Source organism: Caballeronia sp. J97 (genome assembly GCF_905220305.1).
In the GTDB taxonomy this organism is placed as follows: Bacteria; Pseudomonadota; Gammaproteobacteria; order Burkholderiales; family Burkholderiaceae; genus Caballeronia.
In genome coordinates this window covers 1-226,464 of sequence record NZ_CAJMZL010000005.1, presented here as the reverse complement: position 1 = coordinate 226,464, position 226,464 = coordinate 1, and the positions used below count along the sequence as shown (strand labels likewise).

Below are 226,464 nucleotides of genomic sequence, written 5' to 3'. Positions count from 1 at the left end.
CCTGGACGCGCTCGTTGCGCAATCTCAGGTTCGTGTTCTTATCCGTCTGCTGCGCGAGTTGCTGCTGCAATTCATGCACGCGCAGCCAGCCGCCGTGCCCCCACCAGAGCGGGTATTGAATCAACACCAGCAACAGAACCAGAACGACAGTTACGAGCCGCATTCAAGTAGCCGAAATAAGCGCCGCCCGGCAGCAAGATTGCCGTGGGCGGCGGGCTTCAAAAGATGACGCTTCAAAGACCACCGAGCGTCTTATCGACTAAAGCGGCAAAAGCTTTAGCGCAAGTTGTAGAACGCCGACTTGCCCGGGTAGCTGGCGATATCGCCGAGATCTTCCTCGATGCGCAGCAACTGGTTGTACTTCGAGATGCGGTCGCTGCGCGACAGCGAGCCGGTCTTGATCTGGCCGGCGTTCAGACCGACGGCGATATCGGCGATCGTCGAATCTTCCGTCTCGCCCGAACGGTGCGAAATCACGGCCGTGTAGCCCGCGCGCTTGGCCATTTCGATCGCCGCGAAGGTTTCCGTCAGCGTGCCGATCTGGTTGATCTTGATGAGGATCGAGTTCGCGATGCCCTTCTCGATGCCTTCCTTCAGGATGCGCGTGTTCGTCACGAACAGATCGTCGCCGACGAGCTGGATTTTCTTGCCGAGGCGGTCGGTCAGGATCTTCCAGCCTTCCCAGTCGCTTTCGTGCATGCCGTCTTCGATCGACACGATCGGGAACTTGTCGACGAGATTCGCGAGGTAGTCGGTGAATTCGGCCGACGACAGTTGCAGGCCTTCACCCGCGAGCTGGTACTTGCCGTCGTGGTAGAACTCGCTGGCCGCGCAATCGAGCGCGAGCAGGACGTCTTCGCCGGCGCGATAACCCGCCTTCTCGATGGCTTGCAGGATCGTGGACAGGCATTCCTCGTTGCTGCCGAAGTTCGGCGCGAAGCCGCCTTCGTCGCCCACTGCCGTGCTCTGGCCGCGCTCGGCGAGAATCTTCTTGAGCGCGTGGAACACTTCCGCGCCGCAACGCAGCGCTTCGCGGAAGGTCGGCTGGCTCACCGGTACGATCATGAATTCCTGGATGTCCAGGCTGTTGTTGGCGTGCGCGCCGCCGTTGACGATGTTCATCATCGGCACGGGAAGCTGCATCGCACCCGAGCCGCCGAAATAGCGGTACAGCGGCAGGCCGGCTTCCTCGGCGGCAGCCTTCGCGACGGCCATCGACACGGCCAGCATTGCGTTGGCGCCGAGACGCGACTTGTTGTCGGTGCCGTCCAGCTCGAGCAGGGTCTTGTCGAGGAAAGCCTGTTCCGAGGCGTCGAGGCCCATGATGGCCTCGGAAATTTCGGTGTTGATGTGTTCGACGGCCTTCAGCACGCCCTTGCCGTTGTAGCGGCCTGCTTCGTCGTCGCGCAGTTCGATGGCTTCGCGCGAACCGGTGGACGCACCCGACGGCACCGCTGCGCGGCCCATCGTGCCCGATTCGAGCAACACGTCGCATTCGACGGTCGGATTGCCTCGCGAATCGAGAATCTCGCGGCCGATGATATCTACGATAGCACTCATGGTTTCCTCAAGAAATGACGATGAATTCTGTCAGTCACAACGAAGCGCGCCGCCTGCTTTTACACTTCGATACACGCTGCGCACGCGCTTCACTGGCTTCGCTCAGACCCTTTCGATGACGACCGGGTTCAGTTCCGGCGCCAGGAGCGGTCGTTTCGGGATCGGATCGAATCCGATCCGCATCGCTTTCGTGGGGAGCGGGCGTTGGTCCCGCTGATCGCGGATATCGCCCTGATGCGTTGCACGCTCCTCCGTTGCTCCGATCACTCCAGGTGACCTGTTTTCGCGACGCGAGCGCCGATGATGACGCCCGTGCCGTACTGCCTGTTGCCGCAGATGCTCAGTTGAAATCGTTCTCGAGGAACGGACCGCCCTTCACCGCGCGATCGATCGTAATGAGCGTCGAAAGCAGCGCTTCCATGTGATGCAGCGGTACCGCGTTCGGGCCGTCCGACTTCGCGCAGGCCGGATCCGGATGCGTCTCCATGAAGAGACCGGCCACGCCCGTAGCCACTGCCGCGCGCGCGAGCACCGGCACGAACTCGCGCTGACCGCCCGAACTCGTGCCCTGCCCGCCCGGCAACTGCACGGAATGCGTCGCATCGAACACGACCGGTGCGTTGGTTTCGCGCATGATCGCGAGCGAGCGCATGTCGGATACGAGGTTGTTATAGCCGAACGACACGCCGCGCTCGCACGCCATGAAGCGGTCCTCCGACAGACCCGCCTCGCGCGCGGCGTCGCGCGCCTTGTCGATCACGTTCTTCATGTCGTGCGGCGCGAGAAACTGGCCCTTCTTGATGTTGACCGGCTTGCCCGAGCGCGCGCACGCGTGAATGAAGTCGGTCTGACGGCAGAGGAACGCGGGCGTCTGCAACACGTCCACGACCGATGCGACCGCTTCGATCTCGTGCTCGGCATGCACGTCCGTGAGGACCGGCACGCCGAGTTGCTTCTTCACCTCGCCCAGAATGCGCAGGCCTTCGTCCATGCCGAGGCCGCGGAACGACTTGCCCGAGCTGCGGTTCGCCTTGTCGTACGACGACTTGTAGATGAACGGCACGCCGAGCTTCTCGGTCATTTCCTTCAGGCGCCCGGCGACGTCGATCGTCATTTGCTCCGACTCGACCACGCACGTGCCCGCGATCAGGAAGAACGGCTTGTCGAGGCCGGCTTCGAAGTGACACAGCTTCATGCTTGTGCTCCCGCAGTGGCCTTGGCCGGCGCCTTCACGCCATCGGTTTCGGCGTGTGCGCGTGCAGCTTCGACGAACGCCCTGAAAAGCGGATGCCCGTCGCGCGGCGTCGACGTGAACTCGGGGTGGAACTGCACGCCGACGAACCACGGGTGCAGCGACTGCGGCAACTCCATCATTTCGGGCAGATCCTCGCTCGGGGTACGGGCGCTGATGATAAGCCCGCCGGCCTCGAGCTGGGGCACGAAACGGTTATTGACTTCATAACGGTGACGATGACGCTCGTTCACATCGCTGCCGTAGATGCGCTCGGCCATCGTGCCGGGCTTGATCGGACACTTCTGCGAGCCGAGGCGCATGGTGCCGCCGAGATCCGACTCCTCGTTGCGCTTCTCGATGCGGCCCGCGCGGTCATACCACTCGGTGATGAGCGCGACGACCGGGTTCTTCGTGTCCTGATCGAACTCGGTGCTGTTCGCATCGGCGAGACCGGCGACATCGCGCGCGAACTCGATCACCGCGAGCTGCATGCCGAGGCAGATGCCGAGGTACGGGGTCTTCGATTCGCGCGCGTAGCGGATCGCCTTGATCTTGCCTTCCGTGCCGCGACGGCCGAACCCGCCCGGCACCAGCACGGCGTCGAGATGCTTCAGCGCGTCGGTGCCTTCGGCGTCGATCTGCTCCGAATCGATGTACTCGATGTTGACCTTCGTCGAAGTATGGATGGCCGCGTGACGCAGCGCTTCGATCAGCGACTTGTACGACTCGGTGAGTTCGACGTACTTGCCGACCATGCCGATGGTCACTTCGTGCTTCGGATTCTCGAGCTTCTCGACGAGGTTCGACCACATGGTCAGGTCGGCCGGCGGCGGCGAGAGCTTGAGCTCTTCGCAGATGATGTCGTCGAGGTGCTGATCGTTGAGCATCTGCGGAATCTTGTAGATGCTGTCCGCGTCCCACACGGAAATGACCGCGTCTTCCGGCACGTTCGAGAACATGGAGATCTTGGCGCGCTCGTCGTCGGGGATACGGCGGTCGGCGCGGCACAGCAGCACGTTCGGATAGATACCGATTTCGCGCAGCTTCTGCACGCTGTGCTGCGTGGGCTTGGTCTTCAGCTCGCCCGCGGTCGCGATGAACGGCACCAGCGTCAGGTGCACGAAGCACGCGCTGTTGCGGCCCATGCGCAGGCTCATCTGACGCGCGGCTTCGAGGAACGGCAGCGATTCGATGTCGCCCACGGTGCCGCCGACTTCCACGATCGCGACATCGGGCTGGCCGCACGTCGCCGCCGCTGCGCCGCGCTCGACGAACGCCTGGATTTCGTTGGTGATGTGCGGAATGACCTGCACCGTCTTGCCGAGATACTCGCCGCGGCGTTCCTTGCGGATCACCGATTCGTAGATCTGGCCGGTGGTGAAGTTGTTGGCCTTGCGCATCTTCGTGCTGATGAAGCGCTCGTAGTGGCCGAGGTCCAGGTCGGTCTCCGCGCCGTCTTCCGTCACGAACACTTCCCCGTGCTGGAACGGGCTCATCGTGCCGGGGTCGACGTTGATGTAGGGATCGAGCTTGAGGAGAGTGACTTTGAGACCGCGCGATTCGAGGATCGCGGCGAGGGAGGCGGCGGCAATACCCTTGCCAAGGGACGAAACTACGCCGCCGGTGACGAATACATATTTGGTCATCGCTAGATGCTCGCGGGAAAAACGGATTATACCGTAAAGGCAGGTTCCCACGAAGCGCGCCCGGCGCGGAAATTGACTACAAAAACGGGCATTTCGGCGTCATTTTTGCGGAACGTGTCGCCGGCCGTTCGTCAAGTCCCGCGCGCGTGCTCGCGCCCTTTCGACCGCCCGGTCAGCGCGGCGTGCGCATCGTCTCGAGCAGGCGCCGCACGGCGCGCGCCGTGTCGATCGGGCGTTCCATCGGAAAGAGATGGCTGCCCTCCATCCATTCGATCCGCGCGCCCGCAATGCGCCGCGTCATGCCGAGTCCGACCTGCCGCACCTCGCGCGAATGCGTTCCCGCGATAAAGCCGACCGGCACCGGCGCGCCGTGCGCGAGCCGCGCCCCGAGCGTATGCGGCAGCGTGCGATAGATCAGATATTCCACATGACGATCGAAGGCGAGCGAGCGTGCGCCGTTCGCATGAGTCTGCGGAATGCCGAAATCGATATAGTCGGACAGCATGCGCTCGTCCCAGCGCGCGAACGCGGGCTTCGACAGAAAATGCCGCCATGCCTCGTCCCGGCTCGTCCATTGCGTGCGGCGCTTCTTGGTCGCGGCGGCGGGCGACAGGCGCTCGTCCAGCCCGGTCCATTGCGTGACGCGCAACAGGCCGCTCTTCCAGCCCGAGATCACCGGCGAATCGAGCATGACGACGCCCTTCACCCATTGCGGCCGCTTCAGCGCCGCCATCAGCGACAAATAGCCGCCGAGCGAGTGCCCGACGAGCCACACCTTCGGATGATCGCCGCCCTCTTCGCGCCGATAGCCGCTCATGTCGTCGATCAGCTGATCGACGAGATACGGCCAGTCGCGCGTCACCGCAAAGCGCGCGTCATGACCGATGCGTTCGATGCTGCGAATTTCGTAATCGTCGGCCAGCTCCGCGAACATCGTGCGATACGTCGACGCCGGAAAGCCGTTCGCGTGGGAGAAATGGATGATGTCTTTCAAGCGTGTCTCTATTTTTTTAGCGCGCCATCCAGTAGCGCGCGTGGCTTTGCCGGAAGCGCTCGAATGTGATCTGCGACCCGATTTCGCTGCGCGCCGCGCCGTCTTCATCGCTGCGCGACAGCACGATATCGCGCATCCGGTAGCGTGCGAACACGGTCGGATGCGGATGGTGAAAGCGGTTGCGATAGCCTACCTGAAATATCGCCGCGAACGGCCCGACAGAATCGAGGAAAGGCTCGGTCGACGAAGTGCGGCTGCCGTGATGCGGCACGATCAGCACATCGGCGCGCAATGCGGCGGCGGCGCGCGCGACGAGCAGGCGTTCGACGTCCGCTTCGATATCGGCCGCGAAGAGCGCCGAGCGCCCCGCCGCGTTCGTCACCTTGAGCACGCACGACTGATGGTTCGGCTTGCCCGTGAGCGGTCCCGGCTCGGGCCACAGCATGCGGAACTCGACACCGTCCCAATTCCAGCGCTGCCCGGCCGCGCACCGCAGCGTTTGCGCGCCGCGTGCGCGCGCATCGGACCACAACGCGTCCTGCGCGGGCAGCGACGCGAGCAACTGACGCACGGCGATCGATTGCAGCACGGCGGGCGCGCCGCCCGCGTGATCCGAATCGGAATGGCTGATGACGAGCGCGTCGAGCGCGCGCACGCCCGCGGCCCGCAGATACGGCACGACGATCCGCTCGCCCGCATGCGTCGATTCGGGGCCGGGACCGGCGTCGAACAGCAAGGTGTGCCGCGCGGTTTCGACGACGAGCGCCGAGCCCTGGCCGATATCGAGCGCGGTGACGCGAAACGCGCCTTCGGGCGCGGGATGCATCGCGGGTGCGAGAAGCGGCAGCCACGTCAACGGCGCGGCGGAGCGCAACGGCCAGCCGCGCGGCGCGAGCGCCCAGACGACGCCGACGCACGATGCCGCGAGCGCGAACGCATTCGGCCGGGGCAACAGCCAAAGCGACGATGGCGCGGCATTCGCGAGACGCGCGAGCATGTCGCAGAGCACGGACAGCGCGGCGTGCGCGACGTGAAGCATCGGCGCGTCGAACGGCGCGGGCAGCAGGAGGCCCGCGAGCGTCGCGGGCGTCACGAGCACGCTGATCCACGGGATCGCAAAGGCATTCGCGAGCGGGCCCAGCAGCGGAATCTGCGAGAACCAGTAGACGGTGAGCGGCGCGAGTGCGATCGTCACCGCGTACTGCACGCGGGCGCTCGATGCGACGTGACGCCTCACGCGGGCCATGAACCGCGCGACGGTCGCGAGCGGCCGGCGTCTGGCGGACCGTTCCGGCCGCCGGCCGACTTCGCCCGGATCGACGCGGTCCCACTGATCGATGTCATCCGGCTCTTGCGCCCGCGCCCGCGACTCGACGCGCCCCGCCGCGGCGATCGCATGCAGGATCGCCGCGACCGCGCAGAACGACAGCCAGAATCCCGGCGAGGTCACGGCCCACGGATCGCCGATCAGCACGAACACGAGCGCCCACGACAGCACGATCGACGACGACGGCCGCCGTCCGCCGAGAAACGCGATCGCCACGATCAGCAGCATCCACAGCGTGCGTTGCGCGGGCACGTTGAATCCCGCGAGCGCCGCATAGCATGCGGCGAACACCACGGCGCCGGTCGCGGCCACCTTCGGCGCGGCCACGATCAACGGCGCGGGCACGCCGCGCACGCTCGCGCGCTTCCACGCGAAACCGAAGATCAACGCGGCCAGCCCGGCGACGAAGCCGATATGCAATCCCGATATCGCGACGAGATGACTCGTGCCGGTCGCCCGCATGACGGCCCAGTCGGCATCGCTGACGGCGTCCTGCGCGCCCACGGCGAGCGCGACGATGATTCCGCGATGCGGTGCACGTCCGAGCACGGTCTCGATGCGATCGCGTGCGCGCGCACGAAGGCGATCGATCGTCAGACGCGGACCTGCCGCATCGGCATTCAGACGGTGCGGCGCCCGCGCCATCGATACATAGCCGGTCGCCCGAATGCCGCGTTCGAGCAGCGTGACTTCGCGATCGCGCAGGCCGAAGTTGGCATTGGCGTGCGGGCGCTTCAGCCGCGCGGTCAATGTCCATCGTTCGCCTGCCCGAAGCTCCGCACGAACGCCGGACATCCACAGCAAGCGCACGATGCGCGGGAAATCTCGCAAGCCCGCGTCGTTGGTTTCGACCTCGAAGAGAAAGCGCGCGCCGTCGTCCTGTTGCTCGGGCAGTCCGCGCACGAAGCCCGTCAGTTCGATATCGCGCTGCTCGTACTCGACGGGCAATTGCTCGCGCAGCCGCACGTCGGCGCGCATCGCCGCATACGCGAAACCCAGCGCGCAGGCCGCGAGCGCGAAACTCGCGATGCGCACGCGCGGCGTCATCGTGCCGAGCGCCGTCGCGACGACGAACGTGGCGCTGCACGCGCACCACACGATGCCATCCGGCAAGCGAGCCTGCTGCTGCAACCACCAGACGCCCAACGCAAATCCCAGCAGAATCGCCCGCACTTCGTCCTCTTCCTTCGTCGTTCTTCGTCACGGCGAACGCATGCGCCCGGGACGAAACCCGGAGCAATCGATGCGTCGGTCGGAACGATTATGAAGAGGCGGGCGCGAGCCGTGGGAGCGCTGCGTGCGCGTTAGCCGTTGTGCCTATGGCAAGCGCGTTTTCGTCGATGCCGCGCAGTTGCGCGAGCACCTGCGCGATGCGCGCGACCTGGTCCGGCGTATTGCGCTGCTTGTAGCGCCACGATGGCGCGATGTCGGGCGCATCGGTTTCGAGCACGATCGCGTCGAGGGGAAGCTCGGTCGCGAGCCGTCGAATCTGCAGCGCGCGCTCGAACGTGAGATTGCCGCCGAAGCCGAGATGCATGCCCTGCGCGATGAAGGCATCGGCCTGCTGGAAACTCCCGTTGAACGCATGCGCGATGCCGCGATGGATCTCGTGCACGCGCAAGCCCTTCAGCACCTTGTCCTGCGACTTGCGCACATGGCAGATGACCGGCAGATCGAACTCACGCGCGAGCTTCAGTTGCTCGTTGTAGAAGAACTGCTGGCGCGCGTCGTCGAGTGTCGGCACGAAATAGTCCAGCCCGATCTCGCCGATGCCGACGAAACGCGGATCGTCCATGCTCGCTTCGATTTCCTCGCGCAGCGCGCGCAAGTCGTCGTCGTGCGCGCCCGGCGTGTAGAGCGGATGAATGCCGAGCGCATACGCGCCGCCTTCGATGCGATGCGCAAGCGCGCGCACGGCTGCGAAGTTGAAGCGCCCCACACCCGGAATGACGATGCGCGCGACGCCCGCATCGCGCGCCGCATCGGCGACGGCGTCGCGGTCGGCATCGAACTCGCCGGCATCGAGATGACAGTGCGTATCGATCCACATGGCGCCTCCCGAAGAGGAACGCGTTATACCGGCACGGGCGGCTCTTCGTGCAGCACGCCGTCGCGCAGGCGCATGATGCGGTCGCAGCGCGCGGCGAGATCGGGATCGTGCGTGACGATCACGAAGCTCGTCTCGAGCGTCTGCGACAGCTCCAGCATCAGGTTGAAGACGGTATCGGCGGTGCCGCCGTCGAGATTGCCGGTGGGCTCGTCGGCGAGCACGCATGCGGGATGCGTGACGAGCGCGCGCGCGATCGCCACACGCTGACGCTCGCCGCCCGACAATTCGCCCGGCCGATGCTTCGCGCGATGCCCGATGCCCACGCGCTCTAGCATGACCTGCGCTTCCTTGCGCGCGTCCTCCTCCGGCATGCGGCGGATGCGCAGCGGCATCGCGACGTTATCCAGCGCCGTGAATTCCGGCAGCAGATGATGGAACTGATACACGAAACCGAGCGCGCGATTGCGCAGCTCGTTGCGCTCCTTTTCCTTCAGCTCCGTGAACGGCTTGCCGAGCAGCGAGACCTTGCCCGCGCTCGGCTCATCGAGACCGCCGAGCACGTGCAGGAGCGTGCTCTTGCCCGAACCCGACGCGCCGACGATCGCGAGCTTTTCACCCTTCATCACGTCGAGTTGGGCGTTGTTGAGGACCTGGACATTGAAGCCGCCCTGCACGAACGTCTTCGAAATCGCCGACGCCTGAAGCACGACGTTGTTGGCCGGAATCAGATCACTCATAGCGCAGCGCCTCCGCCGGACGAACCTTCGCGCCGCGCCAGCTCGGATAGAGCGTCGCGAGCGACGACAGCAAAAACGCGATGACGCCGATCTTGGCGACATCGCCCGGCACCAGCTCCGACGGCAGTTCGCTGATGAAATACACCGACGACGGCAGGAACTGGACGTTGAACAGATGCTCGATCATCGGCACGAGCCATGGAATGCTCCACGCGATCAGACAGCCGAAGGTCACGCCGAGCGCCGTCCCGATGAAGCCGATCGTCACGCCCTGCACGACGAAAATCTTCATGATCGAGCGGGGCTGCGCGCCGAGCGTGCGCAGGATGGCGATATCGGCCTGCTTGTCGGTGACGGTCATCACGAGCGAGGACACCAGATTGAACGCCGCCACCGCGATGATCAGCGTGAGAATGATGAACATCATGCGCTTTTCGATCTGCACGGCGGAGAACCATGTCTTGTTCTGCTGCGTCCAGTCGCGAATGTAGAGATCGCCCGAGAGCGTGCGCGAAAGCTGGCGCGCGACTTCGGGCGCGCGCTGCATGTCCTTCAGACGCAGGCGCACGCCGGTCGGCGCGGGCAGGCGAAAGAGCGCTTCGGCATCGCGGATTTCGATGAGCGCAAGCGTCGAGTCGTACTCGTAGTGTCCCGATTCGAAGATGCCGACCACGGTGAACTGCTTGAGGCGCGGCATCATCCCCGCCGGCGTGATGGTGCCTTCGGGCGCGACGAGGGTGATCTTGTCGCCGTCCGTCACGCCGAGATTGGCCGCGAGATCCTTGCCGAGCACGATGCCGAATTCGCCCGGCTTGAGATCCGTGAGCCTGCCGGCGCGCATCTCCTTGCCGATGTCCGACACTTCCGGCTCCAGCGACGGTTCCACGCCGCGCAGCGCGACGCCGCTCACGGCGCCCTGCCGCGTCAGCAACGCCTGCGCTTCGACATAGGGCGCGGCGCCGATCACTTCCGGATTGCGGCGCGCCTCCTGCGCGGTCAGTTGCCAGTTGGGCATGGAGCCGGTCGGCGAGAAGATTTCGACGTGCGCGAGCACCGAGAGCATCCGGTCGCGCACTTCCTTCTGGAAGCCGTTCATGACCGACAGCACGACGATCAGCGCCGCGACGCCGAGCGCGATGCCCGCCATCGACACGAGCGCGATGAAGGAGATGAAGCCGTTGCCTGTGGTGCGTTTGCTGGCGCGCGTGTAGCGCCAGCCAATCTGCCATTCGTACGGAAGTTTCAAGCGATTCCTTTCTGCTGCTGTTCCAGCGTTGTTGAGCCCCGGTGGCGCAAATTTGCGAAAGTTTGCCATACATGGGGCGAACGGGACGGGTGCGAACGTCCGTCGCCGCACCCGCTTTGCCCTACAATGCCGAGCATCATGCCCGTTCATCATCTCCATCTCCTGTTGCCGTTCGCCCTGCCGTCGGCCGCGGACGCCGCCACTGCCCTGCACGGACTGGAGAGCGCGGCACTGGACAGGCTGCTTGCCCGCGCCACGCTGGAGGAGCGCGTCATCGGCGAGGATTTTCAGCGCACGCTGCCGCACGAACGCTGGATCGCGCGCCGCTTCGGCGCCGTGACGCCCGCCGATCGACGCTATGCCGACGATGCCCCGCTCGCGCCCTTCATGCTGCTCGCCGACGGCGGCACGCCCGGCGATGCGTCCTGGGCCTGCATCGAGCCGGTTCACGTGCGCATCGCGCACGATCACCTGGTGCTGATCGATCCCGACACGCTTGGCGTGCATACGGAAGAAGCACGCGCGCTGCTCCAGACCGCGCGGCCCGCGATCGAAGACCTCGGCGTGTCGCTGCAAGCGCCGACGCCCTTGCGCTGGTACGTGTCGGGCAATGCGCTGGGCACGCTCGCGGGCGCCTCGCCGCTGCGCGCGACGGGGCGCAACATCGAAATCTGGCTGCCGCACGAAGCCCGCACCGGCGAGCGTTCGCGCGCATGGATGAAGCTGCAGAACGAAGTGCAGATGGCGTGGTTCGAGCATCCGCTGAATCTGGAACGCGAATCGCGCGGCCTGCCCGCGATCAATTCGATCTGGCTCCACGGACAAGGCGCGATGCGCCCCGTCAAAAGCCCGTTCGCACGCGTGATGTCCGACGCGGCCTCGACGCGCGGCCTCGCGCTCGCGGGCGGACTGAAGCCGTCGATGCCGCCTGAGTCGTTCGCATCGCTCGCGGCCGACGCAGCGCCGGGCACGACGCTCGTCGAGCTGAATCCGTTTTCCGCGCCGTTCATCGAGCAGGACTGGGCGCGCTGGAACGACGCGCTCAAGGCGCTGGAAACCGCGTGGTTCGCGCCTGCGCTTCAAGCGCTCGGCGACGGCGCGCTCGGCCGCCTGAGTCTCACGCTATGCGGCGACACCGGCTCGGTCACGCTGTCCGTCACGCGCGCCGACTTGCGCAAGTTCTGGCGGCGCCGTCCGATCGCGGCGCTTTTCATCGAATAAGGCATTTTGCAATGACGCAAATCGTTACGCGCGCCTCCTCTCCCGCCGACGCCGAGGCGCTGATGCGCCACGGCCTGCATCCTGTGATCGCGCGTCTGTACGCTTCTCGCGGCGTGACCTCGCCCGACGAAGCCGAGACCGAATTCAAGCGCCTGCACGCGCCCGCCGGCCTGAAAGGCTGCGACGAAGCCGCCGTCGTGCTCGCCGATGCGCTCGCCGCGGGGCGGCGCATGCTGGTCGTCGCGGACTACGACTGCGACGGCGCAACCGCTTGCGCGGTAGCCGTGCGCGGCCTGCGGATGTTCGGCGCGACGATCGACTATCTGGTGCCGAACCGCTTCGAGTACGGCTACGGGCTCACGCCAGAGATCGTGGAGCTGGCGTCGCGCTCCGGGACCGGCTTGCCCGATCTGCTCATCACGGTCGATAACGGCATCGCGAGCGTCGAAGGCGTCGCGGCGGCGAACGCGCTCGGCATCGACGTGCTCGTCACCGATCACCACCTGCCCGGCGACGAACTGCCCGCCGCGCGCGCGATCGTCAATCCGAACCAGCCGGGCTGCGCGTTCCCGAGCAAGTGCATCGCGGGCGTGGGCGTGATGTTCTACGTGCTGCTCGCGTTGCGCGCGGAGTTGCGTCAGCGCGGCGCTTATCGGGACGCGCCCGAACCGCGTCTCGACGGCCTGCTCGACCTCGTCGCGCTCGGCACCGTCGCCGATGTCGTGAAGCTCGACTGCAACAACCGCATCCTCGTCGCGCAGGGCCTGAAGCGGATTCGCTCAGGCCGCATGCAGCCGGGCATCGCCGCGCTCTTTCGCGCCGCCGGCCGCGATGCGCGCGCCGCCTCGGGCTTCGATCTCGGCTTCGCGCTCGGGCCGCGCCTGAACGCGGCGGGACGGCTGTCGGACATGTCGCTCGGCATCGAGTGCCTGACGACCGACGACGTCGGCCGCGCGTGGGAGCTCGCGCAGCAACTCGATTCGATGAATCGCGAGCGGCGCGAAATCGAAGCCGGCATGCAGCAGCAGGCGCTCGCCGAATTGCAGACGATCGATCCCGGCGAGCGCGCGACGCTCACGCTGTACGACGCGAGCTGGCATCAGGGCGTGATCGGCATCGTCGCGGGCCGGCTGAAGGAGCGGTTTCATCGTCCTTCGTTCACGTTCGCGCACGCCGACGACAGCGGCACGCTCTGCAAGGGCTCCGGCCGCTCGATTCCGGGCTTTCATCTGCGCGATGCAGTCGATCTGATCAGCAAGCGCGAGCCCGGCCTCATCCACAAGTTCGGCGGCCACGCGATGGCCGCGGGCCTGACGCTCGCCACCGCCGACATTCCCCGCTTCACCACCGCGTTCGAGGCGGTCGGGCGCGAATGGCTGACGGCCGAAGCGCTGTCCCGAACCGTCGAAACCGATGGCGAACTCGAAGACGCCTACTTCACGCCGCAATTCGTCGAAATGCTCGACGCCGCCGTGTGGGGACAAGGCTTTCCCGCGCCGACCTTCTCCGGCGAATTCGAAGTCGCATCGCAGGCGCTCGTGAAAGAGAAGCATCTGAAGCTGTCGCTGTTGCGCGGGCGTCAGCGCTTCAACGCGATCTGGTTCAATCACGTCGATCCGCTGCCGCCGCGCGCGACCGTCGCGTACCGGCTCGTCAGCGATTCGTGGAACGGCGTCGCGCGGGTGCAGCTGATCGTCGAGCACGCGGGCTGAGCAGGCGCCGCGCGCACCCGGAACGCCGGGGAAACCCTGTCAATCGGCTATAATTTCATCTTTTTACGAAGCCGAAGATCGACAATGGAAGCGGAACGTCTCAACGCGATCGAAAGCCTTCTGGCCGACCTGCGCCGCCGCGCGGGCGAGCTACGGGGGTATCTTTGACTACGACGCCAAGTCCGCGCGTCTAGCCGAAGTCAACAAGGAACTCGAAGACCCGAACGTCTGGAACGACTCGAAGAACGCCCAGGCGCTCGGTCGCGAAAAGAAACTGCTCGATGGCGTCGTGTCGACGCTCACCGCCCTCGACAACGACCTGCGCGACGCGAACGAACTGTTCGACATGGCGCGCGAGGAAGATGACGAGGACACGCTCGTCGCGTCCGAATCCGACGCGGATGCCTTGCGCCTGCGCGTCGAAGACATGGAATTTCGCCGGATGTTCTCGAATCCGGCCGACCCGAACAGCTGCTTCATCGACATTCAGGCGGGCGCGGGCGGCACCGAAGCGTGCGACTGGGCATCGATGCTGCTGCGCCAGTACCTGCGCTACTGCGAGCGCAAGGGCTTCAAGACCGAGGTGCTCGAAGAGTCCGAAGGCGACGTCGCGGGCATCAAGAGCGCGACCATCAAGGTCGAAGGCGAATACGCGTACGGCTATCTGCGCACCGAAACGGGCATTCACCGGCTCGTGCGCAAGTCGCCGTTCGATTCGTCGGGCGGGCGCCATACGTCGTTCTCGTCGGTGTTCGTGTATCCGGAAATCGACGATTCGATCGAGATCGAAATCAATCCCGCCGATATCCGCACGGACACGTATCGCGCATCGGGCGCGGGCGGCCAGCACATCAACAAGACGGACTCCGCCGTGCGGCTCACGCACGCGCCGACGGGCATCGTCGTGCAGTGCCAGAACGACCGCTCGCAGCACCGCAACCGCGCGGAAGCCATGCAGATGCTGAAGGCGCGTCTCTATGAGTTCGAGATGCGCAAGCGCCAGGCCGAACAGGACAAGCTCGAATCGAGCAAGACCGACGTGGGCTGGGGCCATCAGATCCGCTCTTACGTGCTCGACCAGAGCCGTGTGAAAGATCTGCGCACCAACGTGGAAATGAGCAACACGCGCGCCGTGCTCGACGGCGACCTCGACGACTTCATCAGCGCGAGCCTGAAACAGGGCGTTTAAGTCCTTCGGCGCGGATATCGATCGGCGATATCCGCGCTTTCGTTTCATTCCCGCCGCGCATTCGCCGCAATACAAGCCAAGAATCATCATGACCGAACCGACTCAAGCGGGCGCCGCTCCCGAACTGGAAGAGAACCAGATCATCGCCGAGCGACGCGACAAGCTGCGCGCGCTGCGCGAGCAAGGCATCGCCTATCCGAACGATTTCCGCCCGACGCATCAGGCCGCCGCGCTGCAAGCCGAATACGCCGAGACCGACAAGGACGCGCTCGAAGCGAATCCCCTGCCCGTCGCGATCGCCGGCCGGATGATGTTGAAGCGCGTGATGGGCAAGGCGAGCTTCGCGACGGTTCAGGACGGCAGCGGCCAGATCCAGTTCTTCGTGACGCCCGCCGACGTCGGCGAGCAAACCTACGACGCCTTCAAGAAGTGGGATCTCGGCGACATCGTCGCCGCGAAGGGCGTGCTGTTCCGCACGAACAAGGGCGAGCTGTCGGTGCGCTGCACGGAATTGCGTCTGCTGTCGAAGGCGCTGCGCCCGCTGCCGGACAAGTTCCACGGCCTCGCCGATCAGGAAACGCGCTATCGCCAGCGCTATGTCGACCTGATCGTCACGCCGGAATCGCGCAAGACCTTCATGGCGCGCACGAAGGCCGTCACGTCGATCCGCAATTTCATGGCGCAGGCGAGCTTCATGGAAGTCGAAACGCCGATGCTTCACCCGATCCCCGGCGGCGCCGCGGCCAAGCCCTTCGTCACGCATCACAATGCGCTCGACATGCAGATGTTCCTGCGCATCGCGCCGGAGCTGTATCTGAAGCGGCTGATCGTCGGCGGCTTCGAGCGCGTGTTCGAGATCAACCGTAATTTCCGGAACGAAGGCGTGTCGCCGCGTCACAATCCGGAATTCACGATGATGGAGTTCTACGCCGCGTACACCGACTACCGCTGGCTGATGGACTTCACCGAGCAACTGATCCGCCAGGCCGCCGTCGATGCGCTCGGCACTGCGACCATCATGTATCAGGGACGCGAGCTCGATCTCTCGAAGCCGTTCCATCGTCTGACGATCAATCAGGCCATTCAGAAGTACGCGCCGCAGTACACGGACGCGCAGTTGTCCGACGCCGCGTTCCTGTGCACAGAATTGAAGAAGTTCGGCGTCGACACGACGCAGCCTGCCTTCCTGAACGCCGGCCTCGGTTCGCTGCAGCTCGCGCTGTTCGAAGAGACAGCGGAATCGCAATTGTGGGAGCCGACGTACATCGTCGATTATCCGATCGAAGTGTCGCCGCTCGCGCGCGCGTCGGATTCGGTGGCGGGCATCACGGAGCGTTTCGAGCTCTTCATCACGGGCCGTGAAATCGCCAACGGATTCTCCGAGCTGAACGATCCGGAAGACCAGGCCGCGCGGTTCCAGAAGCAGGTCGACCAGAAAGATGCCGGCGACGAGGAAGCGATGTTCTTCGACGCCGATTACATCCGCGCGCTCGAATACGGCATGCCGCCGACGGGCGGTTGCGGCATCGGCATCGACCGTCTGGTGATGTTGCTGACCGACAGTCCGAGCATCCGCGACGTGATTCTGTTCCCGCATCTGCGTCGCGAAGACTAAGACGTCCGCTTCGCCGGAGCACTGCCGAAAGCGCGCCCCTCGAGGCGCGCTTTTTTTCGTCCGGTCGATTTGTTGTAACGGCTGGTAAAAGTTTCAATGCGATTCAGACCGGAGCACCGCGGCGGCACGCGGTATCGCGGCTGGCATCGGTCATGCTTGAATCGATGCACTTCATGTCCGCGAAATTGTTACAAGCCAGGAAAGCGAAGAATCCGGGCTTGGCCGACAATCGTCCTTGTGACGGCCGACACCGGTAGCGGCAGTTCGCCTCGAAACGGAGGTTCAATAATGGATAACGGAACCAGCAAACTCAGCACGTCGCCCCCTTCCGGCGGCGCTCAGCCGCGTCAGCGGCGTCTGCATCCGCTCATCGCCACTGCGGCGGGCGCGGTCATCGTCGCGAGCCTCGTGGCTACCGCTGCGATGACCGGCCTGTTTCCGAGGGCATCGAGCAACGCCGCGCAGAGTCCTCAGACGCAGACGGCAGCGGTCGCACAGCAGCCCGTGGTGGATTCCGCCGCGCCGAGTCCGGCCCAACAGCCACAGCAGCAGCCACAGCAGCAGACTGCCGCGCAGCAACAGGCGGCTCAGCAGCAAGCCGCCGCGCAACAAGCTGCGGCACAGCAAGCAGCACAGCAGCAGGCGCAACAACCTCCCGCACCACCGCAACCTGCGCAACCGTCCTATGCGCAGCAAGCGCCGCAGCAACCCGCCTATTGCTCGACGTGCGGCACGGTCGAATCGATCTCCGCCGTCAAGCATGAAGGCCATGGAACGGGCATCGGCGCGGTCGGTGGCGCGGTGGCTGGCGGTGTCGTCGGCAATCAGTTCGGCAGCGGCGGCGGCCGCACCGCAATGACGCTGCTCGGCGCGCTGGGTGGCGGCCTCGCCGGCAACTCGGTCGAGAAACATATTCGCAGCGAGACCGATTATTCGGTGCACGTGCGGATGGAAAATGGCAAGACGCGGACCTTCACGTACAAGAATTCGCCGCCGTTCGCGCAGGGCCAGCGTGTGCACATTCAAAACGGCACGCTGGTCGCGGGTTGAGCGACATGCGCCAAGACGCAAAAAAGGCAGCGAACCTCGTCGGTTGCTGCCTTTTCTCTTTGGGGCGCGACGGCTCTAATGCTCCCGCTGCGAGCTGCGCGCCGGATTCGGCCTGCCGCGCACTGCCAGATAGCCCCACCAGATATAGCCCGAAAAGCCGTACAGCACGAACAGGCAGAACAGCATGACCGGCGGATCCGACGACACCAGCACGAACGCGACGACGATCAGCAGCACGCCCGCGAACGGCACCCGATAGCGCACGTCGAGCGCCTTGCCGCTGTAGAACGGCGCGTTCGACACCATCGTCACGCCGGCGTAGATGGTCAGCGCGAACGCCACCCACGGCAGCCACACGAGCTTGAGCGGCACGCGGTTATCGGTCGCGAGCCAGACGAAGCCCGCGATCAGCGCGGCGGCGGCCGGCGACGGCAATCCCTGGAAGTAACGCTTGTCGACCACGCCGACGTTCGTATTGAAACGCGCCAGACGCAGTGCCGCGCCCGAGCAATACACGAACGCCGCGAGCCAGCCCCAGCGGCCGAGATCCTTCAGCACCCATTCGTACATCACGAGCGCCGGCGCGACGCCGAACGACACCATGTCCGAAAGACTGTCGAACTGCTCGCCGAACGCGCTCTGCGTGTGCGTCATGCGCGCGACGCGGCCATCCATGCCGTCGAGCACCATCGCGACGAAGATGGCGATGGCCGCGATCTCGAAGCGCACGTTCATCGCCTGGACGACCGCGAAGAAGCCGCAGAACAGCGCGGCCGTGGTGAACGCGTTGGGCAGCAGATAAATGCCGCGTTTTCTGAGGAACTGCTGCCGCTTCGCGCGCCGCGTCTCCACGGCGCCGACGTCCTGCGCGGCCTTGTTGCGGCGGAACGCGCGCACGGGCGTCGCGTTCGCGCGGTTACGGCGCGGTTTGAATGCCGCCATCGAGTCCTCCGCGTTATTCCGCGAACTCGGCGAGGATCGTCGACGAGGCCGAAACCTTCTCGCCGATCGACACGCGCGGGCGGCTGCCAATGGGCAAATACACGTCGACGCGCGAGCCGAAGCGGATGAAACCGTAGCGCTGGCCACGCGTGAGCGGCTCGCCGACATGCACGTAGCAGAGAATGCGTCGCGCGATCAGGCCTGCGATCTGCACCGACGTCACGGTTTGCCCGCCCGCCGTCTGCAGCACGATGGCATTGCGCTCGTTCTCGGTAGACGCTTTATCGACCGCCGCGTTCAGATACGCACCCGGGAAGTACTGGACTTTCGTGATGGCGCCGTCCACCGGCGAGCGCTGCGAGTGCACGTTGAACACGTTCATGAACACGCTGATCTTGAGCGCTTCGCGTCCCACGTACGGATCGTGCGCGGTTTCGACCGCGACGATGCGGCCATCCGCCGGACACAGCACCGCATTGGGCTGGGTCGGAATCGGGCGAGCCGGATCGCGGAAGAACTGGACGATGAAAATCACGATCAGCCAGAAGATCCAGGCGAAGCCGAAGCCGCCCATCGCTTGCACGAGGATGGCGACGACAGCCGCGATGGCGATGAACGGCCAGCCTTCGCGGGCAATGATCGGATGAGGATAGTTCATGAACGGGTTGTGTGATTTTTAAAAACCGTAGGATAGCAAAAGCCGCCCGGCGCACAGGGCATCCGGGCGGCTTTCATCCAGCAAAAATCGTGACGCGTTTAATACGCGCGCAACGATTTAGTTCTTCGACTGGTCGACGAGCTTGTTCTTCGCGATCCACGGCATCATCGCGCGCAGCTTCTCGCCGACCTGCTCGATCTGATGCTCCGACGTCAGGCGGCGGCGGGACTGCAGCGTCGGCGCACCCGCGCGGTTCTCGATGATGAAGCTCTTTGCGTATTCGCCGGTCTGGATGTCCTTCAGCACGGCCTTCATCGCCTTCTTCGTCTCTTCCGTGACGATGCGCGGACCCGTCACGTACTCGCCGTACTCGGCGTTGTTCGAGATCGAGTAGTTCATGTTGGCGATGCCGCCTTCGTAGATCAGGTCGACGATCAGCTTCAACTCGTGCAGGCACTCGAAGTACGCCATTTCCGGCGCGTAGCCCGCCTCCACCAGCGTTTCGAAGCCGGCCTTGATCAGATCGACCGTGCCGCCGCACAGAACGGCTTGCTCGCCGAACAGGTCGGTTTCGGTTTCTTCACGGAAGTTCGTTTCGATGATGCCGGCACGGCCGCCGCCGTTCGCCACGGCGTACGACAGCGCCACGTCGCGCGCCGAGCCGGTCTTGTCCTGCGCGACCGCGATCAGGTGCGGCACGCCGCCGCCCTGGCTGTACGTGTTGCGCACGGTGTGGCCCGGGGCCTTCGGGGCGATCATGATGACGTCCAGATCGGCGCGCGGGATCACCTGGCCGTAGTGCACGTTGAAGCCGTGCGCGAATGCGAGCGCCGCGCCCTGCTTGGCGTTGTCGTGCACTTCCTTCTTGTAGACTTCGGCGATCTGCTCGTCGGGCAGAAGCATCATGACGACATCCGCGCCCTTCACGGCTTCCGCCACTTCCTTCACCTTGAGGCCGGCGTTCTCGGCCTTGCTCCACGATGCGCCGCCCTTGCGCAGGCCAACCGTCACGTTCACGCCGCTGTCCTTCAGGTTGAGCGCGTGCGCATGGCCTTGGGAGCCGTAACCGATGATGGTGACTTGCTTGCCCTTGATGAGGGAGAGGTCGGCGTCTTTGTCGTAGAAAACTTTCATGTTGGTTCCTTGAGTCCTGGGTCTATCTCCGCGCGCGCGGAGGAGAAAAATCGAACTTCGTTTAGGTGCTTAAACCTTGAGAATCCGCTCGCCCCGGCCGATGCCGGAACTGCCCGTGCGAACCGTTTCGAGGATCGCCGTGGCGTCGAGCGCCTGAATGAATGCGTCGAGCTTGTCGGAAGCTCCCGTCAGTTCCATCGTGTAGGTTTTCTCGGTCACGTCGATGATGCGGCCGCGGAAGATATCCGCCATGCGCTTCATCTCTTCGCGTTCCTTGCCGACCGCCCTCACCTTGATGAGCATCAGCTCGCGCTCGATGTGGGCGCCCTCTGTCAGGTCGACCACTTTCACCACCTCGATCAGGCGGTTCAGGTGCTTCGTGATCTGTTCGATCACGTCGTCCGAGCCAATGGAGACGATAGTGAGCCGCGACAGCGAACTGTCTTCGGTCGGCGCCACCGTCAGCGTTTCGATGTTATAGCCGCGTGCCGAAAAGAGCCCGACGACGCGCGATAACGCGCCCGGTTCGTTTTCCAGCAAAACGGAGATGATGTGTTTCATGTTCGTGTTTCCCGATGGGTCTATCTCCGCTCAGGCGGAGTATGTCCAGAGTGGCTCTTGTCCGAAAAACCCGCGCGCCACACATGTCCTTTGTGAAGACAGGCGCGCGCGAGCCTCGCGTGACAGGCCCGCGTTACAGATCTTCCGAGCCGAGCAGCATTTCCGTGATGCCCTTGCCTGCCTGCACCATCGGGAATACGTTTTCGGTGGGATCGGTCTGGAAGTCGAGAAATACGGTGCGATCCTTCAGACGCAGCGCTTCCTTCAGCGCCGGTTCGACGTCCGCGGTCTTTTCGACACGAATGCCGACATGGCCATACGCTTCAGCGAGCTTCACGAAGTCGGGCAGCGCGTCCATGTAGGAACTGGAGTAGCGCTTTTTGTACTCGATCTGCTGCCACTGGCGCACCATGCCCAGATAGCGATTGTTCAGCGAGATGATCTTGACGGGCGTGTTGTACTGCTTGCACGTCGAGAGCTCCTGAATGCACATCTGGATGGAGCCTTCGCCCGTGATGCAGACCACCTCGTCGTCCGGGTAGGCCATCTTCACGCCCATCGCCGCCGGCAGGCCGAAGCCCATCGTGCCCAGACCGCCCGAGTTGATCCAGCGGCGCGGCTTGTTGAACGGATAGAACTGCGCCGCCCACATCTGGTGCTGGCCGACATCGGAACAGACGAACGCGTTGCCGTCGGTGAGCTCCCAGAGCTTCTCGACAACATACTGCGGCTTGATGATCTCGCTCTTGCGGTCGTACGAGAGGCAGTCCTTCGAGCGCCAGCCTTCGATCTCGTCCCACCACGTCTTGAGCGCCTGCGTGTCCGGGCCGTGCTCCGCGTGCTGAAGCTGCTCGATCAGTTCCTTGAGCACTTCCTTCACGTCGCCGACGATCGGAATGTCCACCTTCACGCGCTTGGAAATGGACGACGGATCGACGTCGATATGGATGATCTTGCGCGGCGACGACGCGAAGTGCTTCGGATCGCCGATCACGCGGTCGTCGAAACGCGCGCCGATCGCGATCAGCACGTCGCAGTTCTGCATCGCCATGTTGGCTTCGTACGTGCCGTGCATGCCGAGCATGCCGAGGAACTTCTTGTCGGACGCGCGGTAGCCGCCGAGACCCATCAGCGTGTTCGTGACGGGATAGCCGAGCAGATCGGCGAACTGGTTCAGCTCGCGCGAGGCATCCGCCAGAATGATGCCGCCGCCCGTGTAGATGTACGGCCGCTTGGCCGACAGCAGCAGTTGCACCGCCTTGCGGATCTGGCCCGAATGGCCCTTCGTGACCGGGTTGTACGAGCGCAGCGACACGCTCTTGATCGGCTCGTACTTGCACGGCGCTTTCGACACGTCCTTCGGAATGTCGATCAGCACCGGGCCGGGGCGGCCGGTACGCGCGATATAGAACGCTTTCTTGACGGTTTCGGCCAGGTCGCGCACGTCCTTCACGAGGAAGTTGTGCTTCACGCACGGACGCGTGATGCCGACGGTGTCGCACTCCTGGAATGCGTCGAGGCCGATGGCCGCGGTGGGCACTTGGCCGCTGATGACGACGAGCGGAATCGAGTCCATGTAGGCCGTGGCGATGCCGGTGACGGCATTGGTGACGCCCGGGCCCGAGGTCACGAGGCACACGCCCACGTTGCCGGTCGAGCGCGAATACGCGTCGGCGGCGTGCACGGCGGCCTGCTCGTGGCGCACGAGAATGTGCTGGATCTGGTCCTGCTTGTACAGCTCGTCGTAGATGTAGAGTACCGAGCCGCCAGGATAGCCCCAAATGAACTCGACGTTCTCATCGGCCAATGCGCGCATGAGCACGGTGGCGCCGATGGAGTCAGCTTCGTGAGGGGGAGTCGTATCCGACGTGGAGAATTCCGCGCTGGGCATGTTCATTCATCACCTTTCGAATTTTCGGCAAAAAATTGATCGGGTGCTCTCTACCGGGCTTGTGGCTCGGGTTCAAGCGGCGCGTCTAGGTTTGACAGGCGTGCTTCTTGGGCTCGCCTCAAAACAGACATTTCACTGGATGATGCGAGTCAGAAAATGTAACAGTGGCGCGCGCGTCGGGTCAAGCAAAAAGTTTCCGAACGCCGTGCCGGCACCACCTTCGGGCAACGCCGGAACGAAAGCCTTTTGCAAGCAGAAGCTGTCGAACTCACGTGTGAATGGTTGATTGCATGTGGCAAGCGGCAACAAAACCTCTCATTTTCTCCGGATGCAGCGAAACTTTGCTAGGATTCGCAGGTTTTCCTAGAACTCCACGATCCCTTTCGACGCAAGTTCGTTGCGCCGGGTCCCCAACGGATGGCATCAGACAAGGAACTCGCCGATTTCCTGGCGGGCGTCGAAAGACGCGCGTTCAAGCAAACCGTGTACACCGTTCGCGACGACGACGCGGCGCTTGACATCGTGCAGGACGCGATGATCAAGCTGGCGGAGAAATACGGCGACCGGCCTGCATCCGAGCTTCCGCTTTTATTCCAGCGTATCCTTCAGAACGCGACGCACGATTATTTCCGTCGCCAGAAGGTGCGCAACACCTGGGTCAGCCTCTTCTCGTCCTTCGGCAACGCGGACGACGATGAATTCGACCCGCTCGAGACCTTCGAATCAGAGGACAGCGCGCTCGGCAGCGAGAGCAGCGAAAACCGTCTGGAGCGCGAGCAGGTCCTGAATCTGATCGACGCCGAAATCCAGAAACTGCCCGCGCGTCAACGAGAAGCCTTTCTCATGCGTTACTGGGAAGACATGGATGTCGCTGAGACGGCCGCCGCGATGGGATGCTCCGAGGGCAGCGTGAAGACACACTGTTCACGCGCCACGCATGCTCTCGCCCAAGCCCTGAAAGCCAAAGGGATCACGCTATGAGTTCCGCTCTTGAAACGAAGGAAAACGAGTTCGCGCTGAAAGTGGTGCGCGCACTGGACGAAAACACGTCGAACATTCCGGCTGCCGCTGTCGACCGGCTGCGCGAGGCGCGCCGCGCCGCGATCGCGCGCAAGAAGCCGGAAACGGTGGCTGTCACGATGACCGCGCCCGTCTTCACGCCGGCATTCGCCAGCGCCGGCGGCACGCTCGACACGGGCGGCGCCGGGGACAGCCACGGCGCCAAGGGCCTGCTCGCGCGGCTCGGCGGCCTGGGCCTCGCATGGCCGCTCGCGGCGCTCGTCATCGGGATCGCGGGCATCGCATATTGGGAAGATCAGCAGCGCAAGGCGGAGCTCGCCGATATCGACGCGGCCATGATGAGCGACAGCCTGCCGATCGACGCGTATCTCGATCACGGTTTCAACGCGTACCTGACGCGCAATCATTAAGCACTGAATACAGCGGGGGAATTTTCGGGTGAGTTACAAGCGCGGTCTCGCGATTGTCTTTGGTTGCGCGATTGCGGGTCTGGTTGCGTTCGCCGCGACTTATCCGCGCTTCTACCCCACCGCCGCCGCGCCTTCGTCCGCCGGTGCGCCCAGTGGCGGTTCGGGCGCGACCGCGGATGCGAACGTCTCGCCGTTGTCCGCGCTGTCTTCCGAAAGCCCGCTCTCCTGGAGCCGCCTCACCGAGGCGCAGCATCTTGCCCTCGCGCCCTTCGCAACGCAATGGGATTCGTTCTCCGACGAGCGCAAGCAAAAGTGGCTGAAGATCGCATCGCGATTCCACCGGATGTCGCCCGAGGCGCAGAAGCATCTGCATCAGCGCATGGAGGAATGGGTGCGGCTTACGCCCGACCAGCGCAAGGTCGCGCGCGAGAACTATCAGGTTTCCAAATCGGTACCGCTTGAGAAGCGCGAGAAGGCGTGGGACGCCTATCAGAAGCTTTCCGAAGAACAAAAGAAGAAGCTGGCCGCGAGCGAACACGTGCGTCGTCCGACCGTCGTTTCCGCGCCGCCCACCGGCAAGACCGAAGTGAAAGACATCAACCGTCTCGTTACTGCGCGCGAGCAGGGGCACGTTCCCGGCCACGCGGAGGGCGTATCGGGTGCGGCGACCGCACCGGCAGCACCCGTTTCCGGCGCGCCGGCGCAACCCGCCATCCCGAACGCGGCGAGCATCGTGCCGGCCACGCCGATTCCGGTATCGCCGCAGCAGGCGCCTTCGATGTACAACGGCTCGTGAGCGCGCAGCCCGCCGTGGCCACCATCGATCCGATGCGCGCGCCCACGCTGCGTCGCCGCCTCGCGACGATGCTCTACGAAGGCGTCATCCTGTTCGGCGTCGTGTTCCTCGCCGGCTATCTCTTCAGCACGCTCACGCAGCAACGCAACGGCCTCACGCATCACAACTGGCTGATGTCGTGGATCGGCGTCGTTCTCGCCGCCTACTTCGTGTATTTCTGGACGCACGGCGGCCAGACCCTGCCGATGAAAACCTGGCGCCTCAAGCTCGTCGATGCGCACGGGCAGCCCGTCAAACCCGTCCGCGCGCTCGCACGCTACGTCCTCGCGTGGCTGTGGTTCCTGCCGCCGCTCGCGCTGCACCCGCTTCTCTCCCTCACCGTGCCGCAGACGCTCGCCGTCTTCGCGGCATGGGTCGCGCTGTGGGCCGCTGCCGCGCGGCTCGATCCGGCGCGTCAATTTCTCCATGACCGCCTCGCCGGCACGCGCATCGTTCCCGCCCAAGCTGTTGTCAAGTAATAAGAACTTCTCGTGACTGTCACGGCTCGGTCACGGCCGCATGGCGCAATGCGCATACCGAAACCCGATGCGCGAGCCAATGGCCTTCACCTCGTCAGCCCACCCGGCAATCGACCCGCCCTCCCCCTTCAGCTTTAGCGGCACCGAGCTGCGCAACGGTCCCTTCGCACTGCGATCAGAGTCCACCGAATCATCCGAGTCCATGGTGGCGGGCACGGCGGGCCTGTCCGATCCGCGCGTCGCCGCGCCTGTCCATCACGACGATCTCGCCGATTCGGCCGATCAGCCGCATCGCTATCGCACGATCTGGCTCTCGGATATCCACCTCGGCTCGGGCGGCTGCCAGGCGCCGTATCTGCTCGATTTCCTGCGGCATCACGAGTCGGAGTATCTGTATCTCGTCGGCGACATCATCGACGGATGGCAGCTTCGCAAAGGCTGGTTCTGGCCGCAGGCGCACAACGACGTCGTGCAGAAAATCCTGCGCAAGGCGCGCAAAGGCACGCAGGTCGTCTACATCCCCGGCAATCACGATGAAGCCGCGCGCCAGTTCTGCGACCTCGCCTTCGGCGACATCCACGTGCGCGGCGAAGCGTTTCACACGACGCTCGCGGGCAAGCGCCTGTGGATCGTGCACGGCGATCTCTTCGACGGCGTCATTCAGCACGCCAAATGGCTCGCCTATCTCGGCGACACCGCCTACACGATGATCCTGCTGCTCAACCGCTGGTTCAATCGCGTGCGCACCCGGCTCGGCTTCAACTACTGGTCGCTGTCGCAGTACCTGAAGCATCAGGTCAAGAACGCGGTGAACTTCATCTCGCAGTTCGAGCGCGTGATGACCGACGAAGCGCGCCGCCGCGGCTGCGACGGCGTCGTGTGCGGGCACATCCACAAGGCCGAGATCCGCGACATCGACGGCATCCTCTACTGCAACGACGGCGACTGGGTCGAGAGTCTCTCGGCGCTCGTCGAAACCTACGACGGCGAACTGAAGGTCGTCTACTGGACGGTGATGCGCTCGCCGGAAGCGCGTGCGACGAAAACACGCGCGACTGTCTGACTACGAACGAACCACGGGGCCGAATCGATGAAAATCATGATCGTTACCGACGCATGGGAGCCGCAGGTCAACGGCGTCGTGCGCACCCTCAAGCAAACGACGAAAGAACTCACCGCGCTCGGTCATCGCGTGGAACTGCTCACGCCGCTGGAGTTCCGAACGATCCCTTGCCCGACCTATCCGGAGATTCGCCTGTCGCTTATGCCGGGACAGCGCGTCGCGAGCCGCATCGATGCGTTCGGGCCGGATGCGCTGCATATCGCCACCGAAGGACCGCTGGGGCTCGCGGCGCGCTCGTATGCGCTGCGCCACAAGCTGCCGTTCACGACCGCCTATCACACGCGCTTTCCCGAGTACGTGAAGGCGCGCTTCGGCATTCCGCTCGCGATGACGTATCGCTTCCTGCACTGGTTCCACAAGGGCTCGCAGGCGGTGATGGCGCCGACGCCCGTCGTCAAGAGCGATCTCGAACAATACGGCTTCACCAATGTCGTGCTGTGGACGCGCGGCGTCGATCTCGACGTCTTTCATCCGATGGAGTCGAAGGTGCTCAATACCGCGCGGCCGATCTTTCTGTACGTCGGGCGCGTGGCGGTGGAAAAGAACGTCGAGGCATTTCTGAAGCTCGATCTGCCCGGCTCGAAGTGGGTCGCCGGAGAAGGTCCGGCGCTCGCGGAGCTGAAGTCGCGCTATCCGGGCGTCAATTATCTCGGCGTGTTGTCGCAGCCCGAACTGGCGAAGGTCTACGCCGCGGCGGATGTCTTCGTGTTCCCGAGCAAGACCGACACCTTCGGCCTCGTGCTGCTCGAAGCGATGGCCTGCGGCACGCCGGTAGCCGCATATCCGGTGACGGGCCCGATCGACGTGCTCGGCGAGAACGGCCCCGGCGCGCTCTATGACGACCTTCACGAATCCTGTCTGCAAGCGCTGAAGATCGAGCGCGCCGATGCCCGTGCGTGGGCCGAGCGCTTCTCGTGGCGCGCGGCGTCGGAACAGTTCGCATCGCATCTGCGCCAGTTCGGGCCGCGCGCCGCCAGCTCCGACCGGGCGGCGGCATGACGCGACGCGCCGTGGCGCAGGAACGGGCCGAAGCGCACGCGCGCGGCGCATCGTCCGCGGCGGCCCGCGCGCGCGATCCCTTCGACGACGATCTCGAGGACATCGACGAAACGCCCGCGCAACCGGCCGAGCCGCTCGGCCCCGATGACTTGCCCTTCAATCCGTACAAGGGCAACCGGGGCTTCACGCGCGCGTGGCACGCGATGAAGAACTCGCTCTACGGCTTTCGCGTTGCGATCCGCGAGGAAAGCGCGTTTCGTCAGGAACTCACGCTCGCTGCGATTCTGCTGCCGTGCAGCCTCTTCGTGCCGGTCGCGCCGGTCGAGCGCGCGGCGCTGATCGCATCGGTGCTGCTGGTGCTCATCGTCGAGTTGCTCAATTCGAGCGTCGAAGCGGCCATCGACCGCATCTCGCTCGAACGTCACGAATTGTCGAAGCGGGCGAAGGATTTCGGCAGCGCCGCGGTGATGGTCGCGCTCGGCGTATGCGTGATCACCTGGGGCCTGATTCTGTGGCCGCTTGCGTCCGCCGGCCTTGCGCGTATCTTGTAAAGAAGGACATCCGCGCGCAAAGCACGCATCCGCGCGGCCGAACGACCGGTTTATAATCGTCCGATATTCTCAAAAATAGCAACGGAAGCGGCCGCGCGAACGCTCATCCCGAGTCCTCGCGGCCCGATCCCAAGGTCGGACGACATGGAAGCCAAACCACCCCGCCGCACCCGCGAACGGATACTCGAGCTGTCGCTGAAGTTGTTCAACGATATCGGCGAGCCGAACGTCACCACGACGACGATCGCCGAAGAGATGGAAATCAGTCCAGGCAACCTGTACTACCATTTCCGCAACAAAGACGACATCATCAACAGCATCTTCGCGCAGTTCGAGCAGCAGATTCAGAAGCGTCTGCGCTTTCCGGACGATCATCGCCCGACGATCGACGAGATGTGGTCGTACCTGCAATACATGGCGGATTTCCTCTGGACCTACCGCTTCCTGTATCGCGACCTGAACGATCTGCTCGCACGCAATCGCACGCTCGAGACGCACTTCAAGCAGATCATCACGCACAAGGTGCACTTCGCGAGCCAGTTGTGCGAGGCGCTCGTGGCCGACCAGGAAATGGTCGCGACGCCCGCCGAGATCAAGGTGATCGCGACGAACATCGGCGTGATCGCGACATACTGGCTCTCGTACCAGTACGTGATGAATCCGCGCAAGTACAACGATCAGGAAGCAATCCGCACGGAATTGCATCAGGCGAGCCTGCACATCATCTCGATCATGGCGCCGTATCTGCGCGGGCGCTCGCGGCAGCTATTCGACGACCTCGTATCCGGTAAGCTGCCGAAGCGCGAGTACGCGGACTTCCTGCCGCCGCGCGAGGACGCATCGAACGCGTCGAAGACCGATACACCGAAGGATTCCAGATAAATGAAGGCAGTTTGCGTCTATTGCGGCTCCGCGACCGGAGCGCGCCCCGTCTATGCCGAAGCGGCCAGGGCATTCGGCCGCGCGCTGGTGCAAAACGATCTCTCGCTGGTCTATGGCGGCGGCCGCGTCGGGCTGATGGGCCTCATCGCCGATGAAGTGCTCGCGGCGGGTGGCCGCGCGGTCGGCGTGATCCCGGAGTTGCTGCTCGCGAAGGAAGTGGGCCACACGGATCTCACCGAGCTGCACGTCGTGCCCGACATGCACGAGCGCAAGAGAAAGATGGCCGATCTCTCCGACGCCTTCGTCGCGATGCCCGGCGGCGTCGGCACGTTCGAAGAGTTTTTCGAGGTCTACACGTGGGCGCAACTCGGCTATCACCAGAAGCCCGTCGGCCTGCTCGATGTGAACGGCTACTTCGATCCGCTCATGGCGATGCTGCGGCACACGGTCGAGGAAGGCTTCATGCGCGCGCCGTATCTGGACTTCATCCAGGTCGCGGCGGAGCCGGAAGACATGATTGCGAAGCTCGCGGCCTACACGCCGCCCGCCCACGACAAGTGGACCGAAAATCGAAACGCGGTTTAGGGAGCACGACCGATGTCCAAAGTCATCCTGATTACCGGCGCGAGCCGCGGCATCGGCCGCTCGGCTGCCGTGCTCGCGGGCGCGCGCGGCTGGTCAGTCGGCGTGAACTATGCGTCGAACGCCGCCGCGGCCGATGAAACCGTCGCGGCGGTCGAAGCGGCGGGCGGCAAGGCCATCGCCATTGCCGGCGACGTGAGCGACGAAGCCGCGAACATCGCGATGTTCGACGCGACCGAAAAAGCCTTCGGCAAGATCGACGGCGTCGTGAACAATGCCGGCATCGTCGCGCCCGGCTCGGCGCTCGCGGATATGGACATCGCGCGCATGAAGCGCATCTTCGACATCAACGTGCTCGGCGCGTATCTCTGCGCGCGCGAGGCCGCGCGGCGCATGTCGACTTCGCGCGGCGGCAAGGGCGGATCGCTCGTGAACGTCTCGTCGGCGGCGGCGCGGCTCGGCGGACCGAACGAGTATGTCGACTACGCCGGCTCCAAGGGCGCGATCGATACGCTCACGCTCGGGCTGTCGAAGGAGCTCGGACGCGAAGGCGTGCGCGTGAACGCCATTCGGCCGGGACTCATCGACACCGACATCCACGCGAGCGGCGGCAAGCCCGATCGCGCGCACGTGCTCGGCGTTCAGACGCCGATCGGGCGCGCGGGCACAGCCGATGAAGTCGGTGAGTCGATCGTGTGGCTGCTGTCGGATGCGTCGTCGTATGTGACGGGAGCGATTCTGGACGTGACGGGCGGAAGGTGAAGCGGCGGCGGACTCAGAATCCGCCGTGTTTCGCGAGCCACGCTTCTTCGTCGCCCGACATCTCGCGCCCGAGAATCCGGTTGCGATGCGGAAAGCGCCCGAAGCGCCCGATCACCTCGGCATGCTCCACCGCCGATTCGTAGAAGCTCGACACGCCGGTCTCGTCCTTAAGTTTTCCGAAGAGACGCAGCGCCTCGCGCTGGCTTTCGGGCGTTTCGTCATGCTCGAACGGCATGTACGCGAACGCGCGATGATGCGCGCTCGGCAAGCGCAAGTCGTCGCCCCGCTCGACGAGCGCCTTCGCCAACGCGAGCGCGCGGCCATCGCCCGCGAATGCGCGCGGCGTGTTCCGGTAGCAATTGCGCGATAGCTGATCGAGCAGCACGATCAATGCGAGCGTTTCGAGCGGCGTGCGCTCCCAATCCCGCAAACCGCCCGCCTGCGCCTCTTCGAGCAGCGCGCCGAAGCGCTCCGTGAGCATTGCGTCGAAGGCGCGTTTCTTTTTCCACCACAGCTTGCGATCCTGACCGAATTCCGGTGAAGCGGGCTCGCCGAACCAGAGATCGAGCACCGCCTGCGCGCGAGGATCCATGCTCAGGCCAGTTCCAGCACCAATCGCCGCGTGCGCGCGCTCTTCTTCTCCAGCTTCGCGATGCGCAGCGTGCCGATTTCCTCCGTATTGCGCACGTGCGTGCCGCCGCACGGCTGCAAATCGACGTCATCGATGCGCAGCAGGCGAACCCGGCCCAGACCCATCGGCGGCTTCACGCTCATCGTGCGCACGAGTTCGGGGCGCGCGGCCATTTCGTCGTCGGTGATCCATTCGGTATGCACGCCATGCGCGCCGCCGATCAACGCGTTGAGCTTCGCTTCGACCTCGTCGCGCTCGATCGGCTCGACCGTCGCCAGATCGAGACGCGCGTAATCCGTCGTGATGCTGCAGCCATCGACCGGATACGGCAACACCGCGCAGATCAGGTGGCTCGCCGTGTGCAGGCGCATGCGCCGATAGCGTTGCGCCCAGTCGATCTCCGCGCTCACCTTGTCGCCGGGTTTCACCTTCGCCAGCGCGTCTTCCTGGCCCGGCACGGGAACGTGCACGGCGTCGTCGGGTGTCGCGCCTTCGAACTTCGCCTTGCGCGTATCGGCGATCGCGATGATCGTGCCGTCCGCGAGCGCGAGCGTGCCCGCATCGCCCGCCTGACCGCCGCCGAGCGGATAGAACACCGTCTGATCGAGATGGATGCCCTGCTCGTCGATGGCGGTGACGGTCGCGTCGCAACGCGTTTGATAGGCGTCCTCGCGAAAGAGTGCGCGTGTGCTCATGATCGTGCTTCCTTGCCGAGTTCGGGGATCGGGCGTTCCCGGACGCCTTCGAGCGGACATGATGCAGCAGACACGGCTGCGTCGACCCGGTACAAAACCGCGCGAATCAACCGGGACGGTTGCGCATCCAGTCCGCGGTGTCGAAGAAGGACGTCAGAAGGCGCTCGCGCAGGGTTTCGCCGATGCCGATGTCTTCCATCGCCCAGGCCATGCAGCGCAACCACTGATCGCGCTCGCCCGATGCGATCGAGAACGGCAGATGCCGCGCCCGCAGACGCGGATGCCCGAAGCGGCTGATGTAGTGATCCGGCCCGCCCATCCAGCCGCACAGGAACCAGAAGGTCTTGTCGCGCGAATTATCGAGCGTCGGCGGATGCAACGCGCGGATGCCCGCGAACTCGGGCTCGAGGTCCATCAGGTCGTAGAAACGATCGACGAGCGCGCGCACGCGCTCCTCTCCGCCGATCAGTTCGAAGGCGGTCGGCTTTTGTGCTTCGTCTTCGGGATTTACGTCAGTCATTGCTCTGATTCGGAAAACTATGCATCGCGCAGGGATTGCAGCGCCGGGCGCGCCAGCACGCGCCGCAGGCTCAGCCAGCCGCCGAGGCCCGCGCACGCGACGCCGGCCACGATGCCCGTCGGCACGAGCCACGGATTGAAATCGATATGGAACTCGAACACACGCGCCGCGAGCACGTAGCCGATGGCCTGCGCGCCGATCGCCGCCATCAGGCCCGAGAGCGCGCCCACGGCGACGAACTCGGCCACCTGCACCGAGCGCACTTGCCGGTGCGACGCGCCGAGCGCGCGCAACAGCGCCGCTTCGCGCACGCGTTCGTCGCGCGTGCCGGCCAGCGCCGCGTAGAGCACGAGCACGCCCGCGGCGAGCGTGAAGAGGAACAGGAACTGCACCGCACCGATCACCTGCGCGAGCGTGCGATGAATCTGCGCGAGAATCGGCGCGATATCGATGGCGGTCACGTTCGGATAACGCGCGACCAGGCCGTCGATCACGCGCGCGTCTTGCATCGGAAGATGGAAGCTCGTAATGAAGGTCGCGGGAAGATCGGCGAGCGCCTCGGGCGGCATCAGCACGAAAAAGTTGACCTTGAACGAATTCCAGTCGACCTTGCGCACGCTCGTCACCGGCGCTTCCACGGCCAAGCCGGCGACATCGAAACGAAGCGTGTCGCCCATCTTCACGCGGATCGTCTTCGCGATGCCCTCTTCGATCGACACCTGCGGCTTCCCGTCCTTGCCGAACCACGCGCCTTGCGTGACGCGGTTGTCACCCGGCAGATCGGTCGTGTACGACAGGTTGAATTCGCGATCGACGAGGCGCTTCGCGTCGGCCTTGTCGTAGTTGTCCGGATTCACTTCCTTGCCGTTGATGGCGACGAGGCGCGCGCGCACCATCGGCGAAAGCGCGGCGTCGGGCTGGCCGTGCGTGTGCAGATAGTCGAGCACGCCAGGGCGCTGGTCCGGCTGGATATCGATGAGAAACTGATTCGGCGCGTCGGGCGGCGTCGCGTCGCGCCAGCCCTTGATCAGATCATTGCGCGTCATGCCGATGAGCAGCAGGCACATCAGCCCGATTCCGAGCGCGGTGATCTGCAGCGCGCTCGAGCCGCTGCGCCGTTCCAGCGACGCGAGCGCATAGCGCCAGCCGACGCCCGCGCGGCTCTTCTCACGCCGCACGAAGCGCGCCGCGGCCCAGAGCGCCGCGCGCGCGATCGCGCCGAACACGAGCAGCCCGGCCGCGAAACCGCCCGCGACGATGCCGCCCAGCTTCAGTTCGCCGGCGGCGACGATCAAAAGCGCCGCGAACAGCAGCACGCCGACGCCGTAGGCCGCATGCGCGACACGTTGGGCATCGCCGAGCTCGCGCCGAATCACATGCACCGGCGGCACGCGCGTGATCGGCAGCAGCGGCGGAAGCGCGAAGCCGAGCAGCAAGACGAGGCCCATCGCCACGCCTTGCAACGCGGGCCAGATGCTCGGCTGCGGCAGTTCGACATCGACGAGCGAGCCGAGCCAGTTCAACAGCACGAGATGGCCGCCGAATCCGAGCACGACGCCCGCCGCGCTGCCGATCAGGCCGATAGCGAGGAATTCGTTCAGAAACAGCGCACGCAGCGTGCGCTGGCTGACGCCGAGACAGCGCATCGCGGCACAACCGTCGAGATGACGCCGCGCGAAACGATGCGCCGCCATCGCGATCGCGACGGCCGCGAGCAGCGCCGTCAGCAGCGACACGAGCGTGAGAAAGTGGCTCGCGCGATCGATCGTCTGGCGCACTTGCGGCTGGCCGTCGGAGAGCGACTCCAGCGCGACGCCGCGCAGCTTGCCGCCATCGACGTTGTCGCGCGCGAACTTCGCGAACTGCTCGACCTGGCCATCGGGACCGGCGACGAGCAATCGATAGGTCACGCGGCTGCCGTAGCCGACGAGCCCCGTGCCCGCGATCTCGTCGGCGCGCATCATCAGGCGCGGCGAAAAATTCACGAATGAGAAGCCGCGATCCAGCTCGCGCGTGATGACGCCCGCGACCGTGAACGTGCGCGTGCCGACCTTCACCGCGCCGCCGACTTTCGTCTTGAGCGCGTCGAGCAAGGCGGCATCGACCCACACGGTGCCGGGCGCGGGAATGCCGTGAACGGGCGCATCGACGGCGTCGACGCCCGGCGCGATGCGCAGCGCGCCGCGCAACGGATAGCCCTCGGTCACGCCCTTGATCGCCGCAAGCCTCGCAAGCGGCTGCGCGGACGTCGAACCGATCATGCTGGGGAAAATCGTGGTTCCCGCCGTCTCGAGCCCGAGCGCTTTCGCTTTTGCCACGAACATCGGGTCGACGGGGTGATCCGCGCGCACGACGAAATCGGCGGCGATCATCTGGCGACCGTCCCGCGCGAGCCCCTGACGCATGCGATCCGCCAGAAAGCCGACGCTCGACAGCGCCGCCACCGCGAGCACCAGCGCGAGCAGCAGCATCGTGAGCTCGCCCGCGCGCCAGTCGCGCCCGGTCATGCGCCATGCCTGGCGCGCCGTCTGGGTGAAACCGAGCCTGATGTCCGGATGCGGATGCCCTGCCTTGCGTGCAGCCTGATCGTTCCTGAATGCGGTGCTCAATCGTGCTTGCTCCGCAGCCGGTTCATCCGGTCCGAGCTCGGCAGCATGTGCTTGGCCATGCGCGACACGCCGCCGTGAACGCCGCGCGCGAGCCGTGGCAGCGCCCAGCCCGCGAGCACCAGAAAGGCGAGCAGGAGCACGAGAAACAACAGCGGCACGAAGAGCGCGAGCGTGATGCCCGTGAGCGCGCCGACATCCTCGGTGGCCGACGCCGCCCAGTTCGACACCGGCTCGGGCGACAAATTGATGAGTGCGCGCGTGCCCGCCTTCGCGAAATGCGATGCGCCGGCGAGCGTGCCGCCCGCGAGCGCGGCGATGGTGAGCATCGCGGGATCGGCGTGACCGAGCGAGCCTGCCGCGAGCACGGCGCCCGCCGGAATGCGGATGAACGTGTGCACCGCGTCCCACAGGGAATCGAGCGCGGGGATCTTGTCGGCAAGAAATTCGATGGCCGCGAGCGCGCCCGCGACGCCGATGACCCACGGCGAGCCGAGCACCGCGAGCGTATCGGGCAGATGAACGATTCCCATGCGCTGGAACATGCCGGCGATGAAAACGGTGAGATACAGGCGCAGCCCGCTCGCCCATGACAGGCCCGCTGCGAGCGAAAGTGACTCAAGCATTGCCGTCTCCCATAGTGCGCCGGCCGCCGGCCTTCGCCGCTAACGGACGATTTGCCGGCTGAAAAGGGCGGTCTTTGCAGCAGATACCGAAAGAAGCCACCCACATCCGCGACGATACAACGAAAAGCACCAAACGTTGCGATCAGACAAAAGCGGATGCGCTCAGACCATTATATCCACGTCAATACGCGCGGTGCAGCACGGGTTCAAGCGATTTCCGGTCCCGGTGCGTTTGCGCACGGCGCGGTGGCGCGCGCGCAACGCGCGCCCTTTTCAGTGCCCCGACGAGAGCTTGAGCCCGATCAGCCCGGCAACGATAAGCACCGCGCTGAGGATGCGCGCCGCGGACAACGCCTCGCCCATGAACACGATGCCGAAGACGAACGCGCCGATGGCGCCGATGCCCGTCCAGACGGCATAAGCCGTGCCGAGCGGCAGTTGTTTCATGGCCATCGCAAGCAGGACGAAGCTGCCGAGCGCGGTGATGATCGTGAAGACAGTCGGTCCGACCCGCGTAAAGCCTTCGGAGGATTTGAGACCGGCGGCCCACGCGACTTCCAGCAAACCGGCGACGAAAAGAAGAATCCAGGACATCGGGCGACTCCCTAAAAAATGGGGCCGTCCCCGATGAAACGATGCGCATGCGGTCGTCCGCATAGCCTTGAAGCGAAGAGGCTGAATTGTACCAAATCGGTGCATTGGCGGCCCGGCAGCCGTGTCCTCCCGCCGCGCGACGCGTGGCCGCGTTCATGAAAACCGTGTATTAAGGAGAAAAGCGCCCGCGCGAGGCGTCCCTTCGACATATCCGCTGCAAAAATGCCTGAACAAAGGAGCGTTCATGGATGTCGATTCGGTCCTGCTCTCCCGCTTCCAGTTCGCGTGGGTCGTCGCGTTTCACATTCTGCTGCCGGCCTTCACGGTCGGCCTGTCGTGCTATATCGCGACGCTCGAATTCAACTGGTGGATCACGAAACGCGATGTCTACCGGCGGCTCTCGGCGTTCTGGCTGAAGATCTTCGCGGTGTCGTTCGGCATGGGCGTGGTATCGGGTATCGTGATGCCGTTTCAGTTCGGCACCAACTGGAGCCGCTTCTCCGATGCGACCGCGAATGTCGTCGGACCGCTGATGGGCTACGAAGTGCTGACGGCGTTCTTTCTCGAATCGGCGTTTCTCGGCGTCCTGCTCTTCGGGCGCAAGCTCGTGCCGCAATGGGCGCATGTGATGTCGGCGATTTTCGTCGCGGCGGGCACCGTGATCTCGTCGTTCTGGATTCTCGCGGTCAACAGCTGGATGCAGACGCCGCAGGGCCACCGCCTGCTGCCCGACGGCCGCTTCGAAGTGGTGAGCTTCTTCGACGTGATCTTCACGCCGTCGTTTCCGTACCGGCTCGGACACACGGTGAGCGCGTTTCTCGTGACGGCAGGCTTCGTGATTCTCGGCGTCGGCGCGATGTATCTGCGCCAACGCCGCGCGCTGGAAGAGAGCCGCGTGATGGTGAAGATGTCGCTGATCTTCCTGATCATCATGGTGCCGATCCAGATGGTGATCGGCGACGCGCACGGACTCAACACGCTGAAGCATCAGCCCGCCAAGCTCGCGGCGATGGAAGGCCTCTGGGAATCCGGCACGCGCATTCCGGCCAATCTCTTTTCAATTCCCGATCAGGAAGCGGAACGCAATCGCTTCGAAATCTCGATTCCGGTGCTCGGCAGCCTTTATCTCACGCACGATCCGAACGGCTTCGTGCGCGGACTGAAGGACTTTCCGCGGGAGGACCGGCCGCCCGTCGCCGTCGTGTTCTTCGCGTTTCACATCATGGTCGGCGTCGCGCTCCTGATGTTCGCGCTCGTGCTGTGGGGCATCGTGCAGTTCGCGCGCGGCCGGATCGAGACGAGCACACGCTGGCTGCGCGCGGCGACGTGGGCGATGCCGCTCGGCTTCATCGCCGTGGTCGCCGGCTGGACGACCACCGAGGCCGGCCGCCAGCCGTGGACCGTCTACGGCATCCTGCGCACGAAGGATTCGGTGACGCCGTCGCTCACCGCCGCCGATGTCGGCCTTTCGTGGCTGCTCTACGTGCTCGCCTACGTCGTCATCTTCGGCGCGGGATTGTTCCTGTTGCGCCGGCTGGTGCGCGTCGGGCCGGCGGAAGTCGCGCATGCGCACGAAAAGGAAGAACTGGATGCGAAAACGCGCGCGGCCCGTCCGCTGTCGGCGGTATCGGCGGGCGTGAACGGCGCGGCGCGGCCCGTGAGCGAAGACGATATCGTGCCGCCGGGACGCGGGCGCAACTGAGTACGAAACCGGAGAACGCGATGCTCGATCTCGTGCCGCTGTGGGCCGCCATTCTCGCGCTGGCGGTGTTCATGTACGTGCTGCTCGACGGCTTCGATCTCGGCGTCGGCATGATGTTCCTGCTGCGCCGCGACGCCGAATCGCGCAACCTGATGATCAACTCCGTCGCGCCCGTCTGGGACTTCAACGAGACCTGGCTGATTCTCGGCGGCGGCGGGCTTTTCGCGGTGTTTCCGCTCGCTTTCGCGATCATCGTCCCCGCCGTTTATTTCCCGATTCTCTTCATGTTGCTCGGGCTGATCTTTCGCGGCGTCGCGTTCGAGTTCCGCGAGGTGATCGGCGCGCGCAAATGGCTGTGGGACGGCGCGTTCGGTTGCGGCTCGCTCGTCGCGACGTTCTCGCAGGGCGTCGTGCTCGGCATGTTCATTCAGGGCTTTCCGATCGAAGGACGCGTCTATGCGGGCACGAGCTGGAACTGGGTCGCGCCGTTTCCGCTGCTCGTCGGCATCGGGCTGATCTTCGGCTATGCGCTGCAAGGCACGACGTGGCTCGTGCTCAAGACCGAAGGCGATCTGCAGGCATGGAGCCGCAAGATGGCGCGTTACGCGCTCATCGGCGTGATCGCGTTCATCTTGCTGATCAGCCTGTGGACACCGCTCAAGGATGCGCGCATCGCCGCGCGCTGGTTCGGTTTTCCCGACAGCCTCGCGTTCGCGCCCGTGCCCGTGCTGACCGTGCTGCTCGCGTGGACGCTGTGGTCGAGCCTCGCGAAAGACCGCGACGTGCTGCCGTTCGTATGCTCGATCGGCCTCTTTTTTCTTGCCTTCACGGGACTCGTGATCAGCCTGTGGCCGTTCATCGCGCCGCCTTCCGTCACGCTCTGGGATGCGTCCGCCGCGCCGCTATCGCATCAGTTTCTGCTGATCGGAACGATGTTCCTCTTGCCCGTGCTGATGATCTACGTGATCTGGTCGTATTGGGTGTTTCGCGGCAAGGTGCGCGGCGACATGGGCTATCACGCGGACTGATCAAAGCTTCTGCTGTGTCGCGAGCGACAGGATGCGCGCCCACTTGTGCGCCTCGCCGCGATCGCGCATCGGCAGCTTCCATTCGCCGTGCTTCGCGTCCTGCACGTCGAGCACGACTTGCCACGGGCCGCTCCCGCCGGCCGGCTCCAGCATGCGCGCGCCGCGCAGGTCCGCGAAGATGTAGCTGCCGCGCTCGTCGCCGACGCGCACATCGCACAGCCGCTTGCCCGCCGCCACGCGCACGCCGCCCCAGTCCGTGCGGAGCTCGTGCGTCCAGTCGCCGTGCTCGCCCTTGGGCAGATTGGGCGCGATCTCGCGGCGGCTCGCGAGCCAGCGCATCACGCCCGCGGCGATGATCGCCAGCACGACCACCGCGACGGCCACCGCCACGCCCAGCCCGAACTGCGCGTGGATGGTGTTGAACGACCAGATCGCGCCATAAATCAGCAATCCTAAAGCGATGAGTCCGACAACGATAGGCATGGCGTCTCCCGCACGCTCAAACGATGAAACGGAAGCGTATCACTGCGCCTTGTGCTTCGCGTTCCAGTCGCGCAGCGCCTGCAGCGTGTTGGCGACATGCTGGTCCGGCGACAGGCTCGTGTATTCGTAGATGACGCGGCCATCGGGCGCGATCACGTACGACACGCGATTGGCCATCGTGCTCTTCATGGGCATGGAGGCGTCGTAGGAGCGGATGATCTTCGAGTCCGCGTCAGCCGCGACCGGGAACTTGCTGCGGCATTCGCTCACCGAAAACTTCTTCAAGGTATCGATGTTGTCGTGCGACACGCCGATGACCGTCGCGCCCTCGGCCTTGTACTGATCGACCGCTTCCGCGAATTCATGCGCCTCGATCGTGCAGCCCTTGGTGAACGCCGCCGGATAGAAGTACAGCACGACCGGGCCTTTCTTGAGCGCGTCGGCGAGCGAATAGTCGTACACGTTGCCGCCGAGCGATGCCTGCGCGGTGAAATCGGGCGCGGCATCGCCTGGCTTGAGCGTCGCGCCCGCCGTGAGCGGATAGACCGCCACGGCGCAACCGATCGCCGCCGCCACGGCCAGCACGCCAGCCGTCGTAAAGCTGAAAGCCTTCTTCATGCACGCTCCTTCCGGTGATCTCGTTCATGCGAAGACGGCGTCTACGCGTCGCCCGCGCCCTGATCCATGCGATGTCCCGCGAACCACGCGGCCGCCTCGAACTGCAATTTGGCCAGCACCGCGGGCGTAAGCACATCGAGCGATGGCTGCGCGCGGCGGCTCGCATCGATGGCGGACGCATCGCCTTGCTCCGCCGCCCGCGCGATGCCGAGCAGCGCGCCGAGCGGTCCCTCGCCCGCGAGAATGGCCGCGCGGATTTCAGCCGCCAGATGCAGCTTATCGAGAATTTCCACCGGCTGCATGTCAAGCACGACATGCACGAGCGAGAAGATGCCGGTCATGAAGGCCGCGTCGGAGAAGGCTTCGTCGGCGGGACGCAGCGTCTCCGCCGCGAGCTCCAGAAAGCGCGCGCGCGTGCCGACGAGCTGCAGCAGCGGATCCGAGCGCCACGGCAGGCCGCTGCCGTCCGCGTAGAGCAGCAGTTGCGTCCAGCGCATCAACTGGCGGGTGCCGGTCGCCGCGACCGCCTCGCGCAACGACGACACCCGCCGCCCGCGTGTCTGCGCGCTCGAATTCGCGAGCCGCATCAGCTGCACGACGATGTCCGGATTGCGCTTGAGCTCCATTTCCAGCTCGCGCATGCCCGGTTCGCCGGCGAGCACGGCCATGAGGCGCAGGAGCGAGCCGCGCGCGGGGCTCGCGCGCCGCGCTGTCAGCACCTGCGGACGCGCGAAGAAATAGCCCTGGAAGAAATCGAAGCCGAGATGCCTCGCCTGCTTGAAATCGTCGGGCGTCTCGATCTTCTCCGCCACGAGCAGCTTGCCGCGCCGTTTCACCGTCGCTGCGAGCTCCGGGAGATGGTCATGATCCGCCGCGAGGAAGTCGACCTTGACGATATCCACTGTCGGCAGCGCGGCGAGCAGCGCATCGTCGAGCCTCGCGACGTCGTCGAGCGCGAAGCGAAAGCCCGCATTGCGCAGTTGCGCGCAGCGCTTGAAGAGCGGCTCGTCGAACGTGATGTTTTCCAGCAGCTCCAGCACGAAGCGCTCGGGCTGCATGATGTGCACGATGTCGTCGAACAGCAGTTCGCGGCTCATGTTCACGTAGCCCGGGTGCGGGCCGAGCACCGCCGGCACGCCGATCTCCCCGATCGTGCGCGCGACGACATGCGCGGTCGCCTGCACGTCGTCGTGAATGCGCGCGCGGTTGTCGGGGCTGTCGCGAAAGAGCAGTTCGTAGGCGACGAGCGCGCCGTCCCCGTCGAGGATCGGCTGACGCCCGACGTAGACACTCTGCCCGCGCCTTGCCAGCGCCGCGCGCTTCAGGGACGAATCGGGCATGACTCAGACGGGTCGGATGCGCGCGGCGGCACGGTGAAGGTTTGCCTTGAGGCCGGCAGCTTGATGAATTCGATCATGGAGCAAACGGGTCGAGCGGATTCTGATGGTCAACAACGCGGCGAAGGCCTTGCAACGATCGGCCCTGGCGAGGGAACCGTTCCCATCGGGAAACGCGCCACTGTAACCGAATTCGCCTGACGAGATAATATGAAAACTCATATCGACAATTCCTGGACATTCTTGATACCCGCCTCCGGCCGCCGCAAGCGCGGCCCGGTTAAAGAAATCCCCGATTGCGCCGATAACTCGCCTGATAGAGCATGCCGCGCCCACTGCGGCACGTCGCGGCCGGAACCCGCCTTATGCGGTGTTCCGCGCGCCGCCGCTTGCCCGACGAAGGCGAGCGCTGCCGCCAGAAACCAACGAGACCATGCAAGCGAATCGGATCAACGTCTCCCGCCGAGCACCGTGGCGCATCGCGCTCGATGCGCTCTCCCGCGCATGGGGAAGCGCCGCGCGCGAGCGGCACGACAGCGCGCTCGACTCGCATCCCGAGGGCGCCGACGCGCAACCCGCGCCGCCGGCATCGCCCGAGGCCGTCCCGCCGGATGCGCCCGGCAGCACCGTGGCGAGCGCGGCGGCCGCGCGCGTCGCGCCCGCTCTGGCCGGCGCGCCCGAGGCCACGCTCGGCGCGGTCGATTTCCTCGCGCAGCTCGACGACGCCCTGCGCTTCCAGTATGTATCGGATGCGAGCATCGAGTTCATCGGCTATCACCGTGACTATCTGAGCATGCTGACGCTGCACGATCTCGTCGCATCCGAAGAGGCTGACGAACTGCATGCGCTCGTCGCCCGGGCGCGCGCGAGCGGCAAGCTCGAATCGGCGACGCTGACGGTCGTGAAGTCGCTCACCTATCCGATCTGCGTCGAGTTGCGGCTCGTGTCGACGGCCGCGCGCGGCACGCCCGGCTTCGCGCTCGCCGCTTTCGACGTCGGCCACTGGCGCGAACGCGAAGCATCGCTCCTGCACACGCTGAACCACGATGCGCTGACGGGCCTCGACAACCTCGTCGCACTCAAGAGCGCGATCGGTGCGGCGCAGGACGAAGCGGAGCTCACGCGCACGCACGCCGGCCTGGTGCTGCTCGACATCGACGATTATCAACGGATCAACCGCGCGCTCGGCTACGACGCCGGCGACGAACTCCTGCGCGAGACCGCGCGCCGCATCCAGCACACGGCCGGCCATGGCGAGCGCGTCGCGCGCGTGGCCGGCGACGAGTTCGCCGTGCTGCTGCCCCCCGGCACCACAGCGGAGCTCGCCGAGAGTCTCGGGCGGCGCCTGCTCACCGCGATCGCGCAGCCTTACCGGCATCGCGGGCAGCACACGCATTTGTCCGCGAGCGTGGGCGTGGCGCTCTATCCGGAACAGGCGGGCAAGAGCGCGAAGAGCGGCGCAGAGACGAGCCTCCTGCGCATGGCGGATCACGCGCTCGCGCAGGCGAAGGAATCGGGCGGCAATGCGCTCGTCTTTCACACGATCGACGACAATCCCGCCGACGCCGAGCGCCTGAAGCTCGAAGCGGACTTGTACGAAGCCGTGCGCAACGGCGAGTTCTCGCTCTACTTCCAGCCGATCACGAAGATCCGCACGGGCGCGGTGGTCGGCGTGGAGGCGCTGATGCGCTGGAATCATCCGGCGCACGGGCTCGTGCCGCCTTCGACTTTCATTCCGCTCGCGGAGTCCATCGGCCTCATCAACTATCTGGGCAACTGGGTGCTGAAGGCCGCGTGCATGCAGATCACGCAATGGGATGCGATCGGCATCCGCCTCGATTACGTGTCGGTGAACGTGTCGCCGCAGCAGTTCCGCGACAAGCGCTTCACCGCGGCGGTGAAGGAAGCGCTCGCGCTGACGGGCATCGACGCGCGGCGGCTCGTGTTCGAGATCACCGAGAGCCTGCTGATGCACGATCCCGAAGAAGCGACGTGCCTGCTGGAAGCGCTGACCGCGATCGGCATCCGCTTCGCGGTCGACGACTTCGGCACCGGGTATTCGAGCCTCGCTTATTTGCAGCGATTTCCGCTCTCGAAGCTCAAGATCGACCGCAGCTTTGTCGAGAACCTGATTACGTCCCGAAACAATCGCGCGATCGTGAGCGCGGTGGTCGGACTGGCGCAATCGCTCGGGCTGGAACTGGTCGCGGAAGGGGTCGAAACGGAGGCGCAACGCGACTTGCTCGCAGACCTTGGATGCGATCACATTCAAGGCTGGCTCATCAGTCACGCGTTGCCGTCGGACGAGCTGGCGCGCTCGTTCCAGTCGCGCTCGCTCGTGCTGCACGAGACATTATGAGCGAACGGTGGTTCGTGTTTTAATCGAAGGACGCGCCCTAACTCCCTAATAACGTGTACATTTCGTTGTTGGGTGCTGGATTGCCGGACCGCCTCGGGTTAGCCGTCGCGTAAACGAACGAGTTCTTATTTTTAGCAATGGCACGCACCAAGGCCGAACTACTGGACAAGTTGTGGTCGCGCATGAGCGAGCGCGGGGATTTCCCCATGCTGTCTCAGGCGCTGCGCTCAACCGTGTCCGCGATGAGCGATGACGACCTCGACTTCACGTCCCTCGTGCAAGTCGTGCTGTCGGACGTCGGCCTCACGCAGAAGGTGCTGCGCCTCGCCAATTCGGCGATGTACATCGCATTCGGCGGCAACATCACCACGGTCACGCGCGCGTTGATGGTGCTCGGCATGGATGCGGTCGGCCATCTGGTCGTCGGCCTGAAGCTCGTCGATCACTTTCATCAAAGCGCGCCGCGCCGCATCGACGCGAAGCTCGAACTGAACCGCACCTTGCTCTCGGGCGCCGTCGCGCGGCAGCTCACCGAGCACAAGGATCTGCGCTCCGCCGAGGAAGCGGTCGTCTGCACGCTGATGCGGCAGATCGGCAAGCTGCTCGTCGCGTTCTATCTGGAACACGAGTGGGATCAATTGCGACGCAAGGCGGCATCGGAGAACATCCCCGACAGCGCCGCCTGCGCCGCGCTGCTCGGCGTCACCTTCGACGAGATCGGGCTCGAGGCGGCGGATCGCTGGCGCCTGCCCGAGACGATCCGCGAAGGCATGCGCGCGACCGATCCGAACGCACCCGTCGATGAAACCGTGCCGAAGCACGTGCGCTGGCTGCGCGCCATCTCCAACTATTCGACCGAAGTCGCCGACGCGCTCACCGCGCAGAACATGGCCGTGGACGGCCGCGAATCGGCGCTCTTCGATATCGCCACCCGCTACAGCGGCCCGCTCAGGACCGACGCGGAAACGCTCACCTCGATGAGCCTCGCGCTTGCGAACGAGGAAGCGAGCGACGGCGTGATCCGCGAGATTTCCGAACTGCAGGCCAACGCCGACGCAATGGCGCGCGCGAACGTGTCGGCGGAGGCGCGCATCGGCGCGAGCGTCGCCGATTTGCGCTCGTTGCCGGCGAAAAACGCGCTGGCGCCGGCGCTCTCGCTCGCGTCAGAATCGATCCTCGGCAGTCTGCACCTGTCGCGCACCGTGGTGTTCGTGCGCCAGGCCAACCACGAATTTCACGCGCGTCTCGCCCTCGGCGCGGGCCTGGAGCCGATGCTGCCGCAACTGCGTTTCTCGGCGGAATTCCGGCCCGACGTGTTTCATCTCGCGATCAGCAATCCGGTCGGCATCTTCATCGAGAACGCGCACGACGCGCGCATCGACGCGCGCCTGCCGCGCTGGTACAAAGAGACGCTCGGCGAGGCGCAGGCCTTCGTGCTGCTGCCGGTGAAATCGAACGATACGACCGTCGCGCTGATCTACGGCGACTGGACCTCGCCGCAACAGGTGCGCAAGATCTCGCCGGCCGAGATGAGCGCACTGAACGAGCTCACGAAGGAGCTGAGCCGTTTTTTCTTTAGCGCGAACTGGAAGGAAGTCGAGCTGATCTGACCGGCTTCCTTCTTGCGCGCATCACTTCCCGCTCATTCCCGCTTCAAGATCGCCACGGCCTGCTCGCCGTATCGCACGATATAGCCGCCGTGTCCGCGCTGCCATTCGAGCGCGTCCGCCTCGTTCGCAAACCAGTTCGTTTCGTAATCGTTGAACGCGCCGGCGTCGAGCCGATAGCGGTCGATCATCGCGCCCGGCCGACTGTCGATATCGGGCTTGCATGCGTCCCAGCTTGCATAGCCGAGTTCGGCGGCGAGCATCGCGAGCAGATGCTTCAGTTGCAGATCGTCGCGGATCGCGTGCAGATCGGCGAGACGCTCCGCGCGCGTGACGTTCGCCGCGAGCAGGCGGCGCAAGACGGGCATGGAGGCCGCCGCGTCGCCTTCGCGGGCGTGACGAAGCAGACGTCGCGCGTGTTCGCGCAGATAGTCGCTGTTGGATACGGAAAAAGAAATCGGACAGGATGTAGACCACATGACGTTGTTCCCTTGGTGCGCCGTTCTCGCTGCGGCTGTAAAGGTTCGACGTTGCGGTTCGATCCGGAGTTGAGGCACTGCGCGGCAGGTGCGTAAGACTTTCGCGAGACCGGGCGCCCTGCCGCGCCCGTCCGCGATTCTATCCCGATGCCTGGCGTCAGGCCAACTGGAATTTTCCGACGAGCGACTTCAACGCGCGCGCCTGGTCGTCGAGCGATTGCGCTGCCGCGGCCGCCTCTTCGACGAGCGCGGCGTTCTGCTGCGTGTTCGCGTCCATCTTCGTGACGGCCTCGCCGATCGATTCGATGCCCGTCTTCTGCTCCGCCGATGCCGCCGAAATCTCGCCCATGATGTCGGTGACGCGACGCACCGCGTTCACGACTTCCTCCATCGTCGCGCCCGCTTCCTGCGCGTAGGCCGAGCCGTCCGAAACGCGCGACACCGATGTATCGATCAGCCCTTTGATCTCCTTGGCCGCCGACGACGAGCGCTGCGCGAGATTGCGCACTTCGCCCGCGACGACCGCGAAGCCGCGCCCCTGCTCGCCCGCGCGCGCGGCTTCGACCGCCGCGTTGAGCGCGAGGATGTTGGTCTGGAACGCGATGCCTTCGATCACCCCGATGATGTCGCCGATGCTCTTCGCGCTCGCATCGATGCGCTGCATCGTCTCGACCACGCGGCCCACCACGGCGCCGCCCTTCTCCGCGATCTCCGATGCATTCGCGGCGAGCGTGCTCGCCTGCTTTGCGTTGTCGGCGTTCTGACGCACCGTCGACGTGAGCTGCTCCATGCTGGCCGCGGTTTTTTCGAGCGCGACCGCCTGCTCTTCGGTGCGGCGCGACAGGTCGACGTTCCCCGTGGAAATCTCGCTCGATGCCGATGCGATCGCCTCCGCGCTCGCCGCGATATCGCCGACAGTAGACGACAGGCCCGCTTGCATTTCCGACAGCGCGTGGAGCATCGAGGCATCGTCGCGGCGCTTGAGCCTGACGGGATAGGCGAGATCGCCCGACGCGATCCGGCGCGCGATGTCCTTCGCATAACCGGGCTCGCCGCCGAGCTGGCCGGCGAGACGCCGCACGACCCATTCGGAGACGACGATCGCGAGCGCGAACAACGCGAGCGTCAGCGCCGACACCATCACGAACGACGAATGGAAGATGAACGCGGCGGAATCGATCGTCGCCTTGGCCGCCGCTCCGCGCCGCGCGACGAGTTCGTCGACCATCTTTTCGAGCTTGCCCGTCTCGACGAGCAGCGACACGTCCTGTGTGCCGACTTGCCAGTTCATCTGCGAGAGATCGAGCGGCTGCTCTTTCACGAGCTTGACGAAGGTGCGCAGGTTGTCGCTCCACTTCGCGAGCGCGCCCGAGAAATTCTTTTGCTGCGCGAGCGCGTCCTTGTCGGCGTGATCGATGTATTGCGCGAGTTGCGCCTGCTCACGGCCGATGTCGGCGAGCGATTGCTCGATCTGCGCGCCGAGATCGTCGCGCTCTTTCGCGGTGCTCGCGGTGAGCAGCATCTTCTGAGAGCGGCTCGCGCGCAGCAGATAGCCGCGGGTTTCCTCGGCCGCGCGGCTCGCGACATAGCCTTGCGTGTAGATGGATTCGGTCGCGCCGTTCAGACGGCTGATCTGCGTGAGCGCGATCGCGCCGATGGCGAGCGTCCCCGCGAGCACGAGCCCGAACGCCAGTCTCAGCGATGCCTTGACGGACAGCGCGCGCCCGGCCTCGGCGTGCGCCACGAAGCCCGCGTCTTTTGCGCCGCGTAGCGAAAACAGTTTCATCGATCGATCCCCGAATTTGATCTGTGGACTGGGCCGTCGTGCGGCGCGTCCTGGTCTGGTTCCCACCGTGAGTACGGCAGGTTTGTCGGCTTTCTTGAGCCTTTTATTGCAAGGCGGAGATGTGTTCGCCGAGCGTCGCTTCTTATAACCGGCCAAAAATCGTTGCGTAAGACGAAATGACGGTTGCTTCGACAGCGATCCTGTCCGATTCGCGACAAAGCTTGGCAGGACAACGAGACAACGACAGCCTACACTTGTCAGAAATTCAGCTTGCGCATAAATGTCGCACTGTAAAAACAAAATCCGGGACGAATTCCGCTTTCACCAGCCATTCACTATGCAAACGAGCATCGACAAGGGCGCTTTGTCGCCTTCCGGCGCGTCGGCCGGCGCTTCCGCCGCGGCATCCGCGAGCACGGGCACGCAACGCACCGTTTATTCCGTTCTGGGCGCGATCAGCTTCTCGCACCTCCTGAACGACATGATCCAGTCGCTGATTCTGGCGATCTATCCGATGTTCAAGAGCGAGTTCGCGCTCTCGTTCGGACAGATCGGCCTGATCACGCTGGTGTATCAGGTGACGGCTTCACTGCTGCAACCGCTCGTCGGGCTGTATACCGACAAGCATCCGAAGCCTTATTCGCTTCCGGTCGGCATGGGCTTCACGCTGTCGGGTCTCCTGCTGATGTCGATTGCGGGCAACTTCGGCACGCTGCTGATCGCGGCGGCGCTGGTCGGCTGCGGTTCGTCGGTGTTTCATCCGGAGTCTTCGCGGGTCGCGCGCATGGCTTCCGGCGGCAAGCATGGCCTCGCGCAGTCGCTGTTTCAGGTGGGCGGCAACGCGGGCTCGTCGCTCGGGCCGCTGCTCGCCGCGCTGATCGTCATTCCGCACGGGCAGAAAAGCATCGCGTGGTTCTCGGCGGCGGCGCTCGTCGCGATGTTCGTGCTGGCGAATATCGGCCGCTGGTACAAGCGTCACCCGGCGACGAAGAAGGGCCGCTCGCAAGTCGCGCACGCGACGCTGCCGCGCAACAAGGTCATCATGGCGATGAGCGTGCTCGTGCTGCTCGTGTTTTCGAAGTACTTCTATCTCGCGAGCATCACGAGTTATTTCACGTTCTACCTGATCAGCAAGTTCGGCATCTCGGTGCAGGCAGCGCAGATCCACCTGTTCGTGTTCCTCGCGGCGGTGGCCGCGGGCACGATCGTCGGCGGCCCGGTCGGCGACAAGGTCGGACGCAAGGCCGTGATCTGGGTATCGATTCTCGGCGTCGCGCCGTTCACGCTCCTGATGCCTTACGCGAATCTGTTCTGGACCGGCGTGCTGTCGGTGATCATCGGGCTCGTGCTGGCGTCGGCGTTCTCGGCGATTCTCGTCTACGCCCAGGAGCTGATTCCGGGCAAGGTGGGCATGGTCGCGGGGCTGTTCTTCGGATTCGCGTTCGGGATGGGCGGCGTCGGTGCGGCGGTGCTCGGTCATCTCGCGGATGCCACGAGCATCGATTATGTGTACAAGGTGTGTGCGTTCCTGCCGTTGCTCGGCGTGCTCACGGTCTTGTTGCCGAAGACGCATGAGGCAGCGAAGGCGTAATTGCAACATCCGATCGATCGCGGCGCGCGCGCCGGTCCTCCAGCGGATCGCGCGCCCGTCGCGTTTCGGACGCTCAACTGCCCAGCGCCTCCCTCACCTGCATCAACGCACCCGGGTCCTCGATCGTCGGCAATTCGCCCGGATCGCGCCCTTCCGCCAGCGCCGCGATCGCGCGCCGCAGCAGCTTCCCTGAGCGCGTCTTCGGCAGCATCGTCACGAAGTGCACGCGCGCCGGACGCGCGATCGCCCCGAGCTGCGAATCGACCGCGTGACAAAGCTCCGCCTCCAAGCCTTCGCGCGCGCCCGGCGCATTGATGCGATCCGCGTCGCGCAGCACGACGAACGCCGCGGCCGCCTGCCCCTTGACGGCATCGGCGATACCCACGACCGCGACCTCGGCCACGGCCGGATGCGCCGACAACGCTTCCTCGATCTCCCGCGTGCCGAGCCGATGCCCCGCGACGTTGATCACGTCATCGGTGCGCCCGAGAATCGACACATAGCCGTCCTCGTCCCGCACGCCCCAGTCGAAGGTCGAATAGACCATCTGGTTCGGCACGCTCTTCCAGTACGTATCGACGAAGCGCTGGTCGTCGCCCCACACGGTCTGCATGCAGCCCGGCGGCAACGGATAGGCGAGCGTCACGACGCCCTTCTCGCCCGGCGCGCATGCATCGCCCGTCGCTTCGTTGCGCAGCGTGAGATTGAAGCCCATCGACGGCACGCCCGGCGAGCCAAGCTTCGACGGCAACGCCTCGATGCCGCGCGGAATCGCGATCATCGGCCAGCCGGTCTCCGTCTGCCAGTAGTTGTCGATGACGGGCTTTTTCAGCGCGCTCTGGATCCACTGCGCGGTCGGCTCGTCGAGCGGCTCGCCCGCGAGAAACAACGTGCGCAGGCTCGACAGATCGTATTTCTCCATCAGCGCCGGATCCTGTTTCTTCAGCACGCGGATCGCGGTCGGCGCGGTGAACATCAGGTTGATCTTGTATTGCTGGACGAGCCGCCACCAGATGCCGCCATCGGGACGAACCGGCGTGCCTTCGTACATGACCGTCGTGAGGCCGGCGAGCAACGGCGCATAGATGATATAGCTATGCCCGACGACCCAGCCGATATCCGATGCGGTGAACATCGTGTCGCCGGGCGCGCCCTGAAAAATGTGTTCCATCGATGCGGCGAGCGCCACCGCGTAGCCACCGACATCGCGCTGCACGCCCTTCGGCCTGCCCGTCGTGCCGGACGTGTAGAGCACATATGAAGGCTCGTTCGATTCGAGCCATTCGCACGGCACGTGCGCATCGAAGAACTGCTCGCGCAGCGGCTCGTACGCGACGAGATAGCTCGCCTGCAGGCGCTCAGGCGCAAGCTGCCGGTCGACCAGCAGCACTTGCGGCACCTTGTATTCGGCGCGCGACAGGGCTTCGTCGACGAGCGGCGTGTAGTCGATCACCTTGCCCGCGCGCGCGCCGGCGTCGGCGGTGACGATGAGCGCGGGCTCCGCGTCATCGATGCGCGCCGCGAGATTCGGCGCCGCGAAGCCACCGAACACGACCGAATGAATCGCGCCGATGCGCGCGCATGCGAGCATCGCGAAGAGCGCTTCGGGGATCATCGGCAGATAGATGAGCACGCGATCGCCCTTGTTCACATGGAGCGAACGCATGACGGCCGCCATGCGGTTCACTTCCGCGTGCAGCTCGGCGTACGTATAGCGGCGCTCGATACCCGTTTCCGTCGATACATAGACGAGCGCATCCTGTTGCGCGCGCGACGCGAGATGGCGGTCCACCGCGTTATGGCACAGATTGGTCTTGCCGCCGACGAACCAGCGCGCGAACGGCGGCTTGCTCCGGTCGAGCACCCGTTCGAACGGCGTATGCCAGTGAATGCGACGGGCCTGTTCGGCCCAGAACGCTTCGGGGTCGTCGATCGACCGTCGATACGCTTCTTGGTAAGTCGGCATGCGCGTCCTCTGCAAAGCGGCGTTGGCTGATCCCATTGCGGTGCATGGAACCCGGGCAAGCGCCAGGGCGCCGACTCCGGTCGACACAGCATAGAGCAGCCATCCAACCCTCGCTAGACCGGGCGCGCCCTGATCGGTCCGACGGCTCAGATCGCCCGGCTACGCGCCGCGCTTCGGCCTTCCGATGCGGTGTGCTTCAGCAGCACCGGCGCGAGCTCGCCCGCCACGCGCATGCTCGACACCACGACCGTGCGCACGCCGCTGCCTTCGGTGATCGCGCGGAGCGTTTCGCGCGTGCTCGCGCGCGCTTCGATGCGCGGCTCGATCACGATCAGGCCACGGCAATACGCCGCGACCGCCGCGCGATGCGTGCGCATCCACGCGGCGCGCAGACGCGCGTCGTCGCCGGTTTCGTTTTCGTCGTGCCCGGCCACGAGCACGAACGGCGTCGCGAGCGATACGAGGCGGCGCATCTGCGCGCTCCACGCGAACGCATAGCCGGGCCTGACCGCGCGCGGGCGCAGGCGCACCAGCGGAAACCGGCTCGCGTCGAAAAGGCGTTCGTCGAGCGCGGGGAGCTTCATGGATTTCGAAAGATCGGCGGCGTTCACAGCGGTTTCGGACTCCAGTAGTTCAGCGCGGCGACGAGCGACGGCCAGCGGGAACGCCGCGGCACCACGCGCTTCTTCGGCTGCGCCGCGCGCGGAGCACGGCGCGGCGCCTCGGCCGGGGTCCGGGCCGTCGCGTCGCGCCAGGCACGGCGCGTCGTTTCGAGAACTTTCGCGGCGTTCGCCGAAACAGCGCAACGCTCACCCCGCTCGTTCATCTCGCACGCCGGGCGCGCTTCGCCCGTCATGCCGATGGCGGCGAAATCGTCGGTCATGTCGTCAGGCCTCCTGTTTGTGCCTCACATGGTGCGAGTCATTGTATTGAGAATCATTCTCAACTACAAGCAGGAATTTCGAAGATGAGCCGCGCCGCGGGAAAGCCCTGTCCGCGCCGGATGGCGCGCCGATTCAGCCCGCCGCGCGAAGAAAGCGCGACAAAATGCCCGAGGAATACGTCGCGGCGATCGACGTGAGGAATTCGGCGAACGACAGGGGCGCGGCGGCGTCCGCGGTATCGGAAATGGTCCGCACGACCGCGCACGGCACGCCGTGCTCGTAGCAGACCTGCGCGATGGCCGCGCCTTCCATTTCGACCGCGAGCGCGTCCGGCAATGCATCGCGCAGGCCGAAGAGCGCGTCGTGGCTCGCGATGAAGCGATCGCCGCTCACGACCAGCCCGCGATGCACGCGCGGCGCCGCGACGGCGAAACGCTCCGCCAGGGCGCCGCCTTCTTCGGCGATGAACGCATCGGCGGCGGCGGCGAGCCTGTCGGCGAGCGCGCGGTCGGCGTCGAAGCGCGAGCGGTCGAGCAAGGGCACTTCGTAGCGCGCAAAGAGCGGCGATGCATCGAGATCGTGCTGCATCAACGCATCCGCGACGACGATATCGCCGACTTGCACGTCCGCCCGCACCCCGCCCGCGACGCCCGTGAAGACGATCGCATCGGCTTCGAACACGTGGATGAGCGCGCTCGCGGTCGCGGCGGCCGCTACCTTGCCGATGCGCGCGAGCGTGACGACGACGGGCAGGCCGTGCGCGTCGCCGATGTAATACTCGCGCCGGCCGAGCGTGACCGTGCGCACCTCGCCCGCCGCCTCCATCTGCGCGATGAGATCGCCGAGTTCCTGCGGCAGCGCCGCCATGATGCCGAGCCGCTTCATCGTCATTCGACGGCCTGCAGTTTCGCGACCGCCAGCGCGAGCCATTTCTCGCCGTGGCGCTTGAAGCGCACTTGCGCGCGTGCATCGCCGCCGGAGCCTTCCAGCGCGGTCACGGTGCCTTCGCCGAACTTCGTGTGGAACACGGCCTGACCGACCTTGAAACCGGACTCGGCGGCGCGCTGCTCGTTGGCGAACGAGGGCAATCGCTCCTGAGCCTGCCCGCCGCCGTAAGCGGAACCGCCGCGCTCCTGTCCCGGACGCGCGAACCAGTCGCGGCCCCAGCCGGCGTTATCCGAACGTCCGCCCCAGCGCGCGCCTGCCTCGACCTTCGGCGTGAGCCACTTGAGCGAGCCCTCGGGCAATTCGTCGAAGAAACGCGAGCGGATGTTGTAGCGCGTCTGGCCGTGCAGCATGCGGCTCTGCGCGAACGACAAATAAAGCCGCTCCTTCGCGCGCGTGATCGCCACGTACATGAGACGGCGCTCTTCCTCCAGCCCGTCGGATTCCTGCGCGCTGTTCTCGTGCGGGAACAAGCCCTCTTCCAGCCCGGTGATGAACACCGCCGTGAATTCGAGCCCCTTCGCCGCGTGCACGGTCATCAGTTGCACGGCGTCCTGGCCGGCCTGCGCCTGATTGTCGCCCGCTTCGAGCGATGCATGCGACAGGAAGCCGGCGAGCGGCGTCATCGTGTCGGGATTCTGCGCGGGATCGGCGATGCCGGGTGCGTCGAGCACTTCGATTTCGCCGTCCTCGCTCACCGCCGCGATCTCCGGCGCCGCTGTCGCGCCCGGACGCAGCGGGATCGAGCGCGCGGGCGTATCGAGACCGTAGCCTTCCTCGCTGACGAACGCGGCCGCCGCGTTCACGAGTTCCTGCAAGTTCTCCAGCCGATCCTGGCCTTCGCGCTCGGTTTCGTAGAACGCGGCGAGACCGCTCGTGCGCACGACATACTCGACCGTCTCCGGCAGGCTCATCTGCTGCGTCTCGGCGCGCATCTTCGCGATGAGCGTCGCGAACGCGCCGAGGCTCGTGCCCGCCTTGCCGGTGACGTACGGCACCGCGGCGGCCATCGAACAGTGATAGAGACGCGCCGCGTCGGCCACTTGCTCGATGGAGCGCGCGCCGATGCCGCGCGTCGGGAAATTGACGACGCGCGCGAACGCGGTGTCGTCGTTCGGATTGTCGATCAGGCGCAGATACGCGAGCGCGTGCTTCACTTCCTGACGCTCGAAGAAGCGCAGGCCGCCGTACACGCGATACGGAATGCCCGCGTTCACGAGCGTATGTTCGATGGTCCGCGACTGCGCGTTGCTGCGATAGAGCACCGCAACCTCGCCGCGCGACACGCCCGTATTGATGAGCGCCTTGATTTCCTCGACGATCCAGCCCGCTTCCTGCGAATCCGTCGCGGACTCGTAGACCCGCACCGGCTCGCCGTGGCCCGCGTCGGTGCGCAGGTTCTTGCCGAGCCGGTTGGCGTTGTTGGCGATCAGATAGTTGGCGGTATCGAGAATATGACCGTGCGAGCGATAGTTCTGCTCCAGCTTGATGAGATTGCGCACGCGGAACTCGCGCTCGAAATCGTGCATGTTGCCGACGTTCGCGCCGCGGAACGCGTAGATCGACTGATCGTCGTCGCCGACCGCGAAAATCGCGTTGTGCTCGCCCGCGAGCAGCTTCAGCCACGCGTACTGCAGCTTGTTGGTGTCCTGGAACTCGTCGACCAGAATGTTGCGAAAGCGCGCCTGATAGTGCGCGCGCAGCGGCGGATTATGCGCGAGCAGTTCGTAGCAGCGCAGCAGCAGCTCGGGAAAATCGACGACGCCTTCGCGCTGGCACTGCTGGTCGTAGGCTTCGTAGAGCTCGACGAACTTGCGATTGAACGCGTCGGTCGCATCGACGTCCTTAGGACGCAGGCCCTGCTCCTTCGCGTTGTTGACGAAGTACTGGAGGTTCTTCGCCGGATACTTCTCGTCGTCGACGTTCAGGCCCTTCATCAGCCGCTTGATGGCCGAAAGCTGGTCCGCCGTGTCGAGGATCTGGAAGGTCTGCGGCAGGCCGGCGTCGCGGTAATGCGCGCGCAGCATGCGGTTGCACAGGCCGTGGAACGTGCCGATCCACATGCCGCGCGTGTCGATCGGCAATAGCGCCGACAGACGCGCCATCATTTCGCGCGCGGCCTTGTTCGTGAAGGTGACGGCGAGCACGGTCGGCGGCGACGCGTAGCCCTGCTGGATCAGCCACGCGATGCGCGTGATGAGCACGCGCGTCTTGCCGCTGCCGGCGCCCGCGAGAATGAGCGCGGGCTCGTTCGGCAGCGTCACGGCGGCGAGTTGTTCGGGATTCAGATTCGCGAGCAGGTCGGGCATGGGAAAGTGCAGCGGCAGAAAAGCGGGCCAGAAAAACTCTGGCGGCGGGCCGATCATTATAAGACCGCGCCGATGGAGCCGCCGGCCGGGACAAGGCGCGCGCCTGCTGGCCGAATTAGGCCGGCGTCGCGCGCGGAACCTTATAATCGGAGATTCCCCCGCATTTTTTCACGCATTTTTCGGCAGATTCCACAATGAGCGACAACACGCTTGCGAAGAGCTTCGAGCCTCAAAACATCGAGTCCCAATGGGGCCCGGAATGGGAAAAGCGCGGATACGCCGGCCCCACGTTCAAGGACGGCGCGAAGAATTTCTCCATTCAGTTGCCGCCGCCGAACGTCACCGGCACGCTGCACATGGGGCATGCGTTCAACCAGACCATCATGGATGGCCTCACGCGTTATCACCGCATGCTCGGCGAGAACACGCTGTGGGTGCCGGGCACGGACCACGCGGGCATCGCGACGCAGATCGTCGTGGAACGCCAGCTCGATGCGCAGGGCATCTCGCGCCACGATCTCGGCCGCGAAGAATTCCTGAAGCGCGTCTGGGCGTGGAAGCAGCAGTCCGGCTCGACCATCACGAATCAGGTGCGGCGCCTCGGCGCATCGATCGACTGGTCGCGCGAATACTTCACGATGGACGACAAGATGTCGGCCGCCGTCCGCGACGTGTTCGTCACGCTCTACAAGCAAGGGCTGATCTATCGCGGCAAACGTCTCGTGAACTGGGACCCGGTGCTCGGCACGGCGGTGTCGGATCTCGAAGTGGTGAGCGAGGAAGAGAACGGCAGCCTGTGGCACATCCGCTATCCGCTGCCGGACGGCTCGGGCCATCTGACGGTCGCGACCACGCGCCCGGAAACCATGCTCGGCGACGTCGCGGTGATGGTGCATCCGGAAGACGAGCGCTATCAGCATCTGATCGGCAAAACGGTCGTGCTGCCGCTGTGCGATCGCGAGATTCCCGTCATCGCCGACGAATACGTCGATCGCGAATTCGGCACCGGCGTCGTGAAAGTGACGCCCGCGCACGACTTCAACGACTACGCGGTCGGCCAGCGCCACAAGCTGCCGCAGATCGAAATCCTCACGCTCGATGCGAAGATCAACGACAACGCGCCCGAGAAGTATCGCGGCATGGATCGCTTCGACGCGCGCAAGCAGGTCGTGAAGGATCTCGAAGCGCTCGGCCTGCTCGAATCCGTCAAGCCGCACAAGCTGATGGTGCCGCGCGGCGACCGCACGCAAGTCGTGATCGAGCCGATGCTGACGGACCAGTGGTTCGTCGCGATGACCAAGCCCGCGCCGGAAGGCACGTTCAATCCGGGCAAGTCGATCACGGAAACGTCGCTCGATGTCGTGAGGAACGGCCAGATCAAGTTCGTGCCGGAGAACTGGACCACCACGTATTACCAGTGGCTCGAAAACATCCAGGACTGGTGCATTTCGCGTCAGTTGTGGTGGGGCCATCAGATTCCCGCGTGGTACGGCGAGAACGGCGAGATCTTCGTCGCGAAGACGGAAGACGAAGCCCGCGCCGAAGCCGACGCGCAAGGCTACAAGGGTCCGCTCAAGCGCGACGAGGACGTGCTCGACACGTGGTTCTCGTCCGCGCTCGTGCCGTTCTCGTCGCTCGGCTGGCCGAACGAGACGAAGGAGCTGAACGCGTTCCTGCCGTCCTCGGTGCTGGTGACGGGCTTCGACATCATCTTCTTCTGGGTCGCCAGAATGGTGATGATGACCACGCATTTCACCGGCAAGGTGCCGTTCGACACCGTCTATGTGCATGGCCTCGTGCGCGACGCCGAAGGCCAGAAGATGTCGAAGAGCAAGGGCAACACGCTCGATCCGATCGACATCGTCGATGGCATCGACCTCGAATCGCTCGTCGCGAAACGCACGACGGGCCTCATGAATCCGAAGGCCGCCGCGCAGATCGAGAAGAAGACGCGCAAGGAATTCCCCGAAGGCATTCCGTCGTTCGGCACGGACGCGCTGCGCTTCACGATGGCGTCGATGGCCACGCTCGGCCGCAACGTGAACTTCGATCTCGCGCGTTGCGAGGGGTATCGCAACTTCTGCAACAAGCTCTGGAACGCCACGCGTTTCGTGCTGATGAACTGCGAAGGCCACGACTGCGGTTTCGCGAATCCCGGCGCATGCAAGCCGGGCGATTGCGGCCCAGGCGGCTACACGGACTATTCGCAGGCGGACCGCTGGATCGTGTCGCTGCTTCAGCGCGTGGAAGCCGAAGTGGAGAAAGGCTTCGCGGATTATCGTTTCGATAACGTCGCCAACGCGATCTACAAGTTCGTGTGGGACGAATACTGCGACTGGTATCTGGAGCTCGCGAAGGTGCAGATCCAGACCGGCACGCCGGAGCAGCAGACCGCGACGCGCCGCACGCTGTTGCGCGTGCTGGAAACGGTGCTGCGCCTCGCGCATCCGATCATCCCGTTCATCACGGAAGCCTTGTGGCAGAAGGTCGCGCCATTGACCGACGCCTGGCCGCAAGGCGCAAGCGAAGGCGAGGCGTCGATCATGACGCAGCCCTACCCGCGCGCCGAGCTGAAAAAAATCGACGAAGCATCGGAACAGTGGGCCGCCGAACTGAAGACTGTCATCGATGCGTGTCGTAATCTGCGTGGCGAAATGAATCTGTCGCCCGCGGTGAAAGTGCCGTTGCTCGCGCACGGCGACGCGGCGCGCCTCTCCGCGTTCGCGCCGTATATCGCCGCCCTCGCGCGTCTTTCCGAAGTGAAGATCATCGACGACGAAGCCGCTCTCGACAAGGAAGCCCATGGCGCGCCCGTCGCGATCGTCGGTACGAGCAAGCTCGTGCTGAAAGTCGAGATCGATGTCGCCGCCGAGCGCGGGCGCCTGAGCAAGGAAGTGGACCGTCTGAACGCCGAAATCGCCAAATGTAACGCGAAACTCGGAAATGAAAGCTTTGTTTCAAAAGCGCCGGCTGCTGTCGTTGAACAGGAGCGCAAAAGGCTGGCAGAATACGGAACCACTATCGAGAAGCTACGGGCACAATTATTGCGTTTGCCTGCTTGAATTGGGGGTTCGAATCACTTGTCGATCCGCTCCGTTATCTCGACGTTTCAATGATTAAGAGGATCAGGGTCATCACATGCTAAAAGTTACCAAAGCGGTTTTCCCCGTCGCCGGTCTGGGCACGCGGTTCCTTCCCGCGACCAAGGCCAGCCCGAAGGAAATGCTGCCCGTCGTGGACAAGCCGCTGATTCAATACGCGGTCGAGGAAGCGATGGCTGCCGGCATCACCGAAATGATCTTCGTGACCGGCCGCAGCAAGCGCGCCATCGAAGACCACTTCGACAAGTCCTACGAAATCGAAGCGGAACTCGAAGCGCGCGGCAAGGACAAGCTGCTCGAACTCGTGCGCAGCATCAAGCCGAGCCATGTCGACTGCTTCTACGTGCGTCAGGCCGAAGCGCTCGGTCTCGGCCATGCCGTGCTGTGTGCCGAAAAGCTCGTCGGCGACAACCCGTTCGCCGTGATCCTCGCGGACGACTTGCTGTACGGCAAGCCGCCCGTGATGTCGCAAATGATCGAAGTCTTCGACCACTATCACAGCTCGGTGATCGGTGTCGAAGAGATCCCGCCGGAGGATTCGAAGTCCTACGGCATCATCGACGGCAAGGAGTGGGAAGACAATATCTTCAAGCTGTCGGGCATCGTCGAGAAGCCGGAGCCGGCGGTGGCGCCGTCGAACCTTGGCGTGGTCGGCCGTTATGTGCTGAAGCCGCGCATCTTCGATCACATCCGCGCGCTGAAGCCGGGCGCGGGCGGCGAACTGCAACTCACGGATGCGATTCAGTCGCTGCTGTCGGACGAGCAGGTGCTGGCGTACAAGTATCAGGGCACGCGCTTCGATTGCGGCAGCAAGCTCGGCTACCTCAAGGCGACGGTGGAGTTCGCGCTGCGTCACCCGGAAGTGAAGCAGGAATTCGAAGAATATCTGCGCAATCGCGCGCCGATTCTCGAAGACTGAGTCTCTGCACGCTTCGTTGAAAAAAAATGCCCGTCACCTGCGTGACGGGCATTTTGCTTTTGCGCGCCTGTAAAGGCTCTTCAACGCCGACGCATCAGGAAGATGAACGTCTTGTCCTGTGCCGTCGATTCGACGATCTCGTTGCCCGTCTGCTTCGCGAATGCCGCGAAATCGCGCTGCGATCCCGGGTCGGTCGCGAGCACCTTCAGAATCTGACCGCTCGTCATGTCGGCGAGCGCTTTCTTCGCCCGCAGAATCGGCAACGGACAGTTGAGCCCGCGCGCATCGACTTCCTTGTGAACTTCCATCGCGATTGAACCTTTGTTGGCCTGTGGGTGAGCGCTCGTGAAGGTTCGATTTTAGCGCAGAGGTCACAACTCCACCGCCCTCCCGCTCTCATAAGCCTGCCGCATCGCGATACCGATCCGCGTCGCTTCCCTGGCATCGTCCAGCGTGAGCCCCGTCGCCGTTCCATCGCGAAGCAGTGCCACGAACGCCTGCGCCTCGCGCAAGAACGCATCCTCGAAGCGCTCGAAGAAGGTCGGCGTGCATGCATTGCGCAAGCCGTGCGCGTCGGCGATTTCGACGCGGTTCGCGCGCGGATTGCGCCCCACGGCGAGCGCGCCCGCCGTGCCGATCACTTCCGTCTGCGTGTCGTGCCCGTGCGCCATCGTGCGCGATGCATACAGCACGGCAAGCCGCCCGTCCTCGAACTCGATGGTGCCAACGCCATTGTCGATGTCATGGCACGCGCGCAAGCCCTCGTGAATCGCGATGGTGCCGCTCGCATACACGCGCTTTGCGCGCGGATTGCCGAGCAGCCAGCGCGCGAGATCGATGTCATGCACGCTGCAATCGAGAAAAAGCCCGCCCGATGTGGGCGCGAAGCGCACGAAGAAGCCATCGGGATCATTCTTGTCGCAGGTTTGCGAGCGCACCATGAACGGCCGGCCGATCGCGCCTTTCCCGACGCTATCGAACGCATCGCGATAACTCGCATCGAAGCGACGCACGAAGCCGATCATCACGTGCAGATGCGGATGGCGCGCGTGCTCTTCGATCACGGCATCGCATTCGGCGAGATCGAGCGACAGCGGCTTCTCGCAGAACACGTGCTTGCCCGCGCGCAGCGCGGCGATGATCTGCCGCGCGTGCAGCGAGGTGGGCGTGACGAGCCATACCGCGTCGATCGATGCATCCGCGAGCAGCGCCTCGTAATCCGCATGTAGCGACAACGCCGGCAACGTCTCCCGCGCCCATTCGCGCTCTTGCGCAACCGGACTGCACGCCGCGACGAGCTGCGCGCCCGGCACGTGCCACGCGAGATTCTCCGCATGCCGCCGCCCGAGCCTTCCCAATCCGACGATACCGAAGCGCACCGCGTTCATGCGACGTTCTCCCCGAGCTTGACGATGCGCTTCTCGCGCCACGACAAGGTCGCGGCCTCGGCGAGCTCCAATGCCTTGAGACCGTCGGCGACGGTCGTGCGCACCGGCTTGCCATGCACGACCGCATCGAAGAAATGCGCGATTTCCGCCGCATACGCCGCGCGATAGCGTTCGAGGAAGAACGCCTCGGGCTTGTCGCTCGAAACGGCCGCCGTCGTGTACGCCGTGACTTCGGTCGGCCGCACGTTGCCCGCTTGCAGCATGCCGCGGCTGCCGAGCAACTCGAAGCGCTGATCGTAGCCATACGCCGCGCGCCGCGCCGTGTTGATCTGGCAAAGACGCCCGCGCTTCGTGCGGATCGTCACCGCGGTCGAATCGATGTCGCCCGCCTCCGCGATGGCCGCATCGGCGAGGCAACTGCCCGTCGCGTGCAGCGTGTCGGCTTCGTCGTCGAGAATCCAGCGGAAGATATCGAAGTCGTGGATCAGCATGTCCTTGAAGATGCCGCCCGAGTGCCTGATGTACTCCACCGGCGGCGCGCCCGGATCGCGGCTCGTCACGATCAGCATCTCCGGATCGCCGATCTCGCCCGCGTCGATGCGCGCCTTCAACGCGGAGAAGGTCGGATCGAAGCGGCGCTGAAAGCCGATCATGCAGACGACGCCTGCATGATCGACGGCCTCGGCGCACGCGCGCGCCCGCTCGATCGCGAGATCGACGGGCTTCTCGCAGAACACGTGCTTCTTCTGCGCCGCCGACGCGAGAATCAGGTCCGCATGCGTGTCCGTGCTGGAACACACGACCGTCGCGCCAATGGAGGCGTCGCCCATCGCGCCGTCGACATCCGCGACGCTCGCGCCATGCGCTTGCGCGAGCGCGGCCGCCGCTTCGCGATTCACATCGACGACATATTTCAAACGCACGCCCGGCTGCCGCGCGAGATTGGCCGCGTGAATCTTGCCGATGCGCCCTGCCCCGAACACCGCCACATCAATCGTCATAGCCACCTGTCTCCTTGGATTCCTCAACGTTCAACTCGAGCCGGTACGCGAGCGCGATGAACAACGCCTGGCACAGGCAAATGGTGCTCGTGAGCGAACGGAACGCGAACGCGCTGCCCTCCTTCACGAACAAACTCGCGCTCGCATGGCGCGCGAGCGGCGAAAGCTGGCTATCGGTGATGACGAGCGTCTTCGCGCCGTGATGCTGCGCGGCACGCACGCAGTACTGCGTTTCCTTGCCGTAGGGTGCGAAGCTGATCGCGACCACCACGTCACCCTTCTTCACGCTGCGGATCTGCTCGCGGAACATGCCGCCGAAGCCCGAAATAAGATGCACGCGCTTCTTCGTGTGCTGCAATGCATAGACGATGTAGCTCGCCACCGCGAACGAGCGGCGCACACCGATCACATAGATGTTCTCCGCCTGCGACAGCATCTCCACGGCGGCTTCGAACTGATCGTCGTCGAGACCGGCTTCGAGTTCGTCGAGACCCGTGCGGCTCGCCGCGATGAATTCACGCGCGACCGACACGCCCGACGCCTCGCCCGCCTTCTCGTCGATGAGCTTGCGAATGCGCTGCTGATAGGTCTGCTGCGAGCCGCCGGCGCCCGTGTACGCCTGCCGGAACACTGCCTGCAAGTCGGAGAAGCCGGAAAAGCCGAAGCGCTGCGCGAACCGCACGACCGCCGACGCATGCACTCCGCACGCGCTCGCGATATCGCTCGTGCGATCCATCATCACGCTCTGGCGATGCTGCTCGATATACGTCGCGACGCTCTTCAACTGGCGCGGCAGCGTGTCGTAGGCGTCGGTGATCCGCTGCATCAACTCGTCGACGCTCTGGGCTTCGGTGCTGGTTTCATCCATTTCAACGCTCGTCTTTTGCGCGCCCGATGGCGAGCGCCGTGCAATGGATTATAGGAAGGCGCCAAGCAAATTGGAATGTATTTTCCATTTGCAGCAACGATAAAATTTCTATTGCAGACCACCGGAAACTGACCTACTCTTGGTCCTGAGCGCGACACATCAAACGGTCGGCTCGCGAAACATCACACCAAACAACAACCGAGATAGGTGGAGACAATGACCATTTGCAACGGTCGGGCCGCGCTGCGCGCGCTGGTGGCTGCTACTGCGTTGTGCAGCGCAGCGTTGATGGCGGCGAGTCCCGCACAGGCGGCGCCCGACGCGAAGTTCGTGCTGATCAGCCACGCGCCGGACTCGGATTCCTGGTGGAACGTCATCAAGAATGCGATCAAGCAGGCGGATGAAGACTTCAACGTGCAGACGGACTACCGCAATCCGCCGAACGGCGATATCGCGGACATGTCGCGCCTGATCGAGCAGGCCGCCGCGCGCAACTACGACGGTGTCATCACCACCATCGCGGACTTCGACGTGCTGAAGAGCGCGATCAACAAGGTCACCGCGAAGAAGATTCCGCTCGTGACGATCAACTCCGGCACCGAAGAGCAAAGCGCGCAACTGGGCGCGATCATGCACGTCGGGCAGCCCGAATATGTCGCGGGCAACGAGGCCGGCAAGAAGGCCAAGGCCGCGGGCGTGAAGTCGTTCCTGTGCGTGAACCACATCGCGACCAACACGGTGTCGTTCGATCGCTGCAAGGGCTTCGCGGACGCGCTCGGCATCGACTACAAGGCATCGACCATCGACTCCGGCCAGGACCCGACCGAGATCCAGTCGAAGGTATCGGCGTATCTGCGCAATCATCCCGACACGCAGGCGATCCTCACGCTCGGACCGACGCCCGCGTCCGCGACGCTCAAGGCCGTCACGCAAATGGGCCTGCAAAACAAGATCTATTTCGTGACGTTCGACTTTTCCGATGACATCGCGAAGGCCATCAAGGACGGCACGATCAAGTTCGCGATCGATCAGCAGCCGTATCTGCAAGGCTATATCCCGGTGGCGGTGCTCGCGGTCGTTCACAAGGAGCACATCACCGATCCGGCGAAGATCCGTCAGATTCTCGAAGCGAATCCGAAGTTCAAGGCGCGCCTCGAAACCTACGGGCTGCAACCGTCGTACGGGCCCAAGAACATCCGTTCGGGCCCGGGATTCATCACCAAAGACAATCTCGACAAGGTCGTGAAATACGCCGGTCAATATCGTTGATCGCCGCGTGACCTTCTTCGGGCGGCCCGTCTGACGCCGCCCGCTTTTATCAACGTTCATCGCTTCCGGTCGCGTCCCTTTGCGGACGCGGCGGGGACGCGCGCATCGGTACCGCATCGAATACAGGTCTCAAGGAGCCATCATGGGCGTAGCCGGAAAGCACTATCCTCCTCACGCGAATCCTCAGCAGGACAGCGCTGAAACACCGGACAAGGCCAAGCCTTCGGACGAACGCGTACGCCAGACATCGTGGTTCGGTCATTTGCTGAACCGCCCGGAGTTCGCGGCCATTTCCGGTACCGTGCTCGTGTTCATCGTGTTCGGCTTCGGCGCGGGCTCGTCGGGCATGTTCAACCTCGACGGCGTGATGAACTGGTCGCAGGTGGCCGCCTATCTCGGTCTGCTCGCGGTCGGCGCGTGTCTGCTGATGATCGCGGGCGAGTTCGACTTGTCCATCGGTTCGATGATCGGCTTCGCGGGCATGATGGTCGCGTTGCCCTCGGTCTACTTCCACTGGCCGATCTCGCTGTCGATTCTCTTCGCGTTCGTGATGTCGATGCTGCTCGGCGCGCTCAACGGCTATCTCGTGATGCGAACCCGCCTGCCGTCGTTCATCGTCACGCTCGCGTTCCTGTTCATCCTGCGCGGCCTCACGCTCGCGCTGTCGATCATGTTCGCGGATCGCACCATCATCTCGGGCGTGGGCGATCTCGCGCAGGCCGATCCCATCGCCGACACGCTCTTTCATGGCGTCGCGTTCCACGGCGTGTTCACGTGGCTCGCGCACATGGGCATCGGCAAGCTGCTCGACAGCGGCCAGCCGCTCGTGCCGGGCATTCCGAAGGTCATCATCTGGTGGTTCGCGCTCGCGGCGGTCGGTGCGTTCGTGCTCGCCAAGACGCGCTACGGCAACTGGATTCTCGCGGTCGGCGGCGATGCGAACGCCGCGAAGAACGTCGGCGTTCCGGTGAAGCGCGTCAAGATTTCCCTCTTCGTGCTGACCGCGTTCTGCTCGTGCCTGTTCGCCGTGCTGCAGGTGTGCGATATCGGCTCGGCCGCGGCCGATCGCGGCCTGCAAAAAGAGTTCGAAGCGATCATCGCCGCGGTCATCGGCGGCACCTTGCTGACAGGCGGATACGGTTCGGTGGTCGGCGCATGCTTCGGGGCGCTGATCTTCGGCGTCGTGCAGATCGGCATCACCTATACGAACGTGAGCTCGGACTGGTTCCGCGTGTTCCTCGGCGTGATGCTGCTGCTCGCGGTGCTTTTCAATCACTACGTGCGCCGCCGCGTTTCACAGGCTCAATGAGGGGAGAAACGATCATGCAAGACGAAAACATCCTCGCGCTCGAAAACGTCAGCAAGTACTTCGGCAAGGTGATCGCGCTGAACGGCGTCACCTTGCGACTCAAACGCGGCGAAGTGCACTGCCTGCTCGGCGACAACGGCGCGGGCAAGTCCACGCTCATCAAGACGCTGGCGGGCGTGCATCAGCCCTCTTCCGGCGACTATCTCGTCGACGGCGAGCCCGTCCATTTCGATTCGCCGAAAGAAGCGCTCGATCTCGGCATCGCGACCGTGTATCAGGACCTCGCGCTCGTGCCGCTGCTTTCCGTCGCGCGCAACTTCTTCATGGGACGCGAGCCGCAGAAAAAGCGTTTCGGCATCAGCGTGATGGACCTCGACCTCGCAGCCGAAACCTCGCGCGCCAAGCTCGCCGAAATGGGCATCAACGTGCGCGATCCGCATCAGCCCATCGGCACGATGTCCGGTGGCGAGAAGCAATGCCTCGCGATCGCGCGCGCGATCCACTTCGGCGCGCGCGTGCTGATCCTCGACGAACCGACCGCCGCGCTCGGCGTGAAGCAGAGCTTCAACGTGCTCAAGCTGATTCACAAGGCGCGCGAAAAAGGCATCTCGGTGATCTTCATCACGCATAACGTGCATCACGCATATCCGATCGGCGACTCGTTCACGCTGCTCAATCGCGGCCGCTCGATGGGCACCTTCACGAAGGACACCATCAGCAAGAACGAAGTGCTCGACATGATGGCGGGCGGCGCGGAGATGCAGCAGATGATGACCGAGCTCGAAGGCGCGACGATCTGAGGACATTCAAGCCATGCCAACCCAAACCACCTCTCGCTTCGCGCCGGACCGCACGCGCGATATCGTGTGCCTCGGGCGTCTCGCCGTCGATCTCTATGCGCAGCAAGTCGGCGCGCGCCTCGAAGACGTGTCGACGTTCGCGAAGTATCTCGGCGGCTCGTCGGCGAACATCGCGTTCGGTTGCGCGCGGCTCGGGCTGAATTCGTCGATGCTCGCGCGCGTCGGCAACGACCACATGGGGCGCTTTCTCACCGAGACGCTCGAACGCGAGGGCTGCGACGTGAGTCATGTGCGCGTCGATCGTGAAAGACTGACCGCGCTCGTGCTGCTCGGTCTCGAAGACCGCGACACGTTCCCGCTCGTGTTCTATCGCGAGAACTGCGCGGACATGGCCGTCGACGAAAACGACTTCGATGAGGCGTATATCGCGTCGTCGAAGGCGCTGCTCATCACGGGCACGCACTTCTCGACGGAACAGGTGAACCGCACGAGCCGCCGGGCGCTGGAGTACGCGCGGCGCAACGACGTGCGCACGATTCTCGACATCGACTATCGCCCCGTGCTGTGGGGTCTCACCGGCAAGGCCGACGGCGAGACGCGCTTCGTCGCCAACGAGGGCGTCACCGCGCACTTGCAGCGCATTCTGCCGCTGATGGATCTCGTCATCGGCACGGAAGAAGAGTTTCGGATCGCGGGCGGCAAGGATCGTCTGATCGATGCGCTCGCGATGGTCCGCAAGGTCACGGGCGCGACGCTCGTCGTGAAGCGCGGGCCGCTCGGCTGCTCGATCATCGAAGGCGCGGTGCCCTCGTCCATCGACGCCGCGCCGATCCACGGCGGCGTCGAAGTCGAAGTGCTCAACGTGCTCGGCGCAGGCGATGCGTTCGCCTCCGGCTTCCTGTCGGGATGGCTGCGCGACGAGCCGCTCGAAGCCTGCGCGCGCTCTGCCAATGCATGCGGCGCGCTCGTCGTGTCGCGCCACGGCTGCGCGCCCGCGATGCCCACGCCCGCCGAACTCGACTACTTCCTCGATGCGGCGAAGCAGGATCCCGTGCGCATGCGCCGCCCCGACCGGGACGCGACGCTCGCGCGCTTGCATCGCGTGAGCCCGAAGCGCGAGCAATGGGACGAAGTGCTCGGCTTCGCGTTCGATCATCGCAACCAGTTCTTCGATCTCGCGCAGCAAACCGGCGCGAGCGAATCGCGCATACCGGTTTTGAAGAACCTGTTCGTCGAAGCCGTCGCACAGACCGAGAAGGAACTCGGGCTCGACGGACGCATCGGCGTATTGATCGACGATCGCTACGGACAGGACGCCTTGAACGCCGCGACGGGACGCGGCTGGTGGATCGGCCGCCCGGTCGAATTGCCCGGCTCGATGCCGCTCGTGTTCGATCATGGCCGCTCGATCGGCACGACGCTCGTGCAATGGCCGCGCGAGCAGGTTGCGAAGTGCCTCGTGCAATATCACCCCGATCATCCGCATGACGTGCGCCTCGAACAGGAAGCGCAGTTGCGCGCGCTCTACGATGCCGTGCAGGAAAGCGGCAACGAGTTGCTGCTCGAAGTGATCGTGCCGAAGAACGGCCCGCCGGTCGAAGACGATACCGTGTATCGCGCGCTGAAGCGTCTCTACAACCTCGGCATCTATCCGGAATGGTGGAAGCTCGAACCGATGAGCGCGAAGCAATGGCAAGCCGTCGATACGCTCATCGCCGAGCGCGATCCGTATTGCCGCGGCGTCGTGCTGCTCGGCCTCTCGGCGGGCGTCGATCAGTTGCGCGATGGCTTCAGGGCGGCGGCATCGTCGAAGACCTGCAAGGGCTTCACGGTCGGACGCACGATCTTTCATGAGCCGAGCCATGCGTGGCTCGCAAACGAAATCGACGACAGCGAATTGATCGCACGCGTGCGCCGCACGTTCGAAGCGCTGATCGGCGCATGGCGCGATGCGCGTTCGTCGCGCGACCCGTCCGGCGCCACCCTTCACGCAAGACAGGAGCAGGCCGCATGAACCAGCGTGCAACGCAAAGCGAAACTGTCGCGTCGCCGGGCAGTTCGACCATTCGGCTGACCGCGGCGCAGGCCGTCGTGCGCTATCTCGCGGCGCTACGCACCGAGCACGGCGAGCCGCTTTTCGGCGGCGTGTTCGCGATCTTCGGGCACGGCAATGTCGCGGGCATCGGCGAGGCGTTGTATCGACATCGCGATGAATTGCCGACGTATCGCGCGCACAACGAGCAGGCGATGGCGCATGGCGCGATTGCGTATGCGAAGGCGCATATGCGGCGTCGCATGATGGCGGTGACGACGTCCATCGGTCCGGGCGCGACCAATCTCGTGACGGCCGCCGCGCTCGCGCATGTGAACCGCTTGCCGGTGCTCTTGCTGCCGGGCGATATCTTCGTGTCGCGCGCGCCTGATCCGGTGCTGCAGCAAGTCGAGGACGGTCACGACGGCGGCGTCTCCGCGAACGATGCATTGAAGGCGGTGTCGCGTTATTTCGATCGCATCGTGCATCCCGCGCAAGTGCTGAGCGCATTGCCGCGCGCGATTCGCGTGCTCACCGATGCGGCGCTGTGCGGCCCGGTCACGCTGGCGCTGCCGCAGGACGTGCAGGCGATGGCCTACGACTACCCTGCTTCGTTCTTCGAGCCGCGCGTCGTCGAGTTTCATGCGAGCGCGCCGCTGCCGCGCGAAATCGAGCGCGCCGCCGCGATGTTACGTGAAGCGCGCGAACCGTTGATCGTGTCGGGCGGCGGCGTGCTGTACGGGCTCGCAACCGATGCCTTGCGCGCGTTCGCGCACAAGCACGGCGTTCCCGTCGCCGAGACGCAGGCGGGCAAAGGCGCGCTCGCGTGGGACGATGCGTTGAACGTCGGCGGCATCGGCGTGACGGGCGCAACGGCTGCCAACGAGCTCGCGCATGCAAGCGATTGCGTGCTTGCTCTCGGCACGCGCCTGCAGGATTTCACGACCGGATCGAACACGCTCTTCGCGCAGGCGCGGCTCATTGCGCTCAACGCCAATCCGTTCGATGCGCTGAAGCAGAACGCGCTCGCCGTGCAGGCGGATGCGCGCGTCGCGCTGGACGCGTTGTCGGAAGCGCTCGGCAACTGGCGCGCCTCGCCGCAATGGACGACGCGCGCGCATCGGCTCGCGAACGAATGGCGCGAGACCGTCGCGCATGTGACGAACACACCCGTCGCGGATGGCGTCTTGCCGCGCGAAGCCGATGTCATCGGCGCGGTGCAGCGCTCGGACGATGACTCGCCTTCGAACGACATCGTCGTATGCGCGGCGGGCACGCTGCCGGCGGATTTGCAAAAGCTCTGGCGCACGGGCAAACCCGGCGGGTATCACGTCGAATACGGCTATTCGTGCATGGGCTATGAAGTCGCGGGCGGGCTGGGCGTGAAGCTCGCGCGGCCCGAGCGCGAAGTGATCGTGATCGTCGGCGACGGCAGCTATCTGATGATGAACAGCGAGCTCGCCACATCGGTGATGCTTGGCGCGAAGATGATTGTGGTGCTGCTCGACAATCGCGGGTTCGGTTGCATCAATCGATTGCAGCAGGCTTGCGGCGGCGCGCCGTTCAACAATCTCATCGACGATTGCAGGCAGGGCGCGCTCGGTGCGCCGCGGATCGATTTCGCGATGCATGCGCGTTCGCTCGGCGCGTTGTCGGAGCATGTGTCGGGCATCGGCGAACTGGAGGCCGCGATGAAGCGCGCGCGGGCGGCGGATCGAAGTTATCTGATTTCGATCGATACCGATGCGGCGCGGCCCACCGAGGAAGGGGGATGGTGGTGGGAAGTGGCCGTGCCGGAGGTTTCTGACCGCGCGGCGGTGGTCGTCGCCAGGGAGAGCTATGAGCGTGCGCTCAAGGCTCGAGGGTTTTGATTTTTTTTTTGGGTCGCTGCTTTCGTGGTGTGTTGGTCTGTCTGGTCGGTGCGATGAGGCTTCCATGGAATCCTGCTTTCTTTTCGGTCTATTGGCACTGCCCCTGTGCGGGGCGGCAGTCACTTTCTTTGCTGCTGCAAAGAAAGTAACCAAAGAAAGCAGCTTCTCCCATCCAAAGTACCTCACACCGGCCGCGGCACAGGCGATTGGCCTAATGGTCCGCCCGTAGCGAGTGACCCCGCAAGCAGAACACGGCTTGGACCGCGCACGGTCTGACTAGCTAGTAATTCGAGGGCACTGGTTCAGCGCAAAACAGCTTCGGCACAGCGCTACGCGCTGCCGCCGGGCCTGCAAGGGAAACCAACCAGGGGCAATTGCAGTGAGATGGAAACGTTAGCAAAGAAGCACACGCAGACCCGATGAACCCATCGGCCACGAAGTGGGCCGGAGCAGTCTTGTGCTGTACCAGTTGTTTGTGTGGTGCGATGGGACGGACCGTGCGCGATCCAAGCCTTGTTCCGTTTTGGGGGCACTCGCTACTGGCGGGCCATTAGGCCAATCGCCTGTGCCGCGGCCGGCGTGAGGTACTTTGGATGGGAGAAGCTGCTTTCTTTGGTTACTTTCTTTGCAGCAGCAAAGAAAGTGACTGCCGCCCCGCACAGGGGCAGTGCTAATAGACCACCGCGAATACGGGATTCCACGAACACCCAACCACCCAAAACCAACCAAAACCAGAGGACACCCCCCATGCCTTTGAACGTCCGCATCGGCATCAACCCCCTGTCGTGGATGAACGACGACCTCCCGTCCCTCGGCGGCGAGACCCCGCTCTCCACAGCCCTGACGGAAGGCAAACAAATCGGCTATGAAGGTTTCGAACTAGGCAACAAATTCCCCCGCGAGCCGCAGGCGCTGAAAACGCTGCTCGCGCAATACGATCTCGCGCTCGTATCCGGCTGGTACTCCGGCAGGCTAGCCGAACGCGACACGCAAGAGGAAATCGAAGCCGTCGGCCCGCATCTCGATCTGCTCGCAAAGAACGGCGCAACCGTCATGGTCTACGGCGAAGTCGCCAACTCTATCCAGGGCGCGCCGCGCCCGCTCTATCAACGTCCACGCTTCTTCTCGGATGCGCAGTGGAACCAGTACGCCGAACGCCTGAACCGCTTCGCCGAATACACGCTCTCGCGCGGCGTGCGCGTCGCCTATCATCATCACATGGGCGCGTATGTCGAAACGCCCGCGGATGTCGATCGCCTGATGGCGCTCACCAGCGATGCGCTCGGCCTGCTGTTCGACGCAGGGCACATCACGTTCGCGGGCGGCGATGCCCTGACCGTGCTGCAGAAGCACATCGCGCGCGTCTGTCATGTGCATTGCAAGGACGTGCGGCCGGAAATCGTGAAGCTCGCGCGCAATCGCAACTGGAGCTTTCTCGATGCGGTCATCAACGGCGCATTCTCCGTGCCGGGCGATGGCTGCGTCGATTATCCGGGCATCATCGCGTGTCTCGCACAGCATGATTACGAAGGCTGGCTCGTCGTGGAAGCCGAACAGGATCCGGTGATCGCACCGAGCCATGCGTACGCCGACAAGGGCTATCGCACGCTGCGCGCGCTCGTCGACGCAACATTCAAGGAGGCAGCATGAGCCTGCTAGTGAAAGCATCGCGCGAGGGGCAAACCATCGCGCGCGTCACGCCCGATTCCGCGGGCTGGAAGCACGTCGGTTTCGCGGCCTATCGTCTGAACGCAGGTGACGTCGTGCACGTGTACGACGCGCATCGCGAAAGCTGCATCGTCGTGCTGACGGGCACCGTGAGCGTCGAAGCGGGCGACGAGCATTATCAGTCGATCGGCTCGCGCGACAGCGTGTTCGAAGACGCCGCGCCGTATGCGGTCTATGTGCCGCCCAAACTCGCCGCCATCGTGCGCGCGGAGCGCGATGCGGAGATCGGTGTCGCGAGCGCGCCCGCGAAAGGCGAGTTTCCGCCGCGCCTGATCGAGCCCGCGCAAATGAAGCGCTCGACGCGCGGCAAGAACGCGAATACGCGCTACGTGTGCGACGTTCTTCCGCAAACCGAAGCAGCCGAATCGCTGCTGGTCGTCGAAGTGCGCACGCCGGGCGGACATGCATCGAGCTATCCGCCGCACAAGCACGATCAGGACAATGTGCCGATCGAGAGCTCGCTCGAAGAGACGTACTACCATCGACTCAATCCGCCGCAAGGATTCGCGTTCCAGCGCGTCTACACCGATGAGCGCGATCTCGACGAGACGATGGCCGTCGAGGATCACGATGTCGTCATGGTGCCGCGCGGATATCATCCGGTCGTCGTGCCGTATGGGTACGACAACTACTATCTGAACGTGATGGCGGGCGACAAGCGCACGTGGCACTTCAAGAACGATCCGAAGCACGAGTGGATCGTGGAAAGGGACAACAAGGCTTCGAGCTAACCCACGGAAAGCCATTCGCGCATCACGTGCCCGTTGCGAGCAAGCGAAGCGAATGGCCCATCGAACTGAATCGCCCCATGCCCCATCACCGCGATGCGGGCATCGAGCGCGCGCGCGATCGTCATCCGCTCTTCGATCAGCAGCATCGCGACGCCCCGCGCGCGCAACGTGACGAGACACGCGGCCACTTGCGCGAGCACTTGCGGCGCGAGTCCTTCGCCGGGTTCGTCGATGACGACGAGCGACGGATCGCGGCTCAACGTGCGGGCCAGCGCGAGCATCTGCTGCTCGCCGCCCGACAACGCGCCCGCCTTCACCGACGCGCGTTCTTCGAGCACGGGAAACAGCCGATACGCATCGCTCAGCGTGAATCGCGAGCCCTTTCTTTCGCCGAGCCGGAGGTTCTCGCGCACCGTGAGCGCGGGGAACACATCGCGCGTTTCGGGCACGTAGCCGATGCCCAGCCGCGCGATGCGATGCGCCCGCATGCCGACGAGCCGGACATCGCGATAACGCATGTCGCCCGCGCAACGCACGAGTCCCATGATGCACTTCGCGAGCGTCGATCGTCCCGATCCGTTGCGGCCGACGAGCGCGACCGCTTCGCCTTCGTCGATCGACAGATTCACGCCGTGCAGCACCTGCGCCTCGCCGTACCATGCGCGCAGATCCTCGATATGCAAGCCCACGCTCATGGCGCGACTCCGCCGAGATAGGCTTCCTGCACGGCACGATTCGCGCGAATGTCGGCAGGCGTGCCGGTTGCGATCACGCGCCCTCGCACGAGCACTGAAAGTCGATCCGCGAGACCGAACACCGCGTCCATGTCGTGCTCGATCACGAGCAGCGTGCGCCCTTGCGTCGTCGCGCGAATCAGGTCGAGCGCGCGCGTCGCCTCCGCGCGATTCATGCCGGCGGTGGGTTCGTCGAGCAGGATGAGCGGCGCATCGGTGGCGAGCGCGATGCCGAGATCGAGCGCGCGCTGCTCCGCATAGGTCAGGCACGCCGCGAGTTCATCGGCGCGCGCGGCAAGGCCGATCGCATCGAGCATCGCGCGCGCGCGGGCGTCGATCCGGCGCGAAGGCAGCCATCTCTCGAACAAGCGCGTCGAGGCGGCGCCGAGCGCCGCGCAACGCAGGTTATCGAGCACGGACAAGCCGCCGAACACGCTCGTCGTCTGGAAGCTGCGCGCGAGCGAACGCGCGACGCGCTGCGGCGGCTTGCCAGTGATATCGGCTCCGTCGGCGACGATGCGTCCGTCATCGGGACGCGCGCGCCCCGAAATCAGGTCGAAGAGCGTGGACTTGCCCGCGCCGTTCGGTCCGATGAGCGCGTGCCGTTCGCCCCGCGCGACGCGCAGATCGACGCCGCGCAGCACGCGCGTCGCGCCGAAGCTCTTGACGATGCCGTGCAAGTCGAGTGCGGCGTTCATCGCGCGGCCCTCGTGCGTCGTGCGAGCCACAGACCCAGCAACGCGAACGGCAAGGCGATGAGCCACGCATGCGCGTCGCGCCGTTCGGCGTAGAGTCCTTCCACCGACACGACAACCGCAACGCCCCACACGATCGCGCTCAGCATGCCGAAGCACAAGGCCCGCGCATCGCGTCGGACGAGGCCCGCGACGCCTTCAGGCGCGGCGACGACGACCCACATGAAGAAGAGCCCGAGATACATCGGCCACGCGGCGGTGACGCTCGCAAGCCCGGAGCTGAAAAACGTGAGCAGCACCGCGCCGATCATCGGACCGGAAAACGTGCCCGCGCCGCCGATCACCGTCGCGACGAGCGCGCTCGTCGAACGTGCGAGACCGACGCTCTCCGACGACACCAGCTCGACGTTGATCAGCGCGAGCACGCCCGCGACGCCCGCGAAGAACGCCGACACGACGAGCATGCGCAAGCGCACGCGCGCCGGCGCGAAGCCGATCGCGGCGGCGCGCGCCGGGTTGTCGCGCACGGCGTTGGCGAGGCGGCACATCGGCGTGCGCGAGAACGCGAACATCGCGAGCGCCGCTATCACGCACCAGCACGCGATGAGTGCGTACGCCTCGCGCGGCGGCCCGAAAGTCCATGCGAAAAGCGGCGGCCCGCTCGCGCGATCGATCGTCACGCCGCCCTCGCCGCCGAACCAGCCCGGCACGAGCCACGCGCATGCGGCGACCAGCTCGCCGATGCCGAGCGTGATCATCGCGAAGGACGTGCCCGCGCGCTGCGTCGAGATCGCGCCGAAGACGACGGCGACGAGCATCGCCGCGCATCCGCCGACGAGCGGCAGCAACGCCAACGGCACGCCGAAGCGATTGAACACATGCGCGGCGGCGAACGCGCCGAGACCGGAATAGACCGCGTGCCCGAACGAGAGCAAGCCCGTCTCGCCGAGCAGCAAGTTGTACGACAGCGCGAACACGACGAGCGTGGCGGTCTGCGCGAGATACGCGAGCAGCCACGATTGATCGACGATGAACGGCGGCAGCGCGAGCGCGACGATCAACGCAATGAACTTAGCCATCTCTCGTGCGCTCGCCGAACAGCCCGCGCGGCCGCGCGGCCAGCATCCCGACGAGCAGCAGATAAGGCAGCACGGGCGCGAGTTGCGCGACCGTCAACGCGCCCCATGCCGGCGGCAACGTCACGCCGAGCGACGCCGCGATGCCGCCCGCCGTCGCGCTCGCGCCCACCGCGAAGGTCTGCACGCAGCCGATCAGCAGCGACGCGACGAGCGCGCCCGCGAGCGATCCGAGCCCGCCGATCACGACGACGACGAAGACGATCGGACCCATCGCGTCGGCCATCGCCGGTTCGACGACGGCGAGCGGCGCGCCGATCACGCCGCCGAGCGCGGCGAGCGCGGTGCCGATGCCGAAGACCATCGTGAATACGCGCGGCACGTCATGACCCAGCGTTTCGACGGTCGCGGGATGCGTGAGCGCCGCGCGCACGATGAGTCCGGTCTTCGATACGCGCAAGACGATCCACAGCGCGCCGAGCATGACGACGGCGACCGCCATCATGAACGCGCGATAACGCGCGAACGACGCGCCGTCGAGCGTGAAAAGCGCTCCGTCGAGCACACGCGGAATGGCGGCGGGCAACGGTCCGAGCCCCCAGACGAGCTTCACGCCCTCGCCGATCACGATGGCCGCGCCGAAAGTCAGCAGCATTTCCGCGAGCGCGCCGCGCGCATGCACCCGCCGCAACAACGACCGTTCGAACAGCGCACCCGCAATGCCGACGACAACCGGCGCGGCGAACAGCGCGAACCAGAATCCGCCGTATGCGGCGAGCGCCTGCCCGACATACGCGCCGAGCATGTAGAAACTCGCGTGCGCGAAGTTGAGCACGCCGAGCATCGAGAAAATCAGCGTGAGCCCCGCCGACAGCATGAAGAGCAGCAATCCCACGCTCACGCCGTTGAGCACACTCGCGCCGAACCACAGAAGCAAGACGAAACCTCAACCGGTGATGAGCGACTTCAGCGCATCGACGAGCGGCGCGGGCAACGGCACCGGCCTGCGCGTCACGCGATCCACGTAGACATGCACGAAATGCCCTTGCGCGGCGGCTTCGTGCGCGCCTGGCGTGAAGATCGCCACTTCATAGCGCACGCTCGTCGTGCCGAGCTTCTCGACGCGCAAGCCCGCTTCGATCGGTTCGGGAAACACGACCGGTGCGAAGAAGTTGCAGCGCGTCTCGACGACGAGGCCGATGGTCTCGCCCTCGCTGAAATCGAGCACGCCCGCGCGCAGCAGATACTCGTTCACGACCGTGTCGAAGTAGCTGTAATAGACGACGTTATTGATGTGCCCGTAGACGTCGTTATCCGACCAGCGCGTGCTGATCGGCAGAAAGTGCGCGTAATCCGCGCGCGTGGTCCGAACTGGCTTGCTCATCGCTCAGAGAGACTCCGTCAGCATGCGGCGGTAATCATCGGCGCTCGCCTCGCGCGGATTCGTCTTGTGGCAATGATCCGCGAGCGCGCCCTTCACCACCTTGTCGAACATGCTTTCGTCGACGCCCATCTGCGAAAGACGCGTCGGCAGGCCGAGGCGCGCGGTCATGTCGTGCACGGCCTGCGCGACATCGGCATCGTCCGGCAGATTCATCACGCGGCGCATGCGCGCGAAGCGCCGCTCCGCGACGACCGTCGCCGCGCTTTCGTTGAAGCGCAGCACGGCGGGCAGCACGACCGCGTTCAGCGTGCCGTGATGCAGCGACGTGCGTCCGTTCACCGCCAGCCCGCCGAGCGGATGCGACAGCGAATGCACGCAGCCAAGGCCTTTCTGGAACGCCATCGCGCCCTGCATCGATGCGGACATCATGTTCAGGCGTGCGTCGCGGTCCTGGCCATCGTGCGTCGCGCGCTCGATGTTGGCCCACGCGCGTTCGAGCCCGTCGAGCGCGATGCCGTCGGCGGGCGGATTGAACGCGGGCGCGAGAAACGTTTCGATGCAATGGGCGATCGCGTCCATGCCGGTCGCGGCGGTGAGCGTCGGCGGCAGGCCGAGCGTGAGCGACGGATCGCAGATCGCCGATTTCGGCAGCAGATGCCACGAATGAAAGCCGAGCTTGCGCCCGTCGTTCAGGATGATGATCGCGCCGCGCGCGACTTCGCTGCCCGTGCCCGACGTGGTCGGCACCGCGATCAGCGGCGCCGCGCGCTCGCCGATCTTGCTGCTGCCGCCTTCGATCGTCGCGTAGGTCGTGAGCGGCGCGTCGTGCGTCGCCGCGATCGCGACGCCCTTTGCAAGATCGATCGACGAGCCGCCGCCCACCGCGATCAGCCCGTCGCAGCCTTCGCGCTTGTACTGCCCGGCGGCTTGCATGACCATCGCTTCGGTCGGGTTCGACGGCGTGTCGTCGAACACCGGCAGCGCGCCGAGCTTCGCGCTTTCGATCACACGAGCCGCGAGCCCCGCCGCCGCGACGCCCTTATCGGTGATGACGAGCGGACGCTTCATCCCGATGCGCGCGCATTCGCTTTGCAGCGTCTGTAGCGCGTCGTAGCCGAGATGAATGTGGGTCAGGTAGAAGATGAAGGCCATGGCGTCGGCATCGATGGGAAGAGGTGCGGCTCATGTTGGAGCCGCCCGCCGGAAGTGTCAATCCGGATTAGGTCGATGCGCACAGCGCGTGGACCTCGTCCGTGAAGCGCTCGACGGTTTCCCGTTGCGTGTCCCACGCGCACATCAGACGGCAGCCGCCCGAGCCGATGAACTGATAGAAGCGCCATCCCTTCGCGCGCAGCGCCGCCGCGACGTGCGCCGGCAACTCCGCGAACACCGCGTTCGATTCGGGCTTGAAGAGCAGCGACACGCCTGGAATGCCGGCGAGACGCTCGGCCATCAGCGAAGCCATCGCGTTCGCGTGACGCGCGTTGCGCAACCAGACGTCGTCGTCGAGCAGGCCGAGCCACGGCGCGGAGATGAAGCGCATCTTCGAGGCGAGCTGGCCGGCCTGCTTCAGGCGATAGGCGAAATAGGCGGCGAGCGCCTTGTCGAAGAACACGACCGCCTCGCCCACCGGCAAGCCGTTTTTCGTGCCGCCGAAGCACAGCACGTCGACGCCCGCGCGCCACGTAATCTCCGACGGATGCACGTTCAACGACGCGACCGCGTTCGCGAAACGCGCGCCGTCCATGTGTATCTTCAGATGCCGGCGCTTGGCGATGGCCGCGATCGCACGGATCTCCTCGACGGTGTAGACCGTGCCGACTTCCGTCGCCTGCGTGAGCGCGACGACCTTCGGCTTCGGATAATGGATGTCCGCGCGCCTGGTGACGAGTTCTTCGATCGCGTCGGGCGTGAGCTTGCCGTTCTCGCCTTTCGCCGTCAGCAGCTTCGAGCCGCCGGAGAAGAACTCGGGACCGCCGCATTCGTCGGTCTCGATGTGCGCCAGCTCGTGGCAGATCACCGAGTGGTACGACTGACAGAGCGAAGCGAGCGCGAGCGAATTCGCGGCCGTGCCGTTGAAGACGAAGAAAACTTCGCAGTCGGTCTGGAACAGGTTGCGGATGCGATCGCAGACTTGCGTGGTCCACGAATCGTCGCCGTAGGCGGGCTCGTGGCCGCTCGTGTTGGCCTGAATCAGCGCTTGCAGCGCTTCGGGGCAAATGCCTGCGTAATTGTCGGAGGCGAAGTGTTGGATCGGTTCCGTGGGCACTGTCATGGAAAAAGCTTTAATGGCCTTGCTTGAACGAGGCGCGCGAGCGAATGACGCCGCGCCGCCGGCGATCCGGCCATTCTAGCGGCTCGGACCGGCGCGCGCCGTGGCGCCGGTCCGGGCGATGCTTACTTGCTGTCCGGCGCGCTTGCCGCGTTGGCCTGCTGCGCCTTCTTGTCCTTCTTGCTGGCTTCGTGATGGCCGATCGCGCAGCCGCCCACCGCGCCCGCCGTGCCGTGCTTGCCCGCGACATGGCCCGCGACGCCGCCCACCGCCGCGCCTTCGATGCAGCCCTTCGCCTGTGCGGCGCCGGTCGCGGCGAGCATGGCCGACGTCAGAACGATCAATGCGATTTTGCGACTCATGATGCATCTCCCTTTTTAGTTGAACGTGCTGGGCGCGACGCACGCGATGTGCCTGACAGGCTGTAAAGAAAAACGGCCCGGTCCGTAAGGATCGAGCCGCTTCGCGTGAGACGAAGAAACGATCAGAGCTGCTGCTGCACCCAGCCCGTCACGCCCGCCAGCGCGGCCGGCAGATTGGCCGGTTCCGTGCCGCCTGCCTGTGCCATGTCGGGACGGCCACCGCCCTTGCCGCCGACCTGCTGCGCGACGAAGTTGACAAGCTCGCCCGCCTTGACCTTCTTCGACGCGTCCGGCGTCACGCCCGCGATCAGGCTGACCTTGCCGCCGTCCACGGAGGCAAGCACGATCGCCGCGCTCTTCAGCTTGTCCTTGAGCTTGTCGACGGTTTCGCGCAGCGTCTTCACGTCCGCGCCTTCGAGTTGCGCGGCGAGCACCTGCACGCCCGACACGTCGACGGCCTTGGCGACGAGTTCGTCGCCCTGGCTCGCTGCGAGCTTCGACTTGAGCGCACCCAGTTCCTTCTCCAGCGACTTCACGTGCTCCTGAACCTGCGCGATACGCTGCGTCAGTTCGGACGGTTGCGCCTTCAGCACGCCCGCCGCCGCATTGATGCGCTCATCGAGCTCCTGCACGTAGCGCACCGCGTTGTCGCCGGTGATCGCTTCGACCCGGCGAATGCCCGCCGCGACGCCGCCTTCCATCACGATCTTGAAGAATCCGATGTCGCCGGTGCGCTGCACGTGCGTGCCGCCGCACAGCTCGCGCGAGAAGCCGAGATCGAGCACGCGCACCGTGTCGCCGTACTTTTCGCCGAAGAGCGCCATCGCGCCGCCCTTCACCGCGTCGTCATACGGCATCACGCGCACCACGCCGGGCGCATTCGCGATGATCTCGTTGTTCACGATCTGCTCGACGCGACGGACTTCGTCGTCGGTCATCGGCGCGTTGTGCGCGAAGTCGAAGCGCGTCTTGTCGGCATCGACGAGCGAGCCCTTCTGCTGCACATGGCCGCCGAGCACTTCGCGCAACGCCTTGTGCATCAGGTGCGTGGCCGAGTGATTGCGCGCGGTGCGGGCGCGGCGGATGGCGTCGATTTCCGCTTTCACGACGTCGCCGACCTTGAGCGTGCCCTGCTCGACCGTGCCGTGATGACCGACGACATCGGCCTGAACCTTCAAGGTATCCGCAACCGCGAAGCGTACGTTCGCGTTCGCGAGCACGCCCTGATCGCCGACCTGACCGCCGGATTCCGCGTAGAACGGCGTGTGATCGAGCACGACGACGGCTTGCTGGCCGCCCTTCGCCTCATTCACCGATGCGCCCTCGACATACAGCGCGAGGATTTTCGCGTCGTCGAAGATTTCCTTCTCGTAGCCGTGGAAGGTGGACTTCGCGCCCGAGTATTCGAGGCCCGCCGCGAGCTTGAACTTGCCCGCCGCGCGCGCCTGGTCGCGCTGGCGCGCCATTGCGTCGTCGAACGCGGGTTCGTCGACGGTCACGCCGCGCTCGCGGCACACGTCGGCCGTCAGATCGAGCGGGAAGCCGTAGGTGTCGTGCAGCTTGAATGCGAGTTCGCCGTCGAGCTGCTTTACGCCCTTCTTTTCCAGGTCCGCGAGTTCGCCTTCGAGAATCGACATGCCGTGCTCGATGGTCTCGAAGAAGCGTTCTTCTTCCTGACGCAGCACGTCGGTCACGCGCTGCTGCGCTTGCGCGAGTTCCGGATAGGCCGCGCCCATTTCCGCGACGAGATCCGCCACGAGCTTGTTGAAGAACGCACTCTTCTGGCCGAGCTTGTAGCCGTGACGGATCGCGCGGCGCACGATGCGGCGCAGCACGTAGCCGCGACCCTCGTTGCCGGGAATCACGCCATCGACGATCAGGAACGAGCACGCGCGGATGTGGTCCGCGATCACCTTCAGCGAGTTGTTTTCCAGATCCGGCGTGTTCGTTTCGCGCGCCGCGGCCTTGATGAGGTTCTGGAACAGGTCGATTTCGTAGTTGCTGTGCACGTGCTGCAGCACGGCGGCGAGACGCTCGAGGCCCATGCCGGTGTCGACGCACTGCTTGGGCAGCGGCGTCATGTTGCCTTGAGCGTCGCGGTTGAACTGCATGAACACGAGATTCCAGATCTCGATGAAGCGGTCGCCGTCTTCTTCGGGCGATCCCGGCGGCCCGCCCCAGATTTCCGGGCCGTGGTCGTAGAACACTTCGGAGCACGGACCGCACGGGCCGGTATCGGCCATCTGCCAGAAGTTGTCCGATGCGTAACGCGCGCCCTTGTTGTCGCCGATGCGGATGATGCGCTCGACCGGCACGCCGATTTCCTTCGCCCAGATATCGAAGGCTTCGTCGTCTTCCTTGTAGACCGTCACGGTGAGCTTGTCGGCCGGCAGGTTGTAGACCTTCGTCAGCAACTCCCAGCAGTAGTGGATCGCGTCGCGCTTGAAGTAATCGCCGAACGAGAAGTTGCCGAGCATCTCGAAGAACGTGTGATGGCGCGCGGTGTAGCCGACGTTCTCCAGATCGTTATGCTTGCCGCCCGCGCGCACGCTGCGCTGCGCGGTGGTCGCGCGCGAGTACGGACGCGATTCGCTGCCCAGGAACACGTCCTTGAACTGGACCATGCCCGAGTTGGTGAAAAGCAGCGTCGGGTCGTTGCCGGGCACGAGGCTCGACGAACGCACGATCGTGTGGCCCTTCGATTCGAAAAACTTCAGGAATTTCTCGCGTATTTCGGCGGCTTTCATAGCGTACGGGGCGTGTCTTCGGTTCTTTGATGGCGCCCGCGGGCGGCTCCTTTCGAGCACGGCCGGCGGAACAAGGGTGATTGTCGATTATACGGGATTCGCCGCGCGCGGCCGGGCGCGCGGCGTGCCGGCCGGGCCGTCCGCTATCGCACGATGTCGCGCGCACGGCCGTTCTGTGCGACAGTCGCAATTCGGAAGACCAATCAAGCGAGCGAACCATCGAATGGGAGCGTTGAGCCATATCCGCGTGCTGGACCTGACCCGCGTGCTGGCGGGACCGTGGTGCGCCCAGACCCTCGCCGATTTCGGCGCGGATGTCATCAAGATCGAGCGGCCCGAAACCGGGGACGACACGCGCCACTGGGGCCCGCCCTATCTCAAGACGCCCGAGGGCGAGGACACGCACGAAGCCGCGTACTATCTCGCGGCGAACCGCAACAAGCGCTCGGTCACCGTCGATATCGCGACGCCGGAAGGCCAGCAGATCGTGCGCGAGCTGGCCGCGCAAAGCGATGTCGTCCTCGAAAACTACAAGGCCGGGCAGTTGAAGAAGTACGGGCTCGACTACGCGTCGCTGAAGGAAGTGAAGCCGGACATCGTCTATTGCTCGGTGACCGGTTTCGGGCAGACGGGGCCGTACGCGTCGCGCGCGGGCTACGATTTCATCGTCCAGGGCATCGGCGGGTTCATGAGCATCACCGGCGAGCGCGACGGGCAGCCCGGCGGCGGACCGCAGAAGGCGGGCGTCGCGATCGCCGACCTGATGACCGGCATGTACGCGACGATCGGCGTGCTCACCGCGCTCGCGCACCGCGACCGCACCGGCGAAGGACAGTACATCGACATGGCGCTGCTCGACGTGCAGGTCGCGATGCTCGCCAACATGAACACCAATTTCCTCGCGAGTGGCAAGCCGCCGGTGCGCTGGGGCAACGCGCATCCGAACATCGTGCCGTATCAGACCTTCCAGACGAGCGATGGCTGGATCATCGTCGCGGTGGGCAACGACGGGCAGTTCCGCAAGTTCGTCGAAGCGGGCGGCCGCGCCGGGCTGGCGGACGATCCGCGCTTCGCCGCGAATCCGTCGCGGGTGCGCAACCGAGACATCCTCGTGCCGGTTCTCGCGGACATGGTGCGCAAGAAAGGCAAGCACGAATGGATCGCCGAACTCGAAGCGGCGGGCGTGCCCTGCGGTCCGATCAACGATCTCGGCGAAGTGTTCGAGGACCCGCAAGTGCTCGCGCGCAAGATGCAGATCGATCTGCCGCACCCGACGGCCGGCACGGTGAAACTCGTCGCGAGCCCGATCAAGATGAGCGCGACGCCGCCCGAAGCGCGCACGCATCCGCCGCTGTTGGGCGAGCACACGTCGAGCGTGCTCGCCGACGTGCTCGGCTATGACGATGCGAAAATCGCACGATTGCGCGAATCGAAGGCGATCTAGCGGATCGGCGCGGGATCAGCGCACGCCGGCGCCGATCAGACCGCCCGCGGCCGCGCCCGCGACCGTGCCGATCGGGCCGCCCGTGACGAGATAGCCGAGCGCGCCGCCCGCGGCCGCGCCGACCCCGGCGTGCGCCTGCTGGCGCGACACGTTTGCGCAGGCCGCGAGGCTCGAGACGAGCGCGGCCGCAGCGGCGAACTTGAGCGTCGTGATGGCGATCTTCTTCATGATGGGCTTCCTTGTGTTGTCGTTGTGATGTGTTGTGCTTTTCGCGCATGAGCGCGCCGCTGAAGCAGGCGCGTTCGATGCAGGCGAGCCGATCTTAAGAGGCCGCGCACGCACCTTTCAACGCGATTTACGTCCCGTTACGGCGGTTACGAAGCCCGCGATTCGGCGTAAACCATGTAACGGAACCCGCGAAACGGCGCGGTTGTATCGAACATGGCGACGGAATGCGCCCGAACGCTGTCGCGGCCTGCCCCGGATGGTTGCGTAAGGTAGAATCGACCCAATATCTAAGGCCTTCGTACGCGCTCCCGGTTTGCTTCAGTGCCGAGGAACGCTTCCCGAACCGTTTCACGCGCGCGAGCGCATCCGCTGCCACCTTTTCCGCATGAACACCGATCGCAACGACGCTCCGGCGCCATCCAATTTCATTCGCAACCTCATCGAAGACGACAACCGCTCGGGTAAATGGTCGCAGCGGGTCGAGACGCGCTTTCCGCCCGAGCCGAACGGCTATCTGCACATCGGCCATGCGAAGAGCATCTGCGTGAACTTCGGCCTCGCAGCGGACTACGGCGGCGTGTGCCATCTGCGCTTCGACGATACGAACCCCGAGAAGGAAAGCGTCGAGTACGTCGATTCGATCATCGACGCCGTGAAATGGCTCGGCTTCGACTGGAACAAGGACGGCGCGGAGCACAAGTACTTCGCGAGCGACTACTACGACAAGCTGTACGAGTTCGCCGAGATGCTCATCAAGAAGGGCCAGGCCTACGTCGACAGTCAAACGGCCGAAGAGATGCGCGCGACGCGCGGCTCGGCCACCGAAGCCGGCATCAACTCGCCGTATCGCGAGCGCTCGCCCGAGGAAAACCTCGACCTCTTCCGCCGCATGAAGGCGGGCGAGTTCAAGGAAGGCGAGCACGTGCTGCGCGCGAAAATCGACATGGCGTCGCCGAACTTCAACATGCGCGACCCGGTGGTCTACCGCATCCGCTTCGCGCATCACTACCGCACCGGCGATACGTGGTGCATCTACCCGATGTACGACTACGCGCACTGCGTGTCGGACGCGATCGAGAACATCACGCACTCGCTCTGCACGCTGGAGTTCGAGGATCATCGTCCCCTCTACGACTGGTTCCTCGCGCAGCTCGCCGACGATGGCGTCTTCGAGCGTCCGCTACCGCAGCAAATCGAATTTTCGCGCCTGAACCTCACCTACGCGATCACGAGCAAGCGCAAGCTGCTGCAGCTCGTGCAGGAAAGACACGTCGACGGCTGGGACGATCCGCGCATGCCGACCATCGTGGGCGTGCGCCGCCGCGGCTTCACGCCGGAAAGCATCCGTTTGATGGTCGAGCGCGTCGGCGTGACGAAGGTCGATTCGTGGATCGACATGAGCATTCTCGAAGGCGCGCTGCGCGACGATCTCGACGACAAGGCCCCGCGCGCGATCTGCGTGCTGGATCCGTTGAAGCTCATCATCGACAACTATCCGGAAGGACAGAGCGAGGCATGCAGCGCGCCGGTGCATCCGCATCATCCGGATCGCGGTGTACGCGCATTCCCGTTTTCGCGCGAGCTGTGGATCGAGCGCGAGGATTTCCAGGAAACGCCGCCGAAAGGCTATTTCCGTCTCTTCCCCGGCAACAAGGTGCGCCTGAAGTACGGCTTCGTCGTCGAATGCACCGGCGCGGACAAGGACGAGAACGGCAATGTGATCGCCGTGCACTGCAACTACTTCCCGGACAGCAAGTCGGGCACGGAAGGCGCGAACAGCTACAAGGTAAAGGGCACGATTCACTGGGTCAGCGCGGCGAGCGCGTATGCGGCGGAAGTGCGCCTCTATGACCGCCTCTTCAAGGAGCCGCAGCCCGGCGCGGGCGGCGCGGAGTTCCTCGATGCGCTCAACCCGGACTCGAAGCGCGTCGTGAACGCCTATCTCGAACCGAGCGCGCGCGACGCGAACGCCGAAGACCGCTTCCAGTTCGAGCGCCACGGCTACTTCGTCGCGGACCGCGTGGATTCGCAGCCGGGCAAGCCCGTGTTCAACCGCATCGTCAGCCTGCGCGACAGCTGGGGCAAACCGGCCTGATATCGGCGTAAGCAGGGCGCCGCGCGGCCACGCGGCGCCCTCGATGTCGGCGCTCTGCACCCACGGCACGCCGTTTCCAACGAGGACATCATGAAGCTGCCGCATTCCTTCGCGCACCGCGCATGGGCGCAACGAAGCGCCGCCCTCGTCTCCTCGCTCCTGCTCGCATCGACTGGCGCGCATGCCGCCGCCGGGCTCACCACGGCGCAAGCCGTCGTCGATCAGATGCCGCCTTCCGCCACACTGCGCAAGATCGTCGAAAACGGGGCGATCGTGCTGGGCACGCGCGAATCTTCCGTGCCGTTCTCGTACACGGTGAAGCAGCAGCCGGTGGGCTACTCGTACGACATCGCGCTGAAAGTCGTCGACGAGATCAAGAAGCGCCTCAACATGCCGAATCTCGCGATCAAGAATGTGATGGTCACGTCGGCGAACCGCATCTCGTACGTAGTGAACAATCAGGTCGATCTGGAGTGCGGCTCGACCGCGCATGTGGCCGAGCGCGATTCGCTCGTCGCCTTCTCCAACAGCTTTTTCCAGTACGGCATCCGCATGGCCGTGAAGAAGAAGTCGGGCATCCGCGATTACGACGATCTCGCGAACAAGACAGTTGCGACCACGGCGGGCACGTCGGACGAGCGCATGTTGCGGCAGATGAGCATCGACCGGAAGCTCAACCTGCGCATCATCAGCGCGCGCGATCACGCGGAAGCGTTCGCCGCGCTGAAGTCGGACCGCGCGGTGGCCTTCGTGATGGACGATCCGCTTCTCTACGGCAAGATCGCGCAGGAAGGCGCCGCGCGCAACGAATACATGGTGACGGGCGCATCGCTTGCGAACGAAGCGTACGGCTGCATGATGAGAAAGGGCGACCCGGTGTTCAAGCGCATCGTCGACGACGTGATCGCCAATATGCAGCGCTCAGGCGAAGCCACGAAGCTCTACGACACCTGGTTCATGCGCCCGATACCGCCGGACGGCATGAACCTGCAATTCCCGATGTCGTCGGAGATGAAGACGCTCTTCGCCAATCCCAACGACCGCACGGTCGACTGATCGACCGATCGCGCGCGCTCAAAGCGTCTCGTGCAGCGCCGCGAGCGACAGCGTGGTCTGGAACAGGCGCGCGAGGCTGCGGCTCGCGAACTGGTCGACATCCGCCGGGCTGACCCAGCGATACGCATCCATTTCGGGAATCATCGTGCCGTCGCTGTAGCGCGGAAAGTACGATTCGCACACGCAGTTCTCGAGCTTCACTTCGCTCTCGCTCACGCGCACGGCAAAGAGATGCAGGTCCTTGTCGCGGCGATAGACGAAGCGTCCGAGATCCCTCAGTCGCGCCGCCGGCAGCACGATGCCCGTCTCCTCGACGAGCTCGCGCAACGCCGCTTCGCGCGGACTCTCGCCGGGATCGGCGGCGCCCTTGGGCACGTCCCAGTGCGTGGTCTCGGTCGCGTGACAGAGCAGCACCTCGCCCTGCCCGTTGAGGATGACCACGCCGCACGATACGCTGCGCGCGGTCATCGAGCGCTTTTCCGATTCATCACTGCTTCTTGAGCTTCCACTTGCCGTCGCTCGCCTTGCAGGCGCTCGGCGTCCAGGTCTGCGTCTGTCCTTTCGCGTGCGCGACGAGGGTGAGCTTGCGGCACTTGAGCCCGTCGGACTCGAAGGATTCCTGCGGCGTCACCGTGCCGTTGATCGGGACCGGATTGCCCGTGCCTTTGTTGTCCCAGTCGAGCGATTCGCCGTCCTTCTTCGTATTGAGCGCGATCTGCGCGGCGTCGTTGAGCGCCTGCAGGTCGCGCTGCTTCATATAGCTGATCGGCGTGTTGTTCAGGAAGCCGAGATTGGCGGCGGATGCGGCCGCGCTCACGGCGACGAGCGCGGCGGCGGCGATCGTCCGGACGCAGGCGTGAGCGAGCGCTCGATCTCGAATGGGCATGAAGACTCTCCTCGTTGCGATGGGTTGACAGCCGGCCGTCTCGCAGCGACTTGCGTATCGACCGCGGGACCGCGGGCCATCGGGTGCAACGAGAATAGCATGATGCGCGGGCATGGCTGCCCGCGCTATCTCAGTTTGCCGCGGACTACATTTCGTCGATGCCGATGTCCTTTTTCGAGTTCTCGTCCTTCGCCGGATCGTAGCCGTCGGTGAGTGATGTTGTCCCGGTACTGAAGCGCTTCAACCTGCCGACGCTGCCGGGCCTCGCCTCAACGCGCCCGACTTCTCGCAGCAAGCGGCGCTCTGGCGTGGCAATGAAACGCCGATGCTCACGCGCCCGCGAAGAGCGTCGCCAGATCGTCGGTGCGCACCTCGCCCGCTTGCGCGAGCACGCGCGCTTCCAGTTCGTCGATATGCGTGCGCATCGCCGTGAGGGCGGCATCGAGCGCGCCTTCCTCAAGGGCATCGACGAGCCGGCCATGTTCGTCCGACGAGCAATTCGACAGCTTCGACGGATCGAACAGCGCCTTGTAGAGCTCGGTTTTCGCGACGAGCTTCGCGAGGAACGCCTGCACGTCCGGCGCGCCCGCGAGCTCCGCCAGCAGCACATGAAAGTGGCCCGCCAGACGCACGCATTCGGTCACGCTCCCCGCCTTCAGCGCGCGCTGCTCGGCCTTCACATGAGCCCGCAACGCGCGCTTCGCCTGCGTGGTCAGCGTGCCGCACAAGGACGCGACAATGCCCGCCTCCACCACCTGCCGCGCGCGATACACCTCGCGGATATCGGCGGGCGTCGGCGACGGCACGAACGCGCCGCGATTCGCCTCCAGCGTGAGCTTGCCTTCGGCGCCGAGCCGCGCGAGCACCTTGCGGATCGTGCCGCGCGTGCAGTCGAACGCGGCGGCGAGTTCACGCTCGACGAGCTGCGCGCCGGGCGCGAGCTTGCCATGCAGAAGCGCGGCCGTGATCGCCGCGTAGACGCGCTCTTCAGCGGAAATTTCGTTCGATGATGGGTCGTTGCGCGATGCCATGGTGCCTGCCGTGCTTGCGTTGAATCGCATTGTAGCGAGAGCGCACGGCCGCGCACGAATTCGGCCTATTCGGCCGGTCGCATGTTTGGTTGACCAAAAATATATAAAATGGTCAACCAAAACGCTTGAAGCCAAGGGAGGATCTCAGCGCATGAAACCATCGACTACGGCAGTTTTGCGATGAGCCCGCGCGCATCGAACCTTGCGTGGCTCGCGGTGATCGTCGCGATCGGCCTGAATCTGCGGCCGCTGCTCACCTCCGTCAGTCCGCTGATGGGCGTGATTTTGCACGCGACGGGACTGTCGTTTCGCGGCGCGTCAATGCTGACCGGCCTGCCCGTCGTCGCAATGGGCGTGTGCGCGTTCGGCGCGAGCGCGCTCTCACGCTCGATCGGCAATGCGCGAGGCGTGGCGATCGGCCTGATCGCGATCATCGCGGCGTGCGCCGGGCGGCTCGTCGCGGGGAACGCGGCTGCGCTCGTCGCGAGCGCGGCGATCGCGGGCACGGGCGTCGCGGTCATTCAGGCGCTGCTGCCCGGCGTGATGAAGACCCGCTTCGCCGCGCGCCTGCCTTTCGCGATGGGCCTCTATTCCGCGTCGATCATGGCGGGCGGCGGACTCGGCGCGAGCATCACGCCGGCGCTCGCATCGCGCGTGACATGGCAGGCGGGGCTCGCGTTCTGGGCCGTGCCGGCGCTGCTCGCGCTCGCGGTGTGGATGCTGCTGATGCGCGCCGATGCGCCGCCCCGCGCCGTATCGGCTCGCCACGGGAAGGCCGCGCCGTCGCTCTTTCGCAACCGCCGCGCGTGGACGCTCGGGATTTTCTTCGGGCTCGTCAACGGCGGCTATACGAGCCTCGTCGCTTGGATGCCCGCGTACTACCAGCAACTCGGCCGCGGCGTGACCGAAAGCGGCGCGCTGCTCGCGCTGCTCACGGTGTTCCAGGCATCGTCGGCGTTGCTGCTGCCGATGGCGGCCGCTCGTTTCGGACGCGGCAAGGACCGTCGTCCGTGGATCGCGCTCGGCCTCGTCGCGCAACTCGCGGGCTTCGCTCTCTTGCTCGTCGCGCCGCTCGCCGCGCCGCTCGCGGTCGTTGCGTTGCTCGGCGGCGGACTGGGCGGCGTGTTCGCGCTCTCGCTCGTGCTGACGCTCGATCACGCCGACGATCCCGAACTGGCCGCGCGACTCGTCGCGTTCGTGCAGGGCGTGGGCTTCGTCATCGCGGCGCTGGCGCCGGTCATCGCAGGCGTGGTGCGCGACGTGAGCGGCGGCTTCTCGATGTCGTGGATGATGCTCGCCGCGAGCTTGGTCGCGATGATCGCGCTCAATTCCGTGTTCGGACCGCACAGCTATGCACGCGCGATGCAGCAGCAAACCGGCGCGCCCGATGCGCTCAACGGACGGCGTGACAGGCGAAAAACTCGTCGAGCAGATCGGTCATCTGCCACACGGGGCACGGACGGCGCGAGTGCCCGTCGTAGCCCGCTTCCTTGAGATGCGCGATCGGCTCTTCGGGCAGAAAGCCGCTCATCGCGATGATGAGCCGACTGGCGTCGTCATCGGCTTCGCGTAGCGCGCGAACCAGCGCGTAGTTGCTGCAGCCGCCGACGCGCGTGTCGAGAAAAAGCACGTGCGGACGCCATGCGTCGACCAGTCCTCTGACCGATGATGCATCCACCGCGAGGCGCGCTGGGAAACCCTTCAGCTCGAACAGCGACACGAGCGATGCGCCGAGCATGCGTTCCGGCAGCGCGAGCAGCACGCGTCGCGAATCCGGTTGCAGACGCGCTTGCTTGCGGTTCCATAGCGAGCATTGTGCCGGGCTGGTTTCGTATGCTCGATTGTTCACGTCATCCCTCTTTCGGCGATGAGGCCGCGCGCTGTCACCGTTGTGGCGCACCGCGCGCCACGATGACGCATCGGCGCACCGTCGATGAGCGGCACGCTTGCTTGTACGAGATGGTTAATTTTCCCGATGCTTTGCGGGGCGCGGGATGGCGAGGATCGCGCGCGCACGCAGGGGCAGGAATGGCAGGAAGCGGGCCAGCATCGTGGGTTCGATCCGCGATGCCGATGCCCTGCGCGTGTGACCGGGGCGCGGAAAAGCAAGAAGCCCAGCCGAAAAGACTGGGCTCGACGCAGGCTGACTGGCCCGCCCTACACGACTCGAACGTGTGACCTACGGCTTAGAAGGCCGTTGCTCTATCCAGCTGAGCTAAGGGCGGAGAACCGGAGCGCGCGGCACGGACAACATCCGCCGCGGATCTGGAGAGACGGCGATTTTACCTCATTCGCCGCCGCCCTTGTCCCGAGTTGTCAAACCGGCTGCGGATGCATCATGAACCAGCCGAGGAAGAAAATCCCCGCAATCACGCAATAGACGCCAAACGACGCGAGCTTGCCGTGTCCTTCGAAGTAGCGCATCAGGAAGCGCACGCTCAGATACGCCGCGATGCCGGTCAGCACGCCGCCCAGCACCGAATCGGCGAGTTGTCCCGGAGCGTGGAACAGCTTCGGCAACTCGAGCACGCCCGCCGCGAAGATGATCGGCGTGCCGAGCAGGAAGGAGAATTCCGCCGCGGCCTCCGCCGTGAGGCCCGCGCCCACGCCCGCGATCATCGTCAGACCGCTGCGCGAAAAGCCCGGAATCAACGCGCCGATCTGCGCCAGACCGACCAGGAACGCCTGCCTGAACGTGAGCTTCTCGGGCGCCTGCGTCGCGCGGCTTTTCTGCAGGCGGTCGCCCAGCCACAGCAGCACGCCGTTGACGATCAGCGCCGCCGCGACGATCCGCAAATCGTGAAAAATGGCCTCGAGCCGCTTTTCGAGCAGCAGGCCGACGATGCCCGTCGGAATCGTGCCGATGATGAGCGCCCACATCATGTGGCCGTCATCGTTCTTGCGCCCGCCGAGCGACGCGAAAAAGCCGCGGATCAGCGCGATCCAGCGTTCGCGGAAATACCAGAGCAGCGCGACAGCCGTGCCGAGATGCAGCGCGACGAGGAAGGGAAGCAATTGCGGCGCATGCTTGTCGATGTGCATGCCGATCAGCCCGGGGACGAGCAGCGTGTGGCCAAGACTGCTGACCGGAAATAGTTCGGTTACGCCCTGGAGCACGCTCAAGAATACGAGAAACCACAGAGTCACGCGTCGGTCCTTTTTTGGGGAGGGTGAAGGACGCGCCGTGCAGTTCCATTCCTCGCATTACGCGAAGCCCGACGAGGCAGACAGGGAATGTGGAACAGGAAGGATGAGTCGAAACGGCGCGCAAACGGGACCGATTATGCCGGTGGCGAAATCGAGCGCCAAGCGCTGAACGCACACAAATTGCAACGACAGCGAATCGTCGGCAAAACGATTATTTATCGCAAGCAGGGTATAGGCGATACGAAAGAAAGCGCGTGCCGGAACGCCGCGCCGAGTCGCAGGACGGCGACCGCCGCTCAGGCCTTCAGGTTGTAGAGAAAGATTGCGGTGCTCGCGCCGAAGAGGGCGAACATCGCAACGCCCATTGCCATCGCCAGATCCATGCTTGCTCCTTGTCCGTCTGATTCCCCACACAGGGGTCCTATAACAACATATTGCATGAACCTTGCTCAGTCGCAATTTCCCGCAAAGGGTTTTTCCGGACAGAATTCCAAGGCAGAATCGTCGGGGTCGAGCCGCGCCGCAAGAGCGTGCGCGGTGACTCGCCATCCAATGGAGCGCCTGCCATCATGTCACCGGAAACTGACGTCATCGAAATCGAGCGCGACGGCGCGGCCATCCGGCTCGCGCCGCGCGCGGGCGGACGGCTCATGACCTGGCGGGTCGGCGGCGAGCCGGTCGTCCACTGGCCCGACGCGCCCGACTGGTCCAATCCGGCGAAAATTCGCGGCGGCAATCCGCTGCTCTTTCCGTTTCTCGGACGGCATTTCGTCGATGGCGAAATCGGCAAATGGCGCGATCCGGAAGGCATCGTGCACGCGCTGCCGACTCACGGCTTCGCCCGCAACCTGCCCTTCTCCTGCACGCGCGACGCCTACGGCCACGGCCTGCGCATGACGCTCGTCGACAGCGACGCGACCCGCGACGGCTATCCGTTCGCGTTCCGCTTCGAGGCGGCGTACCGCATCGTCGACGGCCATACGCTCGAAGTCGAGCTGACGACGTCGAATCCGGGCGAAGTCGCGCTGCCCTACTACGCCGGGCACCATTTCTACTTTCATCTGCCGCATGATCAGCGCGCGCAGAGTAGCGTCGAGCTGCCGCACACCGAGCGGCGCCGCCAGCTTCCGGACGGCTCGATCACCGAAGCCGAGCCGGGCCAGCCGCGCTATTCGCTCGCCGATCCGGGCATCGTCGATACGTTTCACTGCCTCACGCGGCAGTCCGACGAGCCGATGCTGCTGAAGCTGCCGGGCCTGAAGCGCACGATCGGCTTCGAATTGCAGCAGCCGGACTCGGTGCCGTGGCATGCGGTCACGACCTGGACCGAATCGGATACCTCGGACTTCTATTGCGTCGAACCGTGGATCGGTTTGCCCGACGCCATCCACAACGGGCGCGGCCTGCGCTGGCTCGCGCCGGGCAAGACGGAGACCGCGTCGCTCAGGCTCGTCGTCACGCCGGACGAGTGAAGCGAACGGCGTCTTTCTGTCCGGGGAAACCCGAGACGGTAAAATCCTGCCTTTCGACTCGCCGTGCGGCTGTGCCGTGCACTGCTCGCGGCGATGCTTTGCGAGGTCAGGTTTGCATAACAAAATTCGACGGCTCGTCTGCGCATCGCTCGTCGCAGTGTTGGCCGCTTGCGGAACGGGGCCGGTCGCGCCGGGTTTCTATCGGGTGGAGCGCGGGGACACGGTGTCCAAGATCGCGCGCGAGAATCGCACCACGGTCGCAAACATCAAGCGCTGGAACGGGCTGACGAATCCCGACGCCATCGAGGTCGGGCAGGTGCTGCGCATCGCACCGCCGGCGGGCAGCGCGAGCGCCGCGGATTCGTCGGGTGCGGCGGCCGCCGGCAGTGCGAAAAGCGATGCCGGCGCGCAGGCGTCGTCGCAAAACAAGGCCGGACCGGGCGTCACGCTCGTGTGGCCGGCGCAGGGCAGCGTCATTCGCGGCTTCGACGGCAAAAACTCGAAGGGCATCGATATCGCCAATGCGGCGGGCACGCCCGTCGTCGCCGCCGCGGCCGGCAGTGTCGTCTACGCCGGCAACGGTCTGCGCGGCTACGGCAACATGCTGATCGTCAAGCACGACGACGATTATCTGACCGCCTACGCCCACAATCGCGCGCTTCTGGTGAAGGAAGGCCAGACCGTGCAGCAGGGCCAGCAAATCGCCGAAATGGGCGATACCGACAGCAATCGCACGATGCTGCATTTCGAAGTGCGCTACATGGGCCGCTCGACGGACCCGGCGCGCTATCTGCCGCCGCGCTGAAGGCCCGGCGGACGTTACGAGGAAGATCGATGAGATTGAAGATGAGGATGAACACGGCCGCGCTCGGCGCGGCTCTGGCGTTGACTGGCGCACTCGCCGGCTGTGCGAGCGGACCGACGATGACCTACCTGCCTTCGGGCGACACGGGCTTCGCGATCAACTGCAGCGGCGGCGACGCGAGCACGAGCTGGGCGGCGTGCTACAAGCAGGCGGGTGAAATGTGCGGCGCGTACGGCTACGACGTGATTTCCAAGGACGCCGACAACGGGGCGACCGCCGGTGGCACCGTGGGCGGGATTTTCGGCGCGAATATCAAGAATCGCTCGATGGTGATCCGCTGCAAGCAGTGACAGGCGGGCTGACTGCCCGAAAGCATCGAGCGCCGCCGCTCTGCACATCCCGTTACGCTCCGACACAAGCGCATACAGTCAAGCGACGCAGATATTCCTAGACTGGCGTCAGCCCGTGCCCGATCTCCGCGCGAACGGCCGGCGCGGGTCAGAAGCCCCGATGTGCCCGCATCGGGGCTTCGCCTTTTGCGGCGTCTACTGAGGCTTGGCCGGATCGGTGATCATCGATGGCGGCGTCATGTCCGTGGGCACACCCTTGTAGTCGGGCGGATCCTGCGGTTCGTGTCTGGAATGGGAAGGCTCCGCGCAGGCGGCGAGGCCGAGCGTGAAGAATACGGCGCAGACGAGGGCGGAAACGATACGCAGCATGAGACTCCCGGGCGAGCGTAGAAAAGACAAAGGGGTTACAAGCCGTAACTTGTAACCCCTTCGTGTATCGTGGTCGGAGCGAAAGGATTCGAACCTTCGACCCTCTGATCCCAAATCAGATGCGCTACCAGGCTGCGCTACGCTCCGACGAGCCGCAGATTGTAACTTGCCTGCCGCGCATGCGCAATGCCCGACGCGGGCACGCATCTTTCTGGTCATCCAACAACAAACCTCATCACCCGGAGACGATCGATGAACCTCATTCTGTGGCGACACGCCGAAGCGGAAGAACAGGCGGCGAGCGATCTCGCGCGGCAGCTCACGCCGCGCGGACGCAAGCAGGCGCAAGGCATCGCGAAGTGGCTGAAGTCGCGTGTCGACGATGACGCCGTGCTGCTCGCCAGTCCCGCGACGCGCACGATCCAGACCGCCGAAGCCTTCGGCGACCGCTATCGCGTGGTGGACGGGCTCGCGCCCGGCAACGGCGCGCGGGCCGTGCTCGATGCGGCGGGCTGGCCGGACGGCGTCGCGGAGACGGTCGTCGTCATCGGGCATCAACCGACGCTCGGCCGCGTCGCCGCACTCCTCATGACCGGCCACGAAGCAGAATGGCCGATCAAGAAGTCGGGCATCTGGTGGTTCCAGGGACGCACGCGCGGCGGCGACGGCCAGGTCGTGCTGCGCGCGGTGGTCAATCCGGACCTGCTCTGAGGGCCGTAAGCTCGCGTTCATCCGGATGTCGTTTCATCGAAACGTCATTGCGATGCCATGCGAGCGTCACCGTGCATTACTACATTGGCGAGGACTTGAAGCCATAGCAACGTCCTGTCGAGGAACGCCAATGCAAGATTTGCCGACGCCTTTCCTGCAACTCGGAGCGTCATCGCTCTCGCTCGATTCGCGCCGCCACCTTCCGCGCACGTTGGAAACGAATACGGGCCGCGAGCGCCTGCAAGTCGCGTGGGCGCGTGACGACGACGCCCTGTGCGACGCGCAGCGCCTGCGCTACCGCGTGTTCTCCGAAGAAATGGGCGCGCGTCTTTCCGGCCCCGCTGGCCTCGATGTCGACGCCTTCGACGCCTATTGCGATCACTTGCTCGTGCGCGATCTCGACACGCTGCAGGTGGTGGGCACGTATCGCGTGCTTCCGCCGCATCAGGCCGCGCGCATCGGCCGCCTGTACGCCGAAAGCGAGTTCGACGTGTCGCGCCTCACGCATCTGCGGCCGAAGCTCGTCGAAGTCGGCCGCTCGTGCGTGCATCCGGACTATCGCAACGGCGCGGTGATCATGTCGCTGTGGGGCGGCCTTGCCGCCTACATGATGCAAAACGGCTACGAAACGATGCTCGGCTGCGCGAGCGTCGGCATGATCGACGGCGGCCACTACGCGGCGAATCTCTACACCTCGCTGCCGGCCGATGCGCTCACCGCGCCCGAATATCGCGCCTTCCCGCATACGCCGCTGCCCGTCGAGGAATTGCGCACCGGCGCAAACGTGAGCCCGCCGCCGCTGGTGAAGGGTTATCTGCGGCTCGGCGCGAAGATTTGCGGCGCGCCCGCCTGGGATCCCGATTTCAACACCGCCGACTTCCTCACGCTCTTCCGCCTTGCCGAGATCAACGCGCGTTACGCGCGGCATTTCATCGGCGACATGCAGGGGCGCTGAAGCCCTCAAACGCACGAGGCCCCGTCCATCCGGCGGGGCCTCGTTTTTTTGCGGCAGTGAAATCAGTCGCCGGTGTATACCACGCGATACGGCCTGCCGATCTTTTCCCACTCCATCGCTTCCTGAACGAGGCTGTAATCGGTGAGCGGATTGTTGGTCACCCACTCGTTCGGCAGATGGACCTCGAAACCGCCGGCCGCCCTTCTCACCTCGATGCCCGGCAGTCCGACATCCGTGCGGCGGCGCGACAGCAGCGCCGCCAGCCGCAGACAGAAGAGCAGCGTCCATTCGATGTCACGCGCCTGCGCGAGCTTGCCGAGCTTTCCCGCGTGGCCGAGCACGAGCGCGGCGAGACGCGCCTGATCGGTGCGCGAGAAGCCCGGCATGTCGGCGTTGCTCGCGATATACGCGGAATGCTTGTGATAGGCGCTGTGCGCAATCGACAAGCCGATTTCGTGCAGCGAGGCGGCCCACGCGAGAAACATGCGGTTTTCCTCGCGCACGTCTTCGTCGGGTTCGCCGAGCTGGTCGTAGAAGCTGATCGCCAGTTCGCCGATGCGCTCGGCCTGCGCGCCATCGACGCCATAACGGCGCTTGAAGCCTTCGACCGTCACCGTGCGCATGTCCTGATGCTGCGAACGCCCGAGCAGATCGTAGAGGACGCCGAGGCGCAGCGCGGCATCGGTCGTATCGGCATATTCGATGCCCAGCTCCTCGAACACGCCGAGCATGATCGACAGGCCGCCCGCCAGCACCGGCACGCGATCGGGCTTCAGCGCGACGAGCTTCAGCCGGTTCACGTTCTCCGCCTTGATGAGCGCGCGCTTGAGCTTCTCCAGCCCGCCGCGCGAGATGCCATGCGTGATGCCTTCGTCGTTGAAGCCGTTCGCCTCGATCAGTTCGGCGAGCGCGCGCGCCGTGCCCGACGAGCCGATCGCCTGATCCCAGCCGGTCCCCTTGTATTCGCTCGAAATGATCTGGATCTCACGCTTGGCGGCGAGTTCGGCCTGACGCATCGTGTATTCGTCGACATTGCCCGCCGGAAAGAACTGGCGGCTGTGGCTCACGCAGCCGATATAGAGACTTTCCATGTGGATCGGCGTGTAATGCGAGCCGATGATGAATTCCGTCGAGCCGCCGCCGATATCCACCACGAGCCGCTTGCCGGCGCTCGCGGGCACCGAATGCGCGGCGCCCGCGTAGATGAGGCGCGCTTCCTCGCGTCCGGCGATGACTTCGATCGGGAAACCGAGCGCCGCTTCCGCTTCGACGAGAAAGTCGTGGGCGTTCTTCGCGACCCGCAGCGTGTTGGTGGCGACGGCGCGCACCTGATCGGGATGAAAATCGCGCAGACGCTCGCCGAAACGCTTCAAGGCGTCCCAGCCACGCACCTGCGATGCGCGGTCCAGCATCTTGTCCTTCGACAGGCCGCCGCCGAGACGAACGGGCTCACGCAGCGCGTCGACCTGATAGATCTGGCTGCCGGCGGGCGTTTCCTCGACCCGCCCGACGATCAACCGGAAACTGTTCGATCCGAGGTCGACCGCGGCAAGTAGATGGGGATGTGTGACCATCGGATATCCAGAAATCGTGAAGTGGGAGGGGCACTGTCACAGCGGCGCTGTTGCAGCGCACGAATTCTATTCTATGCCGGGTTGGCGCACGGCCCTGCCGTCCCGTTCGGAACCGCGCTTTCGCGCTAGCGACGCTATCCGCATTGTGAGTAGAATTTGTGACATTCGTTCTGTCATAAAAAATACACCATACTGTGAGAGCATCCGAGAGTTCCCTTGCCCATCTGATCGAGACACCTTCCCTCCCTCCGATGTCCATACGCTATCCGCTATTCAACCGCGAACTGGGCATATTAGGTTTCAACGAGCGCGTCCTCGCGCAAGCCGCCGATACGACGGTTCCCCTGTTGGAACGCCTGCGCTTCATCTGCATTACCAGCAGCAACCTCGACGAATTCTTCGAAGTCCGCATGGCGGGTCTGCAAGAGCAGATGCGCGACAATTCCGGTGCGCTCTCGCCGGACGGCATGTCGCTGCAGCATGTCTACGATCTCGTCTCCGAACGCGCGCAACGGCTCGTGCGCCAGCAATACTCGATGTTGCACGACATCGTGCTGCCCGCGCTCGAAATGGAAGGCATCTACTTCCACGGCGCGGAGGACTGGACCGAGCAGCAGACCGCATGGGCGCGCAATTATTTTCATAACGAACTCCTGCCGGTACTCACGCCGATCGGACTCGATCCCGCGCATCCGTTTCCGCGCGTGCTGAACAAGAGCCTGAACTTCGTCGTCGAACTCGAAGGCACCGACGCTTTCGGCCGCCAGGCGATGATGGGCATCGTGCAGGCGCCGCGCGCGCTGCCGCGTCTCGTGCGCATGCCCGAGGCGCTTTCGGGTTATCCGCATGGCTTCGTGCTGCTGAGCTCGTTCATGCAGCACTTCGTGAACGAACTGTTCCCGCATCTCGTCGTGCGCAGTTGCAATCAATTTCGCATCACGCGCAACAGCGAGCTTTTCGTCGACGAGGACGAAATCACCAATCTGCGGGTCGCGCTGCAGGGCGAATTGCCCGCGCGGCATCTGGGCAACGCGGTGCGTCTCGAAGTGTCGGCGGAAACGCCGCCGCATCTCGTGCGGCGTCTGCTCGACGAAGGTCAGTTGAGCGAACGCGATCTGTATCGCGTGAACGGGCCGGTGAATCTCGTCCGGCTCATGCAGTTGCCCGAAATGGTCGATCGTCCCGATCTCAAGTTCGTGCCGCACATTCCGTCGGTGCCGAAGGTGATCGCGAACACGTCGAATCTTTTCGATGCGGTCGATCAGGGCGACATTCTGCTGCATCATCCGTATGAGAGTTTTCAGCCGGTGCTGGAGTTGCTGCTGCAGGCCGCGAAGGATCCGCAGGTCGTCGCGATCAAGCAGACCATTTATCGCACCGGCACGGATTCGCCGCTGATGGACGCGCTCATGCAGGCCGCGCGTAACGGCAAGGAAGTGACGGTCGTCGTGGAACTGCTCGCGCGCTTCGACGAAGAGACGAACATCAACTGGGCGTCGCAGCTCGAGGCGGTCGGGGCGCATGTGGTGTATGGCGTCGTCGGCCACAAGTGCCACGCGAAGATGATGCTGATCGTGCGGCGCGTGTCGCAAGGCGGCAAGCTGGTGCTGAAGCGCTATGCGCATCTGGGCACGGGCAATTACCATCCGCGCACGGCGCGTCTCTACACCGACTTCGGCCTGATGACGTCCGATCAGGAGATGTGCGAGGACGTGCATCACGTTTTCCAGCAGTTGACGGGCATCGGCGGTGAAATTCCGCTGCATCAGTTGTGGCAATCGCCGTTCACGCTGCACGCGAAGCTGATCGATGCGATCCGCGCCGAAGCCGAGCATGCGCGTGCGGGACGGCGTGCGCGCATCGTCGCGAAGATGAATGCCTTGCTGGAACCTACGGTCATTGCCGCGCTGTATGAGGCCTCGCATGCGGGCGTGAAGATCGATCTGATCGTGCGCGGCGTGTGTTCGTTGAAGCCGGGTGTGGAGGATCTGTCGGAGAACATCACTGTCCGGTCGATCGTCGGGCGGTTTCTCGAACATCATCGCATCTTCTATTTCTATGCGAACGGCAAAGAAGATGTGTTTCTGTCGAGCGCCGACTGGATGGACCGGAACTTCTTCCGACGCGTGGAAGTGGCGTTTCCGATTCGCGATCGTCGGTTGAAGCGGCGGGTGATTGCGGAAGGATTGTCGGTGTGTCTCGGGGACAATCAATCGGCGTGGGTCATGCAAAGCGATGGGCACTATCGGAAGCGTCGTCCGGGGAAGTCTATTCGCAATGCGCAGTTGGGATTGCTTGCTAAGTTTTGTTCTTGATCTTTGGTTTGGTTTTTTCGTCGGATCTCGTGTTCGCGTCGGTCTATTAGCACTGCCCCTGTGCGGGGCGGCAGTCACTTTCTTTGCTGCTGCAAAGAAAGTAACCAAAGAAAGCAGCTATCCCCATCCAAAGTACTCCACGCCGGCCCCGGCACAGGCGATTGGCCTAATGGTCCGCCTGTAGCGAGTGCCCTCAAAACGGAACGCAGCTTGGATCGCGCACGGTCTGTCCCATCGCACCGCGATCCTTGCTGGTTCAGCACGAAATAGCTCCGGCCCGCTTCGCGGCCGACCGGTTCATCGGGGATGCGCGTGCTTCTTTGCTAACGCTTCCATCTCACTACAATTGCCCCTAGTTGGTTTCCCTTGCAGGCCCGGCGGCAGCGCGTAGCGCTGTGCCGAAGCTCTTTCGTGCTGAACCAGCGCCCTCAAATTACCAGCTTGTCAGACCGTGCGCGAGCCAAGCCGTGTTCTGCTTGCGGGGGCACTCGCTACTGCCGTCCCATTCAGCCAATCGCCTGTGCCGCGGCCGGTGTGGAGTACTTTGGATGGGAGAAGCTGCTTTCTTTGGTTACTTTCTTTGCAGCAGCAAAGAAAGTGACTGCCGCCCCGCACAGGGGCAGTGCCAATAGACCGACGCGAACACGGGATCCGGCGAAAGCCAAAGCCAAAGCCAACAAAACCCAAATCACGCTGCCAGCGACTTCCTCAACGCCGTCCGCGACCCCGGAAACCGCACGATAAACATACTCCCCTTCCCGACCTCGCTCTTCACATCGAGCTCCGCATTGTGCCGTTGCAGCACATGCTTGACGATGGCAAGCCCAAGCCCTGTCCCCCCGGTATCCCTCGACCGGCTCCGATCCACCCGATAGAAACGCTCGGTCAAACGCGGAATATGCTCCGCTGGAATCCCGAGCCCGCTATCCCGCACCGTGAACACCGCGCGATCCTTCATGCGCTGCCAGGTCACTTCGATCGTTCCGCCGTCAGGCGTATAGCGCACCGCGTTCGTAACCAGATTGCCGAGCGCGCTCATCACTTCCGTCTCGACGCCCGCGACCGTCAGCGCATCGTCGCAATGGAACGTAATGCGATGCCGCCCGTTCGACAGATTGTTCGCGTCGTCTTCCAGATGACGCATCACCGCGCGCATATCGAGAAGCTCATCGCCCGGCGGACGCATATCGCCTTCGAGATTGGCGAGCACGAGCAGATCGCGCACGATGTTCTGCATGCGCGACGCCTGCTGCTCCATCATGTCGAGGTAGCGCATGCGATCGGCTTCGTCGAGCGGCAACTCGCGCATGGTTTCGAGAAAGCCCGATAGCACCGTCAGCGGCGTCTTCAACTCGTGCGAGACATTGGCCACGAAATCGCGGCGCATCGAATCCGTGCGCTCCAGCTCGGTAATGTCCTGCGTGAGAATCAGCTTGCGGTTGTCGCCATACGGAAAGACCTGCACCGACACCGTGTATTTGCGGCTCGCGCCCATGCCGCGCATCACGAGCATCTCTTCATAGTGGTGCGCGTTGAGATAGCGGACGAAATCCGGATGGCGCACGAGGTGCGTGATGTGCTGGCGCAAGTCGCGTTTCGAATCGAGCCCGAAGTGCTTCTCGGCAATGGCGTTGCACCACTCGATCTGATCGTGATCGTCGAGCATCGCGACACCGTTCGGCGACGCCTGGATCGCCTGAATGAAGCGCGCATGCTGTTGCTCGACCTGGCGCACTTGCGCGTGCCAGCGCTTCGCGAGCTTGTGCAGGCGATAGTAGATCTCACCCCAGATGCCGAGCGCGCTCGGCACCTCGCCGTAGACCGGCGCTTCGAGCAGGCGCCACAGGCGCTGCATGTGATACGTGATGAAGAAGCCTTGCACGACGAGCATGAGCACCGCGAAGGCGAGCGCGATGCGCACGCCGACGAATGCGCCGATCGCGGCGCTGAGCGCGGCGAGCAGCGCGAGGGACACGATTGCACGCGTCCAGATGATGTTCATGTTGTCGGTGAGTCTGAGTGTCGTTGATGCGGCAAGTCGAAACGGATAGCGTTGAACCGGACCTCAGGCGCTCTTCGCAAGGCGGTATCCGCTGCCGCGCACCGTCTCGATCATAGCATCGCAACCTGCCGGCTTGAGCGCGGCACGCAGACGCTTGATGTGAACATCGACCGTGCGCTCTTCGACGAACACGTGATCGCCCCACACCTGATCCAGCAATTGCGTACGGCTGTGCACGCGCTCCGGATGCGTCATGAAGAAGTGCAGTAGCCGGAATTCGGTCGGGCCGAGATCGAGCTTGATGTCGTTGCCCGAATGACTCGCCGCCACGCGATGCGTCGCCGGATCGAGTCGCAGTCCGTTGATCGCGACCACGTCTTCGGTCAATTGCGGCGCACGGCGGCGCAGAACCGCCTTGATGCGCGCCATCAGTTCCTTCGGCGAGAAAGGCTTCGTGACGTAATCGTCCGCGCCGATCTCAAGGCCGAGCACCTTGTCCTGCTCGTCGCCGCGCGCCGTCAGCATGATGATCGGGATGTGCTTGGTGCGCTCGTTATTGCGCAGTTCGCGCGCGAACGCGATGCCCGACTTGCCGGGCAACATCCAGTCGAGCAACACGAGATCGGGCAGCACGTCGCTGATCAGGTTCTGCGCCTGCTCCGCGTTATATGCGCGAATCGGGCAATGTCCCGCATGTTGAAGATTCACCGAAATCAGTTCGGAGATCGCGGGTTCGTCTTCGACGACGAGGATACTGCTGGGCATCGGCACCTCTTGACCTTTTGCTTGAAATGAAACGATTGCGCTCGATTAACTCAGCGCCTCGCGCTCGAGCTGATCGCGCGAAATATGCCGCACGTCGGTGCCCTTCACGATATAGATGATGAACTCGGCGATATTCTTCGCGTGATCGCCGATACGCTCCACGGCCTTCGCGATGAACAGGTAATCGAGGCCCGCGGAAATGGTGCGCGGATCTTCCATCATGTATGTCACGAGCTTGCGCACGAAGGCGCGGAATTCATCGTCGATGGCCTTGTCGTCGCGCACGATCTGAGCGGCGGCGACCGTGTCGAGACGCGCGAACGCATCGAGCGCGCGGCGCAGGATCGACACCGCCATCTCGCCCGACAGCTTGATCTCGGCGATGTTCACCGTGCGGCCCGCGCCATCTTCGTTGATGCGCTTCACGCGCTTCGCGATCTTCTCGGCTTCGTCGCCTGCGCGCTCGAGATTCGTGATCGTCTTCGAGATCGCCATCAACAGGCGCAGGTCGCGCGCGGCCGGCTGACGGCGCGCGATGATGTTGCTGCACTCCTCGTCGATCTCGACTTCCATCGTGTTGAGGCGCGCTTCGGCCGCGATCACCTGATCCGCGATGCCGATGTCGAATTCGTTCAGCGCCTGCATCGCCGCGATGATCTGCGACTCGACCAGACCGCCCATTTCCAGCACTTTCGACGACACCGCGTTGAGGTCGGCGTCGAACTGGCTCGAGAGATGTTTATCGGACATATGTGCTCCTTAAGCCTTGTGTATTCGCCTGGCTGACCATCAGCCGAAGCGGCCCGTAATGTAGTCTTCCGTTTCCTTGCGGGCCGGCTTGATGAAGATCTTTTCGGTATCGCCGAACTCGATCAATTCACCGAGGTACATATAGGCAGTGTAGTCCGAACAACGCGCCGCCTGCTGCATGTTGTGCGTGACGATCACGACGGTGTAATCGCTTTTCAGTTCGGCGATCAGCTCTTCGATGCGCCCGGTCGAAATCGGGTCGAGCGCCGAGCACGGCTCGTCGAGCAGCAGCACTTCAGGACGGATCGCGATGCCGCGCGCGATGCACAGGCGCTGCTGCTGGCCGCCCGACAAACCGTAGCCGCTCTGCTGCAGCTTGTCCTTCACTTCGGTCCAGAGCGCGGCCTTGGTGAGCGCCCACTCGACGCGGTCATCCATTTCCGAGCGCGACAGTTGCTCGAACATCTTCACGCCGAACGCGATGTTGTCGTAGATCGACATCGGGAACGGCGTCGGCTTCTGGAACACCATGCCCACGCGCGCGCGCAGCAACGAAATGTCGCGAGTCGTATCGAGCAGGTTCGCGCCGTCCATCAGGATCTCGCCTTCGGCGCGCTGCTCCGGATAGAGCGCGTACATCTTGTTGAAGGTGCGCAGCAGCGTGGACTTGCCGCAACCCGACGGCCCGATGAAGGCCGTGACCTTCTTCTCGGGAATGCGCAGATTGATGTTCTTCAGCGCGTGATACTTGTTGTAGAAGAAGTTGAGGTTATTCACCTCGATCTTCGGCTTGATCGAGTCGGCAGGCTGCGAGCTGTGCGTCGGGCGCACGCTGCCCGGCACCGGGCCGCGCTCGATCTGTCTTTCCTGGTGGTTGACACCGCTTTCGACCATGTTCATGGAATCACTCCACCCTTATTTCTTCGAGAAGATCGCACGCGCCAGGATATTCAGACCCAGCACGCCGAGCGTAATCAGGAACACACCGGCCCACGCGAGCGATTGCCACTGCGGGAACGGGCTCATCGCGAACTTGTAGATCGTGACCGGCAGATTGGCCACCGGTTGATTCATGTCCCACGAGAAAAATTGATTCGACAGCGCCGTGAAAAGCAGCGGCGCGGTTTCGCCGGCGATCCGCGCGATGGCCAGCAACACGCCCGTCACGATTCCGCCGACCGACGCCTTCAGCGTGATCGACATCACCATCTTCCACTTCGGCGTGCCGAGCGCGAACGCGGCTTCACGCAGTGCATTCGGCACGAGCTTCAGCATGTTTTCGGTCGTGCGGATCACGATCGGAATCTGCAGCAGACCCAGCGCGATCACGCCGGCCCAGCCGGAGAAGCGCCCCATCTTCGCGACGACGATCGCGTAGACGAACAGACCGACGACGATCGACGGCGCCGACAACAGGATGTCGTTGATGAAGCGCGTGACGCTCGCGAGCCAGCGCTTCTGGCCATATTCGGCGAGATAGACGCCCGCGAGAATGCCGAGCGGCGTGCCCACGCACGTCGCCAGAACGACGAGCATCAGCGAGCCGACGATCGCGTTGGCGAGACCGCCGCCGTCGGTGTTCGGCGGGGGTGTCGACTGCGTGAACAGATCGACCGACAAGCCGCCGATGCCGAGCTTCAGCGTCGTGAAGAGAATCCACACGAGCCAGATGAGACCGAAGGCCATCGCGGCGAGCGAGAGCGTCAGCGCGACTGCGTTGGTGCCGCGGCGGCGGCGCTGCAGCTTCTGACGCGTGGCTTCCACGCGATCCGGATCCTGGTTGAACGTAGCGGGACGGCTCATTATTTACGGCCCTCCCCGCGTTCCATGCGCAGAAGCATCAGCTTCGAGAGCGCGAGCACGAAGAACGTGATCACGAAGAGGATCAAACCGAGTTCCATCAATGCCGACGTATGCAGGCCCGGGCTCGCTTCCGCGAATTCGTTCGCGAGCGCCGAGGTGATGCTGTTGCCCGGCGAGAACAGCGAGACGTTATCGAGCAAATTCGTGTTACCGATGACGAACGTGACCGCCATCGTCTCGCCGAGCGCGCGGCCGAGGCCGAGCATGACGCCGCCGATCACGCCGGCGCGCGTATAGGGCAGCACGATCTTCCACATTACTTCCCACGTCGTGCAGCCGATGCCGTACGCCGATTCCTTCAGCAGCACGGGCGTGACTTCGAACACGTCGCGCATCACGGACGCGATATACGGAATGATCATGATCGCGAGAATCACGCCCGCGCACAGGATGCCGATGCCGATCGGCGGGCCCTGGAAGAACATGCCGATCACGGGCACGTCGCCGAGCAGATGACCGAGCGGCTTCTCGAAGTATTGCGCGAAGATCGGCGCGAACACGAGCAGGCCCCACATGCCGTAGACGATCGACGGAATCGCCGCGAGCAGTTCGATCGCGACGCCGAGCGGCCGGCGCAGCCAGGCGGGCGAGAGTTCCGTCAGAAAGAGTGCGATGCCGAAGCTCACCGGCACGGCGATGATGAGCGCGATGAGCGACGTCGCGATGGTGCCGTAGATCGGCACGAGCGCGCCAAAGCTTTCGCTGGGTGGATCCCATTCCGCGCGCCAGAGAAACGAGAGACCGAATTTCTGGATGGTCGGCATCGATGCGATGATCAGCGAAACGATGATGCCACCGAGCAGGAGCAGCGTGACCACAGCCGCGAGCCGTGTCACTCCGCCGAAAATGATGTCGCCGAGACGGCTCGGCGCGCGCTGCGTATGCGCTGCCGGCACGGCCGACGATAAGTTGATGTCCGACATGGGAGCCTTGGTTTCGCTACGTGTCAGACCGCGCGACCGGCCCATCGGCCCGCCGCGCGGCTTTCTTTGATACTGACTGTCCGAGGCTTCAGAAGCTTAGGACAGTTTCCAACCATGCGTACTGCCGTTACTCAGCAACCGACTTGCCCGATGCGTCCTTGACCTTCGCCTTCCACTGCGTCTTGATCTCGGCGACAACCGATTCCGGCAGCGAGATGTAGTCGAGATCGTTCGCAGCCTGGCCGCCGTTCTTGAACGCCCAGTCGAAGAACTTCAGCGTTTCCGTGCCTTGTGCCGGCTTCTCCTGCGTTGCGTGCAGGAGCACGAAAGTCGCGCCGACGATCGGCCATGCGTCCTTGCCCGGCTCGTTCGTCAGGATCTGGTAGAACGACTTCGACCAGTCCGCGCCTGCAGCCGCTGCCTTGAAGGTATCGGTCTTCGGCTCGACGACCGTGCCAGCCGAGTTCTTCATGCCGACGTAGGTCATCTTGTTCTGCTTCGCGTACGCCCATTCGACGTAGCCGATCGCGCCCGGCAGACGCTGCACGAATGCCGCGACGCCGTCGTTGCCCTTGCCGCCGGTGCCCGTCGGCCAGTTGACCGTCGAACCTTCGCCGACCTTCGACTTCCAGTCCGCGTTCACTTTCGACAGGTAGTTCGTCCAGATGAAGCTGGTGCCCGAACCGTCAGCGCGGCGCACGACGGCGATGTCGGTATCGGGCAGCTTGACCTTCGGGTTCAGCGCGGCGATCGCCGGGTCGTTCCACTTTTTGATCTTGCCCAGGTAGATGTCGCCGAGCACCTGGCCGGACAGCGTCACTTCGCCGGCCTTCACGCCCGGCACGTTGATCACCGGCACCACGCCGCCAACGACGGTCGGGAACTGGAACAGGCCGTCCTTCGCGAGTTCGTCATCTTTCAGCGGAGCGTCCGAGCCTGCGAAATCCACTGTCTTAGCGACGATCTGCTTGATGCCGCCCGACGAGCCGATGCCTTGGTAGTTCACCTTGCCGCCGCCCGTTTTCTGATAGGCGTCCGCCCACTTGGTGTAGATCGGCGCTGCGAAGGTGGAACCCGCGCCGGTGATGTCGGCTGCTTGAGCGGAGATGGCGAACACTGCACCAATCAGGCCGGCCAGCGCGGTTTGCATCAATTTCATTCTTAATCTCCAGGATATTGAGCGTGTGTCGTGAGTGCGTGTGAGACGACACCGCGAAATATAGGAGGAGTCTGTGACAGTAATATGACTTATCGTGAAGCAAACATGTCATTCTGCTTACGCGCTGAAAGTTTGAGCACGCCCGATTTGTCAAGGTGTCGATGCAAATAAAAAAGCGGGCCGAAGCCCGCTTTTTAGCGAATGTGACGAGTTTCAGTAAACGGCTACGAAGTCGCTTCTTTCACCACCTGCGCAATCGTTTCCGCGTAACGAACCGCATCCTGCTGCGCCGAGGCTTCTACCATCACACGCAGGACCGGCTCGGTTCCCGATGCGCGAATCAAGACCCGCCCGTGTGATTGGAGCGATTGCTCGGCTTGCTCGACTGCGCGACGAATCGCGTCGCTGCCTTTCCAGTCCGCGCCCGAACTCATGCGCACGTTGATCAGCTTCTGCGGGAACAGGCTGACGCCGTGGAGCAACTCGGCGAGCGACTTGCCGCTGCGCTGGATGGCCGCCAGCACGAGCAGCGCGGAGACGATGCCGTCGCCGGTCGAATGACGATCCAGCGACAGGATGTGCCCCGAGCCTTCCGCGCCCAGCAGCCAGCCGTTCTCGCGCAGTTTCTCGAGCACATAGCGGTCGCCGACCGCCGCGCGCACGAACTGCACGCCCGCCTCCTTCAGCGCCACTTCAACGGCCATGTTCGTCATCAGCGTGCCGACCGCGCCTTCCACCTTGCCATCGGTCGCGATGCGATCCTTGACCAGCACATAGAGCAGTTCGTCGCCGTTATAGAGACGGCCGGACGAATCGACGATCTGCAGGCGATCCGCGTCGCCATCGAGCGCGATGCCGATATCGGCCTCATGCTCGACCACCGCGCGCACGAGCGCGTCCGGGGCGGTCGCGCCCACGCCATCGTTGATGTTGAAGCCGTTCGGCGACACGCCGATCGACACGACTTCGGCGCCGAGCTCGTGGAAAACGTGCGGCGCGACGTCGTACGCTGCGCCGTGCGCGCAATCGACGACGAGCTTCAGCCCGCGCAGGTCGAAGCTCGCGGGGAACGTGCTCTTGCAGAATTCGATGTAGCGTCCGCCTGCATCGTCCAGACGCCGCGCCTTGCCGAGACGCTCGGACGGCGCGCATTCCATCGGTTGCTCGAGTTGGCGCTCGATTTCGAGTTCGACTTCGTCGGGCAGCTTGTTGCCGTCCGCGGAAAAGAACTTGATGCCGTTGTCGTTGTACGGATTGTGCGACGCGCTGATCACGACACCCGCCGACAGCCGCAGCGCGCGCGTCAGATACGCGACGCCCGGCGTCGGCATCGGGCCGGCCAGCATGACGTCGACGCCCGCCGCCGAGAAACCCGACTCCAGCGCCGCTTCGAGCATGTAGCCCGATACGCGCGTGTCCTTGCCGATCAGCACCGTCGGGCGATTGCCCTTTTTCTGCTGCGCGCGATCAGCGCCCGCGAGCACCTTCCCGGCCGCATAGCCGAGCTTGAGTACGAAATCCGGCGTGATCGGCGCGACGCCGACGCGACCGCGGATGCCATCTGTTCCGAAATATTGGCGTGCCATTATTACTTGACCCTCCTCGCGACCATAGGGCGCCTCTTATCGGTCCGCGATTTATAGTTAATGAGTTCTATCGGCGCGCGCCTGCGCCTAAATTCCTGATGAATGAGGCCAGGTGTCAATAATGCCCATTCCGAGCCGCATTCTTTGTGGCCTGCCAGACTTTCAGCGCATCGACGGTCTCGGCGACATCGTGAACGCGGATGATCGCCGCACCACGCTCGGCCGCACAGACCGCAGCGGCGACACTCGCGGCGAGCCGTTCGCCTGCACCGCGCCCGGTGACTGCACCGAGCATCGACTTGCGCGACATGCCCGCGAGCAACGGAAAATTCGTCCCGGCAGGCGACGTAGCCGTCAGATTCGCGAGCAACGAATAATTATGCTCGACGGTCTTCCCGAAGCCGTAACCCGGATCGAGACTGACGCGCTCGGCCACAATGCCCGCATGGGCGAGCGCCGCGACGCGCGCCGCGAAGAATGCCCGCACCTCGGCGACGACGTCCTCGTACACCGGGTCGTGGAGTTGCATCGTGCGCGGCTCCCCGAGCATGTGCATCACGCATAGCCCGCAGTTGCTGTCCTTCACCGCGTCGACGGCGCCTTCCTGACGCAGCCCCCAGATGTCGTTGATCATGTCCGCACCGGCGTCGAGCGCGGCGCGCATCACGGCGGGCTTGTAGGTATCGACGGAAAGCGGAACACGCATGCCGCGCAGCGCCTCGACGATCGGTACGACGCGCTCCAGCTCTTCGTCGAGCGGCACGGGCGGCGCACCCGGACGTGTGGATTCGCCGCCGATATCGATCATGTCGGCGCCTTCGGCAAGCATCTGCTCGGCGCGCGCGAGGGCGGCGTCGCGGGCGACGAAACGGCCGCCGTCCGAAAACGAGTCCGGCGTAATGTTGAGAATGCCCATGACGAGCGGGCGTTCGAACGTCAGCGTGAAGCGTCCGCACTGAAACGGCGCTGCTGAATGCGGGGATGAGATTGATGTGGTCAAGCGAGTAGAACGAAACGGGGAACGGAAACGAAGTCGACGCCCGGTTCGGCCAAGATCGAAATCAGAGGCCATCTGGCGTCAAGTTCAGCACCTCATTAAAACGGAGGCCATAAAGTGAAAATGGGCCGGCGTGCAGTGCACACCGGCCCATGAACTCATGCAGGATACTCAGGCCGTTGCCGGCGCGTTGCCCGGCTTGACCTCATTGCCGCTGCTGCCACCCGACGGCGTATCGCCCGACGGAGGCGGCATGTTCTTCGGCGGACGCGGCGGACGATCCGACATGATGTCGCCGATCTGGTCGGCGTCGATCGTTTCCCACTCGAGCAGCGCCTTGGTCATCGCTTCGACCTTGTCGCGATTGTCTTCCAGCAGCTTGCGGGCGAGCGCGTATTGCTCGTCCAGAATGCGGCGGATTTCCGCATCGACCTTCTGTTGCGTGGCTTCGGACACCGACTTCGCGCCCATCTTGCCGAACATGCCGTTTTCTTCGGTATCGACGTAGACCATCGTGCCGAGCACATCCGACATGCCGTAACGCGTCACCATGTCGCGAGCCATCTTCGTCGCGCGCTCGAAGTCGTTCGAAGCGCCGGTGGACATCGAGTTCAGGAACACTTCTTCCGCTGCCCGGCCACCGAACAGAATTGCGATTTCCTCGAGCATCTTGTCGCGATACAGATTCACGCGATCATGCTCAGGCAGCTGCCAGGTCACGCCCAGCGCCCAGCCGCGCGGCATGATCGTGACTTTGTGCACCGGGTCGGCATGCGGCAGCAGCTTCGCTACCACCGCGTGACCGGATTCGTGGTACGCCGTATTTCGACGCTCTTCTTCACGCATCACAGCCGACTTGCGCTCCGGACCCATGAAGATCTTGTCCTTTGCGTCCTCGAAGTCCTGCATTTCGACGATGCGCTTGCCTCGGCGCGCCGCGAACAGCGCAGCTTCGTTCACGAGGTTCGCAAGATCCGCGCCCGAAAAACCCGGCGTGCCGCGTGCGATGACCGAAGCGTCCACGTCGTTCGCGATCGGCACCTTGCGCAGGTGCACCTTCATGATGTGCTCGCGGCCACGGATATCCGGCAGACCGACATAAACCTGGCGGTCGAAACGGCCCGGGCGCAGCAGCGCCTTGTCGAGCACGTCGGAACGGTTCGTCGCGGCGATCACGATGACGCCGGAGTTCGCCTCGAAGCCGTCCATCTCGACAAGCATCTGATTCAGCGTCTGCTCGCGCTCGTCGTTTCCGCCGCCCATGCCGGCGCCACGATGGCGGCCGACAGCGTCGATTTCGTCGATGAACACGATACACGGCGCATGCTTCTTCGCCTGCTCGAACATGTCGCGCACGCGAGCCGCGCCGACACCGACGAACATTTCCACGAAGTCCGAACCCGAGATGCTGAAGAACGGCACCTTCGCTTCGCCCGCAATGGCGCGCGCCAACAGCGTCTTACCCGTACCCGGAGGGCCGACCAGCAGCACGCCGCGCGGAATGCGACCGCCCAGCTTCTGGAATTTCTGCGGATCGCGCAAGAAGTCCACCAGTTCGGAGACTTCTTCCTTCGCTTCGTCGCAGCCCGCGACGTCGGTGAAATTGATTGCGTTGTTGTTCTCGTCGATCAGCCGCGCTCGCGACTTGCCGAAAGAAAACGCCCCGCCTTTGCCGCCTCCCTGCATCTGCCTCATCATGTAAAACCAGAAGCCGATGATCAGGATCGTCGGCCCGAGGTAATAGAGCGCGGAGACGAGCGCATTCGGTTCATCGTCAGCCTTGCCGCTGACCTGAACGCCATATTTCATCAGATCGCCGACCATCCAGATGTCGCCGGGCGACACGATCTGGTATTTCTGGCCGTCGCTCGGAGTGACCGTTAGATTGCGGCCCTGAACGGTGACGTTCTTGACTTTGCCGTTCTTCGCGTCGTCCATGAACTGCGAATAGGACACACCTTCCTGGACGCGGGGCTTATCGAACTGCTTGAACACCGTAAACAGCACCAGTGCGATCACGAGCCACACTGCCGCTTTAGAGAACATATTGTTGTTCAAAGCACCACTCCTCACTCATAGACGGGCGCCTACATGAACCTTGCGACGCCACGAAAGCATTCTAATCCAGACCGCTAACACCTGCCATAAGGTTTATCTACCGCACATATAGCGGAAGACGGACCTTTTTCGGCATAATCCGCGAAAATATCGCAGAATTTCGCCGAATCCCTTGAGCCGGCCGGTCAGTTCGGATGCTTGAGCCGCCGCCCGAGAATAAAAGTCTCCGACGATTTGTCGCGAGAGGCCTTGGGTTTGCGCGGCGCAACCACTTTGAACTGGTGCTTGAACTTCTCGACGATCTGGCTATATCCGCTGCCGTGAAAACATTTGACCAGCAGCGCACCGTCCGGTTTCAGATGGTTCTGCGCGAACTCCAGCGCCAGATCGCAGAGATGCTCGATGCGCGCGGCATCCGCACTCGCCACGCCTGAGAGGTTGGGGGCCATGTCGGAAATTACAAGGTCCACCTGACGCTCGCCGACGATTTCATCGAGCTGCGCGAGCACCTCGTCCTCGCGGAAGTCACCCTGAATGAACGTGACGTCCGCAATCGGCTCCATCGGCAGAATATCCAGCGCGATGATCGTGCCGTCGATGCCGCCCTGACGCTCGGCGTCGCGCTTCGCGCCCAGCGCGAGCTTGTTGCGCGCGTACTGGCTCCAGCTGCCGGGCGTCGAGCCGAGATCGACGATGACCTGCCCCGGCTTGATGAGCTTGTCCTGCTCGTCGATTTCCTTCAGCTTGTACGCCGCGCGCGCGCGATAGCCCTCGCGCTGCGCCATCTTCACGTAGGGATCGTTGATGTGGTCGTGCAACCACGAATGATTAAAACGGTTCTTTGCCATTCAAACTGAGCTCATGTGGCGCGCAGTCAGCGCGCCCGGTGCGTATTTTGCTGCATCGCGCGAGGCTTTTAGCGGATAATACGCGTCTTGTCGGCCGGACCGGTCCTCGGTGCTTTTGCGCTCCGAAACCCGGGCATCCGGCCTCTTCTGTTTCTGGTGGGCAGTGGCGCGATCGATGCGCCGCAGATCCGGCGCAAGCCGAGCGCTTTCGCGTCGGCGTGTCCACACCGCCTCGCGCACAATCATCCTTACGCCGCCCACATTTTAGTCGAGTCCCAAATTTCTCATGCCAGCTCTTAAACTCTCCCCCGTCGAGCGCGCCGATCTGCGCTCCCAGGCCCATGCGCTCAAGCCCGTCGTGCTCGTCGGCGCGGAGGGTCTGACCGATGCCGTGCTGAAAGAGATCAACGTGCACCTCGAAGCGCACCAGCTCATCAAGGTCCGTGTGTTCGGCGACGAACGCGAAGCGCGCGTCGCCGTCTACGACGAAATCTGCGATCGCCTGAACGCCGCGCCTGTCCAGCATATCGGCAAGCTGCTCGTGATCTGGAGACCCGAAGGCGCCGCCCCGAAAAGCCGCGCCACCCGCACGCGCAGTACGATGCCGCCGAGCGCCGGAGAAGCCGCCGAGGAACGTTCGACGAAAGGCCGCGCGCCGCGCGTCGTCAAAGCCGTGAAAATCACGCGCGATGCACCTGCATTCAAGAAGCCCAAGAAGCAGACACTGAAAGTGCTGGGCAACGAGCGGGTCACGGCCGGCGGTAACGTGAAGCGCGCGAAGAAGCGTCAGACCAGCGCGAAGCGACAGCATCAGGCGGTCAAATGATCAAACGGCGCGTGCGTTTCCGATGAAACGCACGCGCCGTCGTATCAGGCTTGCGATTCAGCTTCGCGCGCGTTTCGCCGCCACCTTGGCCGATTTGCTCTTCGGCACGATCTTGGCCGGCGCCGCGCCGGGCAAGCGCCAAACCAGCGCAATGCCGAACAGGCATTCGATCAGATAGATCGCGCTCGATATTCCGTGCAGCACGCCGAACTCCTTCGCGTACGGCGAACTCGCGAGATCGGTGCCTGATTCCTGCGCGGCCATGCGCAGCGAGTTCATGAAGGGCTGCAAGGCGAAGTAGCCGATCAGCACGCACACGAGCATCACCGCGACGATCCACCGCACCCGTTTGTAGTCGACGATGCCGCTCTTCACGAAGCGATTGCCGATGAGAATCAGCGCGAGCGCGCTGATCACCCCGATGATCGCTTCGATCCGGAAGAGTTGCGCCGCGACCGAGCCCGCCGACGTGCGGTCGAGCATCGAAAAGAGGACGGGCGCGGCAACGAGGCCGAGGGTCAGCAAGCTGCCGACCCAGACCATGCTGATGGTGCGAAAGAGCCGGTGCTCCATCAGACGTAGCGAACCGCGATGATTTCGTATTCGCGCGCGCCGCTAGGCGCCTGCACCGATGCCACGTCGCCTTCCGACTTCGCGATGAGCGCACGCGCGATCGGCGAGCTCACGGAGATGAGGCCGTGATCGATGTCGGCCTCGTCATCGCCGACGATCTGATACGTGACCATGTCGCCCGACTCCAGATCCTCGAGTTCCACGGTCGCGCCGAACACCACGCGCCCTTCCGCTTCGACCTGGGTCGGATCGATCACTTGCGCGGCAGCGAGCTTCGACTCGATTTCCGCGATGCGGCCCTCGATGAATCCCTGCTTTTCCTTTGCGGCATCGTATTCCGCGTTCTCCGACAAGTCGCCTTGCGCGCGCGCCTCCGCGATCGCATTGATGACCGCCGGACGCTCCACGGCCTTCAGGCGTTGCAATTCGTCGCGCAGCAACTCCGCGCCGCGCTTCGTCAAAGGAATCGTGCTCATAGACCACTCACAAACAATTTCGTCAAAAAAATTACCGCGGTTAAGCGCATCTCCCACCGAGTAGGAGACGCCGCTTAACCGCGGCTCGTGATGCTTAGACCTGTAATCGAAGCCTTAGTTTAGGCGAGCGTGCAGCCCTTGTAAATCATAGACTTCCAGATCGCGGAGATAACGCAGCCCTTCGACCGCCGCGCGCGCGCCCGACATGGTCGTGTAGTACGTGACCTTGTTGGCCTGCGCGCTCATGCGGATGGAGCGCGAATCGGCGATGGCGGCGCGCGTTTCGTCGACGGTCGTGAAGACGAGCGCGATCTCGCCGTTCTTGATCATGTCGACGATGTGCGGACGCCCGTCCTTCACCTTGTTGACGACCTTCACCGGCACGCCCGCCGCGGCGATCGCAGCCGCCGTGCCCTTGGTCGCGACGATCGGATAGCCGAGTTCGTGCAGCATCTGCGCGACTTCGACGGCCTTCGGCTTGTCGGCGTCCATCACGGTCAAGAGCACCGTGCCCGATTCCGGCAGGCGCGAGCCCGCCGCCAGTTGCGACTTGAAGAGCGCTTCGCCGAAGGTGCGGCCCACGCCCATCACTTCGCCGGTCGAACGCATTTCCGGTCCGAGGACCGGGTCGACCGCCGGGAACTTGACGAACGGGAACACGGCTTCCTTAACGCTGAAGTACGGCGGAATCACTTCCTTCGTCACGCCCTGCTGCTTGAGCTTCTGACCGACCATCGCGCGCGCGGCGATCTTCGCGAGCGGCAGGCCCGTCGCCTTCGACACGTACGGCACCGTGCGCGATGCGCGCGGGTTCACTTCCAGCACGTAGATGATGTCCTTCTTCGAGCCGTCGTCCTGCGGAACTTGCTGGATTGCGAACTGCACGTTCATCAGGCCGACGACGTTCAGCGCCTTCGCCATTGCGGCGGTTTGCCGCTTCAGCTCGTCGACGGTTTCCTTCGACAACGAGTACGGCGGCAGCGAGCAGGCCGAGTCGCCCGAGTGCACGCCCGCCTGTTCGATGTGCTCCATCACGCCGCCGATGAACACGTCGTCGCCATCGGAGATGCAGTCGACGTCGCATTCGATCGCGTCGTTCAGGAAGCGGTCGAGCAGCACCGGCGAATCGTTCGACACCTTCACGGCCTCGCGCATGTAGCGTTCGAGATCGCGCGGCTCGTGGACGATTTCCATTGCGCGGCCGCCGAGCACGTACGACGGGCGCACGACGAGCGGATAACCGATCTCTTCCGCGAGCTTCAGCGCCTCGTCTTCCGCGCGCGCGGTGCGATTCGGCGGCTGACGCAGATCGAGATCCTTCAGCAGTTTCTGGAAACGCTCGCGGTCTTCGGCGGCATCGATCATGTCCGGCGACGTGCCGATGATCGGCACCCCGTTCGCTTCGAGATCGAGCGCGAGTTTCAGCGGCGTCTGGCCGCCGTACTGGACGATCACGCCGACCGGTTTTTCCAGATCGACGATTTCGAGCACGTCTTCCAGCGTCAGCGATTCGAAGTACAGACGATCGGACGTGTCGTAGTCGGTCGACACGGTTTCCGGGTTGCAGTTGACCATGATCGTTTCATAGCCGTCCTCGCGCATCGCGAGCGCGGCGTGCACGCAGCAATAGTCGAACTCGATGCCCTGCCCGATCCGGTTCGGGCCGCCGCCCAGCACCATGATCTTCTTTTTGTCGGTCGGATTCGCTTCGCACTCTTCCTCGTAGGTCGAGTACATGTACGCGGTCTTCGTCGCGAATTCGGCCGCGCACGTGTCGACGCGCTTATAGACCGGACGCACCTTCATTTCGTGGCGCTTCTTGCGCACGTCGGCTTGTGCCGAACCCGTGAGTTTCGCGAGACGGCGATCCGAAAAGCCGCTCTTCTTCAGATACAGCAGTTCGTCCTTCGTGAGGCTTTCGAGCGTGCGGCCTTCGAGTGCCTTTTCCTTCAGGATGATCTGTTCGATCTGCGCGAGGAACCACGGATCGATCGAAGTCTCTTCGAAGATCTCTTCCATCGTCAGGCCGAGACGGAACGCGTCGCCGAGATACCAGATGCGGTCCGGACCCGGCTCGCCGATCTCGCGGATGACTTCGTCGCGGCTCGTGGTCTTTTCATCGAGACCATCGACGCCCACTTCCAGACCGCGCAGCGCTTTCTGGAACGATTCCTGGAACGTGCGGCCCATCGCCATCACTTCGCCGACGGACTTCATCTGCGTCGTCAGGCGCGAATCGGCTTCGCGGAATTTCTCGAACGCGAAGCGCGGCACCTTGGTCACGACATAGTCGATCGTCGGTTCGAACGATGCCGGCGTCTGGCCGCCGGTGATTTCGTTCTTGAGTTCGTCGAGCGTGTAGCCGCACGCGAGCTTCGCGGCGACCTTCGCGATCGGGAAGCCCGTCGCCTTCGACGCCAGCGCCGACGAGCGCGACACACGCGGATTCATCTCGATGACGACCATGCGGCCGTCCTTCGGGTTGATCGCGAACTGCACGTTCGAGCCGCCCGTATCCACGCCGATCTCGCGCAGCACGGCGAGCGACGCGTTACGCAGCACCTGATATTCCTTGTCGGTGAGCGTTTGCGCGGGCGCGACGGTGATCGAGTCGCCGGTGTGCACGCCCATCGGGTCGAGGTTCTCGATCGAGCACACGATGATGCAGTTGTCCTTCTTGTCGCGGACGACTTCCATCTCGTACTCTTTCCAGCCGAGCAGCGATTCTTCGATCAGCAGTTCGCGCGTCGGCGAAAGATCGAGGCCGCGACGGCAGATTTCCTCGAACTCTTCCTTGTTGTACGCGATGCCGCCGCCCGAGCCGCCCAGCGTGAACGACGGACGAATGACGGTCGGATACCCGCCGCTGCCGGTCGCTTCCGCGATCTGCTGCTGCACGGCGAGCGCCTCTTCCATCGAATGCGCGATGCCCGACTTGGCCGAACCGAGGCCGATCTTCGTCATCGCGTCCTTGAACTTCTGGCGGTCTTCCGCCTTGTCGATCGCTTCCGGCGACGCGCCGATCAACTCGACCTTGTACTTCTCCAGCACGCCGTGATGGAACAGGTCGAGCGCGCAATTGAGCGCGGTCTGTCCGCCCATGGTCGGCAGGATCGCGTCCGGGCGCTCCTTCGCGATGATGCGTTCGACCACTTCCCACGAAATCGGCTCGATATACGTGACGTCGGCCGTGTTCGGATCGGTCATGATCGTCGCCGGATTGCTGTTGACGAGGATGACCTTGTAGCCTTCCTCACGCAGCGCTTTACATGCTTGCGCGCCCGAATAATCGAACTCGCACGCCTGGCCGATGATGATCGGGCCCGCGCCGATGATGAGAATGCTCTTGATGTCTGTGCGCTTCGGCATAACTGCTCTCGATATATATGTTCGGTACTTTTAGGCGGCGACCTTCGCCGACTCCATCAGCTTGATGAAGCGGTCGAACAGATACGCGATGTCGTGCGGGCCGGGCGACGCTTCCGGGTGACCCTGGAAGCAGAACGCGGGCTTGTCCGTGAGCGCGAAGCCTTGCAGCGTGCCGTCGAAGAGCGAGACGTGCGTAACCTTCGCGTTGGCGGGCAGCGTCGCGGCATCGACCGCGAAACCGTGGTTCTGCGACGTGATCACCACGCGGCCGTCTTCCATGTCCTTCACCGGATGATTCGCGCCGTGGTGGCCGGTCTTCATTTTCATGGTCTTCGCGCCGACGGCGAGACCCATGATCTGATGGCCGAGACAGATGCCGAAGGTGGGAATGCCGCGCTCGATGAATTCGCGCGTCGCGGCGATCGCGTAGTCGCACGGTTCCGGATCGCCGGGGCCGTTCGACAGGAAGATGCCGTCCGGATTGAGCGCGAGCGCGTCAGCCGCGCTCGATTGCGCCGGCAGCACGGTCACGTGACAACCACGTTCGGCGAGCATGCGCAGGATGTTGTACTTGACGCCGAAATCGAACGCGACGACGCGGAACTTCGGCGCTTCCTGCTTGCCGTAGCCGCTGCCGAGACGCCATTCGGTCTGCGTCCATTCGTAGCGCTCTTCCGTCGATACGACCTTTGCGAGGTCCATGCCGGCGAGCCCCGGGAACGAGCGCGCGAGGCCGAGCGCCTTTGCTTCGTCGTCGCTGCCAGCGAGAATGCAGCCGTTCTGCGCGCCCTTGTCGCGCAGGATGCGCGTGAGCTTGCGGGTGTCGATGCCCGAGATCGCGACGACGCCCTGCGCCTTCAGATAGTCGGAGAGCGTCTGCTCGGAACGGAAGTTGGATGCGAGCACCGGCAGATCGCGGATGATGAGGCCGGCGGCATGGACTTTGGTGGCTTCGACGTCTTCGGCGTTCACGCCGTAGTTGCCGATGTGCGGATAGGTCAGCGTGACGATCTGGCGGGCATAGCTCGGATCGGTCAGGATTTCCTGATAACCGGTGATGGCGGTGTTGAACACCACTTCGCCGATCGTCGAACCGGGCGCGCCGATCGATTGACCACGAAAGACCGTGCCGTCGGCAAGTGCGAGAAGTGCGGGGGAAAATGACGGCAACACGGGAAGCTCCTTGGGGAACACCCTGTAACTTACCTGTCTGTCCGAAATTCAGGCTTGGCCTCCCGTCGTTCGAAGAACGAGGGGTTCCTTCGCAGTGAAAGCGGCGGCTCGCGGGGCGCGCATCGTGGCTCGAACCGGCACGCTCGCGCGTGGCAACGGAGAATTCAAGCAGGCGATCGGCGGCGTGCGGCGCGCAGTTCGTGCGCAGCGAACGACGGTGAATGGGAGGTAGGCGCTAGGGTGCGGGTTGATATGCTCAAACCTTCGAATTATAGCGTTAATTTGACACATCTGCCAAATTTGGGAGTGGTCTGCTTTCCTCGCCGCCGCCCTCTACGGCATCGCCTTTTCCGCTTCCGTTTCGCGTCTTTGTAGCGCGCGGCCCGGCAACATGTACCAGATCGCGCTCGCCACCTGGAGCGCGATCAATGCCGCCCACACGGTGATGTGCGCGGCTGCCGGATAGCGCCCCGCCTCAGTCGGCCACAGCGAGAGCATCGCGCCGACGCCGACCTGGAAACCGAAGATCAGCAGGAAGATGACGAGCGTCAGCGTCGTATTCACGCGTCCGGCCATGTGCGACGGAAAATAATGCGCCGCGACCGCGTAACTCAGAATGCCCGTGCCGCCGAAAACGCCGTACGCGGCGATCAGCGTCGCAGGCGGCAACGGCACGCGCAGCACCATCGACAGTTGCGTGATGACGAAAAGCACCATGCCGACGCCGCAGAACGCGTACACCGAGACACCGCGCCGCTCCAGACTTCGCGCCGCCGCGCCGAAGCCGACCGAGCCGAACATCATCGCGAAACCGAGCACGGAAACGATCGCGGACGAATGCGCGGGCGTGAGGTTCATCACGTCGGTGAGATAGGGACGGATCCAGAGCGACTGCATCGCGAAGAACACGCCCTGAGTGACGACCGGGAACGACGCGATCTTCCAGAACGCGCCGCTCTTCATGATGTGCCAGGTGCCCTTGAACTGCGTGACGATGTCCGCCTGATGATGCGAATCCGCCTTGCGCGGCGCGAACAGCGCGATCGCCGCAGCGACGACGAGCGTAAATGCGCTGAGCCCGAAGCACACCTGACGCCATGTCGCGAACTGGAGCAAGGCCGAAAGCGGCGACCCGACGACGACGCCGCCCAGTCCGCCGACGGCCATCGTGAATCCGTTGATGAGCGGTAAGCGCGATATCGGAAAATGCTGCGCCGAAGCCTTGAACGCCGCAGCCAGACACACCGACACCCCGACGCCGATGAGCAAGCGCCCCGCCATCAGTCCGGCGAGGCCGTTCGACGCGCCGAACACGCCGATGCCCGCCGCCGCGAAAACGAGCATCCCTGCGGTCACGCGCGCTGGCCCGAAGTGATCGAGCAGCACGCCGACGGGAATCTGCGCGGCCGCGAAGCCGATGAAGTACAGCGCGGTCAGCAGACCGAGATCGGCGCCTGACAGGCCGAGGTCGCGCGTGATGAGCGGCGCGAAACCGAGATTGACGCCGCGGAACAGGTACGAGACGAAGTAGCCGGCGGCGAACAGCGAGAAAACGCGGAGACGAACGGTGGACGACATGTTAAACGCACACTTCATCGATTGGATCGACAGTTTAGCGGCGCCGCCAAAAGGAAACGCCGTCACCTTGGTGACGGCGTGGATTAGGGCTTCGGCGAAAGCACGCCGGCGTTATTTCTTTTTGCTGCTTTTGGTCGTGGCGGCCGGCTTCGTGGTCTTGGCCGCGGCCGCCGGTTTCGCAGCATGCGACGCCGTGGAAGCCGACACCTTTGTCACCTTCCCCGATGAATGCGCCGGCGCCTTGCCGCCGCGCGAGGATTTCGGTTCCGCCACGCGCGTGCCGATCTTCGACACACCGCCCGACGAGCGGCTCGACGCCGCCACCGTCTCCACACGCGCCGGACCCGGCTCGGCCGGCACCGGACGGCCGTACGGCACGTGCAACACGACCACCTGCCCCGGCATGAACAGCTCGCCATGCGTGCGGTTCCATGCGCGCACCTGCGCAGGCGACACGTTGTAGCGGTCCGCCAGCGTGCTGATCGACTGCTTGCGGCGCACGCGGATCACGAGCCTGCGCGTGTCGGGCACGTCGCGCTCGATCGCGAGCATCGCGTTCGCGGCGACGTCGGCGCTGATGTCTTCGTCGTCGTCGTCCGTGCGTGGCACGACGATCGTCGAGCCGGGCTTCAGGCGCATGCCCGCCGGAATGCGATTGACGGACATCAGCGTGTCCGCGTCCACGCCGATTTTCTCGGCGATCGCCGCCGGACGCGAGCGCTCGGTCACGGTGTACGTGGTCCACGACGACAGCGCGCCCGAATACGACGAGAGATTGCGCTGGAACGAAGCGGCGTTGTCGAACGGCAGCAGAATCTGCGGATTGGTTGCGCCGAGAATCACGGGCTTCGCGAACGATGGATTCAGCGAGCGGAATTCTTCCACGCTCATGCCGGCGAGCTTCGCGGCCATCGTCACGTCGATGTCGCGCGCGGTCGTGACCGTCACGAAATACGGGTGATTCGGGATGTCCGGCAGCGTGAGGCCGTACATCTGAGGGTTGCCCACGATGTTCTTCACTGCCTGCAGCTTCGGCACGTAGTTGCGCGTCTCGTTGGGCATGCGCAGGCTTTCGTAGTCGGTCGGCAAGCCCGCCGCTTCGTTGCGCGCGATCGCGCGCTGCACGTTGCCCTCGCCCCAGTTGTATGCGGCGAGCGCGAGATGCCAGTCGCCGAACATGTCGTGCAGACGCGAAAGATAGTCGAGCGCGGCGGAAGTCGAGGCGAGCACGTCGCGGCGCTCGTCCTGCCACATGTTCTGCTTGAGGTTGTAGTCGCGGCCGGTGCCGGGCATGAACTGCCACATGCCCGCGGCTTTCGCGACCGACAGCGCCTGCGGGCTGTACGCCGATTCGATGAAAGGCAGAAGCGCCAGCTCGGTCGGCATGTGCCGTTGCTCGAGCTCCTCGACGATGTGATACAGATACTTCTGCGAACGCGTGGTCATGCGCTCGACGTAGTCCGGCCGCTGCGCGTACCAGTTGACCTGCATGTCGACGAGGTCGCTTTGCAGATCGGGAATCTGAAAGCCGCTGCGGATGCGGTTCCAGAGATCGGACGAACCCGCGAGCGAAGTGACGGGCGTCTTGTCGACGTTGATGGTTTCCTTGGCTGCTGCGGTGCGGCGAATCGTGTCGGCGACTTGTTGCTGCGTAGCGTTGGAAGTAGCTGAAGCTGAAAGCGGATCTGACGCCGTAGGCCCTTGGCTCGCGCACGCGGCGAGCATCAGGACGGACAGCGCGCTAAGGGTTAGTCGCATGGAACGTCTCTGCTTCCAAAATATGATGCTTGGAAATTTGCAGCCGATGGTACGGAACAGCACTTAAGACGTCAATAAGAATGCACGCAAAACCCCTGCAAAATCCTGCATCTAACAGCGATTCCAACGTTTCGGTTGAAGTTGACCCCAGATAATGTGGGTTAGCGGAACTTATCCTTCCAGCCGCGCATCATTCGAAACGCTTCGAGACGGTCCGAAACCGGCGTGCCGAACTGCGACGAAAGTGTCGCGTGGATCGCCGGCACGTCCGCGCGCAGGAACGGATTCACCGCTTTTTCGTGGCCGATGGTCGTCGGCAGAGTCGGTTTGCCGGCGGCTCGCAGCGCTTGCGCATCGTCGCTCCAGCGCAGCAGCGCGGCATTGTCCGGCTCGCACGCGCGTGCGAACTTGATGTTCGACAGCGTGTACTCGTGCGCGCAGTGCACCTGCGTGTTCTCCGGCAGCGCGGCGAGTGCGTCGAGCGAACTGAGCATCTGCTGCGGCGTGCCCTCGAAAAGACGGCCGCAGCCGCTCGCGAACAGCGTGTCGCCGCAAAAGAGATGCGGCGTGCCGTGCCGGTCTCCCGCCTGGAAATAGGCGATGTGGCCCGCCGTATGGCCGGGCACGTCGATCACGGAAAGTTCGAGCGCCGGCTGCGCGATGCTCACCGTATCGCCGCCCGTGACACGCCGGGTCAGATGCTCGATGCGCTCGCCCGCCGGGCCGTACACGGGAAGGCCACCCTCTGCCATCCGGCTATCGATGAGCGCTTTCACGCCGCCGACGTGGTCCTGATGATGGTGCGTGAGTAAAATAGCGGTCAGCCGCCAACCCCGTTTGGCGAGATAGGCCTCGACGGGCGCGGCGTCGCCGGGGTCGACCACGACCGCATCGCGCGAGTCCGACACGAGCCAGATGTAGTTGTCCTCGAATGCCGGAACCGGCACGTATTCGAGTGCATCCTGAGCAGGCGATTTCTTGGCAAGCGAATTCATGGCGATCATCTATGCGGCAATCCGAACATGTCTGACCGATCGATTATAGACTGGCCCACCTGGACGAGCTCGGCGCCCGGCCGCTACGTGCTCGACTGGGAGCAGGCGCAGCTCGATCACGTGGTGTCCGACATCTTCGGTTATCACGCGTTGCAGCTCGGCATGCCGCAACTCGACGCGCTCCGCGAGAACCGCATGACCGGGCGCGCGCTCGTGCTCGACGCCGAAAGCGCATCGAGCGCGCCCTACACGCCGCCGCGCGCGACGATGCCCGGCGTGAGCGCGCTTCCTGCCGCGAGCGCGCCCGATGGCCGCAGCACGGTATGGTGCGATCTGCTCGACCTGCCTTTCGAAGCGCAGAGCGTGGATCTGCTCGTGCTTCCACACACGCTCGAATTCTCTCCGGACCCGCACCGGCTGCTGCGCGAAGCCGAGCGCGTGCTGCTGCCCGAAGGACAGTTGATCATCCTCGGCTTCAACTCGCTGAGTCTCTGGGGCGCACGACAATCGCTCGGCAAGGTGGCGGGACGGCCGTTCGTGCCGTCCGCGCACGAGATGATCGCATTCACGCGCATCAAGGACTGGATCAAGCTGCTCGGATTCGACCTTGAACGCGGGCGCTTCGGCTGCTATCGTCCTCCGCTCGTCACGGACAAGTGGCTGCAACGCTATCAATTCATGGAAGCTGCCGGCGACCGCTGGTGGCCGATCTTCGGCGCGGCGTACATGATCACCGCGGTGAAGCGCGTGCGCGGCATGCGTGTCATCGGCCCGCGCAAGCTGAAAAAACCCGCGCTCGCGCCTGGCCTCGCCCCAGTCGCCGCTCCTCACACGCGCAACGAGCATTGATGACTCAAGAATCTGCTTCGAACAAGGTAATCGACATCTACACGGACGGCGCCTGCAAAGGCAATCCCGGCCCCGGCGGCTGGGGCGCCCTCCTCCGCTTCGGCTCGCTGGAAAAGGAACTGTTCGGCGGAGAACCCGCGACCACCAACAACCGCATGGAACTGATGGCCGTGATCTCCGCGCTCGAGGCATTGAAACGCCCGTGCCGCGCGATCATCCACACCGATTCGCAGTATGTGCAGAAAGGCATCAGCGAATGGATTCACGGCTGGAAGAAAAAGAACTGGATGACGGCCGCGAAGACGCCCGTGAAGAACGCGGACCTCTGGAAGCGCCTCGACGACCTCGTCGCCCGGCATGAGATCGAATGGCGCTGGGTCAAGGGCCACGCCGGCCATCCCGAGAACGAACGCGCCGATGCGCTCGCCAATCGCGGTGTGACTTCGCTCGCCGACAATTAATCGACATACACGCCAATCATGCGCCAACTGATACTGGACACCGAAACCACCGGCCTGAACGCGAGGACGGGCGACCGGATCATCGAAATCGGCTGTGTCGAGCTGGTCAACCGCCGGCTCACCGGCAACAACCTGCACATCTACGTGAACCCGGAGCGCGACAGCGATCCCGGCGCGCTCGCCGTGCACGGCCTCACCAGCGAATTTTTGAGCGACAAGCCGAAATTCGCGGAAATCGCCGCGCAACTGCGCGACTTCATCGCGGACGCCGAACTGATCATTCACAACGCGCCCTTCGACGTCGGGTTTCTCGACATGGAATTCGCGCAGCTCGGGCTGCCGAAAGTCGCCGAGACATGCGCCGGCGTGATCGACTCGCTGGCGCAGGCGAAGCAGATGTTCCCCGGCAAGCGAAATTCGCTCGACGCGCTGTGCGACCGCTTCGGCATCAGCAACGCGCATCGCACGCTGCATGGCGCCCTGCTCGACTCGGAACTGCTCGCCGAAGTCTATCTCGCGATGACGCGTGGCCAGGAAAGCCTCGTCATCGACATGCTCGGCGATCAGCCTGCTTCGGGCTCGGTCTCCACGTCACGCATCGCGCTCGACGAGCTCGACCTGCCGGTGATCGCCGCGAGCACGGACGAACTCGCCGCGCACGAAGCCGTGCTGACCGATCTCGACCGCGCGCTCAAGGGCACGAGCGTCTGGCGCACGGAACCGGCTCCGGCCGAGGGCGATGCCGTTCCAGCGTAATTTTTTCGAGTTTGCGTTAAGAAGCTCTTTACGAAACCCGAAACGCCTGACATAATCTCACTTCTCTTCGGGTGGTTAGCTCAGCGGTAGAGCACTGCCTTCACACGGCAGGGGTCACTGGTTCGATCCCAGTACTACCCACCAGGATTCTGGTGTTGGTAAAGACAAGCACCGAAGATCAAAAGGCCCAAGTCTCACGACTTGGGCCTTTTTCATTTTGTCCGCAAAAGAGCGGACTACGTAGAAACTACGAAGCCCACACGCCCCGCGCCATTCCGCTCGCGGCGATCATCATCACGATCACGAGTCCGGCTTCGAGATCGCTCATCCACGCGAAGCGCCGCGCGCGCGTCAGATCGATCGGGCCGCCCTGCGCCAGCGCGATGCGCCAGCGGATCAGCGCGAGCATCGGTGAAACTTCGATCAGCAGAATGACGACGAGCGCCGTCATCTTCAGATGAAAAAGCGGTTCGTGCAGATAGTACGCGCCGCCCTTTTCGAATCCGCCGAACGCGCGCATGACGCCTGTCACGATCAACACGATCGCGGTAACGCCCCACACCGAATCCGAGCGGAACACGTCGCGCAGACGCAGTTCATTCGCCTGAATGGACTCGACGGGGTCGAGACGCCGCAGCGCGCGAGCGCGCGCGAGCACCGAGCCGAGCGCGAAACCGAAACCAAGAAGATGAAGCGCGGCCAGCAACCAACGTATCAGCATCCTTTCCTCCCTGACGAGACGGGAACGACGTGTACGGAAATGTCGGACTATGCAGGCAAAAGATGGCGAACGATTCAGACCTGGCGCAACGTCGCATCGAGCGCCCGCGCCGCATTGCGATCGCCCTCGCTGGCGAGCGGCGCGCGGAACACGGTGGTGCGATTGTGCCCGGCCGCGGCCGGCGAGTCCCATAACAATTCGACTTTCGGACGTCGCACGAACAGACCGCGCCGCACTTCGCCGCTCGCGCGGATCGAAGGACCGGCGGGCTCGGGGGCCGGAGTGAGCATCGTCGTGGACGGCGCTACATCGGGCGTCGGCGCAGGCCATTTCACCGACAGCTCACGCGCATCGTACTGGCCGAGCTTGCGGCTCTCCGCCCACACCACCGCGGTGCGCGTAACGGGATCGAGCGATATTGCGTAACGGCCGATCGCAAAGCGCCGCGCGGCGATATTCGTGCGCCAGAGCGCGCGCGGCCGGCAGATCCACATGACGACCGCATACAACGCCGGGCCGACGACGAGCCAGCCGTTGGTCTCGGCGAGCGCCTGTGTGAAGCGCCGCCAGCCTGAACTCCAGACAAACGCGCCGACGGAAAACATCGCGAAGCCGAAAGTCAGGAGCGCGATGAAGCGCAACGCCTGGCGAAGCCATTGCGGCAGCGGATGCAGCGGACGCTCCGTGCGCGCCTTCGCGCCCGGCAACACGATCAGAAGAAAGATCAGGACGAGATTCACGCACGCCCACGGCGACGACGTCATCGCGCGCAGCGAGGACAGATAGCCCATTTGCGACATCGAGAACGCCCAGCGCGCGGCGAGCACCAGTCCGATCGCGCGCAAGGCGAACACGGTGCCGGCGCCCGGCGACGGGCTCGCGCTGATTTGCTTGGGTCTCGCCAAAAGAAACGCTCCTGTCCACTTACGATGCATGCCGCTCCGCGCAGCGCGAAGCCCGGTCATTATAGGGAGATTACGGATGTCGTCAGAGGTTTCACAAACATAGCGCGGTCTTGCGCGCGAAAGGCATGGTCAAGTGTGCTATTACGACAACGCCCCGCATGCCTTGAGGCACGCGGGGCGTTGTTTCGCAGCCGATGCCGCGCGAGGCGGCAAGACTTACTTAGCTCGCGTTGACTTCACGCAGAACCGTGCGGCGCTTCTGACGCAGCAATTCTTCGTAGACGTTGACGTAGTTCGCAGCCATGACCTTCGACGAGAAGCGCGCTTCGAACGCTGCGCGGACCTTCTCGCGCGGCAGCGTGTCGAGGCGCTTCACAGCGGCGATCGCCGAGAGCTCGTCTTCGACGACGAAGCCCGACACGCCGTTCTCGATCACTTCAGGCACCGAACCGCGGTTGAACGCGATCACCGGCGTACCGCAAGCCATCGCTTCGATCATCACGAGACCGAAGGGCTCCGGCCAATCGATCGGGAACAGCAGCGCATGGGCGTTGCCCAGGAACTCGGTCTTCTCGGCTTCGCTGATTTCACCGATGTACTCGACGTGCGGCAGCGCGAAGAGCGGCTTGATCTCTTCTTCGTAGTACGCGCGGTCCGCCTTGTCGAGCTTCGCCGCGATCTTGATCTTCATGCCCGCCGCCTGCGCGATGCGGATAGCGCGATCGACGCGCTTTTCCGGCGAGATGCGGCCGAGGAACGCGAGATAACCGGGTTCCACGTTCGGAATCGGCTTCAGCAGGTTTTCCGGCAGACCGTGGTACACCGTCGACAGCCAGTGCGCCTGCGGAAGAGGCTGACGCTGGTTGTCCGAAATCGAGATGACCGGCACGTCGTTGAACGTGTTGAAGATCGGCTGCAGTTCGGGCAGGTCGAGACGGCCGTGCATCGTCGTCAGGAACGGCACCGGCTGGCGCGCGAACAGCGAGAACGGATAGTAGTCGATGTGGAAATGCAGCACGTCGAATTCGTCGGCGCGGCGGCGGACTTCTTCGAGCAGCAGCATGTGCGGCGCCATCGTGTCACGGATGGTCGGGTCGAGGCGCAGCGCCTGCGGCCAGAATGCTTCGAGCTTCGCGGACGTTTGCGAATCACCGCTCGCGAAGAGCGTGACATCGTGTCCGGCATCCACGAGTGCCTCGGTCAGATAAGACACCACGCGTTCCGTGCCGCCGTACAGCTTCGGCGGAACAGCCTCGTGGAGGGGCGCGATTTGAGCGATTCGCATGTCGTGAAACTCCTAATGAAAGATCAGGCAAGTACTACTGTCATGTTGACGTTGGAGAGCGAATCGCTCGGCTCGGGCGAAGCTTTCCACGGCGCGGTCGCCGCGGCGCAAGGGCTGATGCTCGAGTGAAAAAGCGGGGTCGCCGATCACCGTTCGTCGCGCAGGCGTTCGGACAAAGCAATTGCGATTCCATATCTCGATAATCGTCGCGCGCCAGCAATTAACGCACTGCCACGTCAGCGGTTGACCGGAACTTGCAAAAACCTGTCGATGGCCTAAGGACAAACCCGGAGCGAATTATGGAGCTTTTTACAGAGCGCGGCTTGCAGTCATTTCAACTTATTTACCTTGTTACAAGGGGGATACATTTTGCAAACCCCTGTTTATTAAGGTTGTTCTACATTTGAGCACGGGCTTCGACGATGCTCGGGCGGCAGCACGCACTTCGCAGCGCCCGGCCGGCCGCTACTGCCGGTTTATTGCATCGGACCTGAAGTCTGGCGCGACACATGCTTTTCCGTTCGCTGCCGCGAACGACGCCCGCTGTGCCTGTCGAGCGTCTGATCGCAAAAAGTCGTGCAATGTGCTTACAATGCGCGCCCGTGCCGTCAGCCGGGCGCCCGTCGGCTAAAGGTTGCTCGCGACGGTCCGATTTTTGCCGTGGGCGACGTTCGGAAGGCCGCATGCGCCGAGCGTCATTTGCCCGAAGACGCGTTGCCTCTCCGCGATACTGGCTACAATTCAGTTCTGGAGACGGCGCAGCGTCGCCTCGCTTGACGTCAGTCGCGCCGGACCGGGCGACGCATCGCATACCGGTTGCCGCGCACCACGCATGGCATCGCCCGAAGGCGCAGCACACGCTCAACCGCTCTACGACCAAAAAAGACCATTGGACCAACTCACCGTCTCCCAGCGTAACGCGCACAATGCCAAGCTCTCGAGCTACGCGCATCGCCCGCTCGCGTTCCTGCTGCGCTACATCCGCCGGCATCCCGTCGCGCATGCCATCGTGCTGTTCAGCGTGTTCGCGGCGGTCGGCTGCGCCCTCGCCTCGCAATATGCGATCAAACATCTGATCGATGTGCTCGGACAGGGCCGCGGACATCCCGGGCCGCTCTGGGGCGCATTCATGATCCTCGTCGGGCTGATCGCCGCCGACAACCTGCTGTGGCGGGTCGGCGGCTGGGTCGGCGCTCACGTTTTCGTCATCGTGACCGGCGACTTGCGACGCGACCTGTTCTCCTATCTGTCCGGCCACTCGCCGACGTACTTCTCCGAGAAACAGCCCGGCATGCTCGCGAGCCGGATCACGGCGACCTCGAACGCGATCTACACGTCCGAGAACGTGATGGCGTGGAACGTCCTGCCGCCGTGCATCGCCGTGCTGGGCGCGATCGTGATGATCGTGTCCGTCAATCCGCTGATGGCGGCGGGCCTGATGTGCGCGTCGCTGATCCTCGCGCTGATTCTCTATCGGCTGGCGAAGCGCGGCTCGGCGCGGCATCACAGTTTCGCGTCGAAGGCGGCGTCGGTGGACGGTGAGCTCGTCGACGTGATCGGCAACATGGCGCTCGTGCGCGCTTTCGGCATGACCTTCCGCGAGCAGAAGCGCTTCGGCTCGACCGTGAAGGCCGAAATGGTCGCGCGCCAGCAAAGCCTGCTGTACCTCGAAAAGCTGCGCCTGTTCCACGCGGTCGTCACGGCGATTCTTTCCGCCGGCCTGCTCGGCTGGGCGTTGTGGCTCTGGTCGCAAGGCCGCGCGACGTCGGGCGATATCGTGCTCGTCAGTTCGCTCGGTTTCACGATCCTGCACGGCACGCGCGATCTGGCCGTGGCGCTCGTCGACGTGACGCAGCACGTCGCGCGACTCGCCGAAGCAGTGCAGACGCTGCTCGAGCCGCACGGCATGCCGGACCGTTCGGATGCGACGGAGCTCGTGCCGCAAGGCGGCCGCGTCGATTTCGATAGCGTGACGTTCGCGTATCCGCGCCGCCGCCCGATTCTGGACAACTTCCATTTGCATATCGAGCCGGGTCAGCGCGTCGGGCTGATCGGCAAGTCGGGCGCGGGCAAATCGACCGTGCTCGCGCTCCTGCAGCGCTTCTACGAAACGCAAAAGGGCAGCATCAAGATCGACGGCCAGGATATCGGCGCGATCACGCAGGACAGCCTGCGCCATGCCATCGCGCTCGTGCCGCAGGATATTTCGCTGTTCCATCGCACGGTGTTCGAGAACATCGCCTATGGACGTCCGGACGCGAGCCGCGAGGAAGTGCTCGCCGCCGCGCGCGAGGCACGCTGCACGGACTTCATCGAGGCGATGCCGGAAGGTTTCGACACGATCGTAGGCGATCGTGGCGTGAAGCTGTCGGGCGGCCAGCGCCAGCGCATCGCGATCGCGCGCGCGATCCTGAAGAATGCGCCGATTCTCCTGCTCGACGAAGCGACCTCCGCGCTCGACAGCGCATCGGAAGAAGCGATTCAGCAGGCGCTCGATCGCCTGATGGTCGGCCGCACGGTGATCGCGATCGCACACCGCCTGTCGACGCTGCAGAACTTCGACCGCATCATCGTGATGAGCGCGGGCAAGGTCATCGACGACGGTTCGCCGCAGGAATTGCGCGAGCGTCCGGGGCTGTATCGCGAGCTGCTCGCGAAGCAGCACGGCAAGGTGCCGTCGATCGTCGCGACGCCGCACAAGCAGCCAGCCTGACCGGCTCAAACAGAAAAAGCCGCGTTTCCCGCAGGGAACGCGGCTTTTTTATGCCTTCAAATCCCGCATGAAGTTGTCGCGCCAGACCGAGACATTGTTCTCGCGCAACTGGGCCATCATTTCGTGGTAGCGCGCTTTTCGCTCGCTCAAAGGCATCTTGAGCGCGGCCGCGAGCGCGTCGGCCATGCCGTCGATATCGAGCGGATTGACGATGAGCGCCGCGCTCAGTTCGCGCGCCGCGCCCGCGAACTGCGACAGCACCAGCACGCCGGGATCGTCCGGGTCCTGCGCCGACACGTATTCCTTCGCGACGAGATTCATGCCGTCGCGCAACGGCGTGACGAGCCCGACGTGCGCCTCGCGGAACAGCGCCGCCAGCACGGGCCGCTCATACTGGCGATGGATATAGCGGATCGGCGTCCAGTCGAGCTCGGCGTAGCGGCCGTTGATGCGCCCCGATTCCGCTTCGAGTTGCAGGCGGATGTCCCGGTACGCGTCGACATCGGAGCGCGTCGGCGGCGCGATCTGCAGGAACGACACGTTGTTGCGCTGATGCGCATCGTGCTCGATCAGCCGCTCGAACGCGCGAAAACGCTCGACGAGACCCTTCGAATAGTCCAGACGATCGACGCTCATCACGAGCTTTCGATGGTGCAGCGTCGACTTCACGATCTCCACGTCGCGCCCGCTTTCGCCGTCCTTCGCGAGCGCCGCGATCTCGTCGGGATAGACGCCGATCGGATAGGCGGCCGCGCGCAATGTCTGGCCCAACGCGCTCACGGCGACCGGCTTCGCGCCGTCGCGCCGGACCGTGCCGACGGCTTCCGTTTCGATGTAATCGCAGAACGCGCGCAGATCCGGCTCCGTCTGGAAGCCGAGCAAATCGAATGCGCAGAGCGCCTCGACCAGCTCGCGATGACGCGGCACGCTCAACAAAATCTGCGACGCCGGAAACGGAATGTGCAGAAAGAAGCCGATGCGATTCTTCACGCCCAGCGCGCGCAGCGCCTGTGCGAAGGGAATCAGGTGATAGTCGTGCACCCAGATCACGTCGTCGGGCTTGAGCAGCGGCGCGAGCTGCGCCGCGAGCCAGCGATTCACGCGGCAATAGCCGTCGTATTCGTGCCGGTCGAACTCGATCAGGTCCGGCCGATAGTGGAACGCTGGCCAGAGCGTCGCGTTGGAAAAGCCGCGGTAGTACTGGTCGTAATCGCGCCGCACGAGGCCGATGGTCGCGAAGGTCACCGGCCCGTGTTCTTCGAGCTTGATGCCTTCGGGATGAGACGTGAGCACGTCCCCGCTCCAGCCGAACCACATGCCGCCGGTTTCCTTCAGCGCGTCGTACACGCCGACCGCAAGCCCGCCCGCGGCGGGTCCGCCTTCGGAAATCGGCGCGACGCGATTCGAAACGATGATCAGCCGGCTCACGCGTGCTTCCCCGCGGTGCCCGCGATCACCTGCAGCCAGTCGAGCAGCAATTCCACCGATTCGATGCGCGCGCGCGCGACCGTATCGCCCGGGCCGATCTTGATCGACAGGCCATCGAACTCGTTCACGACCGCGAAGCCCTTTTCGTCGGTGAGATCGTCGCCGATGAACACCGGCTTGCGGCCCGTGAACGGCGGCTCGCCCATGTACGCGCGCACCGCGCGGCCCTTGTCGACGTCCTTCGGCTTGATTTCGTAGACCATCTTGCCCGGCTGCAGCACGTAGGCGTCGGCATATTCCGCGACGAGCTTTCCGGTCGCCGCGCGCGCGGCCGGCTCGCGGTCCGGCGCATTGCGGTAGTGCAGCGCGAGCGCCGCGCCCTTGATCTCGAGCAGCATGCCCTGATTCGCGGTGACCACTTTCTCGAGCGCGTGCTCCATGCGCAGCAGCCGCTCGTCGTTGAAGCCGATGCGCTGCACGTCGCCGTTCGAATCGCGGCGTTCCGCGCCGTGCATGCCCGCGACGGGCAGATCGGCCATCTGCAGGAACGAGTCGATATTGTCGATGCCGCGGCCCGACACGACCGCGACCGCGCCGTTGGTCGCGCGTCGCAATGCGGCGAGGATGTCCGGCACCGAACGCGGCACGAAGATGCCGTCAGGCGTCGAGGCGAGTTCGACGAGTGTGCCGTCGAAATCGAAGAAAAAGGCGGTCTCGGCAAGAGACAGGGAATCGGGAAGAATTTGCATCGATCTTTGGCCTGTGGTTTGCCTGTGATGTGGCGCGCGGTCCTGCTTCGGACGACGCAATGCGTGCGCATCTTACCGCGCGAAGGCTTTCGATCCGGAAAGCTCCTGGCTTACAGCCGCCGCCGACAGTCCTTTCAGCGCGCTTGAGTCATGCGGCAAATCGTCTCAAAAATAGTCCGCCAGCGACATGATGCGCTCGCAGCGCCGCGAAAGGCGTGTATTTTGCGACAGAGTTCATATCGAATCATCCTGCAACGCGATTTCCGATGCACGCTTCATTCCTCGATTCTTCCGCACGGCGCGCGAAGTCCGTGCCTGCGCGACGCCTCCTCGCTCTTCTCTCGCTGTGCGCGCTCACCGCCTGCTCGAAGCCCGCCGAGCCGTGGCATTTGACCGACGTATCGGGCCATCTGCCGGATCTGGACTTCTCGCTCGTCGACGATGGCGGCGCGCCCGTCACCGGACATTCGTTCGCGGGCAAGACGACGCTCGTCTACTTCGGCTACACGCATTGCCCCGACGTGTGCCCCGAAACGATGGCGCGCCTCATGCAGGTGCTGCAGCGCGTCGGGCCCGATGCGGACGACGCGCGCATCGTGTTCGTCTCCGTCGATCCGGCGCGCGATACGCCCGCGCTCCTGCGATCCTACGTGCGCGCCTTCGACGACAAACACGCGGTCGGCCTGACAGGCACCGACCGCGCGATCGAGTCGGTCGCGCAGCGCTATCGCATCGCGTATCAGATGGAAAAGCGCGATCCGGATGGCGCGTACGAAGTCACGCATAGCTCGGCCGTCTATATCTTCGATGCCGCCGGCCACGCGCGCCTGCTCGCGACCGACCGCGATTCCGTCGACGCCATCGCGAGCGACCTGAAGCGCGTGATTCACGCCAAGGACGCCTGACGATGAGCACGCTTCTCTACTGGCTCGATCCCTGGGAGCCGTCGACGACGGTCGTGATCGCGATTCTCGTCGCGGGGATTCTGTTCGCGCGCGGCGCGCGGCACGCGCGCGTGTCGATCTCGCGGCGCATCGCGTTCTGGTTCGGCCTCGTCGCGCTTTACGTCGCGTTGCACACCCGGCTCGATTACTTCTTCGAGCACGAATTCTTCATGCATCGCCTGCAGCATCTCGTGCTGCATCATCTGGGGCCGTTCCTGATCGCGCTTTCGTATCCGGGTGCCGCGCTGCGAGCGGGCATTCCGTTCGAATGGCGGCGGCGCTGGCTGCGGCCGGCCGCGCAAACCCGGGTCGCGCGCGCCTTCTTCGATATCGTGTTTCACCCCGTGATCGCGGTCGCGCTGTTCGTCGGGCTGATCTACTTCTGGCTGCTGTCGCCGATCCACTTCAAGGCGATGCTCGATTACCGGCTCTACCGTGTGATGAACTGGAGCATGGTGATCGACGGTCTGCTGTTCTGGTGGCTGATTCTCGATCCGCGCCCCGCGCCGCCCGCCCGGCTCGCGCCCGGCAGACGGGTTCTCGTCGTGATCGCGGCGATTCCGCCGCAGATCATCCTCGGCGCGTACATCTTCTTTACGCCGCACGAGTTGTATCCGATCTATTCGATCTGCGGCCGCGCGTTCACGTGGATCACGCCGATGCGCGATCAGCAGATCGGCGGCCTTTTGCTCTGGATTCCGGGATCGATGATGAGCGTGATCGGCGCATTGATCGCGCTGCGCCACTGGCTGCGGCTGTCGGCGCGCTCGCGGCTGGGAAAGGAACGTGTCGGACGCGGCGCGGGCGCGCCGGTCACTGGCCCGAAGGCCACGATGTCATGATTCGAAACCGGGACGACGCATCCAGACGTGCGGAATGCCGTCTTCGTCATGCACGCCCGACGACGGCACGAACCCGAACGCACCGTAGAAGCGCTGCAAATGCGCTTGCGCGTGCAGGCTGACCGGCTGATCGGGCCATTGCTTCAGGATATGCTCGAGCGCGCGCTCGAGCATCGCGTTGCCGAGCTTCAGGCCACGGAACTTCGCGGTCGTCAGCACGCGCCCGATGCGCACGTCCTTCTCGCTCTCGTTCGGATGGCCTGGCAACAGTACGCGCAGGTAGCCCGCGAGCGCCGGACGCGTGTCGCCTTCGCCATACGCCAACAGATGCCATGCATCGACATCGAGCCCGTCGATGTCGCCATACACGCAGTTCTGCTCGACGACGAACACGGCGCTGCGTGCCGCGAGCATGTCGTAGACCTCGGTGGTCGTCAGGTCATCGAAGCGCTTCCAGCGCCAATCGAGTCGGGAGAGTGAGTCGGTCATGGAAGTCGGTGTGGCGGTGGTAGTGCCATTATGCCGTGGCGCGACGGGACGCGGATTCGGGCGGTTCGGGCGAATATGGCGCTCCGAAAAAGAAAAAAGCCCTGACGGATCAGGGCTTTTCAAGTGGAGGCGCGGACCGGAGTCGAACCGGTCTAAACGGCTTTGCAGGCCGCTGCATAACCGCTTTGCTACCGCGCCAAAAGCGGTTTTGGTGCTCACCGGCCATTACGCCGGCTGATTCACCAAACAAAAAGGGAAGCTTGGCTTCCCCTTTGACTGGAGCGGGAGACGAGTCTCGAACTCGCGACCTCAACCTTGGCAAGGTTGCGCTCTACCAACTGAGCTACTCCCGCAATATCCTGCATTACTACTACTGCCGATTCCGATGCTTCGCTGCGCCTGGCCAATTCAGCGCCGATGACATCAGAACCTTCAAAATCTGGAGCGGGAGACGAGTCTCGAACTCGCGACCTCAACCTTGGCAAGGTTGCGCTCTACCAACTGAGCTACTCCCGCGTTTGATACTGCTTGAACTGCGAACTACTGCGCTCTTTTGCTCTTGCTTCGCTTGCTGCGTCGCGCCGTGCATCAGAGAAACGAGATTATGTAGAAGCTAAAGAGGGCTGTCAACTGTTTTGTGAGAGGAATTTTTCGGTTCGACGCAATTTTGCGCGATGACCGCTTCGGCCGCCTCAAAGCATCCCGCCGCGCTCGCGGATCTGCGGCCACGCGAGCTTCATGTAGTAGAGCATCGACCAGACGGTGAGGAACGCAGCGACGTAGATGAGCCAAAGGCCCCACACGCGGGTGTCGATCAGCCATTGCGTACCGGTGATCTTCAGCGGCCCGTAGAACAGCAGCATCGGGATCGCGACCATCTGGCACACGGTCTTGAACTTGCCGAGCTGATTCACCGCGACGCTCTTCGACGCGCCGATCTGCGCCATCCATTCACGCAGCGCCGAAATCGTGATCTCGCGTCCGACGATGATGAGCGCGATCACCGCGTTCAGCCGCGACAGTTGCACGAGCACGAGCAGCGCGGCCGTGACCATCAGCTTGTCGGCGACGGGATCGAGGAACGCGCCGAACGATGACGTCTGATTGAGCTTGCGCGCGAGGAAACCGTCGAACCAATCGGTGAGCGCGGCGAGTACGAAGATGACCATGCCGAGCAAATTGCGATGCTCCGGGCTCATCATCATGTCCGGCAAATAGAACACGCCCACGACGAGCGGAATCAGCACGATTCGCAGCCACGTCAGGAAGATCGGTAGATTGAACGGCATGGGCGAAAACGGTTGAGGGACATGTAAGGAAGCCGCCATTGTGCCGCGTCGACCCCGCGCTCACAAGGCGGCCCGCCAGCGCGGCGCGCCTTGCGGCCGGCTGTGCGGCTCAATGCAACTGACGATAAATCTGCTGCGCGAGCGCGAGCGAAATGCCCTCGACGCTCGCCAAGTCCTCGACGCTCGCCGCCTGCACGCCTCGCAATCCGCCGAAGCGGGACAGGAGCCGCTGACGGCGTTTGGCGCCGACGCCTTCCAGTTCTTCCAGCCGCGAAGTCTGCCGTGCCTTCGCCCGCTTCGCGCGCATTCCGGTGATCGCGAAGCGGTGCGCCTCGTCGCGGATCTGCGCGACGAGCATCAGCGCCGCGCTTTCCTTGCCGAGCTCGAGCGCGGAACGGCCGTCGGCGAACACCAGCGTTTCGAGCCCGACCTTGCGCCCTTCCCCTTTCGCGACGCCCACCAGCATGCCGTGATCCAGTCCCAGTTCGGAGAATACCTGCCGGGCGATCTCGACCTGTCCCTTGCCGCCGTCGATCAGCACGATGTTCGGCAACGTGCCGCCCGCGGCGACCGGTTCGGCGGCGTCGGGCGTGACGTTGGGATCGGCTGCATCGTCGGGCTGCAGGGTCGTGGCTTCGTCGCTGGCGTTCGCGGCGGCCTGCGCGACCATCTTCTCGTAGCGGCGCGTGAGCACTTGACGCATCGCGGCATAGTCGTCGCCGGGCGTGATGCCGGCGATGTTGTAACGCCGGTATTCGCCCGACTGCATCTTGTGATGGTGATACACGACGCACGATGCCTGCGTCGCCTCGCCCATCGTATGACTGATGTCGAAGCACTCGATGCGCAGTTGCGCGAGATCGTCCATCTCCATCGAGAGCGTGTCCGCGAGCGAGCGCGTGCGCGCCTGTTGCGAGCCCTGTTCCGACAACAGGCGCGCGAGCGCGAGTTTTGCGTTGCTTTCGGCCATCGAGAGCCACGCGCGCTTTTGTCCTTGCGGCTGACGCAGCAGCGTGACCTTGTGCCCCGCCTGCTCGATCAGCAGATCGACGAGCTCGCGGCTCGCCGGCGCATGACTCACGACGAGCACCGGCGGCACACGATTGCCGATGTAATGCTGCGCCATGAAGGCTTCGAGCACCTCGGATTCGAGCGCGCCCTCGCGGGGTTCGGTTTCGGTTTCCGTTTCGACTTCCACGCGCCCGGCGCTCGCGTCAATCGGCGCGTCGGCATCGGCGGGCGCGTCCGGTTGCGACTCGTCGATATCGGCGACATCGGGCAGATCGTCTTCATCGGCGAGCGCCATCGCGCTTTCGACATGCGCCGGGAAATACGCCTTGTCGCCGAGATGACGGCCGCCGCGCACCATCGCGAGATTCACGCAGACCTTGCCGCCCAGTGCGACGACCGCAAGGATATCCACGTCGCTCTCGCCGCCCACTTCGATCGCCTGCTGATGCAGCACGGTCGACAGCGAGCTCATCTGGTTGCGCACCGCCGCCGCCTGCTCGAACTTCAGGTCGGCGGCGAACGCGTGCATCTTCTGCTCGAGCTCCTTCATCACTTCGCCCTGGCGCCCGAGCAGAAAGCGCGATGCGTTCGACACGTCGCGCGCGTAATCCTCTTCGCTGATCAAGCCCGTGCACGGCGCGGTGCAGCGCCCGATCTGATGCAGCAGGCACGGCCGCGTGCGATTACTGAACACCGAGTCCTCGCAGGTGCGCAACTGGAACACACGCTGCAGGATCTGGATGCTCTCGCGCACCGCCCACGCGCTCGGAAACGGGCCGAAGTACTGGTTCTTCTTGTCGACCGCGCCGCGGTAATACGCCATGCGCGGAAACTTGTGGCCGGTGAGCTTGAGGAACGGATACGACTTGTCGTCGCGAAAAAGAATGTTGTAGCGCGGCGCGAGCGCCTTGATCAGATTGTTTTCGAGCAGCAGCGCTTCGGCTTCCGAGCGCGTGACGGTCGTCTCGATCTTGCGGATGCGCGTGACCATCATCGCGATGCGCGGCGAATGCAGCGTCTTCGTGAAGTAGCTCGACACGCGTTTCTTCAGATTGCGCGCCTTGCCGACGTAGAGCACGTTGCCGTCGCCGTCGTAATAGCGGTACACGCCGGGCAGATGCGGCAATTGCGCGAGCGTCTTTTTCGGGTCGAAATCCGGTTGGGGAGCGTCTGTGTCAGTCATGCAGCAAGGGGGGCGGAAAAGCATCGGCACGGCGGCACGCCATGCCAGGAGCGTTATCTGTCGGGTAGCCCGACTTTCTTGCGAAAGCCGAGCCCCCCGAGAACCGTACGTGCGAGTTTCCCCGCATACGGCTCAAATCTACAAACAAAGTTCTGTCTACGACAGAACCGGCTTAGTTACAACTAGTTTTCCAGCGTGCACTTGCCGGTGGCAGTGCGGGTGAAGCAGCGCCCGGTTGGACAAGGCGTCGGTGCCACCATGCATCCGATATTCCAGATGATGGTCGTGCCAACCCGTCTCGTCCGTCAAGGCACAGCCACAATGCGCGCATAGCCCGCTTTGTGACATATATAGCGCGGCCCACTGCTTCCGGTAACGCATCTGTTCCCACATACGCCCCTGCCGCAAGGTCTCGCCATACTGCTCCCACTTCGGATCAAAAGGATTGAACTCGCCCTTGATCCTCGTGTGCCGTTTGATAGCTGTACCGCTAAGCTGGTACAACTCATTCAGCCCCCAACTACCGTCCTCGCGTTCCGTGCGAACGGCAAACACCCAATTCCGGGCACCGACAGAGTGAAAGTACTTCTGCTTCACCCATACAGCGCTCTTCTGCGGATGCCTCCGCTTCGACCACCGCCAGAGCTTCCGAAAAATCAGATGCTCCATCCGGCTGTACGTCTGCTTGGCCGAGACCGGACGGTGATACTGCGCCCATCCGCGCAACATTGGGTTCAGCAGTTGAATTAGATCCTCCTGCTTTACCGTTTTGTTGCCGCTGATCGTTTCCGCCACCTTGCGATAAAACGCTTGCGCGTTTTTCTTGCTCGGCTTGATGAGCAGCTTTCCCGAGTACTTCCGGAAATTCCACCCAAGGAAATCGAAGCCTTCGTCAATGTGGGTGATCCGTGTTTTCGCCTCTGACAGTTGCAGCCCCCGAACAGCAAGGAATGCTTCCACCCAAGGCCTGACCTCGTTTGCCAGAATCTCTTTCGAGTCGCCGGTGATCACGAAGTCATCCGCGTATCGCACCACATTCACCTTCAGCTTCTTTGCCTTCGCGATCCCGAATTTCGCACCGAGGTGCGCAATCAGTTCACGCTCCAGCCCGTTCAGCGTCACGTTCGCCAGCGTCGGGGAGATGATGCCTCCCTGCGGCGTACCGGCCTCAGTCGCCTGTAGCTGCCCCTTGTAAATCAGGCCAGCCTTCAACCACTTCCGGAGAATTTCCCTGTCCATGGGGACATGGTTTTCCAGCCAATCGTGGTTGATGTGGTCAAAGCAGCCTTTGATATCCGCTTCCAGTACCCATCGGGACGAATCCCTCCGGGACGTGCAAGCTCGTACCTGACCCATAGCATCAGCCGTTGAACGATTGATTCGGAACCCATACGAGTTCGGGTCGCTCGTCGACTCTGCTACTGGCTCCAAAGCCAGCAGATACAAGGCTTGCATCGCCCTGTCCCGCATGGTCGGGATGCCCAAAGGGCGCTCCTTTCCATTGGCCTTGGGGATAAAGACTCTCCGTAATGGCAGAGGCTTATATCCACGCCGCTTCAACCTGCCGATGGCCTCCCACCGGCTCTCAGGCAAGTCCCACAGTTCGCGATCGACTCCAGCCGTTCGCGCACCCTGGTTCTGCGTAACACGTCGTACCGCGTACAGCTTTGCGGACAACGTGCGAGTCAGCATCCGTTGCAGGGCTTTCACCCTGCGCCAGTCGCCTTCCCGCGTCGCCTTCGCAATTCGAATCTGCATCCCTCTCACGTTCCGTTCAACCCGCCGCCAATTGACGGCGTTCCAGTTGGCAGGCGCGTGGGAAAGCGCAGATCCGGTCTTTCGACCAGATACTTTCATGCTGCTCTCCTACTTGGAAAAAGTCCCCAGGCAGAAGGCGCATCTCCCCCAGAGGGGCAGACACACCCCTCTGGGGAACACAGACACCTCAATAGGAGCGCGTGCGCCCCTATCTCGGACAAACACCTCAGTACGGGCGCATGCACCCGTACCTGACCAAGTTACAGAGGGTAGTCAGCCGCCTTGCGACGGTAGACCAGACGGAAGTCTGCCCGCTTTCGCGTGGGATGATGTCTCAACCCCTATCCGTGCCATTACAGCCCGGCATTCGCTTTTTCCGTCCTCCCATACCCGCATGATCAACAACGTTCCTTACGGTCCGTCTGCCAGCCGTACAGCGCTGGCGACCATACGGGCTTACCACGTTCCCGGCATGTCACACGACTGACGTAGGTTCTGCCTATCCCCCGGTGGTGCTGTGACGACGTAGCCCAAATTCTAAGTGGGCTATCCGACCACTTACCGTTTTGGTTAGAGCCCGATGTTTCAAGCAGCTTTGGCTCCTCACTGGTAACGAGGTTTATCAGCAGTTCACGTACATTAACCTTATCAGCCAGCCTAGCTCCTCAACCCCCTCGCTGCTGGGAGTCTCCGAACAGTCCCCTCACGGGAACGGTCCGCCCGATACGTCCGGGGGCTACATTGTCCGAGGAGCTTCACACCCCACCGTTGCCAGTGACGCATGTCCTCGTAGGCTACTGCTGGTCGTACAGCAGGTTCACTGCCCTCCCCCAAACTGCAGGTCGGGCCGAACAATGACATCCCGAGCTTTCGCTCGTATCGTGTAGCGGGTTCACCACACTAGGCGGCGAACGCTGCAAACAACACTCCGCTTTGTCAGCGGAAGTGAAGCCGCTGACTGGGCGGAATCTGGTGATAACCAGACTAATGCAACACGTTCCACGGCCAAGCTGCACCGCGGTTCGTTCCATCCAGGAAGTGGCCGAAACCACCCCTACTACAAGGGCGCGGCCCACAAGGGGGCCGCCTGCGGAGGGTAGAGCGACCAAAACCGAAGTCTCAGGCGATATCCCTCTAGTCGATGCCTCTTAACGCGAGGCCCACGGACACGAGCGTGCGTGTCGCACTAGAATCGCCAGTTTAGAACATTACGCCACGCGCCTTCGTCCTCATGACCACGCATTCAGCCGCCCCGGAACTCGCCTGCGACATCTTCTGCGCAGTGGTCGACAATTTCGGCGACATCGGCGTGTGCTGGCGCCTCGCACGGCAATTGCACGCGGAACATGGCTGGCGCGTGCGGCTCTTCGTCGACGATCTGAAGGTGTTCCACGCGCTCTGCCCCGAAGTCGACGCAACGCTCGTGCGTCAGAACGCGATGGGCGTCACCATCGAGCACTGGCGCGAGCCTTTGCACGCGGGCGACATGCTCGCCATCGCCGATGTGGTGATCGAGGCGTTCGCATGCGAGCTGCCGCATGCGTACATCGCCGCGATGGCGCGCCGCGATCCGAGGCCCGTGTGGATCAATCTCGAATATCTGAGCGGCGAGGACTGGGTCGCGGATTTCCACATGCGGCCGTCGCCGCACCCGCGCTATGCGCTCGACAAGAGCTTCTTCTTTCCCGGGCTCGGCAAGGGCACGGGCGGCGTGCTCAAGGAGCGCGATCTCGATGCGCGCCGCGAGCGCTTCGACGCCGACGCGTGGTGGCGTCAGCGCGTCGGCATCGGGCGGCCGGGCGGCGAGCACACGGTCGTGTCGCTCTTCGCCTATGAAAATCCGGCCGTCGACGCGCTCCTCGCGCAATGGCGCGACGGTGATGCGCCCGTCGTGCTGCTCGTGCCCGAAGGCCGGATCTCGGGCGCGCTCGCACGCTTTTTCGGCCTGCCGAAGTTCACGGCCGGAACGGCGGCGCGCGCGGGCGCGCTGCAGGCGCACGCGCTTGGCTTCGTCGAGCAGCCGCGCTTCGACGAACTGCTCTGGGCCGCCGACATCAATTTCGTGCGTGGCGAGGATTCCTTCGTGCGCGCGCAATGGGCGATGAAGCCGTTCGTCTGGCATATCTACCCGCAAGCCGACGACGCCCACGTGCCCAAGCTCGACGCCGCGCTCGCGCATTACACGCGCATGCTCGAGCCGTCAACGTGCGACGCCGTCGCCCGTTTCTGGCACGCCTGGAATGGGGTGGGCGTCCCGAACTGGGCGGATTTTTGGGCGCATCGGCGTGCGCTGGAACGCCGCGCCGCGCAATGGGCGAAGGAACTGGCGCGCATCGGCGATCTGGCCGGTAATCTCGTCGCGCACGTGGCCTCGCGCAGGGCCGGATGAATCTCGCGCCGCCCCGTATCGCGGCGCGCCGATCGACTGGCCAAATGGGCAAAAGCTCAGTTAAAATAAGCGGTTATCCGAGGAAGCAGGCCGCAGTTCCAATTTTGCGCCGCGCAGGTCAGTCCCAGCGGCAGATCCCTCGTTAGCCCGAACTCTCGCACGGCGGCAATAAAACCCGAAGCAGCGCCACCGTCCGATCGATTCATTCCAGGCATTCAAGCCAAATCCATTCGTACAGGACCTAGTTTTATGAAGACCGCACAAGAACTTCGCGTCGGCAACGTCGTCATGATCGGCAACGATGCCATGGTCGTGCAGCGCGCCGAGTACAACAAATCGGGCCGCAACGCCGCGGTCGTGAAGATGAAGTTCAAGAACCTGCTGACCGCCGCCGGCATGGAAACCGTCTACAAGGCAGACGACAAGTTCGACGTCGTCGTGCTCGACCGCAAGGAAGTGACCTATTCGTACTTCGCGGACCCGATGTACGTCTTCATGGACGCCGACTACAACCAGTTCGAAGTCGAAGCCGAAATGATGGGCGACGCGCTCAACTATCTCGAAGACGGCATGGCGTGCGAAGTCGTGTTTTACAACGAGAAGGCCATCTCGGTCGAACTGCCGACCACGCTGGTTCGCGAGATCGTCTACACGGAACCGGCCGTCAAGGGCGACACGTCGTCGGGCAAGGTGCTGAAGACCGCCAAGCTGAACACCGGGTTCGAACTGCAAGTGCCGCTCTTCTGCAACATCGGCGACAAGATCGAAATCGACACGCGCACAAACGAATATCGCAGCCGCGCGTAAGCCTCGCGCGCCTGCATCGTAAGCAGACGGCAGGTGCGAACCACCGCCGTCGGTTTCAAAAAAAGCGCCCCATCGCGGGCGCTTTTTCTTTTGCATGAATTTTTTGACAATTTCAGGCAAACTTTACCGGCCCCACCCCGATAAACCCTGACGACGATCGGCCCTGGAATCCGCGCCCGCTCCGCGCGGACCGTCGTCATCGGAAAAATTAACTGCGTGGCACGATTTCTGCTCGAAACCTCAGACCAAGAATTCAGAGCCGACATGCAAAGCACGCCTTTCATTCAGAGCCGGTTTCTGATCGTCGCGGCGCTCGCGTTGCCCGCCTTCGCTTTCACCGCCGGCTGCAAATCCACCCCGGTGACATCGGCGAATACGAATGCGAGCAGCGAGAGCGCGCCGGATGATGCAACGCTCGCCGCCCGCGTGAAAGCCGCGCTTGCCGCCGATCCGGGACTGAAGCCCTTGCCGGTGAGCGTCGCGACCTATCGCGGCGTCGTACAGCTGTCGGGATACGCGGATTCGGAGGTGCAGATTCAGAAGGCGCTCGCGGTGGCGCGCGGCGTTCCGGGCGTGCAGTCCGTCAGCAATGAACTGCACCTCAGACCGCAATGACGCGCTCCCAGGAAGATGACGAACGAGTAACGCAGGACAAAAACCGCAGCGGAAAGACGCGCCAACGCCGGAACAATGCGCCGTTTTCCGCCCACGACACGCCCGATCCCATGCGGAGACGGCGCACTACAGTCCACTTTGATACGTTGGTCCGCCATGCCACACGCACTGATTGTCGAAGACGATCCCAATAGCCTCTCCGGCCTGTCCGCGATCCTCACGGCAGACGGCTTTTCCGTCGACACGGCGACGACGCTCGCCGAGGCGCGCTCCGCGCTGACCCGCTTCATTCCCGATGTCGTGTTGATCGACTTGAATCTGCCCGACGGCAGCGGTCTCGACTTGCTGCCGAGTCTGCCCTCGCAACCGCCCGACGGCGCCTTGCCCGTCATCGTGATGACCGGCAATGCGACGGTCGAGAGCGCGATCGAAGGCTTGCGGCACGGCATCTGGGACTACCTGCTGAAACCGGTGAACATTCCGCGCCTGCGCAGTCTTCTCGCGCGCATTCCGCGGCCCTACGAGCTGACGGAGGAAGTCCAGTCGCTGCGTTCGACGCTGCGCGAGCTCGGCCACTTCGGCGACATGATCGGGCGCAGCGCCGCGATGCAGCACGTCTACGACCTGATCGAGCACACTGCGCCGACCGAAGCCGCCGTGCTGCTGTGCGGCGATCCGGGCACCGGCAAGAAGATCGCGGCCCGCACGATCCACCAATTGAGCCGCCGCCGCAAAGGCCCGTTCGTCGCGTTCGACTGCTCCGCGAGCCGCCATGCAGACGGCTCGCAGCGCTCGATGGAAAGCATCCTCTTCGGCCATGAGCGCAATGCGTTCGCCGGCGCGGAAAGCCGTGAACCGGGTCTGCTCGAACAGGCGGGCGGCGGGACGCTGTTCCTCGACCAGATCGATTCGCTGCCCGCTGCGCAACAGGAAGCGCTGTTGCGCGCACTCGATTCGCAAACCTTCATGCGCGTCGGCGGCAGCAATCGCATCATGACGGACTTCCGCCTGATCGCCGCTTCTCGCATGCCGATGCGCGAAGCGGTCGCGAGCGGCGCGATGCGCGAGGACTTGTTCCAGCGTCTGTCGGCATCGTCGATCATGTTGCCGCCCTTGCGCGATCGCGACGACGACATCGCATTGATCGCGCAAACGCTCGTCGACGAATTGAACCGCGAGAACCACATCGCCGGGATCACGAGCGGATCGCCCAAGCGCATCAGTCCCGCGTTCATCCGCGAGTGCGTCGCGAGCGAATGGCCTGGCAACGTGCGCGAGATGCGTGAGCGCGTGCGGCGTGCCTATCACGCGTCGGGCGAGACCATCGAAACGCTGCGCGTCGATGAGCCGGGCGGGCTCGGCGGACGCGGTCTCAATGGCAGCAGCGTGCAGGTGACCGTCGGCACCGCGCTCGCCGACGTCGAGGACATGCTGATTCGCGCGACGCTCGAAGCGGTCGGCGGCACGCGTCATCGCGCGGCGACGCTGCTCGGCATCAGCCCGAAGACGCTCTACAACAAGCTTCAGCGGATGAAGCTGGAATCGTCCTGATACGTTGCATCGCTCGAAAAAAAGCCACGGCATCGATCCGTGGCTTTTTTTGTCAGGACGCGCTCAGCCGAGCATTTCCTTGACCAACGCGCGCGCCGCCTGATAGTCGGCGTGTGCCTGCAGCTTGCTCCAGCGCAACGCCTTGCCACGCGGACGCATCTGCTTCAGACGCTGCTCCGACGCCTTCGGCGGCGTGTAGCGCAACTGCTCCAGCACCTTGCCGGCTTCGTCCGGCTGGTTGCAGATCAACACCATGTCGCAGCCCGCCGTCAGCGCGGCCGTCGCGGCTTCGGTGAGCGTGCCGCCCGCGCGCGCGGCTTCCATCGACAGATCGTCGCTGAAGATCGCGCCGTTGAAGCCGAGCTTGCCGCGCAGGATGTCCTGCAGCCAGATGCGCGAAAAGCCCGCCGGCTTGTCGTCGACCTGCGTGTAGATCACGTGCGCCGGAATCACGGATGTCAGCGACATGCCGAGCCAGTCGTACGGACGCACATCGGCCGCGAGGATTTCGTCGAGCGGACGATCGTCGGTCGGCAAAGCGACGTGCGAATCGGCTTCGGCGAAACCGTGACCCGGAAAGTGCTTGCCGCAGTTGGCCATGCCCGCGAGCGCGAGGCCGTGATTCAGGCTCTTCGCGAGCATCGTCACGACGCGCGGATCGCCGTGCAGCGCGCGATCGCCGATCACTTTCGACTGGCCGTAGTTCAGATCGAGCACCGGAGTGAAGCTCATGTCGACGCCGCACGCGCGCAGTTCCGACGCGAGCACGTAACCGAACGCGGTCGCCGTCTTGGTCGCGGCGAGCACGTCCTTGTCCCACAACGCGCCGAGCTTGCCCGGCGCGGGCAGCACGGTGAAGCCGTCGGTGCGAAAGCGCTGCACGCGGCCGCCTTCATGATCGACGGCGATCAGGATGTCGTCGCGCACCGCGCGGATCGCGTCCGTCAGCGCGACGAGCTGCGCGCGGTCCTGAAAATGCCGCGCGAACAGAATGATGCCGCCGGTCATCGGATGCGTGAGACGCTCGATATCCGCATCGTTCAGCGTCGTGCCGGCGACGTCGAACATGACCGGGCCAGGAGTGCGTTTCATCGGATTCAATTGGCTTCTAGTCTTGGTTGGATTGAATTCAGGCGTGGTCGGCCACTTCGGCGATCACGAACGACACCGCGTAGTCGCGTTCGTCGCTGACGGTGACTTTCGCGGTGATGCCGCGTTGCTCGAGCCATTGCGCGAGCTCGCCGGATGCCGCGATCATCGGCTTGCCGCTCGGCTCGTTGAGCGTCTGGAGCGCGCGCCAGGTCATCGGCCAGCGCATGCCGAGGCCGATCGCCTTTGAGAACGCTTCCTTGGCCGAAAAGCGCGTCGCGAGAAACGCGAGGCCGCGCACTTCCGAACGCGCCCGGCGCGCATGATAGATGCGCAATTCGTCCGGCCCGAGCACCTTCTCGGCGAACCGTCCCTTCGTGCGCTCCATCACCGCCGCGACGCGGCTCACCTGCACGACGTCCGTGCCGATTCCGTAGATCGCCATGATGTGTCCGCTCAGCGCGCGTGGGTCGACGCGAGGCGTGACGCGACCATGATCGCCTTCATTTCGCGCACGGCGTTGTCCCAGCCGGCGAAGATCGAATGGGCGACGATCGCGTGCCCGATGTTCAGTTCGACGATGCCGGGCAGCGCGGCGATCGCCTGGACGTTGGTGTAGTGCAGGCCGTGGCCCGCGTTCACCTTGAGCCCGAGCGCGTTGCCGACATCGACGCTCGCGGCGACGCGCTCGAACTCGCGCTGCTGCTCGGCCGCTTCGTGCGCTTCGGCATAGCGGCCCGTGTGCAGTTCGATCACGGGCGCACCCGCCTCTTTCGCGGCGCGAATCTGGGTCTCGTCCGGATCGATAAAGAGCGACACGCGCACGCCCGCATCGGCGAGCTGCTTGCACGCGGCCTTGACTTCCTCGAACCGGCCCGCGACGTCGAGACCGCCTTCGGTCGTCACCTCCTGGCGCTTCTCCGGCACGAGGCAGGCATCGTGCGGCTGAATCTCGCACGCGATGTCGAGCATCTCGCGCGTCACCGCGCATTCGAGATTCATGCGCGTCTTGAGGAGCGGTCGCAGCGTGCGCACATCGGCATCGACGATATGGCGGCGATCCTCGCGCAGATGCAGCGTGATGGCGTCGGCGCCCGCTTCCTCGGCGGCGAGCGCCGCGCGGATCGGATCGGGATAGGCTGTGCCGCGCGCGTTACGCAACGTGGCCACGTGATCGATATTCACGCCCAGATCGATCACGTTCGCAGGCGATGAGAGAAAGAAGCTCATAGTTTTTGCAGGTCGATCAATATCTGACGGGTGGCGAGCGGCGTGCCGCCCAGGTAGTGGTTCAGCAGGAAGCGCATCAGCGTCTTGCCTTGCGCGGCGGTCTGCGCGTTCGTGTAGTCGTCGCGCTCCATGTCGATCAGCGTCTGCCCCGACATCACCGGCCATTGCGCCGGAAGATCGTCGGACGCTTCGCGCACGCCGCGATCGGGATCGAAGACATAGCGGCCATCGGCCACGACCGGCTGGCGCGTGACGGTCCGCAGAAGGTTCATCGCGTAGCCGGTTTCGCGCAGTAGCACGCATTCGAACGAGCGCAGCACCTGCGCGGCGGGCTCATCGTGCGCGAGGCGCGAGAGCGTCAGCACGTAATGATTGAAGAGCGCCGGATGCGCGTCCTCGCGGGCGCAGAACTTCACGAGCAGTTCGTTGACGTAGAAGCCGCAGAGCAATGCGTCGCCCGCCAGCGGCAGCATGCCGCCGACCCATTCGGCGGTCGTCAGCGTGCGGACCTCGCCCTTGCCGGTCCACGAAAGTCCCAGCGGCTGAAACGTCTGCAAGACGCCGCGCAACGCGGAATGCGGACGCTTCGCACCCTTCGCGACGAGCGCGATGCGCCCGTGATCGCGCGAGAACACGTCGATGATCAGACTCGTCTCGCGATACGGATAACTATGGAGCACGAATCCCGGCTGCTCGGCGACGCGGAAGTCTGAGCGCGGCTTTCTCGGCGCGGCCTCGGCGTCCGATGTCGACGTCGACGCCGCACGCCGCCGCTTCGGCACGGCGCGTGCGGCCGGGCGCTCGTCCGCGTCGAAATCGTCGTCGGGACGATGATCGGCGGGCGGAATCATCCGGACGTCGTTCGGGCCGTCATCCATGCATCACTCGTAGCCGTATGCGCGCAGGCCCGCTTCGTTGTCCGCCCAGCCGCTCTTCACCTTGACGAAGGTTTCGAGATACACGGGGCCGTCGAACAGCTTCTCCATGTCGAGCCGCGCTTCAGTGCTGATCTGCTTAAGCTTCGCGCCCTTCTGGCCGATGATCATCGCCTTGTGACCGTCGCGATCGACGAGAATCGTCGCGAACACGCGGCGCAAACGCCCTTCTGTTTCGAATTTGTCGATGAGCACCGTGCTCGTGTACGGCAGCTCGTCGCCGGTCCAGCGGAAGACCTTTTCACGCAGGATTTCAGCGGCGAGGAAACGCTCGCTGCGATCGGTCAGGTCGTCTTCGCCGTAGATCGGCTCGCCTTCCGGCAGATACGGCTTCACGACGGACATGAGCCGCTTGATGTCGTCGGCATTCTTCGCGGATAGCGGCACGATCTCGCGGAAGTCGCGCAAGCTCGACATCTGCTGCATGAAGGGAAAGAGCGAGTCCTTGTCGCCGACGCGATCGAGCTTGTTGGCGATCAACAGCGTCGGCGTGCCGGCCGGGATCAGGTCGAGCACTTTCTGGTCGTCGGGACCGAAGCGGCCTGCTTCGATCACGAAGAGAATCGCATCGACCGACGTGAGCGTCGAGGTCACCGCGCGGTTCAGCGAGCGGTTGAGCGCGCCGCTGTGGCGCGTCTGGAAGCCGGGCGTGTCGACAAAGACGTACTGCGCGTCGTCGAACGTGTTGATGCCGGTGATGCGATGGCGCGTCGTCTGAGCCTTGCGTGAGGTGATGCTCACCTTCTGGCCGACGAGTGCGTTCATCAGCGTCGACTTGCCGACGTTGGGACGGCCGACGATCGCGACCATGCCGCAGCGAAAACCGGAAGAAGTAAGAGCGTTCATAGATGTGTGCGGCAAGAAATCGTTGGGGCGCGTATATGCGATGTGCGCGATCGGCCCGCGTCAGTGGCCGGCGTCGGCGGCGCGTGCGATGCGGCCCGCGGGCGCATCCGTGGCGGCGCTGTTGCGCGTCCCGGTGTCGTCATCGCGGTCCCCGGACGGCGCCGGCTTGTCCGTGTTCGCGCTTCTCTCCGACAACGGCGTCGAATCGCTTTTCACCGTTCGCTCCGGCTTGTGAATGACCGCGCGTTCGGGCTTGTCGGCGGCTGCATAAGCGCCCACCGACGGCTCGACGTGCGTCGCGCGGATGACCGCGAGCGGTGCGGTGGCCGGCCGCTCCTGCGGCCCCTGCTGTACGCCGTGCGGCCCATGATGACGCTCGCGACGGTCGGGCGAACGCAGATCGAGCGCTGCCTGAATGCCTGTGACACCGGGGACCACTTCGGGCTCGACCTGCTTCGCGGCCCGCGCGCCCTTGCGCTTCGGCTTCACGCCGAGCGTCGGCGCGGCGGCCACTACTTCGTCCAGCGCCTTCTTTGCAGCCGCTTGCTCGGCGGCGCGGCGGCTCGCGCCGGAACCCGACACCTTCACATCGAGCTTCGGCACCGTGCATTCGACCTCGAACTGCTGATTGTGCGCGGCGCCGTGCGTCGCGACGACCGTGTAGGTCGGCAGCGCGATCTTGTGACCCTGGAGATACTCCTGCAGGAGCGTCTTGGCATCCTTGCCGATCGTGCGTGGATCGATATGATCGAGCACCGGCGTGTAGAGCCGCTTGATGACCGTGTGCGCGGCGTCGAAACCGCCATCGAGGAAGATCGCGCCGAAGATGGCTTCGAGCGTATCGGCGAGGATCGACGGGCGCCGAAAGCCGCCGCTGCGCAACTCGCCTTCGCCGAGCCGCAAGCCCTCGGACACGTTCAACGCCTGCGCGATTTCGTAAAGCGACTGCTGCTTGACCAGATTCGCGCGCACGCGAGACAGGTCGCCTTCGTCGAGTTTGCCGAATCTTTGGAACAAAAGCGCCGCCACCACGCAATTTAGAACGGAATCGCCGAGAAATTCGAGCCGTTCATTGTGCGTGGCGCTATGACTGCGGTGGGTCATCGCCTGGCGCAGCAATTCCGCATTGCGAAATTCGTACCGCAGCCGGCTTTCCAGCGGAGAGGATGGCATGGAGAGAGTATAACGCGGGCGCGCAAGCGGACGATTCCGCCGGTCGGCCCCGGAAAACGCGTGGCGAGACGGTGTTAGCCGCGCTTCTTCACGCCGTTTCGAAGCTTGTTTTAATCATGCGCAACGCCGGCTGTCTTTTCGGGACGAGCCGGCGTCGTGTGTTTTACTGGAACGAACCGATGCGCTTCAGATTGCTGAAGTTCATCCAGATGAAGAACGCGCGTCCGACGATGTTCTTGTCCGGCACGAAGCCCCAGTAGCGGCTGTCCGCGCTGTTGTCGCGGTTGTCGCCCATCATGAAGTAGTTGCCCGGCGGCACCTTGCACGTGACGCCCTGCGCGTTGTAGTTGCAGTTGTCGCGAAACGGGAAATCGTCCGCGCCGACGACGAACGGCGGCACCTGCGGGTTGTTCAGGATCGCGTTCTTGCGGCCGCCGAGGTCTTCCTCGAACTGTTTCGCGTAACCGATGCGCTCGTCATCGAAATAGTCGGGCAACGGCGTTTCGGGCACCGGCTTGCCGTTGATCGTGAGCTTCTTGTCCTCATACGCGACGGTATCGCCCGGCAGGCCGATCACGCGCTTGATGTAGTCGACCGACTCGTCCTTCGGATAGCGGAACACCACGACATCGCCGCGCTTGAGCGGGCTGCCGTCGGTCACCTTGGTATTGGTGATCGGCATGCGCAGACCGTACTCGTACTTGTTCACGAGGATGAAGTCGCCGACGAGCAGCGTCGGAACCATCGAACCCGACGGAATCTTGAACGGCTCGATGATGAACGAACGCACCACGAAGACCGCCAGAATCACCGGAAAGAAGCTCGCCGTGTATTCGAGCCACCAGGGCTGACGCAGTTTGTCGTCGCGCAGACGGGCGCGCGTCTGCGCCGCGTTTTCATCGGCGAAACGCTCGCCGACGCGTTCCTGCTGGCGGTCGAATTCGACCACCGCGGCCTCGGCGGCGCGACGCCGCTGTGGCAGGAACACCAGCTTGTCCAGCGCCCATGCAATACCCGTCAAGACGACGAGAATCAAAAGAATCAATGCGAAATTCATCAATCGCTTCCGGTTGTTATCGTTGTTTGCCTTGCGGCGCCCGCATCACTCGTCGACGCGCAGAATCGCCAGGAAAGCCTCTTGCGGGATTTCGACCGAGCCCACCTGCTTCATGCGCTTCTTGCCGGCTTTCTGTTTCTCGAGCAGTTTCTTCTTGCGCGAGATGTCGCCGCCGTAGCACTTCGCGAGCACGTTCTTGCGCAGCGCCTTGATGTTCTCGCGCGCGATGATGTTGGAGCCGATGGTCGCCTGAATCGCCACGTCGTACATCTGCCGCGGAATCAGCTCGCGCATCTTCGACGCGACTTCGCGGCCGCGATGCTGGCTCTGCGAACGGTGCACGATGACCGACAGCGCGTCGACCTTGTCGCCGTTGATGAGCATGTCCACCTTGACGACATCCGCCGCGCGATATTCCTTGAACTCGTAATCCATCGACGCATAGCCGCGCGACGTGGACTTCAGACGGTCGAAGAAGTCGAGCACGATTTCCGCCATCGGAATTTCGTAGGTCAACTGCACCTGACGGCCGTGATACTGCATGTTGGTCTGCGAGCCGCGCTTGGCCGTGCACAGCGTGATGACCGAGCCGACATATTCCTGCGGCATGTACAGGTTCACGGTGACGATCGGCTCGCGCACTTCCTCGATCTTCGACGGCTCCGGCATCTTCGCCGGGTTCTCGACCATGATGGTCGTGCCGTCGCGCTGCTCGACCTCGTAGATCACCGTCGGCGCGGTGGTGATGAGGTCCATGTCGAATTCGCGCTCGAGGCGTTCCTGCACGATTTCCATATGCAGAAGGCCGAGGAAGCCGCAACGGAAACCGAAGCCGAGCGCCTGCGACACTTCCGGCTCGAACTGCAGCGAGGCGTCGTTGAGCTTCAGCTTTTCGAGCGATTCGCGCAGCGCGTCGTACTGATTCGCCTCGACCGGATAGAGACCCGCGAACACCTGCGGCTTCACTTCCTTGAAGCCCGGCAGCGGCTCGGCGGCAGGACGATTCGCGACAGTGACGGTATCGCCCACCTTCGCGGCGGTCAGTTCCTTGATGCCCGCGATCACGAAGCCCACCTGCCCCGCCGACAACTGCGCGAGATTCGTCGACTTCGGCGCGAACACGCCGACGTGCTCGACCGGGTATTGCGCGCCGCTCGCCATCATCTTGATCTTGTCTTTCGGCTTCAGCGTGCCGTTGACGATGCGCACCAGCATCACGACGCCGACGTAGTTGTCGAACCAGGAGTCGATGATGAGCGCCTGCAGCGGCGCGTCCGGATCGCCCTTCGGCGGCGGCACTTTCGCGATCAGCGATTCGAGCACGTCCTCGACGCCCAGACCCGTCTTCGCACTGCAATGCGTCGCGTCGGTCGCGTCGATGCCGATCACGTCTTCGATTTCGGCAATCGCGTTTTCGGGATTCGCGGCGGGCAAGTCGATCTTGTTGAGCACCGGCACGACTTCGACGCCGAGTTCGATGGCCGTGTAGCAGTTCGCGACGGTCTGCGCCTCGACGCCCTGCGACGCATCGACGACGAGCAGCGCACCTTCGCACGCGGACAGCGAACGGCTGACTTCGTAGGAGAAGTCGACGTGCCCGGGTGTATCGATCAGGTTGAGGTTGTAGACCTTCCCGTCGCGGGCCTTGTAGGTCAACGCCGCGGTTTGCGCCTTGATCGTGATGCCACGCTCGCGCTCGAGGTCCATCGAATCGAGCACCTGCGCTTCCATCTCGCGGTCGGACAGGCCGCCGCACAACTGGATGATGCGGTCAGCGAGCGTCGATTTGCCGTGATCGATGTGCGCGATGATCGAGAAGTTACGAATATGGTCCATTCAGTGCCGCAAGCCGAAAAAAGCGAAAAAGGCGCGCCCTCACCCATGCGGAGCACGCCTTGAAAATTTTGGGAAAACTTCAGCATTTTAGCCGAAAACGGGTGTGCCCCGGCGGATTTCGCCCGTGCCGCCCTCACGGCTGGCGCGCACCGAGCGCCGCGTACACGGCGGGAGCATCGAGCCGGTACTGGCACAACTCGACGCCATCGAGCGTGAGCACCGGCACGCGCTCGTCATAGCGCGCCTCCAGCAGCGGATCTTGGTCGATGTCGATCCATTCGATCGCCATGCCGTGCCGCGCGGCGATCGGCTCCAGGTCGGCCCGCATGTCCTCGCAGAGATGACACCAGGCGCGCCCGTACAGGATGAAAGGCGCGCCCGAAGCCGAATTCATCCGCTTATTTCTGCGCCGGCACGCGCGGGCGCAGCGGCACGAACTGCGTGTTGTCGCCGCGACGCACGAGGATCGCGATCATCTTGCTGGCGTCCAGACCTTGCGCGACTTCCTGGAACTGCTTCGCGCTCGTGATATCCGTGTCGCCGATACGCATGATGATGTCGCCCTTCTGGAAGCCCGCGCGCGCAGCCGGTCCTTCGACGGCGTCGACCTGAACGCCGCTCGACAGCTTAAGCGCTTTCTTCTGATCGGCCGGAATGTCGCTCACCGCGATTCCGAGCGAATTGCTCGCGCGCTCCTTCGGTTGCGGCGCCTTCTTCTGCTCGGTCTTCGCGACCTTGTCCGGCTGCATTTCGGCGACCGTGATCGACAGATCGCGCGTCTGCCCCTTGCGCCAGATGGTGAGCGTGGTCTTCGTGCCCGGCTTCGTGTCGCCGACCATGCGCGGCAGATCGGTCGCGGTCTCGACGTTCTGTCCGTTGAACTTCAGGATGATGTCGCCCGGTTGCACACCCGCCTTGTCCGCGGGACCGCCCGACTCGACGCTCGACACGAGCGCGCCCTGCGCCTTCGGCAGACCCAGCGAATCCGCGACATCCTTCGTCACTTCGCCGATCGCCACCGCGATGCGCCCGCGCACCACCTTGCCCGACGTCTTCAGTTGATCGGCCACGCGCATGGCTTCATCGATCGGAATTGCGAACGAGATGCCCATGAAGCCGCCCGTACGGCTGTAGATCTGCGAGTTGATACCGATCACTTCGCCCGCCATGTTGATGAGCGGACCGCCCGAGTTGCCGGGATTCACGGCGACGTCGGTCTGGATGAACGGCAGGTAATCGCCGGTATCGCGCCCCTTCGCGCTGACGATGCCCGCGGTCACCGTGTTGTCGAGGCCGAACGGCGAACCGATCGCGAGCACCCATTCGCCGACACGCACCTTGTTCGAATCGCCGATGGTGATCGCCGGCAGATTCGACGCGCTGATCTTCACGACGGCCACGTCCGTGCGCTCGTCGACACCGACGAGCCGCGCTTTGAATTCGCGTTTGTCCGTGAGCGTGACGTAGATGGTGTCCGCATCGTCGACGACGTGCGCGTTGGTCATCACGTAGCCGTCGGTCGACAGGATGAAGCCCGAGCCGACGCCACTGCTTTGCTCCGAGTTGTCCTGGTTGTCGTCCGGTGCGCTGCGGCTGCCGCCCTTGCCCTGATCGCCGCCGTTGTTGCCGCCGCCGCCTCGCGGAGGCTGGCCGGGCATCGGAATGCCGAAGAAGCGACGGAAAAATTCGGACATGTCGCCTTCATCGAGTCCCGGCGGCAGTCCGCGCAACTCGCTGCCGGAACCGACGCGCGAGGTCGTGCGAATGTTCACGACCGAGGGCCCCACCTTGTCGACGAGCGTTGTGAAGTCTGGCAAGTTCACCGTGGGCGCCGCCGACGCAGATTGCGATACGAATGGCGCGAACGGCAGGCACACGGCGAGCGCCGCGGCCGCGATGAACTTGCGCAGCGAGAAATTGCTCATAGGAAGGCCGGGATCTGGATTACTTGGAAGGCTTGTATTCTATGGTAGAAGCAAATTGCTGCAATGTGGCTTGCGGCACTTCACCCAGCAAGGTAATCCAGAAATCCCCGCGACGCTTCACCAGTACATGCGTGGCGCCGCTATTGCCCGCGCCTTCCTTGCGCGTACTTTTCTCCACCGGCTCGACAAAGACCGAGATCGTCGCGAGACCGTCCGAGAACACGGCCTGATCGACCGGAATCGGCGGCTGGCCCTGCTGGCTCGATGCCATCGGACGGCGCAATTCGCGGATCTTGCGAAAGCCCGCGATATTCGGCGACAACTGCCAGCCCTGCGCTTCCATGTCGACCGGCTGAACGGGCGGGCGCACGATGGTCCATCCCGACGTGCTGCGGATGCCGTTCGCGATCGGCGCCTTGTCCACCGGGCCGCCGATTCGCACCTGCGAGAAAGAAAGTTGCTCGAGCACCTGACCGTCCGGGTCGAGCGTCTGTGCGCGCAGCAGCAGGCCGGTCTTCGCGTCGGCCCACAGCTTGTAGGCGAAACGATAGGAATCTTTCGGATCCAGCTCCAGAACCTGGCTTTCGATGCCGGCGACGCGGTCCGTGCCCAGGAGCTTCGGTTCGTAGACGGAGAGCACCTGATCGCCGCTCGTCGACAGGAGCGCCGGGAACGAATCCCGGTTTTGCCGATGCTCGACCACGAGCAGATGCCGCTCCGGGACGAAAGTGAACATGTCGTCGTCGTGGCGCAGCATCTTGCGCGGCGCGCCATCGAGACTTTCGAGCGATTCGTATTCCCCGTCGCCGCGCGTGGCGACATGCGTGATGCGCGACGACTGCACCGTCGCGCCGCGCTGATAGACGAACGTGCCTTCGTAATTCTGCTGCTGGGCCGCTTCATGGATGCGGTTGAGCAGAGTGGCGGCGGATTTGCGAGTAGCGGCGGGATCGTCCCCTTGCGCGAACGAGTTCGTCGCCGCTATCAACAACGCGGCTGCGCAGAACATCAACGCCGGCAACCGCCCCCAGTTTCTTGTTTTATTCAACCGCACACTCAGCATCAAATTATTGGCCTTGCGTAGTAGCCGCCGCGCGAATCAGAGGCATGGAACGAGGCATCGCGGGCTGCTGGGAAAACTGCTGATGCGCTTCGAGGTATTGGTCGAGATCCGCGTCGCGAATGATGTTCGCCTCGACGATCGGCGTGCGCGCGGTCGCCGCCGGCACGGACGCGAGCGCCACGCGCTGCATAGAATCCGCCGGTGCGACGCTCGCCACCTGCGCGCCGGAATGGCTATCTACGCCCTGCAGTTGCGGCACGACGATCCACGTGAGCGTGGCCGCAGCCGCGGCTACCGCGAAGGCCGGCATTACGCGACGGCGCAGCATGCCGCCCCGCGCTTTCGCCGCCAGGGCCGGCAACGCGGCCGGCGCGAGCACATGCGCCTCGGCTTCGAATCGCTCGGAAAATGCCGCCATGAACACGCTGCTGCGCGCCGGGCTGACCGCGAGATCGTCGGAGCGCAGGGCGTCGCCGATCAGGTGATATTCCGACCATGCGGCGCGTTCGTCGCCCTTCAGGTCCGCGAGAAACTGGCTGATGCTTCCGATTTCATCGAGCGATTCACCGTCGACGAATGCCGACATGCGCTCGCCGCGCGAACCCGCCTGTGCTTGATTTTGCATCGAGACCGACCCCATGATGCTCCCCATCTTGACCACACCCCGTTGTGACACCACCAACCCAGATATCGCGCCCTTGCCCCGAGGAGTTCCGCTGCTACCAGCGCTTGCCTTCGGGAGTGTCCAACAACGGACGCAATTTTGCCGCAATGGCTTCGCGAGCACGAAAAATTCTCGATCTGACGGTGCCGATCGGGCAATCCATCATTTCGGCGATTTCCTCGTAACTCAGTCCCTCAATCTCCCGGAGCGTGATGGCGGTGCGCAGTTCCTCCGGCAGCAACGCCATCGCGGCATTGACCGTCTGAGCGATCTGCTTGCTCATCAACATCGACTCGGGCGTGTTGATATCCCTTAGTTGGTCCGCGTCGGAGAAAGTTTCCGCTTCTTCCGCATCGGCTTCGGTAGAAGTGGGAGCACGGCGGCCCTGCGTCGCAAGATAGTTCTTTGCCGTGTTGACGGCAATCCGGTAGAGCCATGTATAGAACGCCGACTCGCCGCGGAACTGCGGCAGCGCGCGGTAAGCCTTGATGAAGGCGTCCTGGGCGACGTCCTCGACCTCGGCGGGGTCGCGCACGAGGCGCGAGATCAGTCGAATGATCTTGCGGTGGTATTTGGCGACCAGCAGTTCGAACGCGGCCTTGTCACCTTTCTGGACACGCTCGACCAACAATTGGTCGATTTCTTTTTCGCTCACCTGGGAAATCCGTTTAACTTGGGGGTGTTGCGCGGAGGGCTATTGTAGCGTTACCGCCTGTAAGGCAACCGGAACGCTCATGCGCGGTTACAGTCGTTACAGGTGGGACGCCGCGGCGCGGCGGGCCAGCACTGAAAGCTGGCGAAAGGTGTCGGCGTCGACGGAATCGGCGGCGACGATGAGCGTTTCGCGCCGCTCGCGCGCATCCACGAGCGTTAACGCGAGAAGCCTGTCGCTCCACTGCGCGCAACCCGCGATGCGCGCCTGCCGCATTTCACCGGCGCGGCTCCGGATCGCGACGCCATCGGAAAGCAGGCTGATCGCCGATGGCTGAGCGCGCATCCAGCGATACGACGCGAGCCCGAGCGTGGCCAGCGCCGCCGCGCACATCACGGCCGCCTGCCCTGCCTGCGCCGTCCAGGCGAAAACGCACTGAAACACCGACGCCCCCGCGACGCCCGCGAAGCCGGCCATCGCGCCCCGCAAGAAACGCGACGGCCGCAGCGCGACACATGTGTCACGATGCGGCCGGTCCACACACACGCTCGCCATATCGATCCCCGTGACGACGAGCGCGCCGTGCTCAGTGACGCTTGAAGACGAGCGAACCGTTCGTGCCGCCGAAGCCGAACGAATTTTTCACCGCCACGTCGATCTTCATCTCCCGCGCGGTGTTCGCACAGTAGTCCAGGTCGCACTTCGGGTCCTGGTTGAAGATGTTGATGGTCGGCGGCGACACCTGGTTGTGGATCGCCAGCACGGTGAACACCGACTCCAGGCCGCCCGCGCCGCCCAGAAGGTGGCCGGTCATCGACTTGGTGGAGTTCACGACGACCTTCTTCGCCTGATCGCCGAGCGCGCGCGTGATGCCGATCGTCTCCGCGATGTCGCCGAGCGGCGTCGACGTGCCGTGTGCGTTGACGTAGTTCACTTCGTCGGCGTTGACTCGCGCGTTCTTCATCGCGTTGACCATCGCGCGGCGGCCGCCGTCGCCGTCTTCCGGCGGCGCGGTCATGTGATACGCGTCGCCGCTCATGCCGTAGCCGAGCACTTCCGCGTAAATCTTCGCGCCGCGCTTTTTCGCGTGCTCGTACTCTTCGAGCACCATCACGCCCGCGCCTTCGCCGAGCACGAAGCCGTCACGGTCGGTGTCCCACGGACGGCTCGCCGTCGCGGGATCGTCGTTGCGCTGCGACAGCGCGCGCGCCGCAGCGAAACCGCCGATGCCGAGCGGGGAAACCGTGGCTTCCGCGCCGCCTGCGATCATGACGTCGGCGTCGCCGTATTCGATCAGGCGCGATGCCTCGCCGATGCAGTGCAGGCCGGTGGTACAGGCCGTGACCATCGACAGGTTGGGGCCTTTAAGGCCGAAGCGGATCGACAGATGGCCGGAGATCATGTTGATGATCGACGCCGGCACGAAGAACGGCGAGATACGGCGCGGACCGCGATTGAGCAGCTCGGTCTGCGTGACTTCGATCATCGGCAGGCCGCCGATGCCCGAGCCGACCACGACGCCCACGCGCTCCGAATTCTCGTCGGTGATTTCCAGGCCGCTGTCCTGCATGGCCTGGACGCCCGCGGCGAAGCCGTAATGGATGAAGGTATCCATATGGCGCGCCTCTTTGGCGGGCATGTAGTCTTCGATATTGAAGCCCTTCACCTCGCCGGCGAAACGCGTGGAAAAGTTCGTCGCGTCGAACTTCGTGATATTGGCGATGCCCGACTTGCCCGCGACCAAATTGGCCCAGCCGTCGGCAACAGTATTGCCGACAGGCGAAACGAGCCCCAGGCCTGTAACAACAACTCGACGACGGCTCACGGTAACCCCTTATCCATAGAATGACGAAAAACAAAAGCCACAGCGGCCACAGGAAACCGCCCTGTGTGCCCTGTGGCTGTCAAATCGGTTTGCAGCGACGAAGCATCAAGCTGTTTGAGCGATGAGTCGCTGGCGCGTCCGGCCTCAGGCCTTGACGTTCGCGCGAGCGTAGTCGATCGCCTGCTGAACCGTGGTGATCTTTTCGGCCTCTTCATCGGGAATTTCCATGCCGAATTCGTCTTCCAGCGCCATCACGAGTTCGACCGTATCGAGCGAGTCAGCGCCCAGATCGTTCACGAACGAAGCTTCGTTCTTGATTTCGGCTTCCGCCACGCCCAGTTGTTCGGCGACGATCTTCTTCACGCGCTGTTCGATGTTGTCCATGCAGCCCTCCGAGGGGAAAAAAGTTCAAAAATACGAGTGCGCGCATTTTATCAGGTTTGGACCCGCAAAATACGACGCGTCAGTTCCATGCTCCGCCGTCCGGTGCGCTTCATCAAGTGGGCTGCCGGTGGCTTTTGCATCGATTCTTCACTGCCGCGCGAAAGCGGTGCGCACGATGCTCTTTTGAGCATTTTGCGCGCCCGTCCCGGCGCGGATATTAAGCGAAATTCAGCGAAATGCCTATTAAGGCCTTACATGTACATGCCGCCGTTCACGTGCAGCGTCGTGCCGGTGATGTAGCCGGCGGACGGCGACGCCAGGAACGCCACAGCATGCGCGATATCTTCGGGCGCGCCCAGTCGGCCGAGTGGTATCTGTGCGGTGAGCGCGGCGCGCTGCTCGTCGGGCAGAACCTTGGTCATGTCCGTGTCGATGAAACCCGGCGCGATGCAATTCACGGTGATGCCGCGGCTGCCGATTTCACGTGCGAGCGCGCGCGTCATGCCGGCGACGCCGGCCTTCGCCGCCGCGTAGTTGGCCTGCCCGGGATTCCCCGACGAACCGACCACCGACGTGATGTTGATGATGCGGCCGCCGCGCGCCTTCATCATCGGGCGCAGCACCGCGCGCGACAGACGAAACACGGCGCGCAGATTGGTATCGATGACGGCGTCGAACTCGTCGTCCTTCATGCGCATCGCGAGCTGATCCTTCGTGATGCCCGCGTTGTTGACGAGCACGTTCAGCGCACCGAACTCCTTCACGATGCCGTCGATGAACGCGTCGCCCGCGGCATCGTCGTTCACGTTCAGCACTGCGCCGCGGCCCTTGCCGCCCGCCTGCTGCAACGCCTCGCTGATGCTGGCCGCGCCGCTCTCGCTCGTCGCCGTGCCGATGACGGTTGCGCCCTGCCTGGCGAGTTCGAGCGCGATCGCGCGTCCGATGCCGCGCGACGCGCCCGTGACGATTGCTACCTGGTTTTCCAGATTCATGTTGTTCATCCTTACCCTGCGATCAGTTTGCGCGTTTCTTCGAGCGACGCCGGATCGAAGATCGAGCCGCCGACGAGACTGCCGTCGATGCGCTTCGTCAGGCCCGCGAGCACCTTGCCCGGACCGCATTCGATGACGTGCGTGACGCCGTCTTTCGCCATCGCCTGCACGCATTCGACCCAGCGCACTGGACCGGCGGCCTGACGCACCAGCGCGTCCTTGATCGCGGCGGGATCGGAAACGATCGCGACATCGACGTTATTGATCAGCGGAATCTGCGGCGCCTTGATCTCGACCCTGGCGAGATAGTCGCGCAATTGATCCGACGCGGGCTTGAGCAGCGACGAGTGAAACGGCGCGGAAACCGGCAGCGGCAGCGCGCGCTTCGCGCCCTTCGCCTTCGCTACTTCGCATGCCTTCTCGACGGCCGCCTTCGATCCGGCGATGACCACCTGCGCGGGCGCATTGAAGTTCACCGCTTCGACGACACCCGCCGCCGATGCTTCGGCGCAGACGGCGCGCACGGTGTCGTCGTCGAGACCGAGGATCGCCGCCATGCCGCCTTCGCCGACCGGAACCGCGCTCTGCATCGCCTGCGCGCGAAAGCGCACGAGCGGCACCGCGTCCGCGAACGCGAGCGCGCCTGCCGCGACGAGCGCCGTGTATTCGCCGAGGCTGTGACCGGCGACCAGCGCGGGCTTCAGACCCGCTTCCTGTTCCCACACGCGATAGATCGCGTACGCCGCCGTCAACATGACGGGCTGCGTGTTCGTCGTCAGATTCAGCTCTTCCGCCGGACCTTCGGCGATGAGCTTGCCGAGATCCTGGCCGAGCGCGTCGGAAGCCTGCTGCACGGTGTCGCGCACGACGGCGTGATCGGCGAATGCGTTGAGCATGCCGATCGATTGCGAGCCCTGTCCGGGGAAAACGAACGCAAATTTCATATCGTCCTCGTTGATTGGAATGATCCGCGATGTCGTCGGTGTCTGCGCCCGTGCCACGCGCGCATGCAGCGCGCGGCGGTCACGGTGACGAAGGGATCAGTTGCGAATGAGTAGAGGGAATCGATAAACGATCAGTAGCGGATGACCGACGCGCCCCACGTGAAGCCGCCGCCCACGCCTTCGATGAGAATGTTGTCGCCGCGCTTGATGCGGCCGTCGCGCACCGCGACGTCGAGCGCGAGCGGAATCGATGCCGCCGACGTATTGCCGTGCTCGCCGACCGTCACGACCATGCGCTCGGCCGGCAGACGCAGTTTGCGCGCCGTGCTCTGCATGATGCGGATATTGGCTTGATGCGGAATCAGCCAGTCGATGTCTTCGGGCGTGAGCTGCGCCTTGTCGAGCGCCTCGAGCGCGACCTTTTCGAGCACGTTGACCGCGAGCTTGAACACGGCCTGCCCGTCCATGTGCAGGAACGCGCTGCCTTGCACCACGCCGCCGTTCACGTTGCCCGGCGTGCAGAGGATGTCGGAATAACTGCCGTCCGCGTGCAACGCGCTCGACAGCACGCCCGGCTCTTCGGACGCCTGCAGCACGACCGCGCCCGCGCCGTCGCCGAACAGCACGCACGTGGTGCGATCGTTGAAATCGAGGATGCGCGAGAACGTCTCCGCGCCGACGACCAGCGCCGTGCGATTCAGGCCGCTGCGAATGAAGCTGTCCGCCGTCGCGACGCCGTACGCGAAGCCGGAGCACACGGCTTGCACGTCGAATGCGGCGCCGTTGTTCTTGATGCCCAGTTTGTTCTGCAGCAGGCACGCGGTGCTCGGGAACACGAAGTCCGGGGTGGACGTCGCGACGATGATCAGATCGATCGCCTGCGGATCGATGCCCGCCGCTTCGATGGCCTTTTGCGACGCGATGAGCGCGAGATCGCTCGTGGTTTGATCCGGAGCCGCGAAGTGGCGCGCGTGAATACCGGTGCGCGCGACGATCCATTCGTCATTCGTCTCGACGCCCTGCTTCGCGAGACGGTCCGCCAGATCCTGATTCGTGACACGCTCGGACGGCAGATAGCTGCCCGTGCCCAGCACGCGAGAGTAAAGATTGGATTGAGCCATTATGCCTTCGAATGTAGCGCAGTTCCGGACTCGCCCGGCGGGTTCGGCTGCGAGTTTGGCTGTGAAGCGGCCTGCTGGATGGATGGATCCGCAGCCGCCGACGCGTGAACGCTCGCGTCCGCCTCGCGCGCGGCAGGGGCGTTCTCTTCCATCGCGCGCACCAGGCGTTCGAGCACGCCATTTTTGACGGCATCATACCCGCGTTTGATAGCCCACTCAAACCCGAAGGCCTCGGCCGAACCGTGACTCTTGATGACGAGCCCGCGCAGGCCGAGCAGCGCCGCGCCGTTATATTGCGCGGGGTCGACTCGCTTCTTGAAACGCTTGAGCACGGGCAGCGCAACCAGCGCCATGAGCTTGGAGGCCAGGTTGCGGCTGAACTCTTCCTTGATGATGTCGGCGAGCATCTTCGCGAGACCTTCGGAGGTCTTCAACGCGACATTGCCGACGAAACCGTCGCACACGACGACATCGGTCGTGCCTTTGTAGATGTCGTTGCCCTCGACATTGCCGTAGAAGTTGAGCGTGCTAGCGCGCAGCAACTCGCCCGCGCGCTTGATCGTTTCGTTGCCCTTGATGACTTCTTCGCCGATGTTGAGCAAACCGATGGTGGGCCGCTCGCGGCCTTCGATCGCCGACACGAGCGCGTGGCCCATCTCGGCGAATTGCAGCAGATGCTCGGGTTCGCAATCCACGTTGGCGCCGAGATCGAGCACGGTGGTGTAGCCCTTCTGGCTCGGCATCGCGAACGCGATGGCAGGACGCTCGATACCGGCGAGCGTCTTCAGAACGTAGCGGGACACCGCCATGAGCGCGCCGGTGTTGCCGGCGGAAATGCAGGTCTGCGCCTCCCCCTCTTTCACGAGGTTGAGCGCGACGCGCATCGACGAATCTTTCTTTTTGCGCAGCGCGACTTCGACCGGGTCGTCCATCGCGACGACTTCGCTGGCGGGTACGACAGTCAGACGCGACTCGTCGAGCGCTTTGCACTTCTTCAGCTGAGCGCGAATGGGCTGCTCGAGACCGACGAGCATCAGGTGCGCGTCGGGATGCGAGCGCACGAAATTGACGGCAGCGGGAACGGTCACGGCCGGACCGTGGTCGCCTCCCATGCAGTCGATGGTTATCTTTACAGTCATGGAACGCGACGAATTTCGGACACAAAAAAGCGGCAGTGAAATGCCGCCTTCTCGTCGTACCGGGAAAGTATCAAGAGCGAGTTGCGCCCGCGTGCCCGCCGAATGGCTCCGGCGGACGCATCAGGCGTCAATGAACGCTTAGTCGTTCTTCGTCTTGATGACTTTCTTGCCACGATAGTAGCCGTTCGGGCTCACGTGGTGACGCAGGTGCACTTCGCCCGTGCTCGGCTCGACAGCCAGCGGAGCCGTCGTGAGGAAGTCGTGGGAACGGTGCATGCCGCGCTTCGACGGCGACTTCTTGTTTTGCTGAACTGCCATGATTACTCCAGAAAAATTTTGCGAATTCTAACACAGCCCGATCCGCCGACAGCCCTCGGCCGTTCGGCCATCGGGTGCGCACATCGCGCCACCAGTTTGTTGCGTGCTACAAAACCATTTCAGTGCTTCTTGTCGTCCGGACCGCCCTGCTTGAGCTTCTCCAGCACGGCAAAAGGATTCGGCTTGTCGGCCTCGTCCGTCGCACTGCTTTCGTCCGGCTCGTTGTCCGCCTCGCCCGGGAGCAGGCTTTCGTGTGTCTCGGGACACACGTTGTGCTTGGGCACGAGCGGCAAGGACAACAACAACTCCTCTTCGATCAAGTCGACGAGATCGAACTGGCGCGAGCCTACGATAACTTCGACTTCATCGTCGTCGAGCGGAAATTCGTCCGCCTCTTCCTCCGTCGCCACGATCCGATACGTCGCATCGACATCGAGATGCTGCGAATACGGCTGAAGGCAGCGCTGACACGTGAGCCACACCGAACCGTGCACCGCGAGACGCAGATAAGGCTGCGGCGCCTCCGTGCCGTCGTCCTGCAGTTCCGGCTGGGTCGAGCCCTCGCCTTGCCAGGTGAATACGGTATCGCGATCTGGCACATCCGCCGGCACTTCGGCTAACATGCGCGGCATCTGCGACGCACGTAGCGCGCCGGCTGCTTGCCTGCCGCTCTTGGCGAATTCGTAGATGTCGAGCGCGCGCAGATCCGCGGGGCTCACAGGTTTGCCAGGATTCTGAGTCATGTGCGCTCCTGCTTGGCCTTGCTTGGGTTAGTGCTACGGGTGAGTGCTCAGTATGCACCGCGATGCAGCTTCGATGCAGACGTGGCTTGCCCGAATTTGCATCGAGCCGGCGTTCGTGCTTCGTTCGTGCTTCGTTCGTGCTTCTCAGCCGCTTTCTCGACCCGCTATGTGCCCGCTTTCCGCGTGTTCCAGCTTCATCGGCGGCGAGCGCATGAGGTTCGCCTGCGCACGTACCGATGAAAAGCCCAAAATCATATCGGCTTTGTTCTTTCGAGTCAAATACTTAAGGGCTGAAGTGCAGCCCGTCTTTTTTACATCCATTTTTGCCGGATCCGTTCCATGCCCGACGCTTCGAAAACGCCGCCACGCCTGATTCTGGCGTCCAGTTCACCTTATCGGCGCGAGCTGCTCGGGCGTTTGCGCATTCCGTTCGACGCCTTCTCGCCCGATATCGATGAAACCCCGCTCGACGGCGAGACGCCCGAGGCGACGGCCGTGCGGCTGTCGATCGCCAAGGCGCGCGCCGCGGCCGGGAAACTCGGCGACGAGCGCGCCGGCGCACTCGTGATCGGCTCCGATCAGGTCGCGACCTTCGACGGCCAGCAGATCGGCAAGCCCGGCACGCATGAGAAGGCCGTCGCGCAACTTCAGGCGATGCGCGGCCGCAGCGTCGAATTCCATAGCGCGCTCTGCCTGTTCGACAGCCGCACGGGCCACGTGCAATCCGCCGATATCGTCACGCGCGTGCGATTTCGCCGCTATTCGGACGCGCAGATCGAGACCTACCTGCGCGCCGAAACGCCGTACGACTGCGCCGGCAGCGCCAAGGCCGAGGGCCTCGGCATCGCGCTGCTCGAAGCGATCGAGTCCGACGACCCGACTGCGCTGATCGGTTTGCCGCTCATCGCATTGACCGGCATGCTCGTGGACGCCGGCTATCCGATTCTGGGGGCAGCATGAGCGGCGTTCTCTACCTGATCCCGAATACGCTCGGCGAAGGCGATGCTGCCGCGCTCGCGCACGTCCTGCCCGAACCGGTGCGCGCGCAGGCGGCCGCGCTCGCCTACTACATCGGCGAAAACGCGAAAACGACGCGCGCGTTTCTGAAGAAAGTCGGCACGGAGCGGCCGATTCAGGAAATCGAGGTGCGCGAGTTGAACGTCAACACGCCACCGGCCGAGATCGACAAGCTGCTCGCGCCGATCCTCGCCGGCACGGACGCCGGTCTCGTCTCCGAAGCCGGCTGCCCCGCCGTGGCCGATCCGGGCGCGCTGCTCGTGCGGCGCGCGCACCAGCGCGGCGTGAAGGTCGTGCCCTTCGTCGGACCGAGTTCGATTCTGCTCGCGCTGATGGCCTCGGGCATGAACGGCCAGAGCTTCGCGTTCAACGGATATTTGCCGGTCGATGCCGGCGAGCGTGGGAAGCGTCTGCGCGAGCTGGAGCAACTGTCGCGCAAGGCCAATCAGACGCAGATTTTCATCGAGACGCCCTATCGCAACCGCGCGATGCTCGACACGCTCATCGCCTCTTGCTCGCCGTCGACGTTGATCTGCGTCGCGGTCGATCTGACGCTGCCGGCCGAAACCATCGTCACGCGCACGGCGGCGGAGTGGAAGAAACAGGCCGCGCCGGACCTGCACAAGCGCCCGGCGATCTTCCTCTTGCTGGCGTCGTAGCGCTCAGCGCAACTGGAGTTTGCCGCCGAGCGTGAGCGCACGCACGGCGGCGTCGCCCACGGACGCGCCGAAGCGCCGCACCACACGCTCGCTGATGCTCTCCTTCTGCGTGTAATCGACGATGTCCGGCTGCTTGATGACCTCGCGCGCCACGTAGCTGGCGTCGCCGAAGCCATCGGCGAGACCGAGTTCGACGCTCTTCTCGCCGGTCCAGAACATGCCGGAAAAGAGCTCCGGATCATCTTTCAGGCGTTTGCCGCGGCCGAGCTTCACGGCGTCGATGAACTGCGTGTGGATCTGATCGAGCATTTCCTGCGCATGCGCGTTCATCGCGGGCGTTTCCGGCGAGAACGGATCGAACGCGCCCTTGTTCGCGCCCGACGTATGCATGCGACGCTGAATGCCGAGCTTGTCCATCAGCCCGGTGAAGCCGAAACCGTCCATCAGCACGCCGATCGAGCCGACTATGCTCGCCCGGTCGACGTAAATCTTGTCCGCCGCCGCGGCAACGTAGTAGCCGCCCGACGCGCACATGTCGTCGACAACCACGTACAGCGGCGTCTTCGGATATTTCGCGCGCAACCGCCGGATCTCGCCATTGATGATGCCCGCCTGCACCGGACTGCCGCCCGGACTGTTGATGCGCAGGATCACACCCGCCGTGTTCTCGTCCTCGAACGCGCTCTGGAGCGCCTCGTCGATGTTGTCGGCGCTCGCGTCGCTGTTCGCGGAAATTTCGCCCTGCAGGTCGACGAGCGCCGTGTGTTTGCCCGCCTTCGCGACGCGGTCGCCGGTGAAATCGAACACGCCCCACGCGATCAGCGCGATGACCCCGAGGAACACGAAGCGAAAGAAGATGCGCCAGCGACGCGCGGCGCGCTGCTCGCGGATGGCGGCGAGCGCGATACGTTCGAGCGCCTCGCGCTCCCAGTTGTCGTCACGGCGCGGCGGAAGGTTGTCGGACATGCGTTATGGGTGTGTAAAGAAGAAATCAGGCGGGACGCAATGCGTCGTCGGGAAGCCAGAAGACGGCGCGGCCTTCCGGCGTGTCGCGCTCTTCGACCGTCAAGGCCCGCAGGCGCGCGCCGCGGCACGGACCGCCGACGCACTTGCCGGTATCGGGTTCGTAGATCGCGCCGTGCGTCGCGCACATCAAGTATAGGCCCGAGCTTTCGAAGAACTGTCCCTCGTTCCAGTCGAGCTCCATCGGCACGTGCGCGCAGCGGTTCAGATAGCCATACGGCTGCCCGTCATAGCGCACGAAAAAGACCACGGCATCGCCGCTCGCCTCCGCCGCCGGAACACGCACGCCCGCGCCGCCGTCGACCAGTTCGTCCGATGCGCACACGCGCACCGCCTTATCTTGCAAGTCCGGCACAGGCTCCGTCATGCGTGCTCCCGCAGCCAGCCGGCCAGCGACGCGACGCTATCGGCGCAGAACTGCGGCTTGAGCGCCGCGAGCGAATCGGCCGGATGCGCGCCGTAGCCGACGCCGATGCCCGCCGCGCCCGCATTGATCGCCATCTGCAGATCGTGCGTCGTATCGCCGATCATCACGGTACGCTCGAGATCCTGGCCGAGTTCGCGCGTAAGCTCCTGGAGCATCGCGGGATGCGGCTTCGAGAATGTTTCGTCCGCGCAGCGCGTGCCGTCGAAAAGGCTCGTGAGCCGCGATTCGTCGAGCGCGCGATTCAGCCCGACGCGACTCTTGCCGGTCGCGACGCCGAGGAAATAGCCGAGATCGCGCAGTTCCTGCAGCAGCTCGCGCACGCCGTCGAAAAGCTCGGTCCTCTGGCCCATCGTCAGGAAATGCACGCGATAGCGCTCGGCAAGGCGCGGATAGTCGGACGGATCGAGCGTCGGCGCGCAGATTTGAAGCGCGTCCCTCAGGCCGAGGCCGATCACGTAGCTCGCGGATTCATCGGCGGGAACCGGCAGTCCGAGGTCGCGGCACGCGGCCTGGATGCTGCGCGTGATGTGGGCGGTCGAATCCATCAGCGTGCCGTCCCAGTCGAAAACGATCAGATCGAATTGCTGCCGCGCCATTTACTCTGTCTCTCGGTTTTTCAGTTGTTCGATGAAGCGCTTGCATTCGACCGGCAGCGGCGCTTCGAATTGCAGCGGCTCGCCCGTCGCCGGATGCGTTATCTTCAGACGATATGCGTGCAAGAACATGCGCTTGAGCGACGGTTTCGCGCTCGGACGCGCCAGTTCTTTATTCAGGGCGAAATCGCCGTACTTGGCGTCGCCCGCGATCGGCAGGCCGATGCTCGCCATGTGCACGCGGATCTGGTGCGTGCGGCCGGTCTTCAGTTCCGCCTCGACCCACGCGTAGTCGCGCCAGCGCTCGATCAGATTGAAGACCGTATGGGACGGCAGACCATTCTCCTGGATGCGCACGCGCCGCTCGCCGTCCGCCGCGACGTACTTGTGCAGCGGCGCCTTCACGATGCGCCTGCGGCCCCAATCGCTCGGCCAGTCGCCGTGACCGAGCGCGTAGTAGCGCTTGTCGACGCGATTTTCCCGAATCTGCTCGTGCAGGCCGACGAGCGCGGCGCGCTTTTTGGCGAGCATCAGCACGCCCGACGTCTCGCGATCCAGCCGATGCACCAGTTCGAGGAATTTCGCGTGCGGCCGCGCATTGCGCAACTGCTCGATCACGCCGAACGCGACCCCGCTGCCGCCATGCACGGCGACGCCGGAAGGCTTGTCGATGACGATCATGTGGTCGTCCTCGAAGAGAATCGGGAACTCGGCCGCGGGTGCGTTCGACGACACCGGCGCTTCGTCTTGCTGCGCGATGCGGATCGGCGGCACGCGCACGAGATCGCCCAGTTCGAGCCGGTACGCCGCGTCGATGCGGCCCTTGTTCACGCGCACTTCGCCGCTGCGGAGAATGCGGTAAATATGGCTCTTCGGAACGCCCTTGCAGACGCGCAGCAGAAAGTTGTCGATGCGCTGCCCGGCGGCGGTTTCATCGACTTCGATCATCGAGACCTGTTCGCTTGCGACCTGTTTATGGGATGTTTTGCCTAACTCATTCATTCTGAATATAATTTGCGAGCAGCCTGAAAAGGTCGACGCTTAAGATCAAGCAACGGCCGAGATTGATCAGACTGTATAGGTGCAAGCGATAAACCATCATTTTACTTGCGCCCAAGGTCGGTTGCTCACCCGGAAAATCGAGAGCAACGAGTTGCACGCACGGCGATATCACCGGCAAGGACGGCGCCCACAGGCGCGTTCGGTCGAGTCGATCGCCGACGGTAACGGATTTTTGGTCAAAAAGAATTTTATCGGCGAGAAGCGACGGCGTCCGGCAAGCAAAACCGGAAGCCCGCCCGAATCGACCCTGCCATCGAGCGGGAGAAAAAGGCAAATCGACGCTCGCCGGTTTTTGCGAACAACTGCCGGCGAAAACCGCTGCTGCGCTGATTTCTGCGAAGCGCGACAACGCCGCAAACGAGGCGAGACACACGGCCGCGAGCCGACGGGAGCAACAGAGCCCGCGGCCGCGCCGGCGCGGCATGGCAGCAAAGAGGATCGGTCACGAAGCATCGCGCCGGTTTGCGCGAGACCGCTCTTCCCCGCCGCCGCCGTTGGGAGGAATCAGGCTCTTTGCAAGAGCGCCGGCGGATTCGGCGCGTCCATTTTGAGACGCGGAGCCGCGGCGCCGCCGTTCATCCTCGCCACGGGCCGCGCGGCACATCGAGCGCCTCGCAGTTGTTTCGCATGAGCCCCACGGCGCGGCTGCCCCAATTCGGGCGCCGCAGCCTGCTTTCGGCAATTCTCCCGCCAGAAATCCCGCTCCAGCGTGCTTTGTGACAACACACAAAAAAGCGTGGCACGCCCACCTTCCCGCTTCGCGCGCGTGACGTTCGCACGTCACCGACGCCGATTCGCACGACGAGGGAGGACGACAGCCGCTCTGGAGCCGTTTCATGAAACGCATGCTGTTTAACGCGACGCAGCAAGAGGAATTGCGCGTCGCCATCGTAGATGGGCAGAAGCTCATCGACATCGACATCGAAACCGCCGGGCGCGAACAGCGCAAAGGCAACATCTACAAAGGAGTTGTGACCCGCATCGAGCCCTCGCTCGAAGCCTGCTTCGTCAACTACGGCGAAGACCGCCACGGTTTTCTGCCGTTCAAGGAAGTCGCCCGCCAGTATTTCCGCGACGGCGTCGAGATGCGCTCCGCGCGCATTCAAGATGCGCTGAGGGAAGGACAGGAACTCATCGTTCAGGTCGAGAAGGAAGAGCGCGGCAACAAGGGCGCGGCGCTGACCACGTTCATCTCGCTGGCCGGCCGTTACCTCGTGCTGATGCCGAACAACCCGCGCGGCGGCGGCGTCTCGCGCCGCATCGAAGGCGACGAGCGGCAGGAACTGCGCGAAACCATGGCGCAGCTCGAACTGCCGGAAGGCATGAGCATCATCGCGCGCACGGCGGGTATCGGCCGTTCGGCGGAAGAGCTCCAGTGGGATCTGAACTACCTGATGCAACTGTGGCGCGCGATCGAAGCCGCGTCGCAGAGCGGCGTCGCCGGCCAGCCGATGCTGATCTATCTCGAATCGAGCCTCGTCATCCGCGCGATTCGCGACTACTTCCAGCCGGATATCGGCGAAATCCTCATCGACACGACCGAAATCCATGATCAGGCGCGCGCCTTCATGGATATCGTGATGCCCGACAACCTCTCGAAGGTGAAGCGCTATCACGACGACGTGCCGCTCTTCTCGCGCTTCCAGATCGAGCATCAGATCGAGACGGCGTACTCGCGCACGGTGCCGCTGCCTTCCGGCGGCGCGATCGTGATCGATCACACCGAGGCGCTCGTCGCCATCGACGTGAACTCGGCGCGCGCGACCAAGGGCGCGGACATCGAGGAAACCGCCACGCGCACCAATCTCGAAGCCGCCGACGAAGTCGCGCGCCAGCTTCGCCTGCGCGATCTCGGCGGCCTGATCGTGATCGACTTCATCGACATGGAGTCGGCCAAGAGCCAGCGTGAAGTCGAGCAGCGCCTGAAAGACGCGCTCAAGCACGACCGTGCCCGCGTACAAATGGGCAAGATTTCGCGCTTCGGCCTGATGGAGCTGTCGCGTCAGCGTCTGCGTCCGGCGCTGTCGGAAGGCAGCCACGTCACGTGCCCGCGCTGCAACGGCACGGGGCACATCCGCGATACCGAATCGTCCGCGCTGCAAGTGCTGCGGATCATTCAGGAAGAAGCGATGAAGGAAAACACCGCGGCAATCCATTGCCAGGTGCCGGTCGAGGTGACCGCCTTCCTGCTGAACGAAAAGCGCTCGGAAATCAACAAGATCGAGTCGCGCTTCAAGGTCAATGTCGTCCTGATTCCGAACAAGCATCTCGAAACGCCGCACTACAAGCTGGAGCGTCTGCGTCACGACGATGCACGTCTGGACGACCCGCGCGCATCGTGGAAGATGGCCGTCGAAGCGGCGAGCGAGCTCGAGTCGGAAACCGGCTACAGCAAGCGCACCGAGGAAGTGAAGCCGAAGCAGGAAGCGGCCGTGAAGGGCATCACGCCCGAGAAGCCGGCGCCGACCGCGCCGGTCAAGCCCGCGCCTGTCGAGGCCGCGCCGGCGCCCGCGCCCGTGCCCGCGAGCGGCGGATTCATCGCCTGGATCAAGAATCTATTCGGCATTCAGCCGCAGCAGCAACCCGCTCCGGCGCCGGTCGAAGCGCAACCGGCCCCGCGCGCGCCGCGCGAGCGCGGTGAACGCACGGGCGGCGGCGATCGCAACCGCAATCGCCGTGGCGGTGCCACCGGACGCGAAGGCGCGGCTGCTGGCGCTGCGACGGTCGGCAACGGCGCCGCGCGCCAGGGTGGTCGTCGTGAGGACCGCGATGCGCGCGGCGGCCGTGAGGGACGTGAACTGCGTGAAGTTCGCGAACCGCGTGAAGCTCGTGAACCGCGTGAGGCTCGTGAACCGCGTGAGGCACGCGAGCCGCGCGAAGCACGTGAACCGCGCGAGGCGCGCGAACGCAACGCGGAACGCGCCGCACGTCCGGAAACGGCCGAGCGTCAGGAACGCCGGGAGCGCCCCGATCGTGGCGAACGCGGCGAGCGTGGTGAACGCACCGATCGCGCGGAACGTGGCGAACGCCGCAAGCCGCAACCGGAAGCCGCTGTCGAAGCGCTGACGCAAGGCGAAACGGTGCCGTCGGAATTCGTCGAAACCGCACAAGCCAATGCAGATGCACAACAGGCCGGCATCGACGCGGCATCCGATCAGGCCGCCGCGCGCGATGGCGAAGAGCGTCGTCGTCGCCGTCGCGGTCGTCGTGGCGGCCGTCGCGAGCGCGATGAAGATGGCATGACGGTCAATCACGCAGCCGACGTCGCTGAGGCCGAAGGCTCCGCGGAAAGCGTTTCGGCCCAAGCCGGCGTATTCGATGCGGAAGCCGCGCAGGAAGCGGCGGCGCGTCGTGAGAGCCGTCCGGCCGCACCGCAACCGGTCGCGCCGCCGACGGAACAGCCCGTCGCTCAGCCGTTCGAAGCAAAGCCGCTGGAGCAAGCGCCCGCCGCGACCGAAGCAGCACCGGTTGCCAAGGCAGTCGAAGCCGAGCCGTTCGAACTGAAGGCGCAAACGCCCGAGCCGACGAACTTCGATCTCTTCGCCAAGCCCGCTCCGGCGCCGGCGGTCGAGAATCCGTTCGGTCCGTCGCCGACGGTCGTCGAAGCGGCGACGGCCGATCCGTTCGCGCCCGCCGCGACCGAAGAGCCGAAGCCCGTCGAAGTGGCCAAGCCCGTCGAAACGGTGCCGGCGTCCGTCGAGCCCGTCGCGGCGGCTGAGCCCGCCGAGATCGCAGAGCCGGTGAAAACGGCTGCGGTCGCGCCGACGCCCGAGGCAACGACCATCGAACCGGTGAAACCGGTCGAAAGCACCGAAGCGCAAGCGCCCGTCGCTGTCGTCGCGGAGCCGGTGAAGTACGCCGCACCTGCCGCACCGGCAACGTCGACGCCGATCGCCGTCGAAGCCCTTCAGCCGATGCTGGAACGCGCGGGCCTCGTCTGGGTGAACACGGACGAAGGCAAGCTGCGCGACGCGAACGCCGCCGCCGCGCGCGAGCCGGCTGCGGTGCGCGTGCCGCGCGAGCGCAAGGCGCTCCCGCCGGTCGACCCCACGCCGATGCAGCAAGTGGAAACCAGCAAGCACGTCCACTGAGCGCGCGACCGGTTCGCTTCGGCGGACCGGCAGAAGTAAACGAAGAACGCCATCGATCCTGTGTCGATGGCGTTTTCTTTTGTCCCGCAATCACGTCGAACTGCGGGAAAACCGTAACGCCCCGACATACGTCCCGATGCCTCGGTTCCGTTAGAATGGAACGATCAATCATCATTCGAACAAGGCCGCGGCGGCCGAGCCAAGCCCGAGTCAACATGTCCCGACGCATCATTCCTCTCGCCGATCTGAGCGCGATTCCGGATTTTTCCGGCGCGGCGTCGTCGCCGTCCGGACTGCTCACGGATACCCTTGCGCGCCCGTTGCGCGATTTGCGCATTTCGGTGACGGACCGCTGCAATTTCCGCTGCGTGTACTGCATGCCGCGCGAAGTGTTCGACAAGCACTACCAGTTCCTCCCGCACGCCGCCCTGCTCTCGTTCGAGGAAATCGAGCGGCTGGCGCGCGTGTTCGTCGCACATGGCGTGGAGAAGATTCGCCTGACGGGCGGCGAGCCGCTCTTGCGCAAGAACATCGAATTCCTGATCGAGCGGCTCGCGCTCTTGCGCACGCCGGAAGGTCGCCCGCTCGACCTCACGCTCACCACCAACGGCTCGCTCCTCGCGCGCAAGGCCCGGTCGCTGAAAGACGCGGGTCTGTCACGCGTGACGGTCAGTCTGGACGCCCTCGACGACGCACTCTTTCGCCGCATGAACGACGCCGATTTCGCCGTCGCCGATGTGCTCGACGGCATCGAGACGGCGCACGCCGCCGGACTCACTCCGATCAAGGTGAACATGGTCGTGAAGCGCGGCACGAACGATCAGGAAATCGTGCCGATGGCGCGCCATTTCAAAGGCAGCGGCGCCGTTCTGCGCTTCATCGAATACATGGATGTCGGCGCGTCGAACGGCTGGAACATGAGCGAGGTGCTGCCATCGGCGCAGGTGGTCGAGCGCATCGACGTGCATTTTCCGCTCGAACCGCTCGAAGCCCACACCGCCGCCGAAACGGCGCAGCGCTGGGGTTATCGCGACGGCAGCGGAGAAATCGGCGTCATTTCCAGCGTCACGCGTGCGTTTTGCGACTCGTGCACGCGCGCGCGGCTCTCGACGGAAGGCAAGCTTTACCTGTGTCTCTTCGCGGTCGCTGGTCACGACCTGCGCGGGCTGATCCGCAGCGGCGCGAGCGACGAGGAAGTCGCGACGGCCATCGCGCGTATCTGGGAAGCGCGCGGCGATCGCTATTCGCAACTGCGCGGCAGCGCATCGGCGCCATCGCGCGAGGATGCGCGTCGCGTCGAGATGTCGTACATCGGCGGCTGAGCGCGGCGGACCGCTCGTGCTGAACACGCATTCATCTTCAAGCGTCACCGCGCTCGTGCTCGCGGGCGGACGCGGTTCGCGCATGGGCGGCGTCGACAAAGGCCTGCAGCCGTTTCGCGGAGAACCGCTCGCTCTGCACGTGTTGCGGCGGATCGCGCCTCAGGCGGGCGCGCTCCTGATCAGCGCGAACCGGTCGATCGAAGACTACGAGCGCCTCGGCGCGGCATTCGGCGCGCGCGTCGTCACGGACACGCGAGCGGATTATCCCGGACCGCTCGCCGGCATCGCCGCCGCACTGCGCGCCGCGCGCACCGAATTCGTCCTCACCGCGCCTTGCGATGCCCCTTTCGTCGACGAACACATCGGCGCCGCGTTGATGCATGCACTCGACGCGCATGGCGGCGACGTTGCGTACGCCGCAACAATCGATGCTTCCGGCGATGTCATGGCTCATCCCGTTTTCGCGCTCTTGCGCACGTCGCTCGCCGGCGATCTCGACGCGTGGCTCGACACCGGAGAGCGCAAGGTCCGCGCGTGGTACGCGCGCCACAAGCCGGTGGAAGTCCAATTTCACGACGAATGCGCGTTTTACAATATCAATGATTTACAACAGTTGGCGGAACTCGAACGCCGCTGACTCATTCAACCCGACCGTTCGCTCACGTCCGCCATCGCGAGCGCTCAACCCAAGCGCGGCCTCGTGGCTGCTTCTTCGCCGGACCCCGGCCGCGATCCACGCCGATTCATGACCACGTCCAAGGAATTCTCCGCCTGCGTCGCCCACTACGATCCGAATGCGCTGCCCGTCGAGGCCGCGCAGGAAATCGTGCGTCAGTGGGCCTTGCCGCGCACGCGCGAGGCAGAAGTCGAGCGCGTGAGCCTGCACGACGCGCTTGATCGCGTGCTCGCCGAAGACCTGATCTCGCCCATCGACGTGCCCGCTTACGACAATTCCGCGATGGACGGCTACGCGTTCGCCGGCGACGTGCTCTCGCGCGGCGGCGACGCGGTCGACTTGTCCGTCGCGGGCACGGCGCTCGCCGGGCGGCCGTTCGAAAGCACGCCGGCGGCGAACCAGTGCGTGCGCATCATGACGGGCGCGCTCATCCCGCCGGGCTGCGATACGGTCGTGCCGCAGGAGCTCGTCACGCGCGAAGACAACACGATCCGTTTCTCGACCACGGCGATCCGCGCCGGTCAGAACCGTCGTCTCGCCGGCGAGGATCTCGCGAAAGGCAAACCGGCGCTGCTCGCCGGGCGCATCGTGCGCGCGTCGGATCTCGGCTTGCTCGCGTCGCTCGGCATCGGCGAGGTGCCGGTTCGCAAGCGCCTGACCGTTGCGTTCTTTTCGACGGGCGACGAGCTGCGCTCGGTCGGTGAACCGCTGAGTCCCGGCAGCCTCTACGACAGCAATCGCTACACGCTCTTCGCGATGCTCAGGCGGCTCGGCGTCGAAACGGTCGATCTCGGCATCGTGCGCGACGATCGCGCGTCGCTCGAAAAGGCGCTGCGCGAGGCGACCGAACGCGCGGATGTCGTCATCAGCTCGGGCGGCGTGTCGGTCGGCGATGCGGACTTCACGCGCGAACTGATGAATTCCCTCGGCGACGTCGCCTTCTGGAAGATCGCGATGCGCCCCGGCCGGCCGCTCGCGTTCGGCCGCCTGTGGTCGGGCGAGCGCGTGGGCGCCGGCAAGTCAGCGCTTTTCTTCGGTTTGCCGGGCAACCCGGTCGCCGTCATGGCGACGTTCTATTTCATCGTGCGCGAGGCATTGCTGGCGATGTCGGGCGCGACGCGCCGGCCGCTCACGACGATCCGCGCGGCGGCCGCCGAGCCGATGAAAAAGCGCGCGGGCCGCACCGAGTTCCAGCGCGGCATCGCAACGCGTGACGGCGAGGGCCGCTTTCGGGTCGTCACCACCGGCCCGCAGGGTTCGGGCGTGCTGAGTTCGATGAGCGAAGCCAACTGCTTCATCGTGCTCGAGCACGCACGCGGCGACATCGACATCGGCGACGAAGTCGAAATCGTGCCGCTCGACGGCCTGATCTGACCTGGCGCCGCAACGAGCGTCGCCAGCACAAACATTCCTACATCGATAGACGGGGCTTTCCTTCATGAAAAAGCAGATCTCATTTATCGCACCGGGACAGACCGCCAAGGCGCTGATCCTCGTGTACCTGACCTTCAGCGTGCCCATCGTGCTGCTCGGCGTCGTGGTCGCGTTCGTGCGGTACGGCTCGGTCGAAGTGAGCACCGTCACGAGCGCGCTGTTGCTGAACGCGATCCTCGGTTTCATCCTGTTGTGGATTGCGTGCCACGCGTATAACTGGGTGGCGTCGCGCTTCGGCGGCATCGAAATCGTGTTGTCCGATGCGCCGGAGGAAGCATGAGCGCCCCGGGCATCCGCGCGGCCACGCCCGCCGACGTCGCCGCGATCTTCGGCCTGATGTACGAGCTCGCGGAGTTCGAGAAGCTCACGCATCTGTTCATCGCGACGGAGCAAGGCGTGCATGACGCGCTATTCGGCGCGCGTCCCGCCGCCGAGGCGCTCGTCGCGGAGCAGGAAGGTGAAATCGTCAGCTATGCGCTTTTCTTCCAGAACTTCTCGACCTTCCTCGGCAAGCGCGGCCTGTATCTCGAAGACCTGTATGTGCGTCCGTCGATGCGCGGCAGCGGTCTCGGAACGCTGATGCTGAAAAAGCTCGCCGCACTCGCGGTCGAGCGCCAATGTGGCCGCTTCGAGTGGTCCGTGCTCGACTGGAATCAGAACGCCATCGACTTCTACGAAAAGATGGGCGCGACGGTCCTGCCGGACTGGCGCATCGTGCGCGTGACGGGCGAGCCGCTCGAACGCCTCGCCTCCTGACTCACATCCGGTGTCACGGCTCGTCGTCGCCTTCGGGCGATGACGAATCGCCGAACGCATCGCCCAGCAAGCCCGCCGCCTGTTCTCCGGGCAATGCCTCGACGTCCCGCAGGCGCTTGCCCATCTGACGCGTACGCGTCTGCGCCGCTTCGATCGAGCGCGTCACGGTTTCGAGTTGCGACTTCGTTCTGGCCAGCACTTCGCCGAACTTGCCGAACTCGGTCTTCACCGCACCGAGCACCTGCCACACTTCGCTGGAGCGCTTTTCGATGGCCAGCGTGCGGAAACCCATTTGCAGGCTGTTGAGAAGCGCGGTCAGCGTCGTCGGTCCCGCGACGGTCACGCGATATTCGCGCTGCAGCGAATCGCTCAGGCCGGGACGGCGCAACACTTCCGCGTAAAGTCCCTCGGTCGGCAGAAAGAGCAATGCGAAGTCGGTCGTGTAAGGCGGCGCGACGTATTTCTGCGCGATCGCCTTCGCCTCCGCGCGCAGCCGGCCTTCGAGCGCGCGCGACGCGTCCTCGACGCCGACCGGGTCCGCGCGCTCCTGCGCATCGATGAGCCGCTCGTAGTCCTCGCGCGGAAACTTCGCGTCGATCGGCAGCCACACGGGCGTGGCCGCATCGCCCGGCGCACCTGGCGCATCGTGGCGGCCGGGCAGCTTGATCGCGAACTCGACGCGCTCATTGCTCTTCGGGATCGTCGCGATGTTCTTCGCGTACTGGTCGGGCGTTAGCAACTGCTCCAGCAAAGCTTCGAGCTGCACTTCGCCCCAGATGCCACGCGTCTTGACGTTGGTCAGCACCTTCTTCAGATCGCCGACGCCCGCCGCGAGCGTCTGCATTTCGCCGAGCCCGCGATGCACCTGCTCCAGCCTGTCGGACACGAGCTTGAACGATTCGCCGAGCCGCTGCTCGAGCGTCGCGTGCAGCTTCTCGTCGACGGTGCGGCGCATTTCGTCGAGCTTCGTCGCGTTGTTCGCCTCGATGTCCTTGAGGCGCGCTTCGAGCGTCGCGCGAACTTCCGCGAGCCGCCGTTCGTTCGCTTCGGAAAGCTGCGCGAGATGCAGCGACATCGAATCGGCGAAACGTTTCAACGCGTTGCCCTGATCCTCGCGCGCCTGCTGGCTCTGTTGTGCGAGCTGCTGCGCGAGCGCATCGAATTGCGCGTTCTGCACGGTCGACGTGTTCGCCAGTTGCGTCGAGAGCGTCTGATGGAATTGCGTGAAGCCGGTTTGCGATTCCATGCGCGACACGCGCGCGCTCTCGGCGATATCGCCGCGCAAGCCGCGTTCGAGCCGCTCCTGTGCGCGCGCGTGAGCCTCGCCCATGTCGTTGACGCGGTCGGTGAGCGCTTCGAACTCGTCGAAGATGACCGCATTGGAATTGCGCCGCATCGCCATGACGAGCGCGATGAGCGAGACCACCAGCGCGATCGCCAGCACGGCGAGCGCGCCAACCAGCAGTTCCATCATTTCTTCAGTACGTCCGGATTGATCGGGTTCGGCGGATTGCCGGCGCGCGGGCCTTCGCCCAGCGCGGCGATGAGGTTGTCGGCCGTGAGATTGGCCATCGCGCGGCGCGTGCCTTCCGTCGCGCTCGCGATGTGCGGCGTCAACACGACGTTGTCGAGCAGCAGGAAATCCGGATTGAAGTTCGGCTCGCCTTCGAACACATCGATGCCCGCGGCCGCGATGCGCTTCTCGCGCAGCGCGGCGATCAACGCCGCGTCGTCGACAATGCCGCCGCGCGCGATATTCGTGAGCGTCGCCGTCGGCTTCATCAGCGCGAGTTCCGCCGCGCCGATCGTGTGATGGCTCTCCTTCGAGTACGGCACGACGAGCACGACATGATCCGCGCGCCTGAGCAGGTCTTCCTTCGATGCGTACTCGGCGTTCAGCTTCGCCTCGATCTCCGGCGCGACGCGCGAGCGGTTGTGATACATCACGCGCATGTCGAAGCCGGCCGCCCGCCGCGCGAGCGCCTGCCCGATGCGCCCCATGCCGATCACGCCGAGCGTCGAGCCGTACACGTCGGCGCCGAGGAACGCGTCGAAAGACCATTTCTGCCATTGGCCCGCGCGCAGAAAGTGCTCCGACTCGGTGACGCGGCGCGCCGCCGCCATCATCAGCGCCCAGCCGAAATCGGCAGTGGTTTCGTTCAGCACGTTCGGCGTGTTGGTGCCGAGCACCTTGTGCGCATCGAACGCCGGCATGTCGAAGTTGTTATAGCCGACCGCCATGTTCGACACGACTTTCAGATTCGGTGCGCCCGCCAGTTCTTGCTCGCCGACCCATTCGCCCGCGGTGAACGCGCCGTCCTTGTCGGCGAGACGGCGCGCGAATTCGTCCTGGGGCAGCACGTCGCCGAGATTCACGTCGACATCGAAATACTGTCGCAGGCGCTCGATCACATCGGGAAAAGTGGGACGCGCTACCAGCACTTTCTTCTTCATCGGTTGCTCCTAGAAAAATAGCCAGCCCAGTACGGCGAAAAGCGGCAGAAGAATCGCGCCCGACCAGGCGATGAAACCGAAGAAACTCGGCATGCGCACACCGCGCGATTCGGCGATTGCCTTCACCATGAAATTCGGCGCGTTGCCGATATACGTGTTCGCGCCCATGAAGACCGCGCCCGCGGAGATGGCGGCGAGCGTCGTGGCGTCGGTGGTCATGAGCGTGCGTGCATCGCCGCCCGCGAGATTGAAGAAGACGAGATAAGTCGGCGCGTTGTCGAGAAACGAAGACAGAAGCCCCGTCGCCCAGAAATAAGCGATGTCGACAGGCTTGCCCTGCGCATCGGATACCGCGTGCACGATGCCCGCGAACGCGCCCGCGTCACCCGCGCGCAGGATCGTGATGACGGGCGCGATCGTGATGAAGATCGCCGCGAAGAGCTTCGCGACTTCCTCGATCGGCGCCCAGTCGAACGCGTTGCCCGCGCGCGCGCTTTTCGGCGTGAGGACGAGCGAGGCCAGCAGCACCGTCACGAGCAGCGCATCGCGCACGAGATTCTGAAGCTGGACATGCGTGCCGAACACGTCGAATGCGATGCCCGGCTTCCATACGCCGCTGATCAGCACGAGTACGACGATCACCGCGAGCAACGCGAAATTGATCTTGCCGTCGATGCCGAGCGGCGGCGTATCGGGCGTCGGATCGAGGAACGCGGATCGCGCGTCGTGCCGGCGCCAGTAGTAGCTGTCGAGCACGTAGAACACGGTAAGCAGCACGGCGCAGACGAAGAGCATCGGCAGCGCCAGATGCACAGTCGTCCAGAAGAAGCCGACGCCGTTCAAAAAGCCGAGGAAGAGCGGCGGATCGCCGAGCGGCGTGAGCGAGCCGCCCGCGTTCGCGACGAGAAAGATGAAGAACACGACCACATGCACGACATGTCTGCGATTGTCGTTCGCGCGCAAGAGCGGACGAATCAGCAGCATGGCCGCACCCGTCGTGCCCATGACGCTCGCGAGCGCAGTGCCGAGCGCGAGCAGACCGGTATTGAGGCGCGCCGAGCCGTGCAGATTGCCGCGCACGCAGATGCCGCCCGCGACCGTATACAGCGACGCCAGCAGCACGATGAACGGCACGTATTCTTCGAGCAGCGCATGGACGAGCACGCTGCCGGCCACGCCGAATCCGAAGAAAAGTGCGAACGGCGCGAGAAAGGCGATCGCCCACGCTGCCGCGATCTTGCCGAAATGGTGATGCCAGAGCTTCGGCGCGACGAGCGGAAACACCGCGATGGACAACAGGACACCGACGAACGGTATGCCCCACGTTGCCGAAAGCGCCGCGCCGTCGGGCGTCGCCGCGGCGGCGGGGGCGGCGATCAGCGCCAGCGTGGCGCACAGCGCGCCGGAAAACAGGCGGGGCATCGGCCTCACGCTCCGCGCACGACGATCACATGCACGCGATACGGCCCATGCGCCCCGAGCACGATGGTCTGTTCGATATCGCCGGTGCGCGACGGCCCCGACACGAAGTTGACCGCGCGCGGCAACTCGCCTCGTTCGGCGCGCATCAGCGCGAACGCGTCCTCATGTGCCGCGACGATGCGCGACGCCGGCACGATCGCGATGTGCGTCTGCGGCAAAAGCGCGCCGGAAGCAGGCGTCCGGGCGCCCGAGAGCAACACGAGCGAACCGGTCTCCACGGTCGCGCAAAAGCAGCCTGTGATGCCGACGAGATCGGCGTCGGCCGGTTTGCGCAGCGCCGCCTGAATGCCCGCACGTGCCCACGGCAGATCGCCGAGCGCGGGCCACGCGACGACATCGACGGGCAGATTAAGCGATTGAAGATAGCGCGCGGCTTCGGCAGGGGCTTCGTCCAAAGACTCGACTTCGGCGACCGTCGTGGAAAGACGCTCCGCTTCGAGCCTGAAGCGCGCGATCAATTCGTCGCCCGACTGAGGCAACGGAGGACGCGGACCCGCCGGATGCCGCTCGACATACGCTTGCGCAGCCTCGCGTTCGGCATCCGTAGCTAAGCCGCGACGGCCCTGTGCGCTGCGAATGCGCGCGAGAATATTGCGGCGCGCGGCCGATGTATCCATGGTGCCGTCCTCGTGTTGGCGTGCTTGAGATTCGTGCGCGCCGGATCGACCGACAACGCGTCCGAATTATAGCGAGCGACCTGAGCGCGCGATCCTCGGCCGAACGGCATAGGCCGGATGCACGAATGCGCTGCGCTCAGTCTTCGCCGACCGGCTGCTCGATGCCGAACACCTGACGCAGATAGGCGAGATATGCCTTGTCGTCGCACATGTTCTTGCCGGGGGAGTCGGAGAGTTTCGCGACCGGCTGGCCATTGCAGCGAACCATCTTGATGACGATCTGCAGCGGCTGATAGCCGAGATCGTTGGTGAGATTCGTGCCGACGCCGAACGCCAGCTGACAGCGTCCGCGAAAACGCTCATACAGTTGCAGCACGCGGGGGATATCGAGCGCGTCGGAAAACACGAGCACCTTCGTGCGCGGGTCGCAGCGATTTTCTTCGTAGTGCCGGATGAGGCGCTCGCCCCAGTCGAAGGGATCGCCGGAATCGTGGCGCGCCCCGTCGAACAGCTTGCAGAAGTACATGTCGAAGTCGCGCAGGAACGCCTTCATGCCGTAGACGTCCGACAGCGCGATGCCGAGGTCGCCGCGATATTCCTTCGCCCACATCTCGAAGCCGAAGATCTGCGAGTCGCGCAGGCGCGGACCCAGCGCCTGACAGGCCTGAAGGTACTCGTGCGCCATCGTGCCGAGCGGCCGCAAGCCGTGCTTCATCGCATAGAAGCAGTTGCTCGTGCCGGCGAACTGCGCGCCGAGCCTCTCCTTCAGCGTCAGGACGACTTCCTCGTGCCACTGCCCTGAGAAGCGGCGGCGCGTGCCGTAATCGGCGATCTTGCAGTCGGAATATTCAGGCGGCGTGGCGAGCAGCTTGATCTTGTCGCGCAGGCGCTCGCGGCCGGTTTCGTACTCGGGCTTGCGCTGCGTGTTGCGGAAATAGACCTCGTTGACGATCGCGAGCACCGGAATCTCGAAGAGAATCGTGTGCAGCCAGGGCCCTTCGATCTCGATGTCGATCTCGCCATTGTTCTTCGGCGACGGCGCAATGCGGATGGACTTTTCGTTCAGATGGAAGAGCGCGAGGAAATCGATGAAGTCGCTCTTGATGAAGCGCATGCGCCGCAGATAATCCAGTTCCTCTTCCTTGAAGCGCAGATTGCAGAGCTGACGCACCTCGTCGCGAATCTCGTCGATATACGGCACGAGATCCACGTTCGGCGTGCGGCAGCGGAAGCGATATTCGACGTGCGCCGCCGGGAAGTGATGCAGCACGACCTGCATCATCGTGAACTTGTAGAGGTCGGTATCGAGCAGCGAATTGATGATCATGGTTCTGACTGGGACATCCACGCGAATTGACCACGCGCTTTTCCCCGCTTGCCAGCGCGCAGCTTCATGCCTTTAGGGCCATGTTACCCGAATGTTCGCGAAGACATGATCTCGCGCCGCCCTTTTGCGAAAGCCGCGCATACATACATCACGAATCGATATAAAGCGCGCTTCGTACGGCTCGTGCCCGGTTTTACCGTTACGCTACAATATGCGTTTCGACACGCGCACCTCCCGGCCCATGTAGCCGCCCAGGGCGCCGCCCCCACGAATTTCGTATGCAGGAGCCTGAATGACTCACGTTGTGACCGAAAGCTGCATCAAGTGCAAGTACACCGATTGCGTGGACGTGTGCCCGGTGGATTGCTTCCGCGAAGGTCCCAACTTTCTCGCGATCGATCCGGACGAATGCATCGACTGCGCCGTTTGCGTAGCCGAGTGTCCGGTGAACGCGATCTACGCCGAAGAAGACGTGCCCGGGGACCAGCAGCACTTCACCGAACTGAACGCGGAACTCGCGCGTGGCTGGCCGAGCATCACCAAGACGAAAGGGTCGCTTCCCGAGGCGGACGAGTTCAAGGACGTCAAGGAAAAGCTGAATCTGCTCGAGCGTTGATTCAGGCGGGCGCCGGCGCACGCGCTTCGTCGATTGCAAAAAATGCGTATCGAATGAAGATTGAGCGTTGACACGCCAGTAACGGCCCCCTATAATTTCGCTTCTCTGCTGTAGATGTTCCCCGATAGCTCAGTCGGTAGAGCGCCGGACTGTTAATCCGTAGGTCCCTGGTTCGAGCCCAGGTCGGGGAGCCAAAAACTCCAGCAAGTCGGTTTCAAAGAACCCAGTCGATCGGCTGGGTTTTTTATCTCAGTTGCAGATGTTTCAGTTGTTCCCCGATAGCTCAGTCGGTAGAGCGCCGGACTGTTAATCCGTAGGTCCCTGGTTCGAGCCCAGGTCGGGGAGCCAAAAGTTCCATTCAAAAAGCCCAGTCACGCGACTGGGCTTTTTGTTTTGCGCGCGCATCCGGCATCATCCAGACGGTTTTTTGAAGTCGCTCCAAAATTTCAACAGGCGGGCGGACAGCTACTGCGATCATCTGGAAGGACTAGCAAGCGCTTCACGCGAGCCAGATCACGGTCAGCGAACGCACGCCCTGCGCGCCGCGAATCAGCACGCCTTCGATATCCGCCGTCGCCGATGGCCCGGTCACCAGCACCGCGTAGCGCGCCGACTTGAAATCGTCTCGTCGATACACCTGCTGCAAACCCTCGACGATCAACGCGGGATCGAGCAGCACGACGAGATGCTGCGAAAGATAGCCGATCGCGTTCACGACGTACTCCTGCTCGCTGAACCACACCGAACCCGTTTCAGCGACGCCGAAGCGCCCTCTCACGATGCCCACGTCGACATCCTGAAGCGATGCCGGAACGGTACCGGGTGAAAGCGGCCGCGTGCCGTCGACGCCGGGCACCGCCGACGCGATCACTTTGGCATCCGGAAAGCGCGACGCGATCAGCGCGTTCACATCGTTCAAATCGGCCGCCTCGACGCAGGTGCCGCCCATCGCGCTCAGCGCCGCGATGAAGCGCGCCTTCAGTTCGCCTTCGGGCGCCGGAAACACGGGCACGTCGGGGCGCGGGCGCGCGGCGGGCTGCGCCGCCCGGATCTTCGACAGAAAAGCTTCGCGAGTCGTCATTGATCGACCTTCCGGTTCTTCCTGTACCACTCATGAAAAGTCACCGCGGGCGCGTCGGGCAGATCGCGTCCGCGCCCCCAGATGTTGAGCGGGTTATACAGCACGAAGTTGGGCAGACGCTTCAGCGCGCCGCCGAGCGATGCCACCGTCGCACGATAAAGCGTCGGGCTCGCGAGCAGCCGCCCCGCCATCTTCAGCACCTCCTGCTTCACGAACGGCACTTCGTGCTTTTCCGCGATCACCTCGCGCCACTTGTAGATCTGCTCGTGGATGTTCACCTTCACCGGACACACGTTGGTGCAACTGCCATTCATCGTCGAGGCGAACGGCAGCGCGCTGTAGCGTTTCAGGTCGTGCGTCGGATTGATGATCGCGCCGATCGGCCCGGAATACGTCCCGCCATACGACAGCCCGCCGCTCCTGCGATACACCGGGCACGTGTTCATGCACGCGCCGCAGCGGATGCATTTGAGCGAGTACCAGAAATCATCCATCGCGAGCCGCTCGGAGCGGCCGTTGTCGACGAGGATGAAGTGCATCTCCGTGCCCGGACGGGGCTGCCGAAAATGCGACGTGTACTGCGTGATCGGCGAGCCGAGCGCGCTCCTCGACAGCATGCGCACGAAGACGCCGAGATCGGCGATCGTCGGAATGATCTTCTCGATGCCGATCGATGCGATGTGCAGCGGCGGCACGTTCGCCGACAGATCCGCGTTGCCCTCATTCGTGCACACGACGACCGTGCCCGTCTCCGCGACCGCGAAGTTGCAGCCGGTCATGCCCGCCGTCTTCTCGCGCACGAAATACGGGCGCGTGTTCATGCGCTGGCTTTCGGCTAGATAGTGGATGTCGCTGTTCTTTGGATCGGTGCCGATGGTCTTGCCGAACAGCTCGGCCACATCCGCGCGCAGTTTGTGCACCGCGGGCACGACCATATGGCTCGGGTCCTGATGATCGAGCTGCTGGATACGCTCGCCGAGATCGGTTTCCATCACCGTGATGCCGCGCGGTTCGAGATAGTCGCGCATGTAGCATTCGTCGGTGAGCATCGACTTGCTCTTGACGAGCGATGTCATGCCGCGCTCGCTCATCAACTGGTAGACGAGCGCGTTGTGCTCCTCGGCATCCGCCGCGAAATGCACGACGACGCCGTTCTTCTCGGCCTGATCGATGAACTGCGCGACGTAATCGGCGAGATTGGACAGCGTGTGCTCCTTGATCCCCGACGCGAGATTGCGCATCGTCTCCCATTCGGGGATGCCGTGCGCCTGCGCGTCGCGTTTGCTGCGCAAGTCCCACAGACGCCTGTCGTGGAACGCGACGTGATCGGGTTTCTTGAGAAAGGCGCCCGCCGCCTTCGCGTGATCGATCCGTACCGTCTTGCTCATCCGCGCGCTCCGTTCAGAACCTGGGCGATATGGATAAAGCGCGCATCGAGCTTCATGCGCTCAGCGCAGCCTTGCTGATGCATGAGACACGACATGTCGCCCGACACGATGTACTCCGCGCCCGCGCCGACATGATCGCGCACCTTGTCCTGCCCCATGCGCACGGACACGGCCTCTTCCGTCACCGAGAACGTGCCGCCGAAGCCGCAACATTCGTCGGGGCGCGCAGGCGCGACGAATTCGATGCCCTTCACGCCTTCGAGCAGCGCGCGCGGCTTCGAATACGGCGTGCCCGCCACTTCCGAATTCGACGTTTCGCGCAGATGCCGCACGGCGCTGCAGCTATTGTGCAGCCCGACCTTGTGCGGAAACTCGGCCCACGGAAACTCGCGCACCTTCAGCACGTCGTGCACGAATTCGACGAGCTCATACGTATTGCGACGAACCTTTTGCACGGCGCTCGTCTGCTCGATGGCGGTGAAGTGCTCGCGCACGTGATGCGTGCAACTCGCCGACGGCCCGACGACGTAATCGTAATCGGCGAAGTTGCGCGCGAAAACGCGCTCGGCGCCGGCGGCGTCCTTGTGCGCGCCGCTATTGGCCATCGGCTGGCCGCAACAGGTCTGATCTTGCGGATAGTCGACGTCCACGCCCAGCCGTTCGAGCAATTCGAGCGTGGCGATGCCGACCTGCGGATAGAAGGCGTCGATGAAACAGGGAACGAACAGGGCGACTTTCATGACGATCCAAGTGCGGGGAATTTGGTAAGCTTGGTCTGACCAAGACTTTAATGAGATGCTGCTTTCGTGTCAAACTCGGACATTCCCAGGTTTTCATCCGGTATTCGAGTCGAGCAATGACTTTCCAGCCCGTCCATGCACATGCTTACGCCCGCGTGCGCCTTTCCGATGTCGTGTCGGGACAGATTCGGGCGTTGATTTCGGAAGGCACGCTGTTGCCCGGCCAGCGTCTGCCCGCCGAGCGCGATCTGGCCGAGCAACTGAACGTGTCGCGCCCGTCGCTGCGCGAGGCGCTGATCCGGCTCGAATCCGACGGCTTCATTCGCGCCGCCGGACGGGGCGGCTTCGTCGTCTCGGATGTCACGGCGCCGCTCGTGTCGCATCCGCTCGCGGCGCTGCTAGAACAACAGCCGAACGCGAGCGCCGATGTGCTGGAACTGCGTCACGGCCTCGAAACGCTGTCGACCGCCTACGCCGCGGAGCGCGCCACCGATGCCGATATCGCGCGCATCGCCGCTGCGTTCGACGCGCTGCAGAGCGCCGTCGCCGATAAAAGCACGCGCATCGCGGAGAAGGACGCGGCGTTCCATCTCGCGATCGCGGACGCGACGCACAATGTCGCTCTCACGCACGTGATGCACGGGCTCAACGAACTGGTCCGCGAATCGATGCTCACGTCGCATCGTCTCGTCGATTACGACGACGAAATCGAGGCGAACCTGATGACGCAGCATCGCGCGATCTTCGATGCGATCGTCGCGCGCGATCCGGCGCGGGCGCGCGAATGCGCGGGCAGGCATCTCGACTATGTCCGCACGCTATATCGCGATATTCCACCGAAGAAAAACCGAGCCGCTTAAGTCCGATCACATTACGAATATGTAAGCCACAAGAAAGTAATGATAGGACTTCGCCTACACGGATTTCGGACGCGCACGGCTAACGCGCGGCGTGCGTCCCCGCGATACTGAAACCGTCGACAACAACATGGGAAGGAGGACGACATGCCTTACTTACTCGGATGGCTGCTCGGCGTGCCGGTCATCGTGCTGGTCATTCTTTATCTGATCTTTCATTGACCGCATGCGAGCGTGAGATGCATCGAAGAGCCAAGGGCGTCGATACAATACGACGCCCTTTCTCTTTTTCGAAGGATGACGATGAACCGCTCCGTCCTCGCACTCGCCGCATCGCTCGCTCTTCTCTCCGGCGCGGGACTCGCGCACGCGGAGGAGATCGCCAGCGTCAACACCAACTTCCGCTTCACCGGCTCGGACCGCGTGAGCGTCGATGCTTATGACGATCCGCTTGTCCAGGGCGTGACCTGCTACGTGTCCCGCGCTCGCACGGGCGGCGTCAAAGGCACGCTGGGCATCGCCGAAGACCCGACCGAGGCGTCGATTGCCTGCCGTCAGGTCGGCCCGATCAAGATCGCGGAGCCGCTCAAGCAAAAAACCGACGTCTTCTCCGCCGGCATGTCCTTCATCTTCAAGACACTGCACGTGGTGCGGATCGTCGATACGAAGCGCAACACGCTCGTCTATCTGACGTACAGCGATCGCATCGCGACCGGCAGTCCGAAAAACAGCGTGACGGCGGTGCCGGTGCCCGAGGGCACGACCATACCGGTGAAGTGACGCGCAACTGTCAGGCCCGGCGCGAAACAAAGCTGTAAACTGGGCGATTCCGCCCTGTCTCGAAATAGCCAGATCATGAATGCCGACCGTTTCCGCAATGCCGCACGCTACTGGCGCTCGCCGCTCGTGCCGGACGCGGACATGGTGACGGCGGAATACTACGATCACGAGTTTTCGCCGCACTGGCACGACGCCTACACGGTGCCTGTCATCGAAGCGGGCGCGGAATGTTTCGACTATCGCGGCACGCATCACGTGGCCGAAGCCGGCTCGGTGCCGGTGATCAATCCGGGCGAAGTGCATACCGGCGCGCGGGCCGTCGATGCGGGCTGGCGCTACCGCGTGTTCTATCTGCCGGTTCCGTTCGTCGAAAATCTGGCGCGGGACATGTCGGGCCGGCCGGAATCGTCGCCGTGGTTTCCGGACGAGATCATTCGCGATGCGGATCTGGCGCGGCGCCTGGTCGTCGCGCACCGGTTGCTGGAAAACGGCGCGGACCCGCTCGCCGCGGAACTGGCGCTCGTCGATGCCGTGACGACGCTGCTCGGCCGCCACGCGCTCGCACGCCCGGACATCGCTCCGCTCGCCGCCGATGCACACCGCGTCACCGCGATGAAATCCCGCCTCGCCGACGATCTGCTCGAACCGGTCACGCTCGCCGAGCTCGCGCAGACGGTCGGCCTCTCGACGTTTCACGCGGCGCGTCTCTTCACGCGCGAGACCGGTCTCGCGCCGCACGCGTGGCGCAACCAGATGCGCATCGTGCGCGCGCTGCCGGCCTTGCGCGCGGGAGCCTCCGTGACCGACGTCGCGGCGGCGAGCGGCTTCACGGATCAAAGCCACTTCACGCGCCATTTCAAGCGCACGTTCGGCGTGCCGCCCGGCCGCTGGCGCTAAGTTCTGGCCGTCCCGGAAAGCGCAAGAACGTACAAGCATTCAGACCGATGTTTTGCGTATCCTCGCTTCCATAGGAGGAAATCTTGAAAGCAATACCCGCACAACCGTCCGGCGCCGCGCTGCGCGAATTCGCCGCCGGCGCCCGCGACACCATCCCGATGATGATCGGCGCCGCACCCTTCGGCGTGATCTTCGGCACGCTCGTCACCGCAAGTCCGCTCACGCTCTGGCATGGCCAGTTGATGTCGCTCGTCGTATTCGCAGGCTCGGCGCAGTTCATCGCGGTCGGTCTGATCGCATCGCACGCGAGCTTCGCCGTCATCTGGGCGACGACGCTCGTCGTCAATCTGCGTCACGTGCTCTATTCCGCGACGCTCGCGCCTTACGTCGCGCATCTGCCGCGCCGCTGGCGCTGGGCGCTCGCGGGCATCCTCACCGACGAAGTCTTCGCCGTCGCCTACGCGCATTATCAGAAGCGCGCGCCGGGCGAGATCGGGCCGCATTACTTCTTCGGCTCGGGCGTCGCGATGTATCTGAACTGGCAGTTGTGGACGCTCCTCGGCCTGCTGTTCGGCGCGGCGTTCCCCGGCCTGAAATCGCTCGGTCTGGACTTCGCGATGGTCGCGACGTTCATCGCGATCATCGTGCCGCAGCTCGTCGCCGTGCGCTTCGTGGCGGCGGCGCTCGCCTCGGGCGTGCTGTCGTTCGCGTGGCAGGGCTGGCCGTACAAACTCGGCCTGCTCGCCGCGGTGTTCGTCGGCGTCGCTGTCGGCATGGCGCTCACGCTGATGGAAAACCGGCCGCAGTCGAAGGCACAGGGGAAGCATCGCCTGAAAAACGCCAAGGAGCGCACACAATGAACTACGTCACGCTGATCTTCGGCATGGCCGCCGTCACCTTCGTGATCCGCGCCGCCGTGTTCGTGCTGGGCGAACGCCTGCCCTTTCCGCCGATCGTGCGCGCCGCGCTCTCGTTCGTGCCGGTGACGGTGCTCACCGCGATCATCGTCCCGATGACCGTATCGCCGCACGGCGACGGCGCCGAAATCACATGGCGCAATCCGCAGCTCGTCGCGGCGATCGTCGCGATTGTCGTTTGCGCGCTCACGAAGCGGCCGCTTTTGACGATTGCGGTGTCGCTCGCGGTGTTTTTCGTCTGGCAGTTCGCCGTCCTGCGCTAAACGTTTTCCATCGATCGGCTTTCAAAAAGCATCGAAGAATCCTCAAGTTCCCGGATATCGCGCCGATATCAGAAACGAATGGACTCCGTCCCGAGAAGCGGAGCCGCCAGCATTTCCCGCCTTCGGACATCCGGAGGCGGAACCGGGAACCAACATGCGTCAAATCACCCTTTCGTTACGCGACGAGACGATTGCTTCGCTGCAGCGCGATTTCGAAGCGTTCACGCGGCTGTCGCTGAAGCTCGATCCGCAATTCGTCACGCCGTCGTTCGAGGACTTCCTGCGCGCGAAGCTGCTCGACAACAACACGCCGCTCACCGAGCAGGCGGTGCAGCGCATGCTCACGCACGGCCAGTATGCGTGGGCCAAACGCGCGCTCGACAAGGAGTTTCCGGATGTCGTCGAAATCCTGATTCGGCAGGCGGCCGAGCACGGCTTCGCGTTCGCGATCCGCGCCGACTGGACCGCCGAGGATCTCATCAAGGCGTCGCGCGAATGGGCGACGGCCATCGTCACCGAAGCGAACGGCGACGTGTCGCAGGTCGACATGCTTGCCTCCCAGATCAAATCGGCGGCGGCGGACATTCGCGAAGTCGAGGAAAAGATGCAGACGCCCGCATGGCGTCTCGCCGATTCGCTGCGCCAGCGTGTGTACGAAACGAAGATCTCGGTGGAAACGAGCGTCGGCTCGACCGCGCGCGAGAAGCTCGGCGAATTGCGCTGCCTGTTGCGCCTCGGCATCGTCTACGGCTCGATCCAGAAGCAGGAAGCGCAGCAAGTGCTGGAATATCTGCGCGCGTTGCGGCCGGAGCTTTTCATCGAAGAGCCTTACGACGGCTTCACGCGCTTCGCTGCGTGGCTGCGCAGCATCTTCTCGCCGTCGCCGCGCGCGCCGCGGACCTCACGCGCGCCGCGTTAGTCCCACATTCCCTTCAGCCGCGCCGCGATATCGATCTTCGCTTTCGCGGCCGCCGCCAGTCCCGCCGCCGTCGGCGCGGCGGGCGCGATCACCGGCGGCCACGCGGCCGCTTCGAAGCTCTGCATCAGATGCTGCGGAATGAAACGCGTGCGCTGCGCCCACACGTGCCGGTCGCCGAGATGCGTCTGGTTGTGCACATGGAATCGCTGCGGCGTGATGATGTGCAGATCCTCCTTCGCGCGCGTCATCGCGACGTATAACAGCCGCCGTTCCTCATCGATTTCCTCGTCGCTGCCCGTGCCGAGATCGGACGGAATGCAGCCGTCCACGCCGTTCAGCACGAACACGTTGCGCCATTCCTGGCCCTTTGCCGAGTGGATGGTCGAGAGAATCAGATAGTCCTCGTCGAGCATCGGCACGCCGGATTCGTCGCTCGTCGCATCGGGCGGATCGAGCGTGAGTTCCGTGAGAAAGCGCTCGCGCGTGGGATATGTGGACGCGATGCTTTCCATTTGCAGCACGTCGCCGATACGGATCGCGGCGTCCTCGTGATTGCGTTCAAGATGTGGCTCGTACCAGCGGCGGATCATTTCGAATTCGGCGGGGTTAGCCGGATTCGCGGCCGCAGAGCTTCGCCATCAGCCCGACGAAACGCGGCCAGTCCTCACTGGCTTTCGCGGGCGCCTGGAACGCGGCGATCGCGTTCGATGCGACCGTATCGGGCGCGCTCACGCAATCCAGCAAGCGTCCGGCGATGGCCGGTCCGATGCCCGGCATCAATTGCGCGACCCGAAAGCCCGCGACGCGATCGCGCGGATTTTCCGCCCAGCGCAGCACCGCGAGGACGTCCTTCACGTGGACGGAATCGAGAAACTTCAGGCCGCCGAACTTCACGAACGGAATGTTCCGGCGCGTGAGTTCGATTTCGAGCGTCGCGCTGTGATGCGCGGCGCGGAACAGCACCGCCTGCGCCTTCAGCTTCATGCCCGACTCGCGCGCTTCGAGCACTTTCTCGACGACATAGCGCGCCTGATCGGCTTCATCCGCGACGGAAACGACGCGCGGCTTTTGCGCCGATGCCTTGTCGGTCCACAGGTTCTTCGTGTATCGCTCGGACGCGAGCCCGATCACCGCGTTCGACGCCTCCAGAATCGGCAACGTCGAGCGATAGTTGCGATCGAGCGTGACGGTTGCCGCGGGCGGATCGAAATGGCCGGGAAAATCGAGGATGTTGCGCACGGTCGCGCCGCGAAACGAGTAGATGGACTGCGCATCGTCGCCGACGACGGTGAGGCCGCGCCCGTCCGGTTTCATCGCGAGCAGGATCGACGCCTGCAGGCGGTTGGTGTCCTGATATTCGTCGACGAGCACGTGATCGAAGCGGCTCGCCAGATCCGCCGCAACCGAAGGCTCCGCCGCGAGATGCGACCAGTAGAGCAGCAGGTCGTCGTAATCGAGCACGCTTTGCGCCTGTTTCGCGCTGACATACGCGGCGAAGAGGCGCTTCAGGTCGGCTTCCCATTCGCGGCACCACGGGTAGAACTGATCGAGCACGGTCGCCAGCGTGGCGCCGGTGTTGACGACGCGCGAGTAGATCGCGAAGCACGTCGATTTCGCGGGAAAGCGCTTTTCTTTCGACGACAGCCCGAGCTCGTGCCGCACGAGATTCATCAGATCGGCCGAATCCTCGCGATCGTTGATCGTGAACGACGGCGCGAGCCCGACGAGATCGGCGTAATCGCGCAGGAGCCGCGCGCCGACGCTGTGGAACGTGCCCGACCACGTGAGGCCCTGCGCGATGGCGCTGCGCGTGCCGAGCGCGTTCGTCGCGATGCGCGACACGCGCCGCGTCATTTCGAGCGCAGCGCGGCGCGAAAACGTGAGCAGCAGGATGCGATGCGGATCGGCGCCCTTCACCAGCAGATGCGCGACGCGATGGGCAAGCGTGTTGGTCTTGCCCGAGCCCGCACCCGCGATCACGAGCAACGGGCCGCCCGCCCTTCCCGGTTCGCCGACGCCGAATTCGACGGCCTGCCGCTGCGCCTCGTTAAGCTTCGCGAGGTAGTCGGCCACTTGTTTCGCGGTGGAGTCGGCGGCGGGATCGGCGGTGTCGGAAAGCGTGAGCACGTGAGGACGAGGCGGCGGCAAATGAGTGACGCACACTGTATATCCATACAACCCGCGCGCGCAAGTCCTTGGATCAGCTAGGCTTTTGTCCCCAAATGCAACGAGCCCGGCTCACAGGAGACCAGGCTCGCATCGCTACGAAGTGCGCGGGTCAATCCGCCTTCTTCGCGTTCTTCAGCTTCGCGTCGGCGGCCGCTTCGTTCGCTTCGGACTGCGCCTCGGTCTTTTTCTTGTCGGCCTTGGCTTGCGCGACGGCCGCCTTCTTGTCCGCCTTGGTCTGTTCCTTCGCGGCCTTCTGGTCGGCGGCGGTCGGCGCGTCGGACGTCGTCTGCGCGAACGATGCCACGCTCGCGCTCGCGAACGTTCCCGCGATCAGCGTGGCCAGCAGTGCATGGGTTTTTCGATTCATGGCGTTCTCCCTGTTTCGATGCCGCGAGCGCCGCACGGCGCGGCCTCGCGGCGCATCACGCTCAGTGCTGCAGGCCGGCGTCCTTCGGCGCGTTCGGCTCGGTCGCGTTCAGTTCGGCCTTGGCGGCGTCCTTGTCCGCCTTGCGGTTGATCTTCGCGTTCTGCACCTCTTCCTTGTACTGCGCCTTGGCTTGCTGGTTCTGCGCCTTCAGCTCGGCCTTCGACGCCTTCTTCGACGCGCGATATTCCGCGTTCGCCTGCGCGTTCGCGTTGCGGCGCTGAACCAGCGGATCGGTCGGCGCCGGCGCGACGACGTTCTGCTGCGGCGGCGCCATCGGCTGCATGGTCTGGGCTTGCATCGCCTGGGGCTGGACAGGTTCAGGCTGAGTCGCGGTCTGCGCGTAGGCGCCCGAGGCGGCGAACGTGGCGATGGCGGAGCCGATCAATAGGATTCGTGCACGAGTCATGAGCTAGTCCTCTCTTTAGTTGGCGTCGGCGGCGCTCTGGATACGTGGAGCGAGCGATCCGCGCGACTTTTGTCGATTGGAAAGATGACCGAAGCTGCATCGATCAAACGGTCGGACCGGCCGACGATTGCGCGAGTTCTCGAAAGCCAGTCATTGTTACCGACCGTTTCATCTGGCTACATTTGCCAACCAGCCCGCTTGCGTTCCGTTTACCGGTCCCCGCGATGCCCACAGCACGGCACATGCCCGGACGTGGTTTATCATTGACGCTTCCTTCCGAGTTTTGCGCTTCACCCGTCCCATGCCGCCACTCCAATTCACCCTCACGGGCGACTTCATCGAACTTCACAATCTGCTCAAACTGATGGGACTGGCCGATAGCGGTGGCTCGGCGAAGGCGCGCGTCGCGATGGGCGACGTCACGGTCGACGGTCAGGTCGAGACGCGCAAGACCTGCAAGATCCGCGCGGGTCAGAAGGTGAAGCTCGATGGCCAGACCATCCATGTGCGCGCGCCGGAATAAGTTCGCCGCGACTTGCGCGAACGCGTCGCGCGATTGAGAAAATCCGGCCATAAGTGAACGCATGATCGACATGCCGCGCGCGACGCAATAAGCTAGTCGTCTTTCGTTCTGGTTTCAGCGCCGGGTTTGCTGCGTCGGTCTTCCGTCAGCGCATGAAGCGCCGTGCGCTTCGCCTCGTGCCCTTCCGCTTTCCAGTCCGCGGCGCTCAGTGCATCGACTGACGCGCCGCTCTTGTTTCAGTCGATCGACCATGCAACCCCAAGTCACGCGCGCCGTGCGCGCACATCAAGGACCGCCGAGCCTCTCGCGTCACGCCGTCGACACGGCGCGCCTCGCCGCGCCGCTCGCCATCGCGCAACTCTCGCAGATGGCGATGGGCGTCACCGACACCATCCTGCTCGGCTCGCTCGGCCCCGACGCGCTCGCCGCGGGCGGCCTCGGCGCGAACCTCTTTTTCGTCGTCGTGACGCTGCTGCAGGGCGTGCTGACGTCCGTGTCGGTATCGGTCGCGCACGCGCGCGGCGCGAACGACGATGACCGCGTGCCGAGCATCTACTGGACGGGCCTCGTGCTCTCCGTGCTGCTCGCCGTGCCCGCGTTCGTGCTGCTGAGCTACGCCGAACCGATCCTGCTCGCGTTCAACGAACCCGCGACGCTCGCGAAGAACGTGGGCGAATACTGCGCCGTGCTGCGCTGGGGGACGCCGGGCAGTCTGATCGGCGTCGGGATGATGCGCGCGTTCCTGCCGGCGATCGGCGCGGCGCGCAGGCTGTTGTGGATCTCGATCGGCGGCGTGTTCGTCAACGGCTTTCTCAACTACGGCCTGATCCACGGCGCGTACGGCCTGCCGCGCGAAGGCTTTCTCGGTTCGGCGGCCGCGACCACGATCACCGTCTGGGGCATCGCGATCGCGCTCGTCGCCGTGCTGCATCTGCGGCCGCGCTACCGGCATTTCGTCGTGCGCGCGCGCCCGCGCCTGCCGTTGATGGGCGAACTCTTCGGCATCGGCTGGCCGGTCGCCATCACCTACGGCGTCGAATCGACGCTCTTTCTCGCCACCGGCATGATGGTCGGCCTGCTCGGCGAAGCGCCGCTCGCCGCGCACCAGATCGCGCTCAACGTCGCGTCGGTCGCGTTCATGGTGCCGCTCGCGATCGGCCAGGCGGCGAACGTGCGCGTCGGCTACTGGGTCGGCGCGGGTGTGCCGGTCGCGGCGCGTCATGCGGGCTTCGTCGCGCTCGCGCTGGGCGTCGGCTTCATGATGTGCTCGGGGCTCGTGCTGCTCACCGTGCCGCGCGTGATCGTCGGCCTGTATCTGAATCTCGACGATGCCGCCAACGCGCATACCGTCGCGCTCGCCGCGTCGCTGCTCGGCGTCGCGGCCGTGTTCCAGATCGTCGACGGCATGCAGACGGTCGGCTCCGGCTGCCTGCGCGGCCTGAAGGACACGCGCATCCCGATGCTCGCCGCCGCATTCGGCTACTGGGGCGTCGGCTTTCCGACCGGCTATGTGCTCGCATTCCACTTCGAGCTCGGTGCGAAGGGCCTGTGGTGGGGACTGGCCGCCGGGCTCGCGAGCGTCGCCGTACTGATGACGCTGCGGTTCCATCGCATCAGCCGGCGCTTCATCGAGACGGGCGTCGCGCCCCGGCCGGACGACGCCGACGCCGCGAGCGCCGCGCCGCACGGCCACGTTTGATAAGCACAGGCGCCGCGCGCCGATTTGCATAGCACGAATGCTTGGTTGGTCCGCGCGAACCGCATTGCTACGATGAACCCGTCTCCTCCTTGAGACATCTGTGACAGGGGTTGTAAGCCCGCTTCAGCCAGCGGGCTTTTTTTTCGCCTGTACGCCATCGCACAGCCCGACATTCGCTGCATTTCCGATTTCCCATAGAATAAATTCGAGATTCGGCGCGAGAACGCTTCTTGCTACATCGTGCCGCAAACGCGAAAACGTCGAAGCGCGCCGAGTCGCGACGATCAGAACGAGGAATCGAAGTGTCGGAAAGCCGGGGGATGTGGGAAGTTGCGGGGCGTGACGGAAATCAGCGAAACACGGCGCAGCGCGTCACGCCGAAACGAAGCGTCAGCGCCGCCATACGTCATGCGGCCGTCGTCCTGACGATGACGTCGCTCGTCGCCGGCTGTGCGACGCGCCCGCCCGCGACGGCGCTCGATCGGCCGGTGAGCCGCGCGTTGTCGCCGGACGAAGCGACGCCGCTCGCGAGCGCGCTCGCGCCGTTGGAAAAGCAGCATCCCGATCAGTCCGCCGTGCGCCTGCTGCCGACCGGCACCGACGCGCTTCAGGCCCGCATCGCGCTCGCGCGCGCGGCGACGAAGACGCTCGACATGCAGTACTACATCGCCAACGAGGACAACACCGGCAAGCTGCTGCTCGGCGCGGCGCTGTACGCGGCGGATCGCGGCGTGCGTGTGCGCATGCTGGTCGATGATCTGAACTTCAAGGACATCGACCAGATCATGGCTGCGCTCAATTCGCACGACAACATCGAGATCCGCGTCTTCAATCCGTTCGGCAGCGCGCAACGCAGCTTCTCCGAGCGCACGCAGAATTTTTTCACGAACCTCAGCCATTTCACGCGCCGCATGCACAACAAGGCGATGATCGCGGACAACCAGATTGCGATCGTCGGCGGGCGCAATCTCGGCGACGAATACTTCAGCGCGAGCCCGACGCTGCAGTTCCGCGATCTCGATGTCTTCGCCGCCGGCCCGGTGACGCAGAAAATCTCCGCGAGCTTCGACGAATACTGGAACAGCTCGCTCGCCTATCCGCTGCGCGCGTTGAACAAGCAGAAGTTCGATCCGTCGGAGCTCGACAAGACGCGCGACGACCTGCGCGCCCACTGGCGCGCGCAGGCCGATCCGCTGAACGCGAAGCCGCTCAACGCGACTCCGCTCGCGCAGCAGATTGCACGCGAGGAAATGGGCCTCGTGTGGGCGCCGACGGAATTCCGGGTCGATTCGCCGTCGAAGATCGAGCACCCGAGCGACGACTATCAAAGCCCGCCGATGCAGCGCCTCATCGATCTGCTGAAGGACGCGAAGAGCGAATTCCTGATCCTGTCGCCCTACTTCGTGCCGCACGACACCGGCGTGAAGGCGCTCGCCGATCTGACGAAGCGCCACATGCGCGTCGCGGTGCTGACGAATTCGCTCGCCGCGACCGATGCCGTCGCGGTGCAGGCCGGCTATGCGCCGTATCGCGTCTCGATGCTGCAAAACGGCGTCGAACTGTACGAATTCAAACCGATTCAGGCCGAAGGCGAAAGCAGCCCGCGGGCGGGACTGTTTGGTTCGCAGTCGCGCGCGAGCCTGCATGCGAAGGCCTATGTGATCGATCGGAGTATCCTCGTGATCGGCTCCATGAATCTGGACCCGCGCTCGGCGAAGCTGAACACCGAACTCGCGCTGGTCATCCACAGCAAACCGATCGCCGAGGAAGCCGCCAAATTGTTCGAGCACGGCATCTCGCCGAAGATCAGCTGGCAGGTGCAGCTCGCGAGCGCGGCGGTGACCGAGTCGCTTCGGCGCACGGGCGCGCCGCAGTCGGGCCTCGTCTGGACCGCCGAGGAAAACGGCAGTCTCGTCACCTACAATTTCGATCCGGAGGCGGGTTTTTATCGCAATGCGATGACGGGCCTCTTCATGCTGCTGCCCGTCGACAAGGAGCTTTGATCCAACTTCGAAGGGAACTCACGCCATGTCACAAGATGCGAAGGGCGACGTACGGATGGAGAAAGACACGTTCGGCGAGATCGCCGTGCCGAACGGCAAGCTTTGGGGCGCGCAGACGCAGCGCTCGCTGCAGAACTTCAAGATTTCGACGGAAAAGCAGTCGCCCGAACTGATCACGGCACTCGCGATGATCAAGCACGCGGCCGCCGACGTGAACGAAGGGCTGAAGGTGCTCGAGGCGAAGAAGGCGAAGGCGATCATTCAGGCCGCCGAGGAAATCATCGACGGCAAGCATCCCGACGAGTTTCCGCTGGCCGTGTGGCAGACGGGCTCGGGCACGCAGACCAACATGAACCTGAACGAGGTGATCGCCAATCGCGCGAGCGAAATCATGGGCGGCCCGCGCGGCGAGGAGCGCCTCGTGCATCCGAACGACGACGTGAATCGCGGCCAGTCGTCGAACGACGTGTTCCCGACGGCGATGCACGTCGCCGCGGCGGTCGCGATCACGAAGCATCTGATTCCGTCGCTCAAGACGCTGCGCGATACGCTCGACAAGAAAGCGAAGGCGTTCGACAAGATCGTGAAGATCGGCCGCACGCATCTGCAGGACGCGACACCGCTCACGCTCGGCCAGGAGTTTTCCGGCTACGTCGCGCAACTGGATCAGGGCATCCGGCATGTGGAGGCGACGCTGCCGCACCTGTATCAGCTCGCGCAGGGCGGCACGGCGGTCGGCACGGGACTGAACGCGCATCCGGAATTCGCGACGAAGGTCGCGCAGGCGATCGGCAAGCTCACCGGCCTGCCCTTCGAGACCGCGCCCAACAAGTTCGAGGTGATGGCAGCCGCCGATGCGCTCGTCGCCGCGCACGGCGCGTTGAAAACAGTCGCGGCGGGAATGATGAAGATCGCGAACGACATCCGCTGGCTCGCGAGCGGACCGCGCTGCGGGCTCGGAGAGCTGTCGATTCCGGAGAACGAGCCGGGCAGCTCGATCATGCCGGGCAAGGTGAACCCGACGCAATCCGAAGCCGTGACCATGCTGTGCTGCCAGGTGTTCGGCAACGATGTCGCGGTGAACTTCGGCGGCGCGAGCGGCAACTTCGAGCTGAATGTGTTCCGCCCGATGATCGCGCACAACGTGCTGCAATCCGTCCGGCTGCTCGCGGACGGCGCGCAAAGCTTCAACGACAACTGCGCGGTGGGCATCGAGCCGAACGAGAAGCGCATCGACAGCCTGCTCAACGAATCGCTGATGCTCGTGACGGCACTGAATCCGCACATCGGTTACGACAAGGCCGCCCAGATCGCGAAGAAGGCGCACAAGGAAGGCACGACGCTCAAGGCCGCCGCGCTCGCGCTCGGTCACGTGACCGAGCAGCAGTTCGACGAATGGGTCAAGCCGGGCGACATGGTGGGAAAGAAGTAGCCGCTCCCTCGACCGACGAAGGCGGCGGGATCAGACCTTCCCCGCCGCGACCTCTTCCGGCTTCAGCTCGACGATCGCGTCGAGCGCATCCTTCACGTCCATCGCGTACTTCGCGAGACGCTTTTCCTCCTCCGTCTCCGGCACGAACGAAGGCACGGGCGTGGGCTGCCCTTTTTCATCGACGGCGACGAAGACCATCAGGCAATCGGTCGTCTGCTGAAGCTCGCCGACTTTAGGATCGCCCGCGTGCACGGAAATGTGGATGTGCATGCTGGTGCGCCCCGTCGTCACGACGCGCGCGCGCAACTCGACCAGATTGCCGACGAGAATCGGCCGCCGGAAGCGGATATTGCCGACGCTGACCGTCACCGCGTAGCGTCCGGACCACATCGCGGCGCAGGCGTAGGCGGTCTCGTCGATCCATTTCATCAGCGCGCCACCGTGCACCTTGCCGCCGAAGTTCACCGAGGTGGGCTCGGCGAGAAAGCGGAAGGTGGTTTCGGCGCGGCTTTTCGGGACCGCGGGAATGGAAGATGAGGTCGGCGTATTCATGGGAGGCCCGTCGGATGCGGAAATTGAATGCCGATTATAGGGTCGGCAATATTCAATCGTGGACGGTGATGCCCTGATCGATCGTGCCGTACATCGTGATGCTGCCGCCGCCCGCCGATGACGGCCCGCCCGCGCAGCCCGCCAGGAGCACGAGAGCGCCCATTACGCTAGCGAGAATGAATCTGGACATGGAAACCTCCTGCAGCTTCGAAATGCCAGCGGTCATTCTAGCGCTGCGCTTCGCGCATCGACATTTCGTGTCGCGGTGAAACGTCGGTTGCGAGAGGCGGGCTAGAGTGGAACCATCGAACCTTCACCGATACGGACATCGCCATGAACGCCGCCCTCGACGACGCCGATTCCCGCGTGCGCCATTTCCCCGGACTGTCGCGCATCGGCGCGCTGATCGCCGATCCGGGGCGCGCCGCCATGCTCTGGTCGCTGATGGACGGCACCGCGCGCCCGGCCGGCGAGCTGACGATGATCGCGGGGCTGTCGCCTTCGGCGGCGAGCGGACATCTCGCGCGGTTGACCGAAGGCGGACTGCTCGCGCTCGAAGTGAGCGGTCGACATCGCTACTATCGCATCGCGACGCCGGATATCGCCGCGGCCATCGAGGCGCTCGCCAATCTCGCGCGGGCGAGCGCGCCGCAGCGCGCACCGGAACGCCCGCCTTCGGCCGTGCCGCTGGAAATGCGTTTCGCGCGCACTTGTTACGATCATCTCGCGGGCGAACTGGCGGTGCGGATCTTCGACCGGATGATCGCGCGCAACTGGCTCGCCGCCGCCGATGATCACGATGAGGTTCACGGTCCCACCGCGCTCGATGCGACGCCGGAAGGCGCGCAAGCGTTCGCCGGGCTGGGCATCGACCTGAAAGCGCAGCGCGCGCGGCGGCGGCGCTTCGCGTGCACGTGCATCGACTGGAGCGAGCGACGGCCGCATCTGGGCGGCGCGCTCGGCGCGGCGTTCCTCGAAGCGTGCGAGTCGCATGGCTGGATCGAGCACACGGCGAGGCGTCGCGTGTTGCGCGTGACGCCGGCCGGGCATCGGCACTTCGAGGACTTCCTGTCCCCGCGATAAAGCTTTGTTACGCGCGCCTGCGCGCCGTTACAAACGGCATCGTACGGATACAGGCGCGGGCGATACATTGATCCGGTAGGCCTCGCGGACCCACAGCGTCGAACGAGACGCGCGCGCGGCCGCCGGAGAATGCAATGAAAATCAAGGCCGTCGCCGCCGCCACCGCCACCGTGTGTGCGCTTTTGTCGACATCGGGGCTCACCGCGTTCGCACAGACACCGTCCGCAGTGTCGGCGCAGGCGGAACAGAGCGATCCCCCCGGGCGCATCGCCAGGCTGAACTATATGGCCGGGACCGTGACGACCGAACCCGCGGGCGCGGGCGACTGGTCCTACGCGCAGATCAATCGTCCGCTCACGACGGGCGATCAACTCTGGAACGACGAGAACGCGCGCTCGGAACTGCATATCGGCTCGACGGCGGTGCGGCTCGGCTCATCGACGGCTCTCTCGGTGCTCGCGCTCGACGACAACACCGCTCAGCTCAAGGTCGCACAAGGAACGCTGTCGACCCGCGTGCGTGAACTGCCGCCGGGTAGCCGCTATGAAATCGACACGCCCAACGCCGCGCTTGCGATCACGACGCCCGGCGAGGTGCGCGTGGACGTTGCGCCCGATGGCCGCGCGACCACCGTGACGGTGCGAAACGGCGGCGTCACCGCTTACGGCGACGGCGGCGCGGTGCAGCTCGCGGGCGGCCAGCAGATGACGTTCGAGGGCACGAACCTGCAACAGGCATCGGCGAATGCGGCGCCCGCGCCGGACGCATTCGATCAGTGGGCTGCGGGCCGCGATGCCTCCGAAGACCGCTCGGTTTCGGCGCAATACGTGTCGCGCGACATCCCCGGTTATCAGGATCTCGATGCCAACGGCACGTGGCGCAGCGATCCGTCGTACGGGCCGGTCTGGGTGCCGAATGCCGTTTCCGCCGACTGGGCGCCGTATCGGCAGGGGCACTGGGCATGGCAGGAACCGTGGGGCTGGACTTGGATCGACGATGCGCCGTGGGGCTTCGCGCCGTATCACTACGGCCGCTGGGCGTATGTCGGGTCGCAGTGGGCGTGGGTGCCCGGTCCGATGGCCGTGAGCGCGCCGCCCGCGTATTCGCCCGCGCTCGTCGCGTTCGTCGGCGACGGCGGGAGCGCCGTCGACTGGAACGTCGCACTGACCGTCGGCGGCATCGCGGCGGCGGGCGTCGCATGGTTCCCGCTCGGGCCGCGCGAAGCGTGGCGTCCGCGTCACGATGGCTGGAGTCCGCGCTACTACGAGCGCGTGAACCGCAACGTCTACGTGAACAATACGTACGTCAACTATCGCGCGCCGCGCGGGCTGACGGCCGTGCCGGCGAACACGTTCGTGCATGGCCAGCCGGTAGGACGTCAACCGTATGCGGTCGATCCGTCGCGCTGGCGCAATCCGCGCTTTTTTGCAGGCGCACCGGGCATCGCGCCGACGCGCGACAGCTTCGCACCCGGAGCGCGCCGCGCGGATTACCGGCCGCCGCAGGGCGGGTTCGGACGTCCGGTGGTCGCGACGCGCGCGCCGGTCGCGCCGCCCGCTTTCCATGACAGATTCCCGCAGCAGGATCGCGACAGGCATGGGCCCGATGCCCGCAGCGAGCCAGTGCATCTCGTGGCGACCCACGGGCCAGCGCGCTCGGTCATCGCGGGCGGCGGCACGCCCGCCCCCGCGCAGCCGATGCAGCCGCATGGAAACGGCGTACCGCGTCCGCCTCAGGCGTCTCGGTTCAGCGGCGGCGATCCGCGCTTTTCGCACGGGGAGCCATCGCACGGACACGCCGTTCCGAACGAGCCGCGCATGCCGCAGCAGGCCTTCCAGCCGGGCAGGCTGCCGCAACAGGGACAGCCGCCGATGGCGTCGCACGCCAGCAACGCGCCACGTTTCGACCACGGCGCCCCCGGCACGCCGATGCTCGCGATGCAGCCGCAGCCCAGCCACGCGCCGCCCGCACCGCAGCAACGTCAGCCGCAGCAGGAAGCGTATCGGCCGGCCCGCGTCGAGCCGCCGCGTCATGAGGCGCCGCCGCCTCGCCCGCAGCAGGAAGCGCAGCGGCCACAGGTCCGCCAGGAGCCGCCGCATCAGCCGATGCATCAGGAAGCGCGTCAGGCGCCGCCGCAGATGCCGCATCAGGAGCAGCATCAGCAGCCTCAACAGGCGCAACAACCACAGCAGCCGCAACAGCCGCAGCACGGCGGCGGCAACGAGCACCATCGAAGCTGAAGCCGTAAACGCAAAACGCGCGGCCCGAAGCCGCGCGTTTCTCGTGCGAATCGACGAAGCGCGACCTACACCGCCATCGGCGCCGTGAGCGCGTCGTGGTGCTTGTACCCTTCGAGCGCGAAATCCTTCGGCTCGATCTTCTCCAGCCACTCCGGCTCGTAGCGTTTCGTCACTGCGTAGTCCGGTACGCGATCCGAGATGATCAACTGCGGCGACGGCAGCGGCTCGCGCTTGAGTTGCTCGTGCAGCATGTCGAGCTGATTCTCGTAGATGTGTGCATCGCCGATGAAATACGTGAACCAGCGCGGCGTGTAGCCCGTCAGCCGGCCGACCAGATGCAGCAGCGCCGCGCCCTCGGTCAGATTGAACGGCGTGCCGAGCCCGACGTCATTGCTGCGGATATACAGACACAGCGAAATCTCGCGCGTCACCGCGTTCGGGATGAACTGATACAGCAGGTGGCAGGCGGGCAGCGCGATCTCGTCGAGCTTCGCCGGATTCCACGCGTGGAACAGAATTCGCCGGTCGGTCGGGCGCTCGATGATCGTGTCGAGACACTGGCGCAACTGGTCGATCGCCTTGTACAGCAGCACTTGTTCGCGCCCGTTTTCGACGAAGCTCGTCACGAGCTGGAAGCCGCGATTCGTGGCGTCGGCGATCTGATCGCCCGCGCAGGCGTCGACGAGCTTGTACGCGGGCCATTTGCGCCACTGCACGCCGTAGACGTCGCCGAGGTCGTCCGGACCTTGCCGATACGGATTTTCGAGCCATTGCGGGTTCTCGTTCGCGTTGGCGTCCCAGACCTTGCAGCCGAGCGCGCGAAAGTCGGCCGCGCTCTTCGACGCACGCAGAAAGCCCACCAACTCGCCGATCGCCGACTTGAACGCGAGCTTTTTCGTGGTCACAGCCGGGAAACCCTGTTGCAAGTCGAAACGCAGCATCGCGCCGGGAATGCTGATCGTGCGGATGCCCGTGCGGTTTTCCTGCCAAGTGCCGGTATCGAGAATCGTCTGGACGAGCTCGAGATACTGTTTCATTCGATGTTCCCTGGGATACGCTGCGCGCCCTCGCGAACGGAAGGCGTAAAGACGAGATTTTACCAAGCGCCGGGTGGCGGCGCTTGGAGCATCGGCACGAAAAAACGGGCGCCTGAAAGCGCCCGTCCGGTAAATGTCGGCGACTTCGCGGTCAGCCGCGCGTCGCATGCTCCGACGGCGCATCGACCTCGATGTGCCGCATCCCATGCGCGCTCAACAGCCGATACAGCGTCACTCGCGAGATGCCTAGCTCGTGCGCCGCGTCGCCAAGACGTCCACGATGGCGCAAAAGTGCGAGTTCGATCGCCTGCCGTTCGGCCGCCTCTCGCGCCTGCGCGAGCGAAACCGGTGCGACTTCGACATACTCGCCGAGCTCGAGATCGCGCGCGGTGATCTGCCGTCCTTCCGACATCACGATCGCGCGCCGCACGCGGTTGATGAGCTCGCGCACGTTGCCGGGCCAGCCGTAGTTGTGGATCGCGGCGATCGCGTCGGGCGAGAAGCCGCGCAGACGCCGGCTCGCATCCTTCTTGAAGCGGTCGAGCATGTGCTTCGCGAGCAACTCGATGTCCTTGCCGCGCGCGCGCAGCGGCGGCTCGTCGATCTGCAGCACGCACAGGCGATGGTACAAGTCCGCACGAAAGCGCCCTTCGATCATCGCGGTCTGCATGTCGACGTGCGTCGCCGAAATGATGCGCACGTCCACCGGCGTCGAGCCGTGGCCGCCCAAGCGTTCCACCTTGCGTTCCTGCAGGAAGCGCAACAGGCTCGCCTGGCTTTCGAGCGGCAGATCGCCAATTTCATCGAGGAACAGCGTGCCGCCGTTGGCCGCTTCCACGCGGCCGATCTTGCGCTGATTCGCGCCCGTAAATGCACCGCGTTCGTAGCCGAAGAGCTCCGATTGCAGCAGATGCGCAGGAATCGCGCCGCAGTTGATCGCAACGAAAGGCTGATCGCGCCGCGCTGAGCGCTCGTGAATCGCGACGGCCGTCAGTTCCTTGCCTGTGCCGGATTCGCCCGAGATGAACACGGGCGCGTCGGTCATGGCGACTTTGCGGATCGAGCGGAACAGCGCGAGCATCGCGTCGCACGAACCGACCATCTCGCCTTCGGCGCGGCCCTCGCTGCGCGCATCGTTCGATGCGGCGTCGTGCAGCGACACCATGCCGTACGCATGCCCCACGGAATCGACGATGCGGTCGTTCGACGTCGGCAGCGTCACGTAATCGAAGCAATAGTCGCGAATCACGCGACGCACGGCGGCGTCTTCGAGTTGTCCGGCAACGGTTGCCGCGACCCAGCCCACGTTGGTCATCGTCAGCGACGATTCGAACGCCGCCAGTTCATGAGATTCGAAATGACACGACAGATCCAGCAGCCCGCCGGTCGCCAGATCGCTGCGCAAAGCCTTGCGCGTGTCGCGCGCGCTCGCGACGATTTCGATATGCCACCCGCGCTCCTCGAATCGCGCGCACAGCGTCTCGCTTGGTTCGCGAGTCACATAGATGAGTTGCCGCCGAGCGACGTCCATTATTCAGATCCTTTGTTCAACATTCGTTGAAAAGGTCACGTAGTTCAGGCTCGCGCTACATCGCAGAATTCGTTGCCCTCGCACGTTTCTCGCAAACGTCTGGCGAGGGACTTGCCACTTGATACGTCGCCCCCGGGACACGGCGCGAAACACCACGCACCCTTCCACGAAACCCTTTATGTCTGATTCTGTGCCGTTTTTGAGAGACTACTATAACGCAGAAACCCCGAAAACAAATATCGCGAGAGCCGCCGGATTAGCCACAAAACCTTGATAGGACGGGCTTAGCAAGAATTTCTCACACGATTATTAAAAACTTTGCGCACAATTTAATAAGACAAAATCTTATACCGATTTCGCGAGAATTTCATGTTTTTCTGCCTTCATGTTTCAACGGTGAAACGTTTTCATCGAAATTTTTGCGCTGCGCATTCGTCCGATTTTCGCTAACCGTTGCGTGGTAAAGCTTCCCGGTACATGGCACGTAATTCGCTAAATTTGGAGCGCGCCGGAAGGTAAGAAATACCCTTCATAGAACGATCGTTCATATTTCTCCCTGCATTCACCTTCTGCTTAATCGTCATACCGGCCGGACGATTACTTTATTTCCGAATGTTTCAGCCCCGGGAATAATTACCTTGGATTTTGTCGTCAAGATGGCACTCGATAGTTCATTCAGGCGCGGCGAAGCAATCGGCACGCATCAAATCGGCGAGGACGCGGACGAACTGGCCGAGACGGGCTCGCCCGCCAATCGCCCGACCGGTTCCGGAATCAGTGTGACGCTATGGGACGAGATCGCGCCCTCCCCCTCGCACACGACAACGCCGCTCGCCGACGAGTCGCCGGAAGCGTGAGTCCGCGCGGGCCGTCCGGGAGTTGGGGTTAGAATCGAGGCCCCGGCGGCGCGCGACCCGCGCGCGCCTGTTCGCTTCGACCCTCTTTCACATGACGACGCTGACCCTGATCGTCGCCCGCGCGCGCAATGGCGTGATCGGACGCGATAACCAACTGCCCTGGCGCCTGCCCGAGGACCTCGCGTTCTTCAAGCGCACGACGATGGGCAAGCCCATCATCATGGGCCGCAAGACGCATGAATCGATCGGCCGGCCGCTGCCGGGGCGACGCAATATCGTCGTGTCGCGCGACGGCACACGCCGCTACGAAGGGTGCGACGTCGCGACGAGCCTCGAAGCCGCGCTCGCGCTCGAGCCGGTCAAGGAAGCCTTTCTGATCGGCGGCGCGCAGTTGTATCAGAACGCGATCGCGCGGGCGGACAAGATGATCATCACCGAGATCGATGCCGATTTCGACGGCGACACGCGCTTTCCCGCGCCCGATCCGGAGTTGTGGCGCGAAGTGTCGCGCGAGACGCATCGCGCGGCCGCGCCGAACGATTTCACGTTCGCGTTCGTGACCTACGAGCGCATTGCGTCGTCGGAATGAAAAAAGGCTCCGGACGCGTTCCGGAGCCTTTGCCTTTCATCTTCAATCGACGCGGATCACTGGCCCGCGACGGTCATCCGCTCGATCAGCACCGAACCGATTTCCTTCGTGCCGCGCACGACGGTATCCGCGCCGATCGCCTCGATGTGGCGGAACATCTCCTGCAGCGTGCTCGCCACCGTGATTTCCTCCACGGCATGCACGATCTTGCCGTTCTCGACCCAAAAGCCCGACGCGCCGCGCGAATAGTCGCCGGTCACGTAGTTCACGCCCTGGCCCATCAGTTCGGTGAGCAAAAGGCCGGTATCGAGCTTCTTCAGCATCGCCTCGAAGTCGTCTTCGGAATTCGTGTGCGTGCTCGTCATCGTCAGATTGTGCGAGCCGCCTGCGTTGCCGGTGGTCTGCATGCCGAGCTTGCGCGCCGAGTACGTCGAGAGGAAATAGCCCTGCACGACGCCATCGTCGACGACGTTGCGACGCTGCGTGCGCACGCCCTCTTCGTCGAACGGCGCGCTGCCCATGCCGCCCTTCACGTGCGGGTCCTCGACGATCTGGATATGCGGCGCGAACACCGGCTTGCCCAGGCTGTCGACGAGGAACGTGGTCTTGCGATACAGCGCGCCCCCGCTCACCGCCTGGACGAACGCGCCGAGAATGCCGGCCGCGAGCGGCGCTTCGAACAGCACGCGGCACTTGCGCGTGTCGAGGCTCTTCGCGTTCAGGCGCGCGAGGGCCCGCTCCGCGGCGTAACGGCCGACCGCTTCCGGCGCGGCGAGCGCGGAGGCGTCGCGTTTCGACGTGTACCAGTCGTCGCGCTGCATGTCGCGGCCGGCAGCCGCGATCGGCGCGCACGCAATGTAATGGCGCGAGTACGGATAGCCTGCCATGAAGCCACGCGAGGTCGCGAGCACGAACTGCGAATGCTGCGCGGAGACGCTCGCGCCTTCGGAGTTGGTCACGCGCTTGTCGACGGCGAACGCTGCGCTTTCCGCGCGGCGCGCGATGTCGGCGGCCTCTTCGGCGTCGATGTCCCACGGATGATAGAGATCCAGATCCTGCGGGGACTTTTCCAGCAATTCCGCTTCCGCGAGGCCCGCCGCGCTGTCCTCCGCCGTGAAGCGCGCGATGTTGTACGCGGCTGCGACGGTGTCGCGCAACGCGTCGCGCGTGAAGTCCGCGGTGCTCGCGTTGCCGCGCTTCTTGCCGATGAACACGGTCACGCCGACCATCTTGTCGCGATTGTGCTCGATGGTTTCGACTTCACCGCGCCGCACGCTCACCGACAAGCCGTCGCCTTCGGAGATTTCAGTGGCGGCATCGCTCGCGCCGAGTTCCTTCGCGTAGCGCAGAATGTCGGAGGCGATCTCCTTCAGCTCGTCCTGCGTATGCGGGAAGTAGCGTTGCTTGACGTCCATGTCTGCTGCCATTTTTGGTTGCCTTTGGAAGTCGGGCGTGTCGCGCCCGCGCATGTCGTGATTGCTTCGGGATGCCCGGCTCGGAGCGCTCGTCGTCGAGCATCGGGCAACGGGATCGGCGTATCACGCGATCATAGCAAGGACCGCGTGCATTCACCCGCCAAGCTTTGTCGCAGCGTCGGCCGCGAGTATGCGGCCGCGACCGGGCCGCAAGCTACAATGTCGGGATGAACCGTAAAACCCGCATCCAACCGATCGATTCCGGCCGCGACGACGCTCGCGAAGCCGACGACCACGGCTACGACCGCCCGAGCAAATCCCAGCTCAAGCGCGAAATGCACGCGCTGCAGGAGCTGGGCGAAGCGCTCATCGCGCTGCCCAAGGACGCGCTCAAGCGCATGCCGATGCCCGAGGATCTCGGCGATGCCGTGCGCGAGGCGCGCCGGATCACCGACCACGAAGGCAAGCGCCGTCAGTTGCAGTACGTCGGCAAGCTGATGCGCTCGCTCGCCGAAGAAGAAATCGCGGCGCTGCGTACGGCGCTCGACACGCATCGCGGTGTCAACAAGGGTGAAACGGCGCGCCTGCACTGGATCGAGCGCACGCGCGAACAACTGCTGGCCGACGACGCCGCGCTCACCGAATTCATCCGCACTCATCCGGGCGTCGATCCGCAGGAAGGCCGCACGCTGATCCGCAACGCGCGCAAGGAACGCGAGCAGCAGAAGCCGCCGCGCTATTACCGCGAGATTTTCCAGTGGATCAAGAACGCCGCGGGCGCGGAAGACGACGAAGAAATCGAAGGCGACGAGGACGATCGTGACGACGGCACGCAAGCGTAATCACCCGGACGAACTGATTGTCGGACTGGTGTCGATCAGCGATCGCGCGTCGCAAGGCGTCTACGAGGACAAAGGCTTGCCGTCGCTCGTGGACTGGCTCGGCGAAGCGCTCACGACACCGTTTCGAGCCGAGACGCGTCTGATCCAGGACGATGCCGCGACCATTTCAGCGACGCTCGTCGAACTCGTCGATACGCACGGCTGCGATCTCGTGCTGACAACTGGCGGCACCGGCCCGTCGCGCCGCGACGTGACGCCCGAGGCGACGCTCGCCGTCGCCACGAAGCCGATGCCCGGCTTCGGCGAGCAGATGCGCCAGATCAGCCTGAATTTCGTGCCGACGGCGATTCTTTCGCGGCAAGTCGCGGTGATTCGCGAAACGGACGATCACGCCGCGTTGATCATCAATCTGCCCGGACAGCCGAAGTCGATCCGCGAAACGCTCGAAGGTTTGAAGGACACGGACGGCAAGACGAAAGTGCCGGGCATTTTCGCGGCCGTGCCTTATTGCATCGATCTGATCGGCGGGCCGTATATCGAGACGCGGCCCGAAGTGGTCGCCGTGTTCCGTCCGAAAAACGCGATCCGCCCGCCGAAGAATTAAGACGCAGCGGCGGGCGCCGGTGGAATCAGAAAATGCTCGCGGTAATACTTGAGTTCGTCGATGGACTCGTGGATGTCGGCGAGCGCCGTGTGCATCGCGCGCTTTTGAAAACCCTTGTAGATCGCCGGCTGCCAGCGGCGGCACAGTTCCTTCAAGGTGCTGACGTCGAGATTGCGATAGTGGAAGAACGTTTCCAGTTCGGGCATCCAGCGCGCCATGAAGCGGCGGTCCTGGCAAATCGAATTGCCGCACATCGGCGACTTGCCGGGCGGCACGTATTGACCGAGAAAATCGCGAATCTGGCGCATGGCTTCAGCTTCATCGACCGTCGACGCCTTCACGCGCTCGGTCAGCCCCGAGCGGCCGTGCGTGTTGCGATTCCACTCGTCCATGCGGCCGAGCGCTTCGTCCGTCTGATGAATCGCGAGCACCGGTCCTTCCACCATTTTGTCGAGCGTCGAATTTGTCACGACGACCGCGATCTCGATGATGCGATCGTTGTCCGGATCGAGACCCGTCATCTCCATGTCGAGCCATACGAGGTTCATGTCGCTGCGCACGAGCGCGCTGTCGTCTGCTTCGTCTGATTCGGGGGTGGCGGAGATGTCGGTCATGAAAGCGGCCTGAGAGGTGGAAAGCCATGCCGCACAGTTTCTGAGCGCGCCGGCACGGCCTAGAACCTATAATTCTCGCATAGTTCAATCGGAATTCCCGGATGACCAATCTCACTCTCGCCTTCTCGACGATATTCGTCGTCGCCCTCGTCGCGATGGTGTCGACCAAGCTGTGGCTCGCGTCGCGCCAGATCCGCTACGTCGCCGCGCATCGCAACGGCGTGCCCGCGCAGTTCAGCGGCACGATTCCGCTCACCGCGCATCAGCGCGCCGCGGACTACACTGTCGAGCGCACCCGCCTCACCATGATCGAAGTCGTCACGAGCGCGGTCGTGCTCGTCGCGCTGACGCTGCTCGGCGGCGTCCAGGCCCTCGATCTCGCCATTTCGGACTGGCTCGGCCGCGGCTATGCCGGGCAGATCGCGCTGGTGGCGTCGGTGGTCGCGATCACGGGCATCATCGACCTGCCGTTCGATTACATCCGCCATTTCGTCATCGAAGAGAAGTTCGGCTTCAATCGCATGTCGAAGAAGCTCTTTTTCGTCGATCTCGTGAAGGGCACGGCGCTCGCCGTCGTGATCGGCGCGCCGCTTCTGTTGCTCACACTCTGGCTGATGGACCGCGCCGGCACCTTCTGGTGGCTGTGGACGTGGATGGTGTGGGTCGCCTTCCAGCTTCTCGCGATGATCATCTATCCGACCTTCATCGCCCCGCTCTTCAACAAGTTCGAGCCGCTGAAGGACGAAGCGCTCGTCGCGCGCATCACCAGTCTGATGTCGCGCACGGGCTTTGCCGCGAAAGGCCTGTTCGTGATGGACGGCAGCCGCCGCTCGGCGCACGGCAACGCGTATTTCACCGGCTTCGGCGCAGCGAAGCGCATCGTGTTCTTCGACACGCTGCTCGCGCGCCTCTCAGGCAGCGAGATCGAAGCCGTGCTCGCGCACGAGCTCGGCCACTTCAAGCGCCGTCACGTGCTGAAGCTGATGGTCGTCATGTTCGGCATCAGTCTCGCGATGCTCGCGCTGCTCGGCTGGCTCATCCAGACGACGTGGTTCTATGAAGGCCTGGGCGTGCGGCCCTCGCTCGTCGGCAGCAACAACGGACTTGCGCTGGTGCTCTTCATGCTCGTGCTGCCGGTGTTCATGTTCTTCATCACGCCGCTCGGCAGCCTGACGTCGCGCAAGAACGAATTCGAAGCCGATGCCTTCGCCGCGAGCCAGACTGATCCGAAGGATCTCGTGAACGCACTCGTGAAGCTCTACGAGGACAACGCGTCGACGCTCACGCCCGATCCAATCTACACCGCGTTCTACTACTCGCACCCGCCCGCCTCGCAGCGCATCGACCGCCTGATGCAGCACGCCGCATGACGCGCGGCTTCAGGCATTCGGGCGCGGGCGCGCCGCTCGAAGGCACGGTGATCGCCGCGCACGGACGTCACTATCTCGTCACGCCCGAACATGGCGGCGCGATGCTCCAGTGCTTCCCGCGCGGCAAGAAAAGCGAAGTGGCCGTCGGCGATCGCGTGATATATGCGCAGTCGTCGGCGGATCAGGGCGTGATCGTCGAAATCGGCGAGCGACGCAATCTGCTCTATCGCTCCGATCAGTTCAAGTCGAAGCTCTTCGCCGCGAATCTCGATCAACTGTTGATCGTGCTGGCCACCGAGCCGCATTTCAGCGAAGACCTGCTCGGTCGCGCGCTGATCGCGGCCGAGGCGCACGGCCTGGAATCGCTGATCGTGCTCAACAAGATCGACGTCGAAGGCGCGCTGCCGCTCGCGCGCGAGCGTCTCGCGCCGTATCGCGAACTCGGCTACGCGGTGATCGAGCTATCGGCGAAGATGGCGCCCGGCGATGTTCATCCACAACTCGACGCACGCCTCAAAGACCGCTCGACGATCCTGCTCGGCCAGTCCGGCATGGGCAAATCGACGCTCGTGAACCTGCTCGTGCCCGACGCCGACGCGGCCACGCGCGAAATTTCATCGGCGCTCAACAGCGGCCGCCACACGACCACGTTCACGCGTCTCTACGACTTGCCCGGCGGCGGCTCGCTGATCGATTCACCCGGTTTCCAGGAATTCGGTCTGCATCATCTTTCGGAAGGCCAACTGGAGCGCGCCTTCGCCGATTTCCGGCCTTACCTCGGACATTGCCGCTTCTACAACTGTCATCATCTGCACGAGCCCGGCTGCGCGGTGCTCGAAGCCGTCGAAGCGGGCAAGATTCGCCCCGAACGTCACGCGCTCTACGCACAGCTCGTCCACGAAGCCAGCCAGATCGTTCGATGAAGCGGCTCACGCGCGCGCCCAACCTGATCACGGCGCAGCATTGGGTGAACGTGCTGGCGACCGCGGGCGTGCCGTGCGAGCTGCACAACCGCTATCTGAATGGCGCGATGGGCGAGATTCCGGCAGATCAGTGCGCGCCGGAAATATGGATCGTCGACGATCGCGACGAGGCGTTGGCACTGCGCCTTCTGGAGCGCGCGAGAAAAGGGCCGGACGCGAACGCCCGGCCCTGGAAATGCAGGCAATGCGGAGAATGGCTGGAGCCGCAATTCACCGTGTGCTGGAATTGCCAGACGGCGCGCGATCCTCTCGACGACTGACTACGCGAGCCACACGGCGATCGTCAGCATCAACAGCAGCAGCATCCAAAGAATCACCGCGCGCCACACGAGGCCGACGGCCGATTGCAGCGTGCGCGGCGTGCAGTCATCGCCGACGGGCAGCGGACTGGCATCGCCGACGGCGAGCGCTTCGACAGACAGCGGCTCGGCCAGCGGTCCCGCGAGACGCGCGCCGAGCGCACCACTGCCCGCCGCGAGCAACACGCCTTCGTTCGCGTCGGGCCATTGGCGCGCGTGATTGCGCCATGCATAGATCGCATCCTCGAAGTTGCCGACGATCGCAAAACCGAGTGCGGTAAGCCGCGCGGGGATCCAGTCGATGACGAAGAAGGCACGCTGCGCGAACGACGAGAACTCGGCGGTACGTTCGGGATTCGGCTTCGACCACGCCCGCGCCAGATATTCCGCGATGCGATACAAAACCGCGCCGGCCGGACCGATCGGAATCAGGAACCAGAAGAACACGCCGAACACATGCCGGTGCGACGCGACGACCGCGTGAACCAGCGTATGCCGCACGATTTCGCTGACCGGCATGTCGACCGTGTCGATGCCGGTCCATTCGTGCAGCACTTCACGCGCGCGGGGCACGTCGTCGTTGTTGAGCGCGAGGTGGATATCGGTGAAATAGTGGCTGAACTGCCGGAAGCCGAGCGTGAAGTACACGATCACCACGTTCCACAGAAACGCCAGAACGAAGTTGATCCGGTACAGCACGTAGTAAACGAGCCCGACGAAGAGCGTCCACGGCAAAACCACCACCAGCCACGCGACGATGCCGTGCTTCTCCTTGCCGGCATCGAAACCATGCGCGGTGGATTCCGCATGATATTGAAGCAACGCCGAAATCGGATTGTGCGGCGATAACGCGCGCATTTGCTCAATGACGAGAGCCAGCAATACGGAGAAAAAAGTCATGCGAAGCGCCGAAACAGTCGGATTAGTTCGAGTTTCGCGTAACGATAGCACAGCACCCGACGCCTTTAGCGCGCGAGCTAATCGCGCAAGGCGCCGCGGGCGCGCGGGCTTCGCGCGCCGTCATGCGCGAGCCGCGAGGAAGCGATAAAAATTACGCAACATGCCCGCCGTTGCGCCCCAGATGAAATAAGGAGCCTTTCTTTCGCCCGGCGAATAAGGCATGGCAAAAAAACGACGCTCGCCCCCCTCCCAGCGAAACACACGCACTTCGTGATTCGCCGGGTTCATCAGCCAGGCGAGCGGCACTTCGAAGATATCGGCGACTTCGCGGGTATCGGCCTTCAAGGTAAAAGGCGGATAGACCAGCGCGACGACGGGCGTCACCTTGAATCCCGTGCCCGTCAGATATTCGGGCATCGCACCGATGATCTCGCAATGTTCCGCGCCCAAGGCCACTTCTTCGTAAGCCTCGCGCAGCGCGGTGGCGGCGGCGTCGGCGTCCTCGGGTTCGCGGCGGCCTCCCGGAAAGCTGATCTGCCCCGCATGATCCGACAGATGATCGGCACGCTGCGTCAGTAGCACGGTCAACCCGCCCTCGCGCACGACGAGCGGCACGAGCACGGACGCCACCCGCGGATCGCCGCCGATCGCCTTGATGCGCTGTTCGCGCTCTTCCTGCGTCCAGTCGAGATTCATCGCGAAACGCGCGCGCAGCCCTTCCGGCGTGAGGCGTTCGGCCGGAACCGGCGGGAGTGCTTCACCCGTCGACAGGACGGGCATCTGTTCGGGTTCGAGGATGCGGGGAGTCGAAATCTTTCCGGTGGACACGGGTCGAGAACGGGGCTGTCGAAGACTCAATTTGAACACACCAAAGAAAAAAGCACCCGCGAGGGTGCTTTTTTCGTACTGCGTCTGGCCGGGGACTTACTCTGCGGAAGCAGACTTGTCCTTGAAGACCAGCTTTTCCTTGATTCGAGCCGACTTGCCCGAACGCTCGCGCAGGTAGTAGAGCTTCGCGCGGCGAACATCACCACGACGCTTCACGACGATGCTTGCGAGCAGCGGCGAGTAGGTCTGGAACGTACGCTCGACGCCTTCGCCCGACGAGATCTTGCGGACGATGAAGTTCGAGTTCAGACCACGGTTACGCTTCGCAATGACGACGCCTTCGTAAGCCTGGACACGCTTGCGCGTGCCTTCGACCACGTTCACGTTGACGACGACGGTATCGCCCGGCGCGAAGTCGGGGATGGTCTTCTCGCCCAGAACGCGTGCGATCTCTTCCTTCTCGAGTTGCTCAATCAGATTCATTACTGACTCCTTGTGCCATCTTGCCGGAGTTGTGTGCCTTGAATCGAGTCAGGCCCCGGTAGAGGATGGGTTTGCTTCAGGCGCCGATGCGACTCGACGCCCCCATTTTCCCGCTCGTCCGCTCGAAGCCTAGGCAGGCTTCGACGCTTCCTTCGCGAGTTCCGCGAGCCACGCCTCGTCGGCACGGCTCAACATCTTGCTGCCACGCGCCCGTTCGATCAGATCGGGACGCTTGTTGAATGTGTTGCGCAATGCTTCGCGCCTGCGCCAGGCATCGATTTCCTTGTGATGGCCACCGAGCAGCACATCGGGAACACGCACGCCGTCGTACTCTTCCGGACGCGTGTAGTGCGGACAATCGAGCAATACGTCGACGAAACTGTCCTGCACCGCCGATTGCGCGTCGTTGAGCACGCCCGGCAACTGGCGCACCACGGCATCCATCAGCGCCATCGCGGGGATTTCTCCACCGGATAGCACGAAGTCGCCGAGGCTCACTTCTTCGTCCACTTCGCGGTCGATCAGGCGCTGATCGATCGCTTCATAACGGCCGCACAGCAGCACGAGACCGGGTTCCTGCGCGAATCGCATCACGCGATCGTGATCCAGCTTCGCGCCTTGCGGCGACATCATCACGACGCGCGTCGATGTGATGCCCTGCTCGCGCTGCGCAGCCTTCGCCGCGTGGATCGCGTCTTCCAGCGGGCGCGCCAGCATCACCATGCCGGGGCCGCCGCCGTATGGGCGATCATCGACCGTGCGGTAGTTGTCCGTGGTGAAATCGCGCGGATTCCACGTGCGCAGACCGAACCGCTCCTGCTTCACTGCCCGGCTGGTGATGCCCCAGTCGGTCAGCGCGCGAAACATCTCGGGAAAGAGCGTCACGACATCGAACTGCATCGCTCTCTCCGTAACGTGCCGATGTTCAATAATCGGCGTCCCAGTCGACGACGATACGCTTCGCCGCCCGGTCCACCGTCTTCACATACACGCCGACGAACGGAATCAGCCGCTCGCCGGTGACGACCTTGCCATCCTTGTTCGTGCTCGGATACTCGATCCGGAGGATGGAATGCGCGCCGTTGTCGATCAGATCCGCGACGCGGCCCAACGCCACGCCCGCTTCGTTCTCGACATCCAGGCCGATCAGATCGACCCAGTAGAATTCGTCTTCGCTGGCGAGCTTCGGGAAATCGCTGCGCGCGATACTCACCGTGTGGCCCTTCAGCGCAAGCGCCGCATCGCGATCGTCGCAGCCGGCGATGCGCGCGACGATGGTATCGGCGTGCACTTTCGACTGCAGGCAGCGCGCGGACTTGCGGTCGCGGCCTTTGACGAGCCACCAGCGTCTGGCGCTCAGAAGGGCGTCGCCGCCCTGCTTGCCATTCGCGTGCGGCACGATCTTGACCCAACCCTTGAGACCGTATGCATCGGCGATGAAACCGACTTCGACGGCGTCCTCGGGCAAAGCCTCGACCGGCTCTGGTGCTGCTTCCGGCTTGCTGCCGCCAGAAACATTGCTCGAAACGTCGACCGCCACGCGGCGCGCGCCCGGCTTGCGGACGAACGCGCCAAACGTGGCGGGACCTTCATCTTGCCCCGGCTTCGTTCGGCCGACGTTTTCCGATGCGCGGCCGGATTCAGAATCGCGCATGGACATCGGCGAACCTTTGGGCAGGTTTCGAGCTTTGATTACAGCGTCGACGCAGCGAGCTTAAGCAGCCGGCTGGGCTTGCTGAGCTTGCTTGACGAGGCGCTCGACGGTCGGCGACAGTTGCGCGCCAACGCCTTGCCAGTACGTCAGGCGATCCTGAGCGATGCGCAGCGCTTCGCCCTTGGTCGCAACCGGGTTGTAGAAACCCACGCGCTCGATGAAGCGGCCATCACGGCGGCTACGCGAGTCGGTTGCAACGATGTTGTAGAACGGGCGCTTCTTCGAGCCGCCACGAGCCAAGCGGATGATGACCATGCTGAAATCCTTGAAAACCGGGGTTCGGAACAACGAGAACAGGCGATTATAGCCGGATTCTGACGCCCTAACAAACACTTAACGCTTTTTTTGGATGCGACGCGAAGTTCGGGACGAATTCGATGTGTTTCCGGATACCGGAAATCACGCGTCTGCGGCAATGTGCCATGGGCGGCGCGCCCGGTCGAGGGCGTAAAATGTCGGACCGGCGTCGTCTCACAAGCGGCGCCCGCCTTTTTCCACCACCGCTTTCGCTGATGACTTCCTCGTCCGTCGCCACGCAATCCGGCTCGAAGCCGGCCGGCAAGCAGGTTCCGCCGTATTTCCGCTCGAAGACGCTGACCGCCGCGCTGGCGTTCCTGTTCGGCTATATCGGCCTGCATCGCTTTTATCTGTATGGAATGCGCGACAAATACGGCTGGGCGCATATCGTCGGAATCGTGATGGGCGCGTTCGGCTATCTGCTGCTCGCCGAAACGGAGCGCACGTCGATTCTCGGCTGGGTGCTGGCCTTTCCGGGCGCGATTTCGCTGCTCGCGGCTTTTTTGTCTGCCATCGTCTATGGCCTGCGCCCGGATGCCAAATGGGACGCGCAATTCAACGCGCACACGGGACGCGAAAGCCGCTCCGGATGGACTGTTATCTTCGTCGTGATCTTTTCGCTGCTGTTCGGCGCATTCCTGTTGATGACCGGTCTCGCGCTCACCTTCCAGACCTACTTCGAAAGCCAGGTCGAAGCGGCGAAAACACTGTCGCAATGAGAAGTCAGAACAGGTCGAGCTGCGGACTGGATGGCCCCGCCGCTCTTTTCGCTGGCCGCTGAAACTCGGACATATCTAGAATACCGCGCTGACGCGCATTCAAACCAAGGCGCTTCGTCGCCTTTTGAAAACGCTGCTTAAGCATGTCGGCCCACAAGCCTTCACCTTTCATGCGCGTCGAGAAATTCGCGTCGTAGTCTTTCCCGCCGCGCATGTCGCGCACGCGACTCATCACCCGGTCAGCACGATCGGGAAAATGCGCGGCGAGCCAATCCTTGAAAAGCGGCGCAACTTCCCATGGCAAACGCAGCACGATATAGCTCGCGCTCGTCGCGCCTGCCTCGGCGCACGCTTCCAGAACACGCTCCATGTCCGGCTCCGTCACGAACGGAATGACCGGCGCGATGCTCACGCCCACTGGAATGCCGGCCTCGGCGAGCGCACGGATTGTGCGCAAACGCCGCGATGGCGTTGCCGCCCGCGGTTCGAGCGTGCGGGCGATCTCCGCGTCGAGTGTCGTGACCGTGATCGCCGCCATGACCTGGCCACGCTCCGCCATCGGCGCGAGCAGATCGATGTCGCGCTCGATCAGCGAACTCTTCGTGATTGCGGCGAACGTGTGGCCGCAATCGTGCAGCACCTGAATGACGCGCCGCGTGATTTGCAGATCGCGCTCGACGGGCTGATAAGCGTCGGTGTTGACGCCCAGCGCGATGGGCTCGGGCTCGTAGTTCGGCTTCGCCAACTCGCGCTCGAGGAGTTCGGGCGCGTTGATCTTCGCGTATATGCGGCTTTCGAAGTCGAGTCCCGGCGACAGCCCGAGATAGCTGTGCGTCGGACGCGCGAAACAATAAATGCAGCCGTGCTCGCAGCCGCGATAGGGATTGAGCGAAACGGAAAACGGAATATCCGGCGAGCTGTTGCGCGTGAGAATGCTTTTCGCGCGCTCTTCGAAGAGCTGAGTGCGCAACGGCAGCGCCCCGTCTTCCTCGGGATCGGCGGCGTGCCGCCAGCCGTCGTCGACCGGCTCGCGCTCGTCTTTCTCGTAGCGGCCCTGGATGTTCGTGACCGCGCCGCGCCCTTTCAGCGGGGCGGGCGGCGCGACGGGATATTCACGATCAGGCGATGACATTGCGACCAGACTCGGCAATCGATACTGTATAAATATACAGTATCGATGTTTCATCGCAAGCGAAAAATCACGTCTCCACGAGAATCTTCAGCGTCTCCTTGATCTCTTCCATCACCACATAGCTTTTCGATTGCACCGCGCCGGGCAGTTGCAGCAGGATGTCGCCGAGCAGCTTGCGATAATCCGCCATCTCGCCGATCCGCGCCTTGATCAGATAGTCGAAATCGCCCGATACGAGATGGCACTCGAGCACCTCGGGAATCTTCTGCACTTCGCGCCGAAACTGTTCGAACATGTTGCCGCTCTTGTGATCGAGTGTGATTTCGACGAACACCAGCAGCGCCGCGCCCAGCTCCATCGGGTTCACGCGCGCGTAGTAGCCCAAGATGACGCCGTCGCGTTCCATGCGCTTCACCCGTTCGATGCACGGCGTAACGGACAACCCGACGCGCTCCGCCAGGTCCTTCATCGCGATGCGGCCGTCCTCCTGCAGGATGTTCAGAATCTTGTGATCGAGCTTGTCGAGCGCACGGACCGGATTTCGCTGTGTTCGCATTGCTTTTTCCTGAAAATCGACCAAATACAATAACTAAAACTGCCTCGAAGTCCATACCATAGTCGATAACACTATACGAGCTTCAGTTTGTCGCGTCGATCAGCTTAAAGCACGCTCAGGCGGAAGTTTCATCGAATCTGGATGGAGATCACATGCGAATCGTTATTCTCGGAAGCGGCGTCGTCGGCGTGACGAGCGCGTACTACCTTGCTCGCGCCGGCCACGAAGTCACGGTCATCGATCGCGAAGCCGGCCCTGCCCTCGAAACGAGTTTCGCCAATGCCGGACAGATCTCCCCGGGTTATGCATCGCCGTGGGCCGCGCCGGGCGTGCCGCTCAAGGCCGTCAAGTGGATGTTCGAAAAGCACGCGCCGCTCGCAATCCGCCTCGACGGCACGATGAACCAGTTGCAGTGGATGTGGCAGATGTTGCGCAATTGCACGCAGGATCGCTACACGGTGAACAAGGGCCGCATGGTGCGCCTCGCCGAATACAGCCGCGACTGCCTGCAGGCGCTGCGCGCCGACACCGGCATTTCATATGAAGGCCGTACCGGCGGCACGCTGCAATTGTTCCGCACGCAGCAGCAATTCGACGGCGCCGGCAAGGACATCGCCGTGCTGAAGGACGCCAACGTGCCGTTCGAACTCCTCACGGCCGACGAGTTGAAGAAGGCCGAGCCTGCGCTCGCCGCCGTATCGCACAAGCTGACGGGCGGCCTGCGCCTGCCGAACGACGAAACCGGCGACTGCCAGATGTTCACGACGCGCCTCGCCGCGATGGCCGAAGCGCTCGGGGTCAAGTTCCGCTACAACACCTCGATCGATGCGCTCGCCGTCGCGAACGGCCGCATCGCCGGCGTGCAGTGCGGCAAGGAACTGGTGACCGCGGATTCGTATGTCGTCGCGCTCGGCTCGTATTCGCCGAAGCTGCTCGGCGATCTCGTGAAGATTCCTGTCTATCCGTTGAAGGGCTATTCGATCACCGCGCCGATCGTCGATACGAACCGCGCGCCGGTATCGACGGTGCTCGACGAAACGTACAAGATCGCGATCACCCGCTTCGACGATCGCATCCGCGTGGGCGGCATGGCGGAGATCGTCGGCTATGACAAGAAGCTGAAGCAGGCGCGTCGCGAAACGCTCGAAATGTGCGTGAACGATCTCTTCCCGGGCGGCGGCGACACCGCGAGCGCCACATTCTGGACCGGCCTGCGCCCGATGACGCCGGACGGCACGCCGATCGTCGGCCGCACGCCGGTGCCGAACCTGTTCCTGAACACGGGACACGGCACGCTCGGCTGGACGATGTCGTGCGGTTCGGGCCAGCTGCTTGCGGATCTGATGTCGGGCAAGCAGCCCGCGATCCGCGCGGACGATCTGTCGGTGCATCGCTATTTCGGCGATGTCGGCGTGAAGACGCGTCCGGGATACGCGAACGCCTGATTCACCTCGCAACTGAGAGCAAAGGCGCCTTCGTTTCATCGAAGGCGCCTTTGTCGTTTTCAGAACTGATCTTCGCTCAGCGCGAGCACGCCTTCGTTGCCCTTCGCGCTGACGATCGACGCTTCGATCCCCGGCGCAAGCGCCAGAATGTGCTCCGCGAAGAACCCGGCCGTCGCGATTTTCGCCGAATGGAAGCGCTCGTCCTCCGCGCGCTTCGCATGGGCGACGAGCATCGCCCGAGCCATCTGCCAGCCCGACAGCACGATGCCCGCAAGCCGCAGATACGGCACGCTGCCCGCGAACACCGCATTCGGATCGCTCCTGAATTTCGCAACGACGAACTCGATCGCGCGCGCCAGCGACAAGCTCCCCGCGCTCAAATGCCGATGCATCGACTTGAACGGCTGACCATCGACATCGGCGAGCGCCGCGATGGTTTGATCGATCTGCGCGAGCAGCGCCTGCGCGGCGGCGCCGCCATCGCGCACGGTCTTGCGGCCGACGAGGTCGTTCGCCTGAATCGCCGTCGTACCTTCGTAGATCGGCAGAATGCGCGCATCGCGATAATGCTGCGCCGCGCCCGTCTCCTCGATGAAACCCATGCCACCGTGCACCTGCACGCCGAGACTCGCGACATCGACGGACATTTCCGTGCTAAAGCCCTTCACGATCGGCACAAGGTATTCGTAAATCGCCTGATGGCTCTTCTTCGCGTCGTCGTCCGGATAGCCGTGCGCTAGATCGCTGTGCGCCGCCGCCACGTAGGCGAGCGCGCGGGCGCCTTCGGTGTACGCTCGCATCGTCGATAGCATGCGGCGCACGTCGGGATGATGGATGATCGTGACCGGCCCTTTCGCGCTGCCATCGACGGGGCGGCTTTGCACGCGCTCTTTTGCATACGCGACCGCCTGTTGGTACGCACGTTCCGCGATCGCGACGCCCTGCATGCCCACGGCAAAACGAGCCGCGTTCATCATGATGAACATGTATTCGAGGCCACGGTTTTCCTCGCCGATCAGATAACCGGTCGCGCCGCCGTGATCGCCGTATTGCAGCACGGCCGTCGGGCTCGCCTTGATGCCGAGCTTGTGTTCGATCGACACGCAATGCACGTCGTTGCGCTCGCCGAGCGAGCCGTCTTCGTTGACAAGGAACTTCGGCACCAGGAAAAGCGAGATGCCTTTGACGCCTTCGGGCGCATCGGGCGTGCGCGCAAGCACGAGATGGACGATGTTCTTCGCCATGTCGTGCTCGCCGTAGGTGATGAAGATCTTTGTGCCGAAAACCTTGTATGCGCCGTCGCCCTGCGGCTCCGCGCGCGTGCGCACGAGCGCGAGATCGGAACCGGCCTGCGGCTCCGTCAGGTTCATCGTGCCGGTCCATTCGCCGCTGATGAACTTCGGCAGATAGCGCGACTTCTGCTCGTCGCTGCCGGCAGTGAGGAGCGCTTCGATCGCGCCATCAGTGAGCAGCGGACACAACGCAAAAGAGAGATTCGCCGAGTTCAGCGCTTCGATGCACGGCGTCGCGATGAGCTTCGGCAAGCCCTGACCGCCGAAGTCCGCAGGATGCACGACGCCTTGCCAGCCGCCTTCCCCGAACTGCCGGAACGCGTCCTTGAAGCCGGGCGTCGTCGTGACTTCGCCGTTGGCCCAAGCGCTGGGATTGCGGTCGCCCTCGACGTTCAGCGGCGCGAGCACTTCGCTGCAGAAGCGCGCGGCTTCCTCGACGACGGCCTGCGCCGTGTCGAAGCCCGCGTCCTCGTGGCCGGGCAATGCGGCAATGCGGTCGATATCCGCCAGTTCCTTCACTACGAACAGCATGTCCTTGACCGGGGCGCTATAGCTCATCGTCTTGTCTCCTCCGATTGCAGATATTCGGGTACAAAAAAAGGGCGCAACGTATGTCGCGCCCTTTCTTGTTTGTGGCGAGTGTTCGACTCGCACGGCGCGGTTTAGCCGAGCTCTTTCACCAGTTCCGGAACGACCGCGAACAGATCGCCGACGAGGCCGTAATCGGCCACGCTGAAGATCGGC

At 64.1% G+C, this 226,464-nt stretch carries 214 protein-coding genes, 8 tRNA genes and 1 pseudogene (1 of these 223 only partly in view); 84 read left to right on the top strand and 139 right to left on the bottom strand.

Going from position 1 to position 226,464, the window contains the following annotated elements; genetic code table 11:
- The 9 genes from ftsB to U4Y90_RS10715 all read right to left on the bottom strand — a co-directional run.
- A protein-coding gene (gene ftsB / locus U4Y90_RS10755; RefSeq protein ID WP_321794537.1) for a cell division protein FtsB crosses the window boundary here: on the bottom strand, window positions 1-163 show its start. It extends 308 nt beyond the left edge of the window; only the first 163 of its 471 coding nucleotides appear in the window; the start codon lies at window positions 161-163; the stop codon falls past the left edge of the window.
- Between the two features lie 113 nt (window positions 164-276).
- Window positions 277-1,560: a phosphopyruvate hydratase gene (gene eno / locus U4Y90_RS10750; RefSeq protein WP_061136167.1), complete on the bottom strand. Its 1,284-nt coding sequence runs from the start codon at window positions 1,558-1,560 to the stop codon at window positions 277-279.
- Window positions 1,561-1,900: 340 nt separating this feature from the next.
- Window positions 1,901-2,755 (bottom strand): 3-deoxy-8-phosphooctulonate synthase, encoded by an 855-nt coding sequence (gene kdsA / locus U4Y90_RS10745; RefSeq protein ID WP_321794536.1) that lies wholly within the window; start codon window positions 2,753-2,755, stop codon window positions 1,901-1,903.
- Window positions 2,752-4,440 (bottom strand): CTP synthase, encoded by a 1,689-nt coding sequence (locus U4Y90_RS10740; protein ID WP_321794535.1) that lies wholly within the window; start codon window positions 4,438-4,440, stop codon window positions 2,752-2,754. Before U4Y90_RS10740 ends, kdsA begins: the two co-directional genes overlap by 4 nt.
- A gap of 172 nt (window positions 4,441-4,612) precedes the next feature.
- Window positions 4,613-5,434: an alpha/beta hydrolase gene (locus U4Y90_RS10735; RefSeq protein ID WP_321794534.1), complete on the bottom strand. Its 822-nt coding sequence runs from the start codon at window positions 5,432-5,434 to the stop codon at window positions 4,613-4,615.
- A 16-nt stretch (window positions 5,435-5,450) separates the two neighbouring features.
- Window positions 5,451-7,934 (bottom strand): DNA internalization-related competence protein ComEC/Rec2, encoded by a 2,484-nt coding sequence (locus U4Y90_RS10730; RefSeq protein WP_321794533.1) that lies wholly within the window; start codon window positions 7,932-7,934, stop codon window positions 5,451-5,453.
- Window positions 7,935-8,022: 88 nt separating this feature from the next.
- Window positions 8,023-8,811 (bottom strand): TatD family hydrolase, encoded by a 789-nt coding sequence (locus U4Y90_RS10725; RefSeq protein WP_321794532.1) that lies wholly within the window; start codon window positions 8,809-8,811, stop codon window positions 8,023-8,025.
- Between the two features lie 23 nt (window positions 8,812-8,834).
- Window positions 8,835-9,548 (bottom strand): lipoprotein-releasing ABC transporter ATP-binding protein LolD, encoded by a 714-nt coding sequence (lolD, locus tag U4Y90_RS10720; RefSeq protein ID WP_321794531.1) that lies wholly within the window; start codon window positions 9,546-9,548, stop codon window positions 8,835-8,837.
- The gene (locus U4Y90_RS10715) at window positions 9,541-10,794 is read right to left on the bottom strand and encodes a lipoprotein-releasing ABC transporter permease subunit (RefSeq protein WP_321794530.1); all 1,254 of its coding nucleotides are present in this window, start codon (window positions 10,792-10,794) and stop codon (window positions 9,541-9,543) included. Before U4Y90_RS10715 ends, lolD begins: the two co-directional genes overlap by 8 nt.
- A 126-nt stretch (window positions 10,795-10,920) precedes the next feature.
- Here U4Y90_RS10715 and U4Y90_RS10710 point away from each other — a divergent pair, with 126 nt between their 5' ends.
- The 5 genes from U4Y90_RS10710 to U4Y90_RS10690 all read left to right on the top strand — a co-directional run bounded on the left by U4Y90_RS10710 (window position 10,921) and on the right by U4Y90_RS10690 (window position 17,581).
- Window positions 10,921-12,015: a regulator gene (locus U4Y90_RS10710; RefSeq protein ID WP_321794529.1), complete on the top strand. Its 1,095-nt coding sequence runs from the start codon at window positions 10,921-10,923 to the stop codon at window positions 12,013-12,015.
- Window positions 12,016-12,026: 11 nt separating this feature from the next.
- On the top strand, window positions 12,027-13,727 hold the full coding sequence (recJ, locus tag U4Y90_RS10705; protein ID WP_321794528.1) for a single-stranded-DNA-specific exonuclease RecJ: 1,701 nt from the start codon (window positions 12,027-12,029) through the stop codon (window positions 13,725-13,727).
- Window positions 13,728-13,811: 84 nt separating this feature from the next.
- Window positions 13,812-14,916 (top strand): peptide chain release factor 2 gene (gene prfB / locus U4Y90_RS10700; protein ID WP_321794527.1). Its coding sequence is split into 2 segments (ribosomal slippage): window positions 13,812-13,892 and window positions 13,894-14,916, totalling 1,104 coding nucleotides; the frame shifts between segments, so codons are not numbered across the junction.
- Between the two features lie 88 nt (window positions 14,917-15,004).
- Entirely contained in the window at window positions 15,005-16,531 is a 1,527-nt protein-coding gene (lysS, locus tag U4Y90_RS10695) for a lysine--tRNA ligase (protein WP_321794526.1), read from the top strand.
- Window positions 16,532-16,819: 288 nt separating this feature from the next.
- Complete coding sequence (locus U4Y90_RS10690) at window positions 16,820-17,581, top strand: glycine zipper 2TM domain-containing protein (protein ID WP_321794525.1); 762 nt, start codon at window positions 16,820-16,822, stop codon at window positions 17,579-17,581.
- A gap of 75 nt (window positions 17,582-17,656) precedes the next feature.
- On the opposite strand, the gene pssA is transcribed toward U4Y90_RS10690, so the two are convergent.
- The 5 genes from pssA to U4Y90_RS10665 form a co-directional block, all read right to left on the bottom strand.
- Complete coding sequence (gene pssA / locus U4Y90_RS10685) at window positions 17,657-18,523, bottom strand: CDP-diacylglycerol--serine O-phosphatidyltransferase (protein ID WP_321794524.1); 867 nt, start codon at window positions 18,521-18,523, stop codon at window positions 17,657-17,659.
- Window positions 18,524-18,536: 13 nt separating this feature from the next.
- Window positions 18,537-19,181 (bottom strand): phosphatidylserine decarboxylase, encoded by a 645-nt coding sequence (locus tag U4Y90_RS10680; RefSeq protein WP_321794523.1) that lies wholly within the window; start codon window positions 19,179-19,181, stop codon window positions 18,537-18,539.
- A 117-nt stretch (window positions 19,182-19,298) separates the two neighbouring features.
- Entirely contained in the window at window positions 19,299-20,315 is a 1,017-nt protein-coding gene (gene ilvC / locus U4Y90_RS10675) for a ketol-acid reductoisomerase (protein ID WP_061123890.1), read from the bottom strand.
- 69 nt (window positions 20,316-20,384) lie between these two features.
- Window positions 20,385-20,876: an acetolactate synthase small subunit gene (gene ilvN, locus U4Y90_RS10670; protein WP_008341906.1), complete on the bottom strand. Its 492-nt coding sequence runs from the start codon at window positions 20,874-20,876 to the stop codon at window positions 20,385-20,387.
- Between the two features lie 133 nt (window positions 20,877-21,009).
- Complete coding sequence (locus tag U4Y90_RS10665) at window positions 21,010-22,773, bottom strand: acetolactate synthase 3 catalytic subunit (RefSeq protein WP_321794522.1); 1,764 nt, start codon at window positions 22,771-22,773, stop codon at window positions 21,010-21,012.
- Here U4Y90_RS10665 and U4Y90_RS10660 point away from each other — a divergent pair.
- From U4Y90_RS10660 to U4Y90_RS10610, 11 genes are all read left to right on the top strand, one after another.
- Window positions 22,766-23,053: a hypothetical protein gene (locus U4Y90_RS10660; RefSeq protein ID WP_321794521.1), complete on the top strand. Its 288-nt coding sequence runs from the start codon at window positions 22,766-22,768 to the stop codon at window positions 23,051-23,053. The genes U4Y90_RS10665 and U4Y90_RS10660 overlap by 8 nt on opposite strands.
- 131 nt (window positions 23,054-23,184) lie before the next feature.
- Complete coding sequence (locus tag U4Y90_RS10655) at window positions 23,185-23,748, top strand: RNA polymerase sigma factor (RefSeq protein WP_321794520.1); 564 nt, start codon at window positions 23,185-23,187, stop codon at window positions 23,746-23,748.
- Window positions 23,745-24,197, top strand: coding sequence for a DUF3619 family protein (locus tag U4Y90_RS10650; protein ID WP_321794519.1), 453 nt, complete (start codon window positions 23,745-23,747; stop codon window positions 24,195-24,197). The genes U4Y90_RS10655 and U4Y90_RS10650 overlap by 4 nt, the downstream gene beginning before the upstream one ends.
- Before the next feature lie 28 nt (window positions 24,198-24,225).
- Window positions 24,226-24,993, top strand: coding sequence for a DUF3106 domain-containing protein (locus tag U4Y90_RS10645; protein ID WP_321794518.1), 768 nt, complete (start codon window positions 24,226-24,228; stop codon window positions 24,991-24,993).
- 32 nt (window positions 24,994-25,025) lie between these two features.
- Window positions 25,026-25,511, top strand: coding sequence for an RDD family protein (locus tag U4Y90_RS10640; RefSeq protein ID WP_321794595.1), 486 nt, complete (start codon window positions 25,026-25,028; stop codon window positions 25,509-25,511).
- Between the two features lie 79 nt (window positions 25,512-25,590).
- Entirely contained in the window at window positions 25,591-26,574 is a 984-nt protein-coding gene (locus U4Y90_RS10635) for a UDP-2,3-diacylglucosamine diphosphatase (protein WP_321794594.1), read from the top strand.
- A gap of 27 nt (window positions 26,575-26,601) precedes the next feature.
- Window positions 26,602-27,633: a glycosyltransferase family 1 protein gene (locus tag U4Y90_RS10630; RefSeq protein ID WP_321794517.1), complete on the top strand. Its 1,032-nt coding sequence runs from the start codon at window positions 26,602-26,604 to the stop codon at window positions 27,631-27,633.
- Window positions 27,630-28,184 (top strand): diacylglycerol kinase, encoded by a 555-nt coding sequence (locus U4Y90_RS10625; protein WP_321794516.1) that lies wholly within the window; start codon window positions 27,630-27,632, stop codon window positions 28,182-28,184. The genes U4Y90_RS10630 and U4Y90_RS10625 overlap by 4 nt, the downstream gene beginning before the upstream one ends.
- A gap of 144 nt (window positions 28,185-28,328) precedes the next feature.
- Entirely contained in the window at window positions 28,329-29,066 is a 738-nt protein-coding gene (locus U4Y90_RS10620) for a TetR/AcrR family transcriptional regulator (protein WP_321794515.1), read from the top strand.
- Window positions 29,067-29,651 (top strand): TIGR00730 family Rossman fold protein, encoded by a 585-nt coding sequence (locus U4Y90_RS10615; RefSeq protein WP_321794514.1) that lies wholly within the window; start codon window positions 29,067-29,069, stop codon window positions 29,649-29,651.
- A gap of 12 nt (window positions 29,652-29,663) precedes the next feature.
- Entirely contained in the window at window positions 29,664-30,410 is a 747-nt protein-coding gene (locus U4Y90_RS10610) for an SDR family oxidoreductase (protein ID WP_321794513.1), read from the top strand.
- Between the two features lie 13 nt (window positions 30,411-30,423).
- Here U4Y90_RS10610 and U4Y90_RS10605 read toward each other — a convergent pair whose 3' ends face one another.
- The 6 genes from U4Y90_RS10605 to sugE all read right to left on the bottom strand — a co-directional run bounded on the left by U4Y90_RS10605 (window position 30,424) and on the right by sugE (window position 36,082).
- Window positions 30,424-31,002, bottom strand: coding sequence for a DUF924 family protein (locus U4Y90_RS10605; RefSeq protein WP_321794512.1), 579 nt, complete (start codon window positions 31,000-31,002; stop codon window positions 30,424-30,426).
- A gap of 2 nt (window positions 31,003-31,004) precedes the next feature.
- Complete coding sequence (locus tag U4Y90_RS10600; RefSeq protein ID WP_321794511.1) at window positions 31,005-31,736, bottom strand: alanyl-tRNA editing protein; 732 nt, start codon at window positions 31,734-31,736, stop codon at window positions 31,005-31,007.
- A 106-nt stretch (window positions 31,737-31,842) separates the two neighbouring features.
- Window positions 31,843-32,256, bottom strand: a complete 414-nt coding sequence (locus U4Y90_RS10595; RefSeq protein WP_321794510.1) for a group II truncated hemoglobin — start codon at window positions 32,254-32,256, stop codon at window positions 31,843-31,845.
- A gap of 17 nt (window positions 32,257-32,273) precedes the next feature.
- Window positions 32,274-34,763, bottom strand: coding sequence for an ABC transporter permease (locus U4Y90_RS10590; protein ID WP_415749326.1), 2,490 nt, complete (start codon window positions 34,761-34,763; stop codon window positions 32,274-32,276).
- A 98-nt stretch (window positions 34,764-34,861) separates the two neighbouring features.
- Window positions 34,862-35,488, bottom strand: coding sequence for a DUF4126 domain-containing protein (locus tag U4Y90_RS10585; protein WP_321794508.1), 627 nt, complete (start codon window positions 35,486-35,488; stop codon window positions 34,862-34,864).
- 273 nt (window positions 35,489-35,761) lie between these two features.
- Window positions 35,762-36,082, bottom strand: a complete 321-nt coding sequence (sugE, locus tag U4Y90_RS10580; RefSeq protein WP_321794507.1) for a quaternary ammonium compound efflux SMR transporter SugE — start codon at window positions 36,080-36,082, stop codon at window positions 35,762-35,764.
- A gap of 244 nt (window positions 36,083-36,326) precedes the next feature.
- Between sugE and U4Y90_RS10575 the strand changes: the two genes are divergently transcribed.
- Entirely contained in the window at window positions 36,327-37,784 is a 1,458-nt protein-coding gene (locus U4Y90_RS10575; protein ID WP_321794506.1) for a cytochrome ubiquinol oxidase subunit I, read from the top strand.
- 20 nt (window positions 37,785-37,804) lie between these two features.
- Window positions 37,805-38,812: a cytochrome d ubiquinol oxidase subunit II gene (gene cydB, locus U4Y90_RS10570; protein WP_321794505.1), complete on the top strand. Its 1,008-nt coding sequence runs from the start codon at window positions 37,805-37,807 to the stop codon at window positions 38,810-38,812.
- Here the strand turns inward: cydB and U4Y90_RS10565 are convergent, their stop codons facing one another.
- From U4Y90_RS10565 to U4Y90_RS10550, 4 genes are read right to left on the bottom strand one after another with little or no spacing between them, the layout of a single operon-like run.
- Window positions 38,813-39,295, bottom strand: a complete 483-nt coding sequence (locus U4Y90_RS10565; protein ID WP_321794504.1) for a hypothetical protein — start codon at window positions 39,293-39,295, stop codon at window positions 38,813-38,815. It lies immediately after the preceding gene.
- A 39-nt stretch (window positions 39,296-39,334) separates the two neighbouring features.
- Entirely contained in the window at window positions 39,335-39,913 is a 579-nt protein-coding gene (locus U4Y90_RS10560; RefSeq protein WP_321794503.1) for a peroxiredoxin, read from the bottom strand.
- Window positions 39,914-39,954: 41 nt separating this feature from the next.
- Window positions 39,955-41,253 carry an EAL and HDOD domain-containing protein gene (locus tag U4Y90_RS10555; RefSeq protein ID WP_321794502.1) on the bottom strand — a complete coding sequence of 433 codons (1,299 nt, stop codon included), beginning with the start codon at window positions 41,251-41,253 and terminating at the stop codon, window positions 39,955-39,957.
- 3 nt (window positions 41,254-41,256) lie between these two features.
- Window positions 41,257-41,472 (bottom strand): hypothetical protein, encoded by a 216-nt coding sequence (locus U4Y90_RS10550; RefSeq protein WP_321794501.1) that lies wholly within the window; start codon window positions 41,470-41,472, stop codon window positions 41,257-41,259.
- A gap of 211 nt (window positions 41,473-41,683) precedes the next feature.
- Between U4Y90_RS10550 and U4Y90_RS10545 the strand changes: the two genes are divergently transcribed.
- Together U4Y90_RS10545 and U4Y90_RS10540 are read left to right on the top strand one after the other, a co-directional pair.
- The gene (locus U4Y90_RS10545; protein WP_321794500.1) at window positions 41,684-43,609 is read left to right on the top strand and encodes a putative bifunctional diguanylate cyclase/phosphodiesterase; all 1,926 of its coding nucleotides are present in this window, start codon (window positions 41,684-41,686) and stop codon (window positions 43,607-43,609) included.
- Between the two features lie 137 nt (window positions 43,610-43,746).
- Window positions 43,747-45,219 (top strand): HDOD domain-containing protein, encoded by a 1,473-nt coding sequence (locus U4Y90_RS10540; protein ID WP_321794499.1) that lies wholly within the window; start codon window positions 43,747-43,749, stop codon window positions 45,217-45,219.
- Between the two features lie 32 nt (window positions 45,220-45,251).
- Here U4Y90_RS10540 and U4Y90_RS10535 read toward each other — a convergent pair whose 3' ends face one another.
- A complete protein-coding gene (locus tag U4Y90_RS10535; RefSeq protein WP_321794498.1) occupies window positions 45,252-45,695 on the bottom strand; it encodes a hypothetical protein in 444 nt (147 codons plus the stop codon).
- Window positions 45,696-45,852: 157 nt separating this feature from the next.
- Window positions 45,853-47,481 carry a methyl-accepting chemotaxis protein gene (locus tag U4Y90_RS10530; RefSeq protein ID WP_321794497.1) on the bottom strand — a complete coding sequence of 543 codons (1,629 nt, stop codon included), beginning with the start codon at window positions 47,479-47,481 and terminating at the stop codon, window positions 45,853-45,855.
- Window positions 47,482-47,818: 337 nt separating this feature from the next.
- On the opposite strand from U4Y90_RS10530, the gene U4Y90_RS10525 reads away from it, so the two are divergent.
- Window positions 47,819-49,072, top strand: a complete 1,254-nt coding sequence (locus U4Y90_RS10525) for an MFS transporter (RefSeq protein WP_321794496.1) — start codon at window positions 47,819-47,821, stop codon at window positions 49,070-49,072.
- A gap of 73 nt (window positions 49,073-49,145) precedes the next feature.
- On the opposite strand, the gene U4Y90_RS10520 is transcribed toward U4Y90_RS10525, so the two are convergent.
- The 5 genes from U4Y90_RS10520 to U4Y90_RS10500 form a co-directional block, all read right to left on the bottom strand.
- A complete protein-coding gene (locus U4Y90_RS10520; protein WP_321794495.1) occupies window positions 49,146-51,038 on the bottom strand; it encodes a propionate--CoA ligase in 1,893 nt (630 codons plus the stop codon).
- A 146-nt stretch (window positions 51,039-51,184) separates the two neighbouring features.
- The gene (locus U4Y90_RS10515; protein WP_321794494.1) at window positions 51,185-51,622 is read right to left on the bottom strand and encodes a hypothetical protein; all 438 of its coding nucleotides are present in this window, start codon (window positions 51,620-51,622) and stop codon (window positions 51,185-51,187) included.
- A gap of 23 nt (window positions 51,623-51,645) precedes the next feature.
- A complete protein-coding gene (locus tag U4Y90_RS10510; protein WP_321794493.1) occupies window positions 51,646-51,921 on the bottom strand; it encodes a hypothetical protein in 276 nt (91 codons plus the stop codon).
- 133 nt (window positions 51,922-52,054) lie between these two features.
- The gene (locus U4Y90_RS10505; protein ID WP_321794593.1) at window positions 52,055-52,807 is read right to left on the bottom strand and encodes a 5'-methylthioadenosine/adenosylhomocysteine nucleosidase; all 753 of its coding nucleotides are present in this window, start codon (window positions 52,805-52,807) and stop codon (window positions 52,055-52,057) included.
- Between the two features lie 2 nt (window positions 52,808-52,809).
- Window positions 52,810-55,176, bottom strand: coding sequence for a UvrD-helicase domain-containing protein (locus U4Y90_RS10500; RefSeq protein ID WP_321794492.1), 2,367 nt, complete (start codon window positions 55,174-55,176; stop codon window positions 52,810-52,812).
- A gap of 194 nt (window positions 55,177-55,370) precedes the next feature.
- Between U4Y90_RS10500 and U4Y90_RS10495 the strand changes: the two genes are divergently transcribed.
- Complete coding sequence (locus U4Y90_RS10495) at window positions 55,371-58,238, top strand: valine--tRNA ligase (RefSeq protein WP_321794491.1); 2,868 nt, start codon at window positions 55,371-55,373, stop codon at window positions 58,236-58,238.
- A gap of 76 nt (window positions 58,239-58,314) precedes the next feature.
- Window positions 58,315-59,196, top strand: coding sequence for a UTP--glucose-1-phosphate uridylyltransferase GalU (gene galU / locus U4Y90_RS10490; RefSeq protein WP_008341953.1), 882 nt, complete (start codon window positions 58,315-58,317; stop codon window positions 59,194-59,196).
- 80 nt (window positions 59,197-59,276) lie between these two features.
- Here galU and U4Y90_RS10485 read toward each other — a convergent pair whose 3' ends face one another.
- The 4 genes from U4Y90_RS10485 to U4Y90_RS10470 form a co-directional block, all read right to left on the bottom strand.
- Complete coding sequence (locus U4Y90_RS10485; protein ID WP_008341954.1) at window positions 59,277-59,504, bottom strand: sulfurtransferase TusA family protein; 228 nt, start codon at window positions 59,502-59,504, stop codon at window positions 59,277-59,279.
- Between the two features lie 63 nt (window positions 59,505-59,567).
- Window positions 59,568-60,584, bottom strand: a complete 1,017-nt coding sequence (locus tag U4Y90_RS10480; protein WP_321794490.1) for a Gfo/Idh/MocA family oxidoreductase — start codon at window positions 60,582-60,584, stop codon at window positions 59,568-59,570.
- Window positions 60,581-61,585 carry an inositol 2-dehydrogenase gene (gene iolG / locus U4Y90_RS10475; protein ID WP_321794489.1) on the bottom strand — a complete coding sequence of 335 codons (1,005 nt, stop codon included), beginning with the start codon at window positions 61,583-61,585 and terminating at the stop codon, window positions 60,581-60,583. Before iolG ends, U4Y90_RS10480 begins: the two co-directional genes overlap by 4 nt.
- Window positions 61,575-62,453 carry a MurR/RpiR family transcriptional regulator gene (locus U4Y90_RS10470; protein ID WP_321794488.1) on the bottom strand — a complete coding sequence of 293 codons (879 nt, stop codon included), beginning with the start codon at window positions 62,451-62,453 and terminating at the stop codon, window positions 61,575-61,577. Before U4Y90_RS10470 ends, iolG begins: the two co-directional genes overlap by 11 nt.
- 216 nt (window positions 62,454-62,669) lie before the next feature.
- Here U4Y90_RS10470 and U4Y90_RS10465 point away from each other — a divergent pair, with 216 nt between their 5' ends.
- The 7 genes from U4Y90_RS10465 (at window position 62,670) to iolB (ending at window position 72,193) form a co-directional block, all read left to right on the top strand.
- Window positions 62,670-63,722: a sugar ABC transporter substrate-binding protein gene (locus U4Y90_RS10465; protein WP_321794487.1), complete on the top strand. Its 1,053-nt coding sequence runs from the start codon at window positions 62,670-62,672 to the stop codon at window positions 63,720-63,722.
- A 142-nt stretch (window positions 63,723-63,864) separates the two neighbouring features.
- Window positions 63,865-65,031 carry an ABC transporter permease gene (locus tag U4Y90_RS10460; RefSeq protein WP_321794486.1) on the top strand — a complete coding sequence of 389 codons (1,167 nt, stop codon included), beginning with the start codon at window positions 63,865-63,867 and terminating at the stop codon, window positions 65,029-65,031.
- 14 nt (window positions 65,032-65,045) lie between these two features.
- The gene (locus U4Y90_RS10455) at window positions 65,046-65,831 is read left to right on the top strand and encodes an ATP-binding cassette domain-containing protein (protein WP_321794485.1); all 786 of its coding nucleotides are present in this window, start codon (window positions 65,046-65,048) and stop codon (window positions 65,829-65,831) included.
- Window positions 65,832-65,844: 13 nt separating this feature from the next.
- The gene (locus tag U4Y90_RS10450; protein ID WP_321794484.1) at window positions 65,845-67,845 is read left to right on the top strand and encodes a bifunctional 5-dehydro-2-deoxygluconokinase/5-dehydro-2-deoxyphosphogluconate aldolase; all 2,001 of its coding nucleotides are present in this window, start codon (window positions 65,845-65,847) and stop codon (window positions 67,843-67,845) included.
- Entirely contained in the window at window positions 67,842-69,734 is a 1,893-nt protein-coding gene (iolD, locus tag U4Y90_RS10445) for a 3D-(3,5/4)-trihydroxycyclohexane-1,2-dione acylhydrolase (decyclizing) (RefSeq protein WP_321794483.1), read from the top strand. The genes U4Y90_RS10450 and iolD overlap by 4 nt, the downstream gene beginning before the upstream one ends.
- Before the next feature lie 747 nt (window positions 69,735-70,481).
- A complete protein-coding gene (gene iolE, locus U4Y90_RS10440) occupies window positions 70,482-71,384 on the top strand; it encodes a myo-inosose-2 dehydratase (RefSeq protein ID WP_321794482.1) in 903 nt (300 codons plus the stop codon).
- Window positions 71,381-72,193 carry a 5-deoxy-glucuronate isomerase gene (gene iolB, locus U4Y90_RS10435; protein ID WP_321794481.1) on the top strand — a complete coding sequence of 271 codons (813 nt, stop codon included), beginning with the start codon at window positions 71,381-71,383 and terminating at the stop codon, window positions 72,191-72,193. The genes iolE and iolB overlap by 4 nt, the downstream gene beginning before the upstream one ends.
- Here the strand turns inward: iolB and U4Y90_RS10430 are convergent.
- The 9 genes from U4Y90_RS10430 to alaS all read right to left on the bottom strand — a co-directional run bounded on the left by U4Y90_RS10430 (window position 72,190) and on the right by alaS (window position 81,463).
- Entirely contained in the window at window positions 72,190-72,888 is a 699-nt protein-coding gene (locus U4Y90_RS10430) for an ABC transporter ATP-binding protein (protein ID WP_321794480.1), read from the bottom strand. The genes iolB and U4Y90_RS10430 overlap by 4 nt on opposite strands.
- On the bottom strand, window positions 72,885-73,625 hold the full coding sequence (locus U4Y90_RS10425) for an ABC transporter ATP-binding protein (protein WP_321794479.1): 741 nt from the start codon (window positions 73,623-73,625) through the stop codon (window positions 72,885-72,887). Before U4Y90_RS10425 ends, U4Y90_RS10430 begins: the two co-directional genes overlap by 4 nt.
- Window positions 73,622-74,701: a branched-chain amino acid ABC transporter permease gene (locus U4Y90_RS10420; protein WP_321794478.1), complete on the bottom strand. Its 1,080-nt coding sequence runs from the start codon at window positions 74,699-74,701 to the stop codon at window positions 73,622-73,624. Before U4Y90_RS10420 ends, U4Y90_RS10425 begins: the two co-directional genes overlap by 4 nt.
- Window positions 74,694-75,575: a branched-chain amino acid ABC transporter permease gene (locus tag U4Y90_RS10415; protein ID WP_321794592.1), complete on the bottom strand. Its 882-nt coding sequence runs from the start codon at window positions 75,573-75,575 to the stop codon at window positions 74,694-74,696. The genes U4Y90_RS10420 and U4Y90_RS10415 overlap by 8 nt, the downstream gene beginning before the upstream one ends.
- Before the next feature lie 69 nt (window positions 75,576-75,644).
- Window positions 75,645-76,082: a thioesterase family protein gene (locus U4Y90_RS10410; RefSeq protein WP_321794477.1), complete on the bottom strand. Its 438-nt coding sequence runs from the start codon at window positions 76,080-76,082 to the stop codon at window positions 75,645-75,647.
- 3 nt (window positions 76,083-76,085) lie between these two features.
- Window positions 76,086-77,234 carry an iron-containing alcohol dehydrogenase gene (locus U4Y90_RS10405; protein WP_321794476.1) on the bottom strand — a complete coding sequence of 383 codons (1,149 nt, stop codon included), beginning with the start codon at window positions 77,232-77,234 and terminating at the stop codon, window positions 76,086-76,088.
- 67 nt (window positions 77,235-77,301) lie between these two features.
- Complete coding sequence (locus U4Y90_RS10400; RefSeq protein ID WP_321794591.1) at window positions 77,302-78,336, bottom strand: low specificity L-threonine aldolase; 1,035 nt, start codon at window positions 78,334-78,336, stop codon at window positions 77,302-77,304.
- A gap of 143 nt (window positions 78,337-78,479) precedes the next feature.
- A complete protein-coding gene (locus U4Y90_RS10395; RefSeq protein ID WP_321794475.1) occupies window positions 78,480-78,716 on the bottom strand; it encodes a hypothetical protein in 237 nt (78 codons plus the stop codon).
- A 122-nt stretch (window positions 78,717-78,838) separates the two neighbouring features.
- Window positions 78,839-81,463 carry an alanine--tRNA ligase gene (gene alaS / locus U4Y90_RS10390; RefSeq protein WP_321794474.1) on the bottom strand — a complete coding sequence of 875 codons (2,625 nt, stop codon included), beginning with the start codon at window positions 81,461-81,463 and terminating at the stop codon, window positions 78,839-78,841.
- Window positions 81,464-81,686: 223 nt separating this feature from the next.
- Between alaS and U4Y90_RS10385 the strand changes: the two genes are divergently transcribed.
- Window positions 81,687-82,907, top strand: a complete 1,221-nt coding sequence (locus U4Y90_RS10385) for a CaiB/BaiF CoA-transferase family protein (protein WP_321794473.1) — start codon at window positions 81,687-81,689, stop codon at window positions 82,905-82,907.
- A 15-nt stretch (window positions 82,908-82,922) separates the two neighbouring features.
- Here the strand turns inward: U4Y90_RS10385 and U4Y90_RS10380 are convergent, their stop codons facing one another.
- Complete coding sequence (locus U4Y90_RS10380; protein ID WP_041730537.1) at window positions 82,923-83,135, bottom strand: hypothetical protein; 213 nt, start codon at window positions 83,133-83,135, stop codon at window positions 82,923-82,925.
- Window positions 83,136-83,520: 385 nt separating this feature from the next.
- Here U4Y90_RS10380 and U4Y90_RS10375 point away from each other — a divergent pair, with 385 nt between their 5' ends.
- Window positions 83,521-85,230, top strand: a complete 1,710-nt coding sequence (locus U4Y90_RS10375) for a glutamine--tRNA ligase/YqeY domain fusion protein (RefSeq protein ID WP_321794472.1) — start codon at window positions 83,521-83,523, stop codon at window positions 85,228-85,230.
- Between the two features lie 225 nt (window positions 85,231-85,455).
- The gene (locus tag U4Y90_RS10370) at window positions 85,456-86,286 is read left to right on the top strand and encodes a transporter substrate-binding domain-containing protein (RefSeq protein WP_415749325.1); all 831 of its coding nucleotides are present in this window, start codon (window positions 85,456-85,458) and stop codon (window positions 86,284-86,286) included.
- An 18-nt stretch (window positions 86,287-86,304) separates the two neighbouring features.
- On the opposite strand, the gene U4Y90_RS10365 is transcribed toward U4Y90_RS10370, so the two are convergent.
- The 4 genes from U4Y90_RS10365 to U4Y90_RS10350 all read right to left on the bottom strand — a co-directional run bounded on the left by U4Y90_RS10365 (window position 86,305) and on the right by U4Y90_RS10350 (window position 88,233).
- Window positions 86,305-86,754, bottom strand: a complete 450-nt coding sequence (locus U4Y90_RS10365) for an NUDIX hydrolase (protein WP_321794470.1) — start codon at window positions 86,752-86,754, stop codon at window positions 86,305-86,307.
- A gap of 19 nt (window positions 86,755-86,773) precedes the next feature.
- On the bottom strand, window positions 86,774-87,172 hold the full coding sequence (locus tag U4Y90_RS10360; RefSeq protein WP_321794469.1) for an RT0821/Lpp0805 family surface protein: 399 nt from the start codon (window positions 87,170-87,172) through the stop codon (window positions 86,774-86,776).
- Between the two features lie 145 nt (window positions 87,173-87,317).
- On the bottom strand, window positions 87,318-87,467 hold the full coding sequence (locus U4Y90_RS10355) for a hypothetical protein (protein WP_321794468.1): 150 nt from the start codon (window positions 87,465-87,467) through the stop codon (window positions 87,318-87,320).
- Between the two features lie 34 nt (window positions 87,468-87,501).
- The gene (locus tag U4Y90_RS10350) at window positions 87,502-88,233 is read right to left on the bottom strand and encodes a GntR family transcriptional regulator (protein WP_415749322.1); all 732 of its coding nucleotides are present in this window, start codon (window positions 88,231-88,233) and stop codon (window positions 87,502-87,504) included.
- Window positions 88,234-88,383: 150 nt separating this feature from the next.
- Here U4Y90_RS10350 and U4Y90_RS10345 point away from each other — a divergent pair, with 150 nt between their 5' ends.
- Complete coding sequence (locus tag U4Y90_RS10345) at window positions 88,384-89,697, top strand: cyanate transporter (protein WP_321794466.1); 1,314 nt, start codon at window positions 88,384-88,386, stop codon at window positions 89,695-89,697.
- Here U4Y90_RS10345 and U4Y90_RS10340 read toward each other — a convergent pair.
- The 3 genes from U4Y90_RS10340 to U4Y90_RS10330 form a co-directional block, all read right to left on the bottom strand.
- On the bottom strand, window positions 89,597-90,052 hold the full coding sequence (locus tag U4Y90_RS10340) for a histidine kinase (protein WP_321794465.1): 456 nt from the start codon (window positions 90,050-90,052) through the stop codon (window positions 89,597-89,599). The two genes, U4Y90_RS10345 and U4Y90_RS10340, sit on opposite strands and share 101 nt — an antisense overlap.
- Window positions 90,053-90,351: 299 nt before the next feature.
- Window positions 90,352-90,428, bottom strand: a tRNA-Arg gene (locus U4Y90_RS10335).
- A gap of 91 nt (window positions 90,429-90,519) precedes the next feature.
- Window positions 90,520-91,350 (bottom strand): undecaprenyl-diphosphate phosphatase, encoded by an 831-nt coding sequence (locus U4Y90_RS10330; protein ID WP_321794464.1) that lies wholly within the window; start codon window positions 91,348-91,350, stop codon window positions 90,520-90,522.
- Window positions 91,351-91,919: 569 nt separating this feature from the next.
- Between U4Y90_RS10330 and U4Y90_RS10325 the strand changes: the two genes are divergently transcribed.
- From U4Y90_RS10325 to U4Y90_RS10315, 3 genes are all read left to right on the top strand, one after another.
- Complete coding sequence (locus tag U4Y90_RS10325; RefSeq protein WP_321794463.1) at window positions 91,920-92,822, top strand: aldose epimerase; 903 nt, start codon at window positions 91,920-91,922, stop codon at window positions 92,820-92,822.
- 112 nt (window positions 92,823-92,934) lie between these two features.
- A complete protein-coding gene (locus U4Y90_RS10320) occupies window positions 92,935-93,627 on the top strand; it encodes a peptidoglycan DD-metalloendopeptidase family protein (protein WP_321794462.1) in 693 nt (230 codons plus the stop codon).
- A gap of 29 nt (window positions 93,628-93,656) precedes the next feature.
- Window positions 93,657-93,977 carry a hypothetical protein gene (locus U4Y90_RS10315; RefSeq protein ID WP_415749321.1) on the top strand — a complete coding sequence of 107 codons (321 nt, stop codon included), beginning with the start codon at window positions 93,657-93,659 and terminating at the stop codon, window positions 93,975-93,977.
- 195 nt (window positions 93,978-94,172) lie between these two features.
- On the opposite strand, the gene U4Y90_RS10310 is transcribed toward U4Y90_RS10315, so the two are convergent.
- Together U4Y90_RS10310 and U4Y90_RS10305 are read right to left on the bottom strand one after the other, a co-directional pair.
- Window positions 94,173-94,346: a hypothetical protein gene (locus U4Y90_RS10310; protein WP_321794461.1), complete on the bottom strand. Its 174-nt coding sequence runs from the start codon at window positions 94,344-94,346 to the stop codon at window positions 94,173-94,175.
- A gap of 70 nt (window positions 94,347-94,416) precedes the next feature.
- Window positions 94,417-94,493 (bottom strand) — tRNA-Pro (locus U4Y90_RS10305).
- A gap of 105 nt (window positions 94,494-94,598) precedes the next feature.
- Here U4Y90_RS10305 and U4Y90_RS10300 point away from each other — a divergent pair.
- Both U4Y90_RS10300 and U4Y90_RS10295 read left to right on the top strand, forming a co-directional pair.
- The gene (locus U4Y90_RS10300; RefSeq protein ID WP_321794460.1) at window positions 94,599-95,057 is read left to right on the top strand and encodes a SixA phosphatase family protein; all 459 of its coding nucleotides are present in this window, start codon (window positions 94,599-94,601) and stop codon (window positions 95,055-95,057) included.
- 130 nt (window positions 95,058-95,187) lie between these two features.
- Window positions 95,188-96,012, top strand: a complete 825-nt coding sequence (locus U4Y90_RS10295) for a GNAT family N-acetyltransferase (RefSeq protein ID WP_321794459.1) — start codon at window positions 95,188-95,190, stop codon at window positions 96,010-96,012.
- Window positions 96,013-96,074: 62 nt separating this feature from the next.
- Here U4Y90_RS10295 and ppx read toward each other — a convergent pair whose 3' ends face one another.
- On the bottom strand, window positions 96,075-97,586 hold the full coding sequence (ppx, locus tag U4Y90_RS10290; protein ID WP_321794458.1) for an exopolyphosphatase: 1,512 nt from the start codon (window positions 97,584-97,586) through the stop codon (window positions 96,075-96,077).
- 251 nt (window positions 97,587-97,837) lie between these two features.
- Here ppx and ppk1 point away from each other — a divergent pair, with 251 nt between their 5' ends.
- Complete coding sequence (ppk1, locus tag U4Y90_RS10285; RefSeq protein WP_321794457.1) at window positions 97,838-99,901, top strand: polyphosphate kinase 1; 2,064 nt, start codon at window positions 97,838-97,840, stop codon at window positions 99,899-99,901.
- A gap of 688 nt (window positions 99,902-100,589) precedes the next feature.
- Here the strand turns inward: ppk1 and phoR are convergent.
- From phoR to U4Y90_RS10230, 11 genes are all read right to left on the bottom strand, one after another.
- Entirely contained in the window at window positions 100,590-101,903 is a 1,314-nt protein-coding gene (gene phoR, locus U4Y90_RS10280; RefSeq protein ID WP_321794456.1) for a phosphate regulon sensor histidine kinase PhoR, read from the bottom strand.
- Between the two features lie 63 nt (window positions 101,904-101,966).
- Window positions 101,967-102,668, bottom strand: coding sequence for a phosphate regulon transcriptional regulator PhoB (phoB, locus tag U4Y90_RS10275; protein WP_008342029.1), 702 nt, complete (start codon window positions 102,666-102,668; stop codon window positions 101,967-101,969).
- Window positions 102,669-102,713: 45 nt separating this feature from the next.
- A complete protein-coding gene (phoU, locus tag U4Y90_RS10270; protein ID WP_061161961.1) occupies window positions 102,714-103,418 on the bottom strand; it encodes a phosphate signaling complex protein PhoU in 705 nt (234 codons plus the stop codon).
- Between the two features lie 39 nt (window positions 103,419-103,457).
- Window positions 103,458-104,318: a phosphate ABC transporter ATP-binding protein PstB gene (gene pstB, locus U4Y90_RS10265; protein ID WP_321794455.1), complete on the bottom strand. Its 861-nt coding sequence runs from the start codon at window positions 104,316-104,318 to the stop codon at window positions 103,458-103,460.
- Window positions 104,319-104,333: 15 nt separating this feature from the next.
- Window positions 104,334-105,221, bottom strand: a complete 888-nt coding sequence (pstA, locus tag U4Y90_RS10260) for a phosphate ABC transporter permease PstA (protein ID WP_321794454.1) — start codon at window positions 105,219-105,221, stop codon at window positions 104,334-104,336.
- Window positions 105,221-106,204: a phosphate ABC transporter permease PstC gene (gene pstC, locus U4Y90_RS10255; RefSeq protein WP_321794453.1), complete on the bottom strand. Its 984-nt coding sequence runs from the start codon at window positions 106,202-106,204 to the stop codon at window positions 105,221-105,223. Before pstC ends, pstA begins: the two co-directional genes overlap by 1 nt.
- Before the next feature lie 127 nt (window positions 106,205-106,331).
- Window positions 106,332-107,363 (bottom strand): phosphate ABC transporter substrate-binding protein PstS, encoded by a 1,032-nt coding sequence (gene pstS / locus U4Y90_RS10250; protein WP_321794452.1) that lies wholly within the window; start codon window positions 107,361-107,363, stop codon window positions 106,332-106,334.
- A 224-nt stretch (window positions 107,364-107,587) separates the two neighbouring features.
- Complete coding sequence (glmM, locus tag U4Y90_RS10245) at window positions 107,588-108,949, bottom strand: phosphoglucosamine mutase (protein WP_321794451.1); 1,362 nt, start codon at window positions 108,947-108,949, stop codon at window positions 107,588-107,590.
- Between the two features lie 115 nt (window positions 108,950-109,064).
- Window positions 109,065-109,865, bottom strand: a complete 801-nt coding sequence (gene folP / locus U4Y90_RS10240) for a dihydropteroate synthase (RefSeq protein ID WP_321794589.1) — start codon at window positions 109,863-109,865, stop codon at window positions 109,065-109,067.
- A 252-nt stretch (window positions 109,866-110,117) separates the two neighbouring features.
- A complete protein-coding gene (gene ftsH / locus U4Y90_RS10235) occupies window positions 110,118-112,004 on the bottom strand; it encodes an ATP-dependent zinc metalloprotease FtsH (protein ID WP_321794450.1) in 1,887 nt (628 codons plus the stop codon).
- Between the two features lie 185 nt (window positions 112,005-112,189).
- Entirely contained in the window at window positions 112,190-112,852 is a 663-nt protein-coding gene (locus U4Y90_RS10230) for an RlmE family RNA methyltransferase (protein ID WP_321794449.1), read from the bottom strand.
- Window positions 112,853-113,138: 286 nt separating this feature from the next.
- Here U4Y90_RS10230 and U4Y90_RS10225 point away from each other — a divergent pair, with 286 nt between their 5' ends.
- Window positions 113,139-113,678, top strand: a complete 540-nt coding sequence (locus tag U4Y90_RS10225; protein ID WP_321794448.1) for a YhbY family RNA-binding protein — start codon at window positions 113,139-113,141, stop codon at window positions 113,676-113,678.
- 57 nt (window positions 113,679-113,735) lie between these two features.
- Here U4Y90_RS10225 and U4Y90_RS10220 read toward each other — a convergent pair whose 3' ends face one another.
- The 7 genes from U4Y90_RS10220 to gloB all read right to left on the bottom strand — a co-directional run bounded on the left by U4Y90_RS10220 (window position 113,736) and on the right by gloB (window position 123,609).
- Window positions 113,736-114,251 carry a DUF4149 domain-containing protein gene (locus U4Y90_RS10220; protein ID WP_321794447.1) on the bottom strand — a complete coding sequence of 172 codons (516 nt, stop codon included), beginning with the start codon at window positions 114,249-114,251 and terminating at the stop codon, window positions 113,736-113,738.
- Window positions 114,251-114,727, bottom strand: coding sequence for a transcription elongation factor GreA (greA, locus tag U4Y90_RS10215; RefSeq protein WP_008342047.1), 477 nt, complete (start codon window positions 114,725-114,727; stop codon window positions 114,251-114,253). The genes U4Y90_RS10220 and greA overlap by 1 nt, the downstream gene beginning before the upstream one ends.
- A 114-nt stretch (window positions 114,728-114,841) precedes the next feature.
- The gene (gene carB, locus U4Y90_RS10210; protein ID WP_321794446.1) at window positions 114,842-118,096 is read right to left on the bottom strand and encodes a carbamoyl-phosphate synthase large subunit; all 3,255 of its coding nucleotides are present in this window, start codon (window positions 118,094-118,096) and stop codon (window positions 114,842-114,844) included.
- A gap of 30 nt (window positions 118,097-118,126) precedes the next feature.
- A complete protein-coding gene (carA, locus tag U4Y90_RS10205; protein ID WP_321794445.1) occupies window positions 118,127-119,269 on the bottom strand; it encodes a glutamine-hydrolyzing carbamoyl-phosphate synthase small subunit in 1,143 nt (380 codons plus the stop codon).
- Window positions 119,270-119,602: 333 nt separating this feature from the next.
- The gene (locus U4Y90_RS10200; protein ID WP_321794444.1) at window positions 119,603-120,865 is read right to left on the bottom strand and encodes an MFS transporter; all 1,263 of its coding nucleotides are present in this window, start codon (window positions 120,863-120,865) and stop codon (window positions 119,603-119,605) included.
- Between the two features lie 93 nt (window positions 120,866-120,958).
- Window positions 120,959-122,605 carry a transglycosylase SLT domain-containing protein gene (locus U4Y90_RS10195; protein WP_321794443.1) on the bottom strand — a complete coding sequence of 549 codons (1,647 nt, stop codon included), beginning with the start codon at window positions 122,603-122,605 and terminating at the stop codon, window positions 120,959-120,961.
- Between the two features lie 161 nt (window positions 122,606-122,766).
- Window positions 122,767-123,609, bottom strand: a complete 843-nt coding sequence (gene gloB, locus U4Y90_RS10190) for a hydroxyacylglutathione hydrolase (RefSeq protein WP_321794442.1) — start codon at window positions 123,607-123,609, stop codon at window positions 122,767-122,769.
- Window positions 123,610-123,627: 18 nt separating this feature from the next.
- On the opposite strand from gloB, the gene U4Y90_RS10185 reads away from it, so the two are divergent.
- From U4Y90_RS10185 to U4Y90_RS10170, 4 genes are all read left to right on the top strand, one after another.
- A complete protein-coding gene (locus U4Y90_RS10185) occupies window positions 123,628-124,449 on the top strand; it encodes a class I SAM-dependent methyltransferase (RefSeq protein ID WP_321794441.1) in 822 nt (273 codons plus the stop codon).
- Window positions 124,449-124,910, top strand: a complete 462-nt coding sequence (gene rnhA, locus U4Y90_RS10180) for a ribonuclease HI (protein WP_321794440.1) — start codon at window positions 124,449-124,451, stop codon at window positions 124,908-124,910. The genes U4Y90_RS10185 and rnhA overlap by 1 nt, the downstream gene beginning before the upstream one ends.
- An 18-nt stretch (window positions 124,911-124,928) precedes the next feature.
- Window positions 124,929-125,666 carry a DNA polymerase III subunit epsilon gene (dnaQ, locus tag U4Y90_RS10175; protein WP_321794439.1) on the top strand — a complete coding sequence of 246 codons (738 nt, stop codon included), beginning with the start codon at window positions 124,929-124,931 and terminating at the stop codon, window positions 125,664-125,666.
- Window positions 125,667-125,735: 69 nt separating this feature from the next.
- Window positions 125,736-125,810, top strand: a tRNA-Val gene (locus U4Y90_RS10170).
- A 103-nt stretch (window positions 125,811-125,913) separates the two neighbouring features.
- On the opposite strand, the gene U4Y90_RS10165 is transcribed toward U4Y90_RS10170, so the two are convergent.
- From U4Y90_RS10165 to U4Y90_RS10155, 3 genes are all read right to left on the bottom strand, one after another.
- Window positions 125,914-126,387: a DUF2214 family protein gene (locus U4Y90_RS10165; protein ID WP_321794438.1), complete on the bottom strand. Its 474-nt coding sequence runs from the start codon at window positions 126,385-126,387 to the stop codon at window positions 125,914-125,916.
- Between the two features lie 74 nt (window positions 126,388-126,461).
- Window positions 126,462-127,292 (bottom strand): hypothetical protein, encoded by an 831-nt coding sequence (locus U4Y90_RS10160; protein ID WP_321794437.1) that lies wholly within the window; start codon window positions 127,290-127,292, stop codon window positions 126,462-126,464.
- Window positions 127,293-127,512: 220 nt separating this feature from the next.
- Window positions 127,513-128,577 carry a glycosyltransferase family 4 protein gene (locus U4Y90_RS10155; protein WP_321794436.1) on the bottom strand — a complete coding sequence of 355 codons (1,065 nt, stop codon included), beginning with the start codon at window positions 128,575-128,577 and terminating at the stop codon, window positions 127,513-127,515.
- Between the two features lie 832 nt (window positions 128,578-129,409).
- Here U4Y90_RS10155 and U4Y90_RS10150 point away from each other — a divergent pair.
- Window positions 129,410-131,290 carry an ABC transporter ATP-binding protein gene (locus tag U4Y90_RS10150; protein WP_321794435.1) on the top strand — a complete coding sequence of 627 codons (1,881 nt, stop codon included), beginning with the start codon at window positions 129,410-129,412 and terminating at the stop codon, window positions 131,288-131,290.
- 48 nt (window positions 131,291-131,338) lie between these two features.
- Here the strand turns inward: U4Y90_RS10150 and otsA are convergent, their stop codons facing one another.
- Together otsA and otsB are read right to left on the bottom strand one after the other, a co-directional pair.
- Complete coding sequence (gene otsA, locus U4Y90_RS10145) at window positions 131,339-132,718, bottom strand: alpha,alpha-trehalose-phosphate synthase (UDP-forming) (RefSeq protein ID WP_321794434.1); 1,380 nt, start codon at window positions 132,716-132,718, stop codon at window positions 131,339-131,341.
- On the bottom strand, window positions 132,715-133,467 hold the full coding sequence (gene otsB, locus U4Y90_RS10140) for a trehalose-phosphatase (protein WP_321794433.1): 753 nt from the start codon (window positions 133,465-133,467) through the stop codon (window positions 132,715-132,717). Before otsB ends, otsA begins: the two co-directional genes overlap by 4 nt.
- 266 nt (window positions 133,468-133,733) lie before the next feature.
- Here otsB and U4Y90_RS10135 point away from each other — a divergent pair, with 266 nt between their 5' ends.
- Together U4Y90_RS10135 and U4Y90_RS10130 are read left to right on the top strand one after the other, a co-directional pair.
- Window positions 133,734-134,372: an SCO family protein gene (locus tag U4Y90_RS10135; RefSeq protein ID WP_321794432.1), complete on the top strand. Its 639-nt coding sequence runs from the start codon at window positions 133,734-133,736 to the stop codon at window positions 134,370-134,372.
- A gap of 2 nt (window positions 134,373-134,374) precedes the next feature.
- Window positions 134,375-135,253: a cytochrome c oxidase assembly protein gene (locus tag U4Y90_RS10130; protein WP_321794431.1), complete on the top strand. Its 879-nt coding sequence runs from the start codon at window positions 134,375-134,377 to the stop codon at window positions 135,251-135,253.
- Here U4Y90_RS10130 and U4Y90_RS10125 read toward each other — a convergent pair.
- From U4Y90_RS10125 to ltrA, 7 genes are all read right to left on the bottom strand, one after another.
- Window positions 135,248-135,742 (bottom strand): GNAT family N-acetyltransferase, encoded by a 495-nt coding sequence (locus U4Y90_RS10125; RefSeq protein WP_321794430.1) that lies wholly within the window; start codon window positions 135,740-135,742, stop codon window positions 135,248-135,250. The two genes, U4Y90_RS10130 and U4Y90_RS10125, sit on opposite strands and share 6 nt — an antisense overlap.
- A 124-nt stretch (window positions 135,743-135,866) precedes the next feature.
- Window positions 135,867-135,940, bottom strand: a tRNA-Cys gene (locus U4Y90_RS10120).
- Between the two features lie 79 nt (window positions 135,941-136,019).
- Window positions 136,020-136,095: transfer RNA gene (locus U4Y90_RS10115), tRNA-Gly, on the bottom strand.
- 87 nt (window positions 136,096-136,182) lie between these two features.
- Window positions 136,183-136,258, bottom strand: a tRNA-Gly gene (locus U4Y90_RS10110).
- Between the two features lie 176 nt (window positions 136,259-136,434).
- Entirely contained in the window at window positions 136,435-137,031 is a 597-nt protein-coding gene (pgsA, locus tag U4Y90_RS10105; RefSeq protein WP_321794429.1) for a CDP-diacylglycerol--glycerol-3-phosphate 3-phosphatidyltransferase, read from the bottom strand.
- A gap of 109 nt (window positions 137,032-137,140) precedes the next feature.
- Window positions 137,141-139,225 carry an excinuclease ABC subunit UvrC gene (gene uvrC / locus U4Y90_RS10100; RefSeq protein WP_321794428.1) on the bottom strand — a complete coding sequence of 695 codons (2,085 nt, stop codon included), beginning with the start codon at window positions 139,223-139,225 and terminating at the stop codon, window positions 137,141-137,143.
- A gap of 156 nt (window positions 139,226-139,381) precedes the next feature.
- Entirely contained in the window at window positions 139,382-141,082 is a 1,701-nt protein-coding gene (gene ltrA / locus U4Y90_RS10095) for a group II intron reverse transcriptase/maturase (protein WP_321794427.1), read from the bottom strand.
- 1,132 nt (window positions 141,083-142,214) lie between these two features.
- Here ltrA and earP point away from each other — a divergent pair.
- The 4 genes from earP to U4Y90_RS10075 all read left to right on the top strand — a co-directional run bounded on the left by earP (window position 142,215) and on the right by U4Y90_RS10075 (window position 146,345).
- A complete protein-coding gene (earP, locus tag U4Y90_RS10090; protein ID WP_321794426.1) occupies window positions 142,215-143,372 on the top strand; it encodes an elongation factor P maturation arginine rhamnosyltransferase EarP in 1,158 nt (385 codons plus the stop codon).
- A 249-nt stretch (window positions 143,373-143,621) separates the two neighbouring features.
- Complete coding sequence (efp, locus tag U4Y90_RS10085; RefSeq protein WP_008342076.1) at window positions 143,622-144,179, top strand: elongation factor P; 558 nt, start codon at window positions 143,622-143,624, stop codon at window positions 144,177-144,179.
- Between the two features lie 264 nt (window positions 144,180-144,443).
- Complete coding sequence (locus tag U4Y90_RS10080) at window positions 144,444-144,794, top strand: BON domain-containing protein (protein WP_321794425.1); 351 nt, start codon at window positions 144,444-144,446, stop codon at window positions 144,792-144,794.
- 156 nt (window positions 144,795-144,950) lie between these two features.
- Complete coding sequence (locus U4Y90_RS10075; RefSeq protein WP_321794424.1) at window positions 144,951-146,345, top strand: sigma-54 dependent transcriptional regulator; 1,395 nt, start codon at window positions 144,951-144,953, stop codon at window positions 146,343-146,345.
- 63 nt (window positions 146,346-146,408) lie between these two features.
- Here the strand turns inward: U4Y90_RS10075 and nagZ are convergent, their stop codons facing one another.
- From nagZ to U4Y90_RS09960, 23 genes are all read right to left on the bottom strand, one after another.
- Window positions 146,409-147,437 carry a beta-N-acetylhexosaminidase gene (gene nagZ / locus U4Y90_RS10070; protein ID WP_321794423.1) on the bottom strand — a complete coding sequence of 343 codons (1,029 nt, stop codon included), beginning with the start codon at window positions 147,435-147,437 and terminating at the stop codon, window positions 146,409-146,411.
- 37 nt (window positions 147,438-147,474) lie between these two features.
- On the bottom strand, window positions 147,475-147,879 hold the full coding sequence (gene acpS / locus U4Y90_RS10065) for a holo-ACP synthase (protein WP_321794422.1): 405 nt from the start codon (window positions 147,877-147,879) through the stop codon (window positions 147,475-147,477).
- 11 nt (window positions 147,880-147,890) lie between these two features.
- Window positions 147,891-148,664 carry a pyridoxine 5'-phosphate synthase gene (gene pdxJ, locus U4Y90_RS10060; RefSeq protein ID WP_321794421.1) on the bottom strand — a complete coding sequence of 258 codons (774 nt, stop codon included), beginning with the start codon at window positions 148,662-148,664 and terminating at the stop codon, window positions 147,891-147,893.
- Window positions 148,661-149,542: a DNA repair protein RecO gene (gene recO / locus U4Y90_RS10055; RefSeq protein WP_321794420.1), complete on the bottom strand. Its 882-nt coding sequence runs from the start codon at window positions 149,540-149,542 to the stop codon at window positions 148,661-148,663. The genes pdxJ and recO overlap by 4 nt, the downstream gene beginning before the upstream one ends.
- Before the next feature lie 3 nt (window positions 149,543-149,545).
- On the bottom strand, window positions 149,546-150,445 hold the full coding sequence (era, locus tag U4Y90_RS10050; protein WP_321794419.1) for a GTPase Era: 900 nt from the start codon (window positions 150,443-150,445) through the stop codon (window positions 149,546-149,548).
- Window positions 150,446-150,505: 60 nt separating this feature from the next.
- Window positions 150,506-151,618: a ribonuclease III gene (rnc, locus tag U4Y90_RS10045; RefSeq protein ID WP_321794418.1), complete on the bottom strand. Its 1,113-nt coding sequence runs from the start codon at window positions 151,616-151,618 to the stop codon at window positions 150,506-150,508.
- A 163-nt stretch (window positions 151,619-151,781) separates the two neighbouring features.
- Window positions 151,782-152,675 (bottom strand): signal peptidase I, encoded by an 894-nt coding sequence (lepB, locus tag U4Y90_RS10040; RefSeq protein ID WP_321794417.1) that lies wholly within the window; start codon window positions 152,673-152,675, stop codon window positions 151,782-151,784.
- A gap of 45 nt (window positions 152,676-152,720) precedes the next feature.
- A complete protein-coding gene (gene lepA / locus U4Y90_RS10035; RefSeq protein WP_321794416.1) occupies window positions 152,721-154,511 on the bottom strand; it encodes a translation elongation factor 4 in 1,791 nt (596 codons plus the stop codon).
- A gap of 133 nt (window positions 154,512-154,644) precedes the next feature.
- Window positions 154,645-154,905 carry a glutaredoxin family protein gene (locus U4Y90_RS10030; protein WP_321794415.1) on the bottom strand — a complete coding sequence of 87 codons (261 nt, stop codon included), beginning with the start codon at window positions 154,903-154,905 and terminating at the stop codon, window positions 154,645-154,647.
- A gap of 4 nt (window positions 154,906-154,909) precedes the next feature.
- The gene (locus tag U4Y90_RS10025) at window positions 154,910-156,436 is read right to left on the bottom strand and encodes a DegQ family serine endoprotease (protein WP_321794414.1); all 1,527 of its coding nucleotides are present in this window, start codon (window positions 156,434-156,436) and stop codon (window positions 154,910-154,912) included.
- A 19-nt stretch (window positions 156,437-156,455) separates the two neighbouring features.
- Window positions 156,456-157,499: a MucB/RseB C-terminal domain-containing protein gene (locus tag U4Y90_RS10020; protein ID WP_321794413.1), complete on the bottom strand. Its 1,044-nt coding sequence runs from the start codon at window positions 157,497-157,499 to the stop codon at window positions 156,456-156,458.
- A gap of 4 nt (window positions 157,500-157,503) precedes the next feature.
- On the bottom strand, window positions 157,504-158,139 hold the full coding sequence (locus U4Y90_RS10015) for a sigma-E factor negative regulatory protein (RefSeq protein WP_321794588.1): 636 nt from the start codon (window positions 158,137-158,139) through the stop codon (window positions 157,504-157,506).
- 79 nt (window positions 158,140-158,218) lie between these two features.
- On the bottom strand, window positions 158,219-158,818 hold the full coding sequence (rpoE, locus tag U4Y90_RS10010; protein ID WP_008342103.1) for an RNA polymerase sigma factor RpoE: 600 nt from the start codon (window positions 158,816-158,818) through the stop codon (window positions 158,219-158,221).
- A 96-nt stretch (window positions 158,819-158,914) separates the two neighbouring features.
- Entirely contained in the window at window positions 158,915-159,370 is a 456-nt protein-coding gene (locus U4Y90_RS10005; RefSeq protein WP_321794412.1) for a protein YgfX, read from the bottom strand.
- A gap of 31 nt (window positions 159,371-159,401) precedes the next feature.
- Window positions 159,402-160,640, bottom strand: coding sequence for a beta-ketoacyl-ACP synthase II (fabF, locus tag U4Y90_RS10000; RefSeq protein ID WP_321794411.1), 1,239 nt, complete (start codon window positions 160,638-160,640; stop codon window positions 159,402-159,404).
- A 144-nt stretch (window positions 160,641-160,784) separates the two neighbouring features.
- On the bottom strand, window positions 160,785-161,024 hold the full coding sequence (acpP, locus tag U4Y90_RS09995) for an acyl carrier protein (protein WP_004197638.1): 240 nt from the start codon (window positions 161,022-161,024) through the stop codon (window positions 160,785-160,787).
- Between the two features lie 251 nt (window positions 161,025-161,275).
- Window positions 161,276-162,016 carry a 3-oxoacyl-ACP reductase FabG gene (fabG, locus tag U4Y90_RS09990; protein WP_321794410.1) on the bottom strand — a complete coding sequence of 247 codons (741 nt, stop codon included), beginning with the start codon at window positions 162,014-162,016 and terminating at the stop codon, window positions 161,276-161,278.
- Window positions 162,017-162,027: 11 nt separating this feature from the next.
- Window positions 162,028-162,960: an ACP S-malonyltransferase gene (gene fabD / locus U4Y90_RS09985; RefSeq protein WP_321794409.1), complete on the bottom strand. Its 933-nt coding sequence runs from the start codon at window positions 162,958-162,960 to the stop codon at window positions 162,028-162,030.
- Window positions 162,961-163,091: 131 nt separating this feature from the next.
- Window positions 163,092-164,081 (bottom strand): beta-ketoacyl-ACP synthase III, encoded by a 990-nt coding sequence (locus U4Y90_RS09980; protein WP_321794408.1) that lies wholly within the window; start codon window positions 164,079-164,081, stop codon window positions 163,092-163,094.
- Window positions 164,081-165,220, bottom strand: a complete 1,140-nt coding sequence (plsX, locus tag U4Y90_RS09975) for a phosphate acyltransferase PlsX (protein ID WP_321794407.1) — start codon at window positions 165,218-165,220, stop codon at window positions 164,081-164,083. The genes U4Y90_RS09980 and plsX overlap by 1 nt, the downstream gene beginning before the upstream one ends.
- Window positions 165,221-165,358: 138 nt before the next feature.
- Window positions 165,359-165,538, bottom strand: coding sequence for a 50S ribosomal protein L32 (rpmF, locus tag U4Y90_RS09970; protein ID WP_035501683.1), 180 nt, complete (start codon window positions 165,536-165,538; stop codon window positions 165,359-165,361).
- 119 nt (window positions 165,539-165,657) lie between these two features.
- Window positions 165,658-166,281 carry a DUF177 domain-containing protein gene (locus U4Y90_RS09965; protein ID WP_321794406.1) on the bottom strand — a complete coding sequence of 208 codons (624 nt, stop codon included), beginning with the start codon at window positions 166,279-166,281 and terminating at the stop codon, window positions 165,658-165,660.
- A gap of 144 nt (window positions 166,282-166,425) precedes the next feature.
- Window positions 166,426-166,602 carry a hypothetical protein gene (locus U4Y90_RS09960; RefSeq protein WP_321794405.1) on the bottom strand — a complete coding sequence of 59 codons (177 nt, stop codon included), beginning with the start codon at window positions 166,600-166,602 and terminating at the stop codon, window positions 166,426-166,428.
- An 18-nt stretch (window positions 166,603-166,620) separates the two neighbouring features.
- On the opposite strand from U4Y90_RS09960, the gene U4Y90_RS09955 reads away from it, so the two are divergent.
- Together U4Y90_RS09955 and U4Y90_RS09950 are read left to right on the top strand one after the other, a co-directional pair.
- On the top strand, window positions 166,621-167,241 hold the full coding sequence (locus U4Y90_RS09955) for a Maf-like protein (protein ID WP_321794404.1): 621 nt from the start codon (window positions 166,621-166,623) through the stop codon (window positions 167,239-167,241).
- Window positions 167,238-167,957 (top strand): SAM-dependent methyltransferase, encoded by a 720-nt coding sequence (locus U4Y90_RS09950; RefSeq protein WP_321794403.1) that lies wholly within the window; start codon window positions 167,238-167,240, stop codon window positions 167,955-167,957. Before U4Y90_RS09955 ends, U4Y90_RS09950 begins: the two co-directional genes overlap by 4 nt.
- Before the next feature lie 3 nt (window positions 167,958-167,960).
- Here the strand turns inward: U4Y90_RS09950 and U4Y90_RS09945 are convergent, their stop codons facing one another.
- The 5 genes from U4Y90_RS09945 to U4Y90_RS09925 are packed head-to-tail and all read right to left on the bottom strand — an operon-like array spanning window position 167,961 to window position 171,435.
- Window positions 167,961-168,923, bottom strand: coding sequence for a S49 family peptidase (locus U4Y90_RS09945; RefSeq protein ID WP_321794402.1), 963 nt, complete (start codon window positions 168,921-168,923; stop codon window positions 167,961-167,963).
- A 25-nt stretch (window positions 168,924-168,948) separates the two neighbouring features.
- Window positions 168,949-169,347, bottom strand: a complete 399-nt coding sequence (locus tag U4Y90_RS09940; RefSeq protein WP_321794401.1) for a Rieske (2Fe-2S) protein — start codon at window positions 169,345-169,347, stop codon at window positions 168,949-168,951.
- Entirely contained in the window at window positions 169,344-170,003 is a 660-nt protein-coding gene (locus U4Y90_RS09935) for an HAD-IA family hydrolase (RefSeq protein ID WP_321794400.1), read from the bottom strand. Before U4Y90_RS09935 ends, U4Y90_RS09940 begins: the two co-directional genes overlap by 4 nt.
- On the bottom strand, window positions 170,004-171,002 hold the full coding sequence (gene rluC, locus U4Y90_RS09930) for a 23S rRNA pseudouridine(955/2504/2580) synthase RluC (protein ID WP_321794399.1): 999 nt from the start codon (window positions 171,000-171,002) through the stop codon (window positions 170,004-170,006). It abuts the gene before it with no gap.
- Window positions 170,995-171,435, bottom strand: a complete 441-nt coding sequence (locus U4Y90_RS09925; protein WP_321794398.1) for a hypothetical protein — start codon at window positions 171,433-171,435, stop codon at window positions 170,995-170,997. The genes rluC and U4Y90_RS09925 overlap by 8 nt, the downstream gene beginning before the upstream one ends.
- Before the next feature lie 463 nt (window positions 171,436-171,898).
- Between U4Y90_RS09925 and U4Y90_RS09920 the strand changes: the two genes are divergently transcribed.
- The 6 genes from U4Y90_RS09920 to U4Y90_RS09895 all read left to right on the top strand — a co-directional run bounded on the left by U4Y90_RS09920 (window position 171,899) and on the right by U4Y90_RS09895 (window position 179,341).
- A complete protein-coding gene (locus U4Y90_RS09920) occupies window positions 171,899-175,153 on the top strand; it encodes an Rne/Rng family ribonuclease (RefSeq protein WP_321794397.1) in 3,255 nt (1,084 codons plus the stop codon).
- 215 nt (window positions 175,154-175,368) lie between these two features.
- Window positions 175,369-176,475 carry a GTP 3',8-cyclase MoaA gene (gene moaA / locus U4Y90_RS09915; protein WP_321794396.1) on the top strand — a complete coding sequence of 369 codons (1,107 nt, stop codon included), beginning with the start codon at window positions 175,369-175,371 and terminating at the stop codon, window positions 176,473-176,475.
- Window positions 176,476-176,491: 16 nt separating this feature from the next.
- On the top strand, window positions 176,492-177,112 hold the full coding sequence (gene mobA / locus U4Y90_RS09910; protein WP_321794395.1) for a molybdenum cofactor guanylyltransferase MobA: 621 nt from the start codon (window positions 176,492-176,494) through the stop codon (window positions 177,110-177,112).
- A gap of 108 nt (window positions 177,113-177,220) precedes the next feature.
- Entirely contained in the window at window positions 177,221-178,525 is a 1,305-nt protein-coding gene (glp, locus tag U4Y90_RS09905) for a gephyrin-like molybdotransferase Glp (protein ID WP_321794394.1), read from the top strand.
- Between the two features lie 64 nt (window positions 178,526-178,589).
- Complete coding sequence (locus U4Y90_RS09900) at window positions 178,590-178,865, top strand: hypothetical protein (protein WP_008342276.1); 276 nt, start codon at window positions 178,590-178,592, stop codon at window positions 178,863-178,865.
- Window positions 178,862-179,341: a GNAT family N-acetyltransferase gene (locus U4Y90_RS09895; protein WP_321794393.1), complete on the top strand. Its 480-nt coding sequence runs from the start codon at window positions 178,862-178,864 to the stop codon at window positions 179,339-179,341. The genes U4Y90_RS09900 and U4Y90_RS09895 overlap by 4 nt, the downstream gene beginning before the upstream one ends.
- A 13-nt stretch (window positions 179,342-179,354) precedes the next feature.
- Here U4Y90_RS09895 and U4Y90_RS09890 read toward each other — a convergent pair whose 3' ends face one another.
- The 5 genes from U4Y90_RS09890 to pncB all read right to left on the bottom strand — a co-directional run bounded on the left by U4Y90_RS09890 (window position 179,355) and on the right by pncB (window position 185,221).
- A complete protein-coding gene (locus U4Y90_RS09890) occupies window positions 179,355-180,815 on the bottom strand; it encodes a DNA recombination protein RmuC (protein WP_321794392.1) in 1,461 nt (486 codons plus the stop codon).
- The gene (locus tag U4Y90_RS09885) at window positions 180,812-181,795 is read right to left on the bottom strand and encodes a D-glycerate dehydrogenase (protein WP_321794391.1); all 984 of its coding nucleotides are present in this window, start codon (window positions 181,793-181,795) and stop codon (window positions 180,812-180,814) included. Before U4Y90_RS09885 ends, U4Y90_RS09890 begins: the two co-directional genes overlap by 4 nt.
- Window positions 181,796-181,804: 9 nt before the next feature.
- Entirely contained in the window at window positions 181,805-183,217 is a 1,413-nt protein-coding gene (locus U4Y90_RS09880) for a sodium:proton antiporter (protein ID WP_321794390.1), read from the bottom strand.
- 5 nt (window positions 183,218-183,222) lie between these two features.
- Window positions 183,223-183,894: a lactate utilization protein C gene (locus tag U4Y90_RS09875; RefSeq protein ID WP_321794389.1), complete on the bottom strand. Its 672-nt coding sequence runs from the start codon at window positions 183,892-183,894 to the stop codon at window positions 183,223-183,225.
- A 136-nt stretch (window positions 183,895-184,030) separates the two neighbouring features.
- Entirely contained in the window at window positions 184,031-185,221 is a 1,191-nt protein-coding gene (pncB, locus tag U4Y90_RS09870) for a nicotinate phosphoribosyltransferase (protein ID WP_321794388.1), read from the bottom strand.
- A gap of 292 nt (window positions 185,222-185,513) precedes the next feature.
- Between pncB and fdxA the strand changes: the two genes are divergently transcribed.
- The 3 genes from fdxA (at window position 185,514) to U4Y90_RS09855 (ending at window position 186,185) form a co-directional block, all read left to right on the top strand.
- Window positions 185,514-185,837 carry a ferredoxin FdxA gene (fdxA, locus tag U4Y90_RS09865; protein ID WP_321794387.1) on the top strand — a complete coding sequence of 108 codons (324 nt, stop codon included), beginning with the start codon at window positions 185,514-185,516 and terminating at the stop codon, window positions 185,835-185,837.
- 118 nt (window positions 185,838-185,955) lie between these two features.
- Window positions 185,956-186,031: transfer RNA gene (locus U4Y90_RS09860), tRNA-Asn, on the top strand.
- A 78-nt stretch (window positions 186,032-186,109) separates the two neighbouring features.
- A tRNA-Asn gene (locus U4Y90_RS09855) sits at window positions 186,110-186,185 on the top strand.
- A 151-nt stretch (window positions 186,186-186,336) separates the two neighbouring features.
- Here the strand turns inward: U4Y90_RS09855 and U4Y90_RS09850 are convergent.
- From U4Y90_RS09850 to U4Y90_RS09840, 3 genes are read right to left on the bottom strand one after another with little or no spacing between them, the layout of a single operon-like run.
- Window positions 186,337-186,918: a LutC/YkgG family protein gene (locus U4Y90_RS09850; RefSeq protein ID WP_321794386.1), complete on the bottom strand. Its 582-nt coding sequence runs from the start codon at window positions 186,916-186,918 to the stop codon at window positions 186,337-186,339.
- Window positions 186,915-188,306 carry a lactate utilization protein B gene (locus tag U4Y90_RS09845; protein WP_321794385.1) on the bottom strand — a complete coding sequence of 464 codons (1,392 nt, stop codon included), beginning with the start codon at window positions 188,304-188,306 and terminating at the stop codon, window positions 186,915-186,917. Before U4Y90_RS09845 ends, U4Y90_RS09850 begins: the two co-directional genes overlap by 4 nt.
- Window positions 188,303-189,046: a (Fe-S)-binding protein gene (locus U4Y90_RS09840; protein ID WP_321794384.1), complete on the bottom strand. Its 744-nt coding sequence runs from the start codon at window positions 189,044-189,046 to the stop codon at window positions 188,303-188,305. Before U4Y90_RS09840 ends, U4Y90_RS09845 begins: the two co-directional genes overlap by 4 nt.
- Before the next feature lie 116 nt (window positions 189,047-189,162).
- Between U4Y90_RS09840 and U4Y90_RS09835 the strand changes: the two genes are divergently transcribed.
- The 6 genes from U4Y90_RS09835 to U4Y90_RS09810 all read left to right on the top strand — a co-directional run bounded on the left by U4Y90_RS09835 (window position 189,163) and on the right by U4Y90_RS09810 (window position 193,679).
- Window positions 189,163-189,906 carry an FCD domain-containing protein gene (locus U4Y90_RS09835; RefSeq protein WP_321794383.1) on the top strand — a complete coding sequence of 248 codons (744 nt, stop codon included), beginning with the start codon at window positions 189,163-189,165 and terminating at the stop codon, window positions 189,904-189,906.
- Between the two features lie 300 nt (window positions 189,907-190,206).
- Window positions 190,207-190,683 (top strand): CreA family protein, encoded by a 477-nt coding sequence (locus U4Y90_RS09830; RefSeq protein WP_321794382.1) that lies wholly within the window; start codon window positions 190,207-190,209, stop codon window positions 190,681-190,683.
- A gap of 75 nt (window positions 190,684-190,758) precedes the next feature.
- The gene (locus U4Y90_RS09825; protein ID WP_321794381.1) at window positions 190,759-191,580 is read left to right on the top strand and encodes an AraC family transcriptional regulator; all 822 of its coding nucleotides are present in this window, start codon (window positions 190,759-190,761) and stop codon (window positions 191,578-191,580) included.
- Window positions 191,581-191,738: 158 nt separating this feature from the next.
- The gene (locus U4Y90_RS09820; RefSeq protein WP_321794587.1) at window positions 191,739-192,440 is read left to right on the top strand and encodes an AzlC family ABC transporter permease; all 702 of its coding nucleotides are present in this window, start codon (window positions 191,739-191,741) and stop codon (window positions 192,438-192,440) included.
- Window positions 192,437-192,760, top strand: a complete 324-nt coding sequence (locus U4Y90_RS09815) for an AzlD domain-containing protein (protein WP_321794380.1) — start codon at window positions 192,437-192,439, stop codon at window positions 192,758-192,760. Before U4Y90_RS09820 ends, U4Y90_RS09815 begins: the two co-directional genes overlap by 4 nt.
- 154 nt (window positions 192,761-192,914) lie before the next feature.
- Window positions 192,915-193,679: a DUF4088 family protein gene (locus U4Y90_RS09810; protein ID WP_321794379.1), complete on the top strand. Its 765-nt coding sequence runs from the start codon at window positions 192,915-192,917 to the stop codon at window positions 193,677-193,679.
- Here the strand turns inward: U4Y90_RS09810 and U4Y90_RS09805 are convergent.
- The 3 genes and pseudogenes from U4Y90_RS09805 to U4Y90_RS09795 form a co-directional block, all read right to left on the bottom strand.
- Window positions 193,676-195,806: pseudogene (locus tag U4Y90_RS09805) on the bottom strand (ATP-dependent helicase). The gene U4Y90_RS09810 and the pseudogene U4Y90_RS09805 sit on opposite strands and share 4 nt — an antisense overlap.
- 151 nt (window positions 195,807-195,957) lie before the next feature.
- Window positions 195,958-196,215: a hypothetical protein gene (locus tag U4Y90_RS09800; protein ID WP_321794378.1), complete on the bottom strand. Its 258-nt coding sequence runs from the start codon at window positions 196,213-196,215 to the stop codon at window positions 195,958-195,960.
- 61 nt (window positions 196,216-196,276) lie between these two features.
- Complete coding sequence (locus U4Y90_RS09795; RefSeq protein ID WP_321794377.1) at window positions 196,277-196,681, bottom strand: hypothetical protein; 405 nt, start codon at window positions 196,679-196,681, stop codon at window positions 196,277-196,279.
- A 301-nt stretch (window positions 196,682-196,982) separates the two neighbouring features.
- On the opposite strand from U4Y90_RS09795, the gene U4Y90_RS09790 reads away from it, so the two are divergent.
- The 4 genes from U4Y90_RS09790 to fumC all read left to right on the top strand — a co-directional run bounded on the left by U4Y90_RS09790 (window position 196,983) and on the right by fumC (window position 202,338).
- Window positions 196,983-197,204 carry an RNA-binding S4 domain-containing protein gene (locus U4Y90_RS09790; protein WP_321794376.1) on the top strand — a complete coding sequence of 74 codons (222 nt, stop codon included), beginning with the start codon at window positions 196,983-196,985 and terminating at the stop codon, window positions 197,202-197,204.
- 250 nt (window positions 197,205-197,454) lie between these two features.
- A complete protein-coding gene (locus tag U4Y90_RS09785; RefSeq protein ID WP_321794375.1) occupies window positions 197,455-198,903 on the top strand; it encodes an MATE family efflux transporter in 1,449 nt (482 codons plus the stop codon).
- A 320-nt stretch (window positions 198,904-199,223) separates the two neighbouring features.
- Window positions 199,224-200,906, top strand: a complete 1,683-nt coding sequence (locus U4Y90_RS09780; RefSeq protein WP_321794374.1) for a phospholipase D family protein — start codon at window positions 199,224-199,226, stop codon at window positions 200,904-200,906.
- Between the two features lie 25 nt (window positions 200,907-200,931).
- Entirely contained in the window at window positions 200,932-202,338 is a 1,407-nt protein-coding gene (fumC, locus tag U4Y90_RS09775) for a class II fumarate hydratase (RefSeq protein WP_321794373.1), read from the top strand.
- Window positions 202,339-202,368: 30 nt separating this feature from the next.
- On the opposite strand, the gene U4Y90_RS09770 is transcribed toward fumC, so the two are convergent.
- Together U4Y90_RS09770 and U4Y90_RS09765 are read right to left on the bottom strand one after the other, a co-directional pair.
- Complete coding sequence (locus tag U4Y90_RS09770) at window positions 202,369-202,890, bottom strand: acyl-CoA thioesterase (RefSeq protein ID WP_321794372.1); 522 nt, start codon at window positions 202,888-202,890, stop codon at window positions 202,369-202,371.
- Between the two features lie 52 nt (window positions 202,891-202,942).
- Window positions 202,943-203,080 carry a hypothetical protein gene (locus tag U4Y90_RS09765; RefSeq protein WP_321794371.1) on the bottom strand — a complete coding sequence of 46 codons (138 nt, stop codon included), beginning with the start codon at window positions 203,078-203,080 and terminating at the stop codon, window positions 202,943-202,945.
- 143 nt (window positions 203,081-203,223) lie between these two features.
- Between U4Y90_RS09765 and U4Y90_RS09760 the strand changes: the two genes are divergently transcribed.
- Window positions 203,224-203,973, top strand: a complete 750-nt coding sequence (locus U4Y90_RS09760) for a helix-turn-helix transcriptional regulator (protein ID WP_321794370.1) — start codon at window positions 203,224-203,226, stop codon at window positions 203,971-203,973.
- Window positions 203,974-204,107: 134 nt separating this feature from the next.
- Entirely contained in the window at window positions 204,108-206,213 is a 2,106-nt protein-coding gene (locus tag U4Y90_RS09755; protein ID WP_321794369.1) for a DUF6600 domain-containing protein, read from the top strand.
- A gap of 65 nt (window positions 206,214-206,278) precedes the next feature.
- Here U4Y90_RS09755 and U4Y90_RS09750 read toward each other — a convergent pair whose 3' ends face one another.
- Both U4Y90_RS09750 and U4Y90_RS09745 read right to left on the bottom strand, forming a co-directional pair.
- The gene (locus U4Y90_RS09750; RefSeq protein WP_321794368.1) at window positions 206,279-207,250 is read right to left on the bottom strand and encodes a thymidylate synthase; all 972 of its coding nucleotides are present in this window, start codon (window positions 207,248-207,250) and stop codon (window positions 206,279-206,281) included.
- A gap of 151 nt (window positions 207,251-207,401) precedes the next feature.
- The gene (locus U4Y90_RS09745) at window positions 207,402-208,781 is read right to left on the bottom strand and encodes a sigma-54 dependent transcriptional regulator (RefSeq protein WP_321794367.1); all 1,380 of its coding nucleotides are present in this window, start codon (window positions 208,779-208,781) and stop codon (window positions 207,402-207,404) included.
- A 656-nt stretch (window positions 208,782-209,437) separates the two neighbouring features.
- Between U4Y90_RS09745 and U4Y90_RS09740 the strand changes: the two genes are divergently transcribed.
- Window positions 209,438-209,638, top strand: coding sequence for a hypothetical protein (locus U4Y90_RS09740; protein ID WP_321794366.1), 201 nt, complete (start codon window positions 209,438-209,440; stop codon window positions 209,636-209,638).
- Between the two features lie 91 nt (window positions 209,639-209,729).
- Entirely contained in the window at window positions 209,730-210,227 is a 498-nt protein-coding gene (locus tag U4Y90_RS09735; RefSeq protein ID WP_321794365.1) for a dihydrofolate reductase, read from the top strand.
- 56 nt (window positions 210,228-210,283) lie between these two features.
- Here the strand turns inward: U4Y90_RS09735 and pmbA are convergent, their stop codons facing one another.
- Entirely contained in the window at window positions 210,284-211,654 is a 1,371-nt protein-coding gene (pmbA, locus tag U4Y90_RS09730) for a metalloprotease PmbA (RefSeq protein ID WP_321794364.1), read from the bottom strand.
- A 215-nt stretch (window positions 211,655-211,869) separates the two neighbouring features.
- Here pmbA and yjgA point away from each other — a divergent pair, with 215 nt between their 5' ends.
- A complete protein-coding gene (gene yjgA, locus U4Y90_RS09725) occupies window positions 211,870-212,484 on the top strand; it encodes a ribosome biogenesis factor YjgA (protein ID WP_321794363.1) in 615 nt (204 codons plus the stop codon).
- Window positions 212,462-213,088, top strand: coding sequence for a molybdopterin adenylyltransferase (mog, locus tag U4Y90_RS09720; RefSeq protein WP_321794362.1), 627 nt, complete (start codon window positions 212,462-212,464; stop codon window positions 213,086-213,088). The genes yjgA and mog overlap by 23 nt, the downstream gene beginning before the upstream one ends.
- Here the strand turns inward: mog and orn are convergent.
- On the bottom strand, window positions 213,085-213,702 hold the full coding sequence (gene orn / locus U4Y90_RS09715; protein WP_321794361.1) for an oligoribonuclease: 618 nt from the start codon (window positions 213,700-213,702) through the stop codon (window positions 213,085-213,087). The genes mog and orn overlap by 4 nt on opposite strands.
- A gap of 101 nt (window positions 213,703-213,803) precedes the next feature.
- On the opposite strand from orn, the gene U4Y90_RS09710 reads away from it, so the two are divergent.
- Genes U4Y90_RS09710 through U4Y90_RS09700 form a run of 3 tightly spaced genes read left to right on the top strand, consistent with a single transcriptional unit; the run spans window position 213,804 to window position 216,315 of the window.
- Entirely contained in the window at window positions 213,804-215,072 is a 1,269-nt protein-coding gene (locus U4Y90_RS09710; protein ID WP_321794360.1) for a M48 family metallopeptidase, read from the top strand.
- Entirely contained in the window at window positions 215,069-215,995 is a 927-nt protein-coding gene (gene rsgA / locus U4Y90_RS09705) for a ribosome small subunit-dependent GTPase A (protein ID WP_321794359.1), read from the top strand. The genes U4Y90_RS09710 and rsgA overlap by 4 nt, the downstream gene beginning before the upstream one ends.
- Window positions 215,992-216,315 (top strand): DUF2007 domain-containing protein, encoded by a 324-nt coding sequence (locus U4Y90_RS09700; protein ID WP_321794358.1) that lies wholly within the window; start codon window positions 215,992-215,994, stop codon window positions 216,313-216,315. Before rsgA ends, U4Y90_RS09700 begins: the two co-directional genes overlap by 4 nt.
- On the opposite strand, the gene U4Y90_RS09695 is transcribed toward U4Y90_RS09700, so the two are convergent.
- The 6 genes from U4Y90_RS09695 to rpsP all read right to left on the bottom strand — a co-directional run bounded on the left by U4Y90_RS09695 (window position 216,316) and on the right by rpsP (window position 220,534).
- Entirely contained in the window at window positions 216,316-217,254 is a 939-nt protein-coding gene (locus U4Y90_RS09695; RefSeq protein ID WP_321794357.1) for a CobD/CbiB family protein, read from the bottom strand.
- A 120-nt stretch (window positions 217,255-217,374) separates the two neighbouring features.
- Window positions 217,375-218,034 (bottom strand): CoA pyrophosphatase, encoded by a 660-nt coding sequence (locus tag U4Y90_RS09690; protein WP_415749320.1) that lies wholly within the window; start codon window positions 218,032-218,034, stop codon window positions 217,375-217,377.
- 144 nt (window positions 218,035-218,178) lie between these two features.
- The gene (gene rplS / locus U4Y90_RS09685; protein ID WP_321794356.1) at window positions 218,179-218,565 is read right to left on the bottom strand and encodes a 50S ribosomal protein L19; all 387 of its coding nucleotides are present in this window, start codon (window positions 218,563-218,565) and stop codon (window positions 218,179-218,181) included.
- 129 nt (window positions 218,566-218,694) lie between these two features.
- On the bottom strand, window positions 218,695-219,465 hold the full coding sequence (gene trmD / locus U4Y90_RS09680; RefSeq protein ID WP_321794355.1) for a tRNA (guanosine(37)-N1)-methyltransferase TrmD: 771 nt from the start codon (window positions 219,463-219,465) through the stop codon (window positions 218,695-218,697).
- A gap of 25 nt (window positions 219,466-219,490) precedes the next feature.
- Window positions 219,491-220,225, bottom strand: coding sequence for a ribosome maturation factor RimM (rimM, locus tag U4Y90_RS09675; RefSeq protein WP_321794354.1), 735 nt, complete (start codon window positions 220,223-220,225; stop codon window positions 219,491-219,493).
- Between the two features lie 54 nt (window positions 220,226-220,279).
- Window positions 220,280-220,534, bottom strand: a complete 255-nt coding sequence (gene rpsP / locus U4Y90_RS09670; protein ID WP_061136345.1) for a 30S ribosomal protein S16 — start codon at window positions 220,532-220,534, stop codon at window positions 220,280-220,282.
- A 257-nt stretch (window positions 220,535-220,791) separates the two neighbouring features.
- On the opposite strand from rpsP, the gene U4Y90_RS09665 reads away from it, so the two are divergent.
- Window positions 220,792-221,295, top strand: coding sequence for a hypothetical protein (locus tag U4Y90_RS09665; protein WP_321794353.1), 504 nt, complete (start codon window positions 220,792-220,794; stop codon window positions 221,293-221,295).
- Between the two features lie 4 nt (window positions 221,296-221,299).
- Here the strand turns inward: U4Y90_RS09665 and U4Y90_RS09660 are convergent, their stop codons facing one another.
- Both U4Y90_RS09660 and U4Y90_RS09655 read right to left on the bottom strand, forming a co-directional pair.
- On the bottom strand, window positions 221,300-222,427 hold the full coding sequence (locus U4Y90_RS09660) for a PA0069 family radical SAM protein (protein WP_321794585.1): 1,128 nt from the start codon (window positions 222,425-222,427) through the stop codon (window positions 221,300-221,302).
- Window positions 222,428-222,494: 67 nt separating this feature from the next.
- Entirely contained in the window at window positions 222,495-222,983 is a 489-nt protein-coding gene (locus tag U4Y90_RS09655; protein ID WP_321794352.1) for an Lrp/AsnC ligand binding domain-containing protein, read from the bottom strand.
- A 152-nt stretch (window positions 222,984-223,135) separates the two neighbouring features.
- Here U4Y90_RS09655 and U4Y90_RS09650 point away from each other — a divergent pair, with 152 nt between their 5' ends.
- Window positions 223,136-224,428 (top strand): D-amino acid dehydrogenase, encoded by a 1,293-nt coding sequence (locus U4Y90_RS09650; RefSeq protein ID WP_321794351.1) that lies wholly within the window; start codon window positions 223,136-223,138, stop codon window positions 224,426-224,428.
- Between the two features lie 59 nt (window positions 224,429-224,487).
- Here U4Y90_RS09650 and U4Y90_RS09645 read toward each other — a convergent pair whose 3' ends face one another.
- On the bottom strand, window positions 224,488-226,278 hold the full coding sequence (locus tag U4Y90_RS09645; protein WP_321794350.1) for an acyl-CoA dehydrogenase: 1,791 nt from the start codon (window positions 226,276-226,278) through the stop codon (window positions 224,488-224,490).
- Window positions 226,279-226,464 lie beyond the last annotated feature (186 nt).

Bases quoted from the DNA above. Each gene is read 5' to 3' on its own strand.
- eno (WP_061136167.1), bottom strand. From the start codon at position 1,560: ATGAGTGCTATCGTAGATATCATCGGCCGCGAGATTCTCGATTCGCGA.
- kdsA (WP_321794536.1), bottom strand. From the start codon at position 2,755: ATGAAGCTGTGTCACTTCGAAGCCGGCCTCGACAAGCCGTTCTTCCTG.
- U4Y90_RS10740 (WP_321794535.1), bottom strand. From the start codon at position 4,440: ATGACCAAATATGTATTCGTCACCGGCGGCGTAGTTTCGTCCCTTGGC.
- U4Y90_RS10725 (WP_321794532.1), bottom strand. From the start codon at position 8,811: ATGTGGATCGATACGCACTGTCATCTCGATGCCGGCGAGTTCGATGCC.
- lolD (WP_321794531.1), bottom strand. From the start codon at position 9,548: ATGAGTGATCTGATTCCGGCCAACAACGTCGTGCTTCAGGCGTCGGCG.
- U4Y90_RS10710 (WP_321794529.1), top strand. From the start codon at position 10,921: ATGCCGAGCATCATGCCCGTTCATCATCTCCATCTCCTGTTGCCGTTC.
- recJ (WP_321794528.1), top strand. From the start codon at position 12,027: ATGACGCAAATCGTTACGCGCGCCTCCTCTCCCGCCGACGCCGAGGCG.
- lysS (WP_321794526.1), top strand. From the start codon at position 15,005: ATGACCGAACCGACTCAAGCGGGCGCCGCTCCCGAACTGGAAGAGAAC.
- U4Y90_RS10690 (WP_321794525.1), top strand. From the start codon at position 16,820: ATGGATAACGGAACCAGCAAACTCAGCACGTCGCCCCCTTCCGGCGGC.
- pssA (WP_321794524.1), bottom strand. From the start codon at position 18,523: ATGGCGGCATTCAAACCGCGCCGTAACCGCGCGAACGCGACGCCCGTG.
- U4Y90_RS10680 (WP_321794523.1), bottom strand. From the start codon at position 19,181: ATGAACTATCCTCATCCGATCATTGCCCGCGAAGGCTGGCCGTTCATC.
- ilvC (WP_061123890.1), bottom strand. From the start codon at position 20,315: ATGAAAGTTTTCTACGACAAAGACGCCGACCTCTCCCTCATCAAGGGC.
- ilvN (WP_008341906.1), bottom strand. From the start codon at position 20,876: ATGAAACACATCATCTCCGTTTTGCTGGAAAACGAACCGGGCGCGTTA.
- U4Y90_RS10660 (WP_321794521.1), top strand. From the start codon at position 22,766: ATGTTCATTCATCACCTTTCGAATTTTCGGCAAAAAATTGATCGGGTG.
- U4Y90_RS10665 (WP_321794522.1), bottom strand. From the start codon at position 22,773: ATGAACATGCCCAGCGCGGAATTCTCCACGTCGGATACGACTCCCCCT.
- U4Y90_RS10655 (WP_321794520.1), top strand. From the start codon at position 23,185: ATGGCATCAGACAAGGAACTCGCCGATTTCCTGGCGGGCGTCGAAAGA.
- U4Y90_RS10650 (WP_321794519.1), top strand. From the start codon at position 23,745: ATGAGTTCCGCTCTTGAAACGAAGGAAAACGAGTTCGCGCTGAAAGTG.
- U4Y90_RS10640 (WP_321794595.1), top strand. From the start codon at position 25,026: ATGCGCGCGCCCACGCTGCGTCGCCGCCTCGCGACGATGCTCTACGAA.
- U4Y90_RS10635 (WP_321794594.1), top strand. From the start codon at position 25,591: ATGGCCTTCACCTCGTCAGCCCACCCGGCAATCGACCCGCCCTCCCCC.
- U4Y90_RS10630 (WP_321794517.1), top strand. From the start codon at position 26,602: ATGAAAATCATGATCGTTACCGACGCATGGGAGCCGCAGGTCAACGGC.
- U4Y90_RS10625 (WP_321794516.1), top strand. From the start codon at position 27,630: ATGACGCGACGCGCCGTGGCGCAGGAACGGGCCGAAGCGCACGCGCGC.
- U4Y90_RS10620 (WP_321794515.1), top strand. From the start codon at position 28,329: ATGGAAGCCAAACCACCCCGCCGCACCCGCGAACGGATACTCGAGCTG.
- U4Y90_RS10615 (WP_321794514.1), top strand. From the start codon at position 29,067: ATGAAGGCAGTTTGCGTCTATTGCGGCTCCGCGACCGGAGCGCGCCCC.
- U4Y90_RS10610 (WP_321794513.1), top strand. From the start codon at position 29,664: ATGTCCAAAGTCATCCTGATTACCGGCGCGAGCCGCGGCATCGGCCGC.
- U4Y90_RS10605 (WP_321794512.1), bottom strand. From the start codon at position 31,002: ATGGATCCTCGCGCGCAGGCGGTGCTCGATCTCTGGTTCGGCGAGCCC.
- U4Y90_RS10600 (WP_321794511.1), bottom strand. From the start codon at position 31,736: ATGAGCACACGCGCACTCTTTCGCGAGGACGCCTATCAAACGCGTTGC.
- U4Y90_RS10595 (WP_321794510.1), bottom strand. From the start codon at position 32,256: ATGACTGACGTAAATCCCGAAGACGAAGCACAAAAGCCGACCGCCTTC.
- U4Y90_RS10590 (WP_415749326.1), bottom strand. From the start codon at position 34,763: ATGACCGGGCGCGACTGGCGCGCGGGCGAGCTCACGATGCTGCTGCTC.
- U4Y90_RS10585 (WP_321794508.1), bottom strand. From the start codon at position 35,488: ATGCTTGAGTCACTTTCGCTCGCAGCGGGCCTGTCATGGGCGAGCGGG.
- sugE (WP_321794507.1), bottom strand. From the start codon at position 36,082: ATGTCCTGGATTCTTCTTTTCGTCGCCGGTTTGCTGGAAGTCGCGTGG.
- U4Y90_RS10575 (WP_321794506.1), top strand. From the start codon at position 36,327: ATGGATGTCGATTCGGTCCTGCTCTCCCGCTTCCAGTTCGCGTGGGTC.
- cydB (WP_321794505.1), top strand. From the start codon at position 37,805: ATGCTCGATCTCGTGCCGCTGTGGGCCGCCATTCTCGCGCTGGCGGTG.
- U4Y90_RS10565 (WP_321794504.1), bottom strand. From the start codon at position 39,295: ATGCCTATCGTTGTCGGACTCATCGCTTTAGGATTGCTGATTTATGGC.
- U4Y90_RS10560 (WP_321794503.1), bottom strand. From the start codon at position 39,913: ATGAAGAAGGCTTTCAGCTTTACGACGGCTGGCGTGCTGGCCGTGGCG.
- U4Y90_RS10555 (WP_321794502.1), bottom strand. From the start codon at position 41,253: ATGCCCGATTCGTCCCTGAAGCGCGCGGCGCTGGCAAGGCGCGGGCAG.
- U4Y90_RS10550 (WP_321794501.1), bottom strand. From the start codon at position 41,472: ATGAGTTTTCATATTATCTCGTCAGGCGAATTCGGTTACAGTGGCGCG.
- U4Y90_RS10545 (WP_321794500.1), top strand. From the start codon at position 41,684: ATGCAAGCGAATCGGATCAACGTCTCCCGCCGAGCACCGTGGCGCATC.
- U4Y90_RS10540 (WP_321794499.1), top strand. From the start codon at position 43,747: ATGGCACGCACCAAGGCCGAACTACTGGACAAGTTGTGGTCGCGCATG.
- U4Y90_RS10535 (WP_321794498.1), bottom strand. From the start codon at position 45,695: ATGTGGTCTACATCCTGTCCGATTTCTTTTTCCGTATCCAACAGCGAC.
- U4Y90_RS10530 (WP_321794497.1), bottom strand. From the start codon at position 47,481: ATGAAACTGTTTTCGCTACGCGGCGCAAAAGACGCGGGCTTCGTGGCG.
- U4Y90_RS10525 (WP_321794496.1), top strand. From the start codon at position 47,819: ATGCAAACGAGCATCGACAAGGGCGCTTTGTCGCCTTCCGGCGCGTCG.
- U4Y90_RS10520 (WP_321794495.1), bottom strand. From the start codon at position 51,038: ATGCCGACTTACCAAGAAGCGTATCGACGGTCGATCGACGACCCCGAA.
- U4Y90_RS10515 (WP_321794494.1), bottom strand. From the start codon at position 51,622: ATGAAGCTCCCCGCGCTCGACGAACGCCTTTTCGACGCGAGCCGGTTT.
- U4Y90_RS10510 (WP_321794493.1), bottom strand. From the start codon at position 51,921: ATGACCGACGATTTCGCCGCCATCGGCATGACGGGCGAAGCGCGCCCG.
- U4Y90_RS10505 (WP_321794593.1), bottom strand. From the start codon at position 52,807: ATGAAGCGGCTCGGCATCATGGCGGCGCTGCCGCAGGAACTCGGCGAT.
- U4Y90_RS10500 (WP_321794492.1), bottom strand. From the start codon at position 55,176: ATGCCCGACCTGCTCGCGAATCTGAATCCCGAACAACTCGCCGCCGTG.
- U4Y90_RS10495 (WP_321794491.1), top strand. From the start codon at position 55,371: ATGAGCGACAACACGCTTGCGAAGAGCTTCGAGCCTCAAAACATCGAG.
- galU (WP_008341953.1), top strand. From the start codon at position 58,315: ATGCTAAAAGTTACCAAAGCGGTTTTCCCCGTCGCCGGTCTGGGCACG.
- U4Y90_RS10485 (WP_008341954.1), bottom strand. From the start codon at position 59,504: ATGGAAGTTCACAAGGAAGTCGATGCGCGCGGGCTCAACTGTCCGTTG.
- U4Y90_RS10480 (WP_321794490.1), bottom strand. From the start codon at position 60,584: ATGAACGCGGTGCGCTTCGGTATCGTCGGATTGGGAAGGCTCGGGCGG.
- iolG (WP_321794489.1), bottom strand. From the start codon at position 61,585: ATGACGATTGATGTGGCGGTGTTCGGGGCAGGGCGCATCGGCAAGATT.
- U4Y90_RS10470 (WP_321794488.1), bottom strand. From the start codon at position 62,453: ATGGATGAAACCAGCACCGAAGCCCAGAGCGTCGACGAGTTGATGCAG.
- U4Y90_RS10465 (WP_321794487.1), top strand. From the start codon at position 62,670: ATGACCATTTGCAACGGTCGGGCCGCGCTGCGCGCGCTGGTGGCTGCT.
- U4Y90_RS10460 (WP_321794486.1), top strand. From the start codon at position 63,865: ATGGGCGTAGCCGGAAAGCACTATCCTCCTCACGCGAATCCTCAGCAG.
- U4Y90_RS10455 (WP_321794485.1), top strand. From the start codon at position 65,046: ATGCAAGACGAAAACATCCTCGCGCTCGAAAACGTCAGCAAGTACTTC.
- U4Y90_RS10450 (WP_321794484.1), top strand. From the start codon at position 65,845: ATGCCAACCCAAACCACCTCTCGCTTCGCGCCGGACCGCACGCGCGAT.
- iolD (WP_321794483.1), top strand. From the start codon at position 67,842: ATGAACCAGCGTGCAACGCAAAGCGAAACTGTCGCGTCGCCGGGCAGT.
- iolE (WP_321794482.1), top strand. From the start codon at position 70,482: ATGCCTTTGAACGTCCGCATCGGCATCAACCCCCTGTCGTGGATGAAC.
- iolB (WP_321794481.1), top strand. From the start codon at position 71,381: ATGAGCCTGCTAGTGAAAGCATCGCGCGAGGGGCAAACCATCGCGCGC.
- U4Y90_RS10430 (WP_321794480.1), bottom strand. From the start codon at position 72,888: ATGAGCGTGGGCTTGCATATCGAGGATCTGCGCGCATGGTACGGCGAG.
- U4Y90_RS10425 (WP_321794479.1), bottom strand. From the start codon at position 73,625: ATGAACGCCGCACTCGACTTGCACGGCATCGTCAAGAGCTTCGGCGCG.
- U4Y90_RS10420 (WP_321794478.1), bottom strand. From the start codon at position 74,701: ATGGCTAAGTTCATTGCGTTGATCGTCGCGCTCGCGCTGCCGCCGTTC.
- U4Y90_RS10415 (WP_321794592.1), bottom strand. From the start codon at position 75,575: ATGCTGTCGGCGGGGCTCACGCTGATTTTCTCGATGCTCGGCGTGCTC.
- U4Y90_RS10410 (WP_321794477.1), bottom strand. From the start codon at position 76,082: ATGAGCAAGCCAGTTCGGACCACGCGCGCGGATTACGCGCACTTTCTG.
- U4Y90_RS10405 (WP_321794476.1), bottom strand. From the start codon at position 77,234: ATGGCCTTCATCTTCTACCTGACCCACATTCATCTCGGCTACGACGCG.
- U4Y90_RS10395 (WP_321794475.1), bottom strand. From the start codon at position 78,716: ATGAGTCGCAAAATCGCATTGATCGTTCTGACGTCGGCCATGCTCGCC.
- alaS (WP_321794474.1), bottom strand. From the start codon at position 81,463: ATGAAAGCCGCCGAAATACGCGAGAAATTCCTGAAGTTTTTCGAATCG.
- U4Y90_RS10385 (WP_321794473.1), top strand. From the start codon at position 81,687: ATGGGAGCGTTGAGCCATATCCGCGTGCTGGACCTGACCCGCGTGCTG.
- U4Y90_RS10380 (WP_041730537.1), bottom strand. From the start codon at position 83,135: ATGAAGAAGATCGCCATCACGACGCTCAAGTTCGCCGCTGCGGCCGCG.
- U4Y90_RS10375 (WP_321794472.1), top strand. From the start codon at position 83,521: ATGAACACCGATCGCAACGACGCTCCGGCGCCATCCAATTTCATTCGC.
- U4Y90_RS10370 (WP_415749325.1), top strand. From the start codon at position 85,456: ATGCCGCCTTCCGCCACACTGCGCAAGATCGTCGAAAACGGGGCGATC.
- U4Y90_RS10365 (WP_321794470.1), bottom strand. From the start codon at position 86,754: ATGACCGCGCGCAGCGTATCGTGCGGCGTGGTCATCCTCAACGGGCAG.
- U4Y90_RS10360 (WP_321794469.1), bottom strand. From the start codon at position 87,172: ATGCCCATTCGAGATCGAGCGCTCGCTCACGCCTGCGTCCGGACGATC.
- U4Y90_RS10350 (WP_415749322.1), bottom strand. From the start codon at position 88,233: ATGCGATTCAACGCAAGCACGGCAGGCACCATGGCATCGCGCAACGAC.
- U4Y90_RS10345 (WP_321794466.1), top strand. From the start codon at position 88,384: ATGAGCCCGCGCGCATCGAACCTTGCGTGGCTCGCGGTGATCGTCGCG.
- U4Y90_RS10325 (WP_321794463.1), top strand. From the start codon at position 91,920: ATGTCACCGGAAACTGACGTCATCGAAATCGAGCGCGACGGCGCGGCC.
- U4Y90_RS10315 (WP_415749321.1), top strand. From the start codon at position 93,657: ATGAGATTGAAGATGAGGATGAACACGGCCGCGCTCGGCGCGGCTCTG.
- U4Y90_RS10310 (WP_321794461.1), bottom strand. From the start codon at position 94,346: ATGCTGCGTATCGTTTCCGCCCTCGTCTGCGCCGTATTCTTCACGCTC.
- U4Y90_RS10300 (WP_321794460.1), top strand. From the start codon at position 94,599: ATGAACCTCATTCTGTGGCGACACGCCGAAGCGGAAGAACAGGCGGCG.
- U4Y90_RS10295 (WP_321794459.1), top strand. From the start codon at position 95,188: ATGCAAGATTTGCCGACGCCTTTCCTGCAACTCGGAGCGTCATCGCTC.
- ppx (WP_321794458.1), bottom strand. From the start codon at position 97,586: ATGGTCACACATCCCCATCTACTTGCCGCGGTCGACCTCGGATCGAAC.
- ppk1 (WP_321794457.1), top strand. From the start codon at position 97,838: ATGTCCATACGCTATCCGCTATTCAACCGCGAACTGGGCATATTAGGT.
- phoR (WP_321794456.1), bottom strand. From the start codon at position 101,903: ATGAACATCATCTGGACGCGTGCAATCGTGTCCCTCGCGCTGCTCGCC.
- phoB (WP_008342029.1), bottom strand. From the start codon at position 102,668: ATGCCCAGCAGTATCCTCGTCGTCGAAGACGAACCCGCGATCTCCGAA.
- phoU (WP_061161961.1), bottom strand. From the start codon at position 103,418: ATGTCCGATAAACATCTCTCGAGCCAGTTCGACGCCGACCTCAACGCG.
- pstB (WP_321794455.1), bottom strand. From the start codon at position 104,318: ATGAACATGGTCGAAAGCGGTGTCAACCACCAGGAAAGACAGATCGAG.
- pstA (WP_321794454.1), bottom strand. From the start codon at position 105,221: ATGAGCCGTCCCGCTACGTTCAACCAGGATCCGGATCGCGTGGAAGCC.
- pstC (WP_321794453.1), bottom strand. From the start codon at position 106,204: ATGTCGGACATCAACTTATCGTCGGCCGTGCCGGCAGCGCATACGCAG.
- pstS (WP_321794452.1), bottom strand. From the start codon at position 107,363: ATGAAATTGATGCAAACCGCGCTGGCCGGCCTGATTGGTGCAGTGTTC.
- glmM (WP_321794451.1), bottom strand. From the start codon at position 108,949: ATGGCACGCCAATATTTCGGAACAGATGGCATCCGCGGTCGCGTCGGC.
- folP (WP_321794589.1), bottom strand. From the start codon at position 109,865: ATGGGCATTCTCAACATTACGCCGGACTCGTTTTCGGACGGCGGCCGT.
- U4Y90_RS10230 (WP_321794449.1), bottom strand. From the start codon at position 112,852: ATGGCAAAGAACCGTTTTAATCATTCGTGGTTGCACGACCACATCAAC.
- U4Y90_RS10225 (WP_321794448.1), top strand. From the start codon at position 113,139: ATGCCAGCTCTTAAACTCTCCCCCGTCGAGCGCGCCGATCTGCGCTCC.
- U4Y90_RS10220 (WP_321794447.1), bottom strand. From the start codon at position 114,251: ATGGAGCACCGGCTCTTTCGCACCATCAGCATGGTCTGGGTCGGCAGC.
- greA (WP_008342047.1), bottom strand. From the start codon at position 114,727: ATGAGCACGATTCCTTTGACGAAGCGCGGCGCGGAGTTGCTGCGCGAC.
- carB (WP_321794446.1), bottom strand. From the start codon at position 118,096: ATGCCGAAGCGCACAGACATCAAGAGCATTCTCATCATCGGCGCGGGC.
- U4Y90_RS10200 (WP_321794444.1), bottom strand. From the start codon at position 120,865: ATGAAGTGTGCGTTTAACATGTCGTCCACCGTTCGTCTCCGCGTTTTC.
- U4Y90_RS10195 (WP_321794443.1), bottom strand. From the start codon at position 122,605: ATGCGACTAACCCTTAGCGCGCTGTCCGTCCTGATGCTCGCCGCGTGC.
- gloB (WP_321794442.1), bottom strand. From the start codon at position 123,609: ATGATCGCCATGAATTCGCTTGCCAAGAAATCGCCTGCTCAGGATGCA.
- U4Y90_RS10185 (WP_321794441.1), top strand. From the start codon at position 123,628: ATGTCTGACCGATCGATTATAGACTGGCCCACCTGGACGAGCTCGGCG.
- rnhA (WP_321794440.1), top strand. From the start codon at position 124,449: ATGACTCAAGAATCTGCTTCGAACAAGGTAATCGACATCTACACGGAC.
- dnaQ (WP_321794439.1), top strand. From the start codon at position 124,929: ATGCGCCAACTGATACTGGACACCGAAACCACCGGCCTGAACGCGAGG.
- U4Y90_RS10165 (WP_321794438.1), bottom strand. From the start codon at position 126,387: ATGCTGATACGTTGGTTGCTGGCCGCGCTTCATCTTCTTGGTTTCGGT.
- U4Y90_RS10155 (WP_321794436.1), bottom strand. From the start codon at position 128,577: ATGCGAATCGCTCAAATCGCGCCCCTCCACGAGGCTGTTCCGCCGAAG.
- U4Y90_RS10150 (WP_321794435.1), top strand. From the start codon at position 129,410: ATGGCATCGCCCGAAGGCGCAGCACACGCTCAACCGCTCTACGACCAA.
- otsB (WP_321794433.1), bottom strand. From the start codon at position 133,467: ATGCAAATTCTTCCCGATTCCCTGTCTCTTGCCGAGACCGCCTTTTTC.
- U4Y90_RS10135 (WP_321794432.1), top strand. From the start codon at position 133,734: ATGCACGCTTCATTCCTCGATTCTTCCGCACGGCGCGCGAAGTCCGTG.
- U4Y90_RS10130 (WP_321794431.1), top strand. From the start codon at position 134,375: ATGAGCACGCTTCTCTACTGGCTCGATCCCTGGGAGCCGTCGACGACG.
- U4Y90_RS10125 (WP_321794430.1), bottom strand. From the start codon at position 135,742: ATGACCGACTCACTCTCCCGACTCGATTGGCGCTGGAAGCGCTTCGAT.
- pgsA (WP_321794429.1), bottom strand. From the start codon at position 137,031: ATGCCGTTCAATCTACCGATCTTCCTGACGTGGCTGCGAATCGTGCTG.
- uvrC (WP_321794428.1), bottom strand. From the start codon at position 139,225: ATGACTGACACAGACGCTCCCCAACCGGATTTCGACCCGAAAAAGACG.
- ltrA (WP_321794427.1), bottom strand. From the start codon at position 141,082: ATGAAAGTATCTGGTCGAAAGACCGGATCTGCGCTTTCCCACGCGCCT.
- earP (WP_321794426.1), top strand. From the start codon at position 142,215: ATGACCACGCATTCAGCCGCCCCGGAACTCGCCTGCGACATCTTCTGC.
- efp (WP_008342076.1), top strand. From the start codon at position 143,622: ATGAAGACCGCACAAGAACTTCGCGTCGGCAACGTCGTCATGATCGGC.
- U4Y90_RS10080 (WP_321794425.1), top strand. From the start codon at position 144,444: ATGCAAAGCACGCCTTTCATTCAGAGCCGGTTTCTGATCGTCGCGGCG.
- U4Y90_RS10075 (WP_321794424.1), top strand. From the start codon at position 144,951: ATGCCACACGCACTGATTGTCGAAGACGATCCCAATAGCCTCTCCGGC.
- nagZ (WP_321794423.1), bottom strand. From the start codon at position 147,437: ATGAAACGCACTCCTGGCCCGGTCATGTTCGACGTCGCCGGCACGACG.
- acpS (WP_321794422.1), bottom strand. From the start codon at position 147,879: ATGGCGATCTACGGAATCGGCACGGACGTCGTGCAGGTGAGCCGCGTC.
- pdxJ (WP_321794421.1), bottom strand. From the start codon at position 148,664: ATGAGCTTCTTTCTCTCATCGCCTGCGAACGTGATCGATCTGGGCGTG.
- recO (WP_321794420.1), bottom strand. From the start codon at position 149,542: ATGGATGACGGCCCGAACGACGTCCGGATGATTCCGCCCGCCGATCAT.
- era (WP_321794419.1), bottom strand. From the start codon at position 150,445: ATGAACGCTCTTACTTCTTCCGGTTTTCGCTGCGGCATGGTCGCGATC.
- rnc (WP_321794418.1), bottom strand. From the start codon at position 151,618: ATGCCATCCTCTCCGCTGGAAAGCCGGCTGCGGTACGAATTTCGCAAT.
- lepB (WP_321794417.1), bottom strand. From the start codon at position 152,675: ATGAATTTCGCATTGATTCTTTTGATTCTCGTCGTCTTGACGGGTATT.
- lepA (WP_321794416.1), bottom strand. From the start codon at position 154,511: ATGGACCATATTCGTAACTTCTCGATCATCGCGCACATCGATCACGGC.
- U4Y90_RS10030 (WP_321794415.1), bottom strand. From the start codon at position 154,905: ATGAATTCGGCTTCGGGCGCGCCTTTCATCCTGTACGGGCGCGCCTGG.
- U4Y90_RS10025 (WP_321794414.1), bottom strand. From the start codon at position 156,436: ATGAGCAATTTCTCGCTGCGCAAGTTCATCGCGGCCGCGGCGCTCGCC.
- U4Y90_RS10020 (WP_321794413.1), bottom strand. From the start codon at position 157,499: ATGCTGAGTGTGCGGTTGAATAAAACAAGAAACTGGGGGCGGTTGCCG.
- U4Y90_RS10015 (WP_321794588.1), bottom strand. From the start codon at position 158,139: ATGGGGTCGGTCTCGATGCAAAATCAAGCACAGGCGGGTTCGCGCGGC.
- U4Y90_RS10005 (WP_321794412.1), bottom strand. From the start codon at position 159,370: ATGGCGAGCGTGTGTGTGGACCGGCCGCATCGTGACACATGTGTCGCG.
- acpP (WP_004197638.1), bottom strand. From the start codon at position 161,024: ATGGACAACATCGAACAGCGCGTGAAGAAGATCGTCGCCGAACAACTG.
- fabG (WP_321794410.1), bottom strand. From the start codon at position 162,016: ATGAATCTGGAAAACCAGGTAGCAATCGTCACGGGCGCGTCGCGCGGC.
- fabD (WP_321794409.1), bottom strand. From the start codon at position 162,960: ATGAAATTTGCGTTCGTTTTCCCCGGACAGGGCTCGCAATCGATCGGC.
- U4Y90_RS09980 (WP_321794408.1), bottom strand. From the start codon at position 164,081: ATGGCTCAATCCAATCTTTACTCTCGCGTGCTGGGCACGGGCAGCTAT.
- plsX (WP_321794407.1), bottom strand. From the start codon at position 165,220: ATGACTGTAAAGATAACCATCGACTGCATGGGAGGCGACCACGGTCCG.
- rpmF (WP_035501683.1), bottom strand. From the start codon at position 165,538: ATGGCAGTTCAGCAAAACAAGAAGTCGCCGTCGAAGCGCGGCATGCAC.
- U4Y90_RS09965 (WP_321794406.1), bottom strand. From the start codon at position 166,281: ATGACTCAGAATCCTGGCAAACCTGTGAGCCCCGCGGATCTGCGCGCG.
- U4Y90_RS09960 (WP_321794405.1), bottom strand. From the start codon at position 166,602: ATGGATGTAAAAAAGACGGGCTGCACTTCAGCCCTTAAGTATTTGACT.
- U4Y90_RS09955 (WP_321794404.1), top strand. From the start codon at position 166,621: ATGCCCGACGCTTCGAAAACGCCGCCACGCCTGATTCTGGCGTCCAGT.
- U4Y90_RS09950 (WP_321794403.1), top strand. From the start codon at position 167,238: ATGAGCGGCGTTCTCTACCTGATCCCGAATACGCTCGGCGAAGGCGAT.
- U4Y90_RS09945 (WP_321794402.1), bottom strand. From the start codon at position 168,923: ATGTCCGACAACCTTCCGCCGCGCCGTGACGACAACTGGGAGCGCGAG.
- U4Y90_RS09940 (WP_321794401.1), bottom strand. From the start codon at position 169,347: ATGACGGAGCCTGTGCCGGACTTGCAAGATAAGGCGGTGCGCGTGTGC.
- U4Y90_RS09935 (WP_321794400.1), bottom strand. From the start codon at position 170,003: ATGGCGCGGCAGCAATTCGATCTGATCGTTTTCGACTGGGACGGCACG.
- rluC (WP_321794399.1), bottom strand. From the start codon at position 171,002: ATGAATGAGTTAGGCAAAACATCCCATAAACAGGTCGCAAGCGAACAG.
- U4Y90_RS09920 (WP_321794397.1), top strand. From the start codon at position 171,899: ATGAAACGCATGCTGTTTAACGCGACGCAGCAAGAGGAATTGCGCGTC.
- moaA (WP_321794396.1), top strand. From the start codon at position 175,369: ATGTCCCGACGCATCATTCCTCTCGCCGATCTGAGCGCGATTCCGGAT.
- glp (WP_321794394.1), top strand. From the start codon at position 177,221: ATGACCACGTCCAAGGAATTCTCCGCCTGCGTCGCCCACTACGATCCG.
- U4Y90_RS09900 (WP_008342276.1), top strand. From the start codon at position 178,590: ATGAAAAAGCAGATCTCATTTATCGCACCGGGACAGACCGCCAAGGCG.
- U4Y90_RS09895 (WP_321794393.1), top strand. From the start codon at position 178,862: ATGAGCGCCCCGGGCATCCGCGCGGCCACGCCCGCCGACGTCGCCGCG.
- U4Y90_RS09890 (WP_321794392.1), bottom strand. From the start codon at position 180,815: ATGATGGAACTGCTGGTTGGCGCGCTCGCCGTGCTGGCGATCGCGCTG.
- U4Y90_RS09885 (WP_321794391.1), bottom strand. From the start codon at position 181,795: ATGAAGAAGAAAGTGCTGGTAGCGCGTCCCACTTTTCCCGATGTGATC.
- U4Y90_RS09880 (WP_321794390.1), bottom strand. From the start codon at position 183,217: ATGCCCCGCCTGTTTTCCGGCGCGCTGTGCGCCACGCTGGCGCTGATC.
- U4Y90_RS09875 (WP_321794389.1), bottom strand. From the start codon at position 183,894: ATGGATACATCGGCCGCGCGCCGCAATATTCTCGCGCGCATTCGCAGC.
- pncB (WP_321794388.1), bottom strand. From the start codon at position 185,221: ATGATCATCAATTCGCTGCTCGATACCGACCTCTACAAGTTCACGATG.
- fdxA (WP_321794387.1), top strand. From the start codon at position 185,514: ATGACTCACGTTGTGACCGAAAGCTGCATCAAGTGCAAGTACACCGAT.
- U4Y90_RS09850 (WP_321794386.1), bottom strand. From the start codon at position 186,918: ATGACGACTCGCGAAGCTTTTCTGTCGAAGATCCGGGCGGCGCAGCCC.
- U4Y90_RS09845 (WP_321794385.1), bottom strand. From the start codon at position 188,306: ATGAGCAAGACGGTACGGATCGATCACGCGAAGGCGGCGGGCGCCTTT.
- U4Y90_RS09840 (WP_321794384.1), bottom strand. From the start codon at position 189,046: ATGAAAGTCGCCCTGTTCGTTCCCTGTTTCATCGACGCCTTCTATCCG.
- U4Y90_RS09835 (WP_321794383.1), top strand. From the start codon at position 189,163: ATGACTTTCCAGCCCGTCCATGCACATGCTTACGCCCGCGTGCGCCTT.
- U4Y90_RS09830 (WP_321794382.1), top strand. From the start codon at position 190,207: ATGAACCGCTCCGTCCTCGCACTCGCCGCATCGCTCGCTCTTCTCTCC.
- U4Y90_RS09825 (WP_321794381.1), top strand. From the start codon at position 190,759: ATGAATGCCGACCGTTTCCGCAATGCCGCACGCTACTGGCGCTCGCCG.
- U4Y90_RS09820 (WP_321794587.1), top strand. From the start codon at position 191,739: ATGATGATCGGCGCCGCACCCTTCGGCGTGATCTTCGGCACGCTCGTC.
- U4Y90_RS09815 (WP_321794380.1), top strand. From the start codon at position 192,437: ATGAACTACGTCACGCTGATCTTCGGCATGGCCGCCGTCACCTTCGTG.
- U4Y90_RS09810 (WP_321794379.1), top strand. From the start codon at position 192,915: ATGCGTCAAATCACCCTTTCGTTACGCGACGAGACGATTGCTTCGCTG.
- U4Y90_RS09800 (WP_321794378.1), bottom strand. From the start codon at position 196,215: ATGAATCGAAAAACCCATGCACTGCTGGCCACGCTGATCGCGGGAACG.
- U4Y90_RS09795 (WP_321794377.1), bottom strand. From the start codon at position 196,681: ATGACTCGTGCACGAATCCTATTGATCGGCTCCGCCATCGCCACGTTC.
- U4Y90_RS09790 (WP_321794376.1), top strand. From the start codon at position 196,983: ATGCCGCCACTCCAATTCACCCTCACGGGCGACTTCATCGAACTTCAC.
- U4Y90_RS09785 (WP_321794375.1), top strand. From the start codon at position 197,455: ATGCAACCCCAAGTCACGCGCGCCGTGCGCGCACATCAAGGACCGCCG.
- U4Y90_RS09780 (WP_321794374.1), top strand. From the start codon at position 199,224: ATGTGGGAAGTTGCGGGGCGTGACGGAAATCAGCGAAACACGGCGCAG.
- fumC (WP_321794373.1), top strand. From the start codon at position 200,932: ATGTCACAAGATGCGAAGGGCGACGTACGGATGGAGAAAGACACGTTC.
- U4Y90_RS09770 (WP_321794372.1), bottom strand. From the start codon at position 202,890: ATGAATACGCCGACCTCATCTTCCATTCCCGCGGTCCCGAAAAGCCGC.
- U4Y90_RS09765 (WP_321794371.1), bottom strand. From the start codon at position 203,080: ATGTCCAGATTCATTCTCGCTAGCGTAATGGGCGCTCTCGTGCTCCTG.
- U4Y90_RS09760 (WP_321794370.1), top strand. From the start codon at position 203,224: ATGAACGCCGCCCTCGACGACGCCGATTCCCGCGTGCGCCATTTCCCC.
- U4Y90_RS09755 (WP_321794369.1), top strand. From the start codon at position 204,108: ATGAAAATCAAGGCCGTCGCCGCCGCCACCGCCACCGTGTGTGCGCTT.
- U4Y90_RS09750 (WP_321794368.1), bottom strand. From the start codon at position 207,250: ATGAAACAGTATCTCGAGCTCGTCCAGACGATTCTCGATACCGGCACT.
- U4Y90_RS09745 (WP_321794367.1), bottom strand. From the start codon at position 208,781: ATGGACGTCGCTCGGCGGCAACTCATCTATGTGACTCGCGAACCAAGC.
- U4Y90_RS09740 (WP_321794366.1), top strand. From the start codon at position 209,438: ATGGCACTCGATAGTTCATTCAGGCGCGGCGAAGCAATCGGCACGCAT.
- U4Y90_RS09735 (WP_321794365.1), top strand. From the start codon at position 209,730: ATGACGACGCTGACCCTGATCGTCGCCCGCGCGCGCAATGGCGTGATC.
- pmbA (WP_321794364.1), bottom strand. From the start codon at position 211,654: ATGGCAGCAGACATGGACGTCAAGCAACGCTACTTCCCGCATACGCAG.
- yjgA (WP_321794363.1), top strand. From the start codon at position 211,870: ATGAACCGTAAAACCCGCATCCAACCGATCGATTCCGGCCGCGACGAC.
- orn (WP_321794361.1), bottom strand. From the start codon at position 213,702: ATGACCGACATCTCCGCCACCCCCGAATCAGACGAAGCAGACGACAGC.
- U4Y90_RS09710 (WP_321794360.1), top strand. From the start codon at position 213,804: ATGACCAATCTCACTCTCGCCTTCTCGACGATATTCGTCGTCGCCCTC.
- rsgA (WP_321794359.1), top strand. From the start codon at position 215,069: ATGACGCGCGGCTTCAGGCATTCGGGCGCGGGCGCGCCGCTCGAAGGC.
- U4Y90_RS09700 (WP_321794358.1), top strand. From the start codon at position 215,992: ATGAAGCGGCTCACGCGCGCGCCCAACCTGATCACGGCGCAGCATTGG.
- U4Y90_RS09695 (WP_321794357.1), bottom strand. From the start codon at position 217,254: ATGACTTTTTTCTCCGTATTGCTGGCTCTCGTCATTGAGCAAATGCGC.
- U4Y90_RS09690 (WP_415749320.1), bottom strand. From the start codon at position 218,034: ATGCCCGTCCTGTCGACGGGTGAAGCACTCCCGCCGGTTCCGGCCGAA.
- rplS (WP_321794356.1), bottom strand. From the start codon at position 218,565: ATGAATCTGATTGAGCAACTCGAGAAGGAAGAGATCGCACGCGTTCTG.
- trmD (WP_321794355.1), bottom strand. From the start codon at position 219,465: ATGCAGTTCGATGTCGTGACGCTCTTTCCCGAGATGTTTCGCGCGCTG.
- rimM (WP_321794354.1), bottom strand. From the start codon at position 220,225: ATGTCCATGCGCGATTCTGAATCCGGCCGCGCATCGGAAAACGTCGGC.
- rpsP (WP_061136345.1), bottom strand. From the start codon at position 220,534: ATGGTCATCATCCGCTTGGCTCGTGGCGGCTCGAAGAAGCGCCCGTTC.
- U4Y90_RS09665 (WP_321794353.1), top strand. From the start codon at position 220,792: ATGACTTCCTCGTCCGTCGCCACGCAATCCGGCTCGAAGCCGGCCGGC.
- U4Y90_RS09660 (WP_321794585.1), bottom strand. From the start codon at position 222,427: ATGTCATCGCCTGATCGTGAATATCCCGTCGCGCCGCCCGCCCCGCTG.
- U4Y90_RS09655 (WP_321794352.1), bottom strand. From the start codon at position 222,983: ATGCGAACACAGCGAAATCCGGTCCGTGCGCTCGACAAGCTCGATCAC.
- U4Y90_RS09650 (WP_321794351.1), top strand. From the start codon at position 223,136: ATGCGAATCGTTATTCTCGGAAGCGGCGTCGTCGGCGTGACGAGCGCG.
- U4Y90_RS09645 (WP_321794350.1), bottom strand. From the start codon at position 226,278: ATGAGCTATAGCGCCCCGGTCAAGGACATGCTGTTCGTAGTGAAGGAA.